This is a genomic window from Bradyrhizobium sp. WSM1253 (assembly GCF_000244935.1).
GTDB lineage: Bacteria > Pseudomonadota > Alphaproteobacteria > Rhizobiales > Xanthobacteraceae > Bradyrhizobium > Bradyrhizobium canariense.
The window spans coordinates 5244150-5467052 of sequence record NZ_JH600073.1 but is presented as its reverse complement, the minus strand read 5'-3'; the positions used below and the strand labels follow the sequence as shown (position 1 = coordinate 5467052).

Here is a 222903-nt window from a genome sequence, read left to right as displayed (position 1 = left end):
GGCTTGTCAGCTACCCCCTCACCGCGGTCGCGGCGCTGGTCGTCGGCATCGTCGAGGCGTTCTCGTCCTTCTATGCCTCCAACTACAAGGAGGTGATCGTTTTCATGCTCTTGATTCCCGTGCTGCTGCTGCGCTCGCTCGCAGCGCCTGCGGTCGAGGAAGAGAAGGACTGACGCCAAAATGCAGAGCCGGCTCCCCATCCTCATCTTCGCGCTGATTATGGCGGCGATCCCCTTTGTTCCGGGCATGCCCCCGTTCTGGATCGTGCTGCTCGACAATGTCGGCCTCACCGCCCTGGTCGCGATGGGCCTCGTGCTGCTGACCGGCGTCGGCGGCCTGACCTCGTTCGGACAAGCGGCCTTCGTTGGCTTCGGCGCCTACACCACCGCGGTGCTGTCAACGACCTACGGCATGTCGCCCTGGCTAACGCTCCCATTGTCGCTGCTGGTCAGCGGATTGCTGGCGGTGCTGCTCGGCCTCGTCACAGTCCGTCTCTCTGGCCATTATCTGCCGCTCGGCACGCTCGCCTGGGGGCTCGGCTTGTTCTATCTCTTCAGCAAGCTCGAATTCCTGGGAAGAAACGACGGCATCTCGGCGATCCCGCCGCTGTCGATCGGCTCGTTCAAAATGCTCTCGCCCGGCTCGATCTACTACGCGATCTGGGTTGCCGTGATCCTCTCGGCGCTGCTCACGATGAACCTGCTGGACTCCCGCACCGGCCGCGCCATCCGCGCGCTCCGGCGCGGCCATGTCGCGGCCGAGGCGTTCGGCGTGCACACGCCGCGGGCGAAAATGCTGGTGTTCATCCATGCCGCCGTGCTCGCCGGCCTCTCCGGCTGGCTTTACGCCCATCTTCAGCGCGCGGTGAACCCGACGCCGTTCGGCGCGCAGGCCGGCATCGAGTATCTCTTCATCGCCGTGGTCGGCGGCGCCGGCTATGTCTGGGGTGGCGTCCTGGGCGCGGCGCTCGTCGTGGTCCTCAAGGAAGTGCTGCAGAGCTATCTGCCGCTGATCCTGCCCGGCTCCGGCCAGGTCGAGACCATCGTGTTCGGCATCATGCTGGTGGCGCTGCTTCAGCTCGCACCCGGCGGCGTCTGGCCCTGGCTGATGTCGTTCCTGCCCCAGCGCACCGGTGGCAAAAAGCCGGACACCTCGCTCAAGCTGGAGCAGCGCACCCGCTCCCCCGGCCAATCCAGCGTCCTGCTTCAGGTCGAGAAGGCCCGGAAGCAATTTGGCGGCGTGGTCGCGGTGAACAACGTCTCCTTCGACGTCCTGGCTCGCGAGATCGTCGCGCTGATCGGCCCCAACGGCGCCGGCAAGAGCACCACCTTCAACCTGATCACCGGCGTGCTGTCGGCCACCTCAGGCTCGATCTCCGTGCTCGGCAACAAGGTCGACAGGGCACCGCCGCAGGAGATCGTCAAGCTCGGCATCTCCCGCACCTTCCAGCACGTCAAGCTGGTGCCTGACATGACCGTGCTGGAGAACGTCGCGATCGGCGCCCATCTGCGCGGCCATTCGGGGCCGATCTCCTCGATGCTGCGGCTCGACCGCACTGATGAGGCAAAGCTGCTCGCCGAAGCCGCCCGCCAGATCGAGCGGGTCGGACTTGGCGAGCAGATGCATCAGCTCGCAGGCTCGCTTTCGCTGGGACAGCAACGGATCGTCGAGATCGCCCGTGCGTTGTGCGTCGATCCGATGCTGCTGCTGCTCGACGAGCCGGCCGCCGGCCTGCGCCACATGGAGAAGCAGCGGCTCGCGAGCCTCCTGCGGGAGCTGCGCGACGGCGGCATGAGCGTGCTGCTTGTCGAGCACGACATGGGCTTCGTCATGAACCTCGCCGACCGCATCGTGGTGCTCGATTTCGGCACCAAGATCGCAGAAGGAACGCCGGCCACGATCAAGACCAATCCCGAAGTGATCAAGGCCTATCTCGGAGTGGCGGCATGACCGCGCTGTTGTCCGTCGCCGACGCCCATGTCGCCTATGGCAAGGTCGAGGCCGTGCGCTCGGTCTCGCTCGAAGTCGGCCAGAACCAGATCGTCACCATCGTCGGCGCCAATGGCGCCGGCAAGACCACGCTGCTCTCCGCCATCATGGGCATCTTTCCGCTGAAGGGGCGCGTGGCATTCGCAGGTCAGGATCTGTCGCGACTCGACATCGAGGACCGCGTCGCCATGGGACTTGGCCTCGTTCCCGAGCACCGCGAATTGTTCGTGACCATGAATGTCGAGGACAATCTCGAGTTGGGGGCCTTCCGCATCGAGAGAAGCAAGGCGAAAGCCTCGATGGAGCGGGTCTACGCGCTGTTTCCGCGGCTCAAGGAACGGCGCAAGCAGCTCGCCGGCACGCTCTCCGGCGGCGAGCAGCAGATGCTCGCAATGGGCCGCGCCCTGATGGGCGAGCCCAAGCTCCTGATGCTGGACGAGCCGAGCCTCGGCCTCGCCCCGATCATCGTCGCCGACATTTTCCGCATCGTCACCGAACTGCGCGCCGCCGGCGTCTCCGTACTGCTGGTCGAGCAGAACGCGCAGGCCGCATTGAAGATCGCGGATCAGGCCTATGTCATGGAGCTCGGCGAGTTCGTGCTCAGCGGTAAGGCCAGCGACATTGCGGCGAACGAGCGCGTCGCCGCCAGCTATCTCGGCTTCCAGCACGAAGGCGCGAGCGGGCTGTAAGTTCGAGAAATTGCTGACGCCGCACGCGCTGTCTTCTTCCCTTCTCCCCTTGCGGGAGAAGGTGGCGCGAAGCGCCGGATGAGGGGTATCTATCTAAACGGAAAGTGCTTCATTCGTGGAGAGAGACCCCTCACCCGTCTCGTCGCTCGGCGACGAGCCACCCTCTCCCGCAAGGGGACAGGGTGCACGCCGCAAGTCGCTCTAGCTTTCATTGGCAGGTAAGCTCAACTCGCGGCCTTCTCCCCCTTCAGCGCCGCGACCTCCGCCTCCAGCTCCGTGATTTTCGCATCTCTTGCCGCCAGCGCCGCTGCCACATCCGTCGCGTCGAACTTCTGCGGGATGTGCTGCGGGCAGTTCGTGTCCCACGCTTCGATCTTGAACAGGATCACCTGCTCCGGCCGGGCGCGGTAGCCTTTCGGCATCAGCGATGTCGTCAGCGCCTCGTCGTCTTCGACCACCCGCGCCTCGCCCCAGATCTTCACCCGGCGGCGATGGGCGTAGTCCATCACGAAGATGTAGGCCTTGGGATTTTCGGACAGATTTCCCTGCGTGATGTATTGCCGATTGCCGGCATAGTCCGTGAAAGCCAGCGTCTGCTTGTCCAGCACTTTCAAGAAGCCCTTCGGGCCGCCGCGATGCTGGATGTAGGGCTGTCCGTCGGCCGAGGCCGTGGCAAGATAAAAGCTGTTGGCGTCGGCCAGGAACGCCGCGAGGTTTTCATCGACCTCGGTGCGCCAGCCGCGCTGCTCGGCATGCGCATAGCCTTCGCGGGATCCCTTTCGGGTCTGGATCGACTTCACCGCCGGCGTGAATGCGACGTCGCTGGCATAGGTGTGAGTTGCCGTCATCGGACCATCTCCTGAAATCCCGGCGCATCCCTGCGTCTTCGCCACCTAAAATGGACTTTTCGCCGGCTAAAACAATCGGCCCGCTTGACACTTCATCATTGCGGTATATGCAACAATACCATGGATCGCCTCGAGGCCATGCATGTTTTCGTCACCGTCGCTGACCTGCACGGCTTCGCGCCGGCGGCACGAAAACTGCGGTTGTCCCCCTCCGCGGTGACGCGGCTGATCGCGGCGCTGGAGGAGCATCTCGGCGCGCGCCTGTTGCAGCGGACCACCCGTCAAGTGACCCTGACCGACGTCGGCACGCGCTATCTGGAGCGTGTGCGTCGTATCCTGGCCGATGTCGAGGAGGCCGACGGCTCGGCACGGGAGGAGCGCAACCGGCCGAGCGGGCGGCTGGTGGTGTCGGCGCCGGTCGGCTTCGGCCGGCTCCATGTCGGGTCTGTCATGACCGCCTACCTCAAGCGCTATCCCGAGGTCGCCTGCGAATTGCGGCTGTCGGACAATTTGGTCAATCTCGTGGAAGATGCCGTCGACGTCGCGGTGCGGATCGGCCATCTCGCCGACTCCTCGCTCGTGGCGCGCCAGGTCGGCGAGATGCGTCGGATCGTTGTGGCGACGCCAGGCTATCTGAAGCGCCATGGCGAACCGAAGACGCCGGAGGCACTGCTTACGCACCAGACCATCGCGTTCGGTCCATCCGCGAACTGGCGCTTCGTGCAGGACGGCCGCGACATCGAGGTGGCGCCGAATCCACGCTTCGCCAGCAACAGCGCCGACGCCGCCCTGCAATATGCCGAGGCCGGCGGCGGCGTGACCCGGGTGCTGGCCTATCAGGCCGCCGAGGGCTTGCGGCGCGGGCGCCTCAGAATCGTGTTGGCGAAATACGAGCAGCCGGCGCTGCCGATCCACATCGTCTACCCGACCTCGCGCCTGCTCTCCGCCAAGGTGCGCGCCTTCGTCGATCTCGTGGTGGAGACGGCGGGGTGGAAATTCGGGTGACGCCCTCACCCCTTTTTCGGCACGACGCGAAAGGTGCCGCTGGCGCGCGCGATCACGGCGCCGTCGGCCTTCGCGAGGCACTGCGCGAAACAGATTGTGCTGCCGGTCTTGATCGCCTCGCCCTCGACCGCGAGCCATTGGCCGATCTCGCCGGCGCCGACATAGTCGACCGACAGCGAGATCGTGACCAACGAGGTGGTCCAGCCGGTCGCCTGCGCGCAGCTGTAGCCCATGGCGGCATCGGCCAGCGCTGCGATCAATCCGCCATGGATCAGCCCGCGCGCGTTGGTGTGCGGTGTTGCGAGCCGCAATCCCACGGTGACGCCGTTGTCGGTCTTCCTGGAGTAAAGCGGCTCCCAGGGGTCGGTGAGCGGGGCTTTGCGGAAATGCGGCTCGAAGCCGGCGGGGATGTCGGTGCTGGTCATGTCCATCTCGCGTTGGTGGCTGCCGCCATTGAACGCGAGGGACGTGACGGTTGCACCACCTACAAAGTTTTAAACGGAATTTGCGCGGGTGTTTGAAAGAAGTGGCGCCGGCGCGAGCACTCGTAGGGTGGGCAAAGGTGCGCAGCGCCGTGCCCACCATCTCGCGCGAAGACAACGCTGGTGGGCACGCTTCGCTTTGCCCACCCTACAGCACCGTCCTAAAACGGCAGCCCCACATAGTTCTCCGACAGTGATGTCATCGCGGCTTGGGACTGCGTGACGTAGTCGAGCTCGGCGAGCTGGATGCGCGCCCCAATCGTACCGGTGTCCGGAAATTTGTGCAGCATCGAGGTCATCCACCAGGAGAACCGCACGGCTTTCCAGACCCGCGCCAGTGCCTTCGCGGAATAGGCGTCAATGCCGGCGCTGGATTTTTCGTCGTAGAACTCGCGAAATGCGCTCGACAGATAATGCGCATCGCTCGCGGCCAGATTCAGCCCCTTGGCGCCGGTCGGCGGCACGATATGGGCGGCATCACCGCACAGGAACAACTTGCCGAAACGCATCGGCTCGGCGACGAAGCTGCGCAGCGGCGCAATGCTCTTCTCGATCGAGGGGCCCGTGATCAGGCTGTCGGCGGCGTCCCGGTCGAGGCGGCGCTTGAGCTCGTCCCAGAATCGATCGTCCGGCCACTGGTCGACATGGTCGTCGAGCGCGCACTGCACATAGTAGCGGCTGCGCCTGGTCGAACGCATGGTGCACAGCGCAAAGCCGCGGACGTGGTTGGAATAGATCAGCTCGTGGCTGACCGGCGGCGTCTCGGAGAGGATGCCGAGCCAGCCGAACGGATAGATGCGCTCGAACTCCTCGATGGCCGAAGCCGGAACGCTGGCGCGGCTGACGCCGTGAAACCCGTCGCAGCCGGCGACGAAGTCGCAATCGATCGTGTGGGTGACGCCATCTTTCATGTAGGTTACGCGCGGGTGACCGCCGTCGAAATCGTGCGGTTGTACGTCCTTGGCCTCGTAGACCGAGGTGAGACCGGCGGCGTTGCGCGCATCCATCAGGTCGAGCGTGACCTCGGTCTGGCCGTAGATCATGACCGTCTTGCCGGTCGCAGCCTTCATGTCGATGCGGTGCCGGCGCCCCGAAAAGGCGAGCTCGATCCCTTCATGCACCAGCCCTTCGGCATGGGCCCGTGCGCCGGCGCCGATCTGGTCGAGCAGCGCGACTGTTCCCTCCTCCAGCAGTCCGGCCCGGATGCGGCCGAGCACATAGTCCGGGCTCTGCCGCTCCAGAATGACATTGTCGATGCCATAGCGGTTCAGCAGTTGCCCAAGCAACAATCCAGCCGGCCCTGCCCCGATGATTGCGACTTTTGTCCGCAATACTTGCTCCTCCCGATCCGGTAGGCTTTCGGCGTGGCTCGCTTGTCGCAGCTGTCCGCACACGATAATTATATCATATAACGGTTGGGCAAAAAGGGAGTGCGCGGCGGCACGCCGCGCCAGTTCCGGCTTGAACGCGCCGGCCAATTAGATAACATGTTAAATAACGAGACCGGGCCATCGAAGCCCGCCGTCAAAAGAGGGAGAGACGCGTGATGAGGAAAGCCTGTCTGGCGTTGCTGCTGGCAGCAAGCGTGAGCCCTGCGTTCGCGCAGGACAAGACCTTCGATTTGAAGATCTCGCACTGGGTGCCGGCCTCGCATCCGCTGCAGAAATCGCTCGAGGATTGGGCCGCCGCGGTCGAGAAGGATTCCGGCGGCACCATCAAGGGCAAGGTGTTTCCGGCCCAGCAGATGGGCAAGGCCTTCGATCATTACGACATGGCGCGCGACGGCATCGCCGACGTCACCTATGTCAATCCCGGCTACCAGCCCGGCCGCTTCCCGATCATCGGCGCCGGCGAATTGCCGTTCCTGATCTCGGATGCCAAGGGCGGCTCGATGGGGCTGGATGCGTGGTATCGCAAATACGCCGAGAAGGAGATGAAGGACGTCAAGTACTGCCTCGCCTTCGTCCACTCGCCGTCTTCCTTCCACTCCCGCACCAAGAAGATCGTGATGCCGGAGGACGTGAAGGGCCTGAAGATCCGCCCCGCCCACGCCACCATGGCGAATTTCGTCACCTCGCTCGGCGGCACCAATGTGCAATCCTCCGCGCCCGAAGTACGCGACATCATCGAGCGCGGCGTCGCCGACGGCGTCACCTTCCCCTGGGGTTCGCTGGTGCTGTTCGGCATCGACAAGGTGACCAAGTACGACATGGAGGCGCCGCTCTACACCACGACCTTCGTGTTCGTGATGAACAAGGACAAGTACAATGCGATGTCCGACAAGCAGAAGGCCGCGATCGACAAGAATTGCACGGTCGAGATGGCCGGTGTGGTCGGCGAGCACTGGGGCAAGTTCGAGGACGCCGGCATCGACAAGGTCAAGGCGGAAACCAGCCACGAGGTCTACAAGCTGACGCCCGAGCAGACCGCCGCCTGGAAGAAGGCTGCCGAGCCGCTGGTGAAGACCTGGGCCGACGGCGCAAAGAAGGCCGGCGCGGATCCGGATGCGGCGCTTAGCGAGCTGAAGGCCTCGCTGAAGAAGTACAACGCGCTGGCGGAGTGACGCTGAATCGGAGCCGCAGACTCGCTGCACCTCTCCCGCTTGCGGGGGGGGGCGGCGCGAAGCGCCGGGGGGGGGCTCTCTCCACTCGGGGTCCGTTCATTGCGGCGACACCCCCACCCCAGCCCTCCCCCGCAAGCGGGAGAGGGAGTGCAGCATCGCTGTTGATGCAACTCGCACTCATCTCGAGCAGGAAGCTCCCATGAAGCGCAGCTGGATGGATCGCGTTATCGATTCGATCGAGTGGATCGCAGCCGCCTTCGTCGGCATTGTCGCACTCGACATCTTCCTGTCGGTGCTGCTGCGCAACACGCTGAACTATGCGATCCCCGATAGTTTCGACATCGGCCGCATGCTGCTCGGCATCCTCATCTTCTGGGGCATCGCCGCGACCTCCTATCGCGGCACCCACATCACGGTCGATCTGGTCTGGGGCAATGTCGGGCCGCGCTACCAGCGCTGGATCGACGTGTTCGCGACACTGGTGCTGCTGTTCGTCGTGACGGTGCAGACCTGGACGCTGTTCGACAAGGTCCGCGGCACCTACAACGACAACGTCCAGACCTTCGACATGCACATGCCGACCTGGCCGTTCTTCGCGATCGCCTGGATCGGCGACGTCTCCGCCGTGCTGCTGATCGCGATCCGCACCTATCGGTTGATCTTCCATCCCGAAGAGATGCACGACCCCAAGCTGAAGGCGACGGAGTAATCATGAGCACCGATGCCGTCGCCGTTATCGGCTTCGTTTCCCTGTTCGCCCTGATGCTGCTGCGCGTGCCCGTCGGCATGGCCATGGGCCTCGTCGGCGTCTCCGGCTTCTCCTATCTCGTCGGCGCCACGCCGGCGCTGAAGCTGGTCGGCCAGACCTCCATGCGCACGGTGACCGACTACACCTTCGGCGTCATTCCGATGTTTCTGCTGATGGGCTCCTTCGTCAGCAATTCCGGCATGAGCCGCGAGCTATTCCGCGCCGCCAACGGCTTTGTCGGCCATTTGCGCGGCGGGCTCGGCATCGCCACCGTCGGTGCCTGCGGCGGCTTTGCCGCGATCTGCGGCTCCTCGGTCGCGACCGCAGCGACCTTCTCGGCGGTCGCTTACCCCGAGATGCGCCGTTTCGGCTACCCGCAGTCGTTTGCCACCGGCGTGATCGCGGCCGGCGGCACACTGGGCGCGATGCTGCCGCCCTCCACCGTGCTCGCCGTCTACGGCATCATCACCGAGCAGGACATCGGCAAGCTGTTCATCGCCGGCATCATCCCGGGCATTCTGGCGATGACCATGTACATGATCACGATCTTCCTGATCGGCTATTTCCGGCCGGACTTTCTGCCCAAGGGCAAGGTGCTGCCATGGCGCGAGCGCTTCGCCGGCCTGAAGGACATCTGGGCGCCGGTGCTGCTGTTCGTGTTCGTGATCGGCGGCCTTTACGGTCTGCCCTATTTGCCGCGCTTCACGCCGACCGAAGCCGGCGGCGTCGGCGCTGCCGGCGCCTTCATCATTGGCGTGGCGACCGGCCGCCTCGACCGCGAGAAAATTCTGGCCTCGCTGCTGCAGGCGACGCGCACGGCGGCCGCCGTGTTCACCGTGCTGATCGGCGCCTTGATCTTCGGCTATTTCCTCACGGTGACGCAGACCCCGCAGAAGGTGACGGAATTCCTCACCGGCCTTGGCCTCGGCCCCTACGGCGTGCTGGCGCTGATCATGGTGATGTATCTCGTGCTCGGCTGCCTGATGGACGCCATGGCGATGATCATCCTCACCGTGCCGATCATTTTCCCCGTGATCATGCATCTCGGCTTCGACCCGATCTGGTTCGGCGTCATCATCGTCATGACGGTCGAGCTCGGCCTGATTCACCCGCCGGTGGGCATGAACGTCTTCGTCATCAAGAGCGTGGTGAAGGACGTTTCCTTCTCCACCATCTTCAAGGGGGTGATTCCGTTCGTGGCGACAGACCTCGTGCGCCTCGTGATCCTGATCGCCTTCCCGCTGCTGGCGACATGGCTGCCGACGCGGATGATGGCGCATTGAGGAGGTGAAGCGATGACCACGCCGGCGCTCGAAACCAGATACGTCTTCACCGTCACTGCACGTATCGGCGACGTCGTCACCGCCGGCGAGACCGGCATCGGCGTTCGCCGCATCATCCCGATCATCGGCGGCGAGGTCTCGGGCGCGATCACCGGCAAGGTGCTGCCGTTCGGCGCCGACTTCCAGACCATCCGCCCCAACGAGCTGATTGATCTCGAAGCGAAGTACGCTTTCCAAACCAACGACGGCGCCATCGTCTATGTCGAGAACAAGGGCATGCGCTTCGGCCCGGTCGAGCTGTTACAAAAGCTCAAGCGCGGCGAGCCGGTGGATCCTAAACTGATCTATTTCCGCACCGTGCCGAAGTTCGAGACCGGGCATGAGAAGTACCGCTGGCTGATGCAGCACATTTTTGTCGGTTCAGCCGCGCGGCATGCGGACCGCGTCGTGATCGACGTGCATCAGGTGATGTGAACGCGTGGCGCCGCACCAAGGGCCGGCTGGTCCATTGACATTGCCACTTATGTAGCGTATACGCTACAGATGCCGACGATCAAGAGAACCGACGAATTCTCTGACTGGCTTAGAAACCTGCGAGACCGGAGAGCGAAGGCAAAAATCCTGGCCCGGATCGATCGGCTGGCGCTCGGCAATCCCGGAGACGTTGCTCCGGTCGGAGGCGGCATCAGCGAAATGAGAGTTCACGAGGGCGCTGGATACCGGATCTACTACGTTGCCCGAGGCGAGGAGATCATCATTCTTCTTTGCAGTGGCGATAAAGGCTCTCAGCCAGGGGACATAGCGTTGGCAAAGAAGATCGCGAGCGAATTGGAGGTCTGAGCAATGGCAAAAGTGAAATCCTTTGATACTGCGGAGTACCTCGACAGTCCGGAGATGGTTGCGGCCTATCTCACCGAAGCCTTTGAATCCGACGATCCGTCCGCAATAACGATGGCAATCGGCGCCGTAGCGCGCTCTCAGGGCATGGGCGCCATTGCCGAAAAAGCCGGTCTATCCCGTGAGAACTTGTATCGCTCGCTTGGCGGCGAGGCCAAACCCGAATTCGGCACTGTGATAAAGGTTCTCCACGCCATGGGTATCAATCTTGTGGCGCAACCCCAAAGCGGAACCAAGGCGGCGTAGCGGCCGGATAGCATCGGCGTCGGTGATATTCATCCCAATCTTGCGCATCGGGCATTCGGGTACGGGCTCTGTACCCGGACTGTCGTCCCATTTCCGGACGATGCATCGGCTTCCCCGCTGCCAGCCGTATTGACTCCCCCTGAATTCGTTATACAACATAACTATTCTGACAAGGACGCAAATGACACAGGGAAACGCCGAGACCGCCGACGCGGGCGCCTCCGGGCTTTTGAAGATCGAGCGGGCGGACCGGGTTTTGACCGTCGGCCTCAATCGGCCGGCCAAGCGCAATGCGCTCAACGACGGCATCATCCTGGAAATCGGCGAGTGTTTTACGTCCCTTCCCGAGGATATCGGCGCGGTCGTCATCCACGGCATCGGCGACCATTTTTCCAGCGGTCTCGACCTCTCCGAACTGACCGACCATGATGCCACCGGCGGCCTTCTCCATTCCCAGATGTGGCACCGGGTGTTCGACCGCATCCAGTACAGCCGCGTGCCCGTGATCGCGGCGCTCAGGGGCGCCGTGATCGGCGGCGGGCTGGAGCTCGCCTGCGCGGCGCATATCCGTGTCGCCGAACCGTCGACCTATTTCGCGCTGCCGGAGGGACAGCGCGGCATCTTCGTCGGTGGCGGCGGTTCGGTGCGCCTGCCGCGCCTGATCGGCGTCGCCAGGATGATGGACATGATGCTGACCGGCCGCGTCTATTCCGCGACCGAAGGCACCTCCTACGGCTTTGCGCAATATGTCACGGAAGCCGGCAACGGCCTCGGCAAGGCGATGGAGCTTGCGACCAAGGTCGCCTCCAACGCGCCGCTGACCAACTTCGCCGTGCTCCAGGCGCTGCCGATGATCGCGGAGGCCAATCCGCAGACCGGCCTGTTGATGGAATCGCTGATGGCGACGGTGGCGCAGAGCGACAAGGAAGCCAAGCGCAGGATCCGCGAATTCCTCGAGCACAAGACCGCAAAGGTGAAGCCGAAATCATGAGCGCGCAGCCGTCCTCTTCCAGCATGGAGCGCGGCGCGAGCACTTCCCCGCTGCGGCCCATTTCATTCGGCGATCCCGTCGTGAATATCGAGCGGCGCGACGACGGCACGATTTACCTGCGGCCCAAACAGCCGCTCGGAGACTATCCGGCCCGCATCACCGACCGCCTGCATCACTGGGCGAATACGACGCCGGATCGCATCTTCATGGCCGAGCGCGAAGGCGGTCGCGGCTGGCGCAAGATCAGTTACGCCGAGCTGCTCGCCGCGAGCCGGCACATCGCCTCAGGACTCATTGCGCGCGGGCTGTCGGCGGAGCGGCCGGTCGTCATCCTCTCCGGCAATTCGATCGACCATGCATTGCTCGCGTTTGGCGCGTTCTATGCCGGCATTCCGTTCTGCCCGGTGTCGCCGGCCTATTCGTTGGTTTCGAAGGATTACGGCAAGCTCTCCTACCTGATGAAGCTCCTGACGCCCGGCCTCGTCTTCGCCGAGGACGCCGACAAGTTCGCCGACGCGCTCGCGGCCAACGTCTCGCTCGGCACCGAAATCGCCGCGTCCTACGGCCACGTGCCGGGCCGCGACGTCACCTCGCTCGCCGACCTCATGGCAACCCCGATCCGCGGCGATCTGGACGAAGTCCACGGCAAGATCGGTCCCGACACCATCGCGAAATTCCTGCTGACCTCGGGCTCGACCGGCAACCCCAAGGCGGTCATCAACACCCAGCGCATGATCTGCGCCAACCAGGTGATGCTGCGCGAGACGCTCGCCTTCCTCAAGGACGAGCCGCCCGTCATCATCGACTGGCTGCCCTGGAATCACACTTTTGGCGGCAACCACAATATCGGGCTGACGCTCTACAATGGCGGCTCGATGTATCTCGATGCCGGCAAGCCGGTGCCTGGAGGCATCGACGAAACCGTGCGCAATCTCCAGGAGATTTCGCCGACAGTCTATTTCAACGTCCCCAAGGGATACGAGTCGCTGCTTCCTTATCTGCGCGACGACCAGGGCCTGCGCGCGAAATTCTTCGACCGGCTGCACGCGATGTTCTTCTCGGGCGCGGCGCTGTCGCCGTTCGTCTGGAACAGCCTCGACGAGCTCGCGGTCAAGGAAAAAGGCTACCGCGTGCCGATGCTGACCGGCCTCGGTGCAACCGAGACCGCGCCGTTCTTCATGTCGGTCAACCCGCGCACCAGCCGCTCCGGTCATGTCGGGCTTCCCGTATCCGGCAACGACGCCAAGCTGGTGCCGAACAACGGCAAGATGGAAGTTCGTTGCAAGGGACCGAACGTGATGCCCGGCTACTGGCGCCAGCCCGACATCACCGCGAATTCGTTCGACGAAGAAGGCTTCTACAAGCTCGGCGATGCGCTCAAGCCTGTCGATCCCGACGATCTCAACGCCGGCTTCGATTTCGACGGCCGCATCGGTGAGGATTTCAAGCTCGGCAGCGGCACCTGGGTCAGCGTCGGCCCGTTGCGCGCGCGCTTCGTTGCGGCCTGCGCACCGCTGGTGCGCGACGTCGTCATCGCCGGCATCAACCGTGACGAGGTTTCCGCGCTCGTCGTACTCGATCTCGACGGCTGCCGGCTGATCAACCCGACGCTGCCGACCGACGATCTCGTCCTCGCGACCCGCGACCGGCTGGTGCGCGAGGCATTTCGCGAACGGCTGACCCGCTTTCTCGGCGCGGCCACGGGATCCTCGACGCGGATCACGCGCGCGATCCTCATGGACACGCCGCTCTCGATCGACAAGGGCGAAGTCACCGACAAGGGGTCCATCAACCAGCGCGCGGTGCTCGAGCATCGCAGCCTGCTGATCGAGGAGCTCTACGCTGCCAATCCATCGGACCGTGTGATATCGGTCGGCTAAGAAAACATCGCTACAGGGAGAACGCCATGTTGTTGAAGGATCAGGCAGTCATCGTCACCGGCGGCGCATCGGGACTGGGCGCGGCGACCGCGCGTAAGCTGGCGGCGCAGGGCGCCCGGGTGGCGGTGTGCGACCTCCATGCCAAGCTCGCGGAAACCGTGGCCGCCGAGATCAAGGGCGTCGCGGTGACCTGCGATGTTTCCGATGCGGCCTCCGCGGAAGCTGCGATCGCCCAGGCGACCAAGGCCCATGGACCCGCGCGCGTGCTGGTCAATTGCGCCGGCATCGGCGTTGCCAAGCGCGTCGTCGGCCGCGACGGCCCGATGGCGCTCGCGGATTTCGACAAGGTGATCAAGGTCAACCTGATCGGCACCTTCAACATGCTTCGCCTTGCCGCGAACGAGATGTCCAAGCTCGAGCCGCAGGCAACCGGCGAGCGCGGCGTCATCATCAACACGGCGTCGGTTGCCGCTTATGACGGCCAGATCGGGCAATCGGCCTATTCGGCATCGAAGGGCGGCATCGTCGGCATGACGCTGCCGATCGCGCGCGAGCTGGCGCAGTTCGGCGTCCGCGTGCTGACGATCGCGCCCGGCCTGTTCCTCACGCCGCTGCTCGCCAACCTGCCGCAGGAAGCCCAGGACTCACTCGCCGCCGCAATCCCGTTCCCGCGCCGGCTCGGCCACGCCGACGAGTTCGCGGCGCTCGCCCTGCACATGGTCGAGAATTCGTACCTGAACGGCGAAGTCGTACGCCTCGACGGCTCGCTGCGCATGGCACCGAAATAGGGCGCGACATATGTTCGTGAACCGGCGCGACGTCCAGATCCAGTGGGGTGATTGCGACCCCGCCAACATCGTCTATTACCCGCGCTATTTCGCGATGTTCGACGATTCGACCTCGACCCTGTTCGAAGTCGCCGGGTTCTCCAAGCAGGACCTGGTCCGCAAATACGGCCTGGTGGGCATTCCCATGGTCGACACCCGCGCCAAGTTCTACATCCCCTCGACTTATGGTGACTGGATCACCATCGAAACCAAGGTCGAGAGCATCAAGCGCTCGAGCTTCGAGGTGAAGCACAGCGTCTTCAAGGGCGAAGCTCTGGCGATCGAAGGTTTCGAGACGCGCGTGCTGGTCGGCCGCGACCCCGTTAACCCCGACAAACTGAAATCGGCACCGTTTCCCGCGGAAATGGTAGCCAAATTCACGGGGAGCGAGGCCCGGAGCTAAATCGCCACATCACCAAAAGAGGGGGCTGAATTACCCCCCGATTTCTGCTTTCAAAGAAACACATAAAGGGAGGAATAGATGAAACGCTTTTACCTGACCGCCGCCGTCACCGCGGCCGCGCTTGCGCTGCCGGCCGTGCCCGCGCTGGCCCAGACCGCCGAGGTCACCATCGGCATCACCACCACCACGACCGGCCCGGGCGCAGCGCTGGGCATTCCCGAGCGCAATGCGCTGGAGTTCGTGCCGAAGGAGATCGGCGGCGTGCCGCTGAAGGTGATCGTACTCGACGACGGCGGCGATCCCACCACCGCGACCACCAACGCCCGCCGCTTCGTGACCGAATCCAAGGCCGATATCATCATGGGCTCGGCGCTGACGCCGCCGACCATCGCGGTGTCGAACGTCGCCAACGAAGCCGGCATTCCGCATTTCGGCCTGGCGCCGTTCCCGATCACGCCGGAGCGCATGAAGTGGTCGGTCGCGATGCCGCAGCCGATCCCGATCGTGGGCAAGGTGTTGTACGATCACATGAAGGCCAAGGGCGTGAAGACCATCGGCTATATCGGCTATTCCGACTCCTATGGTGACCTCTGGTTCAACGATTTGAAGGCGCAGGCCGTGCCAATGGGCATAACCATCGCCGACGAGGAGCGCTTCGCTCGCCCCGACACCTCGGTGACCGGACAGGTGCTGAAGCTCGTGGCTGCGAATCCCGACGCCATTCTGGTCGGCGCTTCCGGCACCGCAGCCGCGCTGCCGCAGACCGAGCTGCGCGAGCGTGGCTATCAGGGCCTGATCTACCAGACCCACGGCGCCGCCAGCATGGACTTCATCCGCATCGCCGGCAAAGCGGCGGAAGGCGTGCTGATGGCCTCCGGTCCCGTCATGGATCCCGAGGACCAGCCGGACGAAGCCGCCACCAAGAAGCCGGGCCTCGCACTCAACTCGGCCTATGAAGCCAAGTACGGCCCGAACAGCCGCAGCCAGTTCGCCGGCCATTCCTACGACGCCTTCGAGATTCTCAAGCGCATCATCCCGACGGCACTCAAGACGGCGAAACCCGGCACGCCGGAATTCCGCGAAGCAATTCGCCAGGCCTTGCTGTCGGAGAAGGAGCTGGCCGCAAGTCAGGGCGTCTACAACTTCACCGAAAAGGACCGCTACGGCCTCGACGACCGTTCGCGGATTTTGCTCACGGTGAAGAATGGCAAGTACATGCTGGTGAAATAGGCGCGACCGCAGGATTGAGACGACGAGAGCCGGCCCGATGGGCCGGCTCTTTTGTTTGCAGTCCCAGACCCTCGGGGCGTCATGCCCGGGCTTGTCCCGGGCATCCACGTTCTTCGTTCCGCGCGGCAACGCGTGGATGGCCGGGACGAGCCCGGCCATGACGACGTGGAGGCTTCAGCGCCCCAAGCCAACGTCGCACAGCACTAAGCCGCCTGTCGCAACGGGGTCCAGGCGAACTCCGGATAGTAAGTGTCCATCATCCGGTCGACATAAGCGGTGAGGTTCGGAAATCCTTCGGCGCGACGGCGCAGCGCGGATTCGAAGAACGGCGTCAGGATCCCGGCGAGTGCACCGAAGGCGGTGGCATCGACGCCGCAGGGCTTGTTGCCCATCAGACAGGCCTTGTCGCCGAGCTGCACCGAGAGCGCAAACAGCGAGCGCACGGCGAGATCGACGTCGTCATCGGGCGCGTGACGGCCTAATCCGGAGAGCAAATAGTTCTCGGCGACACGGAATTGCGCGTCCTCGCGCAACTTCTCGCGATTGTGCTCCGGCGCGCCGTCGAAGAAATGCGCAGGCCCCTTGGCGAAATTGACTGGGTCGACCCAGCGCGCCCCGACCAGCGCAAAATAAACGTGATGCTCGATCATGCGCTCGAATGCCCAAGCCTGTGCGCGCTCGGCAAGCGACAGCCCGGCGTCGAAATCGAAGCCATAGCGGCGCTCGATATGGGCGCGGATGAAGGTGGAATCGGCCACCGCCTCGCCGCCATCGTCGATGAAAGGCAGCTGCCCCTTGGGAGAGGCGGGCGGCATCGCCCGCTCCTTCCGGTAGGGCAGTCCCGCCATCTTGAGCTGCACCTCCGTCTTGGTGACGAAGGGGCTGATTTCCGGCAGGCCGAAACCGGCGCCAAAGCCGTAAAGCGTGATCATGAAGGCTCTCCTGAAACGACCGAAAGAGTTGAGGGAACTTAGCCGCGGGCTGCTGCCACCATGGTGGCAGCAGCCGTGATATCTTCTGCGAAACGGGCCCCCCGCCAGGCGCGGGCCATGACATGATGAACCAGCCCGTCCGCGGCCTGGACCAGGAAGCGAGCCACCACGGTCGCGAGCGCAAGGCGGAGGTCGAGCACCATGAGATCAAGCGATACGAGGCGTCCGAACGCCCATGCGTACCAAGCTCGGACTTGCAAACGCAGGACTTGCAAAGGCGGGACTCGTAAAGGCTGGGTCCGCCACAGCGCAGCGGCCGGGCCGAAATGAGTTGGAATGATCATGGACAAATCCTCTTCAGTCGACGTGTTGTCCCGGTATAGAACTCCCCTGCTGCCAACATCCTGTCAGCAGCCGCGCGCCACCTTCTGAAAAACCACCGACAAGAGACCCGTCATGAGACGCGCCGACCGGCTGTTTCAAATCATCCAGGTGCTGAGGCGCACGCGTAAGCCGTTGACGGCGGACGCCATCGCGGCCGAGCTCGAGACCTCGAAGCGCACGATCTATCGCGACATCGCCACGCTGATCGGCCAACGCGTGCCGATCCGCGGTGAAGCCGGCATGGGCTACATCCTGGAAAAGGGTTTTGACCTGCCGCCTTTGATGCTGACACCCGACGAGATCGAGGCGGCGGTGCTGGGCGCGCAATGGGTCGCCGGCCATGCCGATCCCGCGCTGGCGCGCGCGGCTGAAGATTTGATGGCCAAGATCGCCGACACTGTCCCCGAGCGCCTGCGCCCCTTCGTGCTGGAGCCGGCAAGCCGGGCCCGGCCGAGCTGGAACAGGGAGCCGGACCGCCTCGACATGGCACGCACGCGCACCCAGATCCACGAAGGCAAGAAGATCATGCTGCGCTATCGCGACGAGCAGGGCCGCGCCAGCGAGCGCATGATCTGGCCGATTTCGATCGGCTATCTCGAAGCCGTGCGCCTGCTCGCGGCCTGGTGCGAGCTGCGCGGCGACTTCCGCAGCTTCCGCACTGACCGCGTGGTGGATGCGAGCTATCCCGACGAGAGATATCCTGAAAGGCGCGACGTGCTGCGCGCGAAATGGCGGCAAAGCCTGGTCTGGGGCCCGCCCAAGGATACGTGAAGGACACGTGACGATGGACGAGAACGCCCCCGTCGACCTGTCGAGCTGTTGCCAGAGTTGCGGCGCCTGCTGCGGCTATTCGGCGAACTGGCCTCGCTTCTCGATCGAGAGCGACGAGGAGCTCGCCGCGATTCCCGAAGCGCTCGTCAACGCGCGTCAATCCGGCATGCGCTGCGAAGGCGATCGCTGTTCGGCGTTGCAGGGAGAAATTGGAAAAGCGACCGCGTGCGGCATCTACGCAGTGCGGCCGGAGGTGTGCCGCACATGCATGCCGGGTGATGCCGAATGCGCGATGGCGCGACGGAAATTCGGGCTGCCAATTATCGCGAGCGTTTAGGCCGGGACGGCTTCACTGATCTCGTCGTCGATCTCGTCGTCCAGCGGCGCGAGCACCGAGAGCGGCTTGGTCGACAGCGTGATCGGCTTGCGGCCACCGGACAGCGACGGCGAGGATTTCGCCGCGCCTTCGCGCGCGAGCGCGTAGAGCGTCGAACCGACACGGCCGCCGTTCTCGATCAGGTCGCGCTCGTTACAGCTGCCGGCGATCGCGACCGCCAGCGAGTGCAAATGGCTGCGGCGATAGCAGAACAGCGCCAGCCTGGCGCGCGCGTCTGGGGAAACACTTTCAACCAACCTCGGCAGGCCACTCTCGCTGGCGCGGTACATCTCGCCAAGGAGCTCGTCGCGGACCGGGCACGAATCGCCTTCAAAGGTATCGCGGCTTGAAAACATTGCAGTTCTCCCTCGTGGGCGAAGATGCAGTGCAATTCTCTAATGAAAGGTTAACCACGCTGCCCGGTAGTCGCCCGGGGTGCTTGCGCGTGGGCAGCGAATCAATGGGCTGGAAAGGGTTTCTCTGTGGCCATCCTTCGAGACGCCCGCCTTCGGCGTGCCCTCAGGGTGAGGTCTGTTTTCTGCTGAAAGATTCTCACCCTCATGGTGAGGAGGCGCGAAGCGCCGTCTCGAACCATGCAGGCCCGACAGCCACTTCAGAGGGCCATCGTCCGTCAGTTCGCCGCCATGAAGATGGAGAGGCCGAAGCCGGTCAGATGGTGCAGGGCCTGGTCGACACCGATCAGGGTCCAGAACCAGGGATGCGCAAGGTCGACGCCGAAATTGGCCGAGACGAGGCCCTTGGCGCGGTCGATCGTGATGTGGATCACGAAGTCGATCAACGCCACGAACCAGAATTTCGGCGCCACGATCAGGATCAGCGGCAGCGCAACCGCGAGGTGAACCAGGCAGTGTACCAGGAGCGGCAGGGCCCAGCCGTGCTTCTGGTCCTTGCCGTGCGCCATCCAGGCGGTCTGGAGGACGAAATCGGCGATGATGTGCTTGAACGTCAGCAGCAACATCCAGCCAATGAGGGCTTCGACCGGAACCGCCGATGACAGGGGTGGAAACGACAAGGCGCCCTCGTTGACGTGACAAGAAGAATTGGAGCGTTCAGCGCAATCTCTTCCTGGACCGGTCAAATCGCCGGGACTTGCGATTTATGACACCTCCCGCGGCGGAATGCAGCCGGGGGGAACCGGAAAATCGCCAACTGTGGCTAACTGGTGATAGGATGGCCAATCGCCGCGGCCGACTTGAGTAAGGTTACCTTCGGCTCGGAATTTGCATTCCGCGGGCTGCGCGCTATCATCGCCGGTAGAGAATATCGTTCTTTTTTCAGACGTTTACGAATTGCAGGGCGACCGCAGCGATCACATCCGCGAGCCGCCCGCCACCGGAAGCATAAGGCCAGAGTGCTGCCATGAGTACTGAGGGCCCGACCTCATCGCCGATCGAGCCACCGCCCCGGCGACCCAAGGTGATCAAGACCAACCAGCAGCAGGTCTTCCTCTACGTCGTGCTGACCCTGCTGTTGTCGCTTGCCACCGTCTGGGGCGGCCGCATGCTGGTGCACAATTCGGAAACGCTGACCTTTGCCGTCGGCGCGCCCAACAGCGATGAGGCGCTGTTCGCAGCCAAGCTCGCCGCCGTCCTGAAGAACAACGCCTCGCGCTTCCGGATCAAGATCGTCAACAACGCCGACAACGCCAAGGCGATCGCCCAGTTCGACCGCAAGCAGGCCGACCTCGCGGTGCTCCGCACCGACGCCAAGGTGCCGCTGCGGGCACGCACGCTCGCGATCCTCGAGCACGATCTCGTGCTGCTGCTCGGGCCCGGCAACAAAAAGATCAAGTCGCTCGCCGAGCTGAAGAAGAAGAAGGTCGCCGTCCTCGCTGACAGCGAATCCTCGCTCGCCTTCGTCCGCGGCATCCTCGACATTCCCGACGGTCCGGACGCGGCGAAGATCCAGATGGCGCCGCAGGGCGCAACGCTCGACAAGCTGTTCGCGCCGGCGAGCGGCTTTGGCGCGGTCGTCGCCATCGTTCACGCCTCGCGGGCGGTGCGGGACAAGGCGTATGAGCAGGTCGCCAGGCGTGGCGGCTTCACACTGAACGCGATCGACGAGGCGAAAGCGCTGGCGCGCAGGATCCCCGGCATTTCCAGCGAGACGCTGACGGCGGGGACGCTGTCTGCATCGCCGGAAATTCCCGACGACGATCTCGACACGATCGGTCTCGAATGGTTGCTGGTCGCCCAATCCAGGATGTCGCCGACGGCGGCCGGGGAACTCGCGCGCACCGTCTACGAGAACAAGTCCGCGCTCGGGCTCGACAGCGGCTTTGCCAGCAGAATCGAGCCCGCCTCCGTCGAGAAGGACGCCTTCGTGATGGCGCATCAAGGGGCGGCCGACTACATCAACGACGACACCAAGTCGTTCATGGATAAGTACAGCGACCTGATGTATCTGGGCGCTGCCGCGCTCAGCGTCATCGGCTCGATCTTCGCCGCGATCTACGCCAAGATCACCCGGATCGCGCCCGAGAAGGCGAGCGAGCTCTCCACCGCCATTCTCGACATCGGTGAGCGGATCGAACACGCTCATTCGCTGGACCAGCTCGAATGTCTCCAGGACGAGCTGGAAGGCATTTTACGCGGCGCCGTCATCGGCCTCAGAGACGGCACGATCAGTACCGACGGGCTCGACACGTTCAAGCTCGGCTACGAATTCGTCCGCGACGAGATCGGCATGCGCCGCGACTACCTCAAGCGCCATGCCGGCGAGAGCGAGAAGGCAGCTCAGGATGTGGCCCCTCCCCACCACGACGAGAGCAATGTCGTGGTGGTGAAGACAGCTCAGAGTGCCTGACCTATCGAAGCTCGACTGCGGCCATCCTTCGAGACACCCGCCTGCGGCGGGCCGAGCGACCGGGGGGCCCTAGTCCGGGAACCGTCCCCGGTCCACAACCGTTTGTTCTCGGATCAACCGGAGACTGCGCCATGCGTGCACTCCTCATCATCTTCCTGCTGGGAATGTTGGCGGCGGTTGGCTATTTCGCTTATTCCGCGATGACGGTCGAGGGCGAGCCGATCCCGACGGAAGGCTATGTGGCGCTGGCGCTGGGGGCCGGGTTTTCCGTTGTTGTCGGCATCGGCTTGATGGTGCTGCTGTTCTTCAGCAGCCGTCGCGGCTACGACGAACCGCCGCATTTCAAGTAGCGGCGCGTGGCCGGCGGACGCGCCCGTCGTTGACGACCTCGGCCCGGGCAGGCACTTTGGCACCGAGGTTCCAGCCGGGGACCGCAAAGACAAAACCGAGCCGCCGTCCCGCATGTCCAAGCCGCTGATCTCCGCTATGGCCCAGTTCGCGGCCGCCACAGCCGGCCGCAACATGACCAGGGCGGCCTACGTGGCCGTCGCCGTCGGCGTGCTCGCCATGGTGCTGCTGACGGTCAACCCGGCCTATGAGACAGCGCATCGCTGGGTCGATGCCCTGCTTTGGACCTGCCTCGTCTACTTCGTGTTCGAATGGGTGGTCCGGCTACGCCATATGGCGCGACAGGGGCGCCTTGCACTCTACATGTCCTCCTCCGCCGGGCTGGTCGACACAGTCGGAGCGTTGGCTGTGCCGGCCGCGTTGATTCTCGGGATCGAGCCCAGGACGGCGTGGCTGCTCAGCGTGCTCTGGGTGCTGAAGGTGGTGCCCGGCATTCCCGGCCTGCGGCAGCTCCGCCGCGTGCTGGTGCTGGAATCGGGACCGCTGGTCAGCGTGCTCGTGATCTTCCTGATGGTGGTCTTCCTGGCCTCGGTCGCGGAATATTTCCTGGAGCGGGACGTGCAGCCCCAGACTTTCGGCAGCGTCCCCGCCGCACTGTGGTGGGCCGTCGCAACCCTGACGACGACGGGCTATGGCGACGTCGTGCCGGTGACGCCGCTGGGCCGCATGGTGGCCGCGCTGGTGATGATCTCCGGCCTCGGTGTGTTCGGCCTCTGGACCGGCATCCTGGCGACCGGCTTTGCCGCCGAGACCCGGCGTGACAACTTCCTCAAGACCTGGGAATCCGTCAGCAAGGTGCCGTTCTTCGCGGCGCTTGGGCCGGCCGCCATCGCCGACGTCACCCACATGCTGCGCACCATGGAGCTGCCGGCGCGCACCATGATCATCCGCAAGGGTACGCAGGGCGACTGCATGTATTTCATCGCCGCCGGCGAGGTCGAGGTCGACCTGCCCGGCAAGAAGGTGCAGCTCGGCGACGGCGCCTTCTTCGGCGAGATGGCCTTGCTCGGCAACAATTTGCGCGGCGCCAATGTCTCGACCACCAAGGTGTCGCGGCTTCTTGTGCTCGACCTCGTCGACTTCCGCGTGCTGATGGCGCGGCATCCCGATCTCGCCGAGACCATCGATGCCGAGGCGAAGCGGCGCACGCTCGAAAACAAATAAATGGAGACAAGAATGTCGGATATCACCGACGCGGCCTCTGGCCCCGTGCTCGAAATCACCGGCGCACGCGCCACCATTCGCCTCAACAGGCCTCAACATCTCAACCGGCTCCAGGCCGAGGATCTCGGCGAGCTAGTCAAGCTGTTCGACCGGGTCGAGGCCGATCCCGCCATTCGCGTGCTGGTGCTGACCGGCACCGGGCGCGCCTTCTCCGCGGGCTACGATCTCAATTCCGTTGCCGAGCGCGCGGTCAGTGCGAGCGAGCAGCAGAGCGCGGGCTCGGCGTTCGAGGTCGTCGTCAATCGGCTGGAGGATCTGGGCGTACCCACGATCTGCCGGCTCAATGGCGGCGTCTATGGCGGCTCGACCGATCTCGCGCTCGCCTGTGATTTCCGCATCGGCGTCGACACTGCGGAGATGTTCATGCCCGCGGCCCGGCTCGGGCTGCACTATTACAGCAGCGGCATCAAACGCTATGTGACGCGGCTCGGCGTCGACAATGCGAAGAAGCTGTTCCTGACCGCGCAAAAGATCAGCGCGCCGGAGATGCTGCGGATCGGCTACCTCACCGATATGGTGGCGGTCGAGTTTCTGGACGAGGAGGTCGACAAGCTCGCCAACATCCTCGCCGGCAACGCTCCGCAGGCGATGCGCGGCATGAAGCGCGCGATCAACGAATTTGCCCGCGGCGAACTCGACCAGCAAGCCGCCGACCACCGTCACCGCGACAGCATGCGCGGCGACGAGATCAAGGAAGGCATCAAGGCCTTCGCGGAAAAACGACTGCCTCGGTTTTGAGTGAGATGGACATTATTTCGCAACAGCGCGCCACACCCTCAGTGTCGTCCCGGCTAAGTGCGCAATTGCGCACGGGGGCCGGGACCCATACTCCCAGGAAGGAGTTGTAGGGCGAACTGGTAACTCCGGGTCTTCGCAAAACGTAATCCTGTGCTTATGGGTCCCGGCCTTCGCCGGGACGACACCGGATTTGAGATGCGCGCCGTCGTTCACCGATGCATGCCGCTCACGCTCCAGCAGCCGCAGCATGCTGCGTAGCCATCTCGGCATCGGCCGCAGTGATACGCTGGAACGCCGGCCGCGCCGTCATCCGTTCGGCATAGCGGACGAACACATCCTTCTTCGGCACGATGCCGAACATCATGGTCCAGCTGAACGCGACGCCCCACAGCACATCCGCGGCCGTCATGCGCTCGCCGAGCAGATACGGTCCCTTCGACAGCTGCGCCTCGAGCGCGCCGAGCATGATGTCATAGTCGGCATACGGCGATTGCGTGATCGGTGCCGGCTCGCGCTGCATGAACTTGTCGATCAGGGCCGGCTCGAAGGATGAGCCGTAATAGGCGATCCAGCGCAGATAGGGGCCGCGCAGCGGATCGTTCAGCGCAGGCGTCAGCCCCGCCTCCGGAAAAAGATCGGCGAGGTAGATGGTGATCGCGACCTGCTCGGTCACAAGCTGCCCGTGGTGGCGGATCGCTGGCACCTTGCCGAGCGGGTTGATGGCGAGATAGGCCGGCTGGCGCTGCTCGCCGGCCTTCATGTTGAGGACATGGAGATCATAAGGCGCCCCCAGCTCCTCCAGCAGCACCCGCGTGCCGGTGGCCCGGGTTTGCGGCGAATAATATAACGTGATGCGGTTCGGATCGGTCATAGCGGTCTCCATCTGGCCGGCTGGCGATGGCGTTGTAGCGGACCATACCTGACATCCTGTGTCAGGTATGGTTTAAGAGATCATGCGCGCGAGCCGGATGCTGTCGATCCTCACCACCCTCCAGGCCAAGGGGCAGGTCACCGCGCCCGAGCTCGCGGAGGCCTGCGAAGTCTCGGTGCGCACGATTTACCGCGACATCGACGCGCTCGCGGCGTCCGGCGTCCCTGTCTATGCCGACCGCGGTGCGGAGGGCGGCTATCGCCTGCTCGACGGTTATCGCGTGCGGCTGAATGGTTTGTCGCAAAGCGAGGCGGAAGCGCTGTTTCTGGCGGGATTGCCGGGCCCGGCGGCGGCGTTCGGGCTCGATGCGGCGATGATCGCCGCACAGAACAAGCTGATGGCCGCCCTGCCCGCCAATTTGCGCGAAGACGCGGGACGGATGCAGGAGCGTTTTCATCTCGACGCGCCGGGCTGGTTAGGCGAGGCGGAAGAACCAAAGCATCTGCGCACCATCGCTGCCGCGACCCTGCGCGGGACACTGATCAAAATCCGTTACCAGAGCTGGCGCGCCGAGAAGCACCGCCGCGTCGCGCCGCTCGGTCTCGTGCTGAAAGGCGGCAGCTGGTATCTCGCAGGTCTGGTCGACGGCAGCGTGCGGACCTATCGCGTCGCGCGCGTGCTCGATTGCACGGCGCTCGACGATCGCTGTGAGCGGCCCGCCGGTTTCGATCTCGCCGCCTATTGGCGGGACGCAACGCTGCGTCTCGAGGCCGAGATGCATCCCAATGTCGCGATCGTCCGGCTGTCGCCCTTCGGCGTGAAACTGCTCGACGCACTGAGCCAACCTTACGTCAGGGCGCGTACGCAGCTCGAAGACACCGCAGATGCAGATGGCTGGCGCATTGCCAGAGTGCCGACCGGCAAGACGTCATGGCATGCCGCCGCCGAATTGTTGCGGCTCGGGCCCGAGGCCGAAGTGCTGGAACCGGCCGATCTGCGCGAGAAGATGGCGGAGCTGACAGAGGCGATGGCTGTGCGCTATCGCGCGGCGCGGAAAACAGGACGGCGGCGCAACGCGCCGCGACCGACAAAACACTCCTGAAACACGATTCTCCCCTGCCTGCATGAACGCATCCGCGTTTCGGCTCGACCGAGATGCAGGGACACAACAACGGCCCTTGCGCCACACTGGAGAATGAAGATGTTTCGTAAGCTTGCACTTGGTCTGATCGCCGCCGGCTCGCTCGGCGTTGCCGCTCTCGCCCCCACCGCCGCGTCGGCCCACGGCTTTCACCATCACTGGGGTCCCAGCTGGGGCTTTGGCGGCGTCTACGTCAACAGCGGCGTCAACAATTGCTATCAGGAGCGCGTCGTCCAGACCCGCCACGGCCTGCGCGTCCGCGTCGTCAACGTGTGCGCGTACGGGATCTACTGATATCAGCCGCATTCACGACAAAGCCCCGATCGCACCGCGATCGGGGCCTTTGCGCGTCAACTTTCTTCGGCTAGCCGGCCTGTCTATGTCGCCGAAACCAGGCCCACGTCTCGCGCGTCGTCCTGATGTAGCCGCGGCCACGATGGACGATCTCGCCGTCGACGATTCCGTTCAGCTTTGGCAGCGCGTGGAACGGGATCGAGGGATAGGCGTGGTGCTCGACATGATAGGGCATGTTCCACGCGATCCATTTGACGATTGCGCCGGTGTAGGTCGTGCGAGTGTTCTGGAATGCGCTGCGGGTACGCTCGCAGCCGGTGTGTTCGGCGTAGAGATAGGGCCGCAGGAAGAACTGCCCAATGATCAGCGGCACGATCCAGACCCAGAGCAGCAGCGCCGACGAGAACCACAAGGACAGAACGAGCAGCAACGCATAGAGCGCGGCATAAGCGCGCGCCTCGGTGACGATGATGGCGCGCCTGTTCTCGGGAATCCAGGGCACGACGACCTTGCCGGTGACGGCATGGCCGAGCATCAGCCGCAGGCGTCCGGCGACCTGAAGCACGCCGCTATAGGCGAGCGCGAGCTGCGTGTCGGATTTCGGTTTCACGCCGACGACCAGTTCAGGGTCCTTGTCCGGATCCTGGGTGTAGCGGTGATGGTCCCAGTGAAACAGGCAATAATATTCGTAAGGCAATCCGATGATGAAACCCGAGAGGTAGCCGACCACGAGGTTGAGACCGCGGCTCTTGAACGCCGTCTTGTGCGCGGTCTCGTGCACGGCCATGAACAGGAAGGCGACGAGATAGCCCTGCACCGCTATCAGCGGCAGCGCCCAAAAGACACCCCAGGTCGAAGAGACCCTCCAGATCAGCGCGCCGACTAGTACGACCAGGCCGTAATGGCTGAGGCTTTGCGCGGCACCTCTGAGATTGGAGCGCACCGACAATTCCCGCAGCATCGTCGGCGCCAGCGGCTTCAAGCGATGGCCGGACTCTGAAATCGTTGCGTCGCTCATGATCGGATGCCTGTCCTACTTGCTGAGGAGCTCCGCGATCTCGGCCTTGATGAAGGCCTGATCGCGCGGATTGTTGACGGGGTTGCCGGCGCGATGGCCGTGCAGCGACGGGATCGGATGCAGCACCGCAGAGCGCGCATTGACCAGCCGGCCGAGTTCGTCCTCGTTGTCGCGCACGTCGAAATAGCGGTCGGTCGCACCGGGCATCAGCAGCATGTGGGCCGTGATCGCACCGAGCGCGCGATCGAGATCGCCGTCGAATGTGGCGCAGCGACTGATATCGCCGTTCTGCCAGATCCCAATCTGCGCCAGGAGATCGTTGGCATCGCGCCGGGCAAACGCCGCGTCCCAGCTGCGGGCGAGATAGTCGTCCAGCGAGGTGAAGCCCGCTTCGCGCCAGATCTCGTCGCGATAGAAACCGTGCGACATCGCCCAACCCGCGTAGACGCGCCCCATGGCGCGATAGCCTGCGACGGGCTTCTCGGCGAAGCGGCCGTCGCGGAAGGCGGGGTCGGCGGTCAGCGCGGCCTTCACGCTTTCCAGGAAGACGTAATTATAGGCCGCGCAGCGGGCACTGCCGCAGACGACGGCCGCCCGCTCGACCATATCGGGATGCAGCGCCGCCCAGTGATAGGCTTGCATGCCGCCCATCGACCAGCCATAGACCAGGGCAAGCTTCGAGATGCCGAACCGCTCGGTGAGCAGCCGGTGCTGGACCGCGATGGCATCGTGATAGGTCAGGATCGGGAACGGCGCGGCGGTATTCGACGGCGAGGACGACAGCCCGTTACCGAACAGATTCGGGATGATGATGAAGTACCGCGTAGGGTCGAGCATCCCGTCGGGGCCAATCAGCCACTCGGTGTCGGCGTGCTGCGCGCTGAACGAGGTCGGATAGAGAATCACGTTGTCCTTGTCCGGACTGAGCGTGCCGTAGGTCTTGTAGGCGAGCTTGAGCGAAGGGACGACGACCCCGGACCGGAGCGCGACGTCGCCGGCCTCGAAGATCTCGTAGTCGCGCCCTGCCGTCATGGACCGAACTCCCGCTCACGCGGCAAGCGCGCCGCGGAAACAGCGATGCATCGATCATGCCGGTCCCGCAGACGCATCGTCGCGTCACGCTTAATAACTGTACTTATAGTCCATTTATTGTGGACCAGCAAGATAAATGCGGTCTCGCGCCGGCTCATGCGATGGCGGCCAGATAGCGCGCGACAGAGGCCGCGAATGCGGCCTTGGCGCCTGCGGCGATATTGCGATCCCACCAGGCGCCGTAGACACGGTCGAAGGCCAGCGGCTCGATGGCAGCCGCAATCCGTCGCACCGCGGCGGCGTTGAGCGGCATGTAGTTCGGATAGGAGTACATGAAGCTGACGAAGCGGCGATCCATCGTCACCTGCGCGATATCGCCGGTGAGCAGCGCACCCCTGCCGTCCGCACCACTCGCGTGGTGCAGCATGGTGGCGCCGGCGAAATGACCGCCGGTGCGCAGCAGCAGCACATCGTCGGAGATGCGATGGCTTTCGCCGGTCCAGTGCACGATCGAGGAATGCGGACGCGTCACCCATTGGCGATCATCGGCGTGCAAATAGACCGGCACGCCCCCGAACGCCTCGCTCCAGTCGGCGAGCGCGCCATAATAATGCGGATGCGAGATCGCAATCGCCTTCAACCCGCCGAGCGACCGCACATGCGCGATCGCCTCCGGCGTCGCCAGCGGGATGCAGTCCCACATCAGCCAGCCGTCCGCGAGCGGCACCAGCAGCGCGCGCTGACCGATGGCAAAGCTTGGCTCGAGCGCGATGCCGGTCAGGCCGAGGTCGTCGCGCCAGACCATGCGGTGACGTTCCGAGAGCGCCTCGCGCGTGAGGAAAGTCTGTCCGTTCCAGCCGACGTATTGCCGTTCGTCCTCGCAAATTTCACAGGACGTTGGCGGATTTTCGCCCGGAAATTGCGCGCCGCAGGTTTCGCAGGTCCAGAGGGGCATGCCGTACTCCCGACAAAGACGATCCAACGTCAATAGGGAATTGCTGGCCGTGATCGCAAGCCCCGCCGACCGGGCGAAACCTGGAACCAACCCGATCAGCGCCCGTTAAACTCTCGTCCGCGCCAGAACGATTGGCTGAAAGGATCATGTCCCACCCGCCGTATCCCGGCTGAGACCACGTTTTGGTATCGATGACATCGCGGTCCCCCTCCTCGTCTCGTATCTGGCCCCTGTTCGCTCTCAACTTCTTCATGGCCGACATGCAGTCGGGCATCGGCCCTTTCGTCGGCGTCTTCCTCCAGGAGCGCGGCTGGGCGAGCGGCTTGATCGGCACCGCGATGACGATCGGCAATGTCGCGGGCATGCTGATCACCACGCCGATCGGCGGCTTCATCGACGCGAGCCGCAACAAGCGGATGTGGGTCGTGATTCCCGGCATCTGCGTGGTGCTCGCGTCCGCGATCATCCTGATCTCGCAGAATTTCTGGGCAGTGACGTTCTCGCAAGTCGCACAATCCCTTGCGAGCGCCGCGATCGTGCCGGCTGTCACAGGCATCACGCTCGGCATTGCCAAGCAGAAGGGCTTCAACGCGCTCAACGGCCGCAACCAGGCCTTCAACCACGCCGGCAACATGGTCGGCGCCGCGCTGTCGGGCTATCTGGGTTACAAGTTCGGCTACGTCTCGGTGTTCGTGTTGGCGGCTGTGTTCGGCGCCATCGCGATCGCCTGCGTGATGATGATCCCGGCCAAGGCGATCGACGATCGCGCTGCGCGCGGCAGCAAGGAGGACGATCCCGACAGCGCGCCGGACGCGTTCACGATGCTGCTCAAGCACCGCGCGCTGCTGGTGCTGGCATTGGCGCTCGCGCTGTTTCATCTCGGCAATGCCGCCATCGTTCCGCTCTATGGCCTGGCGGCGGTCGCGGAAGGCCAAGCCAATGGCCCGAGCTTCGTCGCGACCACCGTGGTGATCGCGCAAGGCGTCATGATCATCACGTCGCTGATCGCCATGAAAGCGGCGAGCAAGCGCAACTACTGGCCTGTCATCCTCGTCTCCTTCATGTTCCTGCCCATCCGCGGCGTGCTCGCCTTCTTCGTCACGGGCTGGTGGGGCGTCGTACCGATGCAGGTGCTCGACGGCATCGGCACGGGACTCCAGACGGTTGCCGTCCCCGGCATGGTCGCGCGCGCGCTCAACGGCACCGGCCGCATCAATCTCGGCCAGGGTGCCGTGATCACCGTGCAGGGCATCGGCGCGAGCCTCAGTCCCGCGCTTGGCGGCTGGATCGCGCAATGGATCGGCTACGGCCCGACGTTCCTGCTGCTCGGCGGTTTTGGCCTCGCGTCGATGGCGCTGTGGTTCGCGTTCGGTGCCCACGTGAAGAAGTATTGAGGCGTCCTTTTTCGCTCTCCCTGTTCTTGCGGGAGAGCGAGAAGAGGAATGCGTCAAGTCCCAAAATTCTTCTGGATCGCCTTGTCGAGCGTTCACCGCCGACGAAGCGCTGGCGCAGCTCGCGCTTGCCCGCGATCCAGATCGTCGGCGGCGCGAAGAACGACGTGACCTTGTGCGCCTGGATCAATGAGAGGATGTTGTCGGCCGCAGGCTTGCCCGTGATCACGCCGGAGGCGCCGAGATAGATTTGCGGCCCCAAGAACACGTCGAGCCGCGCGGGCGCTGGCCGCGTCAATCAGCCAGCGAGCGCGGCAAGCTCAGAGCTTGTGCCCCTTCTGGCGCAGCGCCTCGATGAGACGCTGCTTCAATTCGTCGGCCGTCTTCTGGCCGACGTCCTGGCCGATCTGCGCGCTTGCCTGCGCCAGCGCATCCGACTTCTCCAGAAGCTTCTTCCCGGTCGGCTGGACATAGAAGGCCTCGATCTGGCGCAGCTCGTCGATGCTGAAGCTCTGGGCGTAGAGAGCGGCGACCTGGTCGATCATCGAGGTGAGGGCCGGAGTGTAGATCTCGGAGCCGGGTGCCGTCACTGCGTCATAGTCGCGTTCGATCTCCGGCCTGTCCTGCGCGACCACGGGCCTCAGCTTGAGCAGGAGCTGCGGCAACAGCGCGCGATACTGATCCGCGATCTTCAGGGTGACCACGAGCTTGCGCGCCGCGCTCATCGCCTCCGGCGAGGGTGCTTGCGCCGATGCACCCGAGATCAGAAGCAGGAGGGTGCCGGCGATCGTCAACACAAGTCTGGACATAAACGTCTCCGTTGGATCTCTCCACGAAAATGCAGGCCGGCGATCCTCAATGACCCGCGGGCGCCACGGCAGACCTGTCCGCGGGCGCGCTTTCCAGGACGGTGTCGGCCTCCTCGATCTCCGTCACCTTCACGAACAGGTTCGGCACCCGTTCGGCCCGGTCGAGCAGCCAGGCGGCGGCGATCATGATGACGATGCCGACGACGGAGACCGCGAGCTGTTCCCATACGCCCTTGGTGTATTGCGTCAGGATCCAGTGCGCCGAGAACGACAGGAAGACGCCGAGGCAGAAGATCGGCAGCGAATGCTGACCGCAGAGGATCACGGGGCGCAGCCAGGCCCCGTGCAGGGTCCGCCATTTGCGCGAGATGAGGTGCGTCACCCAGATTGCCAGCGCCAGGAAATGCGTGAAGCGCAGCATGTCGAGGTCGGTCTTGTCGATCGGGTAGATCGCCTTGATCATCCATTTCGGGATCAGGGCATCGAGCGAGGGGACGTGCCAGGTCATCACGATCAGCAGCGCGAACGCCAGCCAGGCCGCGGCCAACGTCATTGCCGCCTTGGACCACACCCATCTCGCGATCTTGTCGATCTGGCCGATGCCGCACCAGGCCGCGAACACGAACATCAGCTGCCAGCAGAACGGATTGAAGTACCAGTGCGTGCCGGGCGGATAGGAGGCGACGTTCCAGTCGAACCAGCGCGCCAGCACGTAGAGCACCACGGACGCGGCGAGCGTCAGGTTCGGCCGCCGCACCAGGCACCACACGATGAAAGGCGAGGCGAACACCAGCGTGATGTAGAGCGGCAGCACGTCGAGATTGACCGGCTTGTACTTCAGGAGGATCGCCTGCCCGATCAGCTCGTCCGGATGCGACAGGAAATTGAAGACATTGAACTCGTGCTCGTACATCGGATTGTCGAAGCGGCGCGCGGTGCGGGCGATCTGTGCCGTGAACAGCAGGAACAGCATGATGTGGGCGACATACATCTCGACCGCGCGCCGCCACAGCCGCTTCAGCGCGGCGGCAAACCAGCCGCCCGCGACGATCGGGCCGTAGATCCAGCCGACCAGATAACCGGAGATGAAGACGAAGAATTCGGCGGCGTCGCTGAAGCCGTAATTGCGCAAGGTCAGCCAGGCCACGACGTCGTGCGGGATGTGGTCGAGGAAGATCATCCACAGACCGATGCCGCGGAAGAGATCGAGCCGCAGGTCGCGCTCGACCGGCGCGAGCAGCGCTGACTGGTCCCGTGTGATCATGGCCCCGCCTCGTTCGGTGGGCGTCGCGCCGTCGCGGCGCCGGAAAATCGGATGCTAAAAAATTGAAATCAAAAGTCGCCTGGCCGTGTGGCCAGGGCCGACGGTAGCCGACCTTGCTGCGCGTGCAAGGGCCTAGTCATCGGAGCGGACCGCACCAGCGGGCCCTCCTCCGCGCTGCACCATGGTGGCCCTTCAAGATAAAAGGGCGAAAACAACCCCATGCACAGTAGCTAACCCGTTGCGGCGCCTGCTGAATTTATTTGACACGTCGGGCAGATTTCGGCCGTGACGGCGGCCCCGGCCGCCGCTGCCGTCAGCTGAGCTCGTCATCGGTCGCCTGCATCTCGTTGAGCATCGCCTCAGCCTTGTGCCGCAGCGGCAGCGCGCCGCTCTCGGCGGCGATCGCGATGGTCGCGCGCAGGGCGCTAAGGATCGCCGCCTTGGCCTCCGCATCCGACGGCGGCGTCACCACGGCCTCGCCGAACAGGGCCTCCGCCTCCAGCCCGGAGAACCCCTGTTGCCGCGCGGTGTTGCGCGCCTCGCGCAGCATGTTCTGCGCCGCCTGGACGTCGCCGAGACGGTGGGTGGCGAGCGCCAGGTAAATCGAGCTGCGCAGCACCGCCGAGGTATAGCCGACCGCCTTCGCCTCCTCACGCGCTTCCGTCAGCATCCCGCGCGCCCGGTCGAACAGCCCCTGCTCCAGATAGGCCATGCCGAGATGGCAGGCGAGCACCGGCACGAACAGCCGGATGCCGTGCTTCTGCGCCAGGACAAAACCGTCTTCGAGAATGGCCGCAGCCGCCGCCGGCTCGCCGCGCCCGAGCATCAGCCAGCCGCCGCTATAGGCAGCCGCGACGCGGTCGTAGGGGCGGCCGGTCTCCTCCGCGATCGCGGCGGCCTGCTGCTGGAGCTGCTCGGCGGCGTCGAACTCACCCATGACGGTGTGGGTGAAGCTTTTCATCATGCAGCAGAGCAGGAGCACATATTTAGGCATGGTGCTCTTGGGGGCGTCGGCATTTGGCCCCTCCAGTCGATAGCAGGCTCTTGCGACCGTCTGCTCTGCTTCCCGGTAGCGTCCGGCGAGGAAATAGGCCTGACCCAAGCCATACAGCGCAACGTTGAGCCATCCGAGATCTCCCCCGTGCTCCGCAAGGCTGACGATCTGTTCACCGGTTGCAACCGCCTCGATCGGCGTACCGTAAAAGTTCTGGGCGGCCGCTCTGACGGTCATGGCGGCGATCTTTCTTGCGGTATCATCTATAACATTAGCCCGCCGTTCCGCTTCTCTTCCAAGCTCAAACCATTCGGCCACCAGTCCAGACGCCATGAAAGCCGAGCGTGCCTCGATACGAATATCTATCGCGCGAGCTTCACGCGAAGGGCTCGTCGGCATCATATCCAACGACTTCATCGCGGTTTCGAAGTAGGTGGCAGCATCTGAAAACGCAGAACGAGCCAGGCACTTTTGCGCTGCCGCCCGGCCGTGGAGAAAGGACCTGTCCCAATCCTTTGCACGAGTCGCATGATAACAAAGCTCGTCAGAATCGCTGGATTTTCGTTCGTCAGACTCTAGCGCCGCTAGAATGCGCGAATGAATGCTTTCACGCACTTTTTCGACCATCGATTCGTAGGTCACTTGCCGGACCATGTCGTGCCGAAACTCAAGAACGCTCTCCAATTCGCTATCGATCCTGACCAGCAGTTCGACTCGATCAAGAGCCGCCACGGCGGTCTGGAAAACGTCTTCGGGGAGCGCCGCGACGCTCCGCAATATGGCTTCGCTGGATCGTCGCCCCAGAGTAGCCGCGATCTGCAAGATTTGGCGTTCCGGCCTCGACACGCGATCAAGCCGCGCAGCAATGACCCCTTGGATACTCGTGGGAATTCCAAGCTCGTCGATCGGACGGACCAAAGCGAGGTCGCCCCACTGGCCCCGAAGCGTGCCGTTGTCCTTGAGGCCACGACAAACCTCTTCGATAAAGAGTGGGACGTTGGCCGTATGAGAAATGATCCGGTCTTTCAGATCGGCATTGTCCGATGACCCGAGCATGTCGCCCAGCATGTCCCGACTGGAATCATCGTCCAATGGGCGCATCGCAACGACTTCGGCCTGGCAGCGCGCGACCCAGAATGGCATGCCGTCCGGCCTGCTTGTAAGGAGCACAAGAAGACCGGCGGCCTGTAGTGACGACAGAGCAGCCACCACAGTATCGCTGGCTCGATCGATCCAATGCAGGTCCTCGATCAGGAGTACTGTGCGTTGGTGACGCGCTACACTCCCGACAATGGCGCAGCTCGCGTCGGAAATTGCACGTCCTCGCGCGTGAGGCTCCAGTTCATCCCACTGCGGATGCGAGATCGGAAGGTCCAGCACAGCTTCGACAGCGCATTGTTCGATCACCGGCAAATCGGACCGAGAGTCGCGTGCGTTGCCAATTTCCTTTGCCGTCGTCTCAAAAATCGAAAGCAGCACGCGTTTGAGCGTGCTGAATGGTGCTCCCTGCAAATTCGGGCTGCACTCCGCATCGATCAGGCGCCAACCCGCGGCCTTCAGGTCCTGGGCAAATTCGTGCGCGAGTCGTGACTTTCCTATGCCAGCGTCCCCCAGCAGAAGAACGGTCTGTCGGCTCGCCCCAGCATTCTCCGCCGTGCGTCTCAACAAGGCGCGCTCGACAGTTCGATCGACGAATCGGGAAATACTGCGTGCCCGCCGCACTCTCCAGCTCGAAAGATCGCTCGCGCCCATGACCCGGTAGACCGGCAGGGGCTCCGCGAAGCCACGCAATGCCTTGCGGCCCAGAAAATCGAAGCGGACGTGCCCGTCCGCGAGTTGCTGGCAAGCTTCCGACACGTAGATCTGGTTGGCTTCTGCCGCCGCTTCCAGCCGCGCGGCCAGATGTTGGGCGGCGCCGCCGATCTCGTAGACTTTGGAGAATTCGCTGGCGACCATATAGGCGACGACGTGTCCGGAATGCAGGCCGATCCTGACCTGAAGCCCGGCATCCCCCAGGCCTGCAACCCGCCGGACGAGCTCGATGGCCGCATGGCACGCCAGCGGGGCATGGTTGTCATCGGCGATCGGGGCACCAAACACCGCTGCCACTCCGTCGCCAAGCTCCTTGCTGACGATGCCTCCGAACTGACGCACCGCGCCCCTCATGGCAGCCAGTGCGGGCTCCAAGCGAGAGACCGCTTCCTCCGGCTCCAATTCGGCAACAAGACCGGTGGAATCGATGACATCCGCACGAAGGATCGTCACAAACCGCCGCTCGCTATCCGGTTCGACGCGGTGACGCACGGCCGCCCCGCATTTGGCGCACCAGCTGTCGCCTGGGGTGATTGTAGACTGGCATGTGAAGCAGTGCATTCCAGCGCCTTCGAGCGGTTGCGGCCTGGCTCGTGCAAGAGGCCGCGAGCAACGAATGTAAGACTACTCGATGACGGCTGCCAAGCAATCAGCACACCGGCACACAATCGACAGACCGCACTTGACGAAGGGTCCTTGGATGGACGGGGTACGCTGCTGGGTGGTAACTTCATTCCGCGCAAGGCGGGCTATTGGGTGGGTCGGTGTTGCCGGACAGCCAAATATTGCGCCCGGCGACGCCAGATTTGGAGGAAAGACAATGGGCGCGAGAGTATATAGCGAAGAGCCATTCAAAGATTTGATGAACGACAATTATTTTCCGCTGGAAAACATGCAGCGGAGCGTGGACATCCTCAAGGCGTCCCCGGACATCCACTTGCCGACCCTGGAATACGGGCAGTATCACCTGATCCTGACGCCGGCGGACAAATGGCCCGCCGGGAGCGGGGCGTACTGGCACAAGGAAAAGGGCCGGGCTCGCGTCGACCTCAGCACCCAGCCCAACACGATCCCGTTGTCCAAAGACGAGCCGGGCGTCATCCCCTTGACGCGATGCGATCTGCTCGATGCTTGCGTCCGGAAGTGCTTCAACTCCGAGCCGCCGATCCCGATGAAGACGAAGATCGTCACGCACAAGGCGAGCGACGCCTATGCGCACCGGCATGAGATTCGGCTGGAGTGGGAGTATCGCGATGGCGACGACAAGGCGCCGACGCTGCTCTATCTGACGATGGTGTGTCCGCACAGACCCTGATCTTCGGATAGCACGCAAAACGCATTACGCCCGCGCGACTGGCGCGGGCGTAATGTTTGCTTCTGATCGCCGCCCGCCCCAAGAACGGCCCTCGCGCTCGCCAAGACCGCGCTGTCGAAGGAAGCAGCACGGCCAAGCCGCTGATCCTATCCACCGCCGCCGAAAAACCGGTTCAGCTCGTACGCAGTCTGCTGCGGAAGCTCCTCCGGGAAGAAGTGCCCGCCATCAAGCGGCTTTCCGTCGACGTCATCTGCCCACGCCCGCCAGAGCCCCAAGGGGCCGCCCTCGCTCGCATACCACGCGTTCAGGGGGCCGCGACCGCTCCAGAGCACGCGCACAGGGCAGTCAATTCGGCGGCCGGAACGACGGTCCGCCAGATCGTGCGCGTGATCGAGTGTCGCGGCCGCACGATATTCCTCGCAGATCGCATGAACATGCGCCTCATCGCTCAACGCTTCGATATAGGCTGCCCTGACCGCCGGACTGAAACTGCCGGCTGAAGACCCCCAGCCATGCAGCGCATTGTCGACGACGGCGTCGGGGGCTGCCGACAATAGCCGCTCGGGAAGAGGTTCAGGTTGCGCAAGCAATGACCACGGCCAATAGCCGACCGTCAGGTCCTTGTCGGCGCGCTCCCAGGCGTCGGCGATCGGAACGACGTCCAGGACGGCAAGCCGCTGCACACGTTCACGGTGATCAAGCGCGAGCCGATAGGCGACACGGCCGCCGCGATCATGGCCCGCGACCGAGAAACGGTCGAAACCGAGCTTCGTCATGACGGACACCATGTCATTTGCCATCGCTCGTTTTGCATATGGCGCATGGTCCGGACTGGAAGGAGGACAATCGCTGCGGCCATATCCGCGAAGATCGGCGCAGACCACGGTGAAGTTCTGCGCGAGCAACGGCGCAACGTCGCGCCACATCAGATGCGTCTGCGGAAATCCGTGCAACAGGAGAACGGCCGGCCCCGAACCGGCTCGACGAATGAAGATCCGGGCCTCGTCCGCCTGAACATCGGCGGCGTCGAAATCCTCGAACTGCATTGGCCCTCTCCTTCCGAACGACGGCAAGCCAACAAGCGAGCACCGGACCGGTGACTCGTGTTGACGCCGGGCGCCATCCCGGGTTCCTTCCCGGACGGCATGCTCTGGACGGATCGCTCTTACGCTTGACACCTCCACCGACGGCGACGGGACGCGCTTCGGCACGGTCCGAACGAACCCAAGCTCAGCTAAGCAGGACATGCACGATCGAGGACGCCCCAAAACAAAAATGGCCCGCGTGATGCGGGCCATTTTCGGATCGGGACCGGTAAGGTCCGAACTTGGTTGCGGGGATAGGATTTGAACCTATGACCTTCAGGTTATGAGCCTGACGAGCTACCGGGCTGCTCCACCCCGCGTTAACCGTTGCTTTGCCTTCGTGAAAGTGCCGGGGACGGTGAATGAAGGGCCGGCGCTGTTCGCGTGGCTTGCTTCGTCCGTCCCAAAGGCTTCCTTGGAAGGCAACCGCGGGCAAAGCCCGTTGGGTGCGGGCGGTATGTACCAACCCGGGGTGGCTTTGGAAAGGGCTGCGGGGACGTTTTTTTCGACTTTATGACAGCGCGGTGGACGAATTTGCGGCCTGTTTGGCCCGCCCTTGCCAGAAGTTCCACAAGGGGCCAGCTTGCGGCAACAAAACCAGGCGGAAACGCCACTTCGAGGGGGAGAACGCCATGGACCACGCCTTGGACCAGCCCCCGGTGACCGCCCCGCTTGGGGCCCTCGAAGACGCCTTCCATGCCATGGTCGCGCGGTCGCGGGCCGAGCCGGCGGCTGGCCTTGCCGAGCGGCTCGACCGGCTGGCACGGCTGCGCACTGTCGTCGCCGACAACGAGGAGCGCTTCCGGCAGGCGATCTCGGCGGATTTCGGCCACCGCTGCGCGGTCGAGACCAATATCGCCGAGACTATGATGGTGTTCTCCGAGATCCGTCATGCCAGCAAGCACCTCAAGAGCTGGATGGCGCCGCAGCGCGTTTCAACGGCGCTGCAATTCCTGCCCGCGCGCAACCGGCTGATGCCGCAGCCGCTCGGCGTCGTCGGCATCATCGCGCCGTGGAATTATCCGCTGCAGCTGACGCTCGCGCCCGCCATCGGCGCGCTTGCCGCCGGCAACCGCGTCATCATCAAGCCGAGCGAACACGTCGCCCATTTCTCAGCGCTGCTGAAGGAGACGGTCGCCGCGCGGTTCGACGCTGCGGAAGTGCTCGTCACCGGGGTCGAGGACGAGATCGCAAAAGCCTTTGCATCGCTGCCGTTCGATCATCTGGTGTTCACCGGCTCGACCCGGGTGGGACGACTGGTCGCTGAAGCCGCGGGGCGCAATCTGACGCCGGTCACGCTTGAGCTCGGCGGCAAGTCGCCTGTTATCATCGACGTCTCGGCCGACCTCGAAGAGGCCGCCGAACGCATCGCCTACGGCAAGCTGCTCAATGCCGGGCAGACCTGCATCGCGCCCGATTATGTGCTGGTGCCCGAGCGCGCGCAGCAGGCCTTCGCCGAAAAAGTCCGCGCGCAGATGCGGCGCATGTTCGGCACCGATCCCGCCAACAAGGACTACACTTCCATGATCTCCGACCGGCATTATGCGCGGCTGGAAAATCTCGTCGCGGATGCGACACGTCGCGGCGCAAAGATCCTGCAGCCGGCGAAGGCGGACGATCCCAACTGGAAGGCACACCGCAAATTCCCGCCGACGCTGATCGTGGGCGCAACCGCAGACATGGCGGTCATGCAGGAGGAGATTTTCGGCCCGGTGCTCCCCGTGCTCGGCTATCGCGAACCGGCCGATGCCATCGCCTTCGTCAACGCCCGCGACCGGCCGCTGGCGCTGTACTGGTTCGGCAAGGATCGCATTGCGCGCGACGAGGTGCTGGCGCGCACCGTCTCCGGCGGCGTCACCATCAACGACTGCCTGTTCCACTTCGCGCAAATCAACCAGCCGATGGGCGGCGTCGGCGCGTCCGGCACCGGCGCCTATCACGGTGAATGGGGCTTTCGCACGTTCAGCAAGCTGAAGCCGGTGTTCTATCGCTCGAAATTCAACCGGCTCGCCGACCTCTATCCGCCCTACGGCGGCAAGATCGCGCGGCTGGAGAAGATGATGCGGTTCATGTCGTAATTGCTCGTCATTGCGAGCGCAGCGAAGCAATCCAGACTGTCTCCGCGGTGGGATTCTGGATTGCTTCGCTTTGCTCGCAATGACGAGAAAAAAAATGCAAGAGGGGGAAACATCAGTGACCAACACATTCGATTTCGTCGTCGTGGGCGCGGGCTCTGGCGGATGCGCGGTTGCGGGGCGGCTGTCGGAGGATGCGGGGACATCCGTGGCGCTGCTCGATGCGGGCGGACGGAACGACAATTGGCGGATCACCACGCCGTTCGGACTCGCTTTGCCATACAAGGTCGCGAACTGGGGCTTCGACACCGTGCCGCAGAACGGATTGAACGGTCGTATCGGCTATCAACCGCGCGGCAAGGGGCTCGGCGGCTCCTCGGCGATCAATGCCATGGTCTATATCCGCGGCAACAAATGGGACTACGACCACTGGGCCTCGCTCGGCAATGCCGGCTGGTCGTACGCGGACGTGCTGCCCTATTTCAAGCGCTCGGAGAACAACGTCGATTTCGACGGCGAATATCACGGCAAGGGCGGCCCGCTGCATGTCAACAGACTGCGCGCCGACAATCCGATCCACGACGTCTTCCATCAGGCCGCCCGCGAGGCGCAGTTCCGCATCCGCGAGGACTTCAACGGAGAGGACCACGAAGGGCTCGGCAGCTACCAGGTGACCCAGCACAATGGCGAGCGCTGGAGCGCGGCGCGCGCCTATGTGAATCCGCACTTGGACAAGCGCGCGAATTTGCGTCTCGAGACGCAGGCGCATGCCACGCGCATCCTGTTCGAAGGTGGGCGCGCGGTCGGCATCGAATATGTCCAGGGCAAGCAGACAAAGCAGCTGCGCGCGCGGCGCGAGGTGATCCTCGCCGCCGGTGCGTTCCAGTCACCGCAATTGCTGATGCTGTCGGGTGTAGGCGATAGCAAGGCGCTTGCCGCGCACGGCATCGGCGTCGCGCATCATTTGCCGGGCGTCGGACGCAATCTGCAGGATCATCCGGATTTCGTGTTCGTCTACGCCTCCGACTATCCGCACTTCGTCCACTCTTCGATCGGTCGGCTGCCATCCCTGCTCCGCGCCATTCAGCGCTACCGCCGGGAGCGGCGCGGCCTGATGACCACCAATTTCGCCGAGTGTGGCGGCTTCCTGAAGACCCGAGCCGACCTCGATGTGCCCGACATCCAGCTGCACTTCATCATCGCGATGCTCGACGATCACGGCCGCAAGAAGCACAAGGAGGCGGGCTTCTCGTGCCACGTCTGCCTGTTGCGGCCGAAGAGCCGTGGCAGCGTCTGGCTGAAAAGCGCCGATCCCATGGCAGCGCCGATGATCGATCCGAATTTTCTTGGCGAGGCGGAGGATCTCGAGACGATGGTCGCGGGCTTCAAGACCACGCGACGGCTGATGGAGACGCCCGCGATGCGCGCGTTGCAGAAGAAGGACATGTTCACGTCCGATGTGAGAACGGACGACGACATCCGCGCCATCCTGCGCGCGCGTGTCGACACCGTCTATCACCCCGTCGGCACCTGCAAGATGGGCAAGGACGCGATGGCCGTGGTCGATCCGGCGCTGAAGGTGCATGGCGTCGGGGGTCTGCGCGTCGTCGACGCCTCGATCATGCCGACACTGATCGGCGGCAACACCAATGCGGCGACCATCATGATCGGGGAGAAGGCGGCCGATATGATCAGGGGCGAGATGCGGTAGTGTCTCCTGAGCTGTCGGAGCCAGGAAAAGTACAGACGATTTTAACGATCTGAAACCGGAATGATTGGTTCTGCGTTCACTCGTTCCATGGCAGGCTCCCGCGCATGAACAGTTTCGATCTCGCCGTCTATGCGGCGTTCGTCATCGCGATCGGCTTCGGTTTCAGGACCGGCCTGCTCGGCAGCGCCATGACGATCCTGGCCTATCTCCTCGCCGCCCCCATCGCCGTCGCGTTGATGCCGCTGATCGTCCCGCAGGTCGCGGGCAATCCGAATGCGCCGCTGTTGCAGAACTGGCTCTGGTTCTTCGTTATCTTCGTGGTGGTCGGCATGCTGTTTGGACATCTCGGCCGGCTGGCGCTGAGCGACACGATACGGCAGGCCGGCATCGGCGACCGGCTTGGCGGCGCAGCCCTCGGCGCCATCAGGGTCGGCCTCGTCGCCACCACCCTGGTGTTGGTGTTCGACCAGATCGTGCCGGCTAACCGCGAGCCGCCGTTTCTCGCCGGTTCGCACCTGCGGCCGCTGTTCTCGACGGTGGGCCGGATGGGCTTCAAGTCGCTGCCGCCGGAGGCGGCCTCCGCGATCGACCGTCTCAAGCAGGAGCGGCACATCTGATGATGCCCGCACATTTGCATCGCCGCGCAAGTGCGCATGCATTTTGATGCGAGCCAATCCCTTATCAGCGGCGCCAAGGTTGGCTAGAATAGCGGCTCTAAAAACCTAGCTGACATTACGGGAGTGAAACAGTGGATCTTGGGATCAAAGGTCGCCGCGCCATCGTCTGCGCATCCAGCAAAGGCCTCGGACGCGCCTGCGCCATCTCGCTGGCCGAGGCCGGCGTTCACGTCACGCTGACCGCGCGCGGCGCCGAGGCCCTGAAGAAGACGGCGGACGACATCCGCAAGGCCTATCCTGATGTGACCGTCACCGAGATCGTCGGCGACATCACGACGCCGGCGGGCCGCGAGGCGGTGCTGAAGGCCTGCCCCGAGCCGGATATCCTGATCAACAATGCCGGCGGACCGCCGCCCGGCGATTTCCGCAACTGGACCCGCGACGACTGGATCAAGGCGATCGACGCCAACATGCTGACCCCGATCGAGCTGATCAAATCGACCGTGGACGGCATGATGACGCGCAAATTCGGCCGCATCGTCAACATCACCTCGGCCGCGGTGAAGGCGCCGATCGACATTCTCGGTCTCTCCAACGGAGCGCGCGCCGGCCTCACCGGCTTCATTGCCGGCCTGTCGCGCAAGACCGTGATCAACAACGTCACCATCAACGGCCTGCTGCCGGGCCCGTTCGAGACCGACCGCCTGCGCAGCACCGCGAAAGGCGAATCCGAGAAGCGCGGCATCACGCCGGACCAGGTTCTGGCCGAGCGCGCCAAGCTCAATCCCGCGGGCCGCTTCGGCGACCCCGACGAGTTCGGCTACGCCTGCGCCTTCCTGTGCGGCGCCAAGGCGGGCTTCATCACCGGGCAGAACCTTCTGCTCGATGGCGGTGCATTCCCGGGAACGCTGTGAGAGCAGTCTGGTACGAGGAGACAGGACCGGCGGCGGACGTCCTCACCTATGGTGAGATGGCGACGCCGGTCGCAGGTCCAGGCGAAGTTCGTGTTCGCCTGGAAGCCTCCGGCGTCAATCCGGCCGATGTCGGCCGGCGCGGGGGCAGCTATCGCACGAAGGAATTTTCGCGTGTCATTCCGAACAGCGATGGCGCGGGCTTTATCGACCAGATCGGCGATGGCGCGACGGGGTTCAAGATCGGCGACAGGGTCTGGCTGTTCAACGGCCAGCGCAACGGCCGCGCCTTTGGCACCGCGGCCGAACATATCGCGCTTGCCGAGCACCTGGTGACGCCGCTGCCGGACAATCTCTCTTTTGCGGAAGGCGCGACGCTGGGCATTCCCGCAATGACGGCGTGGTGCTCCCTGTTTGCGGACGGGCCGATCGTCGGCAAGACCGTGCTGGTCACCGGCGGCGCGGGTGCCGTCGGGCATTACGCCGTGCAACTCGCGAAATGGGGCGGCGCGCAGGTGATCGCGACCGTCAGCTCGGCGATGAAGGGCGAGCAGGCGCGACAAGCCGGTGCCGATCTCGTGGTCAATTACAGGGACGAAGATGTCGTTGCCAAGGCGATGGCCTTCACCGGCGGACGCGGGGTCGACCACTTGGTCGATGTCGATTTCGGCGGCAACATTGCGACGACGCTGAAGTTGATGGCCATGAATTCGACCATCGCGGTCTACGCCACGAATGGCAACCGCACGCCGACCGTGCCGATACGCGAGTTGATGGAAAAGTGCATCACGCTCCGCTCGCTCGTCTTGTTCGCGCTGCCGCCGGCGCTGCTTGCGGCGGCGCAGGCCGACATCTCGAAATGGCTGGCGGCGGGACCGCGAATCCACAATGTCGCGGCGCAGTTTGCGCTGTCGGAGACGGCGCAGGCCCATATCGCCGTCGAGAAAGGCGACAAGCTCGGCACCGTGGTCGTCGACTGCGCGCGCTGATATCGGCCGGAATCACCGCTGTTGCTTGGTGGGCTCGTCTTCGTCCCGCTGGCTCGGACTGGATGAATCGGCGACTGGGTTTCCGTCGGTCCAGTCGACGCCGAATTCGTCGAGCCCGTCGGCGAGCAGATCGCCCAGCATCGGCTCACCCAGCAGATAATGCGCCGTTTCGCGCCGGGGACTGCGATACTCGGCGCGCGCCTCCACCGCGCGTGCGCGCAAATCGTCCCAATCGTCGATCGTGCCGTCGCCGCGGCCGAGCCAGGTCAGTGTGACGAGATCGATCTGCTCGTCCTCGTTCAAGGCCACGATGAAACTTCCGAGTTCGTTGACGACGGGATCGGAGCCGTCATCCTCGAGGACGTCGACCGCATCGTCATCAGTCGCATTCGAGCCGGAATCCGGATCGGAATCCGCCTGCTTGACGTCGAATTCACGCGCCTTTTCGATGATGAAGGCGACCTTCTCCGCGGAAATCGCAAGCTCTGGCATGGCTGGCCCTTTGTCTTTCCCTGGGTTCCCGCGATAACGCCGCACCGCGTCAGATGATCCATTGCGCCTGACAGCGAAACTGCGCATGTTCCCCGCCAAAGCAAGAACATGAGGATGCGCCGGATGCAGTGGAAGGTCGGCAGGGTCAAAATCACTGAGGTCGTGGAATTGGAGACGGTCGGCTCGACCCGCTTCATTCTGCCCTTGGCGAGCAATGCAGAAATCCAGAAGCTGCCCTGGCTGATCCCGCATTTCGCCACCGAAGAGGGCCGGCTGAAAATGTCAATCCATTCGCTGGTGGTGGAGACGCCGACGCGCCGCATCGTTGTCGATACCGGGCTTGGCAACGACAAGCAGGGCCGCAACGTCCCGACCTGGAACAATCGCACCACGCCGTTCCTGGAGACGATGATTGCGGCGGGCTTTCCCCCTGACAGCATCGATACCGTGCTGTGCACGCATCTTCATGTCGATCATGTCGGCTGGAACACGAAATGGGTCGACGGCAAATGGGTGCCGACCTTCCCCAACGCGCGCTATGTCTTCGGCAAGACCGAGTACGAGCATTGGCGCGACCATTCCACCGAGCCGGACAAGCAGGCCGTGTTTGGCGATTCCGTGAAGCCGATCGTCGATGCCGGCCGGGCCGAGTTGGTCGCGAGCGACCACCGGCTCAGCGAGGAGATCAGCATGATCCCGACCCCCGGCCACAGCCCCGGGCATATGAGCATTCTGATCCAGTCGGACGGCGAGCAGGGACTGCTGACGGGCGACGTTGCCCATCATCCCTGTCAGATGGCGCATCTCGGCTGGTCCTCGACCGCGGATTCCGACCAAAGCCAATCTGCCGCGACGCGGCGCGAATTGTTCGGCCGGTTTGCCGACACCCCGACGCTGGTGATCGGCGGGCATTTTTCGGCCGGGCACATCAAGCGGGACGGGGACGCATTCAGGTTCGAGGCGCTGGCCTAGTCTCGTGCCCCGGACGAACCTCCCGAATTGAGAGGGCTGCAATGCGCCCCTCTTTGAGCGGTTGAATTTCCCGCCGCCCTGTTCCATGAAGCTGTTCAACCGATCGGTCCAGTCCAGGGAGAAACGAGAATGAAGCTTGTTCGTTATGGCGAGAAGGGTGCGGAAAAGCCCGGCCTGATCGACAAATCCGGCCAGTTGCGCGACCTTTCGGCGCATGTGAAGGACCTGACCGGCGAGGCCTATTCGCCCGAGAGCCTGAAGAAGCTGGCGGCGCTCGATCCGGCCTCGCTGCCCGCCGTCTCCGGCAAGCCGCGGTTCGGCGCCCCCGTCACCGGCATGTCGAAATTCGTCGCGATCGGCCTCAACTACAGCGACCACGCCAAGGAGACCGGCGCGGAGATCCCGAGCGAGCCGATCATTTTCATGAAGGCCAACACCTCGCTGTCCGGCCCGAACGACGCCGTCGAGAAGCCGCGCGGCTCGACCAAGCTCGACTGGGAGGTCGAGATCGCCGCGATCATCGGCACGCGCGCAAAATACGTCTCTGAAGCCGACGCGCTCAACCACGTCGCCGGTTACTGCGTCTGCAACGACGTCTCCGAGCGCGCCTTCCAGATCGAGCGCCTGGGTCAGTGGACCAAGGGCAAGTCGCACGACACGTTCGGCCCGCTCGGCCCCTGGCTCGCCACCAAGGACGAGATCAAGGACGTGCAGAACCTGCCGATGTGGCTCGACGTCAACGGCCAGCGCCGCCAGACCGGCTCGACCAAGACCATGATCTTCTCGATGGCCAAGTGCATCTCCTATGTCTCGCAGTTCATGACGCTGCTGCCGGGCGACATCATCACGACGGGCACCCCGCCCGGCGTCGGCCTCGGCATGAAGCCGCCGACCTTCCTCAATGTCGGCGACGTCATCACGCTCGGCATCGAGGGCCTCGGCGAGCAGCGCCAGGAGATCGTCGCGGCGTAAGCCGCGATCATCACTGTCGCCACGCCGTCATTGCGAGCGAAGCGAAGCAATCCAGAGATCGTCCGGCGGAGACAGCCTGGATTGCTTCGTCGCTTCGCTCCTCGCAATGACGAACTAAAACTTTCATTTTTTGGATACTCGCCATGAAGCTCACCTTCTCCCCCGCCTCGCCCTTCGCCCGCAAGGTGCGCATCGCCGCGATCGAGCTCGGGCTGATCGACAAGATCGAGTTCACGCCGGCAGCCGTCGCGCCCGGCACGGCCAACGAGGACTATTCGAAGATCACGCCGCTGAAGAAGCTACCGGTCCTGATCACCAATGACGGCGACGTTATTTTGGACTCGTACGTCATCGTCGAATATCTCAACGAGATGGCCGGCGGCAGCCTGATCCCGGACTACGGTCCGCGCCGCTGGAAGGCCAAGACCAATCATGCCCTGATCAACGGCATGCTCGATTCCATGCTGCTGTGCCGCTACGAGAAGATGGTGCGGCCGCAGGGCCTGCAATGGCAGGCGTGGTCGGACGACCATTGGAACCGGGCCTGGACCGGAATGGCGCGCTTCGAGAACATGCCCGAGGTGCTGAACGGCCCCTTCGACATCTCGCAGATCGGCCTCGTCTGCGTGCTCGGCTATGCCGACTTCCGCTTTGCCGATTGCGGCTGGCGCAAGGCCTATCCGAAGCTCGACGCGTTCCACCAGAAGATGCTGGAGCGGCCCTCCGTGAAGATCTCGGTGCCGCCGGCGGCGTAGTATCGCGACTGCGGGAGAAGGATGATGCGCGATCGCTTCCCCCGCCTCAGCATTCTCGGCGCGAGCCTCATGCTCGCGTTGACCGTCTCAACCACTTCCGTGCAAGCCGACGGCATGGTGCCTGGACAGCGAAACCTCGCCTGCGAGCCGCCATCGTCAACCGACGACGGCTGGACGACTGCGTCGCCCGACAGCGTCGGCATGGACGGCGCAAAACTTTGCGGGATCGCCGCACGACTCGAACAACGCGCGACTTCGGTTCATTCGGTTGTCGTCGCGCGCCACGGCAAGCTCGTCTTCGAGCAATACTTCGCCGGCTACGATCAACCCTGGGGACAGCCGGAAGGCCAGCACGAATTCACCGCGACGACGAAGCACGACATGCGTTCGGCATCGAAGAGTGTCGTTTCGCTGCTCATCGGTATCGCGATCGATCGCAAGCTGATCGAAGGCGTCGACGAACCTGTGCTCAAATTCTTCCCCGACCATCAGGCGGTGAAGCAGGCGGGCTGGGAGGCCATCACGCTGCGCCATCTGCTGACGATGTCCTCGGGAATGAAATGGGACGAGGCGCGGGCATGGACCGATCCGAACAACGACGAGCCGCATCTCACCTTTGAAGCCGATCCGATTGATTATGTGCTCGGAAGGCCGGTCGCCGCGCCGCCGGATGTGCTCTGGACCTATAATGGCGGCGGGACTGAACTGCTCGGCAATATCCTTGAACGCGTCTCGGGCAAGCCGCTGGAGACGTTTGCGCGCGAGGCGCTGTTCCAGCGGCTCGGGATCGCCGATTTCGCGTGGAAGGCCTACCCGAAGAACGGCAAGATCGCGGCGGCCGCCGGCCTGCGCTTGCGTCCGCGAGATGCCGCCAAGCTCGGCCAGCTCGTGCTCGATCGCGGCCAGTGGAACGGCCAACAAATCGTCTCGGCCGATTGGATTGCACAATCGATCGCACCGCGCTTCCAGGCGATCGGCTATTTCGGCGGCACGCTGTTCTACGGCTATCAATGGTGGATGGGCCGCTCGCTGGCCGGCGGGAGGGAAATCAAATGGGTTGGCGCCTTCGGCTGGGGCGGACAACGCATTTTCATCGTGCCCGAGCTTGATCTCGTCATGATGACCACCGCTGCCCAATACGGCCAGCCGAAGGAAGGGCTGGCCGCGATCGACGTCCTCTCCAACATCGTCATTCCATCCGTGCGTGACGCACGCTGAGTGCAAGGAAGCGAGCATGAGCCTGAAATACGCGGTTGGCGACCTCACCATCCATCGCGTCGTCGAGCAGGAAACCTCGTTCGTGCCGGCGCTGGAGATGTTGCCGGGGCTGACACCGGAGCTGCTGGCTGAGAACCGGGCGTGGATGAGGCAGGCGAAAGCCCTGGATGACAGCGACACGTTGATGCTGTGCTTCCAGTCCTATGTGATCAAGACGCCGCACCACACCATTCTGGTCGACAGCTGCATCGGCAACGACAAGCCGCGGCCGCAGCGTCCGAAATGGAACATGAAGACCGACGACACCTATCTGCGCGGACTCAACGCTGCCGGATTCTCGCCTGACGACATCGACTTCGTGATGTGCACGCATCTGCATGTCGATCACGTCGGCTGGAACACGCGGCTGGAGAACGGCCGCTGGGTGCCGACCTTCCCGAAAGCGCGCTACGTCTTCGCCAAGCAGGAATTCGATCATTGGACCGAGCAGAATGCGAAGGCGGAGGTGCCGCCGTTCGTGGACAGCGTGCTGCCGGTGGTCGAGGCCAAACGCCACGAGCTTGTCGGCAACGATCACCAGATCGGCGATCACGTTCGTATTCTGCCGACGCCGGGCCACACGCCGGGCCATATCGCCATCACGATGGGACACGGCAAGGACGACGCCGTGTTCTCCGGCGACCTCATGCACTCGCCGATCCAGACGCTCTATCCGGAGATGTCGGTGAAATTCGACCTCGATCAGGCCAAGGCGGCAACGACGCGCCGCAGCTTCCTGGAACGCTATTGCGACACCGACACGCTGTGCTGCACCGCGCATTTCCCCTCGCCGTCGGTAGGAAAGATCCGGCGCAAGGGCAGCGGCTTCGTCTGCGCGGCGGTGTGATCTAGCCGAGATCCCGTAGGGTGGGCAAGGCGAAGCGTGCCCACCATGCCAAACGCGTTATAGAATGATGGTGGGCACGGCGCGCGAAGCGCGCCTTTGCCCACCCTACGATTCCACCCGTGTGGAGAAAGCAATGACCAACCTCCCCGAGATCCCTCTCCCCGCCGGCATCCGCTCACGCTATGTCGACGATATCAACGGCTTGCGCCTGCATGTGCTGGAGGCAGGCTTCGAGACCAAGGGGCGGCCCTGCATCCTGCTGCTGCACGGCTTTCCCGAGCTCGCCTTCTCCTGGCGCAAGGTGATGCCGGCGCTCAGCGCGGCCGGCTATCACGTGATCGCCCCGGACCAGCGCGGCTATGGCCGGACGACGGGATGGAGTGCGGAGTATGACGGCGACCTCGCGCCGTTTTCGCTCTTCAACCTGGTGCGGGATGCGCTCGGGCTGGTGTCGGCGTTCGGGTACAGGCAAGTCGATGTGGTCGGACATGATTTCGGCAGCCCAGTCGCGGCCTGGTGCGCGCTGATGCGGCCCGACGTGTTCCGTTCGGTGACGATGATGAGCGCGCCGTTCGGCGGAGCGCCGCCGCTGCCGTTCAACACGATCGACGCGCCGGCAAAGCCACCGTCCGAAGACCCCGTGCATCGCGAGCTCGCCGCCTTGCCGCGTCCACGCAAGCATTATCAGTGGTACTATGCGACACGCCCGGCCAATGCCGACATGCACCGCGCGGCGCAGGGCGTGCATGATTTCCTGCGGGCCTACTATCACCATAAGAGCGCGGACTGGACCGACAACAAGCCATATCCGCTGAAGTCCTGGTCGGCGAATGAGCTTGCGAAGCTGCCGACCTATTATGTGATGGACCTGAACGAGACCATGGCCGAGACGGTCGCAAAGGAGATGCCATCGCCGTCCGCGATCGCCGCCAATCAATGGCTGCCCGACCGCGAGCTCGGCTACTACAGCGCCGAATATGGCCGCACTGGATTCCAGGGCGGCCTGCAATGGTATCGCTGCGGCACATCGGGTGCGTTCAACAACCAGCTCCAGTTGCTAGCCGGCCGCACCATCGACGTCCCCTCCTGCTTCATCTCGGGCAAGCAGGATTGGGGCACCTACCAGCGTCCCGGCGTGTTCGAGGCCATGCAGGCGCGGGCCTGCACGAAGCTGCTCGGCTGCCACCTCGTCGACGGCGCCGGTCACTGGGTGCAGCAGGAGCAGCCGGCCGAGGTAAGCCGACTGCTACTCGATTTCCTAGCAAAGAGCCGCGGCGTGGTTTGACCCGGGAACCCAAGCGCCCTATATAGTTTAGAATTGTTCTAAACTAATCAGACAGGGCCGCCGTGAAGAATTTTGCCGATCTGACCGAACGCGAGGTGCTTGCGGTCGCGATCTCCTCCGAGGAGGAGGACAGCCGCATCTACATGAGCTTCGCCGAAGACCTGAAGGAGCGCTATCCGGACTCCGCCAAGATCTTCGAGCAGATGGCCGAGGAAGAGCGCGGCCATCGCCACATGCTGCTGGAAATGTACGAGCAGCGCTTCGGTCCGCATTTGCCCCCGATCCGCCGCGAGGATGTCAAAGGCTTCCTGCGCCGCCGTCCGGTCTGGCTCACCAAAAACCTGCCGCTCGACACCATCCGCAGGGAAGTCGAGACAATGGAATTGCAGGCCGAGCGCTTTTACGTGAAGGCCGCTGAACAGGCGCAAGATGTCGGCGCGCGCCGCCTGCTCGGCGATCTGGCCGAAGCCGAGAAAGGCCACGAAGAGGTGGCGGCGAAGCTAACGGACCAGATCCTGAGTTCAGACGTGCGCGCCGAGGAAGACCGCACCAACCGGCGCATGTTCGTGCTGCAATATGTGCAGCCAGGTCTCGCCGGCCTGATGGACGGCTCGGTTTCGACGCTGGCGCCGCTGTTTGCGGCTGCCTTCGCCACGCATCAGAATTGGCAAACATTTCTGGTCGGCCTCGCCGCCTCGATCGGTGCCGGCATCAGCATGGGTTTTGCGGAAGCGCTGTCCGACGACGGCTCGCTAACCGGACGTGGTTCGCCCTGGCTGCGCGGTCTCACCTGCGGCTTGATGACGACGCTCGGCGGCCTTGGGCACACCCTGCCCTATCTCGTGCCCGATAGCTGGGCCAACGCATTCTGGATCGCGACCGGAATTGCCGGAATTGTCGTGTTCTTCGAATTGTGGGCGATCGCCTTCATCCGCGCGCGCTACATGGACACGCCGTTCCTCCAGGCCGTGTTCCAGATCGTGCTCGGCGGCGCGATCGTGCTGGCGGTGGGGATCTTGATCGGCGCCGCGTAGGACGTTGTCATGCCCCGGCTTGACCGGGGCATCCAGTACGCCGCGACCTCTCCGCGTCCGATCGGCGCCGGTGGAATACTGGATCGCCCGGTCAAGCCGGGCGATGACTGCGAGTGGGTGCTTGGCTCACCGCGTTCCGTCTTGCTCACATGTCAATCGCGATCAAACGGCGGTTGCGGTGCTGGGCCAAACTGCGCATCATCGTTCGACAAGAAGAACAGGAGATGCGCCATGGCCAAATCCGAATGGAGCTTCAAGAGCGCGGTCGAACTGTCGGCCGCGTTGACCGCCAAGAAGGTTTCCGCGGTCGAGCTCACCCGCGATGCGATCGATCGCATCGAACGGCACGACGGCAAGGTCAATGCGATCTGCGTGCGGGATTTTGATCGCGCGCTGGACGCCGCACGCGAGGCGGACGCCGCATTGGCGCGCGGCGAGCGCAAGCCGCTGCTCGGCCTGCCGATGACGATCAAGGAATCCTTCAACATCGCCGGCCTGCCCACGAGCTGGGGCTGGACGCCGCAGAAAGATTTCAAGCCGGCGGACGACGCGCTGTCGATCGCCCGGGTGAAGGAGGCCGGTGGCGTTATCCTCGGCAAAACCAACGTGCCCGTGGGGTTAGCTGATTGGCAGAGCTACAACGAGATCTACGGCACGACGAACAATCCATTCGATCTCGGCCGCACGCCGGGTGGCTCGTCGGGCGGCTCGTCTGCGGCGCTGGCGGCAGGCTACGGACCACTCTCGCTCGGGTCCGACATCGGCGGCTCGCTGCGCGTGCCCGCCTTCCACTGCGGGGTCTATGCGCACAAGCCGACCTACAATCTCTGTCCAACGCGCGGCCACACGCCGCCGCCCTTTCCGGCCATCCCGATGGAGCGCGACATGGCGGTGATCGGTCCGATGGCGCGGAGCGCAGTCGACCTGCCCCTGCTCCTGGACGTGATGGCAGGCCCCGATCCGTTGGACCTGGGCATCGGATACAAGCTCGCGCTGCCGGAGGCGCGACACCGCGCGCTGAAGGATTTCCGCGTGCTGGTGATCGACAGCCATCCGCTGCTGCCTGCGAATGCCGATATTCGCAGCACGATCGAGAAGCTGGCGAAACAATTGGCGGGCGCAGGTGCAAGCATCACGCGGGAAAGCCCTCTGTTTCCCGACTTCACCGATGCCTCTCGCCTCTACATGCGCATGCTGATGAGCTTCCTCGGCGCCTTCCTTCCGCCGGACGATCTCGCGGGCGCGCGTGCCGGTGCAGCGCAGCTCTCGCCCGACGACAAGAGCCTCGCTGCCGAACGGCTGCGTGGTATCACCAGCACGCATCAGGCCTGGGTATTCGACGAAGGCGCCCGCGCCGGCCTACGCGCGCAATGGCGACACCTGTTCAGGACATTCGATGCGGTGATCTGTCCGATCATGCCCACGCCGGCCTATCCGCATGATCATTCGCCGGAGCAGGAAAAGCGCCGGATCAATATCGACGGCAAGGACCACGCCTATCCGGACCAGCTTGCGTGGCCCGGCATTGCCACGCTGACGGGCCTGCCGGCAACGGCTGTTCCACTCGGCCTGTCGAAGGACGGGCTGCCGGTCGGCGTGCAGATCATCGGGCCCTTCCTCGAGGACCGGACGCCGCTCAAGCTCGCCGAGCTGATCGAACTCGAGTTCGGCGGGTTCGTGCCGCCGAAGATGTTCGACGATTGATGCGTTCGTCGTTGCGACGGCGCGCCAGGTCACTGCTCCAGATTCTTCAGCAGCAATTTCAGCGCTGTCGCCGCAAACATCTGCATATTGGCCAAGCGGTCGTTGCTGCCCGTCTCCAGCGTCATCACCTCGATCGCGGGCCCGGCGACCGCCATGCAGCTGTGGCCCGCCGCATCGCCGTAGCGATTGCCGGTGGGACCGGACGCGCCGGTCTCGGACAGGCCCCAGTCGCAGTTTAAGCGGCTGCGCATCCGCTCGGCCAGCAGCTGCGCGTAGGGCTCCGACGAGGAACGAAAGCCCTTCATTCCTTCGTCCGAAATATCCATCAGCACGCGCCTGGCATCGCGGGTGTAGACCACGGCGCCGCCGAGGAAATAGGCGGACGCGCCGGGCACCGCGAGCAGGCTGGCCGAGATCAGGCCGCCGGTCGAGGATTCCGCCACGGCAATTGTCTGTTTGCGCGCTATCAGTTTCGCTGCGACCTGTTCCGCAACGCCGACGAGCTCTTTCATTCCTTGACCCCTTATGCCTTCGCAACCGAGCTCGGCCTTTCTAGCATATGACAGCGGCCTTGGCCGAGTTGCAGCCAACGGGCAGGCCTGCTTGAATGGCAGTCAAGAGGCGGAGCGGCCAAGCGCCGCCCGCGAGAAGACGCGACGAGGAAACGTGAAGGACACGTCATGGCGTCCCTGATCGCCGGCGGGGTGGATTGCGATGTGCATCCGGCCGTGCCGCATCTGACCAGCCTGCTGCCGTACCTGAACGACTATTGGCGCGATCAGGTGACGACGCGCGGCATGGTCGATCTCATCTCGCAATCCTACCCGCAGAACTCGCCGATCACGGCGCGGCCCGACTGGCGCCCCGAAAGCGGCAAGCCGGGCGAGAGCCTTGCGGACATGCAGCGCCATGTGCTCGATCCCTTTCAGCTCTCGCATGCCATCTGCAATCCGCTCTATGGCGTGCAGATGGTGTTTTCCGAGGATCTGCAGGCCGCCTTCTGCCGCGCACTGAACGACTGGCTCGTGAAGGAATGGCTCGATCGCGACCCGCGGCTGCGCGGCTCGATCGTGATCCCCACCCAAAGCGTCGAGAAGGCCGTCGCCGAGATCGAGCGCTGTGCGGCGGATCGCCGCTTCGTGCAGGTGCTGATGCTGGTGATGGGCGATACGCCGCTCGGAAAGCGCGCGCTCTGGCCGATCTATGAGGCGGCAGAACGGCTGGAATTACCGATCGGCATTCATGCCGGTTCCGCCTATCACAATCCGCCGACCGCCGTGGGCTGGGGTTCCTACCACATCGAGGATTATGCCGGTCAGGCCCAGGCGTTCCAGACCCAGCTCACCAGCCTGATCGTCGAGGGCGTGTTCGCCAAATATCCGCGACTGAAGATGGTGATGCTGGAATCTGGCGTGTCCTGGATCTCCCCATTTCTGTGGCGCCTGCACAAGTTCTGGCGTGGGGTGCGGATGGAGACGCCATGGGTCGATCGCGCGCCGCTGGACATTGTGCGCAGCAACATCCGCTTCTCGTTACAGCCATTCGATGCGCCGCCGGACGAGACGACATTAATTCGCCTGTTTGATCATATGCAGTCGGACGAATTGGTCGTATTCTCCACCGACTATCCGCACTGGCAGTTCGACGGCCAGGAGGCGCTGCCCGCAGGTCTCACCCCCGATCTCGTGCGCAAGATCATGATCGATAATCCGCATGCGACCTATCCCCGCCTGACTTAGCCGCTGCCAAAGGAGGCAAGGCGATGAATATTCAGTTCCGCGAAAGCTCCGAAGCCGCTTCCCCACTGACCGTCAAAACCGCAATCGCGGACTGCGACATCCATCCGGCACGCGCGACCCGCGCCGAACTCTATCCTTACCTCGCCAAACGCTGGCAGCATCATCTCGAAGTCTACGGCGTCCATGCCTATCAGGGCATGATGGAAGGTCCGCCCTATCCGAAGGCCCAACCCAACGCCTCGCGCCGCGACGCCTATCCGCCGGAAGGCGGGCCGCAGGGCTCCTCGCTGTCCTTCATGCAGAAGCAGCTGCTCGATCCCCACAACGTGCAGCTCGGCGTGCTCAATCCGCTCAACACCGGGCAGGGCATCCGCAACCACGAGCTCTCGGCCGCCTTGTGCTCGGCGATCAACGACTGGCAGATCGACAAATGGACCAGCAAGGACAAGCGGCTGAAGGCGTCCATCGTCGTCGGCAATGAGGACGGCCTGTCGGCCGCCGCGGAAATCCGCGAGCGCGCCGGCGACAACAATTTCGTCCAGGTGCTGCTGCTCAGCCGCAATGTCGAGCCGCTCGGCCAGCGCCGCTACTGGCCGATCTATCAGGCCGCGGAAGAGGCCGGCCTTCCCGTCGGCGTCCACGCCTTCGGCTTCGGCGGCAACCCGATCACGCCGTCGGGCTGGCCTTCCTATTACATCGAGGAGATGGTCGGCCACTCGCAGTGCCAGCAATCGGCGCTTGCGAGCCTGGTACTGGAGGGCGTGTTCGAGCGCTTCCCGAAATTGAAGATGGTGATGATCGAGGCCGGCTTCGGCTGGGCGCCGTCGCTGGCGTGGCGGCTCGACAAAGTCTGGCAGCGGCTGCGGAGCGAGGTGCCGCATGTCAAACGGCCGCCGTCGGAATATATCCGCGAGCAGGTGTGGTGGACGACGCAGCCGATGGAGGATCCGGAGCGGCGCGAGGACCTGTTCGACGTCATCAAGTGGATCGGCTGGGACCGGCTCCTGTTCGCCACCGACTATCCGCACTGGGATTACGACGAGCCGTCGCGCGTGTTGCCCGCGGGCGTCAGTGACGACAACCGCGAGGCGTTCTATCTCGGCAATGCGAAGAAGCTGTACGGGATCGCTTGATGGCGCGGCATGTGATTGCCGCGGTCGATGAGCTTCCGCCCGGCACGCGAAAATTTCTGGAGATCGACGGACGGCCGATCGCAATCTTCAACATCAAGGGTGAATATTTCGGCCTGATGAACCGCTGCCCGCATCAGGGCGCGGCGCTGTGCGAGGGACCCTTGATCGGGCTCGCGCAATCGAAGGATCCGGGCGAGATCGAATATACCAAGCTCGGCGAGATCATTCGCTGCCCCTGGCATGGCTGGGAGTTCGACATCCGTACCGGCCAGTCCTACTGCGACCCCCGCCGCTTCCGCGTGAAGGCCTACCCGGCTCATGTCGAGCCGGGTGCGAGCGTGGTGAAGGGGCCGTATGTCGCCGAGACGATTCCGGTCAGCGTGGAGAGCGACTACGTGGTGGTGGAGTTGTAAGCTCCCGCGGTCATTCCGGGGCGCCCGAAGGGCGAGCCCGGAGTCCATCGTGCCACGGGAGTACCAGGAGAAATGACACCGTCCTAGTGTCCCGCCACCGGCTCGACCACCGCATCATATGTCGGCACCGCCTTGCCGCCGCCCCGATACACGACCGAGGCCGCGATGACGCCAAGCAGCGCCGCAAACATCAGCCAGAAGCCGGGCGAGGCCTTGTCGCCGGTGTGCTCGATCAGCAGGGTCGAGGCGAACGGCGTGAAGGTGCCGAACAGGGCGGCCGCGAGCGCGAAGGCGAGCGAGAAGCAGGTGGTGCGGACATGCGCCGGCACGATCTCGACCAGCGCGCCGAGCATGGTGCCGCTGTAGACGCCGAAATAGAACGAGAACATCATCTCGACGGCGAGCAGCTTGCCGAAACTCGGCGCTGCCACCAGCCAGTGCAGCGCCGGATAGGCCGTGACCAGCGACAGGCAGGCGATGGTGATCAGCACCGGCTTGCGGCCGATGCGGTCCGACAAGGCGCCGCCGACCGGATTCCAGAAGAAGTTGGTCACGGCGACCAGCAGCGTCACCAACAGCGCATCCTGGCTCGACAGCTTGAGCACGGTCTTGCCGAAGGTCGGCGTGTACACCGTGACGAAGTAGAACGTCGTCGTGGTCAGGACCGCGATCATCATGCCGAGAAGGACGATGCGCCAATTGGCGAGTGCGGAGGCGAACACTTCGTTCGCCGTCGGATGCTTCTTCATGGCGAGGAAGGCCGGCGTCTCCTCGAGCGTCCGCCGCAGGAAGAAGATCAGGGGAATGATCAGGCAGCCGACGAAGAACGGAATGCGCCAGCCCCATGCGGCCACCGTGTCGGCCGGCATTACCTCGGATAGAAGGTAGCCCAGGATCGAGGCGACGAAGATCGCGACCTGCTGGCTCGACGACTGGAACGAGGTGTAGAAGCCGCGATTGCCGGGCGTCGAAATCTCCGACAGATAAACCGACACGCCACCGAGCTCGACGCCGGCGGAGAAGCCCTGCAGCAGACGGCCGATCAGCACGATGACAGGCGCGGCGATGCCGATGGTCGCGTAGCTCGGGCAGAACGCGATGACGACGGTGCCGACGGCCATGATGCCGAGCGTGACGATCAGGCCCTTGCGGCGGCCGATGCGGTCGATATAGGCGCCGAGCACAATCGCGCCGACGGGACGCATCAATGCGCCGAGCCAGAACACGCCGAAGGTGTTGAGCAGCGAGGCGGTCTCGTTGCTGGACGGGAAGAATGCCTTGCCGATGGCGGCGGCGTAGAAGCCGAACAGGAAGAAGTCGAACTGCTCGAGGAAATTGCCGCTCGTTGCGCGCAGGATCGCGCCGATGCGCGACTTGATCTCGGGCGGATTGGTCGATGCTGCTGGTCCAGCCATGGCGTTACTCCCCTGAAGACGCGGCCGGACCGGAACTCACTTCACGGCAGGCGACGGATTATTGCTGCGACAATCTGTCTTACCCCTTCCCGCGCGGGGGGGTGCGAGTCAATCGATTTTGCCGCGGAAGCTGATGATTTTTCAGGCTTTATTCCGCGTTGCGGCGATCATCCACTCACGGAATGCGGCGAGCTTCGGCGCTTCGCGGCGGCCCTCCGGCGCGACCAGGTAAAAGCCGGCATCGGCCGGCAGCGCGATCTTGAAGGGAACGACGAGCCGGCCCTTGGCAATGTCGTCCTGAACGTAGGAGGTCCGCCCCATCGCCACGCCGATGCCGTCGATGGCGGCCTGGATCGTCATGAAGATCATGTCGAAGGTGATGCCGGGCTGCCTGGCGATGTCGGCCGGCAGACCCGCCGCCGTCAACCACAGCCGCCAGTCGTCGCTGTTGGCGTTGGAGGTGTGCAGCAGCATGTGGCTCTTGAGGTCCTCGGGACAGCGCAACGGCTTGTCACCGCGCAAGAGAGACGGGCTGCACACCGGAAACAGCTCGTCCGCCATCAGCCAGTCGGCGCGCAGACCCGGCCACTGGCCGCGGCCGTAGCGGATCGCGGCATCGACATTGTCGCGCTGGAAGTCGACGAGGCTGGTCGAGGTGGTGATACGGACGTCGATGCCGGGATGGTGCTCCTGGAAATCGGTCAGCCGCGGCAACAGCCATTTTGCGGCCAGCGATGCCAGCGTCGAGACCGTCAGCACCTTGTCGTCGTCCTTGCGCAGCAGCCGGTCGGTGGCCAGCCGAAGGTCGTTGAAGGCGGCACGGACGCCCGGCAAATAGTCGCGCGCCTCCGGCGTCAGCGCCAGTGCGCGGTTCTGCCGGACGAACAGGCGGATGCCGAGCTCCTCCTCGAGCCTGCGGATCTGATGGCTGATCGCGGTCTGGGTCACGTTCAGCTCGGACGCAGCCAGTGTGAAGCTGAGATGGCGCGCGGCGGCCTCAAAGGCCCGCAATCCGTTGAGGGAGGGCAATCTGGCAGTCATCTGGCAGCAGGATACATGACGTTATTTCATGCGAAGGAGTACAAATTGTCGTTTGTCGCAGTGCACCAGCAAGCAGATATTAGCGGTCAACTTAGCTCTAGGAGCTGACAATGTCTACTTTGACCCAGAATTCGATGACAAATCATCATGCGCCCGGGCTGATCCACCAGATCGGCGAGACCCTTCACGTCTGGCACGAGCGCTACCGGACAAGGCGTGAGCTCACCAACTGGTCCGCGCGTGACCTTCAGGACGTCGGGCTGTCCTGGAGCGATGTGGCCTATGAGGCCGACAAACCCTTCTGGCGGGCCTGATTGGCCGCCAGGCCGGCGCCGCCTGACTGTGGGGCGCCGGCGGTCCCTTTTGCCTTTGGTCCCCTTGAGTGCGCGTGTCATGAGCATCCTTCGCCTGGAAGATCTGAAGCAATATTCTGACACGCTGCGCACGCGATACGGCGAGGCGCTGCGCGTTCGCTTCGTCGAACCGCGCGACACCGAGGAGCTCCAGCACTATTTTCGCTCGCTCTCGACGCGGTCCCGTTACAACCGCTTCTTCGGCGCGATCAGCGAACTGCCGCAGGGCCTGCTGCACGAATTCCTCCAGGTCGGCGAGCGCGAGCGTTTTACCGTGGTGGCGACCATGATGGTCGACGGCTTCGAGACCATCGTCGCCGAAGCGCGCTACGCACTGCATGCCGAAACCGCGACGCTTGAATTCGGTCTGTCGGTTGCCGACCGCTGGCAGGGCCACGGCATCGCCACCGCGCTGATGAAGAATCTCGAATGCCGCGCGGCCGCGCTTGGCGCCGACCACATGTTCGGCGACACGCTGCGCTCCAACGCGGCCATGATCTCGCTCGCGCGCAAATCGGACTTCGCCTTCGTCAATCATCCTGACGACTGGAAGCTGGTGCGCTTCGACAAGGAGATTTCCGTCGCACCGAAGGACATTCCCTGCGCGAGTTGGCGTCTCGTTGCCCTTTCCCGTCAGGCCGATAGCCCCTCAGCCTCGGTCTGACACCACTCGAACCCGGCTCTGGTCAAACAGCGCCGGGCTTTTTTTTATTCTTCGTAGCCCGGATGGAGCGAAGCGCAATCCGGGTTTCGGGCTTCAGCTGAAGCGTCCCGGATTTCGCTTCGCTCCATCCGGGCTACGGCTCCCTACTTCCCCGTGAACACCGCCTTGCGCTTCTCGATGAAGGCCTGCACCGCCTCCTTGTGATCGGCGGTCGCGGTCAGGCGGACCAGACGTTCGGCTTCGTGGTCGCGCGCGGTCTCGAAGTCGAACAGCAGGGCCTCGTCGAGATTGTCCTTCATGTAGCGCAGCGCGAGGCGCGGACCTTCAGCGAGGGATTTTGCCAGCGCAAAGGCCTCTGCCTGCAATTTGTCGTCGGGCACCACGCGGTTGACGAGGCCGATGGCCTCGCATCTGGCAGCATCGACCCGATCGCCGGTGAACAGCAGCTCGCGTGCCCGCGCGGTGCCGACGAGGCGCGTCAACAGCCACGCGATGCCATAATCGCCGCTGAGCGCAATGCGCGCATAGCCGGTAGCCACGAAGGCCGATTGCGCGGCAATGCGGATGTCGCAGGCCATGGCGATGGCGAGCCCCGCGCCGACCGCCGGCCCCGGCAGCGCGGCGATGGTCGGCTTGCGCACCGACACCAGCGCGCCGGTGAGCAGGCGCTGCCGCTCCTGGAGATCGGCGACCTTGTCGTCAAAGGACATTTCCAGCTTCTTCGGGTCGCGATGCGCGCCCATGCCCTTGACGTTGCCGCCCGCGCAGAACGCTTCGCCCGCGCCGGTGATCAGCAGCGCGCCGACATCGGGGTTCTCGCCGCAGGAGCGGATCATGGTGCGTAGCGCCGGGGTCAGCGCGTCCGACAGCGAGTTGCGCGCCTCCGGCCGGTTCAGCGTGATCAATGCGACGCGATCGCGGATCGCGCAGAGGAGTTCGTTGGTGCCGGTATCGATGGTGATTTCCGTGCTCATGATTCCCGCCCTTGTAGGGTGGGCAAAGCGAAGCGTGCCCACCATTTGCTGTTTCGTGGTTGATGGTGGGCACGGCGCTATGCGCCTTTGCCCACCCTACGGCAGCTTGCCTCAAAACTTCTCGACCCAGGGCCGCAGCTCCAGCTCCCAGCTCCAGGCGCTGCGCGGCTGCTGCAACACGTTCCAGTAGCTCTCCGCGATGGCATCGGGATCAAGCATCGAATCCGGCTTCTCCGGCGCTTCCGTGCGCGCTGCGCTTCTGATGCCGCCATCGATCACGAAATGTGCGACATGGATGCCTTGCGGCGACAATTCGCGCGCCATGCTCTGCGCCAGCCCGCGCAGTGCGAACTTGCCCATCGCGAATGGCGCGGACTGCGCATAGCCCTTGACGCTTGCCGAAGCGCCGGTGAACAGGATCGCGCCGTGCTGGTTCGGCAGCATGCGCCTGGCCGCCTGCTGCGCCACCAGGAAGCCGCCATAGGCGCTGACCGCAATGGCGTGCGCCACGTCGGCCGGAACGAGATCGACGAACGGCCCGCGCGCCCGGCCGCTCGCGTTGTAGACGACCAAATCGGGCGTACCGATCTCGCGTTCGACCAGGCCGAACAGGCGTTCGACCTCATCAGGGTCGGTGGCGTTGCAGGCATAGGCCTTGGCGCCGGTCTCGCTGCAGAGTGCGCCGAGCTTCTCGATTTTTCGCGCGGCCAGTGCGACGCGGATGCCCTGGGCGGACAACAGCCGCGCCAGCGAGGCGCTCAGGCCTTCGCCGGCGCCGACGATGAGGGCGATCTTGTATTTCGGGTGTTCCATGACGTGATCTCTCGAAGACGGGAAGCCGCTGATCTATGCACGGTCCGCGCGGACAACCACCCGGGGAGGATCACAATTCCGCAGAGCGAATTGCTCCGACGCGGCGATCATGCCTCCCTGACAATTTGCGGCTTTATCCGCTTTCGCGACTGGAGCATGATCGACATCATCTCAAGCGGCAAGCGCCAAATCAGCGCAAAATGACCGCAAGGCGGAAACGAAGAGGACGATCATGCACAAGCCGGCCCCTGCGCAGGCAAAACAGGTCGCGGCCGCACCATCCGGACTGCTGGCTCCCGACACTACCGGCATGAATTTCTACCGCGCCGACCAAGCCCTCACCGATCTCCTGCGCATCCATCTGCCGGAGACGCTATTCCGCCACGTCGAGCCGCATCTCGATCGCCTTGGTGAACTCGCCGGCGGACATCTCGACGATTGCGCGCGGCTCGCCGACCGGCACACGCCGGTGCTGCACCAGCGCGACAAGTTCGGCCGCGATTTGCAGTGGATCGAATACCACCCGGCCTATCGCGAGCTGGAGAAGGCAGCGTTCGGCGAGTTCGGCATCCACGCGCTCTCGATCCGCAAGGGCATCATGGGCTGGCCGGACAAGTATCCCGTCGTCGCCAAGCACGCCTTCACCTTCCTGTTCAACCAGACCGAATTCGGCATGGGCTGCCCGATCAACGTCACCGACGGCTGCGCCAAGCTGTTGGCGAATTTCGGCACCGAGGCGCTGAAGGCGAAATATCTCGATGGCCTGACCCAGACCGATATGAGCAAGCTGACGCAAGGCGGCCAGTTCATGACCGAAAAGGAAGGCGGCTCCGACGTCGGCACGCTGACCACGACGGCCGTGCAGGAAGGCGACCATTGGCGCCTTACCGGGGAAAAATGGTTCTGCTCGAACGCCGACGCAAAAATCGTGATGCTGCTGGCGCGCCCCGAAGGCGCCGGCCTCGGCACGCGCGGTGTCGGCCTGTTCCTGATGCCGCGCTTCCTCGACGACGGTTCGCAGAACCACTACCGGATCGTGCGTCTGAAGGACAAGCTCGGCACGCGCTCGATGGCCTCGGGTGAGATCAAGCTCGAAGGCGCGATCGCCTACGCGGTCGGCAAGCTCGACCGCGGCTTCGTGCAGATGGCCGAGATGGTGAACTCGTCGCGGCTGTCAAATGGCGTCAAATCCACCGCGCTGATGCGGCGGGCCTACCATGACGCGATGACGGTGGCAAAAAACCGTGTGGTGTTCGGCAACCGCATCATCGACCTGCCGCTGGGCCGGCGCCAGATACTGAAGATCATGCTGCCGGTCGAGCAAGCGTTGTCGATGAGCTTTCTCACCGCGGACGCGCTCGACCGTGCCGAGGCCGGCAGCCAGGATGCAGCCGCACTGCTGCGCATCCTGACGCCGACCTTGAAATTCCGCGCCACCCGGGACGCGCGAAAGGTTTGTGGCGATGCGCTCGAGATGCGCGGCGGCATCGGCTATATCGAGGAATTCGCGACCGCTCGGCTGCTGCGGGACGCGCATCTCGGTTCGGTTTGGGAAGGCACCGGCAACATCGTCGCGATCGATGCGCTGAGGCGCGCGGTCGGCCGCCACGGCGCCGAATCCGCGCTCGCAGCCGATCTGCACGCCCGCCTCGATGACAGCCCCTCGGTGCCGCAGGCCTGGCGCGACCGGCTGCACACTCTCACCGATCGCGCGGTCGGCTTCGCGCGCGAGGTCGCCAGCGCGGCCGACAACGAGGCCGATGCGCGCCGCGCCACAAGCCTGCTCTATCATGTCGCCAGTGCCGTCGCGCTCGCCTGGGAGGCACATCGTATTCACGACATGCGTGGCGATGCGCGAAGGCTGTTGTTGTCGCGGCTGGTGATCGATCACCGGGTGTCGCCGAGCGATCCGTTCCGGTTGACGGAAAATCCCGTGCAGCAGAAGATCGCGGCGCTTCTCCTCGGCGATCGCGCCGGTAGCATGAGCGAGGTTGGCGAACTGGTCCTGGCAGCGTAGGCTGCCACCCGCGTTCAAAGCAAAAAAGCGATAGGGAGTGCTCGATGAAGGCCGCCGTCCTCCATGAAGTCAACAAACCCCTGGTCATCGAGGATGTCAGCCTGCCGAAGCCCGGCCCGCGCGAGGTCCTGATCCGGACGTCGGTCGCTGGTCTCTGCCACTCCGATTTGCACTTCATGGAAGGCCTGTATCCGCATCCGCTGCCTGCGGTGCTCGGGCACGAGTCGGCCGGTGTCGTCGAGCAGGTCGGCTCCGACGTGACTTATGTGAAGCCCGGTGATCATGTCGTCACCTGTCTTTCGGTGTTCTGCGGCACCTGTGACAATTGCACCACGGGCCGCACGGTGCTCTGCACCGACACTACGGTGAAATTGCTGCCGGGGGCATCCAATCGAATGCAATGGGCACGCTCGGAGAAGCTGCATCAGTTTCTCAACCTGTCGTCCTTCGCCGAGCAGATGCTGGTGCACGAGAACGCGATCGTCAAAATCCGCAAGGAGATGCCGCTCGATCTTGCGGCGCTGATCGGCTGCGGCGTCATTACCGGCTACGGCGCGGTCGTGAACACGGCGAAGGTGACGGCCGGCGAGACCGTAGCCGTAATCGGGTGCGGCGGTGTCGGCATGGCTGCGATCAACGGCGCGCAGATCGCCGGTGCCGGCCGCATCATTGCCATCGACACCAATCCGGCCAAGCTCGAGCTCGCGACCAAGCTGGGCGCCACCGACATCATCAATCCGGCAGACGGCGACGTCGTGAAGCAGGTGCGCGATCTCACCAATGGCGGCGTGCATCATTCGTTCGAGGTGCTCGGCCGCAAGGAGACCGCGGAGCAGGCCTTCGGCATGCTTGCCTCCGGCGGCACGGCCACCATCGTCGGCATGATTCCGTTCGGCCAGAAGATCGAGCTGCATGGCTTCGACTTCCTGCGCGAGCGCAGGATCCAGGGCTCATCGATGGGCTCGAACCATTTTCGCGTCGACATGCCGCGGCTGGTGGATTTCTACCTGCGCGGCCGGCTGCACCTGGAGGACTGGATCTCGGCCAAGCTGAAGCTCTCCGAGATCAACGAAGGCTTTGCCAACATGAAGGCCGGCAAGACGCTGCGCAGCGTGATCATGTTTGACAGCTGATGCAAGAGACGCGGTCCTCAGCCCGCCGGGCACGTTGCGGGAAGGTAAGCCCGGCAAGACCAGATCTTGACCAACCGATGAACTGCCCCGGAGCATGACGGCAGAGCCCGGAGCGGCACTACCGCTGCAAATGTCGCGTAAAGATCCGCACCACATGACCCCTGACCCGCGGCGCCTCGTCGTAGAGGTCTGAGGCGAGGCGCTCGATGGTCTCGCGCAGCGACAGGAACTGGGCCTGCCGCGCGCTGCTTTCGGTGCCCTGCATGCCCGCAAGCTCGTCCATCGCGGCGTCGCTGATCTGGCAGTGTACGACCTCGCCGTCGTTCAGCATGGTGAAGCGAAAGGCGAGCCGTTCGAGATCATGGCCAATGATCCTGTCGCGCATGAGTGGCATCAAGTCGTCCCGGTCGACCCCGCGCCGAAAATGCCGAAAATCCCGCTGCTTGTCAGCAGCAAAGGCAATCCATGGCCTACTGAAATGCGACTTCAGCGAAACTGCGGAGCTTTCGCGAATGCAACCGCTCGGATTCCTGCTGTTTAAGCCGTTCCAGCGCCTTCAAGCCGATCTCGAGATGCTGGCCGACGCGGCGGCGGTAGAATTCGCTGGCCATGCCTGCGAGCTTGATCTCGCCGTGCAGAGGCTTGTCGGAGACGCACAGCAGCGTGCCGTAGGGGACGCGAAAGCGGTAGCCGTTGGCGGCAATCGCGGCCGATTCCATGTCGAGCGCAACCGCGCGCGATTGCGACAAGCGGCGAATGACATCGGGACCGCTGATCTCCCAATTGCGGTTGTCAACGCTCGCGACGGTGCCGGTACGCATCAGGCGCTTGAGCTCGAACCCCTCGAGCCCGGTGACGTCCTCGACCGCCTCCTCGAGCGCGACCTGCATCTCCGCGAGCGCCGGGATCGGCACCCACAGCGGCAACTCACGATCAAGCACATGGTCCTCGCGCACATAGCCGTGGGCGAGCACATAGTCGCCGAGCCGCTGCGTGTTGCGCAGGCCCGCGCAATGGCCGAGCATCAGCCAGGCATGGGGCCGCAGCACGGCAACATGGTCGGTGACATTACGCGCGTTGGACGGACCGGTGCCGATGTTGATCAGCGTGATGCCGCGATAACCGGGGGTGACCAAATGGAAGGCCGGCATCTGCGGCGCGCGCGCGGGCGCAACGCCCGTCGACGCGCCGCCGCTGCGCGTGATCACGTTGCCGGGAGCGACGAAGGCATCGAGGCCGGCCTCGCCAGCCTGAAGCCGCTGCTGGCAGAGCTGCGCGAAGGCGTCGACGTAGAACTGGTAGTTGGTGAAGATCACGAAGTTCTGGAAATGCTCTGGATCTGTGCCCGTGTAGTGGTAGAGCCGGCGCAGCGAGTAGTCGACGCGGGCCGCCCGAAACAAGGACAGCGGCTCGGGCGCGCCGGGCTGGAGCTCGAAAGTGCCGTCGGCGATGGCATCGTCCATGGTGGCCAGATCAGGTACGTCGAAGGCATCGCGCAGCGATCGCGTCACGGGCGAGTTCTCGCTGGTGGTGATGGCGGCTTCGATGTTGATGTCGCGGCGATAGGCGAAGTGAACGGGGATCGGTTCGCTGGACTCGCCGATTTCGACCGGGACGCCGTGGTTCTGGATCAACAGCCCGATCTGCTCGGTCAGATAAGTCCGGAACAGATCCGGACGCGTGACGCTGGTCTCGTGCACACCGGGCCGGGCGACGAAGCCGTAGGCGAGACGCGAATCCAGCCGCGCATGCGTCGCGGTGGTGACACGGACGAAGGGATAGAAGGCCCGCACCCGCGTCGTGATTGCCTCGCCGTTGACGTAAGCTTCGAACCGATCACGCAGGAACTTCGTGTTGCGCTCGTAGATCTCTTCGAGGCGGGCGACGGCGAGGCCGGCGTCGGAAAAGGATTCGATGGCGACGGAGGGTGGGGATTGGACGGATTGCATTGTTCGATGCCGGGTTGCTGGGGCTGAATCGAACTATAGCAAGAAAACTAAAGCAAGAAAGAAGCCCCCCCGTCATTGCGAGCGTAGCGAAGCAATCCAGAAATCTCGCCGCGGAGGCAACCTGGATTGCTTCGCTACGCTACCGATGACGAAAGGAGGCGACGCTTCCCCGCGTCACTTCTCGCGGAACGCCCGCATGAACTGGTCGTGCAGCGGCTTCATCAGATAGGACAGCATGGTGCGGTCGCCGGTCTGGACGAAGGCTTCCGCCGGCATGCCGGGGATCAGCCTGGAGTCACCGAGCTTGGCGACCTCTTCTGCGGACAGCGAAACGCGGATGGTGTAGTAGCTCTGGCCGGTGCGCTGGTCGGTGGTGACGTCGGGCGAGACGCGGCTGACGACGCCGTTGAGCTCCGGCGTGGTGCGCTGGTTGAAGGCGGACAGGCGCAGCAGCGTCTTCTGGCCGATCTGGAGCTTATCGATATCGACCGGATTGACCTTGGCTTCGACCTGGAGATCGTCGGCCTGCGGCACGATCAGCATGAGGGCGTCGCCGGCGGTGATGACGCCACCAACGGTATGCACCGTCGATTGCAGCACCATGCCGTCCTGCGGCGCGCGGATGTCGACGCGGCGAAGCTGGTCCTCGGCGGCGACCTTGCGCTCGATCATTTCGCCGATCTTGTCGTTGGTCTCGCGCAGATCCTTGGAGACCTCGCTGACCATGTCCTTGTCGACCTGGATGATCTGCAGCTCGGTCTCAGTGATCTTGCCCTTGGCCTGCGCGCGCGAGGCGATGTATTGCGCACGCTCGCCGTTGAGACGGGCGCTATCGCGTTCGAGCGTGGTCAGGCGGGAGATCTGCACCAGATGCTTGTCATAGAGATCGCGGACACCCACGAGCTCCTGCTGCACCAGTGAGATTTCCCTGTCCTTGGCCCGCTCCTGCGCGGAGAGGCCCTCGATCTCCTCGTTGAGCTGCTGGATGCGCTCGCGCAGCTGCGCCTTCTGGCCGGCGCGTCCGTTGACGCGGACGTCGAACAGCTTGGTTTCGGCGGAGAGCAGCGCCTTGACGTCGGGATCGTTGCTGCGATCGAGCAGCGCTTGCGGGTAGTCGATCCTGTCGATCCCGCGCTGCTCGGCCTGGAGCCGCGCCGCACGCGCCTGCGCCGCATCGAGATTCTTGGTGACGATGGCGAGGTTGGCCTTGGTGACGGTGTCGTCGAGCCGCACCACGATGTCGCCGGCCTTGACCACGTCGCCATCGCGCGCGCGCAGCTCGCCGACGACGCCGCCGGTCGGATGCTGGACCTTCTTGACGTTGGATTCGACCACGATCTGACCCGGCGCGATCAGCGCGCCGGAAATCTGCACCGTCGAAGCCCAGCCGCCGAGGCCGACCAGGAGGACCAGCACGATCCCAAGCCCGAGCATCAGGTGGAACCGGATCGACTGCCGTACGGTCCTCTTCGCGGCGGGCTTCGCGCCGCCGAGCGCCATCGTGCTCATGCCTTGGCTCCGCCTTCGCTGACGATCTTGATCGGCGCCGGCGGTGTCACGCGCGGCTGGAGTACCTGGGCGAGCACCTGCTCCTTCGGCCCGAAGGCCTGCATGCGGCCGTCGCGCAGCACCAGGATCTGGTCGACCGCTTCCACGCCGATCGGACGGTGCGCCACCACGACGACGATGGCGCCGCGCTCGCGTGCCGCACGGATGGCGCGGGTCAGCGCTTCGTCGCCTTCGGTATCGAGATTGGAATTGGGCTCGTCGAGCACGATCAGGAACGGGTTGCCATAGAGAGCGCGCGCCAGCGCCACGCGCTGCGCCTGGCCCGCGGAGAGCGCCGTGCCCTGCTCGCCGACCTGGGTGTTGTAGCCCTCGCGCATCTTGATGATCATCTCGTGCACGCCGGCCTCCTTGGCGGCGGCGATGATGCCGTCGGAGGTGGCCTCGGGATCGAACCGGCTGATGTTCTGCGCGATGGTGCCGCCGAACAATTCGACGTCCTGCGGCAGGTAGCCGATATGGCGGCCGAGCATGTCGGACGCCCATTGGTCGAGCGCCGCGCCGTCGAGCCGCACCTTGCCGCGAACCGGTTGCCAGACGCCGACCAGCGCGCGGATCAGCGACGACTTGCCGGAGCCGCTCGGTCCGATCACGCCGAGGCCGTTGCCGGCTTCGAGCGCAAAGGTGACGTCCTGCACGATGAGGCGCTGGTCGCCCGGCGGCACCATGGCGATGCCTTCGACCGAGAGGCGGCTGGTGGGCGCCTGCAACTGGGTCGGCATCGTCTGCGCCGGCATCTGCTCCAGAAGGCGGGTCAAGCGGTGCCAGCTCTGGCGTGCCGCGACAAAGGATTTCCAGTGCGCGATGGCAAGATCGACCGGCGCGAGCGCACGGGCCGACAGGATCGAGCCGGCGATGATGATGCCGGCGGTCGCTTCCTGGTGGATGACGAGATAGGCGCCGACCGCGAGCACGGCCGATTGCAGCATCATGCGCAGCACTTTTGCGACCGCGCCGAGACCGCCGGCGACATCGCTCGCACGCTGGTTGCCGTCGAGATATTTTTCGTTGGCCTCGCTCCAGCGCGCGTTCATCCGGCCGGCCATGCCCATCGACACCATGACTTCGGCATTGCGGCGGCTGGCCTGGGCGAGATCGTTGCGCTGGGCGGCAAGCCCCATCGCGTCTTTCGCCGGCTGGCGGGACATGAACTCGGTGACCAGCGTCAACCCGACCAGGATGACGGCGCCGACCAGCGCGGTGACGCCGATCATGACGTGGAAGGCGAAGCAGATGGCGAGATAGAGCGGCAGCCAGGGCAGGTCGAAGAACGCGCTCGGGCCCATGCTGCCAAGAAAGGAGCGGACATTGTCGAGATCGCGCAGCGGCTGAAGCCCCTCGTTGCGGCTGCCGACCAGCAGCGGCAGGCGGACGATGGTGTCGAACACCCGCTTGTTCAAGGCTTCGTCCAGCGCGGTGCCGACCCGACCCAAAATCCGGTTGCGGATCATGTCCAGCACGCCCTGCGCCATGTAGAGGAAACTGGCGAGGACGATCAGGCCGACCAGGGTCGGAATGCTGCGGCTCGGCAGCACCCGGTCGTAGACCTCCAGCATGAAGATCGACCCGGTCAGATAGAGCAGGTTGATCATGCAGCTCATCAAGCCGACGCCGACAAACGCCGTGCGACAGGCGCGCAGCGCATCACCGAGCTCTGAGCGGCGGACGCCGGGAACGGCTGCCATCAGTCTGATCTCTTTCGGGTAGGGGCCAAAGCCCCTGATTTCAAAGGCAAATTCAGGAGTAATTGACCCGGATTAACATCGCGTTTGCGCTCATCGCCCAACGCAGTCGAACACCCGGGACCCCTATAGCCCACATCACCCTCGACCGACCTTGCACGCAAGTCCGGAATCTCACGATCTTGCGGCTTTTTCTTGCAGACATGTCACCTCTCCCCAGGCGGGGAGAGGTCAAAAGTTCGATCAATTGAACTCGGGCGCCATTAGAATCGGCCGCCGCCGCGGACCAGCCGCACCACTAGCAGCAGGATGACCGCGCCGATCGCGGAATAGACGATCTCCGATATCAGTCCGGTGCCGATGTGAATGCCGAGCTTCGGAAACAGGAAGCTTGCCACCAGCGCGCCGGCGATGCCGATCACGATGTCGCCGATGATGCCGAACCCGGTTCCGCGCACCACTTTGCCGGCCAACCAGCCAGCCACGAGGCCGACGAACAGGATGACAAGCAGGCCTTCATTGGAAATGTACATAAGTGAGGTCCCTCTCCGTGAACGGTTCCATGGAAGCGGAACCGGGATGAACGAGGTCTGAATGCTGTTCCCGCTCCCGCTTGGGGCGCAAAATATCAAGACAACGCGGTGACCGGCTCCGCCAGCACGCACCGTGCCGCCCGGCCCGGCCCGACCTCCACACTCCCAGGCAGCTGCTCCAGACAGCGCGGCTGGGCCACGGCGCAGCGGGGCGCAAAGGAGCAGTTGTGCGGCCTCTCGCCAAGCGACGGCGGGGTGCCGGGGATGGTCTCGAGCCGCTGTCCCCGCTTGGCCCCGTGGACGGTCGAGGCGAGCAGGCCCTTGGCGTAGGGATGCACCGGTGAGCGGACGATGTCGCGAAGCGTGCCCTGCTCCACGATCTGGCCGGCATACATCACAGCGACCCGGTCGCAGATCTCGATGGCGACGCCGATGTCGTGGGTGACGAAGATGACGGACATGCCGAACTCGCGCTGCAGCTCGCGCAGCAGCAGCAGGATCTGGATTTGCACGGTGGCATCGAGCGCCGTGGTCGGCTCGTCCGCGAGCAGGATCTTCGGCCGGCAGGCGAGCGCCAGCGCGATCATCGCACGCTGACGCATGCCGCCGGACATTTCATGCGGATAGGCATCCAGCCGCCGCTTGGCCGAGGGGATGCGCACGACGTCGAGCATCTCCAGAGCTCTCGCGCGGCCCTCCGCATAAGACTTGCCTTCATGGCGCACCACGCTTTCGGCGATCTGCGCGCCGATGGTGTAGACCGGATCGAGCGCGAGCGCCGGCTCCTGAAAGATCATCGACACGGTCTGGCCGCGGAACGACGACAGCTGCTCCTCGTTCATCGCAAGCACGTCGCGGCCCATGACGTTGACCTTGCCCGTGATCTGCGTGCGCTTCTTCGGCAACAGCCGCATCAGTGCACGCAAGGTCACGCTCTTGCCCGAGCCGGACTCTCCGAGCAGGCCCAGCACCTCGCCGTCGCCGAGCGAGAGGCTGAGATCGTTCACGGCATAGACCGTGCGCTCGCCGGTGAAGCGGATGTTCAGGCCTGAGATCTCGACGAGCTTTGTCATGACGGAAGTTTCGGCAGCCTGTCGTGATAATCGGTGGCGCGCTGGAATGCGGCGCCGATGGTGAGCAGCGTCGCTTCATCGAACGAGCGGCCGATCAGCTGCATGCCGATCGGAAGACCATTTTTGGTGAAGCCCGAGGGCACCGTGAGCGACGGCAGGCCAAGGTAATTCACCGGACGGGTGAACAGCGTCAGCCGCTGCAACAGCGCCGGCGCGTTCGGCCCGCCGCCGACGTCGCTCTCCTCGATCGTCGGCGCCGGCACCGGAGACGCCGGCGCGATGATCGCGTCGACACCTGATGTCGCAGCGTTGTGCGCGGCCAGTGCCGGCCCGCGCCAGCGCATCGCCTCGAGGTAGGTGATGGCGGGGACCGCAAGGCCGTTCTGGAGCCGCATCAACACCTGCGGGCCGTAATCCTGCGGCCGCTCGATCATCCAGCGCTTGTGGAAGGCGGCGGCTTCGGCCGCAAGCACGAGCTGGCTTGCCGCGGACAATTGCCGCTGATCGGGCAGCTCGACCGTGACGATGTCGGCGCCTTCGCGCTTGAGCACTGCAATGGTCTCGTCCAGCACGCGCGCCACCTCGCCGTCGAGATCATCGACATAGAAGGACGAGGGGACGCCGACCTTGAGGCCCTTCAGCGAGCCCCTGGTCGCGCCGACATAGTCAGACAGCGGCTCACGGCTCGCGGTCGAATCCTCGGGATCGGGACCGGCCATCAGGGCCAGCAGCAGCGCGCAATCCTCGGCCGTGCGGGCGAGCGGGCCGACCGTGTCGAGCGACTGCGACAGCGGCATCGCACCGGCGCGGCTGACCCGGCCAACGGTGGTCTTCAGTCCAGTGACCCCGCAGAAATGCGCGGGCATGCGGATCGAGCCGCCGGTGTCGGAGCCGAGCGCGGCATAGGTCAGTCGCGCCGCGACCGCCGAGCCCGAACCCGAAGACGAGCCGCCGGTGATGTGCGCCACGTTCCAGGGATTCCGAACAGGGCCGTAATGGGCGTTATGGCCGGTCGGGCCATAGGCAAATTCGGCGAGATGCAACGTGCCGAGCCGAACCTGGCCGGCGTCCTTCAGCCGCTGCAAGGCGGTGGAGGTCACTGTCGGAACGAAATCGCGGCGGATCAGCGAGCCGCAGGTCGCGACGTGGCCTGCGTCGTAATACATATCCTTGTGCGCGAGCGGCACGCCATGCAACGGCCCGCGGACTTCCCCCTTGGCCAGTTCGGCGTCGGTGGCATCGGCGGCCTTCAGCGCCGCCTCTGCCTCGATCGACATGAAGGCGTTGAGGTGCGGCTGCCATTGCGCGATGCGATGCAGCAGCGCCCGCGTCACCTCATGCGAGGACACCTGCTTCATCGCGATCGCGCGCGCGACCTCGGTGAGCGTCATCAATGCGGGCTCGATGCTCATTTCGAGACCTTGGCAGCCTGCGCGATCGGATAGAGCGCGGGCTCGAGATCGAACGGCAACGTGCCGGCAATGGCCGCAAAGCCCTCGAAGGCCGGTCCGATGGAGTTGGAGATGCGCGTCGCGATCTCGTCGTCAACGGGAACACCGGCGACCTGTGCCGTCGCCTTGATCTCTTTTGTCGTCGGTCTCGTCATACGGTTTCCTCCTTCGGCGCGCGGCTATGGCCTGAACCCGGGATCGCCATGTAGCACGCGGCCTCGTGGCCCATTCTATCGAGCGCGGTGAGTTTTGGTGTCGCATTTGCGCAGAGCGGCTCCGCAAACGGGCAACGGGTGTGGAAGCGGCAGCCCGAGGGCGGATCGATCGGATTGGGCGGATCGCCCGTGATCGGCGGCGTCTCGGTGCGACGGTCCGGATCCGAGGACGGCATCGCGGCAAGGAGTGCGCGCGTATAGGGATGCGCCGGCTGGTCCCAGACCTGGTCGACCGGGCCGAGTTCGACCACTTCGCCGAGATACATCACCAGCACGCGATCGCTGATGTAGCGCACGACGTTGAGGTCGTGACTGATGAAGAGATAGGTCAGGCCGAACTCGCTCTTGAGATCGGCAAGCAAATTGAGCACCTGCGCCTCGACGGATTTGTCGAGCGCGGAGACCGCTTCGTCGAGGATCACCAGCCGCGGCGAGAGCGCCAGCGCGCGTGCGATGTTGACGCGCTGGCGCTGGCCGCCGGAGACCTCGTGGGGGTAGCGGTTGGCGAAGTTGGCGGGAACCAGGCCCACCTTGCCGAGCAGCTCGCGCGCCAGCGCGCGCGCGGCGCCGTCGGCCATACCGTGCACCTTCGGGCCGAAGGCGATCGACTCTTCGATGGTCAGGCGCGGATTGAGCGAGGCGTAGGAATCCTGGAACACCATCTGCATGCCGCGGCGCAGCTCGCGCAAGGAGAGCGACTGGCCGACGCTCATGCCGTCATAAATGATGTCGCCGGTATCGCGCGGCATCAGGTGCATGAGCAGCCGCGCGGTGGTCGACTTTCCGCAACCGGATTCGCCGACGATCCCGACGGTCTCGCCCTTGGCGACGGAGAAGGAGACATTGTCGACGGCACGCACGGTGCGCTTTGCGGCGAACAATCCGCCGCGCACCGGGAAATGCTTGGTCAGGCCGTTCACCTGGAGCAGCGGCTGGGCGACGCCGCCGAGGTCTTCGATCGGCTCCAGCATTGCGACAGAGAGGTTGGTTTCGCTCATGGCTAGTTCCTGATGTCCATGGCGCTACGCAGGCCGTCCGAGAGCAGGTTGAAGCAGATCGAGACCGCGAAGATCATTGCACCGGGGAGCGCAGCGACCCAGGGGTTGACGTAGATCGCGGTCCGCAAGGTGTTCAGCATCAGGCCCCATTCCGGCTCCGGCGGCTTAGTGCCGAGTCCAAGGAAGGACAGGCCTGCCGCGAGGATCATCGAAACCGAGATCAGGCTGGTGGCATAGACGAAGATCGAACCGAGCACGTTGCCGAGAATGTGCACGCGCATGATGGTGAAGGGACCGGCACCGGAGGCGCGCGCGGCGTCGACGAAGTCCATGTTGCGCACGCCGGTGGTGACGCTTTCGGCGACACGGGTGATTTGCGGGACGAACACGACGGTCAACGACACGATGGAATTGAGGATGCCCGCGCCCAGCGCGCCGGAGATCGCGATCGCCAGCAGCACAGACGGAAACGCGTAAAACACGTCGACCGTGCGCATGATCGCGGTGTTGAGCTTGCCGCCGACATAGCCGGCGACGAGGCCGAGCGAGGTGCCGATACAGAAGGCGAGGATCACCGGCAAAATGCCGATGAGAAGCGACAGCCGCCCGCCATAGATCAGCCGCGCCAGCATGTCGCGACCGAGCTCGTCGGTGCCGAGCGGGTAGCCTGTTGTGCCGATGTGCCGAAGGCGCCGGATCATCGAGCCCTTGTACGGATCTTCCAGACCGAGCCATGGCGCAACGATCGCCGACAGGAAGATCAGCAGCAGCACCAGCGCGCAGACCATGCTGACCTTGTCGCGCCGGATCCGACGGCCGACGGTCGCCCAATAGCCGCGCGCCTTGGTCGCGGGCGCAGACTGAAGCGCGGCGTCGGAGGTGACGGAGAGCGGAAGCTCGGTCATCGCTAGCCCCGCTTGATGCGCGGGTCGATCGCGGCTTGCGCGATGTCGACCAGCAGATTGAGGAAGACGAAGAACAGCGCCAGGATCAGGATCGTGCCCTGGAGCAGCGGTAGGTCGCGCTGGAAGATCGCCGAGTTGAGCAGGAAGCCGGAGCCCGGCCAGGAAAACACGGTCTCGATCAGAATCGAGCCGCCGAGCATGTAACCGAGCTGAAGTCCCATCACGGCGAGCGCGGTGGGCGCGGCGTTCTTGATGACGTGGCGGAACACCCCGCGCTCATGCAGGCCTTTGGCACGCAGCGCCTCGACGAAGTCCTGGCTGAGGATGTCGCCGGTCAGCGCGCGCACCGTGCGGGTGACGATGCCCATCGGGATCACGGAGGTCGTGATCGCCGGCAGCACGAGATATTGCAAATGCGCCCAGTCCCAGGCCCAGGCGGCCGAGCCGCCGGGTCCGGCGCCGACGGCGGGCAGCCAGTTCAGCTGAACCGAGAAGATGATGACGAGCACCATGCCAAGCCAGTAATGCGGCACCGAAACGCCGGCGATGGCAAAGGATGTCGCCAGCTTGTCGATCCAGGTCTCGCGGAAATAGCCGGCGATCAGGCCGAGCAGGATGCCCATGGTGAAGCCGATGATCGCCGCCGCAATCGCCAGCGTGACCGTGTTGCTGACCGCGCGCATGACCTCGGCCAGCACCGGGCGGCCCGTGGCGATGGAATTGCCGAGATCGCCATGAAGTGCGCGGAGCAGCCAAAGCCCGAACTGCACCGGCAGCGGGCGGTCGAAACCATAGGCGGTGCGGAGCTGCGCGGCGAGCTCCTGCGAGGCGTCAGCCGGCAGCACGGCCACCAGCGGATCGCCCGGCGTGATGTGCACGAGCAGAAAACACACCAGCGCGACGCTGATGACGATCGGGACGACGTAGACGATGCGTCTGGCGATATAGGCGAGCACTGCAGTTCTTTCTTCCTTCTCCCCTTGCGGGAGAAGGTGGCGCGAAGCGCCGGATGAGGGGTTGTTTCCGCGAGTACAGCTATTCCTAATGAGAGATGGTCACTCGCGGAGAGAGACCCCTCACCCGGCTTCGCTTTGCGAAGCCACCCTCTCCCACAAGGGGAGAGGGTGCACTGAGCAAGCTGAGAGAATTACTGCATCGACACCAGCGAGAAGTCGATGAACCAGCTCTTTGGCTGCACGATGCCTGTCACCTTCGGGCTGATGGCACGGGGGCCAACGTCGTGGGCGACGTAGAGGAAGGCTGCGTCATCGACGGAGGCCGCGTGCAGTTCGGCGAGCGCCGCGTCACGCGCGGCGGGATCGAAGGTTTGCCGCGCCTTCTTCACCAGCTCGTCGAACTTGGGATTGTTGATGAAACCCCAATTGTTCGATACCGGCGGAGCCATGCCCGATTGCAGGAAGCGCACCAGCGCGAAGAACGGATCCATCGCCGCGTAGGTGACGTTGGTCGCGTTCGAGCCGTTGGCGCTGGGATCCTTGGCGCCGCGGCGCCAATTGGTGAACAGCGTATTCCACTCGATGACGTCGAGTTGCACGTCGAAATAGCATTCGGCCAGCGCCTGCTGGAGATATTCGTTCATCGGCAGCGGCTGCATCTGGCCCGAGCCGGAGGCAGAGGTCTGGGTCTTCACCGTCAGCTTCTTGTTCGGGCCGAAACCGGCCTCCTGCATCAGCTTCTGCGCAGCCGCCTTGTCATACTTGATCTCGAAGGTCGGCTTGCCGCGCCAGGGATGGCCGGGCTCAAAGGTGCCGGTCGCGGGCACCATCAGCCCCGCGAGCAGGCCGTCCTTGAGTCCTTCGCGATCGACGCAGAGGTTTGCTGCCTTACGCACGCGGATGTCGTTCCAGGGCGAGCCCTCGACGCGCGAGAACTGCCACGGCCAGACGTGCGGCTGCTCGTTGGCGTAGAGCTTGAAGCCGCGCTGCTTGAGCTCGGGCAAAGCGTCCGGCGCCGGTGCCTCGACCCAATCGACCTGCCCGGAGAGCAGCGCCGCGGTGCGCGCGTTCGCCTCCGGCATCGGCAACAGCACCATCTTGTCGACCTTGGGCACGCGGTCCTTGTTCCAGTAGCTCGCATTCTTGACCAGCTCCAGCCGCTCGCGCGGGGTGAACGCGGCCATCTTCCACGGGCCGGTGCCCGCGGCGTCCTTGGCAAACGCGGTCCAGGCGGCCTGCGACTTGGCCTTGGCGTCAGCGCCTTCCGCCTTCTCGTAGAAATGCTGCCACTTCGCCGGGCTCGCCATGAAGAGATTGGTGAGGTTGATCGGCAGGAAGCTGTCGGGCTCCTTGGTGGTGAGCTCGACCGTCATGTCGTCGATCTTCTTCGCGGACGCCAGCGTGGGCATACGCGAGGCCGTGACGCCGACCTGGCTGGCGTCGAATTGCGGCGCGTCCTGCTTCAGCACCTTCTCGACATTCCACACCACGGCGTCCGCGTTGAACGGCGAGCCGTCATGAAAGGTGACGCCGGGGCGTAGCTTGAAAGTCCATTTGGTCTTGTCGGCATCGTCGACCTTCCACTCGGTGGCAAGGCCGGGGATCACCACGCTCGCCTTGTCGGCCGAGGACAGATCCCAGCCGGTGAGCGCGTCGTACATGGTGAGGCCGGTGAAGCGGTTGCCTTCAAAGCCCTGATCGGGCTGGCCCAGCGTGCGCGGAATATCGGCAGCAGTCATGGCGATGCGCAGCACGGTTTCCGCACTTGCGACGCGCGGCCACGCAGCCGCGCTACTGAGCGCCAGCAACGCGATCAGCGCCGCGCGGGTCTTGTTCTTATTGATAAGCATTGCCTCAATCCTTTTCCGGCTTCGATGACTAATTTTGATGCAATCGTATGCAATGCCTATGCCAATGGGGAAACTTATTCTGCAAATTGCCTCTGCGACGACAAGTCCTTGTGATGACACGTCGGCGAAAGCACCTCGCTGCCTATTCTGGCATCAAGATTGCAGGTTTGGCTCCAATTCTCCCTTGAAGTCTTCCTTGGAGCTTTGGCCATGCGTATCCGACTATCGACCTGTTTCGCCGTGCTTGCACTGGCGTTGTCCGCGATTCCGGCGGGCGCCGAAACGGTGCTGCACTACGGCATTTCGATGGCGGACATCCCGCTGACCACCGGCCAGCCCGATCGCGGCGCCGGCGCCTATCAGTTCACGGCCTACACCATCTACGATCCGCTCGTGGCCTGGGAGATGGACGTCGCCGATCGACCCGGCAAACTGGTGCCGGGGCTCGCCACCGAATGGAAGGTCGACGATACCGACAAGACCAAATGGCGCTTCACCTTGCGTAAGGGCGTGAAGTTTCACGACGGCAGCGAGTTCACCGCCGACGCCGTGATCTGGAATCTGGACAAGGTGCTCAACGACAAGGCGCCACAATTCGACAAGCGCCAGAGCGCCCAGGTCAAGACCCGCCTGCCCTCGGTCGCGAGCTACGCCAAGATCGACGACTCCACGGTGGAGATCACCACCAAGACGGTCGATTCCTTCTTTCCCTATCAGATGCTGTGGTTCCTGGTGTCGAGCCCGACGCAATACGAGAAGCTCGGCAAGGACTGGGACAAGTTCGCGAGCCAGCCTTCGGGGACCGGCCCGTTCAAATTGACAAAACTGGTGCCGCGCGAGCTCGCCGAGCTCACGAAGAATCCGGATTACTGGAACAAGAAGCGCATTCCCAAGGTCGACAAGCTCGTGCTGGTGCCGATGCCGGAAGCGCTGACGCGCACCAATGCGCTGCTGGCCGGGCAAGTCGATCTGATCGAAACGCCGGCGCCGGATGCCGTGCCGCAGCTCAAGGCCGCCGGCATGAAGCTCGTCGACAACGTCACGCCGCACGTCTGGAATTATCATCTGAGCGTGCTGCCGGGTTCGCCCTGGACCGACATCCGCCTGCGCAAGGCGCTGAACCTCGCGATCGATCGTGAGGCCGTGGTGGGCCTGATGAATGGCCTTGCGAAACCCGCCAAGGGACAGGTCGATCCGTCGAGCCCGTGGTTCGGCAAGCCGAGCTTCGAGCTGAAATACGATGTCGCCGCGGCGAAGAAGCTGGTCGAGGAAGCCGGCTACTCCAAGGCGAAGCCGCTGAAGGCGACCTTCATCATCGCACAGGGCGGCACCGGCCAGATGCTGTCGCTGCCGATGAACGAATTTTTGCAGCAGAGCTTCAAGGAGATCGGGATCGACATCGATTTCAAGGTCGTCGAGCTCGAGACACTCTATACGCACTGGCGCAAGGGCGCGGCCGACGAGATGAACGCCGGCATCACCGCCAACAACATCGCCTACGTCACCTCCGACCCGCTCTACGCCATCGTCCGCTTCTTCCATTCGAGCCAGATCGCGCCGGTGGGCGTCAACTGGGGCGGCTACAAGAACCCGAAGGTCGACGCGCTGATCGACGAGGCCAAGCAGACTTTCGACAGCACCAAGCAGGACGAGCTGCTGGCGCAGGCGCACGCGCTGATCGTCGACGACGCCACCCTGGTATGGGTGGTGCACGACACCAACCCGCACGCGCTGTCGCCCAAGGTCAAGCAGTTCGTGCAGGCGCAGCACTGGTTCCAGGACCTCACGACGATCGGGACGGAGTGAGGCGACAGCTCAACCCTCTGCCGTCGTCCTGGCGAAAGCCAGGACCCATAACCACCGAATTTCGTTTGCCGAAGATTGGTGGTTGGCCGCTCGCCGTAACAACTTCTCCCTGGGGTAATGGGTTCTGGCGTTCGCCGGGACGACAGCGAGTGTGTGGTTAGCTTCAAAACCGCACATCTGCCCCCTACTTCGTCAGCAGTGCATAGGCCCCGGTCCACCCCTCCGCCGGCGGATTCACCTGGAATTCCTTGATACGCACTTCATAGAGCTTGAACAGCTTTTCCAGCGTGTCGGCATCCTCGCTCCTGCGCCCGCGTTCGATGGCGTCCAGCGCGCCCTGCCAGTCGCGGCCGCGATAGCAGGCCAGCATTTCGATGGTGACGTTGCGCAGGCGCTGGAAGGCGCCGGAATGCATCACGTCCTCGCGGCCGGCGATGGCGTAGATCACTTCGGGCTCGGTCTTGCCCTTGACCATGATGAAGTCGAGCTCGAGGATCGCGAACTTGTCCTTGGCGGCGAGCGCGGTCCTCGAGCCGACGATGATGGGAAAGCCGTACTCCTTCGACTGGCCTTCCAGGCGCGAGGCCAGGTTCACGCTGTCGCCGAGCACCGAATAGTTCTTCTTCAGGTCGGAGCCCATGTTGCCGACGACGCCGATGCCGGTGTTGAGGCCGATACCGACATTGAGCGGGATGTAGACGTGGCCGCCATCCGTGGCTTCCTGTTCGCGGTCCTTGTTCACCGCGTCGATCCGCTCCAGCATCTGGATCGCGGCCTCACAGGCGTTGACCTCGTGCTCGGCATCGTCGAGCGGCGCGTTCCAGAACGCCATGATGGCGTCGCCCATATATTTGTCGATATAGCCCTTCTGATCGATGATCACGTCGGTCAGAGGGGTCAGGAAGCGGTTCATCAGCGCGATCAGGCCCTGCGGGTCGTGCTTGTAGGTTTCCGATATGGTGGTGAAGCCGCGCACGTCGGAGAACATGATCGTCATTTCGCGCTCCTCGCCGCCGAGGACGAGCTTTTCCGGTGACTGCGCGAGTTGCTCGACCAGCACCGGCGACATGTATTGCGCGAACATGCCGCGGATCTGCACGCGCTGCCGCTGCTCGCGCACGAAGCTCGCGAAGATCAGCGTCAGATAGATCGCGGTGGTCGAGAGCAGCGGATAGGTGAAGTCGATGAGATAGCGGCGCTGGGCATAGTAGAACCAGGACACTCCGATCAGGATCGCGGCGAAGGTCGCGCCGGCAAGTACGAGGCGGACCGGTCCGAGGTTCGGCGTGAAGATGATGACGAGCAAGCCGATGACGAGCGCGGCGAGCAGCTCGACAACGAGCGCATAGCCGGGCTGGGAGATCACCGCGCCGCTCAGCACACTCTCCAGCACCTGGGCGTGGATCTCGACGCCGGGCATGGTCGAGGACACCGGCGTGGTCTTGAGGTCGTTCAACCCGCCCGCGGAGGTGCCGATCAGGACCAGCTTGCCGGCGATCTTGCCGGGCGACACGCTATTGTCGAGCACATCGGCCGCAGAGACGTAGATCGAGGGGTCCGGGCGGGCGTAATGCATCCACAGCTGGCCGTTCTTGTCGGTCGGGATCTCCAGGCCCTTGAGGCGGATCGTGCGGATACCGCTCTTGTCGGTCCTGATGAGCAGCGTCGGCGTGCCGGTGGCGACGCGCAGCATCTCCAGGCTCAGCGAGGGCATGATGTTGTCCTGCGCCCGCAGGATCATCGGCACGCGGCGGATCAGGCCATCGCGCTCGGGTCTGATCGAGAACAGGCCGCGTCCGGCCGCGACCTTCTCGATCACAGGCACGTTGCGCAACAAGCCCGGGAAGTCGAACATGAAGCGTTCAGACCCGTCCTCCCCGAGCGTCGCTACGCCGGTGAATGGAAGTGACTTGTCGAGTTCGGACAAGACTGCTGGAAGCCCCGTCTCGCCCAGCACCACGCGCGAGCGCTTGATCGCTTCGGCAAGGATCTGGTCGTTGCTCGGCAGCTCGCGCAACTTGGCGCGGGTGGCATCGTCGAGGTAGCGCATGTGGCTCGCGACCAGATCCGGATTGAGCCGGTCGGCCTCCGAGAACACGACGTCGAAGCCGATTGCGACCGCGCCGTTGCTGGTAAGGTTCTGGATCATGTCGGCGATCCGCGTCCGCGGCCACGGCCATTGGCCGAGCTTGGCGAGGCTCTTGTCGTCGATGTCGACGATCGTGACCGGCCGCGCCGCCTTGTGGCGCGGATCGATCAACTGAAACATGTCGAAGGTGCGCAGCCGCAGTTCCTGGATCGGCGGCGGATCCCAGAGGCGAGCGCCGGCAAACACGACCAGCAGCGCAAGGCACATCAGCCGCGCAAACCCCAACTTCCGCGCAAACCACCGCCGCAAGATTTTGAGACGTTTCATGGCGGTTGAATATCACGCTTTCACGGGCAATGGCAGCCGGCGGCTTGGCACCCAAGCGGTCATCAGGCGTGGACGATGAAGTCGCTCGCATGGAGATGGGCCGCGGTGACGCCCTTCAGGACGATCGTGTCTGCCGCGTCGATCGTGATCAGGGTGTCCGCCGAATTGGTAGGTGACCCGGCCACATGCTGGGCCATCCAGGCGGAAAGATTGGAGGTCGTCACAACTGCCGAGAGATCGATGTGGTCCTGACCCGGCGTGAAATTCACGATCATATCGCAGTTCGAGTCGGCCGCGAACACGAACTGATCCTGATAGCCGGTTCCGATGAACAGATCTTTGCCGGTCGTGCCGGTGATCCGCGCGTGGTCGTTCGCACTTTCAGGAAGGTTGAAAATCAAGTGAATGGTATCGCTCGCCCCGTGCCCGTCGGTCACGGTGAGCGTGATCTTGTCCGTGGGCGGCTCTGCGCTGCCTTCATTGTAGATAACGGTATTCAGGCTCCCATTGATGTTTGCAAATAGACCGGAGCGCGACGACGGGCTCGCATTGCTGCCGGCAGCCTCGGTCGTGGCAGCCAGCGTGAATATCTCATTCGGAGCAGCGTCCGGGTCGACCAACGAAAGGCCATGGACGATCACCTGCTCGTCGTCGTCTTGCCTAACACTCACGTGATCGAGATCGAACATCGGCGTGTCATTCGCGCCGGTCACGCCGACTGTCAGTGTCGCCGTGCCCGCGGCCCCATGAACGTCCGTCGTCTGTACCGTGAACGTATCCGAATAGGATCCCTGCGGCAGTGCGTTGATGGCGGTTGCATCCGGAACGTAGCTGTAGTTGCCGTTCGCGTTCACCGTTAGCGAGCCGTAGTGGCCTGCGACCGTTGCAGCCGCATGATGCGTCGCATCAAGCACGGCATAGGTCAGCGACCCCGTCTCGCCACTGTCAGCATCGGTCCCGACCAGCTTGCCGGTGAGATTGGCGAAACTGTCAGTCGCAGCCGTGTCCGTGAGCGAGCCGATGTTGAGATCGGACAGCTTCGGCGTGTCGTTGGCGCCCGTCAGGTCCACCGTGTATGTCGCGGTGGTGGCAGCGCCATGCGCGTCGGTGACCTGGACCGTGAAACTATCCGAATAGGAGCCTCCCGGCAGGGCGTTGATCGACGCAGCGTCGGGAACGTAGCTATAGCTGCCGTTGCTATTGAGCGTCAGCGCGCCATAATGACCCGTGACCGTCGCGACGGCCTGGTGACCTGCGTCAAGCAGGGCATAGCTCAGCGTGTCGCCGGTGTCGACGTCGGTCCCGACCACCTGTCCCGTGAGGTCGGAGAAACTATCCGCTGCGGCCGTGTCGGTGAGTTTCCCGATGCTGCCATAGGACAACACCGGCGTGTCGTTGGCGCCGGTGACGGCGACCGTGAATGACGCCGTGCCGACAGCACCCTGCGCGTCCTTGGTCTGAATCGTGAAGACGTCCGAGTAAGGGCCTGCCGACAGCGCGTTGATCGCCGCAGCATCCGGAACGTAGCTGTAGCTGCCGACGGCATCCACCGTCAGCGAACCGTAATGACCGGCGACCGTCGTGACCGCGTTCGCTCCATCCATCACCGCGTAGTGCAACGTTGCCGTCTCGCCATGGTCGGCGTCGGTCCCGACCAGCGTTCCCGTGATGTTCGGGAAGCTATCGGTGGCGGCGGTGTCAACAAGTGGACCCGTGGTGACCGCGGCCAATGTCGGAATGTCGTTCTTGCCAGTGATGGTGACGCTGACCTCGGCCGTATGGATCTTGCCGTAATCGTCCGTGAGCGTGATGGTGGAGTCGACCTTCGCGGTCTGGTCCTTGGCGAGGAAATCCAGCGCGCCGTCGGGGATCGAATAGCTCCAGGTGACGGTGCCGTTGTTCTTGCCAGTCTGCCCATAGATCAGCGCGACCTTCAACGCGGCGGTCTCGTCGTCGGTGAGCGACGCGGTGAGGTCGGTGCCGCCATCCAGCCAGGTCACAGCCTGGTCGGTGACTGCAACTGTCGCTATCGGACGGTCCGTCAGGTCGATGTCGGTGAAGTGAATCGAGCCGGTTGCGGCGGGCAGCGGGTCGGAATCGCCGGAGCCGGTGGTGCTTTCGCGCTCGGAGAAGTTCGCGGTCAGGGATGCATTGACCATGTCGAACGCCGGCGCGTCGTCGATCGCATGCATCGTGATCAGCGTGTGGCCGCCATCGTCGCTGCCCGCGAAGTGCGCGTTGCGATAGTCGCCGACGAGAGTCAGGTCGATGGTCTTGCCATCGTTGCCGGTGACCGTGAGCATGCCGCCGCTCGCAGGATCGGCAGCATTGGGCACGTAGACGGCGCTGGTGCCGGGGCCCCACTGGATCGTCGATAATTCGATCGTGTCGTTCACGGACAAGTCTGCGATCGAGCCGCCGAACGTGTCCGTATCGATCTCAAGCGCGGCGCCGTTGCCGTGAAGTGCGATCGTTTGCGCGACCGTGCCTTCGAGCTTCAGCAGCGCGCCGGCATCGACGGTGACCGAGCCCGTGCCGGTCAACGAGCCGAACAGCGACAACTCGCCATGGACCTCGATGGTGCCGGTATTGGCGATGGTGCCCGAGATCGACGCCGTGCCCCAGCTGTCGATGTGGTTGTGATTGACGAGGCCAGGCCCACTCAGGGAGATCGAGGCGCCGTTGAGGAGATCGATGACACCGTCATTGACGATCGTCGACGCATTGCCGAACACGCTCGTGCCGGCGACCGTCCAGGTGCCGCCCAGCTCGTTGTTGAAGGTCGCGGTAGCGACCGAGACATTGCCGTTGATGTGGCCGGTGTTGTTGATCGTGAGGCTGCCGTCGGTCTCGACGATCGCATCGGTCGCGGAGGTCACGCTCAAGGCGGCGGCCGGCCCGATGGTGCCGGAATTGTCGATCACCGAACCGGTCGTGTCCTGCTGGATGTGGATCGCCGCATTGCCACCGGTGCCCACGATCGAGCCGGAATTGACGATGTGGATCGAACCGGTCGCGCCCGAAAACTCCAGCGTCGCGCCGACATCGACGATCACCTTGCCTGAACCGGCGATGCCACCCGCAAGGTCGAGCGTGCCGCTCTGGACCTCGATGATGCCGGTATTGGTGACGCTGCCCGTGACCGTATCGACGCCGGCGCTGTAGAGATTGCCGGCATTGCTCAGGCTGCCGCCGTTGATCGAGACGTCGGTCAGATAGAGCTTCGAGTGACCATCGACCGTGATCGCTCCGGTGCCGCTGTTACTGACAGTCAGATTTGTCAGCTTCAGCGTGCCATAGTTGATCGCCTCGAGATCCGCGGTGTTGGAGATGTCTTCGCCGGAGACGCCGAGCACGCCACCATTCGCCTGAATCAGATTGTGATTGGTGATGGTGTGAAGCGTGGCGGGATCGATCGTCAGCGTGCCGCTGGTGACCGTGATCGTGCCGGTGTTGGTGATGTCGGCGTTGTCGATCGCGCTCGTGCCGGTCGATTCCAGCGTACCGGCAATCGTCACCGTGCCGCCGTCGATGGTCGCGCCCTGGAGATCGAGTGTCGAGCCGGACTCGACCGAGACGGCACCGCTGCCGGTATTGGTCGCCTTCATCCCGATCAGCTTCAGTGTCCCGTGATCGATCGCCGCCAACGTGCCGGTGTTAGTGACGGCTTCGCCGTTGATGTCGAGCTCGGCGCCATTGGCCCGGAGGATGCCGTCATTCGCGATCGAGCTTGCGGAGGTCGTCGCCAACAGCGTCAACGCGCCCAGGGTTGCCTCGATCAGATAGTTGTTCGAGATGTTGGCGTCGGTAATCGCAGTTGTGCCGGTCGAATTCAGCGTGCCCGAAACAATGAGCGCGCCGCCGGTCAGGCTTGCACCGTTCAATGTCAGCTTGCTGCTTGCATCGACCTTGACCGTGCCATGATTGGCGATTGCGGTACCCGCAACGGTCACGTCATCCAGCGTCAGTATGACGCCGCTCTCAACCGTCACGGCAGCGGTGCTCAGCGTCGCCGATTGATCGATCTTGCTGCTGCCGATGACATCGATCGTGCCGACGCCGTTGACAGCCCCGCCCGAAATCTCCGTGCTGGACAGTGTCAACGTCTGGCCGCCATCGACCGTCACCGTGCCGGTGTTGGTCACGACGTCATTGAGCAGCGTTGCAGCGCCGGCGATCTTCAGCGTGCCGATATTGGCGACCGCGCCACCCTGGATGCTGGCGCCGTCCTGAAGCTTGACGGTGTTGTCAAGCTCGATGCCTGCATTGTCCGTGATCGTCGAGCCCGAAACCGTGATGCCGTCCAGCGTCAGCTTGGCATCGGCGGTAACTGCAGCCGTGCTCAGTGTGGCGCCGCCGTCGATCTTGCTCGCGACGATGACATCGATGATGCCGGCGCCGTTGACGGCCCCGCCCGAAATCTCCGTGCTGGACAGTGTCAACGTCTGGCCGCCATCGACCGTCACCGTGCCGGTGTTGGTCACGACGTCATTGAGCAGCGTTGCAGCGCCGGCGATCTTCAGCGTGCCGATATTGGCGACCGCGCCACCCTGGATGCTGGCGCCGTCCTGAAGCTTGACGGTGTTGTCAAGCTCGATGCCTGCATTGTCCGTGATCGTCGAGCCCGAAACCGTGATGCCGTCCAGCGTCAGCTTGGCATCGGCGGTAACTGCAGCCGTGCTCAGTGTGGCGCCGCCGTCGATCTTGCTCGCGACGATGACATCGATGATGCCGGCGCCGTTGACGGCCCCGCCCGAAATCTCCGTGCCGGACAGTGTCAGCGTTTGACCGCCATCGACCGACACCGTGCCGGTGTTGGTCACGACATCGTTGAACAGCATCGCAGCGCCGGCGATCTTCAGCGTGCCGGTGTTGGCGACCGCGCCATCCTGGATGCTGGCGCCGTCCTGGAGCTTGACGGTGTTGTCGAGCTCAATGCCGGCATTGTCCGTGATCGTCGAGCCCGAAACCGTGATGCCGTCCAGCGTCAGCTTAGCATCGGCGATAACTATGGCCGTGCTCAGCGTCGCGCCGCCATCGATCGTGCTGGCGCCGGTAACGTCGATCGTGCCGAGACCGTTGATCGTGCCGCCGCTGATGGTGGCGCCGTTCACTGTCAGCTTGCCCGCGGCATCGATCGTGACGTTGCCGGTATTGGTAACGGTCGCGCCCTGGTCGATCGTCAGCCAGCCATTCGCCAGCACCTTGATCGTGCCGCCGGAGGTGTTGGAGACGGTCTCGTGGGCGAACTCCGCTGTGCCCTTGACGTTGACCGCCCCTGAATTGTTCAGCGTGCCGTTCTTGAGGACGCTGCTGCCATCGAGTTCCAACGTGCCGGCGATGGTGACCGTGCCGCCGCTGATGGTGGCAGTGTCGACGATCAGCGTCGTGCCGGCATCGGCCTTGAGCGTGCCGCCGGCATTGTTAATTGCGGCGAGCGTCTTCAGCGTGCCGCCGGACAGCTCAATCGTGCCGGAATTGGCGATCGTGGTACCGCCAGCGAAATCGCCACCGGCCGCAAGCGTCAGATAGCCGGCATTGGTGAGCACGCTACTGTCCAGGAACTCGGCCTTGCCACCAACCGAGATCGTGCTTGCCGCGAAATTGGTGAGCTTCGAATCGGCCTTGAGGCTGATCTCGCCCGCAATCGTCAGCGCACTCTTGTTGATGACTTCCGGTGCCTTGTGGCCGACCGCGGTGTCGTAGTCGTTCATCGTGATCGACTTGGCGTAGGCTGCCGTGTCGATTGTCACCGGATAGGACGGCGTTAGCCCATGCAGCTGGTCGGTGATGACGATGACGTCGTCATTGATGGTCGGGACCGTGCCGGTTGCCCAATTGGCCGCATCCTTCCAGAAGCCGCCGGAGGGAGCACCGGGCTTGTCGGTCGCGATCCACACCACGGCGGGAGCGTCGGTGCCGGTGATCGTGACGGTGATGGTCTGCTGCGAGGTGGCGCCTTGCGCGTCCTTGAGCGTCACGGTGTAGACCAGCGTCAGCACCTCACCCTTGGGGATGAAGTCGGCGAGATAGACCGGCAGGTCAGCCAGCGACCAGTTGATGGCGCCGGTGCCGTCTCCGGTGCTATCGGCGCCCGCCGCGATCGCGACCGACATCGCGCTCTGGAACGCCGCGAGTGGGCCGGGCGGAACGCTACCATCAGGCAGGGTCGCACTGGTCAGCTTGACCGCGACCGTGTGGGCGTCGGTGAGGTCGACATCCGTGAAGGTCAGCGTGCCCGAAGTCGGCACCTCGCTGGTGAGCGGGCCACCGGGTTTGCTGGTGCCGCCCTCGAAGATGATGACGGGAACGCTGGTGGTGATCACCGGCTTGTCGTTGGTGCCGGTGATCGTGATGGTGATGTCGATGGGCGACGTTTCGGGATTGACCGAGAAATTATTGTTGACGCGAACCTTGTAAGTCAGCGTCAACGTTTCACCGGCCGCTAGGAAGTCGAAGACGTGGTCGGGAATCGTGTAGGTCCAGACCGCCGAGCCGTTGTTGTTGTTACCGCCGGCTGCGGCGACGCTGATCTGGGTTTGCGTTGCCGCGATGTCCTGCTTCTGGAGTGCAGAGAGCGCGCTGGTGACATCCTGCTGGCCGGCATTCTTGTAGAGATAGTTCGGCGCGTCGCCGAGGTCTATGCTCACCGTCGGCCGGTCGCCCAGGTTCTGGTCGACGAAGGTGATCAGGCCGGAGATGGTGTCGGAATGCGTCGTGTCGCCGGTCGTATCCGCACGCTCAGTCAGCGCGAACGCCTTCTGCACATTCCCATTGAGATCAAGGCTGCGTGCATCGGGCGGGCCGGGAATGCGGGTGCTGCTCGACGGATCATGGCCGGAATCCTGCGCTCCCGGCTGAGTGAGATTCGTGAAGGTCGCGGTCGCGGTGGCACCGGTGTCCGTCTTGATCACGACAATGTTGCCGGTCTGCGTGATCGAGTCGGTGAAGTTCTGGGTCAGCTTGGTGTTGCTGTTGTTGTCCGTGAACTTCAGCGTGAACACGTCCGTGATCAGCTTCTGGATGTCCGGCGACATCAGCGCATTGGAGATCGAGACGTTGCCGCCGCTGATCTGGATCATCTGGCCGGCCTGGTTGACCGTCGCGATCGGCAGCAGCGTGACCTTGTCGAACAGGATGTAGGAGCCCGTCGTGCCGTTCGGCTCGACCAGCACCTGGAAGCTCGCCTGCGGCTGCGGATCGCCGCCGCCGGCGGGAACGACGAAGTTGATCTGGCTCAGCACCGCCGTGCCGCGGATACCCATGGTGGCGACTGGCGTGTCGACCTTCATGTCTCCGTGCTTGGCGGTCTCGCCGGCAACGAAGGTGATGGTGCCCGCGACCAGACTGAGGAGAGAGGAATTGTTCGACCCGTTGGGGTCGTAGACCATCTCGTTCAGCACCATCCGCGCATTGGAGGACAGGCCGAACACCGTGCCGTCGATGAACGTGATGCCGAGCGTCGAGTCGCCACCGGTCGAGACCACGTCGCCCTTCTCGACGTTGTCGCCGTTGTTCAGGATGACGGAGACGCCGTTACGAACCGCGGTCGCGCTGCCGGAGAGCTTGGTGACGTGGCCGATGACCTGGGCGGCGGCAATGCCGGAGGCGGCCTGCGCATATTGCACATGGCCGGTGAGTGCGTTGACGACGTCGCCGGTGAGGTGCGCGCCGTCGGGCGAGGCGATCGCCGCGCGCTTGTCGCCCCTGAAATAGTCGTGAACGACGAAGTCGTGGCCGTCATGGGACAGCACGAGGTCGAGACCGGCGCGCTTGAAATCGCCGTTGAAGATCAGGTTCGGGTCGGGAACGACGAATGCGCCGTCAGGCACATGACCATGTGCCTTTGCGGTAAAGGAATCGACGTGGCCATCGGCGGGCGATCGGGAACCCAAGCCGTCCAAGGAAATCGCGGCGTCAAATTTGCCAGCGTAATTCAATCCGGGCACCAAAAAAGGAGTTAAAATCTAAGTAAGTATCGCTCGCCTAAACTTGCATATCATTACCAAGTCCTTAGCGAAACCACCTATTGCTTGTGTGATTTCGCATCACCAAGCGGTCGATGCTCTCAGGCGGCTGGGCACCTGCAGAGAAGTCAAAGTAATCTTTCAAATACTCATACGTAAAGCAGCGCTTATTTTCGCTCATTCCAAGTAACCTCATGTATTCTATTGCAGAAATCCCACAATAGATACTTATGTCATCTTTTGTTCGTGGTGCCCCGCACCACCCTGCGGCAAATACGGGGCCAAATCTGTGATCCAACTAACAGAAGCCGTGAAATAGCGAGCCGTTAGCCATAAGGCGCAGAATCAGTTCCACCACAACTTGTGCCTGCAATTGGTCCTTCTTCGCGGCAGCTGCCGCTCTCCTAGCCGGCGAATCGTAAAATTTTACGCAATATGAGCAGGCCCGTTTCAGCCTGTTGCCCGGTTTTGGGACCCCAGCCGGGCGCGTTAAGCAGAACAAAACCGCCTGCCTCGCACTATCTCCGCGAAAGCAACAAAGCCCAGCACGTGCAGGTCGAGGGGGACCTGGCGAAGCCGGAAGGGGATGTCAGATGGAGACCGCTGCTCGTTCGCGCGCCTGGCGCGCAATCCTAGTGCTGTGCGGATTGATCCTGCTTGGATCGGCCGCCGAGCTTCGCGCTGGCACGCTGTTGTCGCCGGGAGCCGGCGTCCTCGTGCGCAAATCCGCCGAGCCGTTCGGCGTGTTCGCCTTCGCCATCTCCGCCGGCAGCCTGCAACAAAAATGGCTCGCGCTGAGGTCCAGGCTCGACGATGACATGGTGCAGCTCGCGCTGTGCGACGGCGACCGGGACAATTGCGCTTCGCCGGCTGCGCTGAAACTGCTCGCCATCGTCGACCAGGCCCGCAGCCGTGAGGGCCGCGCTCTGCTGGGCGAGACCAATCGCGCCATCAACCTCGCCATCCGTGCCGCCGCTGACGGTTCTGAGGACGTCTGGAGCTCACCTCTCGCGACCTTCGCGCGCGGCGCCGGGGATTGCGAGGATTACGCCATTGCCAAGCTCGCCGCTCTTAAGCTCGCGGGCGTTGCCGCCGAAGATCTCCGTATCGTCGTGGTGCGCGACGTCAGGGCCGGCGAAGAGCATGCGGTTGTCGCTGCACGGCTCGACGGCCACTGGCTGATGCTCGACAACCGCCGCATGGCGATGGTCGAGGACGACGCCGCACGGAGCTACCAGCCGTTGTTCGTGCTCTACCAGTCGGCCGTGATGAAGTATGTCGACGAACCCGTGCGGTTCTCGATGATCGCCGCCGAGGCGCGTTGACTTTCTTGTAGCCCGGATGGAGCCACCGGGTCGGCGCACAGCGCCGCCCGATGACGGGCTCCGCGAAATCCGGGGCCGCCGCCTGTCGCACGAATCCCGGATTGCGCTGCGCTCCATCCGGGCTACCAGGATCAAGTAGCTTACCCCACAAAGCCATTTCGCCGCGCGATTTGGGACGCTAGCATGGCCGCGGCTATGCGGGGGCGACCGGAATGCGGTTCATCGTGCTGACTATGCTTGCATTGCTGGCCTTGCCGGCGGCGCCAGGCTTCGCGCAATCCAGCCCGTCCGACCGCTCCGTCGCCGAAAGGCTGCCGTTGTTCGCCAGGAACAACTGCCAGCAGATCCGCGATCCCGGCAATCAATTGTTCTGCGGTGATGCCGAGCTTGCCGCCGCCGCCGAGAAGCTGAGCACGGGAATCGAGGCACGGCTTGCCCGCCTCCCCGATCGTCTGCCTGGGATCGAGGAGAACGCGATCTGGATTCGCCAGCGCAACCTCGGTTGCGGCATCGTCGGCCAGACCGCGATCCGCACCGACGATTTCGACCGGGTGAAGGCATGTCTTCTCAAGGTGACCGAGGAGCGCGCCGCGATCGTACGCGATCCGGATTTCGACTGTCTCGCCGCCAACACCGCCGCAGGCGCGCTGATCTGTGCGGACCCGTCGCTGGCGCTTGCCGAGACCGACTTGAACAGCCAGGTCCTCGGCCTGATCGGCAAGCTCGATCCGACCTCGGCACGCTTTGCCTTTGCCGAATATGGCCGGTGGACGCGGGAGCGCGATCGCAAATGCAATCTGGTCGGCAAGGAGAACGTGCCGCTCGGGGAGCTCGAGTCCGCGGAGGACTGTCTCGCCGGCTATCTGAAGCACAAGACCGACGAGATTGGCGCGGCGAAAGGCGATCCGAAGAAGGTGTTCGGCCGGCAGGTCGCAGCCCGCGCGCCCGACACCGATGCCGTCGACTTCTGTGCCGCGCGAATCCACGCGGCCAATTCCTGCGGCAACTTCCTCCGCATCAACCGCGTCTATGCGCTCGATAGCCAGGTGGGCGAGCAGGAGGCGCAGGTCACGGGCGAAATCGAGATGGCCGTGCTGGCGCCCTTCGCCACCTGCAGCAAGGTCGCCACGACGTGCACGGGCACCTGCTGGGACCCCAGGACGGGTCGTCCGCAGCCTGGCGTCAGCAACAAGGAGCGCTCCGCAGACGCCTTCAACGTCACGCGCCGCCTGCGAATCCAGCGCACATTTGCGTTTGTCAAAGCCGCCGATGGCTGGCGCTGCCGGGAAGACGAGCTGGCCCCGGTGAATTCAGGCACCGCGGGTGGGGGATCGTAGGGCTGTGTGCTCTCCCTCGCCCCGTTCTTACGGGGAGAGGGTTGGGGTGTGGGGCTGCTTCAGCGAATCCGGTGACAGTTCGACTCGCGGAGAGCCCCCTCACCCGGAATTTGCTGCGCAAATCCCGGCCTCTCCCCGCATGCGGGGAGAGGCGAAGAAATCAAAACATCAGATTGTCCTTCACCAGAACCCAGCGGCCGCCCTTGACCTGCTGCACCTGGGTGATGGTGTTGGCGAGGTGGTCGGTCTTGGAGAATTTGGTCGGCGGCGAGTTGAAGATGTCGAGGAACTTGTCGCCCGATTCCAGCGCGTCCAGCATCTTCTGGCCGGTCAGATCCTTGCCCGCCTTGTTGGCGTAGAACGCAAACGTCGTCACCGCGTTGTAGCCGATGATCGCCTGGGTATTGGCATCGGTGTTGAACATCTTCTTGTAGTTGATGAGCCAGTCGTGGACCTTGCCCTTGGCGGTGTCCTCGTAGGGGATCTCGAAGCCGCTCGCCGCATAGAGGCCCTCGACGGCGTCCTTGCCGAGCGCCGGCACTTCCAGCACGTTGGTCGGCGTCGCGCCGAGGAAGGTGACCTCCCAACCGAGCTTCTTCGCCTCCGTCATCGCACCGATGGTCTCGCGGATCACGGTGCCGAGCACGACGAGATCGCAGCCGTCGGACTTCATCTTGGCGATCTGCGCGCTGAAATCGGAGGCGCCGCGCTTGTAGCTCGTCACCGACGCCGCTTGCAGCTTCATGACCGTCAATTGCTGGGTGAAGCCGTCGAGCACGTTCTTTCCGTACTCGTCGTCCTGGTGCATGATGCAGGGCTTCTGGAAGTTCTTCCACTCCACCATGTATTTCAGCGCGGCGCGCGTGCTCTCAACATAGGGCAAGAGGTTGTTGAACTTCAGCCGCTCCTGCGGCTTGGCCGGGTCGAACTTGAAGGTGAACTCGGCGGCGGTCAGCGGGAAGAGCTGGAGCACGCCGGCATCGAACAGGATGTCCTGCGCGGCGAGCGTCGGCGCCGATCCCATCGAGCCGATCATTGCAAATATCTTGTCGCGCTCGACCATCTTCTGGGACGCCAGCACGCCCTTCTTCGGATCGTAGCCGTTGTCCTCGAGGATCATCCTGATCTTGCGGCCATTGATGCCACCGGCCGCATTGATTTCCTCGACCGCCATCTTCATGCCGTTGGAGACCGGCACGCCCCAGACCTTGATCGGCCCCGACAGATCCTGATGGGTGCCGATGACGATCTCGGACGCCGAGATGCCTTCATTGGTGACCTTGGTTTGCGCGACGGCGGGCAGACAGGTGAGCACCACCGCGCCTGCCGCAAGGCCGAACGTTCTCAACGATCTCGACATTGACGTCTCCTCTCCTTGGGGCCCTTATGGTGCGAAGGGTGGGGCCATCACTCCTTCGCTGTTATTTAAACAAGATTGTTCAAGCCACCGCCCGCGCCGGATACATCGCGTCGATTTCGGCGGCATAACGCTTGTTCACGAAACCGCGCTTCAGCTTCATGGTCGGCGTCAGCTCCTCGTCCTCCGGAGTGAGCTGGCGTTCGATCAGATAGAATCTCTTGATGGTCTCGACGCGGGCGAAATTGGCATTGACCGCTTCGATCTCGCGCCAGATCAGATCCTGGATCTCCGCCGCGCGGCACAGGCTGGCATAATTGGTAAAGGGGATGTCGTGGTCCTGCGCGAACTTCTCGACATTCTCCTGGTCGATCATCACGAGGCAGGTGAGGTATGGCCGCTTGTCGCCGATCACCACGGAATCCGAGATGTAGGGCGAGAATTTCAGCTGATTCTCGATCTCGGACGGCGTGATGTTCTTGCCGCCCGAGGTGATGATGATGTCCTTCATCCGGTCGGTGATGCGGACGAAGCCCTCATTGTCGATGGTGCCGACGTCGCCGGTATGCAGCCAGCCGCGATGGTCGATGGTCTCTGCTGTCCTCTCCGGCTGGTTCAGATAGCCCATGAACAGGAAGTCGCCCCTGATCAGGATCTCCCCGTCGGGCGACAGCGCCACTTCACCCCACGACACCGCCTTGCCGACCGAGCCAAGCTTGATGCGTTCCGCCGGCATCATGGTGGCGACCCCGCAATTCTCGGTCTGGCCGTAGACCTCGTGAATGTCGATGCCGAGCGCGAGATACCAGCGGATCAGCTCCGGCGCGATCGGCGCCGCGCCGGTGAAGGCGATGCGGCATCGGTCGAGCCCGATCATGCGTCGGATGTTGCGAAAAGCGAGCCGGTAAGCGATGCCGTTGGCGATGCGCAACGACAGCGGCGGCGGCTTCCCTTCGATCCTGCAATCGACCATGCGATAACCAATGTCGATGGCGCGGCGGTACACCCATTGCTGCAACGGCGTCGCATCCTTCAGCGCGATGGTGATCGCGGAATAGAACTTCTCCCAAATCCGCGGCACCGCGAGGAAGATGGTCGGCTGCACCTCGCGCAGATTGTCCGGCACAGTCTCGGGACTCTCGGCAAAATTCATCACCGAGCCGAGCGCGACCGAGATGTAATAGCCGCCGATCCGCTCGGCGACGTGGCAGAGCGGCAGGAAAATCAGCCGCTCCTCGTTCTCGCGCGCTGGAATGAAATCATCGGCGTGCCGCATCTGGTGCGTGACGCTGCGATTGGCGTGCATGGCGCCCTTGGGCGGGCCCGTGGTGCCGGATGTATAGACGAGGACCGCGAGATCGCTCGCGCTGCGACTGTCGACCATCTCCTGCCACAGCGCCTCGCGGCCGGCCATGTGGTTGCGCCCGAGCGCGCGGAACTCGTCGAGCGACATCACCATGTCGTCGAAGAAGCCGCTAAGGCCCTCCATGTCGAACACGATGATCTTTCGCAGAGACGGACAGCGTGCGCGGCAGGCCAGGATCTTGTCGAGCTGCTCCTCGTCCTCGGCGAAGATCACTTTCGTCCGGGAATCGTTGACGAGATATTCGACCTGGGATGAGGCATCGGTCGGATAGATCCCGGAAGAGACGCCGCCGGCGCACAGAATGCCCATGTCGACATGGACCCATTCCGGCACGGCGTTGGCGATGATGGAAGCAACGTCGCCGGGCCTGAAGCCGATGGCGTGCAGCGCGTAGGCGATCTCCTTCGAGATCTCCAGCCATTCGCGCCAGCTGGTCGGCTGCCAGATCCCGAATTTCTTCTCGCGTATAGCCGGCCTGTCGCCCCGCGTCTCCGCGGCGCGCAAAAAGCTTTTCGCGATCGTGTCAGCGACCGTCAGCACCGCCGGTCGGGCCATGCACGTCTCCTTCTTGTCGCGCTCCCCTCCACTGCCTGCCTTGCCGGCGGTCTATATTAGCGGATGGGCTTTGGTATTTAAGGCTTCCTCTAACGCCAAGTCTTCTTCTTTTTCCAGCGCCGCTCGCCTCGTGCGCCGGCTTCCTTGGCGCCCAGGTAGAATTCCTGGATGTCCTTCGAATGCATCAAGCGGTCGCAGCTGTCGTTCATCACGATCCGGCCGATTTCCAGCACATAGCCATAGTGCGCCGTCTCCAGCGCCACCTTGGCGTTCTGCTCGACCAGCAGGATCGACATGCCCTGCTCCTCGTTGACCCGACGGATGATGGCGAAGATCTCCTTCACCAGCAGCGGCGACAGCCCAAGCGAGGGCTCGTCGAGCAGCAACAGCGTCGGCCGGTTCATCAGCGCGCGGCCGATTGCGAGCATCTGCTGCTCGCCGCCGGAGAGCTGTCCGGCCGGCTGGTTGATGCGCTCCTTCAGCCGCGGGAAATAGCCGTAGACGCGCTCCAGATCGTCCGCGACGCCGTCGCGATCCTTGCGCGGATAGGCCCCCATCATCAGGTTCTCGCGCACGGAGAGGAACGGGAACACCTCGCGGCCCTCCGGCACATGGCTGAGGCCCAGCCGCACGATCCTGTCCGCCTCCATGCGCTGGATCGACTTGCCCATGAACTCGATGGCGCCCTTCTGCGGGTCGAGAATGCCCGAGATCGTCTTCAGCACCGTGGTCTTGCCGGCGCCGTTGGCGCCCAGCAGCGTGACGATGCGTCCGCGCGGCACTTCGAGCGAGATGCCGCGGATCGCCATGATCGGCCCGTAATAGCTCTCGATGTTGGAGAGTTTCAGGATGATATCTGGTGTCGCCACGGCATCCATCGCGTCAGGCTCCCAGATAGGCGGCGACGACATCGGGGTGCTCTTGCACTTCGGCCGGCGAGCCCATCGCCAGCACCCTGCCGTAGTTCAGCGCGATGACGCGGTCGGAGACGCGGTTGACCAGCGACATGTCGTGCTCGACCATCAGCACGGTGACGCCGAGCTCGCTCTTCAGGTCGCGGATCCAGAACGACATGTCGTCAGTCTCCTCCACGTTGAGGCCCGAGGACGGCTCGTCGAGCAGGATCAGCTTCGGCTCCGAGCATAGCGCGCGCGCCAGCTCGATCACCTTGCGCACGCCGTAAGGCAGACCCGAGATCAGCTTGTCGCGGTAGGGCTCGAGATCGAGGAATTCGATGACCTGCTCGACCCTGCGGCGATGCACCTTCTCGTCGGCGCGTACGCCTGGCAGGAACAACAGCTCCTGCCAAAGCTGCGTGGTCGAATGCCGGTGGCGGCCGACCAGCAGGTTCGACAACACCGTCGCATTCTCGAACAGCTCGATGTTCTGGAACGTGCGGGCGATGCCAAGCCTTGCGATGTCATGGGGCGGCTGCTCCGTGATGTCCTGATCCTCGAAAAAGATGCGACCCGAGGTCGGCCGGTAGATCCGCGAAATCAGGTTGAAAATCGAGCTCTTGCCGGCGCCGTTCGGCCCGATGATCGAGAGGATCTCGCCCTTTTCGACCGCGAACGACACCGCATCGACGGCCTTCAGCCCGCCGAAATGCAGCGACAAACTCTCGGCGCGAAAATAGCTCATCGGTTACGCTCCGACTTCACGTAGATCTTCTGCCGCTTGAAGGTGGCGCGCTTGTAAAGCGGGAACAGCTGGTAGAAGAGCTTTATCTTGAGCCAGCGGCCGTAAAGCCCGAGCGGTTCGAACAGCACGAACAATACGATGATGATGCCGTAGATGGCGCCTTTCAAGCCGTTGAGCGAGGCAAAGGCCGCGACCTTGGACTGGACATTGGCCGCGGCTTGCGTGCCCGCTCCGAACGTCGCTGCAATGCCGGCGATGATGCCGGGCATGTCGTCCTTGAGGTAGGTCAGGAACGGATCGATCATCACGATGAAGATCGCTCCCAGCACTGCGCCGTGCAGGCTGAAGGTGCCGCCGATCAGGATCACGATGATGAACTCGATCGAGAGCTGGAGCGTGAACATCTCCGGCGAGATGAAGGAGAGCTTGTGCGCGAACAACACGCCGGCGAAGCCGGTGATCGCCGCGGAGATCGCAAAGGACTTCACCTTGTACAGCGCGACATTGACCCCCATGCTGCGCGCCGCCGTCTCGCTGTCGCGGATCGCGACGAAGGCGCGCCCCGTGGGCGAGCGCAGCAAATTGAGCGTGCCGACGATGGTCAGCACCAGCACGGCGAGGCAAAGGAAATAGAAAGTGGGGCTGTCGCGCGAGACTGCGACCCCAAACAGCGACACCGCCTTGATCCGCATGCCCTCGTTGCCGTTGGTGACGCTCTCCCATCGCGCCAGAATCTCCTCGACGATGAAGGCGAAGGAGATGGTGGCGATGACGAGATAAATGCCTTGCAGCCGCAGCGCGGGGAATCCGACCAGCGCACCGATCAGCCCGGTCAGGAGCCCGGCGGCGAGAAAGTAGACCGGGAACGGCACACCATACTTCTGCAAATAGGCCGCCGTATACGCACCGATCGCGAGAAACGCCGCGTGCCCGAGCGAGGCCTGCCCGGTGAAACCCGTCAGAATCAGCAGCGCCACGCCGACGGTCGCATAGATGCAGACGAAGACGAGCTGACTCATCAGATAACTGGAGAGCACATAGGGCGCGATCAGCAGCACGGCCAGCAGGAGACCGTAGGAGACGTAATAGCCAGAATGCGGAAACAGCCTGATGTCGTCCTCGTAGTCGGTCTTGAACAGGAAGCGCATGCGTTCAGACTTTCTTGCGGACATGAAGGCCGAACAGGCCTTCGGGCTTGAGCAAGAGCACGGCGAGCAGCACGACGTAGGGCGCGACGTCCTTCCAGCCCTCGGCCAGATAGAAGCCGGCCATGCTCTCGATGACGCCGATCAGGACGCCGCCGACGACGGCGCCGGGGATCGAGCCGAAGCCGCCGAGCACGGCGGCCGGAAACGCTTTCAGGCCCAGCACTAGACCGACATTGGAATGGATGAAGGTGATCGGCGCCAGCAGCACGCCGGCACAGGTCGCAACCGCCGCGCTGATCGCCCAGACGATCGACACCACGCGCTTGACCGGGATGCCCATGTAATAGGCCGCCAGCATGTTCTCGGAACTGGCGCGCATCGCGGTGCCGAGCATGGTCTTGTTGAAGAACAGCCAGAGCAGCGCGCAGAGGATGACCGTCGCCGCGATCACCGAGAGCTTGTCATGGGCGAGCACCAGCGAACCGATCCGCAGCACGCCCTGACTGAACGGCGTGTCGATCTTGAAATCGTCGGTGCCCCAGATCATGCCGGAGACCGAGCGCAGGAAATAGCCGAGCCCGATGGTGGCCATGATGATGGAGAATTGCGGATAGCCGAGGATCGGCCGCACCACCACGCGCTCGGCGAGCATGCCGAACAGCGCCATTGCCGCCACCGCGCCGGCAAAGCCGACCCAGTAGTTCAGCCCCATCATGCCAATGAAGGTGAAGGCAAAGAATCCGCCCAGCATCATCAAATCGCCCTGCGCGAAATTGACGACCTCGGTGGCCTTGTAGACAAGCACGAAGCCGAGCGCGATCAGGCCGTAGACGCAGCCGAGCGCAACACCGCTGACCAGCTGCTGAACGAAATCCAGCATCGTCGCGCATCCTCCCGATACAACCGGCGGTTCTTCCTGACCGCCTTGCCGCATCTTGTGTTCAGTCGCTACGCAGTCGTTTCGCTGCGTTAGCGCCATTCGTCCCTTTGCCAATTCAGCCTGAACCGCCAAGCGCTGTCAACAAACGGTGACTTGCCATTAGTCCAATCCGGATGACGGAATTTGCGGCAGCGCGATTCACGGTGCCGAAACATCTTCGGGGCATGGTCGCGAGCGATGCAAAACCGCAAGGTGTGGCCGCCATGAAGACGGACGACTCGGCGCTCGAAGTCATGGGGTTAACGAAGTGTTTTGACCGTCTGGCGGTCGATAACCTCGATCTCACCATCCATGCCGGCGAATTCTATGCGCTGGTCGGCCCCAACGGCGCCGGCAAGACCACCACTTTGCGCATGGTTGCAGGCCTTTTGCGGCCCGATGCCGGCGCGGTCTCCATCTTCGGCATCGATGCGCTCCAAAACCCCGTCGCCGCCAAGCAGGTGATGGCGTGGGTCTCCGACGAGCCCATGATCTACGACAAGCTCACGCCGCTCGAATATCTCGAATTCGTGGCCGGTCTGTGGGGCATCGCACCATCGGCCTCGGAACCGATCGCCGCGGGTCTCCTGAACTCGCTCGGGCTCGAGCCGCACCGGCACGAACGCTGCGAGGGTTTTTCCAAGGGCATGCGCCAGAAGGTCGCCCTCGCCGGCGCCCTGGTGCACGATCCCCGCCTCATCATCCTCGACGAACCGCTGACGGGACTGGATGCCGTCTCCGCCCGCCATGTCAAGGGACTCCTGAGCGAGCGCGTCCGCGCCGGTTGCACCGTCATCATGACCACGCATATCCTCGAGGTCGCCGAACGCATGGCTGACCGTATCGGTGTGATCGCAGCCGGCCGCCTGGTTGCCGAGGGCACGCTAACCGAGCTCCGGCAGCAAAACGGGCACGCCGACACCAGCCTGGAAGATCTCTTCATCGCGCTGGTGACGCTTCCGGAAGCCGCATGAGCTCGGCCACCGCGCTGTCCTGGTTCGCCCGCCACGAGCTCCGGCTCGCCTGGCGCGAATGGCTCGCCATGATGACCGGCGGGCGGCGCAAACGAACACGTGCGGCGGTAATCGGCCTGCTGTTCTTCGCGGCGCTGCTGCACGTACCGGCCTGGGCGGTGATCGGCCGCTTCGCCGACCTGCAATTGCCACTCGACAAATCCTCGCTGATCGTGATCTCGGCGACGATTTTTCTCGCCTGGACGCTGATGCTGTCGCAGGCAATCGAATCGGTGACCCGGGTGTTTTACGCACGCGCCGATCTCGACCTCGTCATGTCCTCACCCGCGACGCTGGCCAATCTGTTCTCGGTGCGCATCGCCGCGATCGCGCTCGCCATCACGGTGATGGCGCTGCTGTTCTCGACGCCCTTCATCGACGTGCTGGTATTCGGGGGCGGCGCGCGCTGGCTTGCTGCGTTCGGCGTCGTTGTCGCCATGGGCCTGTCGGCCGCAGCGATCGCGATCGCCGTCACCATCCTGCTGTTTCGCCTGATCGGTCCGGCGCGGACACGGTTCGTCGCCCAGATCCTCGCCGCCATCATCGGCGCCGGCTTCGTGATCGCGCTTCAGGTGGCGGCGATCATGTCCTACGGCACGCTGTCGCGCTTCACCATCCTGACCTCGGGTAGCTTGGCCGCTTACGCGCCCGATGCCGACAGCATCTGGTGGTGGCCGGCGCGGGCGGCGATGGGAGACGCCGAAGCGCTGCTGCTGCTCCTAGCGCTCGGGCTCGTGCTGCTCGGAAGCGTCATGGCGATCTTCTCGGGCCGCTTCGCCGACACGGCGATCGATGCCGCCGCCTATGGCGCGTCCGGCCGTCGCAGCGCGAAGGAGCGCCCGTTCCGCGGCGGATCGCGTCAGCATGCCCTGCGGCGCAAGGAATTTTCGCTGCTCTGGCGCGATCCCTGGCTGATCTCGCAGACGCTGATGCAGCTGCTCTATCTGGTGCCGCCGGCGCTGCTGCTCTGGCGCAACTTTGCCGACAGCTCCGCGGCGCTGACGCTGATCACGCCCGTCATCGTCATGGCGGCCGGCCAACTCGCCGGCGGGCTTGCCTGGCTGACGATCTCGGGCGAGGACGCGCCCGACCTGGTTGCGACCGCGCCGCTGACGCCGTCCAGCGTCATCCGCGCCAAGATCGAGGTGGTGCTGATCGCGATCGCCATCGTCTTCTGCCCGCTGATCGCGGCGCTCGCTTTCGCCTCGGCGTTCCAGGCCGCGGTCAGCGCCGGTGCGGTCATCGTCAGCGCGGCCTCCGCCACCGCAATCCAGCTCTGGTTCCGGGTGCAGGCCCGGCGCAGCCAATTTCGCCGCCGCCAGACCTCGTCGCGACTTGCGACCTTTGCCGAGGCGTTCTCCTCGATCGGCTGGGCTGCCAGCGCCGCGCTGGTGCTCACGCTGCCCATCGTCGGTCTCGTCAGCGGCCTGATCACCGCGGGCCTCGTCGCCATCACCTGGAAGTTCAGCCCAAGGCGGGAGTGAAGGCTGCCTGCCTTGAAAGTAAGGATAAAATGCCTTACCTATCGAGGACTCAGTATTGAGGGATCCCCATGAGCACGCTCACGGTCACGGCAAAGGGGCAGGTTACGCTACGGAAAGACCTCCTGGAGCACCTCGGTGTACATCCGGGCGACAAGATTTCGATAGAAAAGCTTCCTGGCGGGCGAGTTGAGGTGAGAGCAGTTCGGCCCACCGGAGAGATTTCGGATGCCTTCGGCTTTTTGAAGGGAAAGACGAACGGTCGATCGCTCTCGATCGAGGAGATGAATGCGGTCATTGCTGACGGCTGGGCCAGCAAGCGATGAAGATAACACCCGACACCAACGTCCTGGTACGGGTGCTGGTCGAAGATGATGCCGAACAGAGCAAGGTGGCCGAAGCCCTTCTCGAGAACGCGGACCTCATAGCCATCTCGATCCCCGCATTATGTGAGTTGGCTTGGGTCCTCTCACGAGGCTACAAAACCTCTGCTGGAAATATCGCGGCTTCGATCCGGCACTTGATCAATGCATCCAATGTCGTCGTCAACCGGCCCATAGCTGAGGCTGGATTAGCGCTCCTCGAGGCCGGGGGTGACTTTACCGATGGCGTCATCGCCCACGAAGGCAACTGGCTTGGGGCCGATACTTTCGTGTCGTTCGACAAAGCGGCCGTGAAACTGATCAAAGCAAGCGGTGGAATGGCGCGGCTCGCCGGCACCACATGACGCGAGGATAATTCGTAGATACACTCACAGATCGTCGATAAGCGCCGGACGGTTCCTGATGTCTCGATTGTTGCTGACGGTCTGTGCGCTTCTCGGTTGGCTGGTAACATCTGCCTTCGCGCAGCAATCACCTCAGCGCAGCGAATGCCTGGCGATGGCAAATGCGGCACCCCGCGTGACGCCGGTCGCGTTCCGGCAGGCCGCAGCCTCCGCTGAAGTCCAGATTACCTATGCAGGCCATTCCACCTATTTCATCGACACGCCCGGCGGCTTGCGCATCGCGACCGACTATAGCGGGGCCTACCAAGTGGGCCGGCTGCCCGATGTCGTCACCATGAACCGGGCCCACAGCACGCACTATTCTTTATATCCCGACAAGCGCATTCCTCATGTGCTGCATGGCTGGGGCGAGGACGGCAAGCCGGCCATCGTGTCGGAGCGCATCGGCGACACCTTCATCCGCAACGTCACCACCGACATCCGTCGCTATTTCGGCGACGATTCCGGCGCCGACATGATCCGCGACGGCAATTCGATCTTCATCTTCGAGGTCGCGGGCCTCTGCATCGGCCATCTCGGCCATCTTCACCACAAGCTCGACGACAGCCATTTTGCCCAGATCGGGCGGCTCGACATCGTCATGGTGCCGATCGACGGCACCTACACCATGTCGCTCGACGGCGTCTCCGAGATCACCAAGCGGCTGCGCGCCTCGGTCGTGCTGCCGATGCACCGCTTCGCCACCCCGCTCGACGATTTCATGCAACGTATCGGCCAGCAGTTCGAGATCGACCGGCGCATGGAACGAAGTTTCCGGATGTCTCGGGATGCGTTGCCGTCGAAGCCGACGGTGATCATCCTCGACGGGGTGTGACGCGCCGAGCCGGAACGCATGAGCCTCCTCCGACTTGGTTGCTTCGAAATCAGTTACGATCGGAGCAGTCATGAGCAGAAGGTTGCTGGTCATAGGCTCATTTGCGGCCATTTACCTGCTGTGGGGTTCCACCTACTTCGCCATCACTTTGGGCCTGAAATCGATTCCGCCATTTCTGCTGATGGCGCTGCGTTCGCTCTGTGGCGGCATCTTGTTGCTGGCCATGAGTGCCGGTGAGGTCGCGAACCTATCCGCGCAGGCGTGGATAAGGGCGAGCCTGTGCGGGCTCCTGTTCTTTGTCGGTTGCCATGGCGTACTCGCCTTCGCGCAGCAATCGGTTCCTTCGGGCGTGGCGGCCATCGTGCTGGCCACGATCCCGTTCTGGATCCTGCTGATCGATGTCTTGTTCCCCGGCGATCAGCGACCGAAGCCCTTCGCCCTGCTCGCTCTCGTGCCGGGCTTCTTCGGCGTCGGACTCGTGGCGTGGCAAAACGTCGAGCAGGCCGGCATCAGTATCCTTCCCGTCGTCTGGCTGCTGGCTGCGGCCTTGTCATGGTCGGCCGGGACTATCTTGTCCCGGAGCATGTCGAGCCAGGCATCCGCTATCCTGCTTTCGGGCATCCAGCTTTCGATAGGCGGTACCGTGTTGTTCGCGATCAGTTGGCTGACAGGCGAGATCGGAAACTTCAGGCCGAGCGAGGTTTCGCTGACTTCGCTTGCAGCGGCGCTTTGGCTGATCATCGCTGGCAGCGTGATCGGATTCGTTGCCTACAACTGGCTTCTGGAAAACGTCTCGACCTCGTTGGTGTCGACCTACACTTTCGTCAACCCGGTGATCGCTGTACTGCTCGGCACCCTCGTGCTGAGCGAGCCATTTTCGCGCCTGATGTTGCTTGGTGCGGGTCTCGTGATTGTCTCCGTCATCGTCATTTGGCTCGCGGAACGCGCGACGAGCCGACGAACGAACGACAGGCCGAATCCTGGCATAGGGCATCTGTCGCCCAACAAGACTTGACGGCGGGCGCCGCGCAATTTTCTCCAAGTCGGCTGCCGTCCGGTCGTGCTGATCTCCTCGCAAACAGGAGATGGACATGACCGACTTTGCGAGATTATTGCACGCGGACGGACCGAACCCCGAGCACGCGGCGGCGCTCCAGCTTTATGGCCGCTTCGTCGGCGATTGGGACGCCGAGATCACCGCCCATGGACCCGATGGAACGAAACACACCGCGCCCGGCGAAATCCATTTCGGCTGGGTGCTGGAGGGCCGCGCCGTGCAAGACGTCTGGATCATTCCGCGCCCGGCTGGCAGCCCGGCCTTGCCGATCGCCGGCAATTGGTACGGCACGACGCTGCGGGTCTACGATCCGACCATCGATGCCTGGCGGATCTCCTGGTTCGATCCCGGCCGCGGCATATTCCGCCAGCAGATCGGCCGTCCACGCGATGCCGACATCGTTCAGGAAGGCACGACCGAAGCCGGCGACCTGACGCGCTGGAGTTTTACGGAAATCACCGAGGATTTCTTCCATTGGCTCGGCGAGGTCAAGCCGGCCACCGCAACCGATTGGCGGCTTTTGGTCGATGTGAGGGCGAAGCGGCGCAAGGATTGACGACGGCGCCGCTGTGCCCGCGATGACGGGTGCGGTTGCGAAACGCGCGCTGCTGCACGCGAGAACGAGGTGTTAGGCTCCCAGAACAAGAAGCATACATCAAGGGAGCGAACGCCGATGGCCGCAAGCGGTTTGCCCGCCAACACGAGCGGGCTATTCGTCGAGCCGCGCGAGGACTGGCTCGCGCTGCATCACGAGGAGATCATCGATCCCTTACGGCCGATCGTCGATCCCCATCACCATCTCTGGAATCGCGGGCACCGCTATTTGATCGAGGAGATGGCGGCGGATATCGCCTCCGGCCACAACATCACCGCCACCGTCTATGTCGATTGCCGCTCGATGTATCGTGCGCACGGGCCCGAAGCATTCCGGCCGGTCGGCGAGGTCGAGTTCGCCAATGGCGTCGCCGCGATGAGCGCCAGCGGCGGCTATGGCAAGGCGGCGATCTGCGCCGGCATCGTCAGCCACGTCAACCTGCTGCTCGGCGATGCCGCACAACCGGTGTTGGAGGCCGAGATCGCGGCGGGCAACGGTCGCTTCCGCGGCATCCGGCATTCCTCGGCCTGGGACGCAGATCCCGCAGTCGCCGGCATGTATGCGAGCCGGCCGCAGGGATTGTTGCAGGACCCGACCTTCCGGAAGGGCTTTGCCTGTCTCGCGCCGCTGAACCTGAGCTTCGACGCCTGGCTGTTCCATCCGCAAATCGGCGAGCTGACCGAGCTCGCCCGCGCATTTCCCGACACCAGGATCGTGCTCGACCATTGCGGCGGCCCGGCCGGAATCGGCCGCTTTGCCGGGCGACGCGAGGAGGTGTTTGCGCAATGGCGCGCCTCGATCCGGGAGATCGCGAAATGCGAGAACGTCGTGGTGAAGCTCGGCGGGCTCGCGATGTGCCTGCTCGGCTACGACTTCCATTTGCGCGAGAGGCCGCCGTTATCCGAGGAGCTTGCCGCGGCGTGGCGGCCTTACATTGAAACCTGCATCGAGGCGTTTGGACCCACGCGCGCGATGTTCGAGAGCAATTTCCCGCCGGACAAGGGCCAGTGCAGCTATCAGGTAATCTTCAACGCCTTCAAGCGTATCGCGGCGCCCTTGAGCGAGACCGAGAAGACGGCGTTGTTCTCGCAGACCGCGAGTGATTTCTACCGGTTCGATCTGCCTTAAAGTGATTGGCGCCATGACGAGAACAGGGGCCGGGATGTTGATCCCGGCCCCCTGTTCCGTCGTGACCGCTGGGAAGCGTCCTTGAAACTGATTGAACTCTAACCGGCGCCCATCAGCGAGGCAGGACGGCGCTCGCCGGTGGAGACGAAGATCTTCTTGAGCTTGTTGAGGACGCGGATCAGGAAGCCGATCATCACGGGATTGGTCTTGCGGCAGAAGGCGATCTTCTTGACGTGGCCCTCGACATGCCACTTGGCATGCGCGCCGTTGCGGAAGAAAATGACGTCGCCCGGGCCGTAGCGCTTCGGCGGCATGCCGTCGCTTTCGAGCACGATCGACCCTTCCATGATCATGATCGTCTCGTCGATGTCGTAATACCAGTTGAAGCGGCCTTCGGTGCAGGCCCAGATGATGGTCGAAGCGGTGCCGTCGGCGCTGGTGGACAGGATGTGCGAGCGCGACACCGGATTGCCTTCGATGATCCAGGACGGTTCGATCGGCCGCAGCTCGAGATCTACATTGCAACTACTGATTTCAATCAATGCGCGCGACATCTGTTCCCCCAGGGGATAAAATATGATCCGCCGGGTCTCGGCCCGGATTGTTCAAAGATGGCGGGAACGCTAGTAGCCGGTTTTTAATTCTTTCTTACGCAGGGTCCGACAATCAGCCGCAAGTTGCAGACGCGAAACGGTTAACGCCGCAATTTCCCTGCAATTTCGCGCACATGAACCCTTCTTTTCCGGGGTGCGACAAAGTGCGCGAAGCTATCTGAAAGGAGCCATGCCGATGCCCCTCACCCCGGAGGTTCTCGCAACTCAAGGCGAGGTCGTGGCCTGGCTCGGCAGCCTCGATGTCTCCTTCGCAACCGACGAGGAGCCTTGGTTCACCGTCGACGGCATCGAAAGCCCCCGGCAAATCGGCAGTGACGGCTCCGGCGGCGCGTTCGTTCTGCTGCCGTCTCAGAATGTGCTCTACGTCTCGTCGGAAGGCCGCGCGGGAATCATCGCCGAGAGTTTCGAGGCTTTCGTCAAGCTCGTCGTGGCGCACCCCTATTGGCTCGACATCCTCAAATTTTCCGCCGGCGGTGATCTCCATGAGATGCGGCGGGCGGCGGATGCGCTGGAGGCCACACTCGACGACGAGGACGACGTCAACGAGGCCCGCGAGCAAATCCGCGGGGGTCTCGACCTGCCCGAGGCGAATGATCCGGTCGGTGCGCTCTACGACGCGGTGGCGGCCTCCGACGCCGTCGTGCGGGCCACCGACGGCAGCCCGTTCACGACGCTGTTCAACCGCTTCAGCATCGACAACAGCCCGATGCTGCGCAACGCGGCGGCGTAGTTACTTCGCCCATTCGCCCTTGCGAAACACCGGCACTTTGCTGCCGTCGGCCAGAATGCCGTCGATGTCGGTCTCGGCCGAGCCGATCATCCAATCGATATGGATCAGGCTCTGGTTGCCGCCTTGCGCCGCGATCTGCTGCGGCGTGAGCTGGGCGCCGTTGACGAAACACTTCGAATAGCACTGGCCGAGCGCGATGTGCGAGGCCGCGTTCTCGTCGAACAGCGTATTATAGAACAACAACCCGCTCTGCGAGATCGGCGAGGAATGCGGCACCAGGGCCACTTCGCCGAGACGCCGCGCGCCCTCGTCGGTGTCGAGCACCTTGTTCAGTACCTCCTCGCCGCGCGAAGCCTTGGCGTTGACGATCCGGCCGTCCTCGAAGCGCACCGCGATGTTGTCGATCAGCGTGCCCTGGTAGGATAGCGGCTTCGAGCTCACGACATGGCCGTAGACGCGCCGGCAATGCGGCGTGGTGAAGACCTCTTCGGTCGGGATATTGGCGTTGCAGCTGATGCCGTTCTTGGAGAGCGAGGCGCCGCCCTCCCATTCATGGCCGTCGGCGAGCCCGATGGTGAGGTCGGTGCCCGGTCCCGAATACTGGAGCGCGCGGAAACGCTGGCCGTTGAGCCAGTTGGTGCGCTCCCGCAGCACCGCATTGTGGCTCGCCCAATTGGCCGGCGCATCGTCGCGATCGACGCGGGACGCTGCGAAGATCGCGTCCGCGAGCTTGCCGATCGCGACCTCTTCAGGATCGTTCGGAAAGACTTGCTTCGCCCAGGACGGGCTCGGGTAGGCAATGATGTTCCAGTTGGTGTCGAAATTGACGATCTTTTCCAGCGCCGGCTGATAGGCCATGGAATTGGCCTTGCTGGCGCGCGCGACCTTGGAAGCATCTTCGCCCGAGAGCAGCATCGGATTGTCGCCGACGATGGCGAGACGCGCGGTGTTGTTCGAGAACGCCTTGGCCATGCCCTCGTAGAGCCAGTTGGCGGCGCGATCGAAGCTGTCGTCGTGGCCGTGGCGATAGCGCGCCAGCGTCATCTCTTCGTCGGAGAGAATGGGCGTCACGATGCCGGCGCCGGCCTTGTAGGCATGCACCGCGATCCGCCGCACCAGCGGCAACGCGATCGCAGGTGCCGTCAAGAGCAGATCCTGGCCCGGCCGCAAGCCCAGGCCCACCTTCACCGCCACCTCGGCCAGCCGGTCGAGCTTCACGGGATCGATGGGAGTGGAGGTGATGCGTTGATCAGTCATGCCGGATCCTCTGCCGAACGTCTCTCGTCCAATCTAAGTCTAGCATCGCGAGACACAAGTGCGCGAGTGCCTTGCGACCCCCCAAAGATACGCAGTTTCGCGCATTTTGGTTTTCAACGCGTTGCCGATTTCAGCACCCGGTCGACCATGGCGGGAGCAAGGCCGAGGTAATTTTTCGGTGATGTCAGCGCCTCGATCGTGGCACGGTCGATTCTGACAGAGACGCGGGAATCGGACGAGAGCGCGTCCGCCAGCGTAAGACCTTTCTCATTGGCGAGCCGGCAGGCGTCATAGACCACGTCATGGGCCTCCTGCCGCCCGATCTGCGGCGCGAGCCCCATCATGACGGCTTCGGCCACGATCAGACCGCGGCTGACGGCGAGATTCTCGTTCATCTTGCTTTCATCCACGATGAGGCCGGCGAGCGCGAACTTCGCCTGGTGCAAGGCGCCGGCGGTCAGCACGAAGCTCTCGGGGATCGCCATCCATTCGGCGTGCCAGGGCCCGGTGGCGCGCTCGAAATCCTGCACCATGGCATCCAGCATGAGGCCGGCGTGCTGGCGCACCGCCTTCGACGCCGCGAGCATCAGTTCCGAGGAGATCGGGTTGCGCTTCTGAGGCATAGTCGAGGAAGCACCGCGTCCCTTGACGAAGGGCTCGTAGACCTCGGCGAATTCGGTCGAGGCCATGATCATGATGTCGAGCGCGATCTTGCCGAGCGAGCCGGTGACGAGCGCCAGGAAGTTGACGGCCTCGGCAAAACCGTCGCGTGCGACGTGCCAGGTCGAAGCGGGGACGCCAAGCCTCAGTTCGGCGCAGAGCGCTTCCTGCACCTCGAACCCCTTGTCGCCGAGCGAGGCCAGCGTGCCGGCGGCGCCGGCGAACTGGCCGACCAGGACGCGCGGCTTCAATTCGCTGAGGCGCTCGGCGTGGCGGTCGAACATCGCGAGCCAGATCGCGGTCTTGTAGCCGAAGGTGACCGGCAGCGCCTGCTGGAGATGGGTGCGGCCCGCCATCGGCGTGTCGCGGTGGCGCTTCGAGAGGTCGGCAAGGATTGTGCGCAGCGCGGCGATGTCCTGCTCGACGAGCTCGAGCCCGGCGCGCAATTGCAGCACCACGGCGGTGTCCATGATGTCCTGCGTGGTCGCGCCCCAATGCACATAGCGGCCGGCATCGCCGCATTGCTTCACCATCTGATGCACGAGCGGCAGGATCGGATAGCCGACGACATCGGTCTCCTGCCGCAACAGGTCGAAATCGAGCGCGGCCACATCGGTCCGCGCCGCGATCTGGTCGGCGGCATCGTGCGGAATCACCCCGCACTTCGCTTCCGCTTTCGCCAGTGCCACCTCGACCTCGGCATAGCGCGCGACCGTCGCGATATCGGAAAACACCTCCCGCATCTGCGGCGTGCCGAAGGCATCGCGGAACAGCACGGAATCGAGCACGGTGGTCGAGGCATGAAAAGCGGGCATGGGCGTTTCTTCGTGGTTGGTGTTTTGTGTGGGCGGCAGCTTACGCACGCGGAACTGTTCGGCAATGGACATTCACCGTTCGTCACACATTCGATGCCGTCGCGAAGGCCAGGACAACATGGGAAGCTGCCGCACGCCATTGCCTCAACACCGACATTGCGAGGAGCCCTTGCGACGAAGCACTCCACGCTGTCTGCGCGGCGACAGGCTGGATTGCTTCGCTACGCTCGCAATGACGTGAGGAAATCGCGACAATCCGGCCGAACCGGCCACGTTCTAACCAAGGCTGCATTCCTCCCCGTAAACTGCATGCCTGCCATCACGCGATCGTGGTGAACCGGGCAGGCCCCTCGGTGGACTCACAGACATCAGCCGAAATCCGTCTTGATTTCATCGTTGCCCGATGTCGTGAGGTCTGAGTTTTCGACGTGCAGTTTCTGTTCCGGGATCACCTGCTCGATACCGACTTGCGCGAGCTGAGCCGCGAGCAAGTTCCCGTTGCCGTGGAGCCGCAGGTCTTCGATCTCGTCGTCCACCTCATGGAGAACCGCGACCGGGTGGTCAGCAAGGACGAGCTGATCGACAAGATCTGGCATGGGCGCAGCGTGTCCGAATCCACCCTGACCAGCCGGATCAATGCGGCACGCAAAGCGGTCGGAGACACCGGCGCCAACCAGGCGCTGATTCGCACCATCTCACGCAAGGGTTTTCGTTTCGTCGGCGACGTCGAAACCAAGCGTGGGGCGACCGCGCCGGACTCCGATTTCGGAGCGAAGCTACTGCAGGCCCCGCTGGCGCTGCCGGACCGGCCGGCGATCGCGGTGCTGCCCTTTACCAATATGAGTGGCGACCTCGAGCAGGATTATTTCTCGGACGGGATCAGCGAGGACATCATCACCGCGCTGTCGAAGCTGCGCTGGTTCTTCGTCATCGCGCGCAACTCCTCCTTCGTCTACAAGGGCCGTGCCGTGCACATGCACGAGGTCGCGCGCGAGCTCGGCGTGCGCTACGTGCTCGAAGGCAGCGTGCGGCGGAGCGGCGATCGCGTGCGCATCTCCGCGCAGCTCAACGACGTCTCGACCGGCAGCCATCTCTGGGCCGAACGCTACGACCGCGAGCTTGCCGACATCTTCGCCGTGCAGGACGAGATCACCGAGGCGATCGTCGCCGCGATCGAGCCGCAGCTCTATACCGCCGAGAGTTTTCGCGCCCAGCAGAAGCCGCCGGGAAGCCTGGATGCCTGGGACCTCGTGATGCGCGCATTGTCGCATTACTGGCGCATCACCCGCGAGGACAATGCCGCCGCGCAAGGATTGCTCGAAAAGGCCGTCGCGCTCGATCCCGCCTATGGCAAGGCGCTCGGCCTGCTCGCGACCAGCCACATCTTCGGCGCGCATATGGGCTGGTCCGACATGGCCGCGACCGTGCCGGTCGCCGAGCACGCCGCGCTCGCGGCGGTGGAGGCCGATCGTGAGGATGCCTGGGCCCATCACGGCCTGGCATACGCTTATTTATTCCGCCGCCGCTTCGACGACGCACTGGCGGAATTCGAGCTGGCGCTGAACCTCAATCCGAACTTTGCGATGGCGCACGCCTTCTACGGCGTGACGCTGTGCTACGCCGGACGATGGCAGAACGGCGATGTCGCCGCGCGCCGCGCGCTGCGGCTGAGCCCGCGCGACCCGCTCGCGGCGATCTATTGCGGCGTCGCGGCCTATGCCCGGTTCATCGGCCGCGATTACGAAGGCGCCGCACAGATGGCGCGCGAGTCGATGCGGCAGCGCGCCGATTTCGTCGGCGCGCATCGCGTGCTGACGGCCGCCACCGGAATGTCGGGAGATCCCGCGCGCGCGGCTTCCGCCCTGGAAGGCTTGCGCCGCGCCCAACCGGGCATCTCGCTCGCCTGGATCACGCGCGAGCTACCGATGCTGCGGGACGAGGATCGCGAGCATTACCTCGAGGGATTGCGGCGCGCGGGGATGACATAGCGAATCTCTCCTCTCCCCGCTTGCGGGGAGAGGAGAGAAGAAAGCGCATCACTCCTGCATCATCTCGCCGCTGCCGCCGAATTCGGCCGGGAAATCCTTGAGCTTGGGCAGGCCGTCGCGCATTGGCAGCACCGTCTCGGCGTAATTGACGTGGACGCCGGGCGCGAAGGCGAGGGTGGGAATGGTGGCGGTGAAGACGTCGATCAGGCCGAGCGGCGGATGGTTGGTCATGAGATGGCCGCCGCACTTCTTGCAATATTTGCGCTGGCTGAGCGGCGTCTTCGCAAAGGTCTCGACATTCTCTGCACCTTCTGTGATGCGCACGGCTTCGGGCTTCCACAGGCTGAAGGCGTTCACCGGACCGCCCGACCACGAGCGGCACGAGCTGCAATGGCAATAGCCCATCGCCTCCGGCGCGCCTGTGACCTCGATCGTGACCGCGCCACAGAAGCAGTTTCCAACATGTTTCATTAGGTCGTCTCCGTTGATGATTGTTCAGATTCCTCTCCCCGCTGCTGTTTGCCGATAAGTCGGCAAAAAGGAATGCGGGGGTCGCGACGAGCTTCGCTCGCACTAATAGCGTCGGGGTGAGGGGGATTCACCCCGAGAAACGTGGAAGGCCGGGTCGGCAAGCTCCGTTACGCGCCTCGGCGCCGCCGCGCGTCCTCCTTTCGGCGGACGCGGCCGAACGACGCGCAAGCTATACTGACTTGCGCCAGGGAATAAGCATCGACACCCGTTGTTTGTAGTGCCGGTACTCGTCGCCGAAGAGATCGATGAGGTCGTGCTCCTCCAGCGCGATGCCGACGAAGATGTAGGCCGTCGTCACGGCGGCGAACAGCAGATGGCCCGCGGTCATGACCGGCGCCGCCCAGAACGCGATGATGAAGCCGAGATAGATCGGATGACGGACGAACTTGTAGAGCAGCGGCGTCTTGAAGCGCGGCGGCGACGCCTCCTTGCCGACGAGATGATTGGTCACCTGATGCAATCCGAACAACTCGAAGTGATTGATGATGAAGGTCGAGGTAAACACCAGGACCCAGCCCACCAGCGACAGCGTGACGATCGTCACAGCAAGATCCGGGTTCGCGACGTCCCATATGACCGTGGGCAGCGGACGCCACTGCCAGAACAGGAGAAGCAATGACAGGCTGGCAAACAGCACATAGGTGCTGCGCTCGACCGGCTTGGGGACGTACTGCGTCCACCAGGCCTTGAATTGCCGGCGCGCCATGACGCTGTGCTGGATCGCAAACAGGGCCATCACGAGCAGATTGATGATGACGGCCTCGGCCACGGGCGTATCGGTCCCGGTATCGATGGTCTTCGGCACCACGAGCCCCATGACGAAGCCGATGGCGTAGAGAATGGTGACGAAAAACACGAGATACGCCGCAATTCCGTACAGAAAGGCGATGAACTTGAAAATGCGTGAGCCCGCAACCGGGCCGATAGGATCAACCTGATGATCAATTTGGGTCATAAACAGCTCCGTTGTGCCAAAACGCCGGCACTTCATTGGTCGCTGCACCATGCCGCACCGGAGGTCCCAAGACTTTCGCGGACGGTTGATTTTCGCCTGAGACGACTTTGATTTTTGCTTGAGACGACAGAAACGTGCGATTTCGCTTTGAAAACAACGTGCTCGACGGCGACCTGCGGGAACTCACCTGCAGCGGCGCCGCCGTGCCGTTGCAGCCGCAGGTGTTCGATCTCCTGCTTTATCTGGTGGCGCAGCGCACCCGTGTGGTCAGCAAGGATGACCTGATCAGCCAGATTTGGAGCGATCGGATCATCTCTGATTCCGCCCTGAACAGCCGGATCAACGCCGCGCGCAAGGCGCTCGGCGACGACGGTGCGACCCAGCGGCTGATCAAGACCATTCCGCGCAAGGGCTTTCGTTTCGTCGGCGAAGTCCGGGAAGAAATGGCATCCGCGCCCGCCCCCACGCAACCCGTCGCTGCTTTGCCGCGCGCCCTGGCGGACCGCCCGGCGGTCGCGGTGCTCGCTTTCGAGAACATGAGCGGCGATCCCGCACAGGACTATTTCGGCGACGGCATCAGCGAGGACATCCTCACCGCGCTGTCGAAGCAGCGCTGGTTCATGGTGATCGCCCGCAACTCGTCCTTTACCTACAAGGGACGCGCGGTTCACATCCGGCAGATCGCCGAGGAACTCGGCGTCCGCTACATCGTCGAAGGCAGCGTGCGCAAGTCGGACAACCGGGTGCGCATCACCGCGCAGCTCAACGACGCCACGACGGGCAGCCATCTCTGGGCCGAGCGCTACGACCGCGAGTTGGTCGACGTGTTCGCCGTGCAGGACGAAATCACCAACGCGATCGCCGCGGCGATCGAGCCGCAGATTCATGCGGCGGAAAGTTTTCGCGCCCATCGCAAGCCCCCCGCGAGCCTGGATGCCTGGGATCTCCTGATGCGGGCGCTGTCGCATTACTGGCGGGTGACGCGGCGGGATCACGAGACCGCGCGGGCGCTGCTCGAGCGCGCGGTCGGGATCGACCCGAACTACGGCCAGGCGCTGTCGGTGCTCGCGGCGAATCACATGTTCGGCGTGCATCTCGGCTGGGCCGAGCTCGCCGTGGTGGCGCCGGTGGCGGAAGCCGCCGCGCTCGCCGCGGTGCGCTGCGACCACGAGGATGCCTGGGCGCACGCCGCGCTTGGCAGCGTCTACTTCTCGACGCGACGGCTTGCGGACGCGCTGTCCGAGTTCGAGCAGGCGCTCGCGCTCAATCCGAACTTCTCGCTGGCGCAGGGCTATTACGCACTGGCGCTGTCCTATGCCGGGCGGCCGAAGGATTCGTTCGAGGCAGCGCAGAGGGCCATGCGGCTCTCGCCGCGCGATCCATCCCTGGCGATCTATCACGGCATCGCCGGCTATGCCCGCTTCACCGAGCGGCGCTATGGCGAGGCCATCACGCTCGCGCGGGAGGCGATCCGCCACCGCGGCGACCTTACCGGCGCCTACCGCGTGCTGGCGGTTTCTGCTGGCATGACCGGCGACGGCGTGCTTGCGGAGATGGCGCTGGGCGAGCTCCGCCGCACCCAGCCCAACATCTCGCTGCGCTGGATCGCGACGCAATTGCCATGGGCGAACGACGCCGACCGCGAACACTATCTGGAAGGGTTCCGGCGGGCGGGCTTGCGCTAGACGATCGTCATGCCGGGTCTACGTCACGCTTCCGGCGCAGATGGACGACGACGTCGAGCCGCGCGATCTCGTGGCCCGGAAGCGCCTCGGGCATCCTGGTGAAGGTCAGGCCGTCGGTGACGTCGACCAGCACATCCTCGCCTTCGAGGTAGAAATGCGGATGCACGGACGTATCGGTGTCGAAGAACGACTTGATGCCGTCGGCGGCGATCCGCCGCAACAGGCCGGCTTCGGTGAACTGGTTCAGCGTGTTGTAGACGGTCGCAAGCGACAGCCGCAGATTGGCGGCGGTGGCTTCTTCATAAAGCCCCTCCGCTGTCACATGACGATGAGGGCAGAGGAACAGCATTTGGCCGAGCGCCAGGCGGTGGCGCGTCAGCCTGAGGCCAGCATCGCCGAGCAATTGCGCGCAACGTGCCGACGCCTCGTCTGCGAAAGAGATGGCGCTATCGTCTGAATCCGCTTCGGATGGGGTGGAATGGACGTTCATCGCCGATGGACTCGCAGTTGACCGGGCACGCGGGGCTTCACCCGTCCTGCCATCAGATCGCAGAAGCGGCAGCCCGGCTTTGATCCGAATCAAATCCGGAACGAGCCCGCCTCTGACCTATCGCAAGGCGGCCGAGTTTATTCCCGGCCAGAATGGCCTGACATCAATGAGGCTCACATGTCCAAGCCGGTTCCCGACAAGGCAGAGATCGCGCTCGAATATCCCGACAAGTTCTATGTCGGCACCTTCGGGCATTCATCGCGGTTCGAGGCACGTCTCGACGGAAGCGGCGTTGCGCTGGTGCTGCAGCATCCGGGCACGGCGGACGAGCGCAAATCGGTGCACCTGCACCTCAATTTCGGCCTGCTCGCCGGAATCCTGCGCGAACTCGCGGGCAGTGTCGCGGCCATCCCCAAGGACGACATCGCGCACCGGGAGCAACTCGCGGACGCGCTTGCCGAGTTGCAACGGGTGCTGCGGCCCTCCTGAAGCAGGGCGGCGCGGCGGCGTCGGCTTGGCCGTCAAATGCCATAACCGGACGCGCTGTACATTTTTTGGGCGAACACTGTCGAGACTTTCATCTTGCGGCGCCGAATGAGACTGTGTGAGCCTCGATCCCGGATGGGGACTGGGATGGGCCTGCCGTAGCTTTGCGCGCCATGACGTGCGAAGCGTTTGCGGCTGGTCTCGCTTGAGAAAGATTCGACATGTCAAAACGAGTGTTGCTTGGTGTCCTCCTGGCTTGCGGCCTCGCGGCCCCGGCGCTGGCGCAAGAGCCGAAAGCGGGTGGAGCGATCAATGCCGTGATTCAGCCCGAGCCGCCCGGCCTGATGCTGGCGATGGTCCAGAACGGCCCGGTGCAGATGGTGTCGGGCAACATTTTCGAAGGCCTGCTGCGCTACAGCCCCAAGCTCGAACCGCAGCCGGAGCTCGCCGAGAGCTGGAGCGTCAGCGAGGACGCCAAAACCTACATATTCAAGCTCAGGAAGGGCGTGACCTGGCACGACGGCAAGCCCTTCACCGCCGCCGACGTGCTGTTCTCAATCGAGATGCTGAAGCAGACCCACGCGCGTGCCCGCAACAATCTGGCGCAGGTCGACAAGGTCGAGGCGCCCGACGACTACACGGTGGTGTTCACGCTGAAGCAGCCGTTCGGTCCGTTCCTCGGCATCTTCGAGGTCGGCTCGATGCCGATGGTACCGAAGCATCTCTACGAAGGCACCGACTGGAAGACCAATCCCTACAACAACGCCCCTGTCGGCACCGGCCCCTTCATGTTCAAGGAATGGCAGAAGGGCTCTTTCATCCGCCTGGTCAAGAACCCGAACTATTACGAGAAGGGCAAGCCCTATCTCGACGAGATCTACTGGCAAATCATTCCCGATGCCGCGGCGCGCTCGGTGGCGTATGAGACCGGCAAGGTCGACGTGCTGCCCGGCGGCTCGGTCGAGAATTTCGACGTGCCGCGGCTGTCCAAGCTGAAGGACACCTGCGTCACCGGCGCCGGCTGGGAGTTCTTCTCGCCGCTGGCCTGGCTGTGGCTCAACAATCGCCAGGGTCCGCTCGCCGACAAGCGGGTGCGGCAGGCGGTCATGTTTGCGATCGACCGCGACTTCGCCAAGGACGTGATCTGGAACGGGCTCGGCAAGGTCGCGACCGGCCCGTCGGCCTCGACCATCAAATACTACACCGACGACGTGCCGAAATACCCTTACGATCCCGCCAAGGCCAAGGCGCTGCTGAAGGAAGCCGGCTACAAGGGCGAGAAGATCCGCCTTCTGCCGCTCGCCTATGGCGAGACCTGGCAGCGCTGGGGTGAAGCCGTGAAGCAGAACCTCCAGGACGTCGGCATGAACATCGAGACCATCGCCACCGACGTTGCCGGCGGCAACCAGAAGATCGGCGACTGGGACTACGACATCGCTTTCACCTATCTCTACCAGTACGGTGATCCCGCACTCGGCGTCGGCCGCAACTACGTCTCCAGCGCCATCGCCAAGGGCCAGGTGTTCAACAACGTCGAGGGTTACTCCAACCCGGAGATCGACAAGCTGTTCGCCGACGGCGCGGTTGCTACGCCGGACTCCAAGCGCAAGGAGATCTACGAGAAGGCGCAGAAGATCCTGGTCGAGGACGTGCCGGTGGCCTGGATGCTCGAGCTGCAATTCCCGACCATCATGCGTTGCAAGGTCAAGAACCTGATCACCACCGGGATCGGGGTCAATGACGGCTTCAAGGACGCATGGCTCGACAAGTGAGGGCGTGCCTTCCTTCACCTCTCCCCGCTTGCGGGGAGAGGTCGACGCGCTCGCAGAGCGCGGCGGGTGAGGGGGTACAGATCCATCGGCATTCTCGCCCGTGGAGAGAGGCCCCTCGCCCCAACCCTCTCCCCGCAAGAGCGGGGCGAGGGAGCACAATGCCCCCGTGGCTTCAGGTCACGCAACAAGACATGACCCTCTAGATGCTCTCCTTCGTTGCTCAGCGTGTCGTGAAGGGCGTGATCGTCCTGCTTGCGATCGTCGTCCTCAATTTCTTCCTGATCCGGCTTGCGCCCGGCGATCCCGCCGTCGTGATGGCGGGCGAGGCCGGCGCCAGCGACCAGATCTTCGTCCAGCAGCTCAGGGAGAAGTTCGGCCTGGACAAGCCGCTGCCCGAGCAGCTCTTCATCTACGTCAAGGGCATTGCTACCCTCGACCTCGGCTTCTCCTTCCGCCAGCAGGCACCAGTCGCGAAGCTGATCGGCGAGCGGCTGCCGGCGACATTGCTGCTGACGCTGACGGCGTTCGCGATCTCGCTCGTGCTCGGCGTTCTCTTCGGCACCTTCGCCGCGCGCTTTGCCGGAACCTTTCTCGACACCGCGATCACCGTCTTTGCGCTGATCTTTTACGCCATGCCGATCTTCTGGGTGGCGCTGATGGGCATCCTGCTGTTCTCGGTCACCATGGATTGGCTGCCGAGCTTCGGCTACGAGACTGTCGGCGCCAACCTCACTGGCTTCGCTCATGCCGTCGACGTCGCGAAGCACCTGATCATGCCGGCGATGACGCTGGGCCTGTTCTTCATGGCGACCTACACCCGCATGACGCGCGCCTCGATGCTGGAGGTGAAGCGTCTCGACTTCGTCAAGACCGCGCGCGCCAAAGGCCTGTCCGATGCCGTGATCCAGCGTCGCCACGTCCTGCGCAACGCGCTGCTGCCCGTCGTGACACTCGCCGGCGTCCACTCCGGCACCCTGATCGGCGGCGCCGTCATCACCGAGACCGTGTTCGCCTGGCCCGGCATCGGACGCTTGATGTACGACGCCCTGCTCCAGCGCGACTACAATCTGCTGCTCGGCGTCTTCGTGATCTGCTCCGCCATGGTCCTGATCTTCAACCTCATCACCGACCTGGTCTATCGCCTGGTCGACCCGCGCATCGAATTCACCACATGAAACAATTCTGGAAATCGATGCTGAGGAGCCCGAGCGGCGTCATCGGGCTCATCATCCTGCTGCTTGCGATCTCGGTCGCCTTGTTCGGTCCGATGCTGTTCCCGAACTCGCCCTGGCGCATGGTGCAGCGGCCGTTCCTGCCGCCGTTCACGCTCGCGACCGTGCCGCTCGGCACCGACGCGCTCGGCCGCGACGTGTTCGCCGGCATGATCTTTGGCGCACGCGTCTCGCTGCTCGTCGGCATGGTCTCCACCCTGGTGGCGCTCGTCGTGGGCGTTCCCATTGGCGCTATGGCCGGCTATTTCGGCGGCAGGGTCGACGACGCCCTGATGCGCTTCACCGAGTTCTTCCAGACCATTCCTAGCTTTGCGCTCGCGATCGTGCTGGTCGCGATCCTGCAGCCCTCGATCTATTCGATCGTCGCCTCGATCGCGCTGGTAAGCTGGCCGCCGGTCGCGCGCCTCGTCCGCGGCGAGGTGCTGTCGCTGCGCACGCGGGAATACGTCCAGGCCGCGGTGGTCACGGGCCAGAGCAACACCTGGATCATCCTGCGCGAAATCCTGCCGAATACGCTGTCGCCGGTGATCGTGCTGGCTTCGCTGATGGTGGCGACCGCGATCCTGCTGGAATCCTCGCTGGCGTTCCTCGGCCTCGGCGATCCCAACCTGATCTCCTGGGGCTACATGGTCGGCGCCGGCCGCACCGTGATCCGCCAGGCCTGGTGGATCACCGTGTTTCCCGGCGTCGCCATCCTGATCTCGGTGCTCGGCCTCAATTTGATCGGCGAAGGCCTCAACGACGCGCTCAATCCGCGGCTGTCGCGGGAGGGCCGCTGATCATGACCGCTCCGCCCGCCGTCTCCATCAAGAACTTGCGGATCGCGTTGCCCAAGGGCGCCGAGCGTCCGTTCGCGGTCGACGGCGTCTCGCTCGATCTGCGGCCCGGCAAGATCGTCTGCGTCGTCGGCGAATCCGGCTCCGGCAAATCGATGTGCGCGCATGCGCTGATGGGACTGTTGCCTGACACGGTCACCGTCACCTCCGGCGAGATCCAGTTCGAAGGCCGCGACCTGCTCAAACTCGACGACGACGGCTGGCGAGATCTGCGCGGCCGCCGGCTCGCGATGATCTTCCAGGAGCCGATGACCGCGCTCAATCCGTTGATGCGGATCGGCGATCAGATGGCGGAGATGTTCGAGGCGCACGGGCTGCTCACGCCGAGGGAGCGGCGCGCCAAGGCGCTGTCGCTGGCGCGCGAGGTCGGCCTCCCCGACCCCGAGCGCATCGTGCGCGCCTATCCGCACCAGCTCTCCGGCGGCCAGCGCCAACGCGCCATGATCGCGATGGCGCTCGCGCTCGAACCGGCGGTGCTGGTTGCGGACGAGCCGACCACCGCGCTCGACGTCACCACGCAAGCGCAGATCCTGAAACTGATCCGCAACCTCCAGCGCAATCGCAACATGGCGGTGATGTTCATCACCCATGATTTCGGCGTGGTCGCCGACATCGCCGACCAGGTCATCGTGTTGCGCCACGGCAAGGTGGTCGAGGAAGGCCCCGCCTCGGCCGTCTTCAACGCGCCGCAGCACGACTACACCAAGGCGCTGCTCGCCGCCGTGCCCTCGATGGACCCGCCCGCCCGCAGCCCTCTCGACGACCAGGCCAAAGCGGTCGAGGTGATCGGACTGGACAAGACCTACGTCACCTCGGGCGGCTGGTTTCGCGAGGACCGTCGCGTCGATGCCGCACGCGAAGTCAATTTCACGATTCTCAAGGGCGAGACGCTCGGCCTGGTCGGCGAATCCGGTTCCGGCAAATCGTCGGTGGCCCGTCTTGTGATGCGGCTGGTCGAAGCCGATCGCGGCACCGTGCGGATCGGCGAGACCGATCTCACAAAGCTCGCGGGCAAGGCGCTGCGCGCCGAGCGCCACCGCATCCAGATGATCTTCCAGGATCCGTTCGCTTCGCTCAATCCGCGCCGCAAGGTCGGTCATATCATCGCCGACGGCCCGATCGCGGCCGGTACCGATCCGAAGGTGGCATTCGAACGCGCCCGCGATCTCCTCAAGATGGTCGGGCTCGACGCCGGCGCACTCGAACGCTATCCGCACGAATTCTCCGGCGGCCAACGCCAGCGCATCGGCATCGCGCGCGCGCTCGCGCTCGAACCCGAAATCATCGTCGCCGACGAAGCCGTCTCCGCGCTCGACGTGTCGGTGCAGGCGCAAGTGCTGAGACTGCTTGAAGACCTCAAGGCGCGTCTTGGCCTGTCGATGCTGTTCATCACCCACGATCTGCGCGTCGCTGCTCAAATCTGCGATCGCATTGCGGTGATGCAGCGCGGCGCCATTGTCGAACTGAAGCCGACCGCGCAGCTGTTCGCCGCGCCCGAACATGCCTATACGCGCGAGCTGCTCGCGGCAGTGCCGGGGCGCAAGGATCGCCCGCCGGCGGCGTAAGTCAGCCGATCGCGATTTCTACTTCGGTCGGGGATTCGTATTGTTCCAGGTGGGGACCGAGTTTGTTACGCCGACGGAGGGCTGGTTGGACGTTCCGACCGATGGCGCTGTCACGGTCCCGACGGTCTGCCCGGAACTTCCAATAGTCCCTTGCTGTACTGGTGCTCCGGAGCGTCCGCTCGTGCTGCTTGGTGCCCCCGTCCCCGACGTTTGTGCGTTTACGGCGAGTGGCGCTGCAGCCAATCCGAGAGCGATAAGTGCAGCAATGGAGCGTTTCGTTCTTGTCATGGCTGATCCTTTCGGGCGCGGTCTCTCAATCGCGATGCCGTTCGTCGAGGCACCCGTGCACTGAGTGACCTTACAACTCCACGCGCGACAAAATGTGCCGCAGTGCCATCATCCCGCGGGGCTCAACTCTTCATCACGATGCTGCGAAGCGGTCCCCGCCGAACAGATGCGCCGTGAGATCGGCGCATCGCTGAAGGTACCCCGCTCCCCCTCAGGAGCGGAATCCTCACGGGCTTTTTATCCCTCGTGACCGCCCGCACGGCTGCAAAGCCGAAGGCGACACCCCACATCCGGATGAAATGATTTCCATCATGTGATGATGGATTGAGAATCTATTGGAGACGACATGGGCCAGGTTATTGAGTTTGTCTCGAAATCCGAGCGCGAGCGCATTCGCCTCATCCAGGAAGCGCGCGCGATCTACGACAGCATCTTCCCGCCGGCTGATCCGGTGAGCGAACCATCAAGCGGAGCCTCCGCGCGTCGCAGCGACGGAGGCAACCTCGCGTGATCAAGATCATCGCCGTGCTCTGCAACCTCGCCTCTCCAGCGAACTGTCATGAGCAGACCGTCACCACATCCGATTTCGCCGACGTCTCGATGCAATCGTGCCTGATGGGTGCGCCGCAGCTTGCCGAATGGATGAACCAGCATCCGGCCGAGCGCCTCGCGGGATGGCGCTGCGTGATCGGCCAACAGGCCGGCCGGGGCGCCTGAGGATGCATGCTCCCTGCTGGGGCGTTGCGATCTTCACCTTGCGACCGGCCGCGCTGATCGACATCGGCTCTCGCCCAGAGCGTTCGTGTGCTATCTGACCGGCGGGTTGGTATTGCTCCAGGTCGGAACCGAGTTGGTGACGCCGACGGAAGGCCAATTATACGTGCCGATCGACGGCGCCGTGACCGTCCCCACCGTCTGTCCTGAGCTGCCGTAAGCCCTCGACGGCACGGCCATCGACCCTCCAACGCTGCCATAACTCGGGGCCGCCATAACGGAGCTGTAGTGTCTGGCGGACCTGTGCTTCTTCGCCTCGACAACGGAGGGGGCCGTAGCTAGGCCAACCGTGATAAGTGCGGCAATCGCGAATTTGATGCCTGTCATCGCTGATCCTTTCGTCGCCGTAGACCCCGTACGCCAAGTGTTCATTGTTCGGAAGAATTCCATAGCACTTCCGTTCATAACTCCGTGCGCACACGAAGGTGCCGGAGCGCGGTCGCACGGCATGATCAGCGCCGCCGCGGACGACAGGCCTTGCGGTTGTGGCGCTCCTTGACGGTCGCGACCGAGTGCATCAGCTCCTTGAAGGCCGCGATTGCCTTGTCATCGCCGAATGCGCTGTCACCGAGCGCTTCCAGATGCTCAATGACCACGAGCAGCGCATCCGCGACCTGGCCGATCTGCTTGCCGTAACTGCCGACATCCGACAGTAGGTCCTTCTCGACATCGGGCGCCGAGGATTGGCCCACCGTGATGTTCACGAGACCGAACTGGCCGCCGGCCGGGCTGAAGAACGACGTGATCGGGTTGATGGACTGCACGACGTCCCCCGACAGAGGCAGCTTGAACACGGGCATGCGACTATTCTTTCCTTTGCTGAGCCCGGCGGGCGCGAGACTAGCACGCCCGCCCGCTACCGCGCCTCGCCTTCGGATGGACCCGAATCAGCGCTAAAGCGTTTTCGAGCGAAGTGGATGCCGGTTCGCGTGAAGAAAACGCGTCGAAACAAGGATCTAGAGCTTCGGTTCTGATTCAATCAGAACCGATAATGCTCTAGTGCATTCACCTCATCGACTTCGCGTATTGAGGCGATATGACCGGTCCCGAACTGAAGCAACTCCGCAACGATCTCTCGGACGTCCTCGAACGCAAGCTCACCGCGGCCGACATGGCCCGGCTTTGCGGATTGCCGGAGAAGGGCGGCGCCGACACCATCCGGCGCTGGGAAGTCAGCGGCCCGACACCGTCCGCGACCAAGGTGCTGCGCGTGCTCGCGATGGCGAGCGAGCGCTACCCGATCCTGGAGAAGTTCGACGTCTTCGATCGTCATGACGTGCGCGAGGAAGACCGGCCCGCAAAGCGCGCTGCATTCCGCGAACAGATGCGCGATGAGGCGCGGCGCCGTCTTGGTTAAGTTACACTGACAGCGCCGAGTTAAGCCTTCCTTCACCACTTCTTAAGCCGACATTAAGCACGAAAATCGTTTACGGCCCAATACGTTAGGTTGGCTGCCGCTGTGCCACGGATGTGACAGCATTTTCGTCAAAAGCGAGCTATCTGCAAAATCAACGACGGCGCGGAAAGCGCGCCTGCCGGGGACCTAAGTGTTGGAGTTTGGACGATGAAGAAGATTCTGTTTGCGACCGTTGCGCTGCTCGTGCTGGGCGCTGCTGCGCCGGCAGTCGGTGCCGATCTCGGTAACCGCAATTACTATAAGGCGCCCGCGCCCGCTTATGCCGCGCCGATCTACAACTGGACCGGCTTCTACATCGGTGGCCATGTCGGCGGCGCGTTCTCCAGCGACAACAATTTCAGCGGCCTCTCCACCGGCAATAACGGCAACGGCCGTTTCCTCGGCGGCGTGCAGGCTGGTGCGGACTGGCAGTTCAACCCGAACTTCGTCGTCGGCGTCGAAGGCCAGTATTCCTGGCTCTCCGGCAGCGTCGGCGCGGTGTTCCCGGGCGGCGTCGCCTACACCAACGACCAGCGCGGTCTCGGCTCGATCACCGGCCGCGTCGGCTACACCTGGGGTCCGGGCCTGCTCTATGTGAAGGGCGGCTACGCCTACTCCGACAACAACGAGAAGGTCACTGTCGGCGGCGTGCCGGCGGCCTTCGTCATCACGGGCGATCACCGCAACGGCTACACCGTCGGCGCCGGCCTCGAATACATGTTCGCCCCGAACTGGTCGGCCAAGGCCGAGTACCAGTACTACAATTTCGGCGACGCGCACTTCACCGGTGGTCCGCTGGCGGGCACCGGCAACTTCACCACCGACGACCACACCATCAAGGCGGGCGTCAACTACCGCTTCAACTGGGCCAACTCGGCGGTCGCGCGCTACTGAACGGTTATCAAAACCTTATCATGATGAAGGGCCGGCATCGTTGCCGGCCCTTCTTTTTTCGCTGTGCGGAACGTGCGCAACCAATTGAGCGACTTGCGATTTTTTAACCTGGCCCGAGGATACTCCGCGGCGAAAACATAAAGATCACGCGTGGGGGAATTTCGATGGCGATCCGTCTGGGCCTTGGCCGTTTGCTTGGTCGTATCCGGCCCCGTTTCAAAATGCCGACATGGGGTGTGCGCGGCAGCCTGTTCACGGCCTTCGCGGTGATCGCGGGCATGGGCCTCGTGATTGCAGCCGGCGCCGGCTTCGTCTTCAACCATCTCGGCAGCACCATGATGGACCTGAGCGGCCGCGACATCCCGCGCCTTTCCGCCAGCCTTCAACTCGCATCGCAAAGCGCAACGCTCGCGGCGCAGGGGCCGGGCCTCCTGGCGTCGCCGTCCGACGAGGCGCTGAACGAACGCACCAAGAAGGTGCAGGAGATCCAGCAGCTTGCCATGGCCAAGCTTGGCGAGATCATCGAACTCGGCGCCGACAAGCAGATCGCAACCGCATTGCGCGACACCGCCAAGAGCATCGACGAGGCGACCCAGAGCCTGGTGTCGGCCGCGCGCGAGCGGCTCGATGCCGGCGCGCTGCATGACAAGCAATATGAAGCGCTCCGCAAGGCGCAGCTCACCTTCGTCGGTGCGGCCGGTCCTGCCATGCTGGATGCGCAAACGCGCCTGAACGCGATCCTCGGCGCGGCGGAAGTTTCCGCCGACGATGCCACCGAAGCCGCCCGCACCGTCTCCCAGGTCGCGACCATCTCCGCCAACGGCAATCTGATGGCCGCCGACATGATGGCGGCGCTGTCGGCCAACAACAGCGATACGCTGGAGGCGATCGAGAAAGAGTTCAAGGCGACGCGCGACCGCGTCAAATCGAACCTCGAGGACCTGCCGAACATGGGCTCGATGCAAGCGGTGCGCGACACCGTGCAAAAGCTGTTCGCCTTCGGCGAAGGCAAGTCCGGCGTGTTCAAGATCCGCCAGAAGGAGCTCGACGCGATCGACTACGGCCAGACCATCCTGGACGAGACCCGCAAGCTCAATGTCGGCCTCGGCATCAGCGTGCAGCAGCTGGTCGAGGGTGTGCAGAAGGAGACCAACGCGTCGACCTTCCAGGCGCGGCAGGAGATCTCGCTCGCGACGACCGCGATGCTGGCACTCGGCGCACTGACGCTGGTCGGCTCGGCGCTGTTCGTCTGGCTCTATGTCGGCCGCAACATCCTGCGCCGCATTCGCGAGCTTCAACGCGCCATGCAGTTGCTCTCGGCCGGCGACCTCGACACCGAGATCGTCCGCTCCCGGCAGAACGACGAGATCGGCGCGATGAAGGAAACGCTGACGGTGTTCCGCGACAGCATGATCGAAGCCCGGGCGCTTGCGAGCGAGCAGGACAGGGATCGCGTCGCCAAGGCCGAGCGTGCGGCGCAGATGGAGGCGAAGATTGCAGAATTCGAGGGCACGGTCCGCTCCGCACTCGACAATCTCGCGCAGTCGGCCAATTCGATGCAATCGACCGCGCAGAGCATGTCCAACACGGCAGACCAGTCCAATGCGCTGGTGAACGCGGTTGCCTCCGCAGCCGAAGAGACCTCGGTCAATGTGCAGACCGTATCGTCAGGCACCGAGCAGCTCTCGTCCTCGATCGAGGAGATCAGCAAGCAGGTCGTCACCTCGGCCGCGATCGCCAGGAAGGCGGTCGACGAAGCCGGCGCGACCGACGCCACGGTGCAGAGCCTCGCCGACAGCGCGAGCCGCATCAGCGTCGTGGTCGACCTGATCCAGACCATCGCCTCGCAGACCAATCTGCTGGCGCTCAACGCCACCATCGAGGCGGCGCGCGCGGGCGAAGCCGGTCGTGGCTTCGCGGTGGTCGCCTCCGAGGTGAAGAGCCTCGCGAGCCAGACCGCGAAAGCGACGGAGGAGATCCGTAGCCAGATCGCCAGCATGCAGTCGGTGACGACTTCGGCGGTCGGCGCCATCCAGGGCATCGGCCGGATCATCGGCGAGATCAACGACGTCACCACGACGATCGCCGCCGCGGTCGAGGAACAGGGCGCGGCGACACGCGAGATCGCCCGCAACATCCAGCATGCGGCCGGTGGCACCAGCGAGGTCTCCAGCAACATCGTCGGCGTCTCCACGGCTTCGGCGGAAGCCGGCGCAGCGGCGAACGAAGTGCTCGGTGCCTCCGACGCGCTCCGCCGCGAGGCCGACATGCTGCGCGGAGAGATCGACGCGTTTCTCAACAACATGCGGGCGGCGTAGGCGCCGTTCCGTAACCCGGAATGACCGCTATGCGGGCCCCGCCAGCGCCCTTTTTCGGCTGGCGCGCCGCAGCGAGCGGGTTTAAGCCGGTAGCATGAACGCAAAGACCGACACCGTGCAGTCCTCCGCCGACGCCCTGCGCTATCCCTGGGAACAGCATCCCGGCCCCGAACAGGTCGTCGAGGTGAAGCCCGGCGTGTTGTGGGCGCGGCTGAAGCTGCCGTTCCGCCTCAACCATGTGAACATCTACCTGCTCGCCGACGGCGACGGCTATGCCATGATCGATGCCGGCTTCGGCAACGAGGAGACGATCGAAGCCTGGACGAAGCTGTTCGACGGACCGCTGAAGGGCGTCAACATCACGCGCCTTATCGTGACCCATTCCCATCCCGATCATGTCGGTCTGGCCGGATGGATCGTCGAGCGGTTCAACTGCCCGCTGGTGATGTCGCAGGTCGAATATCTGCAATCGGTCTATCACCAGAACCGCGGCACCGAGGAGCGGCAGGAGGCGCAACGGCTGTTCTTCCGCCGCCACGGCATGGACGAGTCGCTCACCGAAAAACTGCTCGGCCGCGGCCAGGACTATCTCAAGCGCGTCTCGGTGCTGCCGCCGTCCTACCGCCGCATCTCGCATGGCGAGGACGTCGTGATCGGCACGCGCCGCTTCAAGGTGATCACCGGCGGCGGTCACGCGCTCGACCAGGTGATGCTGTATTGCGCCGACGACAAGCTGTTCCTCTCGGCCGACCAGGTCCTGAGCAAGATCTCGCCGAACGTCAGCGTGTGGGCGGTCGAACCCGACCAGAACTCGCTCGGCGAATATCTGGCCTCGCTCGCCAGCCTCACCACGACTCTCCCCTATGACGTGCTGGTGCTGCCCGGCCACGGCGTGCCGTTCTACGGGCTGAAGACCCGCATCAAGCAGCTCGCCGATCACCACGAGGAGCGCTGCCGCCTGATCGCGGAAGCCTGCCGCGAGGTGCCGCAGACCTCGCGCGCATTGGTGCCCGTGGTGTTCAACAAGCACGTGCTGGACGAACACCAGATGGGTTTCGCCGCCGGCGAGCTGGTCGCTCATGTCAACTACATGATCGTGGAAGGCCGGCTGACGGCTGAGATGAAGGACGGCGTGCTGCAGTTCAGGACGAGTTGAGCGCCGACTTCACTTCAGCGGATGTTGCAGGGCAACATCGCATCTCGCGCGAACTTGATCCGGATCAAGTTTCAAATCGCACGATAGGGCATTTTGCCCAAATGCCCCGCACGTCCAAATGTGGGATAGCGCATAGACATTGGAGCTGGAAAAGCTCTAAGGATATGCGGGTCTTTGGTCGGTTCCGCTGCAGGTTTGACGATGGATTACGCCCAGTTCTTCAATTCCGCCCTTGATCGTCTCCACAGCGAGCGGCGCTACCGCGTGTTCGCCGATCTCGAGCGCATTGCCGGCCGGTTCCCGCATGCGCTCTGGCACTCGCCCAAGGGCAAGCGCGACGTCGTGATCTGGTGCTCCAACGATTATCTCGGCATGGGCCAGCACCCGAAGGTGGTGGGCGCGATGGTCGAGACCGCGACCCGCGTCGGCACCGGCGCCGGCGGTACCCGCAACATCGCCGGCACGCATCATCCGCTGGTGCAGCTCGAGGCCGAGCTCGCCGATCTCCACGGCAAGGAAGCCTCGCTGCTCTTCACGTCGGGCTACGTCTCGAACCAGACCGGCATCGCGACCATCGCAAAGCTCATTCCGAACTGCCTGATCCTGTCGGACGAGCTCAACCACAATTCGATGATCGAGGGCATCCGCCAGTCCGGCTGCGAGCGGGTCGTGTTCCGCCACAACGACCTCGCCGATCTCGAAGCGCTGTTGAAGGCCGCCGGCCCGAGCCGGCCCAAGCTGATCGCCTGCGAGAGCCTTTATTCGATGGACGGCGACATCGCCCCGCTCGCCAAGATCTGCGACCTCGCCGAGAAGTACGGCGCGATGACCTATGTCGACGAGGTCCACGCCGTCGGCATGTACGGCCCGCGCGGCGGCGGCATCGCCGAGCGCGACGGCGTGATGCATCGCATCGACATTCTCGAAGGCACGCTCGCCAAGGCGTTCGGCTGCCTCGGCGGCTACATCGCCGCCAACGGCCAGATCATCGACGCCGTGCGCTCCTATGCGCCGGGCTTCATCTTCACCACCGCTCTGCCGCCGGCGATCTGCTCGGCCGCGACCGCGGCGATCAAGCACCTGAAGACGTCGAGCTGGGAGCGCGAGCGTCACCAGGATCGCGCCGCCCGGGTCAAGGCGATCCTCAACGCCGCCGGCCTGCCGGTGATGTCGAGCGACACCCACATCGTCCCGCTGTTCATCGGCGATGCCGAGAAGTGCAAGCAGGCTTCCGACCTCTTGCTCGAACAGCACGGCATCTACATCCAGCCGATCAACTATCCGACGGTCGCCAAGGGCTCCGAACGCCTGCGCATCACGCCCTCGCCCTATCACGACGACGGCCTGATCGATCAGCTCGCCGAAGCCCTGCTGCAAGTGTGGGACCGCCTGGGTCTGCCGCTTCGCGAGAAGTCGCTGGCGGCGGAGTAGGCTTCTTCGCCTTCTCTTCTCTTCGATCTAAGTTTCACCGTCCCCGGAGCTACCCCCCTCCCCACCCTCCCCCACAAGGGGGGAGGGAGCGAGAGAGTTGCGGCTCCTTACATCGGGTAGCCGCACAGCGTGACGGTCGGTCTCGAATTCTTGCGACGCGGACGCTCTCTCCGTTCCCTCCCCCCTTGTGGGCGAGGGTCAGGGAGGGGGGTACCGCGCGGGGACTCTCTCGGTGAGCCCGAGGCAGCGCAGCTTTGGGGCAGCGCACCGCTTAACGACAACCCCGGTTCCCGCGCCCGCGCGGCATTTCGCTGTCGCCTCCACCCGCCCAACGCGCTAGATTTACAGGGAAAATGAGATCGGGCGCGGCCAGCGCGCCCCCGGGAGAAGCACGCTCGCCATGCTGCACGATTGGGGCGTGATCGCCGCCGCCTTCGGCTATATCGGCTTTCTGTTCCTGGTGGCGAGCCATGGCGACCGCCGCTCGCGGGCCGGGCGCGGCCGCGCCTCGGGGCTGATCTATCCGCTGTCGCTGGCGATCTACTGCACCTCCTGGACCTTCTTCGGCTCGGTCGGCTTCGCCACCCGCACCTCCACCGACTTCCTCGCGATCTATGTCGGCCCGGTCCTGATGATCGGGCTCGGCGCCGGCGTCCTCCGCCGCGTGATCCAACTCGCGAAAGCCCACAACATCACCTCGATCGCCGATTTCATCGGCGCGCGCTATGGCAAGAGCCAGGCGGTGGCGGCAACTGTCGCACTGATCGCGATCATCGGCTCGGTGCCCTACATCGCGCTGCAGCTCAAGGCGGTGGCCTCCTCGCTCGAAACCATCCTGAGCGAAGACCAGGCCTTCTCCCACATCCCGATCGTCGGCGACGTGGCGCTGATGGTGACGTTGGCGATGGCGGCCTTCGCGGTGCTGTTCGGCACGCGGCAGACGGACGCCACCGAGCACCAGCACGGCCTGATGCTGGCGGTCGCAACCGAATCCATCATCAAGCTGGTCGCCTTCCTCGCCGCGGGCATCTTCGTCACGTTCTGGATGTTCTCGCCGCACGAACTGATCGAGCGCGCGATGAAGACACCGGAGGCGGTGCGCGTCATCAACTATTCGCCGTCGATCGGCAACTTCCTGACCATGACGCTGCTGTCGCTCTGCGCGATCATGCTACTGCCGCGCCAGTTCCACGTCAGCGTCGTCGAGAATTCCTCGGATGCCGAGGTCGGCCGCGCGCGTTGGCTGTTTCCGCTCTATCTTATCGCCATCAATCTGTTCGTGATCCCGATCGCGTTCGCCGGCCTCGTCAGCTTCCCGTTCGGCGCCGCCGATCCTGATATGTACGTGCTGGCACTGCCGATGGAGGGCGGTGCGGATCTGCTCAGCGTCGCCGTCTTCGTCGGCGGGCTGTCGGCGGCGACCGCGATGGTGATCGTCGAATGCGTCGCGCTCTCCATCATGGTTTCGAACGACCTCGTGGTGCCCCTGGTGCTGCAACGACGGCCCGAGGGGCGCACCGGCGGCGCCGATTTCAGCGACTTCCTGTTGCGCTCGCGCCGGCTCGCGATCTTCGCCATCATGGTGATGGCCTATTTCTACTACCGCGCGCTCGGCAACACCCAGCTCGCGGCGATCGGCCTACTGTCTTTTGCCGCCATCGCCCAGCTTGCACCAAGCTTCTTCGGCGGGCTGCTGTGGCGGCGCGCGACCGCGCGCGGCGCGATCGGCGGCATGCTGGTCGGGTTCGCGGTGTGGCTCTACACGCTGTTCATCCCGAGCTTCATGGATACTTCGACGGCGGGGATCCTGCTGCTCCAGCACGGCCCGTTCGGGATCGAGGCGCTGCGGCCGCAGGCGCTGTTCGGCGCCGATTTGCCGCCGCTGATGCACGGCGTCGTCTGGTCGCTGTCGCTCAACATCCTCACCTATGTGCTGCTGTCGCTGGCGCGCCGGCCGTCTTCGATCGAGCTGGTCCAGGCCGATCTGTTCGTCCCCAACACGCTCGCGCCGATTTCCCCGAATTTCCGGCGCTGGCGGACCACCGTCACGGTGCAGGACATCCAGACCACGGTGGCGCAATATCTCGGGCCTGACCGCGCGCGGCATTCGTTCGAGGCATTCTCCGCGCGGCGCAATGTGCGGCTGGAGTCCGGGGCACCCGCCGATTTCGAGCTGCTGCAGCACGCCGAGCACCTGATCGCCTCCTCGATCGGCGCGGCCTCCTCGCGTCTGGTGATGTCGCTGCTGTTGCGCAAGCGGACGGTCTCCGCCAAGGCTGCGCTGAAACTGCTCGACGATTCCCATGCGGCGCTGCATTTCAACCGCGAGATCCTCCAGACCGCGCTCAACCATGTGCGCCAGGGCATCGCGGTGTTCGATGCCGATCTGCAACTGATCTGCTCCAACCGGCAGTTCGGCGATCTCCTCAACGTTCCTCCGCATTTCATCCAGTTCGGCACGCCCTTGCGTGAAATCCTGGAATTCATGGGCGTGAGCGAGCCGGCCGACCCGATCGAGCGCGAGGCCATGCTGGAGCGCCGGCTGGTGGCCTACACCACAGACGGCGAGCCTTATCTCGAGCGCCTGCCCGACCGCCACATGGTGATCGAGATCTTGACCAACCGCATGCCCGGCGGCGGCTTCGTCATTACCTTCACCGACGTCACGCCCACGTTCGAGGCGGCCGAAGCGCTGGAGCGCGCCAATGCGACGCTGGAAAAGCGGGTGCGCGACCGCACCGAGGAGCTGACCCGGCTGAATTCCGAGCTGGCGCTGGCCAAGAGCGCGGCCGAAGACGCCAGCATCTCCAAGACGCGCTTTCTCGCCGCCGCCAGCCACGACATTCTCCAGCCGCTGAACGCGGCGCGGCTCTATGTCACGAGTCTGGTCGAGCGTCAGCACAGCGGCGAGGAGACGCGACTGGTCGAGAACATCGACGAATCGCTCCAGGCGATCGAGGAGATCCTCGGCGCGCTGCTCGACATCTCCAGGCTCGACGCCGGCGCGATGACGACCTCGATCTCGAGCTTCAAGATGGCCGACCTGATGCGCTCGCTGGAGATCGAGTTCGCGCCGATCGCGCGCGCCAAGAATCTGGCGCTCGTCTTCGTGCCGTGCTCGCTGCCGGTGGAGTCGGATCGTCTCCTGCTGCGGCGGCTGCTGCAGAACCTGATCTCCAACGCCATCAAATATACCCCGCGCGGGCGCGTGCTGGTCGGCTGCCGCCGCCGCGGCGCCACGCTGAAGATCTGCGTCTACGACACCGGCGTCGGCATCCCGGCGGTCAAGCGCGGCGAGATCTTCAAGGAATTCCACCGCCTCGAGCAGGGCGCGCGAATTGCCCGCGGCCTCGGCCTGGGCCTGTCGATCGTCGAGCGGTTGGCACGCGTGCTCAAGCACGACATCGCCATCGATTCCAATGTCGGCGGCGGCTCGGTATTTTCCGTGACGGTGCCGACGGCAAAGGCGATCACCCACACCGCGGCCGTGACCAGTGCGACGCCGCTCGCACGCACCTCGATCTCGGGGACCCTGATCGTCTGCATCGAGAACGACGCCGCGATCCTCGACGGCATGCGCACGCTGCTGAAGGCCTGGGACGCCGAAGTGATCGCGGTCGCCGATCCCGAGGGCGCGATCGCCGCGATCGAAACTGCCGGCCGCCGCGTGACCGGCCTGCTGGTCGATTACCACCTCGACCGCGGCAACGGCATCGCGGCGATCCGCGACATCCGCCGCCGCTTCGGTGACGGCATCCCCGCGATCCTGATCACCGCCGACCGCAGCCCCGCCGTGCAAATGGCTGCGCGCGACGAAAAGGTCGCGGTGCTCAACAAGCCGGTCAAGCCGGCTTCGCTGCGCGCCCTGCTCGGCCAGTGGCGCACGCAGCAGATGGTGGCGGCGGAGTGAACTTCCGCACTCAAGGTGCAAGCCTCGTAAACACGTAGTCGCGGCTCTTCACACGAGCTTCGTGGCAGGCGAAGCAGGTGCGATGCTGGGCCTCGTCGACCGGCTTGCCGTTGACGAAGCGACCAAATCCCCAGCCGCCGGTCGAGGCATATTTTCTGGAATCCTTCACCATCACCTGGACGGTGGTGGCCTCACCGGGAATCGTCGCGGACGCAAATTCGGGCGATTGCTTCCGCTTCCAGGCGCGCTTGACCAGAATTGTCCCGTCCGGGAACGGAAGCTTGCCGCCTTGATAGGCATCGATCGCGGTCCTGTTGCCGACCACGGCACGCAGCTCGTCCAGGGGAGCCGCCTCCTCCGCCGGCGCGATCAGCTCCCACTGCTTGTAGCCCTCCGGGACGGTGACGCCGAAGATCGGCGAGGCATCGCCCTCGCCCTGCGCGAAAGCGATTGTGACCAGATACGGCACGCAGGTCAGGACAACGACGAGGAGGAGCACGGCCAGCACGATCATCGCCGTAGAGGATTGAAATTTTGACTTTTCAGATTTCATTGTCGTCATGACGCTTTGTTGAACTGCGATCGCAAGTCAGGCCTCGGTCCAGCATTGCCGGACCGAGGTGCTGTCAAACTCCTCAGGCACCGCCGTCGGCGTCGATGACGGCTTTGGCAAAGGCTTCCGGAGCCTCCTGGGGCAGATTGTGGCCGATGCCACCGGTGATCAGGCGATAGTCGTACCGGCCGGAGAACTTCTTGGCATAGGCGCTTGGATCTGGATGCGGCGCGCCGTTGGCGTCGCCTTCCATCGTGATCGTCGGCACGCTGATCACCGGAGCTGCCGCCAGCTTCTTTTCGAGCTCCTCGTACTTCGCTTCGCCTTGGGCGAGCCCGAGCCGCCAGCGGTAATTATGGATCGTGATCGCGACGTGATCCTTGTTGTCCAGCGCCGCCGCGCTGCGGTCGAAGGTGGCGTCGTCGAACTTCCACCGCGGCGAGGCCAGCTTCCAGATCAGTTTTGCGAAATCATGCGTGTACTTCTCGTATCCCGCGCGGCCGCGCTCGGTCGCGAAATAGAACTGGTACCACCATTGCAGCTCGGCCGACGGCGGCAAGGGCGCGCTGCCCGCCGCCTGGCTGCCGATCAGATAGCCGCTGACCGAGACCAGCGCGCGGCAGCGCTCCGGCCACAGCGCAGCAAGGATGTCGGCGGTGCGTGCGCCCCAGTCGAATCCGGCGACCACCGCCTTCTTGATCTCGAGCTTGTCCATCAGCGCGATGATGTCGGCGGCCATTGCGGCCGGCTCGCCGTTGCGCGGCGTCTCGGCGGAGAGGAAGTGGGTCGAGCCGTAGCCGCGCAGATAAGGGATGATGACGCGATAGCCGGCCTTTGCCAGGATCGGCGCGACGTCGACGAAGGCGTGAATGTCGTAGGGCCAGCCGTGCAGCAGGATCGCAACCGGACCGTCCGCAGGACCGGCCTCCGCGTAGCCGACGTTGAGGACGCCGGCATCGATCTGCTTGATCGCGCCGAACGACGCGTTCGATGCGGAGGCGCGCGGCGCTTCGGTTTCGGCGCGGGCGAGGCCGATCACGCCAAGGCCGGCGGCGACGGTTCCCGCGGCGATTCCAAAGAACTGGCGGCGGTGCTGATCGATGATCTGTTTCATGATGGTGCTACCTTTCTGATGGTTGGTGGTGTTGCGTCAGATCAGCGCGACCGAGACGTCGATGTTGCCGCGGACAGCTTTGGAATAGGGGCAAGTCTGGTGCGCTTCGTCGACGAGGCCGCGCGCGATCTCGCGATCGAGGCCGGGCAGGCTGATGTCGAGGCGTGCCCTGAGCGAATAAGCGCCCTCGTGGAGCACGAGGTCGATCTCCGCATCGATCGCGCATTTCCTGGGGAGCTCGATCTTCCGCTTGCGGGCGGCGATCTCCATCGCGCCCTCGAAGCAGGCCGACCAGCCGGCCGCGAACAATTGTTCGGGATTGGTGCCGATGCCGGTGCCGCCCGGCGGCGATAGCTTGACATCCAGGCGGCCGTCGGAACTGCGCGATATGCCGTCATGTCGCCCGCCGCTGGTACGGGTCCGGGCCGTGTAGAGCAGTTTCGCCGCTTGGGTCATGAAGGTCTCCTTGCCGTCGCACAACTGACTAGCAGCGGCTGCCGCGACACACCCGTTGGGAGTTGTGAGAACTTGTGAGGTCTCGGCGCGCGCGCCTCACAAGGCCTGCATTCGCAGTCTGATCGCGACGCGCGGGACGGTCTTGCCGGATTGCGATCATGTGGCTATCCGATCCGCTCGAAGGGATCAGGATTCCGCCATGACCGAGCCGGCCGGCACCGCAACGGGAACCCTCTCGTTTGGGCCATTCACCGTGACGCCAAATGAAAGACTTGTGACGCGCGACGGCGTCGCGCTGCCGCTCGGCGCAAAGGCCTTCGACACGCTGCTCGCACTGATGTCGCGGCCGAACCAGGTCGTCAGCAAGTATGATCTGATGGCGCTGGTGTGGCCCGGCATGACGGTCGAGGACGCCAATCTGCGCTTTCACGTCGCGGCGCTTCGCAAGGCCCTTGGCGACGGCAAGAACGGAGCCCGCTACATCACCACACTCTCCGGCCGCGGCTATTGCTTCGTGGCGCCGATCTCGCAGGTGAATATCCCGGCGGAAGGGCGCACCGTAGCGCGAACGGAATTGCCGCCCGTCAAACTGCCGAACCGGCTGCAACGGATGGTCGGGCGCGACGATGCGGTCGCCGCCGTCTCGGACAGGCTCATCGCCTCGCGCTTCGTCACGATTGCCGGCCCGGGCGGTGTCGGCAAGACCGCCGTTGCCGTGGCCATCGCTCACGACCTGCTCGCGACATTTTCCGACGCCGCACATTTCGTCGATCTTGCCGCGCTGAGCGATCCCGATCTCGTGATCACCTCGATCCTGCTGATGCTGGGCTTGCCGGCGCAAACCGAGGATCCTCTGCCTGCGCTGCTCGCGCATCTCAGGGACAAGCGGATGCTGCTGATCCTCGACAATTGCGAGCACGTCATCGCCACGGCGGCGCCGCTGGCCGCCGACATCTTCCACGCCGCACCGCATGTCCATATCCTGGCGACGAGCCGCGAAGCCCTGCGGGTCGAGGGCGAGCAGGTCTATCGCTTGGCGCCGCTCGCCGTTCCGCCCGACAATCCTGGGCTGACGGCGGCCGCGGCGCAGACTTATCCCGCGCTTCAACTCTTCCTCGAACGTGCCACGGCCGGCGGCGCGCAGATCGCGCTCGACGATGTCAATGCCGCGATCGTCGCCGGGATCTGCCGCAAGCTCGACGGCATGGCGCTGGCGATCGAACTCGCCGCCGGCCGCGTCGAAGCCTACGGCCTGGAGCAGACCGCAGCACTGCTCGACGAGCGCCTCAATCTGCTCTGGCAGGGCCAGCGCACGGCGCCGCCGCGACAGAAGACGTTGCAGGCGACGCTGGCATGGAGCTACGGGCTCTTGTCCGACATCGAACGCCTCGTGCTGCGCAGGCTCGCGGTTTTCGCCGGTCACTTCACCATCGACGCCGCACTCGAGATCGTGCCGGACGAACGTGTCGACCGCTCCCGCCTGTTCGACGCCATCGACGGCCTGGTGGCCAAGTCGATGGTCGCGGCGCGGCCGGTCGGCGCCATGATGCGTTACCGTCTGCTCGACACGACGCGCGCCTATCTGCTCGAGATCGAGCCTGATGACGCGGCGCTCGCCGCCCGGCACGCGACCTATTACCGGCAATGGCTGGAGCAGGCCGGCACGACGTGGGCCACGGTGCCGAGCGCCGACGAGCGCGCGATCCACTTTTCCGCGCTTCACAACGTGCGCGCGGCGCTGGACTGGTGTTTTGGCACGGACGGCGATGCCAGCATCGGCATTGCACTGGCCGCAGCTGCAGCGCCAATTTTTCTCGCGATGTCGTTGCTGGTCGAGTGCCGGCGCTGGTCTGAACGGGCGCTGCTTGCGATCGATCCCTTCTCGCGCGGCGGCGCCGAGGAAATGCACATCCAGGCCGCGCTCGGACTGACCTTGATGTTCACGCGCGGCGGCAGCGAAGCGGCGCGTGCCGCCTTGAGCCGAAGCCTTGCGATCGCCGAGGCGCGCGGCGACGCGCCGAACCAGCTCCAGCTGCTCGGGCGCATGCATATCTTCCACGAGCGGATGGGACAGTTCGACGCCGCGCTCGGCTATGCGCAGCAAAGCCTTACGGTCGCCGGGACACTCGGCGATGCCGCCTCCCTCGCCCTCGCCCATTCGCTCCTCGGTGTCTCCTTGCATCTTGCCGGCGAGCACCGCGACGCGCTGACGATGCTGGAGGCCGCCTGGCATGGGCCGGGCACGGAACGGATCAGCACCGTCTATGGCTTCGATCACCGCAACCGGGCCGGCATCTCGCTCGCGCGCGAGTTCTGGTTGCAGGGCCGCCCCGCGGATGCGCTGCAACTGGCCCGACAGACGGTCGTCGAGGCCGCGCAGATGGACCATCCGATCACGCTCTGCATTGCGTTGATCTGGGCGGTCTCGATCGATCTCTGGAGCGGAGACCTCGATGCCGCGGAAGAGAACATCGACCGCTTCATCGCCCATGCCGAATCGCGGTCCATGGGCCCCTATCTTGCGGTCGGCCGCGGCGTCAAAGGCGAACTGGCGATCCGGCGCGGCCATGCCGCCGAAGGCGTCGAGACGATCGGGACGTGTCTGCGTGAGCTCCACGATGCCGGCTACGAGCTGCTCACCACGACGTTCAACATCGCGCTTGTTCAGGGCTTGATGGCGCTTGGGCAGATCGAGCGGAGTGCGGGCCTGATCGACGATGCGATCCGCCTCGTCGAGCAAAGCGGCGATCATCTGTACATGCCCGAGCTGCTGCGCATGAAGGGAAGGGTTCTCTTGGCGAGGCCCCAGCCCGACGCTGATCAGGCAGAAGCCCACTTCGTCCAATCACTGGAATTGAGTCGTCGCAAAGGCGCCAAAGCCTGGGAGCTGCGGGCCGCGATCGATCTCGCGGGGCTCCTTGCCGAACGCGGCCGGCGCGAGGAAGCGAAGCGATGGCTTCAATTGGCGTATGAAGGCTTCGCCCAGGGCTCAGAGACAGCCGATATCCGGGCCGCCGACAAGTTGTTGCAAACATTGTGACGCGGACTCGGTGCAGCTCGTGTCCTGGGCGCGCTGCAACGCTCTTGCGTTGCTGCGCAGAGCCGGGACCCAGCAGTGACATGATACAGTGCGGCGAGATGGGCCCCGGCTCTGCAGCGCATCGTCGAAGGGACGCTGCGCTGCGTCCGGGGCACGAGAGCGGAGTATGTCGCACGTTCTCTCCACATCGTCATTGCGAGCGCAGCGAAGCAGTCCAGAATCCCTCTGCGGAAAGACACTGGATTGCTTCGCTGCGCTCGCAATGACGGAGCAAGGGGCAGCATCGTCATCCTCCAATGCAGATTCAACTTGCAGACACACCTTCGCGTCCTCGCGACGTGTTTCGCCCGAGCTTTGCTTCGTCACTCCACCCTCTAAGCCAAGAGGGCGCAGGGAAGGCCGGGTGCTGACCTCGCACCCGCGATCCGCTGCGCGAAAATGGTGCGCAAGGAAACCGCACAGCAGCATACAGGTGGTGCCAATCACTCGGCCTTCCCTGCGCGATGGTTGGACGGCTTATGCCGTGCTCTCCCGGGAGCCGAGTTCCTGCTGGCCTCCCTCGTCCCAACGAAATTCACCGGCACCGCGCCGGTTGACGCGGATGCCGCATTCGCCAGGGCTTGACCGTAGCAACGACGGCCAGGACCACACGGTTTTGCCGTACGCACGGTTCGCCATTTCGCCGCAGTTTTTCCAGCCCTGTCGACAGAGCCGGAAACTTACAGACGAGACGAAGCCTAGCAGCGCCGCTCGTCCGAACGAAGCCTTGGGCTCACGGAGAGCAATCCGCCCTGCCCTTGGCCACTCGCACCCGAACGCTGCCGCGTCCACCGCAAGCCCGGCTCGCGAACGTGACGACCACAAGATCGCCCCTCAAGGATGAGCCGGGATGAGCGACACATACGCTAAAACCGAATTTCGGTAAAGTGGAATATTTTTGCGGCCAACGATTGACAGAGGAGCGACACAGGCGCGGTCCCGTAGCCCGGATGAGCGAAGCGATATCCGGGGTTTTCGCTAGCTAGCCGCACTAGCGGTCCCGGATGTCGCTTCGCTCATCCGGGCTACAGGCTGCGAGAGGCCCTCTTCCAGGCTCACCCCGTCGGGGTACCCTGCTTCCACTGACCGCCGGCAATTTTCGCGGCAGCGATCACGGCTTGGGTCCGGCTTTCGACGCCGAGCTTCTGCAGGATCGCGGAGACATGCGCCTTGATGGTGGCCTCGGAGACGCCGAGCTCATAAGCGATCTGCTTGTTGAGCAATCCCTCCGACAGCATCATCAGAACCCGGACCTGCTGCGGCGTCAGCGTCACCAGCCGGTCGCGCAGGCGCGTCATGTCGGGATCGGCGACCGCCGACAGATCGGTGTCGGCGGGAACCCAGACGTCGCCCTCCATCACCTTGAGGATGGCGTCGCGCAAGGTCTCGACGCCGAATCGCTTCGGAATGAAACCGGAGGCGCCGAAATCGAGCGAGCGGCGGATGGTGGCGCTGTCGTCGGACGCCGAGACGATCACCACCGGAATGGCCGGATATTGTGCGCGCAGATAGATCAGGCCGGAAAAGCCGGAGATCCCGGGCATCGAGAGGTCGAGCAGGATCAGGTCGACGTCGGAGGTCTGTTCCAAAAGTTTGGTCAGATCCTCGAACGATCCAGCCTCGTCGATCCTGGCAGAGCTCAGGACGCCCGCCACCGCCTGCCGCAGCGCGGCGCGGAACAATGGATGGTCATCGGCAATGACGAGATGGGTGGAGGGAGCGTTCATCGTTCTCTTGCTGGCAATCGCACCGGGCCAGTAGGCCGGCGCAGGGCCTTGGTCAATTCTTTCCCGACCAGCCGTGGCATGCAAGTGGACATTATCCCTTTGCGGCAACGGGGTTAATCCACAGGCCGGCACTATGTTGCCGGATGGAACGCCCGCGGCGTCAGGTGAGCGTCAGTGCGAAAGGCCGAAAGTCGTATTGGGGCGGGTTTCACGCCAATGTTACCTTGGGGGCAAGGCTTGGGTTGATCCGGCATGACCGGACATCCAGGGCGCGAGGAAACGATTTTTCGGGGAGCGACTCAACATGTCGACATTGGCTGTGTCTCAAGCAGGCGCGGGAGGGATGACGAAGGACGAACGGTTCGTCATTCTCGCCTCCTCGCTCGGTACCGTCTTCGAGTGGTACGATTTCTATCTCTACGGTTCGCTGGCTAGCATCATCGGCGCGCAGTTCTTCTCGGCCTATCCGCCGGCAACCCGCGACATCTTCGCGCTGCTGGCCTTCGCGGCGGGCTTCCTGGTGCGCCCGTTCGGCGCAATCGTGTTCGGCCGTGTCGGCGACATCGTCGGCCGCAAATACACCTTCCTCGTCACCATCCTGATCATGGGTCTGTCGACCTTCATCGTCGGCCTGCTGCCCAATGCGGCGACCATCGGCATCGCGGCCCCGATCATCCTGATCGCGCTGCGTCTCGCCCAGGGCCTGGCGCTCGGCGGTGAGTATGGCGGTGCGGCGACCTACGTCGCGGAGCATGCTCCGAACGGCAAGCGCGGCTACTACACCTCCTTCATCCAGACCACGGCGACGCTCGGCCTGTTCCTGTCGCTGCTGGTGATCCTGTTCACGCGCTCCGCGCTCGGCGAACCCGACTTCGCGGCATGGGGCTGGCGCATTCCGTTCCTCGTCTCCGTGCTGCTGCTCGGCGTCTCGGTCTGGATCCGGCTCCGCCTCAACGAATCCCCGATCTTCCAGAAGATGAAGGACGAGGGGAAGAGTTCGAAGGCCCCGCTGACGGAAGCCTTCGGCAACTGGCAGAACGGCAAGCTCGTGCTGCTGGCGCTGCTTGGCGGCGTGATGGGCCAGGGCGTGGTCTGGTACACCGGCCAGTTCTACGCGCTGTTCTTCCTGCAATCGATCCTCAAGGTCGACGGCTACACCGCCAACCTGCTGATCGCCTGGTCGCTCCTGCTCGGGACCGGCTTCTTCATCGTGTTCGGCATGCTCTCCGACAGGATCGGCCGCAAGCCGATCATCCTCGGCGGCTGTCTGATCGCGGCGCTGACCTTCTTCCCGATCTTCAAGATGATCACCACCAACGCCAACCCGGCGCTGGAAAAGGCGATCGAGTCGGTCAAGGTCGACGTCGTGGCGGATCCCGCAGGTTGCGGCGACCTGTTCAACCCGGTCGGCACCCGCGTCTTCACCTCGCCTTGCGACACCGCGCGTGCCTACCTGTCGCAATCGTCGGTCAAGTACTCGACCACGCCAGGTCCGGCCGGCTCCGGCGTGAAGGTGATGGTCAACGGCAAGGAAGTTGCCTACGCCAACGCCAAGGACGGCAATCCGGCAGTCCTCGCCGCCGTGCAGGCAGCCGGATATCCGAAGGCCGGCGATGCGGGCATCGTGAAGATGGCGCATCCGTTCGACATCTTCCGTCCGCAGGTGGCGGCGGTTGTCGGACTGCTGTTCGTCCTGGTGATCTTCGTCACCATGGTGTACGGCCCGATCGCCGCGATGCTGGTCGAACTGTTCCCGACCCGCATCCGCTACACCTCGATGTCGCTGCCCTACCATATCGGCAACGGCTGGTTCGGCGGCCTGCTGCCGGCGACCGCCTTCGCCATCGTGGCCTCGACGGGCGATATCTATGCGGGCCTCTGGTATCCGGTCATCTTCGCGTCGATTACCGTCGTGATCGGCTTGTTCTTCCTGCCGGAGACCAAGGACGTCGACATCAAGTCGACCTGATCGACGCAGATCGAGATCAACACCAACCGGCCGCGGTCTCCGCGGCCGGTTTTGTTTTGAACTCCAGACTCTTTGTTTTGACGCGTTTCTTGACGCGAACCGGCAGCCACTTCGCTCGAAAACGCGCTACTGATTGCTGCCGAGAAATTGCAGCACCACCTCGCGCCGATGCGGGCGGGCGCGATGCTCGATCAGATAGATCGCCTGCCAGGTGCCAAGCGCCAGCCTGCCGTTCAGCACCGGCACCTGGAGCGATGTCCCCGTCAGCATGGTTTTGATATGCGCCGGCATGTCGTCCGGCCCTTCGGTGTCGTGAGTCCAGCCCGCATCTTCATCGTCGGGCGCGAGCCGCGCCAGCACCGTAGTGAGGTCGACCAGCACCGACGGGTCGGCATTCTCCTGGATTGTCAGAGACGCCGAGGTGTGACGGATGAACAGCGTGAGCACGCCGTCCCGCGCATGAACGTCGGCGATGAACCGCGCCGCCTCGGCGGTGAGGTCGCTGAAGCCGCACCCCGGCGTCTGCACGGTCAGCAGCGAAGATGCGATGGTGGTGGCCGGTCCTGACGACGGCGCCGAGCGCGAGATGGATTTGGCTGATGTCATCATCATCACTCTCAATTCGGAAAGCTGCCGTAGGGTGGGCAAAGCGAAGCGTGCCCACCGACTCACTCAACGGAGACGCAAATGGTGGGCACGGCGCTTCGCGCCTTTGCCCACCCTACGGCATCTCACCACGCGCTAAATCTTCCCCGAGACGTCCTTCTGCACGCGGTTGGCCATGTCGATCAGGCGACGCCAGGCTTTTTCCAGGAACGACATCACGCGATCGACGTCCTGGTCGCTCGGCAGCGGGATCTCGATCCTGCGCTCGCCCTCGGCGGCCCTTGGTTCTCGTGCTTGCGGCTCCGCCTTCTTGAGCGGATCGGTTTTCGGCAGCGCCTCGTCGATCTTGCCTGACACGGTCGGCCCCGCCGCAAGCCGTTCCTTCAGCATCTCGACTTCGGCCTGGAGCCTGCCGATCTCGGCGTCGAGCGCGGTACGTTCATCGGGTACGGCGTAGCAGGCCCAGCCGGCGCCGCTCCGGGTGCAGGTCGACACGGTGCCGGTGCGGCTGTCGAGCCGCAGCACGCCCTCGGGGATGGGGGTCATGCTGTAGCGGCCGTTTTCGCTGTCGGGCGCGGATTGCGCGGCAAGGCAGCCGACGCTGATGGCCATCGCCGCGGCGAACGCCGCCGCCGCAAGCCATGATGCTGGGGATGAATTCGCTGGTCTCATCGCGTTCTCCGCCACGACGCGCCGGTCGCACGTCCAAAGATGGCGCTCATAAAGGTGGCACGTCTCGCAAATGCTACACCCCGGCGAGGCGATCCGCCGCCCAAAACGCGCCTTTGACATCAACGATCGCGAGGCCCCCTTTGATCCCGGCAGCCGGGCGAAATGGCGACTGCGTTCGCCGATCCAGCGGAGACCTGCTGCGGTGCGGCGTCACGCTGTGTGCAGCGCTGCCGGCCGCGCCGATATTTCCAAAGAAATCATATACATAACGGGAATGGACACAATCGTGACTTGGCTTGACTTGATTATGGGCCATCAGTATGGTCCGCGCGGCTTTTGAGGGTGGCGGGCGCAATTTCCATTCAGCCGCGGCGTTTCGGGTCTTCGTTGCATGACACAGGGCACGGGACACGGCGAGAATGGAGATCGCGATAGATCGCCCGAGGAAGCTGCGCTTTCCGATCGGCTCGGAAATCTTGATCAGCGGTTGTCCGAATTTCGCGGCCGCCACGTCAAGACCGAGCAACCCGCAGGTGACGGTGAAGACAGAGCGGCCAGAGCCTCGGCGATGGCGCTTGGTTTCCGGTTATCCTCCGAGTTGGTCGCCGGGGTCGTTGTCGGAGCGGGGATTGGCTGGGGTTTCGACCGCTTGCTGTCGACGTCGCCTTTCGGATTCATCGTGTTCCTGCTGCTGGGCTTCGTCGCCGGCGTGGTGAATGTGGTGAGAACGGCAGGCGCGGGTCAAAACAGGCGCGGTGGTTCTTAAGCGATCCACTCCAGGAGAGGAATGATCGTGCCGGCTTGAGCCGGTACGGGCCGGGCCCGACCGGCAGACCGAGACCCGCCGGCATCGCCCGGCAGACCAAGAGATGCCGCGCTGATGAAAATCGATCCGATCCACCAGTTCAACATCGAGCCTCTCTTCACCCTGGGCCATATCGGCAACCACACGATCGCCTTCACCAATTCGTCGCTCTACATGCTGGTGGCGGTCGCGATCATCTCGATCCTGATGCTCGCCAGCGGCACGCAGCTGGTTCCCGGGCGCCTGCAGTCGGTCGCCGAGATCTCCTACGAGTTCGTGGCCTCGACCATCCGCTCGACGGCCGGCTCGGAAGGCATGAAGTTCTTCCCGCTGATCTTCTCGCTGTTCATGTTCATCTGCGTTTCGAACCTGGTCGGCATCATTCCCTACACCTTCACGATCTCGAGCCATCTGATCGTCACCGCGGCCCTCGCGCTGCTGGTCTTCTTCACGGTGCTGATCTACGGCATTGCCAAAAACGGCCTGAAATTCTTCTCGATCTTCGTGCCCCACGGCGTCCCCGGCTACATCCTGCCGCTGGTGATGTTCATCGAGATCCTGTCGTTCTTCCTGCGGCCGGTCTCCCACAGCGTCCGTCTGTTTGCCAACATGCTGGCCGGCCACATCGCGCTGAAGGTGTTCGCGGGCTTCGTCGCCATGCTCGGCTTCTCGCTCGGCGCCCTCGGCTGGGTCGGCGGCGTGCTGCCGCTGGCGCTCACGGTCGCGCTTTACGCTCTCGAGATTCTGGTCGCATTCCTGCAAGCCTATGTGTTTGCGATCCTGACCTGCATCTACCTCAACGACGCCATTCATCCGGGACACTGAGCGGTCCGGGGAATTTCCACCCAAAACCCAATCTTTCTTCCAAGGAGTCTAAAATGGATCCGGCAGCAGCAAAACTTATCGGCGCGGGCATCGCATGCATCGGCATGGGCGGCGCGGGCGTCGGCGTCGGCGTGATCTTCGGCAACTACCTCGCCGCAGCCGTTCGCAACCCCTCGGCCGCTCAGGGCCAGTTCGGCAATCTGATCTTCGGCTTCGCCGTGACCGAAGCGCTCGGCATTTTCTCGCTGCTGATCGCGCTGCTGCTGCTGTTCGTTCCGCTCTGAGGACGATTTTCGCGCCGCTTCAGCCGAAGCGACGCGCATGACAGCAACAGGAGTACTCCATGGCTGAAAGTCATGGCGGCGCAAAAGGTCCGGCGGCGGGCGCTCACACCGAGGCTGACGGTGGTCACCACGGTGGCGGTTTTCCGCCGTTCGAGAGCAGCACCTATGCTTCGCAGCTGGTGTCGCTCGCGATCTTCTTCGTCGCGCTTTACGTGATCGTGTCCAAGCTCGCTCTGCCGCGCGTCGGCGGTGCGATCGAGGCGCGTCAGAACAAGATCGAGGGCGACCTCGCCGAAGCGCAGAAGCTGAAGGACCAGTCCGAAGCGGCGCTGAAGGCCTATGATAGCGAGCTTGCTTCGGCACGCTCGCGCGCGCAGGCCATCGGCAACGAATCCCGCGACAAGGCGAATGCGCAGGCGGACGCCGAGCGCAAGGCTTTGGAAGAGCAATTGGCGGCCAAGCTCGCCGAGGCGGAGAAGACCATCGCCTCGACCCGTGCGACCGCCATGAGCAACGTCCGCGGCATCGCGGCCGATGCGGCAGGCACCATCGTGCAGCAGCTCACCGGCGTGGTTCCGGACGCGGCATTGGTCAATGCCGCCGTTGATGCGTCCTTGAAGGGTTAATCGATATGTTCTTCGATCCTGAAACCTGGGTCGCCATCGCCTTCGTGATCCTGATGGTCGGGTTCGGCTATCTCGGTGTCTTCAAGAAGGCCATGACTGCGCTCGACCATCGCGCCGATCGCATCAAGGCCGAGCTCGACGACGCGACGCGCCTCAAGCAGGAAGCCGCCAAGGTACTCGCCGACTACAAGGCGCGCACCGCCTCGGCCGAACGCGAGGCCGCCGACATCATCACGAACGCGAAGAGCGAAGCCGAGCGCATCGCAACCGAGGCCAAGGCCAAGGTGGAAGATTTCGTCGCTCGCCGCACCAAGACCGCGGAGGGCAAGATCGCGCTCGCCGAGGCCCAGGCGGTGGCCGATGTCCGCGCCGCAGCCGCCGAAGCCGCCGTCCAGGCCGCCTCCACCATCCTGTCGCAGTCGGTCAGGGGCCAGGTCGCCGACGATCTGCTCGCCAAGGGCATCACCGAAGTCAGGCAGAAGCTGAACTGAGGGGCTTCGCCTTCACCCATCAAAAAGCCGGTGCGATGAGCGCCGGCTTTTTTGTTGGTATGGCTTCTTCCCGTGTCCCGGACGCGGCGCAGCGTGTAACGCTGCTCCGCAGAGCCGGGACCCATGCCTCACACGATAACGCTGACCGCAACATGGGCCCCGGCTCTGCGTCGCACCGCTGCGCGCTGCGCCGCGTCCGGGGCACGAGACCGCCCTACTTCTTCTTCGCTCGCGCCTTCGGCTCGGGCGAGAGCGCCTGCGGATCGAAGCCGACATAGAAGATGTAGCTATCGGCGTCCTTGGCCGAAGGCATCGGATAGACCAGATCCTCGGCCACGAAGGTGAACGGCACGCTGCCGCCCTCCGACATTCCGACCGTGGTCCGGTAGGCCTTGGAAGCGATCACCTTCTCGCCGACGCCGCCCTGCACCACGGCGACGCGCAGCGGCACCTCGACGGTCGCAGGCGCGCCGGCGGGACCGGCAATGACGCGGCCCTGGATGCCGATCCGGGCCGTGATATCGCCGCCATTGCGGGCGCATTCGCGCGCCATCTTGGTGATGGTGGCCTGAAAGCGGATCTCGTTGCCGACGGCCGGCTTGCCGGTGGCACCGACCGCATAGGTGGAGGCTCCGGCACGCACCGTGACCTGCGGGCAGTCAAGATCGTCATCGGCCGCCGGCTGGCCTGGCGCAGGTGCCGGCTTGGGTTGAGCCGGCTCGTCCGACTTGCCGCCGAACAGGCCCTTGAATCGATCGGTCAGCGACTGCGCCGCAACCGGCGAGACGGAGACGAGTGCAACCGACAACGCCAGCGCGACCGCCGCCCCCCGCCGCAACGCATTCCGCGATGACCGAAGCTCCTGCACCATCAACACCCACACTCCATGACAACATCACGGCCGATCACCGGCCGGGTTGCGCCGTTATATCGTCAAAACCGGCGAACCCAAGGCAGGCACACAGGAGACTTTGGTCACATCAACGAACGGCTCAGCCGCGGAAATCCTCGTGCAGCAGGCCGAACAACAAATGGTCCTGCCAGACCCCGTTGATACAGAGATAGCGGCGCGCCAGCCCCTCGCGCGAGAAACCGCACTTCTCCAGCACCCGGATCGAGGGCGCATTGGTCGGGATGCAGGCCGCCTCGACCCGGTGCAGATTGAGCTCGCCGAACAGCGTCGGCAGCAGCACACGCAGCGCGGCCGTCATGTAGCCGCGCTGAGCGTGGGGCTTCCCGACCCAATAGCCGATGGTGCCGGCCTGGACGATGCCGCGGCGGACATTGGCGAGCGTGATGCCGCCGACCATGGCGCCGTCGAGCTCCCGGAAGATCAGAAAGGGATAGGACCGGTCCGCGGCGATGTCCTCGGAATAGCGGCGCAGGCGACGGCGGAAACCGGAGCGCGTGAGATCGTCCGACGGCCAGATCGGCTCCCAGGGCGTCAGGTAATCGCGGCTGGACTCGCGCAGATGGGCCCACTGCAGGAAGTCCGACATCTGCGGCGCGCGTAGCAACAGGCCGTTGCCGCGCGGCGCGAGAGCGGCGGGTCCACTGGATGGCAGGCGAAAGAGGGCCATGGTGATGCTTCCCGGGGGCGGATCAACCCGTGCGCGGCTCCTAATGCAGCCGCGCCTTGGCGCGTGCCCGGGTCAATCCTTCCGCAAAAGACACCGCCGTGTCCAGACCCCTGCCACTGCCTAATGCGACAACCGCAGGGCGGCTGCGCGAAAGCAGTGCACGCGCCGCGTCCCGGGTCGATTCGACGCTGACGGCGTCGATCCGGGCCACCAGCTCCTCGGCGGTCTGGGGCCGGCCATAGGCCAGCACATGCCGGGCGAGCTGCTCGGCGCGGGACGAGCAGCTCTCCAGCGCCATCAGCAGCCCCGCCTTCATTTGCGCCTTGGCCCGCGCGATCTCGACCTCGGTCAGGGTCTCGACCGAATCGTTCATGATGTCGACCACGACCTCCATCATCTCGGGCGCGTCGGCCGGATCGGTGCCGGTGTAGAGGCCGAAAAAGCCGGTGTCGGTATAGGGGGCGTGGAACGAGTAGATCGAGTAACAGAGGCCGCGCTTCTCGCGCACCTCCTGGAACAGCCGCGACGACATCCCGCCGCCGAGGATGTTGGTGAAGACCTGGAGCGAGAACAGCGACAGATCGGTCTGCGGCACGCCCTCCAGCGCCAGCGTCAGATGCGCCTGTTCGAGCTCGCGATGCACCACCTTGGTGCCGCCCTTGCCGAACTGCGCGGGTTGCGGCTTGGGACCCGCTGTCCCCTCAAAACTGGCAAAGCGCTGCTCGACCTCGGCGACCACCTGCTTGTGATCGACCGCCCCGGCGGCCGCCACCACCATGTCCGGCCCGCGGTAATGCGTCGACAGATAGTCGCGCAGCGAGTCGCGGCTGAAGGCACGCAAGGTCTTCGCGGTGCCGAGCAGCGAACGGCCCATCGGCTGGTCGGGATAGCAGAGCTCGTTGAGGTGCTCGAACACGACGTCGTCAGGCGTGTCCTGCGCCGCGCCGATCTCCTGCACGATGACGTTCTTCTCGCGCTCGAGCTCGTCAGGCTCGAAGGCCGGATTGGCCAGGATGTCGGCGAGCACGTCGAGCGCGAGCGGCACGTCGGCCTTCAGCACCCGCGCATAATAGGACGTGGTCTCGGTCGAGGTGCCGGCGTTGAGGTCGCCGCCGACCGCCTCGATCTCCTCGACAATCTCGCGCGACGAACGCTTCGTCGTGCCTTTGAAAGCCATATGTTCCAGGAGATGCGAGATGCCGTGCTCGTTGGGCTTCTCGTCGCGCCCGCCGACGCCGGCCCAGACGCCAAGCGCCGCGGTCTCGAGATGGGGCATCTTGTCGGTGACGACGGTCAGGCCGGACGCAAGCTTGGAAATCTCGACGCTCATCCGGCAACTCCCTGTTTCGCGGCGCGGCTGACCGACAGCACGAACCGCTCGACCTCGGCCTGGTCGTTCTTCATCACCTTCATGTGTTCGGATTTGGTCATCAGACCATCGAGCCAGGCCGGCAGTTGCGGCCGCTGGCCGCAGGCCGCTTCGACCGCATCGGGGAATTTGGCCGGATGCGCGGTGGACAGCACGATGCTGGGAACCGTCCTGTCCGTGGTGTCGCGGTCGGCGACCGCAAGCGCGACCGCAGTGTGGGGGTCGACCAGTTCGCCCGCCTCGCGCCAGGCGGCGCGGATCGCGGCCGCGGTCTCGGTCTCGTCGGCCCGGCCTGCGTCGAACCCCTCGCGGATCGCGGCCAGCGTCGCATCGGGCAGCACGAAGCGGCCGGATTGCTTCAGCGAATCCATCAGACGGCGCACGCCGGCGGCATCGCGCCCGCCAGCTTCGAACAGCAGCCGCTCGAAATTCGAGGAGATCTGGATGTCCATCGACGGCGACGCCGTCGCGTGGACCTCGCGCACCTCGTAGATCCCGGTCTTCAGCGTGCGCGCCAGGATGTCGTTGACGTTGGCGGCGATGCCCAGGGTCCGCACCGGAAGACCCATGCGCTTGGCGACATAGCCGGCAAAGATGTCGCCGAAATTGCCGGTTGGCACGACGAAGTCCACCGCGCGCGCGGGTGCGCCGACGGCAACGGCGGAGGTGAAATAGTAGACCACCTGGGCGACGATGCGCGCCCAATTGATGGAATTGACACCGGACAGCGAGGTCGCATCGCGGAAGCGATGGTTGTTGAACATCGCCTTCACGATGGCCTGGCAATCGTCGAAATTGCCCTCGACGGCGAGCGCATGGACGTTGGCCGCGCCCGTCGTCGTCATCATCCGCCGCTGCACCTCGGAGATGCGGCCACGCGGGAACAGCACGATGAGATCGACATTTTCGAGCCCTGCGAACGCGTCGACCGCAGCACCGCCGGTGTCGCCCGAGGTCGCGACCACGATGGTGGTGCGCTGGCCGCGCTTGGCGAGCACGTGGTCCATCAGCCGCGAGATCAGCTGCATCGCCACGTCCTTGAAGGCGAGCGTCGGACCGTGGAACAGCTCAAGCACAAACTGGTGCGGCGCCATCTGGCGCAGCGGCACCACCGCCGGATGGCGGAAGGTGGCGTAGGCCTCGTTCGCCATGCGGCCGAGCTCGGCGTCCGAGATCTCGCCGGCGACGAAGGGGCGGATCACCTCGACCGCGACCTCCCAATAGGGACGACCGAAGAAGCCGGCGATGGCGTCAGGCGAGAGTTGCGGCCAGATGGCCGGCACATACAGGCCGCCGTCGCGGGCGAGCCCGGTCAGCATCACGTCGCAGAAGCCGAGTTCGGGGGCCTCGCCCCGGGTCGAGATATAACGAGTCAAACTGCCCTCCAAAGGCCGGCCGAGCCTAGGCTCGATCCGCAAGCCTTTGATTTTACGAAATTACTTGTTAACAGCCAGAGGCTTTGGGCCACCATAAAGTGTTTTGCGGCATCAGGAAACCGCTTCGCGCCTGGGGCCATCCAAGGAAAAAGGCTGCCAACGAAAAGGGCTGCGGCAATGCCGCAGCCCTCTCTTGGAAGGTCTGTCGTTGTGTGCAGACCGGTTTGGCCTCTTGGGGTCACCGACCCTCAAAAACTGTTCGCGCAAGCTTTCGTCGGCTGTCACGGCATCGTCAAGGGACAAAACGGGATGTGCGAGAAAATGTTCCTATTTTTCCCGACGCGTTTCAGCACGGGCAAACGTTCGCCCAGCAATTTGGCGCCACGCATTGCCATTATATCCCGAACGATCGGACAGTTCGGGAACGAACGATGGCTGCGCTCATTGTGTCGGCGGATGGTGTCGGCGCTATCCACGCATTGCCCGGCTGAGCGCCGAGACCGGTCCGCCCGCCGAACCGGCAGCATCCTGGAGCAGCCGGTTCGGCGCCCGGGCGTCAGTTCATCCCGATTTCCACCGCGATCCGGATCAGGTCGGAATGGTTCTTGGCACCGAGCTTCTGCTTGAGCAGGGAGGTGGTGTTGGCGACGGTCTTGTAGGAGATACCGAGCGCCTCGGCGACCTCCACGATCTTGTCGCCTCGACCCAGCAGGCGAAGAATCTCGAGCTCCCGCGGCGTCATCTGCGAGGCAGGATTGGCCTTGATCGCCGCGCCGGAAAACGTCACGGCTTCCGCGAGCTGCGGTGAGATGAAATTGTCGCCCGCAACCACCTTGCGCACCGCCTTGAGCAGGATCCGGGGATCGTCGCCCTTTGAGACGTAGCCCTGCGCCCCAAGCTCGACCGCCCGCACCACGAAGGCCGGATCGTCGTTCATGCTGAACATGATGATCTTGGCGTCAGGATCGTCCTTACGAATGCGCCGCATCAGTTCAAAGCCGGAGACGTCGGGCAGGCTGATGTCGATCACAGTGACGTCGGGCCGCTTGCTGACATAGGCGCGATGCCCGGATTTGGCGTCGGTCGCCTCGTCGATCCGGATCGAATGGTCGGTGGCGAACAGGGTGCGGCAACCGGACAGCACCACGGGATGGTCGTCGACAATCAGGACGCGGGTCGCCGGCTTGGCAGTATCTTGCATTGTAATTCTCTAGTTTTTCGACTCATAAACCGACGGGAACAAATGGAAAGAGCAAAATCCCCTGACGCGCGTTAGAATTGACCTAATGTGGCAACGCTTCTCGTTCAGGACCCAACTGTTTCTGCCGCTCGGCTTGAGCTTCCTCGCCGCGCTGATCATGGGGGGCGTGCTGCTCCAAACCTTCGCGACCGGCCAATTGGCGGACGAGAACGAGCCGGGGCGGCGTTCGATTCAGACCATTGCCGCCGCGCTCAACAATACCCTGCGCACCTCGAACAACCCGCGGCAGACGCTCGACGCCTTTGTCCATTCTCTGGACACCTCCTCCGATATCCAATTCCGTGCCGTGGAGACGGGTCCAGCGTCCTCAGCGAGGGGCGGCCTGCGCAAGCCGCATGGCGTACCGCAATGGTTTGTCGACCTGCTCACCATTCCAGACATGGACGCGGCAGCTGCGGTGACGATCGACGGCCAGCGTGTCGGCGATCTCGTCTTCCTGCCGGACCTGTCGGCTGACCTGTTCGAGAAGTGGATCGGCTTTCTCGCGCTGACCATCCTCGTTGCCGTGCTGATGGTGCTCACCGGCACCATTGCCTATGTTTTCGCGGGATCGGCCCTGCGCCCGCTGCAAGATCTCGGCGAAGGACTCACGCGGATGCGGCGCGGCGACTACGCAACGCCGATCCCGGTCAGAGGACCGCCGGAAATCCGGCAAAGCTGCGAGGAGGCCAATGCGCTGGCCGAAACGCTGGCGCAATTGAGCCAGGATAATCGCGACCTGCTGCACCGCCTGGTGTCGCTCCAGGACGACGAGCGGCGCGATCTCGCGCGCGAACTGCACGACGAACTCGGCCCGCTGCTGTTCAGCATCCGCGCCGGCACGATCGCATTGGCCGACGCCTCGCCCCCGGCGGGAAATCCCGGCAGTTCGGCGCAGGATGTGTTGCAATCGGTCGAGGCGCTCCAGCAGACCAACCGCCGCATCCTCGACCGGTTGCGACCGCTCTACATCGAGGAATTGGGTCTGGAGACCACCGTGCAGACGCTGCTCCGGAATTTTCGCAAGCAGGCGCCGTCTATCGACCTGACGGACACGATCGATCCGGATCTCAACGCGATCGGCGGGCCGCTGGCTCAGACCGTCTATCGCGTGATTCAGGAGGCGCTGACCAACGTGCTGCGTCATGCCGGCGCCAGCAATGCCCATGTGCAGGCGACCTTCGCCGGGGAGACGGTCGTCATCGAGATTTCCGACGATGGCGGCGGCTTTCCCGAAGGTAATGTGTTCGGCCGCGGCCTGACCGGCATGCATGAGCGCGTGCGCGCACTCAGCGGATCGCTGTCACTGCTGCGCGTGGACGACAGGACTTATGTGCGCTGCCGCCTTCCCGCCGAGCCGGCACGCGAGGCGCCGGTCACCGGCTAGAGCCTTTTCGAGCGAAGTGGATACCAGTTCGCGTGAAGAAAACGCGTCAAAACAGAATCTGGTGTTCGGTTCTGACTTAATCAGGACGGAAACTCTAGCACGCCCAGCCAAGCTGCGCGTTCTGTCGCGCCGGCTCGCACAGCGTGGTGCGGATCTTGCCGTCCGGACTAAAACAAAACGAGGCGCGGAAGCGTAGCGCGCCGGCGACGGAATATTCGAGATCGACGCCGTGTGGCGCAGGATGGATTTCCTCCAGCCCGAAACCGACCGACGAGAAAGCGCTGAGCCGCGGCTGCCAATAGGCTTCGAGCTCGCTCCGGCCGCGATAGCGCTGCGTGCCGTTGCACGTGCATTCGACGTGGGCGTCGTCCGCATAGAGGTCGAGGAGCGCCGCGAGGTCGCCCTTCCTGCAGGCATCCACCCAGTCGACGACAATTCCCATCTGGTCGAAATCGCTCACGCTGCAATCCTGTCGGCCGCGGAAAAACGATGGCGGCTTAGGACCACACTCGTGAATGTGCGCTGAATGGTAAACCCCGGGCGATACCGGGTTCCCTGGCAGGGCTGTCGCATATGAAGAAATATATTCGACTGCGGCCATCCTTCGAGACGCCCGCCTGCGGCGGGCCCTCAGGATGAGGGATGAGTATGCGGCAGCATTTCAACGCGGATGGATGCAGCTGAGCCTCATCCTGAGGAGGCCGCGAAGCGGTCGTCTCGAAGGATGAGGCGTTCGCTCTGGCGCCGCCGAGACGTCATATGCGATAGCCCTGGGTTTCCTGAGTGGATCTACGGAGCTCAGCCCCGTCGCCGCCCTCTTGCCCAAACGGCGAAGGCGATGAGCACGGCGCCTGCAAGCGTGAACCAGGTGATGGCGTATTGCAGGTGATCGTCCTTGAGATGCACGTCGAGCGGCCCCGGCCGCGGAATGCCGTTCTCGGGCGCGGGCTGCTCGAGGTCGACATAGAACGGCGCAACCGCGCCCCAGCCCAGCGCGCTCGCGATCACCACGTGATCGCGCACGAACCACAGCCGCTTGTCGCGGTTCTCCGCCGGGGTCAGCCAGCCAGGTGCCTCGGGGAAGCGCAGATAGCCGGTGAAGGAGACCGCCTGCCCCGTGACGAGCTTCTTGACCGCGCGATCCTCGACGCTGCGATCCTGCATGGTATTTTCGACGAAGCCCGCATCGATCACCACCGTCTCGCCGCTCGGCAGCCGCGCCGGCAGGAACGCCCAGGTGCCGGGGCCTGACGCATCCTTGCGTACGGCGGATCCGGGGGAATAGACCATCGCATCGGGCAACGGCGCATAGGTCGCGGTAAAGCTGACACGGCGGAATTCATCGCGCGCGGGGCTTAGCGCGGCCCATCGCGCCGGCGGCGGCAGAGCGACCGGTGCCTCCGCGAGACGCTCGGTGAGTGCGGCGATCAGCTCGTGCTTGGCGATGCGGCGCTGCAATTGCCAGATACCGAGCACGATGCAGACCGCAGTCAGGAATAGCGTGAACAGCGCGAAGCCGGCCACGCGGGGCTTGCGCGCGGTCTCGTTCATTTCGCGCGGTCGACCAGCCGGCCCGGTGCCGCCTTATGGTGGAATTGCAGCGCGATCAGCAGCGACTTCATGGCGCGCAACGGCAGCAGGGTGGTCGCAAGGATCAGCGGCAGCCACAGCACCGCATGCAGCCAATACGGCGGCTGGTACTTGACCTCGACGACGAGCGCGCAGCCGACCACGATCGCACCGGCCAGCATGATGATGAAGATCGCCGGACCGTCACCGGAATCGATGAAGGCGTAGTCGAGGCCGCAATGCTCGCAGGACGGCGCAAGCGTCAGGAAGCCTGCATAGAGCTTGCCCTGGCCGCAGCGCGGGCATTTGCAGGCAAGCCCGCGCAGCGCGCTCTGCAGGACGGTGGCTTGCGACTCGGACGTGTCGTCGGCTTTGTTCATGATGACAGGGTCTATCACAGTTTCTGCCGAAACCCCTGCGCGCAGAAAAGCAAAAGGGCGGCCCCGGGGCCGCCCTTTCTCGATCCGAAGTCAGCCCGCTCAGTGCGCGCCGTGGGCCATGGTCTCGGCGCCGTGTCCCCAGACATAGATGCAGAGGAACAGGAACAGCCAGACCACGTCGACGAAGTGCCAGTACCAGGCGGCGAACTCGAAGCCGAGATGCTGGGTCGGCGTGAAGTGGCCGGCATAGGCGCGGAACAGGCACACCAGCAGGAAGATGGTGCCGACCAGCACATGAAAACCGTGGAAGCCGGTCGCCATGAAGAAGGTCGCGCCGTAGACGTTGCCGCCGAAGGAGAATGCCGCGTGGCTGTACTCATAGGCCTGCACGCAGGTGAAGAGCGCGCCGAGCACGACGGTGAGGATCAGGCCATACTTCAGGCCCTGGCGATCGTTCTCGAGCAGCGCATGGTGGGCCCAGGTCACCGTGGTGCCGGAGGTGAGCAGGATCAGCGTGTTGAGGAGCGGCAGATGCCAGGGATCGAAGGTCTCGATGCCGTGCGGCGGCCAGGTGCCCGGCACGGCGCAGGCGCCGGCCGCAGTCCCGAGACCACAGCCGAACACCGCATCGCGGGTGGCGTGGACGGCGTCGGCCGGGAATAGCGCCGCGTTGAAATAGGCCCAGAACCAGGCGACGAAGAACATCACCTCCGAAGCGATGAACAGGATCATGCCGTAGCGGTGATGCAGCTGCACGACGCGGGTGTGGTCACCCTTGTACTGGGCTTCCCGGATCACGTCGCCCCACCAGCTCGCCATGGTGTAGAGCACACCGACGGTGCCGACACCGAAGATGATCGGCGCAGCCGAGAACATGTGGTGCATCCAGGTGATCGCGCCGACCGCCATGATGAAGGCGGAGATGGAGCCGACGACGGGCCATGGCGAGGGATCGACCAGGTGGTAGTCGTGATGCTTGGTGTGCGCCGTTGCCATTTGCGGTCTCGCTCCTCAATCCCGTGCCTGTCAGGCACTTATCCCCTTATGTCCAACCCCGGCGCGTGAGCCCGGAGATCAGAGATTTCCCTTGCGTTTGTCGTCTTCGCTGGCCGCGAGCGGCTTCACCACCGGATCCTTCACCGGATAGAACGTGTAGGACAGCGTGATCGTGTTGAGACCGTCGTTCTCGTGGTCGTCGGCAATCGACGGATCGACGTAGAACACGACCGGCATCTCTCGCTTCTCGCCCGGCGCCATGGTCTGCTCGGTGAAGCAGAAGCAGTTGATCTTCTGGAAATAGGATCCGACCGTCAGCGGCGCGACATTGTAGGCGGCCTGGCCTGCGGTGGTCCGCGCGGCCCGGTTGGTCACCGTGTAGAAGACGGTCACGACCTGGCCGATATTGACCTCGATCTCGCTCTGCTCGGGCTCGAACTTCCAGGGCAGGCCGGGCGCGACGTTGGAATCGAAGCGCACCGCGATCTTTCGTGCGATCGGACCGCTGGCCGGCGCCGAGGTCGCGACCTGGGTCGTGCCGTTGAAGCCGGTGGCGCGGCAGAACCAGTTGTAGAACGGCACCGCCGCGTAGGAGGCGCCGACCATCAGCGCGACCACGCCGCCGCAGATCGAGGCGACCACCACGTCGCGGCCAAGCCCTTTGGAAGGCCTGCGGCCTTTGGCGGCCGTCCGGCTCTGATCCTGCGATATGGTCGGCTTCTGATCCATGTTTCCTACATCGGCCGGACGAGCACGGCCGGCCCCTTGACCATGGTGACGGCGAAGAACAGCACCACGAGCACGCCGAGCGCGAGTGCGATCGCGATCGAGCGCTGGCGACGGCTCTTCTTCTGCGCCTCGGTGAGGACGATTCCGTCTATCTCGGGTTTGTCGGCCATTCCTGCGATCATGCGCCCCCTACCATCGGCGCGAGCGCCCGGAACACGACCTCGGCCAGCAAGGTCGCAAACAGCGCGAACAGATAAAGGATGGAGAACGCGAACAGCTTGCGGGTCGCCCGCAGCGATTGGCTACGCTCGCGACGCACGTAGACGTTGACGGCGAACGCCAGCATGCCGGCGCCGAGGATCAGCGAGACGATGCCATAGATGGCATCGAAATAACCAAGCGCCCAGGGCGCAGCAGCGACCGCGATCAGCACGATGGTATAGAGCAGGATCTGAAGCCGGGTTGCGTCGGGGCCGGCGACGTTGGGCAGCATCGGAATGCCGGCGCGCGCGTAATCGTCGGAGCGGAACAGCGCCAGCGCCCAGAAGTGCGGCGGCGTCCAGAAGAAGATGATGGCGAACAGCAGCAGCGGCTCGACGTCGACCGTGCCGGTGACCGCGGCCCAGGCCACCACTGGCGGCAGCGCGCCGGCGGCACCCCCGATCACGATGTTCTGCGCGGTCCAGCGCTTCAGACCGATCGTGTAGATCACGACGTAGAAGAAGATGGTGAAGGCGAGCAGCGCGCCCGCGATCCAGTTGACCAGGATGCCGAGCGTCATCACCGAGAAGAAGGCGAGCGTCATGCCGAAGGTCATCGCCTCGGGGCGGGTGATGCGGCCGCGCGGAATCGGCCGGTTCGCCGTGCGCGACATCTTGGCGTCGATGTCGCCTTCGAGCGCCATGTTGAGCGCGCCGGACGCGCCGGCGCCGACGGCGATGCAGAGCAGCGAGGTGATGGCCAGCACCGGGTGAAAATGCCCGGGTGCCATCGCCATTCCGACCAGCGCGGTGAAGATCACCAGCGACATCACCCGCGGCTTCAGGAGCGCGATGTAATCGCCAACCTCCGCTTCGGAGATGCGGGGATTGATGTGGACGGCGTTGTGGTCGAGGACGGACACTAGACTGACTCGCTTGGTTGTCGAGCCGCGGCGCCCGTCACGGGCGCCGCGAGCATTTGCTTACTGCACGCGGGGCAGCACTTCGAACTGGTGGAAGGGCGGCGGCGAGGGCAGCGTCCATTCCAGCGTGGTCGCACCTGCACCCCACGGATTGTCGCCAGCCGGCACCTTCTTCGCGAAGGCGTCGATCACGCAATAGAGGAAGATCAGCACGCCGAAGCCGGAGATGTAGGAGCCGACCGACGAGACCAGATTCCAGCCCGCGAACGCGTCGGGATAGTCGACATAGCGGCGCGGCATGCCCGACAGGCCGAGGAAGTGCTGCGGGAAGAACACCAGGTTCACGCCGATGAAGGTGACCCAGAAGTGCGCCTTGGCGAGCCCTTCATTGTACATGTAGCCCGACATCTTCGGGAACCAGTAGTACCAGCCGGCGAAGATACCGAACACCGCACCGAGCGACAGCACGTAGTGGAAGTGCGCGACGACGTAGTAGGTCTCCTGGAGCACGCGGTCGACGCCGGCATTCGCCAGCACCACGCCGGTGACGCCGCCGACGGTGAACAGGAAGATGAATCCCACCGCCCAGATCATCGGCGCGCGGAACTCGATCGAGCCGCCCCACATCGTGGCGATCCACGAGAAGATCTTCACGCCGGTCGGGACCGCGATGACCATCGTGGCGGCGACGAAATAGGCCTGCGTCGCCGAGGACATGCCGACCGTGTACATATGGTGCGCCCACACCACGAAGCCGATGCCGCCGATCGCGACCATGGCGTAGGCCATGCCGAGATAGCCGAACACGGGCTTGCGCGAGAAGGTCGAGACGATCTGGCTGACCATGCCGAAGGCGGGCAGGATCAGGATGTACACTTCGGGGTGACCGAAGAACCAGAACAGATGCTGGAACAGCACGGGATCGCCGCCGCCTTCGGGGTTGAAGAACGTCGCGCCGAAATTGCGGTCGGTGAGCAGCATCGTAATCGCACCGGCGAGCACCGGCAGCGACAACAGCAGCAGGAACACCGTCACCAGGATCGACCACACGAACAGCGGCATCTTGTGCAGGGTCATGCCCGGCGCGCGCATGTTGAAGATGGTGGTGATGAAATTGATGGCGCCGAGGATCGAGGAGGCGCCTGCCAGATGCAGCGACAGGATCGCGAAGTCGACGGCCGGGCCCGGATGGCCCGAGCTCGACAGCGGCGCGTACATGGTCCAGCCGGCGCCGACGCCGTTGGCGCCCGGCTCGCCCTCGACGAAGGTCGACATCAGCAGCAGCGCGAACGAGGCCGGCAGCAGCCAGAACGAGATGTTGTTCATGCGCGGGAACGCCATGTCGGGCGCGCCGATCATCAGCGGCACGAACCAGTTGCCGAAGCCGCCGATCATCGCAGGCATGACCATGAAGAAGATCATGATCAGACCGTGGGAGGTCACGAACACATTGTAGGTGTGCGTCTCGTGGAAGATCTGCACGCCCGGATACATCAGCTCGGCACGGATCGCGATCGACATCGCGGCGCCGATGACGCCGGCGATGACCGCGAAGATCAGGTACATCGTGCCGATGTCCTTGTGGTTGGTCGAATAGACGTAGCGCCGCCATCCGGTCGGATGGGCGTGCTCGTCATGTCCGTGGTCTTGCGCGTGATCGCCGTGTGCCGCTGCGCTCGTTGCCATTTTCTAATCCTGCCTTGCGTCCCGATCGGACCTCTGGAGGTCCCGCCCTTATGTCGCTTTCAGTTTCCTCGAACCCTTCGCCCGGCGCTCACTGCGTCGGGCCGGCCGTGGAGGCGTAGGTGCTGGTGCCGCCGCTCGCGTACTTCTTCTTCGCCGTCTCGACCCAGGAGGCGAACTCCTGGTCGCTCACCACGCGGATGGCGATCGGCATGAAGGCGTGGTCCTTGCCGCACAATTCCGAGCACTGGCCGTAGAACATGCCGGTCTTGGTGGCCTTGAACCAGGTCTCGTTGAGCCGGCCCGGAATGGCGTCGATCTTGACGCCGAAGGACGGCAGCGCAAAGGCATGAATCACGTCGGCCCCGGTCACCTGAACCCGGACCACCTTGTTGACGGGCACCACCATCTCATTGTCGACGCCGAGCAGGCGGGGCTGCTTGTCCTGGGCCATCAGCGAGTCGAACTCGAACTTGCCGTTATCAGGATAGGCGTAGGACCAGTACCACTGCTTGCCGGTCGCCTTGATGGTCAGATCCGCCTTCGGCACGTCGAGCTCTAGGAACAGGAGCCGGAACGACGGCACCGAGATACCGACCAGAATCAGCACCGGAACGAGCGTCCACGCTACCTCGATCAGCGTGTTGTGCGTGGTCCGCGACGGCACCGGATTGGCTCGCGCGTTGAACTTCACGACCACGATCACGAGCAGCGCCAGAACGAACAGCGTGATCAGCGTGATCAGCACGAACAGGAAATTGTGAAACCAGACGATGTTGTCCATCACCGGGGACCCGGACTGCTGCAGCGTCCACTCCCACGCAGCCGGTTGCCCGAGCTCGGCAAATGCCGCACCGCCCGTCGCCAGCGTCAGACCCGCTACGGCCAATCCCAGCAAGTGCCGGCCCACCGGGCCCATCGACATCTTCATGCCGTTCGCGCTCCCCTAACGAAATCACCCCAAGTGCATTCCCCTATTTTCGGGAAACGCTTTATTCGATCCCCCGTCTGACAAACCGCCGCGCAAGAATACCTCTAAGAGGAATTGGGGCCAGATCGCTAGAACGCCGAAATCAAGCCTCTCAAACCATAATTCTTGATCTATCGCAATGCAGTCTTGAGCCTCGTCTGTCAGCCATCACCCGCAAGATATTTCCTAGTAACATCAGACAAAAATACCATTTCCCGGGATGCTGCCGCTTGACAGCGGAATTGCCCGCGGTAGGCACTGGCGGACAGCCGCACAGGAACCTGATTCGTGCGGGCGACGACGGCCGGGGCGGCGTGGAATTTGCTTGCGAATCGCCTTCAAGACGCCGTCATTCCCGTATCAGTCCGCCGGGTGCGAGCGACCCAGGCGAGCAGAGGGACCGACCCGATGGGGTTTTCGAGATCCATGGCAAGGCGGGCTAAAAGCCAGGCTGGCGGCCTCACGATGCTGGCTGCCCTGCTGGCGGCGGTCGTCGTCCTGGCGCTTCCGGGCCTCGCCCATGCGCAGGGCGCGGTGCGCTCCGTCCATGGCGACTGGCAGATCCGCTGCGACACCCCGCCGGGCGCCCAGTCCGAGCAATGTGCTCTGATCCAGAGCGTGGTGGCCGAAGACCGCTCCAACGCCGGCCTGACCGTGATCGTTCTCAAGACCGCCGACCAGAAGAGCCGCCTGATGCGGGTCGTCGCCCCCCTCGGCGTTCTCCTGCCCTCCGGCCTCGGCCTCAAACTCGACAACCAGGATGTCGGCCGTGCCGGCTTTGTCCGCTGCCTGCCCAATGGCTGCGTCGCCGAAGTCGTCATGGACGACAAGCTGCTCGGCCAGCTCCGCACCGCCAAGACCGCGACCTTCATCATCTTCGAGACCCCGGAAGAAGGCATCGGCTTCCCGCTCAGCCTGAACGGGCTCGGCGAGGGATATGACAAGCTGCCATAGGCTCTAACGGCCTAATAAATCTCAAGGCAGGCAGTGCTGTCATCGCTCTCGAAAGACTCAATCGTCCGCGCGTGCCGGCGAAGCAGAGCCGCAATCGTCGCGGTCGTTTGATTGCCCGCCCGAAGCCAAATCACTTTGGGTGGAGAGCCCAACAGGCCCGCCAGCTCGGCAAAATCGACGTCCTGGGTCACAATCGCGAAACCATTTGCCTTCGCAAACTCCCAAAGCGCACCGTCGGCGACTTCGGACAGACCATAAGACCGGACGTGACTCGAATCCGGAAAAAGGTCGTCGATCATCTGGCAAAGTTTGAAGCTGAGGTTCTGATCGAACAGCGCCTCATATCGGTGCGGTCACCAATCGCCTCTCGCGGTCGGCGGCATAGGCCAGGCAAGCGCGGATATCGTCCTCGGTCAGTTCGGGGAAGTCGTCGAGGATTTGAGCGTGGGTCTGGCCAGCAGCCAGCCAGCCGAGCACATCTGCCACAGCGATCCGCATGTGGCGGATGCAGGGTCGCCCACCGCGTTTGCCAGGTTCAATCGAGATGATATCTCGGTAATTCATGAAACTAGCATAGCACCGATCGGCATCCGCGTCAGGGCCCCTTACTCCCGTGCCAATCCTATCGTTTCCGTAATGTGACGGCCAAGCCCCTCGCGGAACTGCCGGGAAACCATTATCTTGCCTCACATCCCCCGATAATGGACGGACGCATGACCAACCCTGCCACAACCTCCCTGCTCGACCGCGCCAATCTCGACCGCGATCAGGTTCGCAACGAGCTCGCGCGCGGGCTTGCCGGTGCCGACGACGGCGAATTGTTCCTGGAATACAGCCAGACCGAAGCGCTGATGTTCGACAATGGGCGGCTGAAGCAGGCGACCTACGACACCTCGCAAGGTTTTGGCCTGCGCGCCGTCAAGGACGACGCGGTCGGCTACGCGCATTCCTCGGACGTGTCGCTGCCGGCGCTGATTCGCGCTGCGGACGCGGTCGCGGCCGTGCGCGGTGGTTATTCCGGCAACTTCGCCGCGCCTCCAGCACATACCAACGTGCGGCTTTACAGTGACGACAATCCGCTCGATGCCCCCGGCTTCGAGACCAAGGTCAAGCTGCTCGCCGAAATCGACGCCTATCTGCGCGACAAGGATCCGCGGGTGCGGCAGGTCAGCGTCAGCCTGGGCGCGACCTGGCAGGTGGTCGAGATCCTGCGGCCCGACGGCGAGAGCTATCGAGACATCCGCCCGCTCGTGCGCGTCAACGTCTCCGTCGTCGCCGGTCAGGGCGACCGCCAGGAGAGCGGCAGCAAGGGTTATGGCGGTCGCGCCGGCTACGCCGAATTCATCGAAGCTAAGTCCTGGCGCGACGCCGCCGACGGGGCGCTGCGCGAGGCCCTCGTCAATCTGGAATCGATTCCCGCCCCCGCCGGCGAGATGGACGTCGTGCTCGGGGCCGGCTGGCCCGGCGTGATGCTGCATGAGGCGGTCGGTCATGGCCTCGAAGGTGACTTCAACCGCAAGAAGACGTCGGCGTTTGCCGGCCTGATGGGCCAGCAGGTCGCGGCCAAGGGCGTGACCGTGGTCGACGACGGCACCATTGCCTCGCGCCGCGGCTCGCTGTCGATCGACGACGAGGGCACGCCGACCAACCGCACCGTGCTGATCGAGGACGGCGTCCTGGTCGGCTATATGCAGGACCGCCAGAACGCGCGCCTGATGAATATGAAGCCGACCGGCAACGGGCGCCGCCAGGGCTATGCCCATGTGCCGATGCCGCGCATGACCAATACCTACATGCTCGCGGGCGACCGCGATCCGGCCGAGATCCTCGCGTCGGTGAAGAACGGCGTCTTCGCCGCGAATTTCGGCGGCGGTCAGGTCGACATCACCTCGGGCAAATACGTGTTTCAGTGCACCGAGGCCTACAAGATCGAGAACGGCAAGATCGGTGCGCCCTTGAAGGGCGCCATGCTGATCGGCAACGGGCCGACCGATTTGCGTCGCATCCGCATGATCGGCAACGACCTCGCGCTGGATACCGGCATCGGCACCTGCGGCAAGAACGGTCAGGGCGTGCCGGTCGGCGTCGGCCAGCCGTCGCTGTTGATGGAACGCATTACGGTGGGTGGAACAGGCGGATGAGCGTCGAGAAGATAACTGTCACCACCAAGCGGAAGGGCAGCGGCTGGGCAGGCCAGCTCGTGCAGCTCGCGGGCATCGTCGCGGCGGTGTTCATCGCCAAGGGTGCGCTGGCCGAGCCGTTCTACGTGCCGTCGGGCTCGATGGAGCCGACGCTGTTGATCGGCGACGCCTTGATCGCCTCGAAATTCCCCTACGGCTACGGCACCTCGTCGCTGCCGATCCAGATCAACCTGCCCGAGAGCGGTCGCGTCTTCGCGGAGACGCCGAAGCAGGGCGACGTCGTGGTCTTCCGCTGGCCCGGCGATCGCTCGCAGGCCTGGGTCAAGCGCGTCGTGGGCCTGCCCGGCGACCGCATCCAGCTGCGCCAGGGCCAGCTCTTCGTCAACGACCGCCCCGCCGAACTGAAGCCGGACGGCGTCGGCGCCGCCGAGGACGACAATGGCGGCAGCGAACCCGCCTATCGCTATGTCGAGACGCTGCCGAACGGCGTCTCGCACCTGATCTTCAAGATGCGCGACAACGGTCCGCTCGACAACACTCAGGAAGTGACGGTGCCGGCGGGCCATCTCTTCGTGCTCGGCGACAACCGCGACAACTCCGCCGACAGCCGCGTGCCCCTGCGCTCCGGCGGCGTCGGCATGTTGCCGATCGACAATCTGGTCGGCCGCGCGGATGCCGTGCTCGGATCCTGGGATCTCGGCATCCGGGGCCAGCCGGTGTGGACCTGGCTGTCCGGATTTCGCATGGCGCGGTTTTTCACCGCCGTGCATTGAAGGCAGGAACGTCCTCACCTCTCTCCTGCATGCGGGAGAGGGAGTGCAATAGTGATGGTCCGCGACGAATTTCTGGCTCTCGCCCTGCGAAATCCGTTGAACGCAGCGATCCTCGATGAAATCCATCGCCTCGCGCTGCCGGATGCGTGGCTCGTCGCGGGCTGCCTGGTGCAGACGGTGTGGAACGTGCTCACGGGCCGCCCGATCGATCACGGCATCGCCGATTACGACGTGTTCTATTTCGATTCCGACACCTCATGGGAGGCGGAAGATGCGGTGATCCGCAAGCTGCACGCGCAGCTCGCGCATCTCGGCCCCAAGGTCGAAATCCGCAACCAGGCACGCGTGCACCTTTGGTATCCCGGCAAGCACGGTCTGCCCTATCCACCCTTGATGCGCGCGACCGACGGTATCGACCGCTTCCTCACGGAGAATACGCAGGCGGGCATCCGCTCTGCCGGTGGGGATTTCGAGGTCTACGCGCCGCACGGATTCGACGACATCGCGAAGCTGATCGTGCGACCCAATCGGACGCCGAATTTTTCCGCCGCCAGTTACGCGGCGAAGGCGGCACGCTGGAAGACGCTGTGGCCCGAGATCACGGTGATCGCGGCCGAATGAGATGTCCGCTTTACCCTCCTCGCCATTGCGAGGAGCGAAGCGACGAAGCAGTCCAGAGTGCCGCCGCGGAAGCAATTCTGGATTGCTTCGCGGAGCCTGTCATCGGGCCGCGCTTCGCGCGGACCCGGTGGCTCGCAAGGACGGTGGTGAGAGCTGCATGCTATCTCACCACGCCCGACGTGAACCCCGCCTTCCGCCGCGGCGGTTTGATTTCCTTTTTCAGGAAGCAGCGCGCTTCGCGTCCGGTGTAGCCGGGGCGGGCATAGGTGAAGGCGCGGCATTTGTTGTCGGCGGTGCAGGCGGCCTTGCAGGCCTCTTCGCCTTCGCCGTCCTTCATCTCGAAATTGCGCAAATCGCCGCCGGGGCGGTCGATCGAGGTCTCCACGCCTTCGACGCGCGGCTCGATCACGCCGGCGCCCCGCACACCGGAGATGCAGCAGCTTCCCGGCACGCGCGCAGGCACCGTGTTCTTCAGCCAGCACACGGCCGAGCCGCCTTCGACGTCCGGATAGCTGAAGCTCCACGAGCGGCACCGGCGGTCGCGCTCGCACAGCAGCGCGCAATCCTCCGGATCGCCCGACGTGACCGGGGTGCTGAAATAGTCTCCGCCGGGCCGGTCGAACGCCGTCTGGGCGCGCGCAGGCCAGCTCGCAAACACGAGCGAAAGCAGCGCGGCGCAGGCCGCGACGCTTGCCAGGACGGCCAGGCGGCCCTTCCCCATCGGAACAGCTTTCGAGTTATTGACGACGCTCGGGTTTTTCAGCCGGCCATTTGATCGCCGCAAACCTGTACGGGCGATGAACGGCTCAGCTCCCGACCGCTCGTCTTGTGTCCTAGAACGCGTATTCCGCGTAGGCTGGTTCCACCGAGCCGTTCCAGGGACCCTTGAACTTGTCGAGCATCTCCTCAGCCGGCGTGCGGCCGGAATCGATGATGCGATCGAGCGGCTCCAGATGCCTGGTCTCGTCGCGGCCGAGCTGGTCGATCCGGCCGCGCCGGCGCAAGCCGGCATGTGCCAGAACGAGGCATTCCTTGGCGATCTCGAACAGATAGCGGTCCTTGATCCGCGATTTGAAGCCGAAGCGCGGCACGTCGTCGCGCAGGGCCTGGCGCTCATGCGCGCTCCAATGCTTCACCAAGTCCCAGGCGGCATCCAGCGAGACATCGTCGTAGAGGAGCCCGGCCCAGAACGCCGATAGCGCCGGCAGACGGCCCCACGGGCCACCATCGGAGCCGCGCATCTCGAGATAGCGCTTGAGCCGCACCTCCGGGAAAATCGTCGAAAGATGGTTGGCCCAGTCCGACAACGTCGGACGTTCCCCAGGCAAATTGTTGTTGCGACCATCGAAGAAGGCGCGGAACGAGGAGCCCGAGACGTCGATGTAGTCCTCGTCGCGCTTGACGAAATACATGGGCACGTCGAGCGCGTAATCGACATAGCGCTCGAAGCCCATGCCGTCCTCGAATGCCCACGGCATCATGCCGGCACGCGCGTTGTCGGTATCGCGCCAGATCTCGGACCGGAAGGAGAGAAAGCCGTTCGGCTTGCCCTCGGTAAACGGCGAATTGGCGAACAAGGCGGTCGCGACCGGCTGAAGCGCGAGCGAAACACGCAGCTTCTTGACCATGTCGGCTTCGGAGGAGAAGTCGAGATTGGTCTGTACCGTGCAGGTCCGGTACATCATGTCGAGGCCGTACTGGCCGACCTTCGGCATGTAATTGGTCATGATCTTGTAGCGGCCCTTGGGCATCACCGGGATGTCGGCGCGCGACCAGGACGGCGTCATGCCGAGCCCGAGGAAGCCGATGCCGAGCGGCGTTGCGATCTCGCGCACCTGCGCCAGATGCGCCATCAGCTCACTCTGGGTCTGGTGCACGTTTTCGACCGGAGCGCCCGAAAGCTCGAACTGCCCACCGGGCTCCAGCGAAATCGCGCCGCCGCCGGTGACGTCGTAGAGGCCGATGATGTTGCCCTTCTCCATGATCGGCTCCCAGCCGAGCAGGAGCTTCATGCCTTCGAGCAGCGCGCCGATACCGCGCGGGCCCTCATAGGGCACCGGGCAGTGGCCTTCGAGCGTGAACGGCGTCTTCTCATGCTCGGTGCCCATGCGGAATTCGGACGGGTCCTTGCAGCCTTCCTCGAACCACTTGACGAGTTCGTCACGCGATTGCAACGGCGTCATATCGATCTGGTCTCGCGCCATATCAGACTCTAATCAAAAGCGCTTCGATCGAACGCGCGTGGGTGACAGGGATGGTCCGCGCAGCCACCGGCTGCACGGACGAGCTGGTTTGCCGCGCGATCATCGCAACGGCGTGGTTTCGTTGACGTGGGCAGGCGGCAGTTTCATCTCGCCGCACGAGCAGCCCAGACGGTCGAGCAGACCGCTGAGCTTCACGGCATCCGCATCGGACAGCTTCGAACCGACATATTTCTCGATCGCGGCAGAATAGGCGCCCCACATCCGCTTCTGCAATTCGCGCCCGGCTTCCGTGATCTCCACGAACTGGCCGCGCTTGTCGATCTTGCATTCGCGCCGCGAGGCGAGGCCTTCGTCGACCAGGCGGTCGATCAGCCGCGATGTCGAATATTGCGGGATCAGCATCTGCCGTTCGAGTTCGACCGGCCGGAGCTCGCCCGAGGGCGCCCGTGACAGTTCGAGCAGCGCGTCATACCATGCCAGCGGTGGGAAGCCGGCCTTCTTCAGGTCCTGCTCGACGCAATTGAGCACACGGCTCTGCACCCGCATCAAGCGGATCCAGGCGGAAGTCGCCTCGGTCGATGGTTTGCGTTTCATGGTCCCGCTCAAGCTCGTCGCCCGTCTCTTACCCTATTCGATGCAGCTGCATCAATCTTGACTATTTCAAGCAGATGCATGTAGTCGTTCTTTCGCCTGAACCAAGCAACAAGAGGAGGAAATTCCATGAAATTGTACTATTCGCCCGGTGCCTGCTCGCTATCCCCCCATATCGCGCTCCTGGAAGCCGGCCTGCCGTATGAACTGGTCAAGGTCGATATCCGGGCCAAGAAGCTCGAAAACGGTGAGGATTATCTGAAGCTGAACCCCAAGGGCCAGGTCCCTGCGCTGGGCCTCGATAGCGGAGAGATCGTGACCGAAGGCCCGGTGATTGTCCAGATGATCGCCGATCAGGCCTCGGCCAAGGCGCTGGCGCCGGCCCACGGCAGCTCCGAGCGCTACAAGCTGCTCGAATGGCTGAACTTCCTCACCTCGGAGGTCCACAAGAGCTTCGGCCCGATGTTCGCGCCGGCGCTGAACGACGAGGCCAAGGCCTTCTTCAAGGACCGCGTCATGGGCAAGCTGAAATACATCGACAGCCAGCTCGCCGGCCGCGACTACCTCATGGGCAAGCAGTTCACGGTGGCCGACGGTTATCTCTTCACGATGCTGACCTGGGCCGACCGGATGAAGTTCGACCTGTCGGCGATGCCGAACCTTGCCGCGTACAAGACCCGCGTCGCGGCGCGGCCGCAGGTGCAGGAAGCGATGAAGAAGGAAGGACTGATTCAGGCTGCCTGAGGCGCCCATGCGAAAGGCCGGATCGAGATCCGGCCTTTCGTAATTTTCGTCCCGGCTACGGTTCAGAGAATCACGCCGCCGCCTTGTTCGGAGCGAAGCGGCCGTAGAAGGTTTCTCCCTTTGCGGCCATCTCCTCGAGGAGTTTCGGCGGGGTGAAGCGCGAGCCGTATTTCGCTTCCAGCTTGTGGCAAAGTTCGACGAACTTCTTCGTGCCCATGAAGTCGATGTAGGACAGCGTCCCGCCGGTGAACGGCGCGAAGCCGAAGCCGAGGATCGAGCCGACATCCGCCTCGCGCGGATCGGTGATGACGTGATCCTCCACCGTGCGCGCGGCTTCCACCGCCTGCACCACCAGGAAGCGCTGCTTCAACTCCTCGACGTCGAGCGTATCAGGGTCGAGCCGCTTGGGCTGCAGCGCGGAGAGGCCCGGCCACAGGCTCTTCTGTCCCTTGCCCTTCTCGGGGTAGTCGTAGAAGCCTTTGCTGTTCTTGCGGCCCAGGCGGCCCTGCTTCTCGACCATTTCCACCATCAGCTTCTTCTGATCGGGATTGATGGCGTTGGGGCCGAGGTCGGCTTCCGTCGCCTTCATGATCTTGAGCCCGAGGTCGAGCGCGACCTCGTCCGACAGCGAGAGCGGGCCAACCGGCATGCCGGCCATCTTGGCGCAGTTCTCGATCATCGCGGGCGGCACGCCCTCGAGGAACATCTCGTTGCCTTCGGCGACGTAGCGGCCGACGCAGCGATTGGCGAAGAAGCCGCGGCTGTCGTTGACGACGATTGGCGTCTTGCCGATCTGGCGGACGTAGTCGAGCGCGGTCGCGATCGCGAGATCGCCGGTGTTCTTGCCCTGGATGATCTCGACCAGCATCATCTTCTCGACCGGCGAGAAGAAGTGGATGCCGACGAACCTGCCCTGGTCCTTGAAGGATTCCGCCAGCGAGGTGATCGGAAGCGTCGAGGTGTTGGACGCGAAGATCACGTCCGGCTTCATATGCTCCTGCGCCTTGGCAAAGGTATCAGCCTTGACCTTGCGGTCTTCGAACACGGCTTCGATGACGAGATCGACGTCCTTCAGCGCGGAATAGTCCGCCGTCGGCGTGATGCGCGCGAGCAGGGCTACTGCGTCGCCGGGCTTGGCGCGGCCCTTCTTGATCTGCTCTTCGATCACCTTCTGCGCATGCGCCTTGCCCTTGTCGGCGCTCTCCTGGTCGCGATCGATCAGGACGACGTCGAGACCGGCACGGGCCGAGACATAGCCGACGCTCGCCCCCATGAAGCCAGCGCCGATCACGGCGATCTTCTTCACCTTGGTCGGCGGCACATCCTTCGGACGGCGCGCGCCCTTGTTGAGCTCCTGCATCGACAGGAACAGGCTGCGGATCATCGCCGCCGCTTCCTTCGAGCGCAGCACCGAGGTGAAGTAGCGCGACTCGACACGGAGCGCGGCGTCGATCGGCAGCTGCAGGCCCTCATAGACGCAGCTCATGATCGCGCGTGCGGCCGGATAATTGTCGTAGGTCTCGCGGCGATAGATCGCGTTGCCGGCCGGGAACATCATCATGCCGGCCTTGGAGAACACCGGGCCGCCCGGCAGCTTGAAGCCCTTCTCGTCCCAGGGCGCGACGGCCTTGCCGCCGCCCTTGATCCAGTCCTTTGCCGTCTTGATGAGGTCGGCGGCGGGAACGACGGCGTGAATCAGATTCAGCGCCTTGGCTTTCTCGACCGTGACCGGATCGCCCTTGAGCAGGATCGTCATCGCGTCCTGCGGCGGCACCAGGCGCGGCACGCGCTGCGTTCCGCCAGCGCCCGGGAACAGGCCGACCTTGACCTCGGGCAGGCCGAGGCGGGTCTTGGGATTGTCGGCCGCCACACGATAGTGACAGCACAGCGTGATCTCGAAACCGCCGCCGAGCGCGAGGCCGTTGATCGCCGCCGCCCACGGCTTGCCGGAGGTTTCGATCGAGCGCAGCACCTGCGAGAAGCGCCGGCTCTGCTCGAACAGCATCTGGTTCGCCGCGGTCTCGCCCTGCTCCTTGAACAGTTTCGCGTAGGCCTGATTCATGCTCTCCAGCATGGAAAGATCGGCACCCGCGCAGAACGCTTCCTTGGCGGAGGTGATGACGGCGCCCTTCACCGTAGCATCGGCCGTGGTCGCCTTGACGATCGCGTCGAGCTCGCTGGTCGAGGTCTCGTCGAGCACGTTCATCGAACGGCCCGGGATGTCCCAGGTGACAAGCGCGATGCCGTCGGAATCGGTCTCAACCTTGAAGTTCTTGTAAGCCATGCTGGTTGCTCCCCTACCCTTAGACGCGTTCGATGATGGTGGCGGTGCCCATGCCGCCGCCGATGCACAGCGTCACCAGCGCGGTCGCCTTGTTGGTGCGCTCGAGCTCGTCGAGCACGGTGCCGAGGATCATCGCACCGGTCGCGCCAAGAGGATGGCCGAGCGCGATCGCACCGCCATTGACGTTGATCTTGGCGTTGTCGATGTCGAAGGCCTGGATGTAGCGTAGCACGACGGAGGCGAAGGCTTCGTTGAGCTCGAACAGGTCGATGTCCGACTTCTTCATGCCGGAGCGCGCAAACAGCTTTTCGGTGACATCGACCGGGCCGGTCAGCATCATCGCGGGCTCCGAGCCGATATTGGCGAATGCGCGGATTCTTGCACGCGGCTTCAGGCCGTATTTGCTAGCCGCTTCCTTGCTGCCGAGCAGAACCGCGCCGGCACCATCGACGATGCCCGACGAATTGCCGGCGTGATGCACGTAATTGACGCGCTCGATTTCCGGATGCGACTGCACCGCGACGCCGTCGAAGCCGCCCATCTGCGCCATCATCGTGAACGCCGGCTGCAGCTGCGCCAGCGACTGCATCGTCGTCGACGGACGCATATGCTCGTCCTTGGCGAGGATGGTGAGGCCGTTGATGTCCTTCACCGGGACGACCGACTTGTCAAAGCGGCCTTCTTCCCAGGACTTCGCCGCTCGCTGCTGGCTCTGCACCGCATAGGCGTCGACATCGTCGCGCGAGAAGCCGTATTTGGTCGCGATCAGATCGGCCGAGATGCCCTGCGGCATGAAATAAGCCGGCACGGCCATCGACGGGTCCATCGGCCAGGCGCCGCCGGACGCACCGATGCCGACGCGGCTCATCGATTCGGCGCCGCCGCCGATCACGAGCTCGTGCTGGCCGCTCATCACCTGGGCTGCGGCAAAATTCACGGCATCGAGGCCGGAGGCGCAGAAGCGGCTGATCTGCACGCCGGGGACCGCCTCGCCGAGGCCCGCCTTCAGCGCGGCAAAGCGCGCGATGTCGGAGCCGGCTTCGCCGACGGGATCGACCACGCCGAGAATGACGTCATCGACGGAATCTTCCGGCAGGTTGTTGCGGTCCTTGAGCGCCTTGAGCGGCACGGTCGCAAGCGCGAGCGCGGTGACTTCGTGCAGCGCGCCGTCCGCCTTGCCGCGGCCGCGCGGGGTGCGGACGTGGTCGTAGATGAATGCCTCAGGCATGACGCCCTCCTGATGTGATGATCTTCTGGTCTTGATCTGGTTTTGGACGGGTCGCAGCGAAAGCAGCTTCAGAACGCTTCCGCCGGCAATTCCATGATGGTGGCGCAGCCGGCCTGGATGCGCGCGAGATTGGCGGCGGTCTCCGGCAGCATCCGCTCCATGAAGAAGCGGCCGGTGACGAGCTTGGTCGAGAGATAGGGCGTCGTCCCGCTCTCGGCAATCTTGGCCTGCGTCACCTTCGCCATCTTCGCCCACATGTAGCCGAGCGCGACGAAACCGAAGAGATTCAGGTAATCGGTCGCGGCGGCTCCGGCATTGTCGGGCTTCGCCATCGCGTTCTGCATCAGCCACGTCGTGGCCTGCTGGAGATGGCCGAGCGAAGCCGAGAGCGGGGTGATGAAGGGCTTCATCGCCTCGTCGCCGCCGTTCTCCTTGGCGAAGGCCATGACCTCGCCGAAGAACGCCATGATGGCGCGGCCGCCATCGCGCGGCAGCTTGCGGCCGACGAGGTCGAGCGCCTGGATGCCGTTGGCGCCTTCGTAGATCATGGCGATGCGGGCATCGCGCACGAACTGCTCCATGCCCTGCTCGGCGATGTAGCCGTGGCCGCCATACATCTGCTGCGCCTGCACCGCGTTGGCGAAGCCGTAATCGGTGAGAAAGCCTTTCAGGACGGGCGTCATCAGGCCCATGTGATCGTCGGCGGCCTGGCGGTCCTTGGGATCCTCGGAGCGATGGGCGACGTCGCTCTTCAGCGCGGTCCACATCACTAAGGCGCGCGCGGCCTCGTTGAAGGAGCGGATCGACAGCAGCGTGCGACGCACGTCGGGATGGACGATGATCGGATCGGCCGGCTTGTCCGGCGCCTTGGCACCGGTGAGCGAACGGCCCTGGATGCGATCCCGGGCATAGGCGACCGCGTTCTGATAGGCCACTTCCGACTGCGCGAGACCCTGCACGGCGACGCCGAGGCGGGCCTCGTTCATCATCACGAACATGCCCTGCATGCCCTTGTTCTCTTCGCCGATCAGCCAGCCCACGGCGTTGTCGTAATTCATCACGCAGGTGGAATTGCCGTGAATGCCCATCTTGTGCTCGATCGAGCCGCAGACGACGCCGTTGCGCTGCCCCACCGAACCGTCGGCATTGACCATGAATTTCGGCACCACGAACAGCGACACGCCCTTGATGCCGGCGGGCGCGCCCTCGATACGGGCGAGCACGAGGTGGATGATGTTGGGCGCGAGGTCATGCTCGCCGGCCGAAATGAAGATCTTGGTGCCCGTGATCTTGAAGCTGCCGTCGGCCTGCCGCACCGCCTTGGTGCGGAGCATGCCGAGGTCGGTGCCGCAATGCGGCTCGGTCAGGTTCATGGTGCCGGTCCACTCGCCCGCCACCATCTTCGGCACGTAGGTCTGCTTCTGCTCCGGCGTGCCGTGGACGATCAGCGCCGCGGTCGCGCCCATGGTGAGGCCGCCATACATCGAGAACGCCATGTTGGCGGAGATCTGGAATTCGTTGACCGCCTGGCTCAGCGTCACCGGCAGGCCCTGGCCGCCGAACTCGGTCGGCGCCGACAGGCCGAGCCAGCCGCCCTCGGCGACCTGCTTGAACGCCTCCTTGAAGCCCTTAGGCGTGGTGACGCTGCCGTCATCGGCGCGCTTGCAGCCTTCGAGATCGCCCACGCGGTTGAGCGGCTGCAGCACCTCCTCGGCAAGCTTGGCGGCTTCGCCGAGAATGGCTTCACGCACGTCGCTCGACGCATCGGAGAAGCCGGCCAGATTGTCGTAGCGGTCGATCTGGAAGACGTCGTTGAGCAGGAAGTTCACGTCTTCGACGGGGGCTTTGTAGATCGGCATGGTGGTCTCCCGGCAGGCCTAGAAGTGATGATGCTGGCTTAGGATTGAGCGGCGGCGAGCTGCTCCGCCATCAGGCGGTGCAGCATGTTGATCGCCTTGAGCGGCCGCACCATCACCTTGAAATGCGTGATGCGTCCCTCGCCGTCGAAACTGATGATGTCGACGCCGTTGATCTCGATGCCGTCGATGATGGTCTTGAATTCGAGCACGGCGCCGCTCTCACTCTTCCATTCGCCGACATAAATGAAGCCGGGACCGCCAAGCACCTTCTCGGCGCTGGCCAGATATTTGAAGGTGATGTCGCGGCCGCGCTGCGGCGCGTGCACGACGGGGCTTTCGAAGATCGCGTCGGGATGGAGCAGGTCCCAGAGCGCTGCCCGGTCATGCGACTTCATGTAGCCGTACCAGGATTCGAGGCCGGTCATTCAGCTGCCTCCCTAAAGGCTTCGGCAAAAAACGCGAAAACAACCCCATGCACAGTAGCGCGAAGGTTGATTCCATTGGGGTTTTCGGGGCGGTGTTTGCCCTCGTTCTTGGATCACCTCATATGCACATTGACGCATATGCGCCGATGCGCATAAAGTCAAGCCAATTGGTTAAGGTCAAGAACAGGAGGACCGGGTCATGGCTTTGGGCGACGCAATCCTCGCATGCCTGACGGAACGTCCGATGACGGGCTACGAGCTCGCCAAGACATTCGATTCCTCGATCGGCTTCTTCTGGAAGGCCGACCACCAGCAAATCTACCGCGAGCTCTCCAAGCTGCGCGACCGCGGCTACATCCAGGGCCGCGAGGTCGTGCAGACCGGCAAGCCCAATAAGCTGATCTATACGCTGACTCCGGAGGGCCGAACAGCGCTGCGGCACTGGGCCGCGCGGCCAAGCACGCCCCCCTCGATCAAGGACGACCTCCTGGTGCGGCTGCATGCGCTCGACAGCATCGGCCTCGAGCCCATGCGCACCGACCTGATGGCCCGGCTCGAGCACCACCGCGATCGCCACGAGAACTACGAGCGGATCCTGAAGAAGCGCTTTCCGGAAGGGGCGGCCTCCGGCGTGCTCGACCTCGGTAACCTGCTGCTGCTTCAGCTCGGCGCCCGGCACGAGCAGATGGTCGCCGATTTCTGCGAAGAGGCGCTCGAGGCCCTGTCGGCGATGAGCGCTGGCGGCACCGTGGTGCCGCTGGAGGACGGCAAGCGCGAGGGCAAGGGCTGAGCGAGTCGACCATTCCAGCCCAGTTTGATGTGTCAGCTAATGTCTCCGAACACCTGTCAGTGATCTGTCCGGTCTAAACAGAAGGCGGGCGATCCAGCATTCCAGAGGCTGCGCGGCTGGAATCGAGGGGCTGCAGCGTGCTGGATGCCCCGCTTTCGCGGAGCATGACAACGGTGGGTGTCGCACACCGCTGGCCAACTTTAAGACACCGTCAACGGGTTCCTTAACCCGTTATTTACCGTAACAGACAAAAGTCGGTTTTCGAGGCAGACGACCCGCGCCAAATTCGATTGTCTTTGCAACGGGCACGCGTGGGGAGGCTGGAGGCGCCGGGTGGGGCGCCGGAGTCGGGACCGGACAGAGTCATGAATTCGCGCGTATCGTGGAGTGTTGACGGCATCGATCCCTCCGTCCGGGAGCGGGCCGAAGCTGCTGCGCGTCGCGCTGGCATGTCACTCAACGATTGGCTGAACTCCACGCTCGGCGAGACCGCCCCGCCGAACTTTCGCGGACTTTACGATCAGCGTCCGCAAGCCCAGCACGTCCCGAGTCAACTGCCGAGCCAAGTCCCGAGTCACGTGCCGAGCCAGGAAAGTCGCGAAGTCGCCGACATCCACCAGCGGCTCGACGCCATCACCCAGCAGATCGAACGGATTTCTAAGCCCGCGCCGCGGCAAGATCCTTCGCGACAAGATACTCCGCGACCAGACGTCTCGCGCGAGCAAGGCGTTGCGCGCCAGCTCAACGACGCGATCTCGCGTCTCGATGCCCGGCTATCGCAAATTTCGAAACCGCAGCAGGCTCCGGCACCGCGGCAGGCACCCGTTGAAACGCGCCAGCGCCAGGCCGATGCGGTCGAGCGTGCGGCAGCGCAGGTCTATCGCAGCTCACCGCCCCTGAGCCCCGCTTCGTTCGACGTCGCGGTCGCCGAGATCACGGCACGGCAGAGCGAGCTCGACGGCTTTACGCCCAGGCAGATGCCGCCGCGCGCAGCACCCTCGATCGCGCCTGCGGCAGCTCCTTACGCGCCCCCCGCGCCGCCTGCCTACGCTCCGCCGCCACCGCAGCCGGGGCCGGGGCCGGATTTCTCTGCGCTCGAGCGTCATCTGCTCAAGATCACGAGCCAGATCGAATCGCTCCAGCGCCCCGACAATACCGAGCAGGCGATCAACAGTTTCCGCAGCGAGCTTGCGGAGATCCGCAACGCCATCACCGAGGCGATGCCGCGCCGCGCGATCGAATCGATCGAGAACGAGATCCGCTCGCTGCATCGGCGCATCGACGAGACCCGCTCCAACGGCACCGACGGTCAGGTCCTGTCCGGCATCGAGCACGCGCTGTCCGAGATCAAGCAGGTGCTCCGCACGCTGACGCCGGCCGAGCAGCTCACCGGCTATGACGAGGCGATCCGCAATCTCGGCGCCAAGCTCGATCTGATCCTGCGCGCCAATGACGATCCCTCGACGGTCCGCCAGCTCGAAGGCGCGATCTCGGCGCTGCGCGGCATCGTCTCCAACGTCGCTTCCAACGAAGCGCTGGCCCGGCTCTCGGATGACGTGCAGCTGCTGTCGTCCAAGGTCGACCAGGTCACCCGCGCCTCGGGCAACGGCGACAGTTTTGCGGTGCTGGAGCAACGCATCGCGGCGCTCACCGCGGCTCTGGAAACGCGCGAGCGCCCTCAGCCACCCGAGAGCAGCGAGCATCTCGAAAGCGCGATCCGCGCCCTGTCCGACCGTTTCGACCGCATGCAGGTCGGCAACGACTCGGCTTCGACCTTTGCTCATCTTGAACAGCGGGTCTCGTATCTTCTGGAGCGGCTCGAGGCCGCCTCCGATCCGCGCAACGGGAATTTCAGCCGCGTCGAGGACGGGCTGCACGACATCCTGCGCCACCTGGAGCGGCAGCAGGCGACCTATTCGGCGCTGGCCGAGAGCCGCAACTCCGCGCCCCCTGCCGAGTCCGGCATGGTCGATCTCGTCAAGCGCGAGCTCTCCGACATCCGCTTCAGTCAGGCCGAGACGAACCGGACCACCCAGGACTCGCTGGAGGCCGTCCACAACGCCCTTGGCCACGTGGTCGATCGTCTCTCGATGATCGAGGGCGATCTGCGCAATGTGCGCACCGCGCCGCCCGCCCCAGCGCCGCAGCCGATGCCGATGGCCGCTCCCATGGCGCCCGCGCCGATGGCGCACGAGCCGCGGCCGCAGCAACAGCAGCACCCGAAATACGATCCGAAGCCCGAGCTGCCCAATCCGGCCGCCGCGCAGGCGGCGCAAGCCGCCTTCGCCGCCGCGCCGCGCGAATTCCATGCCGCCGCGCCGGCAGCGCCGCCGCCGATGCCGATGGCACCGCCGGTTCCGCCACGCGCGATCAGCGAAATCCTGGAGCCGCATACGGCGCCCACGCGCGCCGCGCTCGCGCCCGAACTGCCGCCGGATCATCCGCTCGAGCCCGGCACCCGGCCGGGTGCACGCATCGCCACGTCGTCGGAGCGCATTGCTGCGTCCGAAAGCGCAATCAGCGAAATCCCGGCCGCGCCCAAGGAGCCGGTGTCGTCGTCGAGCTTCATCGCCGCCGCACGCCGCGCAGCCCAAGCCGCCGCCGCGCAGCCGCCCGAAAAGCCGGCACGTGGCGCCAAGGCCGCAATCGCCCGCGCCAAGGACAAGGGCCAGGAAGGTGGCGCGACCATCACCTCAAAGATCCGCTCGCTGCTGGTTGGCGCGAGCGTGGTCGTGATCGTGCTCGGCACCTTCAAGATGGCGATGAACCTGCTCGATGGCAGCAGCCCGTCGCCGTCGCCGCAGGCGATGGAGAATTCGTCGCCCGCGCCCGCGCCGCAGGCCCCTCCGCCGGTCGAGAACAAGCCCGCCACGCCCGAGCAGGTCACGCCGTCGATGACCTCGCCGACCCCGATCGGAAAACAGTCGCAGAACAATGCCGCGCCGGGGTCCGTGACGAGCCCGAGCGGCACCGCTTCGGTCGAAATCCCGCAAACCGCGGCGCCAACCCCGCCTGCGGCCTCCAGCGACGTCACCGGCGCGCTGTCGGGCACGAGCCGTGCGAAACTCGCGATGATCCAGGTGCCGCCGAGCGAAAAGCTGCCTGACGGCATCGGTGGCCCCGGCTTGCGCACCGCCGCGATGAAGGGCGATGCGACCGCAGCCTACGAGATCGGCGTGCGCTTTGCCGAGGGCAAGGGCGTGGCCGCGAATTACGACGAAGCCGCCAAATGGTACGACCGCGCGGCACAGGCCGGCGTGGTGCCCGCAACCTTCCGCCTCGGGACACTCTACGAAAAGGGTCTCGGCGTGAAGAAGGACGCCGACATCGCCCGCCGCTACTACACGCAAGCCGCCGAGCGCGGCAACGCCAAGGCGATGCACAATCTCGCGGTGCTCGATGCCGATGGCGGCGGACGCGGCGCCAACTACAAGAGCGCGGCATTGTGGTTCCGGAAGGCCGCCGACCGCGGCGTTGCCGACAGCCAGTTCAACCTCGGTATCCTCTACGCCCGCGGCATCGGGGTGGAGCAGAACCTCGCCGAGTCCTACAAATGGTTCACACTCGCCGCCGCCCAGGGTGACGCAGACGCAGCAACCAAGCGCGACGACGTCGCCAAGCGGCTCGACCCGCAATCGCTCGCCGCCGCCAAGCTCGCGATCCAGACCTTCAGCGCCGAGCCGCAGCCCGACGACGCCGTCAACGTTGCGGCCCCGAACGGCGGCTGGGACAGCGCGCCGCAGGCCAACGCGAAGCCCGCGCCGAAGCCGGTTGCGAGCAAGAAGTCGGCGTCGGCGGTGCATTAATCGGTTTAGTACGCTTTCTCCTCTTGTCGTCGCCCGGCTTGACCGGGCGACCCAGTATTCCAGAGGCCGGCGTTAAAGAGCTCGCTCTCACGACAACGGGGCGGCGTACCAGTATTGGAGAGACACCGGTTTGATGCGGAAAGGCCGCGGCGTACTGGATGCCCCGGTCAAGCCGGGGCATGACCGTGGAGAACGTGGCGAAGTCCTCGGCGCACGAAAAGTGGCCATCTGATTCCTCACCCTCATTCACCACGCCCGAAATTCCTGGTCCCGCCCGCCGTCGAATTCCGCTATTGAGGGGCGCGGCAATCGTTCTGCTCTCCTGCGAGCATTCCGCGCAATCGATCCGTCTCGTCGGCGCGTGGTTTCTCGATGCAGCTCTATCTCCCGATCGCCGATCTTCCGGTCAACGTCTTCCTCGTGCTAGCGATGGGCGCGGCGGTCGGCTTCGTCTCCGGCATGTTCGGGATCGGCGGCGGCTTCCTGATGACGCCGCTTCTGATCTTCATCGGCATCACACCGGCAGTCGCGGTCGCTTCCGTCGCAAGCCACATCGCCGCCTCGTCCTTTTCCGGCGCCCTCGCTTATTGGCGGCGACGCGCGATCGACCCGGCGCTGGCGAGCGTGCTGTTATGCGGCGGCGTAACCGGGACGGCTCTCGGGGTGTGGACCTTCACGCAGCTGCGCGCGCTCGGCCAGCTCGATCTGATGATCGCACTGTCCTACGTCGTGCTGCTCACCACCGTCGGCAGCCTGATGTTCTCCGAAGGCCTGCGTGCCCTGATGCGGACCCGGCGCGGCGCGGTGCCGCCGCGACGCACGCATAACTGGATCCATGGCCTGCCGCTGAAGATGCGGTTCAAGCGCTCCAAGATCTACCTCTCGGTCATTCCGATCGTGATCGTCGGCATCCTGATCGGCTTCATTGGCGCCATCATGGGCATCGGCGGCGGCTTCATCCTGGTGCCGATCATGATCTATTTGCTGCGGGTGCCGACCTCGACGGTGATCGGGACGTCGATGGTCCTGACGCTGGTCACGATGCTGTTTGCGACCTTGCTGCATGCCGTGACCAATCATTTGGTCGACGCGGTGCTGGCGCTGATCCTGATGGTCGGCGGCGTCACCGGCGCCCAATTCGGCGCCCGCGCCGGCCAGAAGATCCGCGGCGAGCAGTTGCGGCTGCTGCTTGGCCTCTTGATCCTCTCGGTCGGCGTCCGCTTCGCCATCGAGCTGGTGATCCGGCCAGAGGATCTCTTCACCATCCGCGAGCTGGGAGTGAACGGATGATGCGCGCAGCTCTCGCGGTCCTGCTTGTCCTGCTGCTCGGCTCCGTCGCACGCGCCGAGCGGCTGATCGTGTCGGTCTCCAACCATCGCGTCACGGTGACGCCGAACTATTCCGGCGAGGAGCTGGTGCTGTTCGGCTCGGTCGAGAAGGACGCCTCTACGCCCGCTGACCGCAAGACCTACGATCTCGTCGTCACCGTGATGGGCCCCCGCGCCGACATGGTGACGCGGCGCAAGGAGCGCACCTTCGGGATCTGGATCAACACCGACTACCGCCAGTTCCTGGCGGTGCCGAGCTATCTCGCATTGTTCGCCAACCGCTCCTTCGAGGCGATCACCTCGCCCGAGATCGCGCGACGCCAGCAGATCGGGCTCAACAACGTGCTGCTGACCCAACGCGTCAGCGGCGACTATGCCGATGTGGTGCCGAACGACGCGTTCCGCTCCGCCTTCATCCGCCTGCGCACCCAGCGCGGTCTCTACCGCGAGGATCCGAGCGCGGTGACGTTCCTGACACCGACCCTGTTCCGCACCGGCATTCCACTGCCGGCGGAGGTGCCGATCGGCACCTATGAGGTCGAGATCAAGCTGTTCGCCGACGGCGCGTTCATCGGCAAGACCGAGACCGCGTTCGAGATCGTCAAGGTCGGCTTCGAGCAGTTCGTCGCGACGACGGCGCGCCAGAACGGGCTGATCTACGGCCTCGTCACCGCCGCGATGGCGCTGATGACGGGCTGGATGGCGTCGATTGTTTTCAGGAAGGATTGAGGGAACTACGCTCTCTCCTCTCGTCGTCGCCCGGCTTGACCGGGCGACCCAGTATTCCAGAGGCTGGCGTTAGGCAGTTCGCTCTCACAACTACCGCCGCGGCGTACTGGATGCCCCGGTCAAGCCGGGGCATGACAGTTGGGGCTACGGCGCCTGCACCACGGTCGGCACCCCCGGCTCCAGCAATCGCAGCCTTGTGCCAAAACCCAGCACATCAAACGTCTTGCGCAGATCCTCGCCGTTCTGGCGGAAATGCGCCCAACCCTCCGTATGAACCGGCACGATCATCGCATCGGGGAAGGCGCGTGCGGTCTCGATGGTGTCGTTGGTGTCCATGGTGAGATGGAACGGCCCGCGCGTTTGCGCGGCGCCGGCGAAAGGCATCACCACGCCGCATTTGAAGCGGCGCGCGACCTCGGCGACGCCGTCGAACCAGGTGGTGTCGCCGCTGATATAAACCGAAGTGGTGTCGGTCCGGCTCGACGACACCACGAAACCGATGACGTCGCCCGACAGCGGCTCGATGCCGGCCGGGCCGTGGCGCGCGGGCGTGGCGGTGATCGTCAGCGTATTGCCGTCACCGTCTTTCAGATGCGAGGTCGCCCATGGCGCGAGGCCTTCGACATGGCCGCCCAGGCGCTTGGCGCCGGCCTCGGTCGTCAGCGCGCGCGGCGCTTTAAGCAGATAGTCGCGGCCGGAATTGTCGAGATTGTCGGAATGCTGGTCGTGGCTGAGCAGGACCGCGTCGACCGGGCCGATTGCGTCGGCCTTCAGCGCGGGTCCAATCGTCTTCTCCAGCTTCACATGCGGCAGTTGATAGGCGCCGGGCGCATCGAAGGTCGGGTCAGTGAGCAGGCGGAAGCCATCGATCTCGATCAGCGCAGTGGGACCGCCGATCAGGGTGATGGAAATGGGCATGATGGACTCCTGTTACGAGACGGATTTTGCGGGCCGCGTCACCAGATAGATGCCAAGTGCGACCGGGATGATTCCGAGCAGATCGCGGGCCTCGACATGCTCGCCGAGCACGAGATACGCGAACAGCATGCCGAGCGGCGGCATCAGGAAATGATAGGCACTGGCGGCCGTCGCGCCACACACTTTCAGGAGATGAAACCAGAGCCAGTACGCCATGATCGAGCCGCCGAGCACGAGGAAGGCGAAGGCGCCGATCAAACCCAGCGTGAGGTCGATGGCATGAATATCGGCGAAGGTCAGCGCCACCGGCGTCAGCACGATGCCGGCGGCGAGATTCTGCACGCCATTGCCGATCCACAACGAGCCCTTTGGCGCGAGCAGCTTGAACAAAATGGTGCCAGCGACGAGGGAGGCAAGCGAGGCCAGCGTGAACACGATGCCGTGCAGCGAGTCGGTGCCGACCGACAGGCGGTGCCAGACGATCAAGGTCACGCCCATGATGCCGAGCAGGAGGCCGCTCGCCTTGCGCCAGGTCATGCCTTCGCCGAGCAGCAGCGCGGCGAGGCCCGCCGTGAACACCGGATTGGCCGACACGATCAGGCCGCCGAGCCCGGCGGAGACCGATTGCAGCCCGGTGTAGCCGAGGCCGAGATAGAGCGCGTTGTTGGCGACGCCGAGCACGGCGAAGATCGCGGCATCGCGCCAGGACAGCGACCAGTCGTCGCCGCGGACCAGCGTGGCACCGATGATCAGGATGCCGGCGAGCGAAAAGCGCGCGGCGAGCAGGATCAGCGGCGGGCAATGGGTCACGCCGATCTTGCCGGCGACGAAGGCGTAGCTCCAGAGCAGGCAGAACGCGCCGATGGCGAGCGGCAGCGTATTGAAGCGGCTGCGGGGAACCGAAATCGAGGGGGCGAGCGACATGCGAATCTCCTGAGCCCTCGATCTAGGGGGCCGGCTTGTCATTTGGAAATTAAATGATTAACTTCTAGTCAGTGGATTTTCGAATGGAGGCGCCCATGCTCGATCTGGAGCTCCTGCGCAGCTTCGTGTCGGTGGTCGATGCCGGCGGCTTCACCCGCGCCGGCGAGCGCGTCCATCGCACGCAATCGACCGTCAGCCAGCAGATCAAGCGGCTGGAGGAGGATGTCGGACAGGTGCTGCTGCATCGTGACGGCAAGGATTTGCGCCCGACCGAAGCCGGCGAACGGCTGCTGTCCTATGCGCGGCGGCTGTTGTCGCTTGCGGAAGAGGCCCGCGACGTGCTGCGCCAGCCCGACGGCGAAGGCGCGATCCGGCTCGGCATCCCCGAAGACTTTGCGGCGTACCGGCTGGCGAAACTGCTCGGCGCCTTCTCGCGTTCGCATCCGGGCCTGCGGCTCGATGTGCGCGCCGACCAGAGCAAGAACCTGTCGCGCGACCTCGATCGCGGCGAGCTCGATCTCGCATTGTTCAAGCGCGCAGCCGGTGAGAAGGGCGCGATCGCGGTGTGGCCGGAGCAGGTGCACTGGGTCACCAGCAAGAGCCATCCGATCCACGCCGATGTCGCCTCGGTGCCGCTGATCGGCTTTCCGCTCGGCTGCCTCTACCGCGCCGGCGCCATCCACGCGCTGGAAAGCGCGGGCCGCATTTGGCACATGTCCTACACGTCATCGAGCCTCGCCGGCATCCAAGCCGCGGTCGCTGCCGGCATGGGGCTGAGCATCCTGTCGGAGATGGCGATCCAGTCCGACCACCGCGTGCTGACCGCGAAGGATGGATTTGCGCCAATCAACCGGACCGAAGTCGCGTTGATGGCCGCGCCGGGTGCAAGCCCCGCGACGCTGCGGCTCGCCGATCGGCTGGCAGAGTTCTGCGATGACGTGCAGGCGAAGGCGGCGTGAACCGTTGCGATAGTCGCGATCTGCGGCTGCGAGACCGGTACGTTCCCTCCCCCCTTGTGGGGGAGGGTTAGGGAGAGGGGTACCACACGGGGACTATCTCGATTCGCACACGCGTTTGCGCGACGCCAACGCGCAACTTTTCCTGGGCTACCCCCCTCCCCTGCCCTCCCCCACAAGGGGGGAGGGAGCGCAGTGTGCGCGTGGTGAGAGGGTTCAGCCCGATCGAAGCGATAGCTAGTCAATAACACCGCGACGCGGCAATCGCGTGCACGCGGCGGTCGCCGAGCAGGTGCGCGACAAAACCGTTCTTTGGAAAGATCTTTGCAAACGCCACGTCACGGATGCTGAGGCCGCCGGCATAGGCGCCGAAGGCGGGCATCACGGCGCGCATCCCGTCGCAGGCGAAGCAGCGGCGCTCCATCGAGCGGCCGCGCGCGGAGACGCGGGCCTTGGGATGGAGATGGCCGGCGATCTCGCCGCCCGCGCCGGTCGGCTCGTGGCGGAAGGTGATCGGGCCGATCGCGACTTCGTCGGCGACGGTGCCGCCGAGATCACGCGGCAGCGCCGGATCGTGATTGCCCGAAATCCAGATCCAGTCGCGGCCGGCCTGCAAGGCGGCGACCGCGTCGCGATCCTCCGCCGACAGGCGTCCATGCGCGGTGCGATCGTGAAAGCTGTCGCCGAGCGCGATGACGATTCGGGGATCATGGCGGGAGATGACAGCAGCGAGACGACCGAGCGTCGCGATGGTGTCGTAAGGCGGCAGCAGCACGCCGCGCATGGCGAAGCTGGAACCTTTTTCCAGATGCAGGTCGGAGACGACGAGCAGGCGCTGCTCTTCCCAGAACAGTGCCCCGGAAAGATCGGCCACGAACGTCACGCTGCTGATGCTGACATTCGAAACGCGCATGTCCTCGTTATCTCCTGAAACCAGCGCGCCTGCCGTCACGTCAAAACCTGCTGTTATCCCATCGCCTCTTTGACCAGCTCGTCAGCGGCTTCGGCCAGGAGCTCGTCTCCTGCTTCGCCATAGACTGACTCGCGGCCGATTTCCAGCATCACGGGGACCGCGAGCGGCGAGACACGGTCGAGTTCCCGGTGCGTGATGCGGCCCTGGATGCGGGTGAGCATGTCGCTGAGACGGCGCAGATCGAGCAGGCCGGTGGCGGCATCGGCACGGGCGGCGCGCAGCAGCACGTGATCGGCCTGGTGTTTTCGCAAAACGTCGTAGACGAGATCGGTCGAGAACAGCACCTGGCGGCGGCTCTTCTCCTCGCCGGTGTGACGGCGCGCGATCAGGCCGGAGATGATCGCGCAATTGCGAAACGTGCGCTTCATCAGTGCGGATTCGGCAAGCCAAGCTTCGAGATCGTCGCCGAGCATATCAGGGTCGAACAGCGCATCGAGGTCGATCCTGCCGTCCCGGATCATGGAGGACAGGTCGCCGAGCGCCCAGACCGCGATCGCATATTCGTTGGCGACGAAGCCGAGCGGTCGGGCGCGGGCACGCTCCAGCCGGCGCGTCAACAGCATGCCCAGCGTCTGATGCGCGAGACGGCCTTCGAAGGGATAGCAGACGATGTAGTGCTTGTTGGCGCGGGGAAAACTCTCGACCAGCAGCTCGCGCACTTCAGGCACACGCGAGACGTCCTTTTGCTGCGACAGCCAGTCGCGCACCTGCTCCGGCAAGGCGCCCCACGCGCGCCCGTCATCGAGCAGGCGGCGGACCCGTTCGGCGAGATAGGTCGAGAGTGGGAACTTGCCGCCCATATAGGACGGCACCTTCGGGTCCTTGTCGTTGGCGCGCGAGACATAGACCTGGTCCTCGACCAGGGTCTCGTAGCGCACCACCTCGCCCGAGAACACGAAGGTGTCGCCGGGGCTGAGGCCCTCGATGAAGGCTTCCTCGATCTCGCCGAGCAACCTGCCGCCGCGCGCGATCACGCCCGTCGACCCGCCTGCTTTTCCTTGACCACCGCCGCGCGATCGCACCAGCCGCACCTTCAGCATGTCGTCCTCGACGATGGTGCCGACATTCATCCGGTAGCTCTGCCGCACCTTGGGATTGGCGACGCGCCAGCGCCCCTCCTTGTCCTGCTTGATGCGGGCGAAGCGCTCATAGGTCTTCAGCGCGTAGCCGCCGGAGGCGACGAAATCGACCACGTCGTCGAAATCCTGCCGCGTGAGATCGGCGTAAGGTGCGGCGGTGCGCACTTCGTCGTAGAGCTCGTCGGAGAAAAATGGCTCGCCGCAGGCGCAGCCGAGAACGTGTTGGGCCAGCACGTCGAGGGCACCGATCCGCAGCGGCGGCGTGTCCTGCGCATTCTCCGCGATGGCGTCGATCGCGACGCGGCACTCCAGCACCTCGAAGCGGTTCGCGGGCACCAGCACCGCGCGCGAGGCTTCGTCGAGCCGGTGGTTGGCGCGGCCGATGCGCTGCATCAGGCGCGAGGAGCCCTTGGGCGCGCCGATATTGACGACGAGATCGACGTCGCCCCAGTCGACGCCGAGATCGAGCGAGGAGGTGCAGACCACGCCGCGCAGTTTGCCCGCCGACATCGCATCCTCGACCTTGCGGCGCTGGGCGACGTCGAGTGAGCCGTGATGCAGCGCGATGGCAAGGTTGTCGTCATTCATGCTCCAGAGATTCTGGAACAGCATCTCGGCCTGGCTGCGGGTGTTGACGAAAACCAGCGTGGTCTTGTTCGCCTTGATCAGCTCGTAGATCTCGGGAAGCGCATGGCGGGCACTGTGGCCGGCCCAGGGCAGGCGTTCGCGCGTGTCCATCATTTCGACCAGCGGCGGCGCCGCGCCGCCGGCAAGGACGATGTCGGCCGCCGCTTCCGTGCCGCCGGGCTGCGGCACCAGGAAGCGCGCCAGCGATTCCGGCTCGGCCACGGTCGCCGACAGGCCGATCGCGCGCATCTGCGGCGCCAATCGCCACAGCCGCGCCAGCCCGAGGGAGAGAAGATCGCCGCGCTTGGACGTCACCAGCGCGTGCAGCTCGTCGAGCACGATACGCTTCAGCGAGGAGAACAGGAACGGCGCGTCGTCGGAGGACAGCAGCAGCGCGAGTTGTTCGGGCGTCGTCAGCAAAATGTCAGGCGGATAGCGTCGCTGCCGCTGCCGCCGCGACGTCGGCGTGTCGCCGGTGCGGGTCTCGATCTTGATCGGCAGCGCCATCTCGGCGACGGGACGCTCGAGGTTGCGCGCGATATCGACCGCGAGCGCCTTGAGCGGCGAGATGTAGAGCGTGTGCAGGCCGCCGGTGCGTTGCAGACTGCGGCCGGTGGAGATCACCGATTTCGCCGAAGCTTTGGGCGTAGAACTCAACTCCACCAGCGTCGGCAGAAATCCCGCCAGCGTCTTGCCGGCGCCGGTGGGCGCGATCAGCAGTGCGGACCGGTCCTCGCGCGCCTTCTCCAGCAGCGCCAATTGATGCGCGCGGGGCGACCAGCCGCGGGCTGTGAACCACGCCTGGAAGTGGTCGGGCAGCAGCGCGGCAGGCTCGGCCGGAGATTTGCGGATGCGGGGCGGCACGGCATCACAGGTAAGCCGTGGGGGTGGGTTCGTCGAGGGGGTGGTCCCGTAGGGTGGGCAAAGCGAAGCGTGCCCACCATGTGCACCCGAATGCATGGAGAGATGGTGGGCACGGCGCAAGTGCGCCTTTGCCCACCCTACAGCATCCCGCCCGCCCCTACTCCGACATCGGCTTGTCGGAGATGTCCCAGTCTTTGCCGGTGAAGGTGGAGATGAAGAGCGTCTTCATCGGCGTGTAGTCGTCAGGCGTGTAGTCGTAGGTGACGCCGTCGAGGAAATAAGGCGAGTGGAAGCCTTTGAGGTTGGAGGCCTGCTTCAGCACGTTGGCGCGCGTGAGCTCGTCGCCGCAGCGGCGCAGGATCTCGCCCATGGTGACGGCCTGGCCGTAGCCGGCGAAGGCGATGGTGTTGTCTTGATCGATCGCCGGCGTGTACTTCTTGCGCAGCTCCTCGAACGCCATCACGTCGGGGTCCTTCTCCCATTTGGGCAGGCCGACCTCCTTGTTGTAGCGGATGGCGACGATGCCGGCGGCGTTCTCGAGGCCCGCTGCATTGAGGATCGAGCGGCCGGTCGAGCCGGCCGAGAGCAGCTGCAGTGGCTTCCAGCCGAGCTCGGCCACTTTCCGGATCGACTGCGACGACGCCTTGCCGGTGGAGATGTTGTAGAAGACGTCCGCACCCGACTTCGAGAGGTTGATGAGCTGGGAATCGACGGTCGGATCGGTCAGATCATAGGTCTGTTCCATGAAGACCTGCGCGGTGCCGCCGGCATCGGCCAGCACTTTCTTGAAGGGACCCAGGAAGTCGCGGCCGAAATCGTCGTTCTGGTAGAGGATGCCGACCTTCGCGTTCGGCTTCACGCTGACGACGTGCCGCGCCAGGATGCGCGCCTCGGTCGGATAGAGCGGCAGGCCCGCCATGGTCCATTTGAACTCTTTCGGATTATTCCACTTCGACGCGCCGGTGTTGAGCAGCAGCTGCGGCACGCCCTTCGAGTTCAGGTATTTGTGCACGGCGGTCTGCGGTGCGGTGCCGAGCGAGCCGTAGAGCGCGAGCACCTCCTCCTGCTCGACCAGGCGCCGCGTCGCCTCGACGCATTTCGGCGCGCTGTAGGCATCGTCCATGGTGAGGAATTTGACCTTGCGTCCGTTGATGCCGCCCTTCTCGTTCAGCATCTGGAAATAGGCTTCGCCGACGCGCCCGAGCACGCCGTAGAGCGAGCCGGGGCCGGAATGCGGCACGGTCTGCCCGATCTTGATCTCGGTGTCGCTGGCGCCGGCATCGTATTTCTTTTCCGCGGCCCAGACGGAGGGCGCGGGCAAGGTGGATGCCGCGATGGTCGCGAGCGCGGCGGCGCTGAAATCACGCCGCGATGGATTCTTGGTCATTGTTTGTTTCTCCCTAGCGAGGACATAGTGCTGGCATCGCGGCACGTGTCGCAAGTGGGAAGTCACGGCTTTGCGACGCAATGACGCTCAAAGCGTCGCGTATAGCGCCTAGACTCAAGTTTTCTCGGCGACCACGACGAGGCCGCGCACCGGCTCGTTGTTCTCGGTGCGTGGCGAGGCCCGCTCCAATGTGAGGACCTTGAGGCCGGCCTGCGCCATCGCATCGCGCACATATTCCGCCGAATGGGCATAGCGCAGGCCTTCGCCGAGAACGATCCCGCTGCCGTCATGGGTCTCCAGCGTGAACGCAAGCACGCCGCCGGGCGCGAGCACGCGCCTGGCCTCACTGAGCACTGGCGCGAGATCGGGGAGATAGACGAACGCATCGGCAGCGACGACGAGGTTTGCGCTCGCATCGCTCCTGCTGCGCAGGCCTTCGATCATGTCGGCGACTTCGAGCTCGGCATAGAGGCCGGTTGCGCGCGCCTCCTTGACCATGCCGGGCGACAGGTCGATGCCGATGAACTGGTCGACCTGTTTTGCGAAGGCGGCGGCCGCAAGCCCCGTACCGCAGCCGAGATCGATGGCGCGCTTGAACAGGGCGGGCTTCTTCGCGGCGACGCGGGCAGCCACCACTGCCTTGAAGATTAGCGACGGCGCGCGATAGCCGAGATCGTTGATCAGCACGTGCTCGAAGCGCGGCGCGTATTGATCGAACAAGGCCTGCACATAGGCCTTCGGCATCTCCGACAATTGCGCATCGCCGAGTCGTATCAGATGCAGATGAGCGCCGTGCTGATCGCCCGGGTCGGACTCGCGCGATTTGCGAAAGGCCGCAATGGCCTTGTCGCGCTCGCCGAGTTGCGCGCGGATTTCGCCGAGCGTGAACCAGGCCGAGGTGAAATTCGGCGCAAGCTCGATGGTCTGCTCCAGCAGGTCGGCGGCAGCCGCCAGATCGCCCTTGAGCTGGAGGTCGCGCGCGAACTCGAAGCGGCGGTCGGCCATGAGATCGCCGGAGGTCAGGAACAGGCGCAGGGGCATTGGGGAACCAGGGAACGAAGCGGTGATGACTCGAAGATGCGGGGTCGCAACCTATATAACAGGCATGCGTCCGCAAGACATCCTGCTGCCAGTTGCCGCCGGCCTATGCTGCAAGCCGGGCGGCTTCCATATCGACCCCGTCCGGCCGGTCGAGCGGGCCGTGATCACCCACGGCCATTCCGACCATGCCCGCGCCGGCCACGGCGCGGTGCTGGCGACGCAGGAAACGCTGGACATGATGCGGCTGCGCTATGGCGAGAATTTTGCCGGCTCGACGCAGGCGATCCGCTATGGCGAGGAGATCCGGCTCGGCGATGTCAGCGTGAAGTTTCACCCGGCCGGCCATGTGCTCGGTTCGGCGCAGGTCGCGGTGACCTGCAAGGACACCTGCATCGTCGCCTCCGGCGACTACAAGGATGCACCCGACCCGACCTGCACGCCGTTCGAGCTCGTGCCCTGCGACGTCTTCATCACCGAGGCGACGTTCGGCCTGCCGGTGTTTCGCCATGGCGATGCCGCCGACGAGGTCAAGAAGCTGCTGGCATCGGTGGCGCTGTTTCCGGAGCGCGCGCATCTCGTTGGCGCCTATTCGCTCGGCAAGGCGCAACGCGTGATCGCACTGCTGCGCCAAGCGGGTTACGACGTGCCGATCTATCTGCATGGCGCGATGGAGAAGATCACGCATTACTATCAGAGCCGCGGAATCGAGCTCGGCGATCTCAGGCCGGTGAAGGGCGTCAAGAAGGCGGCACTTGCCGGCACCATCACGCTGGCGCCGCCCTCTGCGACGTCCGATCTCTGGACCCGGCGGTTTCCCGATCCAGTCACGGCATTCGCCTCCGGCTGGATGCGGGTGCGCGCCCGCGCGCGGCAACGCGGCATCGAGCTGCCGCTGGTGATCTCGGATCACGCCGATTGGGACGGCCTCACCGCCACGATCGCCGCGACCGGCGCCGGCGAGATCTGGGTCACCCACGGCCAGGAAGACGCGCTGGTGCATTGGTGCCAAAGCAAGGGTTTGCAGGCACGGCCGCTCGATCTGGTCGGCTATGGCGACGAGGAGGAGACCGAGACGCCGCTCGCTGACGAGGCCGAAGCATGAACCGCTTCGCCGAACTTCTCGACCGCCTCGCCTACGAGCCCGGCCGCAACAACAAGCTGCGGCTGATCACAAGTTATTTTCGCGAGGTCGCCGATCCTGATCGCGGCTATGCCCTGGCCGCGCTGACCGGCGCGCTGAGCTTCAAGCACGCCAAGCCCGCGCTGATCCGAGATCTGATCGCGTCGCGCACCGATCCGGTGCTGTTCGGATTGTCTTACGATTATGTCGGCGACCTCTCGGAAACGGTGGCGCTGATGTGGCCGAAGCGGAATGCACACAAGGACGAATCTTTTCCGGGCTACCCCTCTCCCCCGCCCTCCCCCACAAGGGGGGAGGGAGCGCAGTTGCGCGCGGCGCTATCAGTGAGCGCGAGAGCTAACAGCGATTCCCAAAGTGATGGATGCACGAACCTCACCGTTCCCTCCCCCCTTGTGGGGGAGGGTCAGGGAGGGGGGTACCGCGGGCGAGATGCCAGCGATGCGCTTCATCCGAGCAACCACAACAATCCACCGCCGCCGACGCTGACCGAGGTCGTCACCACGCTGCGCACACTCGGCAAGACCGAGCTACCAAAACAGCTCGAGCGCTGGCTCGACGAGCTGGATGAGACCGGCCGCTGGGCGCTGTTGAAGCTCGTCACCGGCGCGTTGCGCATCGGCATCTCCGCGCGGCTGGCCAAGACCGCGGCCGCGGCACTCGGTGACAAGGACCCGCATGAGGTCGAGCTGATCTGGCCCGGTCTCGCGCCGCCCTATCTCGACCTGTTCGCCTGGCTGGAAGGCCGCGGCGACAAGCCGATCAATCGCGATCCCGCCCCGTTCCGCCCGGTGATGTTGGCGCACGCGATCGAGGACACCGATTTCGCCGCGCTCGATCCCGCCGATTACATCGCCGAATGGAAATGGGACGGCATCCGCGTGCAGGCGGTGGCCGGCCGAGACGAGCACGGCCACATCACGGCGCGGCTCTATTCGCGCACCGGCGAGGACATCACCGGCAGCTTTCCGGACCTCGTGCCGTCATTGCGCATGCCCGGCGCCATCGACGGCGAGCTTCTGATTCTGCGCGAAGGGCGCGTGCAGAGTTTCAATGTTCTGCAGCAACGGCTCAACCGCAAGGTCGTGTCTCCGAAGCTGATCAAGGAGTTTCCGATTCATCTGCGCGCCTACGATCTGCTCGGCGACGACGAGAACGATTTGCGCGAGCTACCCTTTGCGGAGCGGCGCGAACGGCTGGAGACCTTCATCGGCAAGCTTGACGATCCCCGCATCGATCTGTCGCCCACCGTCGCCTTCGCAAGCTGGGAGGCGCTAACCGCCGCACGCGCCGATCCCGCGAGCGCCGGTGCGGGCGAGGACGCGGACGCCGTCGAAGGCGTGATGCTGAAGCGGCGCGATGCACCCTATCTGCCGGGACGGCCGAAGGGACAGTGGTGGAAGTGGAAGCGCGATCCGCACATCATCGACGCCGTGCTGATGTATGCGCAGCGCGGCCACGGCAAGCGCTCGTCCTACTATTCCGACTACACCTTCGGCGTCTGGACCGCAGGTGCGGGCAGTGACGAGCTGGTGCCGGTCGGAAAAGCCTATTTCGGCTTCACCGACGAGGAGTTGCTCCAGATCGACCGCTTCGTGCGTCGCAATACCACCGAAAAATTCGGTCCCGTCCGCCACGTCGTGCACGAGCCGGACAAGGGCTTGGTGCTGGAGGTCGCCTTCGAGGGGCTGCAGCGCTCGCCACGGCACAAATCCGGCGTCGCGATGCGCTTTCCCCGCATCAGCCGCTTGCGCTGGGACAAGCCGCCGCGGGAAGCCGACCGGCTGGAAACGCTGGAAACAATGCTGAAAGCGGAGGCGGCGGAGATTGAGGCGTGAGGCGTACTAGGTGCGCTCCCTCTCCCGCTTGCGGGAGAGGGTCGGGGAGAGGGTGTTTCCCCAGTGGGAATCCCCAATAGGAGAGAGCCCTCACCCGCGCCTTCGGCGCGACCTCTCCCGCAAGCGGGAGAGGTTGCAGCGAGCCTGCGGCACGATCATCTCGCAACGAAGGCGTACCCGCCCTGCCCGAATTAAAATCCCGTAAGCCGATTGACGCCCCGTTGCGGGTTCCCCATGTCCCCCGCCTTGCCCTATGATAGGGTCGAATCCCCTGAGGAGTTTGAGATGGCCCACGACGTCAGAGATTTGCCGGCCGGCCGCGGTGACAGCCTGAACCGCTTTCTCGGCGGCTCGCCGCTGGCGGTCGCGTTTCGCCTGGTGCTGCTCTCGATCCTTGTCGGCGTCGTGCTGGCGGCGATCGGCTTCGATCCCTGGAATATCATCTTAAGCATTCGTCTTCTGTTCCAGCGTTTGTGGGATCTCGGCTTCGACACCGTGAACTGGCTGTGGCGCTACTTCCTGCTCGGCGCTGTCATCGTGATTCCGATCTGGCTGCTGATGCGCGTTTTCGGTGCGCCGCGCAGGTAAGTCGTTAGTTTTGAGCATGATCTTGTCGGAAAACCGCTTCACACTTTTCCGGATCATGCTCTAGGGAGCTCGCGGCCGATGCAATTGCGCTTTGTCGGCTGCGGCGACGCCTTCGGATCGGGCGGCAGGCTCAACACCTGCTTCCACGTCTCGGGGCGCGAGGCCAACTTCCTGATCGATTGCGGCGCGTCGGCTCTGCCGGCGCTGAAGCGACTCGAGATCGACTGCAATGAGATCGATCTCATCCTGATCACGCATTTCCACGGCGACCATTTTGCCGGGCTGCCGTTTGTCCTGCTCGACGCGCAATTCTCGCGGCGGACGCGGCCGCTCACCATCGCCGGCCCCAAAGGCATCGAGACGCGGCTGCGTGCGGTGATGGAGGCTCTGTTCGAGCATTCCTCCAAGACGGACCGGCGCTTCGAGCTGTCGGTCGTCGAGCTCGCGCCCGAGCAGAGCCAAAGCTTCGGCGCGGTGACGGTGACGCCCTATCCGGTCGTTCACGGCGAATCCGGCGGACCGTTCCTCGCCTATCGCATCGAAGCCGAGGGCCGCACCCTCGCCTACAGCGCCGATACCGAATGGACGGAGACGCTCATTCCGCTGGCGCATGGCGCCGACCTTTTCATCGCCGAAGCCTATATGTACGAGAAGGTGGTCAAGAATCACCTCAGCCTGAAGACCTTGGAACAGCACCTCCCCGAAATCGGCGCAAAACGCCTCGTGCTCACCCATATGAGCGAAGACGTGCTGTCGCGCCTCGACGACATCGCCCATCTCGCCGCCGAAGACGGCATGGTGCTCGTGTTCTGACATGCACGCACCCGTTCACGTGAAGATCGGTTCCCGTCAGGTCTTCGCCATCGCAGGCCCCGCGATGGTCGCGAACCTCACCACGCCGTTGATCGGCGTGGTCTCGACCACCGCGATCGGACGGCTGGACGACGCGGCGCTGCTCGGCGGCGTCGCCATCGCGTCCGTCATCTTCGATTGCCTGTTCTGGCTGTTCGGCTTCCTTCGCATGAGCACGCTTGCCTTCACGGCGCAGGCGCTCGGCGCCGGCGAGACGCGCGAGCTGACCGCGATCCTGGTGCGCGGCTTCATCGTCGCCGGCTTGATCGGCATAGCCCTGATCGTGCTGCAACTGCCGCTGGCCGCCGGGCTGTTCGACCTGATGGGCGGCAGCGAAGGCGTTACGCGCGCGGCGAAAACCTACTTCGTGATCCGGATCTGGTCGGCGCCGCTGGCGCTCGCCAATTACGTCATCCTCGGCTGGCTGGTCGGCCAGGCCCGCGCCAATCCGGCGCTCGCGCTCCAAATTGTCATCAATCTCGTCAACGCGGCGGCGACGATCCTGCTGGTGCTGGTCTACGACACCGGCATCGCAGGTGCTGCAATCGCCGCGCTGTTGTCTGAAGCGGCCGGATTCGGGCTCGGCATGATGGTCTGCCGCCGCTATGCGGACGGCGGGTTCGCGGTGCCATACGCAGAGCTGTTCGACCGGGCCAAGCTGATGCGGCTGCTGGCGGTGAACTCCGACATCCTGATCCGCACCGCGGCGCTGATCGCGGTGTTTCTGTTTTTCACCGCCAAGGGCGCGCGGGCTGGCGACGTCACGCTGGCCGCCAATTCCGTTCTCAACAATTTTCTGCTGGTCAGCGCCTTCTTCCTCGACGGTCTTGCGAACGCAGCCCAGCAGCTTTGCGGCCGTACGCTCGGCGCACGCGACGCCAAGGGATTTGCGGATTCGACCCGGCTGGTGCTGCTATGGGGGCTCGGCTTCGCGCTGGTCGTGTCCGCGCTGTTTGCGCTGTTCGGACCGAACTTGATCGATTTCATGACGGCGAGCGAAAGCGTCCGTCGCGGCGCGCGGGAATTCCTGCCGTTCGTCGTGCTTGCGCCGATTCCCGGCGTGTTCGCCTTCGGCTTCGACGGCATCTATATCGGCGCGACCTGGGCGCGCGAGATGCGCAATCTGATGCTGGCCTCGCTCGCGATCTTCCTCGCCACATGGTGGGCGCTGCAATCGTTCGGCAATGCCGGGCTGTGGAGCGCGCTGATCGCCTCCTACGTCTCGCGCGGCGGCTTGCAGGCCGCGCGCTATCCGGCGCTGTACAGGAAGACGTTTTCGAAGCAGTCGCTGTAACGCGTAGCCCGGATGGAGCGAAAGCGTAATCCGGGACCTTCGCGTCCGCGGATAGATCCCGGATTGGGCTTCGCTCCATCCGGGCTACGCGGCGAAGAGCTACATCCCCGGCCAGGCTTCCGCCGTCAACGTGGCGGCGTCGGAGCCGACGATCTCGGAGAGAGAATCCCGCCCGGTGCGCAATAGGGTCGAGGCGAGATCGCGCTTGATCTCGTCGACGAGGCCGAGGCCCTTGTAGACCAGCGACGAATAGAGCTGGATCAGGCTCGCGCCGGCGCGGATTTTCGTCAGCGCGGCGCCGCCCGAGTCCACACCGCCGACGCCGATCAGGGGGAATGCGCCCTCGACCCGCACATAGGTTTCCGCGACCATCCGCGTCGACAGCCGGAACAGCGGCCGGCCGGACAGGCCGCCCTGCTCCTTGGCGCGCATTTCCTCGCGCAGCGTGCTCGGCCGCGCGATCGTGGTGTTCGACACGATCATGCCGTCGACCCGGCGCGAGCGTGCGACCTGCACGACGTCGTCGAGCTGGGCGAGGCTCAAATCCGGCGCGATCTTGAGCAGCACCGGCGTGTCGCCGGCCTTTTGCCGCACCCGCTCGCGCGCGTCGATCACCCTGGCGAGGAGATCGTCGAGCAGCGCGCCTTCCTGCAGATTGCGCAGGCCCGGCGTGTTCGGCGAGGAAACGTTGACGGTGAAATAGCTCGCGACCGGCGCAAATGTCTCGATCAGCTTGACGTAGTCATTGACGCGGTCGGGTGAATCCTTGTTGGCGCCGACATTGACGCCGACGATGCCGCCGTGCTGCGCGCGCGCCGCGAGCCTGCGCAGCGCTGTCTCCGCGCCGTCATTGTTGAAGCCCATGCGGTTGATCACGGCCTCGTCGCGCTCCAGACGAAACAGCCGCGGCCGCGGATTGCCGCTTTGCGGCTTCGGCGTCACCGAGCCGATCTCGACGAAGCCGAAGCCGAGCCGCAGCAGCGCATCTGGCACTTCGGCGCTCTTGTCGAAGCCCGCGGCCATGCCGATCGGATTGGGGAAGTTGAGCCCGAACGCACGCACCGCAAGCTTGGGATCGTCAGCGTGCGGCTTGCCCGGCGGCAGGAAGCGCAGGCCCTGGATCGCGAGGCGATGCGCATCCTCCGGATCGAGCCAACGCAACACCGGCAGCGAGAGAGCGTCGAAAGCGCGGATCACGGGGCAAGCTCCGGAACATCGTGGCCACCGTCGGAGCGCGTGTTGAGGTTCATCACGGCAATCACCGCACCGAGATCGAGTTCGCCATAGAGATGCGGAAACAGCTCCTCATTGCGCGAACGCTCCCAGCGCAATGCGCTACCGAGCGCATCGCCGTCGACCTCGACCAGGAACAGCGCGCGCTGCCCGACATAATGCTTGTGCAGGGTCTCGGGAACCTGGGCGGCGGTCGAGAAATGGATGAATCCGTCGCGCGAATCGTCCGCGCTGCCGCGGTAGACGCCCTGCCGTTCCGCCTCACGCCAGGCCGAGGCCGGACAGATTTTGTAGATCTTGACCACCGCTTACGCAGCCCTGTTTGCTCGTTGAGTCTTTTGGGGTTTTTGGGTCGTGCGGGTCCCTGAAACCCGGGCGCGACCGTAATGGCCGCCCCCTCCGAACTCAAGACTTAGAGCCATTTCCGTTCCGATGAAATCGAAGCGGAGCGCCAAATTCCTGCTTTGACGCGTTTCCTGGTGCGAACCGGTAACCGGTTCGCTTGAAAACACGCTCAGCGCGCCCCTTGCGCAAAAAGCGGAAAACCGGTTGATTCGAGGATAGTTTTCCTGAGTTGCGACGGGCTGGACCTTTCATGGTCAGGCAGGCCAAAGCGCAGAGGATCCTCACTCACGACCAGATCTGGGGCGCGCTGGATCGGCTGGCGGCGCGCGCCGGCTTGTCGCCGTCGGGCCTCGCCAAGCGCGCCGGGCTCGATCCCACCACCTTCAACAAGTCCAAGCGCGTCACCTCCGACGGCCGCGAGCGCTGGCCCTCGACCGAATCGATCGCGAAAGCGCTGGCGGCGGCAGATTCCTCGATCGACATTTTTGCCAGGCTGGTCGGCGACGAGGCAGGCGGCGGCCGCTCGGTGCCGCTGCTCGGCTTGGCACTGGCGGGCGCGAGCGGCGCCTTCGACGAGTCCGGCCTTCCCATCGGCAAGAGCTGGACCGAATTTGCCCTTCCCGCCGCCGAGGACAACCACAGCTTCGCGCTGCAGATTTCCGGCGAAGCGCTTGCGCCCGCCTATCGCGACGGCGACATCATCCTGGTCGCACCCGGCGCGCCGATCCGCAAAGGGGATCGCGTGGTGGTGAAGACCAGGGCAGGCGAGGTGACGGTGGCGACGCTGAAGCGCCGCACGGCAAAGGCTGTGGATTTGCAGCCGCTCGATGCCTCCCAGGCCGAACGCAGGATGGCAGCGAGCGAGGTCGGCTGGATCGCGCGGATCGTGTGGGCGAGCCAGTGATCACGTCTCGCCTGCGTCGTGACCGGGCGATGATTTCAGCCGCGCCGCATTCGCCGCGGGCATCCTTGCGACTCAGCATCTCTCTCGCATAGGTTGCGGCCACTCATTGCCGAGCAAATTCATGTCAGGGGGAATATGATGGATCGCCGTCACGCATTGAAGGCCCTCGCAGGTCTTGCGCTTTGTCCGCTCTGCAAGCCGGCCTTCGCCGCCGAAGGTGCGCATTGGAGTTATGAAGGCGCCGGCGCCAAATGGGGCGATCTCGACGCGGCCAACAAGGCCTGCGCGGTCGGCCTGCAACAATCGCCGATCGACATCGAGGCGACGGTCAAATCGCAACTGCCCGCGCTGAAGCTGAACTGGGGCAAGAGCGCCGACACCATCGTCAACAACGGGCACACGATCCAGCTCAACTTCACCGAGGGCAGCACGCTCACGCTCGGCGACGTCAAATACAAGCTGCTCCAGGTGCATTTCCACCGGCCGAGCGAGCACATGATCGGCGGCAAGAATTTTCCGATGGAGGCGCATTTCGTCCACCGCAACGATGCCGGCGGGCTCGCCGTGGTCGGCGTGCTGATGGCCGAGGGCAGGCCGAACCCTGCCTTCGGCAAGATCGTCAAGACCATGCCGGCCGCGGAAGGCCCCGCCGTGAAGGCGGATTCGACCATCGATCCCCACGCCATGCTGCCCACGAGGCTCAGCTACTTCCGCTATCCCGGCTCGCTGACGACGCCGCCTTGCTCAGAAGTGGTCGAGTGGCTGTTGTTGACGACCCCCATCCAGGCGTCGGCCACCGACGTCGCCGCATTCGCAAAGCTCTACCCGATGAACGCGCGCCCGGTGCAGAAGGATAACCGGCGCTACGTGCTGCGGTCGACCTGAGCGGGGGGCTGAAGGTCCGTAGCCCGAATGAGCGAAGCGACATCCGGGACCGCTGGTGCGGCTAACTAGCGAAAACCCCGGATGTCGCTTCGCTCATCCGGGCTACGCGTTCGCTACAACCGCCTCACGCACTCCGCGCCAGTGCGCCGTCGATCATGTTCACCGCGTTCTGCACGCCATACACCGCGACAAAGGAGCCGAAGCGCGGGCCCTTTTCCTGGCCGAGCAGCACCTGGTAGAGCATGTTGAACCAGTCGAGTGTCACGCCGGGACGGCCGTCCTTGCCCTTCTTGACCGGATCGAGGAACGGCTCGCGGCGGCCGATCTCGTAGACGACGTTCTGGATGTCCTCGGCCGTGGCATCCTGCGGCAGCTGCGATAATGCATCGCGCAAATCCTGCAGCGCCGCGCGCTCGGTCTCGGTCGGTTCGCGGAACGTCTTCGTCGGCGCGACGAAGTCGCGATAATAGTTGATGGCATAGCCGACCATCGCGTCGAGCTTGGGATGCGTCTGCGGGCTCACGCCAGGCCGATAGCGGCCAATGAAACCCCACAGCGTCTCGGCATTCTCCGCATTCGACGACGACACCAGCGTCAGCAAGAGCTGGAACGTGACGGGCATATCGAACTTCGGCGGATGGCCGCTGTGAACGTGCCAGACCGGATTGCCGAGCTGCTGTTTGGCGTCCTGCTTGGCAAAGCCGTCGATGAACTGCTGGTAGTCGTCGACGTTGCGCGGGATGACGTCGAAATACAGCCGCTTGGCCGCCTTCGGCTCGCGATACATGAACAGCGACAGCGATTCCGGCGAGGCGTAGCGCAGCCATTCGTCGATGGTCAGCCCGTTGCCCTTCGACTTCGAAATCTTCTGGCCCTTGTCGTCGAGGAAGAGCTCGTAGTTGAAGCCCTCCGGCGGCGTGGCGCCGAGTGCCCTCGCGATCGCGCCGGAGAGTTTGACCGAGTCGATCAAATCCTTGCCGGCCATCTCGTAATCGACGCCGAGCGCAACCCAGCGCATCGCCCAGTCGGCCTTCCATTGGCACTTGACGTTGCCGCCGGTGACCAGCGTCTCGACTTCCTGGTTGGTATCGGGATCGAGATAGGTCACGGTGCCGGCCGCAACGTCGCGGCGGATCATCGGCACCTGCAGCACCACACCCGTGGTCTTGCTGATGGGGAGGAACGGCGAATAGGTCGCGCGGCGATCGGGGCCGAGCGTCGGCAGGATGATCGCCATCACCTTGTCGTAGGCCGCGAGCATTTTAAGCAGCGTCGCGTCGAAACGGCCGGACGTGTAATAGTCGGTCGAGCTCGCGAATTCGTAGTCGAAGCCGAAATGATCGAGGAAGGCGCGCAGCCGCGCATTGTTGTGGTGCCCGAACGACGGGTACTCGTTGGAGAACGGGTCCGGCACGCGCGTCAGCGGCTTGCCGAGATGCGCGGCCAGCATCTCCTTGTTGGGGACGTTGTCGGGCACTTTCCGAAACCCGTCCATGTCGTCGGAGAACGCGAGCAGGCGGGTCCTGATCTTGTTCTCGGTCAGCACATGAAAGGCGTGCCGCACCATCGAGGTGCGCGCGACCTCGCCGAAGGTGCCGATATGCGGCAGGCCTGATGGCCCGTAGCCGGTCTCGAACAGCACCTCGTCCTTCGGGCTTTTCTTCAGCCGCGCGACAATGGCCTTCGCCTGCTCGAACGGCCAGGCGTTGGATTGTTCGGCGAGCGCACGCAGATCGCTCGGGTTCGCGGCAAGATCGATAACGGACATCTAAGGGGCCTCCGGGGCGCGGAAAATAGCGATTTCCGGGCAGAATGCAATTTTGCGAGACGGTGCAACCGCACCCACCGTCATTGCGAGCGAAGCGAAGCAATCCAGAATCTTCGCGCAGAAGCACTCTGGATTGCTTCGTCGCTGCGCTCCTCGCAATGACAACGAGGAGGCAGCGAACTAAAACGGGCTCACCGAGAAGTACCGCAGCCACAGATCCGTGTAGCGGCCCTTTTCCCAGACGCGGAACATCGCCCAGTTCAGGGCCTGGCGCAGCACGTCGTTGCCCTTGCGCACGGCGATGCCGATGCCTTCGCCGAAGAAGCGGCTTTCGACGAAGGGACCGCCGGAGAAGGCGCAACAATCGCCGGAATCGGTGCCGTTGATCCAGAACGCAAGCGCGATGGCGTCGCCGAAGATGAAGTCGACCTCGCCCTTGCGCAAGGCGGCGCGCACGGCATCGTCGTTGGGATAGGGGTGCAGCTCGGCGTCGGTGAACATCGCCTTGAGATAGGCTTCATGCGCGGAGCCGGCGATGACGCCGACCTTCTTGCCTTCGAGATATTCGGGCCGGATCTCCGGCATCACCGCGTCCTTGCGCGAGACGAAGCGCGCCGGCACGCGGTAATAGGGATCGGTGAAGTCGACCCGGGCGCGGAGCTGCGGGCTCACCGCCATCGAGGCGATGATGGCGTCGCCCCGGTTGGAGGCGAGTGCATCGACCAGCGTCTCGAAGCGGCGCATCTGCACCGTGCAGGTGACCTTGATCTCCTCGCACAGCGCGCGGGCGAAGTCGACGTTGAAGCCGGCCGGATTGCCGTCGGCGCCGGTATAGTTGAACGGCGGATAGTCGGTCTCGGTCAGGAAACGGATCACTGTCAGGCGCGACAGGTCCGGCCGCTCCGGCCGCCGCCGTGGGTCCCAGAAGCCCGGCACGGCCTGGGGTGCGGCTTGCGGCGCGACCTGAGGTGAGGCTTGCGGCGCCGTTGGGGGCTGCTTGGCCGGAGCCTGCGCCTGCGCGCACGGCGCGGCAGCGAGCAGGCAGACGCCGACGACCAGCCCGGTCAGCAAGCCACGGGCGGATTTGGACGATTTCGCCTGTTGCGATGGAGCCATCGGCTGAAAATGAACGATTTTCGTTGGGATCGGAGGGCCTTATAGCCCATCCGGCCGGGAACGCGAGCGCGGATTGCGGCGAATAGGGAGCCTACAGATACCGCTTCAAGTCCACTGCGGCTTCTTCCGGCGTGCGCTTCAGGTTGAACGGCGAGACGAAGCGACCGTCGCGGTCCATCAGATAGATCAGCGCGGTGTGGTCCATGGTGTAGTCGCCGTCCTTGGTCGGGACCTTCTTGGCGTAGACCCGGTAGGAGGTGATCACCTTGGCGGTCTCGGCAGGATCGCCGCTGAGGCCTTCGAGGTGCGGGTCGAAGCTCGACAGATAATCCTTCATCGTCCCCGGCGTATCGCGCTCGGGATCGACCGAGATGAAGACGGCGTTGACCTTGTCGGCGTCCTTGCCCATCGCGCGCAGCACTTCCGAGATCTCGAACAGCGAGGTTGGGCAGACATCGGGGCAATGGGTGTAGCCGAAGAAGATCAAGGTCGGCTTGCCCTTCAGGTTCTTGTCGGTGACGGGCTTGCCGTTCTGGTCGGTGAGCTGGAACGGGCCGCCGATCGCGGCCGGCTGCGCCACCTTGCTGACCCCGCCCATGGCCCAGAATACGATCAGGAGCCCGAGGACGAGGCTTGCGGCGAAGGCGGTCGCGATCACCAGCGGACGGGCGGTGGAACTCATGGGCGGAAAACTTCCTGTCGCGGGTCAGAAGCAGGCGGCAAAACCGGTCCTGATCATTTCGAAGAACACCTGGCTGCCATAGTGGAACCAGAGCGCGAGCGCACCGAGCACGACCAGGCTGCCGACGCCGGCACCCGCCAACAGCAGCACGAACGGCATCCGGCCGGCAGTGGGCGAATTGTCCGATACAGGATGGGCGGGGTGCAGTGGTTGAGCCATGACAACGATCGGGGTGAAAACGTGAGTTTCCCGAGCGTTCAGATAAGCTTTGCCCCGCCTGCGGGCAAGGCAGCACCGGCTGGCAAAGAATCCCGTCAGGCCGAGGACGTCAGTGCAAGAGCTGGCCCCGGGCGGATTCGAGCCGATCCGCTTGCGGGAGTGGCGCGCGCGACGGCTTGTTGGCCGAGGCCTGCGCGTCGAGGTAGCAGGGCTTGTACATGGCCTGGAGCTGCCGGCCCTTCAGGAACAGCATATGCGGGGTGAGCCCGCCGCGCTGATTGATCCAGCGCTTCACCTGCGAGGGATACATCGCATAGAGCATCTGGGTCGCTTCGGTATTGGTGACGGCACGGCCGTTGCTGCCGAAATCCCACGCTGCGTGGAAGCCCAATGTCGCGTGCGACGTCACGCAGATGCGGTCGGGCGGGATGGCGCCGAGGACGATGGTGCAGGCAGAGGCGCAGAGACCGTCGATGATGACGGTGTCGCCCGACTGTCGCAGGTCCTGGTATTTGTCGACGTAGGTTCCGATCCGGCCGCCGCGGTCATCCGCGATCCGAACCACCGCGTGAGAAGCGCCCATGCTCGCGATCAGGAGAACCGCCGCAAGCAACCCCGTCAGAAACTTCATTGGCCCCCGCCCCAGTCGAATTCGAATCTGTGTGTCAGGTGGTGATGCCCTGCTAGGGTCCGTCGTAACCGCGGTTTTGTCTAGGCATGCCGGCTCGCTCAAAACAAATTCAAATCCAGTGTTGCGCCGGCGCTGCACTCAGCCGGTCTTTTTCCCGAAGTGGAACAAGTTAACGATGTCTTACGCGCCGTACTCTTGATCTCAGTTGCAACCGCCGGCTTCAATCCGGGCAACTACAGGGAGGAACCTGTGGAGGGGGAACACATGGAGGGGGCAACATATGGCCGAACAGATGGCTGAAGAGACTGACGTCATCGTTGTCGGCGCAGGACTGTCGGGCCTCGTGGCCGCAACCGAGATCGCGGACGCCGGCAAGCGCGTGATCGTGGTCGACCAGGAGGGCGAGCAGTCGCTCGGCGGCCAGGCGTTCTGGTCGTTCGGCGGATTGTTCCTGGTCGATTCGCCGGAGCAGCGCCGGCTCGGCATCAGGGACTCCTTCGACCTTGCGATGCAGGACTGGCTTGGCACCGCCGGCTTCGACCGCGACGAGGATTTCTGGCCTCGGCAATGGGCCGAGGCCTATGTGGCGTTCGCGGCCGGCGAGAAGCGTGCGTGGCTGCGCGCGATGGGCCATCGCATCTTTCCCGTGGTCGGATGGGCCGAGCGCGGCGGCTATGATGCGATGGGCCACGGCAATTCGGTGCCGCGCTTTCATGTCACCTGGGGCACCGGGCCCGGCATCGTCGAGCCGTTCGAGCGCCGCGCGCGCGAGGCCCTCAGGAGCGGCCGGCTGAGCTTCAGGTTCCGCCATCGCGTCGATGCGCTCTCGATCACCAACGGCACGGTGGATGGCGTCAGCGGTGCCATTCTCGCCCCGGATAATGTCGAGCGGGGAAAAAGCTCCTCGCGCAACGTCATCGGCGAGTTTGCGTTGAAGGCGCAAGCCGTGATCGTCGCCTCGGGCGGCATCGGCGGCAATCACGAGCTGGTGCGGCAGAACTGGCCGAAGCGGCTCGGCGCGCCGCCCAAATTCATGATCTCCGGCGTGCCGGAGCATGTCGACGGCCGCATGATCGGCATCACCGAAAAATCAGGCGCGCGGCTGATCAACCGCGACCGCATGTGGCATTATGTCGAAGGCATCCAGAACTGGTCACCGATCTGGCCGCGCCACGGTATCCGCATTCTGCCCGGCCCTTCCTCGATGTGGTTCGACGCCACCGGCACGCGCTTGCCGGCGCCGTTGTTTCCCGGCTCCGACACGCTCGGCCAGCTCCAATACATCATGTCCACCGGCTACGATTATTCCTGGTTCATCCTGACCCAGAGCATCATCAAGAAGGAGTTTGCGCTGTCGGGCTCGGAGCAGAATCCCGACCTCACCGGCAAGAGCTGGCGCATGACAATCAAGCGCGCCACCAACAAGGGCGCACCGGCGCCGGTGGAAGCGTTCAAAAGCCATGGTGTCGACTTCATCGTGCGCGACAAGATCGAGGATCTCGTTGCGGCCATGAACAAGCTGGCCGGCAGCGACCTCCTCAAGCTCGAGCACATCAAGATGCAGATTGAGGCGCGCGACCGTGAGATCGCCAACCCTTACGTCAAGGATGCGCAGGTGATGAACATTCACAATGCGCGGCGTTATATCGGCGACAGGCTGATCCGCACCGCCTCCCCGCACCGCATCCTCGATCCCGCGCAAGGGCCGCTGATCGCGGTCAAGCTCAACATCCTCACCCGCAAGACGCTGGGCGGTTTCGAGACCGACCTCTCTTCGCGCGTGTTCGGCGAGGAGGGCAGCGTCATTCCCGGCCTCTATGCAGCGGGCGAAGCTGCCGGCTTCGGCGGCGGCGGCGTGCACGGCTATCGTTCGCTGGAAGGCACGTTCCTCGGCGGCTGCCTGTTCTCGGGCCGCAATGCAGGCCGGGCCGCGGCGAAAGCCGTGGGCTAGATGATGCGGCGGCGGCTGCGCATCGCGGCGCTTGTTGCGGCATTGGCCGCCGCCCCGGCTGCGTCCGCCGATACGATCGATATCGACGGCGTGAAGCGGTCCTACGCTGTGCAAGTGCCGGCGAAGCGGCTGGTGCCGCTCGTCGTCGTGCTGCACGGCAAGACCCAGCGCGGCGCCGACATGATGACGCGGACGGCGTGGCCGCAGGTCGCAAAGCGCGAAGGGTTTGCGGTGGTCTTTCCTGATGGCCTCAACCACGCATGGGTCGATGCGCGGACCAAGGCGGGACCGGCGCTCCGTGGTCCGCGCGCGGGCACCGACGACGTCGCCTTCATCGCAAAGCTGGTCGAGAAGCTGGTGGCGAACGGCACCGCCGACCCTCGCCGCGTCTATGTCACCGGCATTTCCAATGGCGGCGCCATGGCAATGACGCTCGTCTGCGCCCGCGCCGATCTGTTTGCTGCCGGCGCGAGCGTGAGCATGAATCTCACCGATGAGGCCGCTGTCACGTGCCATCCGTCGCGGCCGCTGCCGATGCTGCTGATGAACGGCACGGCCGATCCGCTGGTCCCCTACGAGGGCGGCCGCGGATCGAGCTATTATGCCGCAGACGGTTTCTGGTCCACCGACGAGACGCTTGCGTTCTGGCGCAAGCTCAACGGCTGCGAGATCGATGATTCCGACATGACCGATCTGCCCGACAGGGCGCCCGCAGACCAGTCGACGGTGACACGAATCTCCTCGCGCTGTCCTGAGGGGCACGAGGTCGTGCTTTATCGGATCAATCAAGGCGGCCATCGCATGCCCGGATTTTCTCCGGATGCCCGCTTCCCGAAGGTCGCAACCAGCTTGCTCGGGACGCAGAACGGCGACATCGACGCAGCCGAGACGATCTGGACGTTCTTCGGCCAGTTTCCTTGAAGTGCAACGCATGCATAGCCGGCGACGCATGCGTGCCTTGCAATGCATGCGTGCCTGGGGTGGCACAGGGCAAGCCGCTGCGCTAGACAGGGCCGCCATTCAAAGGAGACTCCCAATGAGCATTCAGCGTCTTGAAACCGGCCCGCGCATGAGCCAGGTCGTCGTGCACGGCAACACCGTCTATCTCGCCGGTGTCGTCGCCAACAACGCCGCCGGCGAAAGCGTGACGAAGCAGACCCAGGACATCCTGGCGACCATCGACAGCCATCTCGCCAAGGCCGGCACCGACAAGTCGAAACTGCTCTCGGCCACGATCTACATCACCGACATGAAGACGTTTGGCGAGATGAATGCGGTGTGGGACGCCTGGGTCTCGCCCGGCAACACGCCGGCGCGCGCCACCGTCGAAGCCAAGCTCGCGGCAGCACAATACACCGTCGAAATCATGGTCACTGCGGCCAAGTAAGTTCGCGACAAACATTTGCGCGCGCTTGTCGGCGCATGATCCGATCGGGAAACCGCTTCACACTTTCCCGGATCATGCGCATGACCTCCGAGGTAATCGATCAGCGCGCGTGAACCTTCGATAGTCAGGTCAGCCGAACGACACGGCGCCATCGAAGGAGACGACAATGACCGACCCGATCACCATCGCCCGCCGCTATATCGACCTCTGGAACGAACGTGCAGCCGATCGCCGGCGCGAACTGCTGAGCCAGAACTGGACGGCGGATGCGAGCTATGTCGATCCCCTGATGAAGGGCGACGGCCATGACGGCGTCGATGCGCTGATCGCAGGCGTGCAGCAGCGCTTTCCCGATTTCAAGTTCAAGCTGATCGGCGAGCCCAACGGCTACGGCGACCATGTCCGCTTCAGTTGGGGCCTTGGTCCTGATGGCATCGACAGCCCGATCAAGGGGACGGATTTCGCCGTGCTGAAGGACGGCCGCATCAGGAGCATCACGGGATTTCTGGACCAGGTGCCCGCCGGCGCGTGAGCGCGCGCTGATCGTTGCTGCGCCCTCTCCGCTGGTAAGGCAGGGCAATCGCATATGGATTTCACGAGGACCGCGGGCTTGCTCCGCCTCTCCCGCTTGCGGGAGAGGCCGACGCCTCTCCCGCTTGCGGGAGAGGCCGACGCGCCCCGGGCGATGCGCAGCATCGTCCCGCGCGCGGCGGGTGAGGGCTCTCACCACACAGGGACATCCTGCGCAATTCTCAGCAATCCCGACGCGGAGACACCCCCACCCCAGCCCTCCCCCGCAAGCGGGAGAGGGAGCCCACTGCCGATGGGGCCGCATCGTGCACGCGATATGCAATTGCCCTGCCTTGTAAGGAGAGAGGGCGCAGCGGCGCTCATCGCACAAGCGCTAGTTATTCGCGCTCGCGGAATCGTCCATCGCCTTGAAGGCTTCCTCCAACTGCAGCGAGATCGGCACGTTCAGCCGCTCGCCGGTCGGAAGCCGTGCGGTGAACCATTTGTTGTAGAGCGGAACGAGGTCGTGGTTGGAGCCGAGCTTGCGGAAGGTACGGTCGACCACCGCCGCCAGTTGCGGTTCGCCCTTGCGGAACATGATGCCGTAGGGGTCGTAGGACAGGTAATCGCCGGTGACGCGGAACTTGTCCTGCGCCTTGTGGCGCACGATCAGGCTGGACAGCAGGATATCGTCGGTCGCGAACGCATCGGCCTTGCCGTCGACGAGCATCTGGTATGACTGTTCGTGATCGGCACCGACAACGATGGTCAGTCCCAACGAGGACTTCTTGTCGGCCGCCTGGATCGCCTGCTCGTTGGTGGTGCCCTTCGTCACCACGATGGTCTTGCCCTTCAGATCAGTCAGTGACTGGACGCTGGAGGCCTTCGGCACCATCAACTTGGTGCCGGCGACGAACATCAGCGGCGAGAAGGCGACGCGCTTGGCGCGTTCGGCATTGGCCGTGGTCGAGCCGCATTCCAGGTCGATCTTGTTCTGGAGCACGGCGTCGATGCGGTCATCCGAGGTGACCTTGACGTAGGCGATCTTGAGATTGGGATCGTCGACCTCGACGCCGATCTCCTCGACGATCGCCTCGCAGAGCTCGAGGCTGTAGCCGATCGGCCGGTTGGCCTGGTCGAGGAAGGAGAACGGCGGCGAGCTCTCGCGATAGCCGAGCCGCACGGTGTGCGCGGTCTTGATCGCTGACAGCGTCGGGCTAAGCCCTTCGCTGCCACCGGTCTGGGCGGAGGCACCCGTGGCCAGCTGGCACGCTGCCAGCAAGAGGCCGCCCGATATCGCCATTGAAAGGCGCATGATGCACTCCGATCAATGGCTGGCCATCGCGGGCACTTCGCCAGGGATCATGTCCCCCGGCACGGCATCGCCCGCTCCAAGCTCGTGCTCGGGCCCGAGCTCGCCTTCCCACTTGGCCACGACCGAGGTCGCGAGTGTGTTGCCGATCACGTTGGTGGCGCTGCGGCCCATGTCGAGGAATGTATCGATACCCATGATCATCAACAGCCCCGCCTCGGGGATGCCGAATTGCGACAGCGTCGAGGCGATCACCACGAGGGAGGCGCGCGGCACGCCGGCGACGCCCTTCGAGGTGATCATCAGGGTCGCCAGCATCGCGAGCTGCGTGCCGAGCGGCATGTCGATGTGATAGCTCTGCGCGATGAAGATGCTCGCGAAGGTGCAGTACATCATCGTGCCGTCGAGATTGAAGGAATAGCCGAGCGGCAGCACGAAGCTCGAGATCCGCGACGAGGCGCCGAACTTGTTCAGCCCCTCCAGGGTTTTCGGATAGGCCGCTTCAGAGCTCGCAGTGGAGAACGCGATCATCAGCGGCTCGCGGATCAGCTTCAGCAGATGGGCGTAGCGCGGCCCGATCACGATGAAGCCCACGACCACCAGGATGCCCCACAGCAGCGCGAGCGAGAGATAGAAGCCACCCATGAAGACGATGAGCTTCCAGAGCACCAGCAGGCCGTTCTTGGCAACCGTCGCGGTGATGGCGGCCCAGACAGCGAACGGCGCGAACAGCATCACATAGCCCGTCACCTTGAGCATGATATGGCCGATGTCGTCGATCAGCGCCAGGATCGGCTTGGAGCGCTCGGGCATTGAGCCCATCGCCACCGAGAAGAACACGGCGAAGATCACGATCTGCAGGATCTCGTTCTGCGCCATCGCATCCGCGATCGAGGTCGGGATCAGATGGGTCAGGAATTTTTCGATCGAGAAGGCGGAAACCGGCAGGCCCGTCGACTGCGCCTTGTCAGGCAACGTACCGGGGAAGTTCGCGCCGGGCTGGAGCAGATTGACCATCACGAGGCCGAGCATCAGCGAGACGAAAGAGGCGCTGACGAACCAGCCCATGGTCTTGGCGAAGATGCGGCCGAGCTTGGAGCCCGAACCCATATGAGCAATGCCGCCGACCAGGGTCGCAAACACCAGCGGCGCGATGATCATCTTGATCAGGCGCAGGAAGATCACGGCGATCAGGTTGATGGACGAGGCCCAGTCGCCCCGCGTGTCGGGCAGGAAATTGTAGATCGCCGCGCCCATGATGATGCCCAGCACCATCGCCACCAGAATGAATTGCGTAAACCTGTTCGACATTGAACACCCCCGCTACACCGATCGCTTCATGATGTCGCAGATATGACGGCTGCGCAACACGCTTGGCGTGCGACCGTCGGGGCGGATGTTCCCGTTGCGAAACTGGCGCCCGCGATCTAGCCTGCATGCAGCGCACAACGAAAGCGGCTTGCACGTTTTTCTTGCGGCAGCTGCATCAATAATCGTCAACGACCGAGGGGAAACATCATGAGCGGCAGCGTCAATCGTCAGATTCTTCTGGTGGAAAAGCCCAGCGGCAAGCTCGGTCCCGAGCACTTCAAGATGGTCGAGGGTGTGGTGCCTGAGCCGAAGGACGGCGAGGCCTTGCTGCGCGTGCGATACATCTCGCTCGACGCCGCCAACCGCGCCTGGATGCACGGCGCGACCTATCGCTCAGCGGTCGAAGCCAACAGCGTGATGGCCGGCGGCGCCATCGCCGAGGTCATCAGCTCGAAGGCGCCGGGGCTTGCGCCCGGCGACATCGTGTTCGGCGACACCGGCTGGCAGGAGTTGGCGGCAGTGCCCGCCAAACATCTCACCAAGATGCCGAAGCTCGAGCCGATGACGCATCTGCTCAGCGTGTTCGGCATCGCCGGCCTCACAGCCTATTTCGGCCTGCTGGAGATCGGCAAGCCCAAAGAGGGCGAGACGGTCGTAGTCTCCGCGGCCGCGGGCTCGGTCGGCTCGATTGTCGGGCAGATCGCGAAGATCAAGGGATGCCGCGTGGTCGGCATCGCCGGCGGCGCCGACAAGTGCAACTGGCTGACCTCCGAGCTCGGCTTCGATGCCGCCGTCGACTACAAGGACGGCGCGGTGTTCAAGGCGCTGCGCGCGGCGGCTCCGAAGGGCATCGACGTCTATTTCGACAATGTCGGCGGCGACATTCTCGAAGCCTGCCTGCCGCAGATGAACAATTACGGCCGCATCGCGTGCTGCGGCGCGATCTCGCAATATGACGGCGCGCCCTCGGCACACGGCCCGCGCGGCGTGCCCGGCCTGATCGTGGTGAAGCGGCTCGTCATGCAGGGCTTCATCGTGATGGACTACATGAAGGAAAGCCAGCGTGCGCTCGCCGATCTCCAGGCCTGGGTCACGTCCGGCAAACTGAAGGTGCAGGAGGACATCATCGACGGCCTCGAGAACACGCCGAAGGCGCTGATCGGATTGCTGGCGGGCGAGAACCGCGGCAAGCGGATGGTCAAGCTCTGACGACCTAGTTACGTCGCAATTGCAACGCCAATATCTACTTGCGGTAGAGGTCGCGGCGGCCAATGATGTCGCGCGCGGCATCACCCGCGACGATTGTTTGCATCACTTTTGAAAAAATGTCGGCGTTACCGACAGGGCAGGATTCACTCGGATGTTCAACACGTTGAAACATGCATCAGCACGCGGGGCGTTGCTGGCGGCGGCTCTGTTCGCAACTGCAGCAGGCGCATTCGCACAGGCACCGACCGAGGCGCAGAAGAGCGCGATCCGCTCCGCATGCCGCTCGGACTTCATGGCGCACTGTTCGAGCGTCACGCCCGGCGGCGTGGAAGCCTATCAATGCCTGCAGAAGAACATGTCCAGCTTGTCATCGGGATGCCAAACCGCGGTTCGCGCGGTCGAGCCTGCTGCGGCGCCGAAGACCGAAGCCGCGCCGAAGACCGAGGCTGCACCCAAGGAGGCCGCACCCAAGGCGGAGGCCGCGCCTGCCGCGCCGAAGGCTGAAACCGCTCCCGCCGCAAAGCCGGCTGCGGCGGCCGCGCCCAAGGCTGCTGCAGCCGCCGCTGCAGCCAAACAGCCGAGCAGCGCGCAGGTCGCTGCCGTCAAGAGCGCGTGCCGCGCCGATTATCCCACGGTGTGCGCCAGCGTGCCACCGGGCGGCGCGCCTGCGCTCGAATGCCTGGAGAAGAACAAGGCAAAGGTTTCGCCGGCCTGCGAGAAGGCCGTGAGCGCCGCGGCCGGCGGTGGCGCGGCAGCAACGGCGGCACCTGCGGGCGCAGCTCCTGCGGCAGCTGCACCGGCAGCCGCGCCCGCCGTGATCGTGCTGCGCCCGCTGCGGCCACGCGAAGAGCTGTTCATCGTCCAGTCCGCATGTCGCGAGGATGTCCGCACGCTGTGCGGCAGCGTGGCGCCAGGTGGCGGTCGGATCATCCAATGCATTGCCAGCAACGCCGCGTCGCTGTCGCCCGCCTGCAAGGACGTGCTGGCGCCGTTCGCTGCGCGCTAGAGAAGCGTGCCATCCGGTGGTCCGCTTTACCAGGGGTGCTGGTGGACGGGGTCTACGTGAAGCGCTGCGTCTGACGGGGCGGATGGCCAAGCCGCCACGGTTTGGCTATGCTTCGCAAGGTCACTGCTCCGGACACGCGCCAAACGCGCGTCCGGACGTGAGCTTCGGCGTGCCGCGCGCCTTGCCGATAATTCCGCTGGCGCGGGCGACCCGAGCACATTAGTCTACCCCTAGATAGTAAGTATACTGTCAATCAGGGAGGACAGACGTTGCGGATCGCCGTGATCGGCGGGGGGCCCGGTGGGCTCTACTTCGCCTATCTCTGGAAGAAGCGTCACCCCGAGGATCAAGTCGACCTGTTCGAACAGAACCCGGCCGACGCGACCTGGGGCTTTGGCGTGGTGTTTTCTGACCAGGCGCTGGAATTCCTGCGCGCCGACGACCCCGAGACGGTCGACGCGATCGCGCCGCATATGGAGAGCTGGGAGAACATCACCCTGAACCTGAGCGGCGACAGCGTCGCCATCGACGGCGTCGGCTTCTCCTCGATCGGCCGGCTCGAGCTGTTGCGGTTCCTGCAGCAGCGCGCACTCGATGTCGGCGTCACCCCGCGCTTCGACACGCCAATTCATGCGATTGACCAGCTCAACGGCCACGATCTGATCGTCGCTGCCGACGGGCTGAACTCGCTGGTGCGCCGCGCCTTCGAGGGCGATTTCGGCACCTCGCTGTCCTACTCCTCCAACAAGTTCGTCTGGTACGGCACCTCGAAGCGCTTCGACACGCTGTCGCAGACCTTCGTGAAGACCGACCGCGGCGCCTTCAACGCCCACCACTACCGCTACTCACCGACCATGAGCACGTTCCTGGTCGAATGCGATCACGCGACCTGGCAGGCCTACGGTTTCGCCTACAAGGACGTGGAGCAGTCCAAGGGTGTCTGCGAGGAGGTGTTCGCCGACACGCTTGGCGGCCGCTCGCTGGTCTCCAACAAATCGGTCTGGCGCAACTTCCCCTGGGTCTGGAACGAGCACTGGTCGTTCAAGAACATGGTGTTGCTCGGCGACGCGCTGCATTCGGCGCATTTCTCGATCGGCTCGGGCACGCGGCTCGCGATCGAGGACGCCATTGCGCTGGTCAAGGCGCTGGAATCGGATGCGCACCTGTCCACTGCCCTGCATCGCTACCAGGCCGCGCGAAAGCCGGTGGTGCAGAAGCTCGTCAACGCCGCGCGGACCAGCGCTTTCTGGTACGAGCACTTTGCTCAGCACATGCAGCAGGGCCTGATGGACTTTGCCTACAGCTACATCACCCGTTCGGGCCGCATCGACGACTCCCGCCTGCGCGCGATGTCGCCGGCCTTCATGGCGCGCTACGAAGCCGCCAAGAACGGTGGGGACGAGGCATGAGCGGGCAGATTAACGATCAGGTGCCCGCCGACTGCGCGGGCGCGCGCGAGATCGGCTTTTCCGTTCCGCAGGTCTACAATGCCAGCCGCGTTCTATTCGACAATCTCGCAAGAGGATGCGGCGACAAGCTCGCACTCATTGGCCCCGCGGGGACGCGCAGCTACGCGGAGCTCTGCGCGGAAGCCTGCCGCTGGGGCAACGGCTTTGCCTCGCTCGGCCTCAAGCGCGGCGACCGCGTACTGCTGTTCCTCGACGATACCCCGGCTCATCCGGCCGCGTTCTTCGGCGCGGTACGTGCCGGCTTCGTGCCGCTGCTCATCAACACGCTGACGCCGCCGGATCTGCTGCAATTCTATCTCGCCGATTCCGGCGCTTCTGTTGCGGTGGCGGATGCCGAGTTCTGTGCACGATTCAACGCCGAGGCCTGCAAGGACACGGGCCTGCAGACGCTGATCGTCGTCAATGGCGCGGTGGGCGATCACGCCGCACCGAACGCCGTCTCTGCCGCCGGCTGGCTCCCGCAATTTCCGGCCGAACTCGCGGAAGCCGACACGCATCGCAACGAGATGGCGTTCTGGATGTACTCGTCCGGATCGACCGGCCGGCCCAAGGGCATCGTGCATCTCCAGCACGACATGGCCTATAGTGAGGCCGCCTTTGCGCAGAACGTCTTGAAGCTGACGCCGGATGACATCTGCTTCTCGGTGCCGAAAATCTTCTTCGCCTATGGCTTTGGCAACGCGATCACCTTCCCGTTCTCGGCGGGCGCGACGACGCTGCTGTTGCCGGGCCAGCCCAAGCCCGCGGCGATCTTTTCGGCGATCGAGCAGTACAAGCCGACGGTCTTCTTCGGCCTGCCGACGCTCTATACATCGCTGACCAAGGCCGAGGGGGCCGACAAGACCGACTTCTCGTCGCTGCGCATGGCGCTCTCGGCCGCCGAGGTGCTCTCGGCCGACGTCTTCAACGGCTGGAAGACGCTCACCGGTCTCGAGATCGTCGAAGGCCTCGGCTCGACCGAGGTGCTGCACATCTATCTCTCCAACCGTCCCGAGCGGAAGAAGCTTGGCGCCGCCGGCCTGCGCGTGCCCGGCTACGAGGTCGCGCTGCGCGACAAGGACGGCCGCGATGTCGCCGACGACGAGGAAGGCATCTTGTGGGTGCGCGGCGATTCCAACACGCCGCTATACTGGAACCGGCCGGACAAATCCGCCGAGACCATCCGCGAAGGCGGCTGGATCTACACCGGCGACCGCTTCGTCCGCGATGCCGACGGCTTTCACTTCTTCCGCGGCCGCGCCGACGATCTCATCAAGATCTCCGGCCAGTGGGTCTACCCGCTCGAGGTCGAGCTGTGCCTCGCCGACCACCCGGACATCCGCGAATGCGCGGTGTTCGCCGCCGAGCTGCCGGACCGGCGCATGACGCTGAAGGCGGTCGTGGTGATGAACAGCCGCGCGGCGGATCAAAGCGAAGCGACCCGCAGGCTGCAGGATTACGTGAAGGGCAAGCTGCTTCCGTACAAATATCCGCGCGAGGTGATCTTCATCGACGAGCTGCCGAAGACCGGCACGGGGAAGATCGACCGGCAAGCGCTGTTGCGGATGTGAGCCTCCGCTGTCATCGCCCGCGAAGGCGGGCGATCCAGTACTCCGAGACGGCGAGTTATGCAGAGAAGCTGCGGCGTACTGGATTCCCCGCCTTCGCGGGGAATGACAACCAGGATTAAGGCGCCTTCCCCAGATGCTCCAGCGCGTCCTCCGCCCGGAGCGGCACCCGCGACGCCTCGTTGTTGAGATCGACGAGCTGCGCCAGGAGCCCCATCAGTGCCTTGCGGTCCGCCGGCTTGAGCGGCTCCAGCATCCGCATCTGGGCGCGTTCGACGGCGGGAATGATGTCACGCAGGATCGCCGCGCCTGATTTGGTCAAATAGAGCAGCTTGATCCGCTTGTCTTCCGGCGCCGGCCTGCGCTCGACGAAATCCTTGGCCTGAAGCCGCTCGATCACGCTGCCGAGCGTGGAGCGGTCGAAGGCGATCACCGCGGACAGTCGCGTCGCGTCGATGCCGGGGTGGGTGTGGATCGCGATCAGCGCCGCGTATTGCACCGGCGTGAGGTCGAACGCCTTGCACTCCTCCATGAAGATCGAGACCGCGATCTGCTGCATGCGCCGGAACAGATAGCCCGGCGCGGCATAGACTGCGTCTATCGTGATCGGAGGCGGCTTACTCGGCATCGGGCTGGTTCTCCGGCGCGGCGTTGACGAACGCCGGCAGCGCCTTGGCCGCGGCTTCCGCCTTAAGCAGGCGCGGATAGGCCGAGACGTCGACGCCGAAGCGGCGCGCATTGGCGAGCTGCGGCACCAGGCAGAGATCGGCGAGCGTCGGCGCATCCCCGAAGCAGAACGGGCCCGGCTCGGCCCTGATCAGCGTCTCGCAGGCCGCGAGGCCCTCGCGGTTGACCCAGGCCGCCCAGTCCTGAACCTTCTCCTCGGCAAGGCCAAGCTCGCGCAGCCGCGCCAGCACCTTCAGATTCTGTACGGGGTGAGTGTCGCAGGCGATCGCCAGCGCAAACGCCCTCACCTTGGCGCGCTGCAACGCATCCCCCGGCAACAGCGGCGGGTTGGGATGGGTCTCGTCGAGCCATTCGATGATGGCGACCGACTGGGTCAGCACTGCGCCCGCATCGTTCTCGAGCGCGGGCACCAGGCCCTGCGGATTGATGGCGAGATAGGCCGGCGCGCATTGCTCGCCCTTACGAAGGTGATGCGGCAGGTGCTCAGCACCGAGACCCTTCAGGTTCAGTGCGATCCGTACCCGGTAGGCGGCGCTGGAGCGGAAATAGCCGTGCAGCTTCATCGGAACCCTCCCGTTTCGTTCTTGTTCGCACGTTGACGCTACCTAGATCGTAAGTATACTGTCAATCAAAACGACGGGAGCCGCACCATGGAAGCCGTGACCAAGACGCCGGAACGCGAGGCGTTCTACAAGAAGATCGACGGCGAGAACCTCACCGCGCTCTGGACGGTCATGAGCGATTTGATCACGCCGGAGCCGAAGAGCGCCTGCCGGCCGCATCTGTGGAAGTTCGACATCATCCGCGACTACATGACCGAGGCCGGCAAGCTGATCACGGCGAAAGAAGCCGAGCGGCGCGTGCTGGTGCTGGAAAATCCCGGCCTGCGCGGGCAGTCGAAAATCACCACGTCGCTCTATGCCGGCGTGCAGATGGTGGTGCCCGGCGACGTCGCGCCCGCGCACCGGCACAGCCAATCGGCGCTGCGCTTCGTGCTCGAAGGCAAGGGCGCCCACACCGCGGTCGACGGCGAGCGCACCGCGATGGAGCCCGGCGACTTCATCATCACGCCGTCGATGACCTGGCACGATCATTCCAACGAGACCGACCAGCCGATGTTCTGGCTCGACGGTCTCGACATTCCGCTGGTGCAGTTCTTCGACTGCTCTTTCGCGGAAGGCTCCAACGAGGACCAGCAGAAGATCACAAGGCCCGCCGGCGACAGTTTTGCGCGCTACGGCCACAATTTACTGCCGGTCGACGTGAAGCGGAGCTCGAAGACGTCGCCGATCTTCAGCTATCCCTATGCCTACACGCGCGAGGCACTGGAGAAAGCCCGCACGAGCCAGGAGTGGGACGCCTGTCACGGGCTGAAGCTGAAATTCAGCAACCCCGAGACCGGCGACTTCGCGATGCCGACCATCGGCACGTTCATCCAGTTGCTGCCGAAGGGCTTCAAGACCGCGCGCTATCGTTCGACGGACGCAACGGTGTTCTGTCCGATCGAAGGCCACGGCCGTACCCGCATCGGGGACTCGACCTTCGAATGGGGCCCGCGCGATTTGTTCGTGGTGCCGAGCTGGCAATGGGTCACGCACGAGGCCGACATGGATGCGGTGCTGTTCAGCTTCTCGGATCGCCCCGTGCAGCAGAAGCTGGATTTGTTCCGGGAGGATCGCGGGAACGCGTGAATGTCGTAGGGTGGATTAGCCGAAGGCGTAATCCACCATCGGTTTCTCCACGGCGACACAAGGTGGTGGGTTACGCTTCGCTAACCCACCCTACGGCTGCAGTGACTGCGGCTATCGCCAGTGCAAGAGCCGTATCTCCAGCCAGTTGATCACCCGCCCCACGATCAACCCAAACACCGATAAAATCACCACGCCCGCGAGCAGCTGATCCGTCTGCATCAAATTGCCGGCCTGAAGCACGAACGCGCCGATGCCGTACTGCGCGCCGATCATCTCGGCGCTGACGACGAGCAGCAGCGCCACCGACGACGTGATGCGGAAGCCGGCGAGGATCGCGGGCAGCGCGCCCGGCCAGACCACCTTGCGCACGATGGTGGCGAACGGCACGTTGAAGCTCTGCGCCATGCGGATCAGGTTGCGCGGCACCGCGTCGACGCCGCTATAGACCGAGATCGCGGTCGAGAAGAACACCCCGAGCGCGATGGTCGCGATCTTCGGCTCTTCACCGATGCCGAGCCAGAGGATCAACAGCGGCAGCAGCGCGATCTTCGGGATCGGGAACAGCGCCGAGATGAAGGTGATGCCGACGCTGCGCGCCAGCCGCGAGAGGCCGATGGCAAAGCCAACCGCGACACCGGCCGCCGTGCCGAGCAGCCAGCCGACACCGATGCGCAGGAGCGACGCGGAAAGGTGCTGCCACAGCGCACCCGAGATCGCGAGCTGGTAAATTGCACGCGCGATCGCCGATGGCGGCGGCAGGAACAGCGGATTGACGAGGCCGGTGCTGCCGGCCGCCTGCCAGATCGCAATGACCAGCGCGAGCGCGATCCAGCCGCCGAAACGGCTGCTCGCCGGCACGAAGCCGGCGCCGCGAAAGCGGACGCGTCGGACCGCTTCATCCTTCGCAGATGGTCCCGCCGGAGCGCGATCAAGCATGCTGAACCTCGCGCTCGGCATCGATCGCCTCGTTGCGGATCAGCGACCAGATCTGGTTCTGAAGCGCGAGCAGCTTTTCACGGGCTGCAATGTCACCGCGCTCGGTGCGCGTCATCGGCACGCTGACGACCTCCCGAATGCGGCCAGGACGCCGCGACAGCACCACGATGCGGTCGGCAAGCCGCGCCGCCTCTTCGAGATTGTGGGTGACATAGACCGCGCCCATGCCGCCATCGGCGAGCAGCCGGACGAAATCCTCCATCAGCAGTTCGCGGGTCTGCGAATCCAGCGCCGACAACGGCTCGTCCATCAGGAGAATGGCCGGCCTGACCGCAAGCGCGCGCGAAATGCCGACGCGCTGGCGCATGCCGCCGGACAGCTGCTTTGGATAGGTTTTACGAAAATCGGTCAAGCCCGTGCGGCGCAAGGCGTCGTCGACCAGCGCGCGGCGCTGCACGGGCGAGAGCTGGGTGTGCAGCAGCGGGAATTCGACGTTCTCCTCCACATTGGCCCAGGGCAGCAGCCCAAAGTCCTGGAACACGAAGGTGAGCGGATTGAGACTGTCCGCCGGCGGCGATCCACGCAGCTCGGGCGCGCCGGAGGTCGGCAGCAACAGCCCACCAAGGATCGACAGCAGCGTGCTCTTCCCGCAGCCCGACGGCCCCACGATCGCCACCACCTCGCCCGCGCTGACCGTGAACGAGACGTCGTCGAGCACGGCGAGCTCGCCGAAGCGATGGGTGATGTGGTTGGCGATCAGGTCCATGCGTTGCGTTCTACTCTCAATCCGCCTTCACAAAGTCCTTTGCGATGATCGCGTTCGCGTCGAAGCCCTTGTCGGCAAAACCCTGCTCCTGGAGCCATTTGATCTGGTTGTCGACGTTTTTCACATCCAGCTTGCCGTCGGGATCGATATAGGCGCAATTGCCGACCACCTGCTCCACCGGCAAATTGGTATATTTTGCGATGATCTCCAGCAGTGGCTTTGTCTTGTCGTTGATCGGGGCGACACCGTCCTTCATCGCGGCAAGGATGACGTCGTGATATTCGCGGTCGGCTTTTGCCAAAGCGCTGAGCAGCTTCGTCACCAGCACCTTGTTAGTCAGCGTCTTCGGCGAAGCGAACACCGCGCCCAGTTGCCAGGGTGTCTCGTCGCCGACCCAGCCGAGAAACTTCGCACCGCCGTCGTCCATCAGCTTTCGCGCCGTGGAGATCGGCAGCAGCGCTGCATCCACGGTCTCGCCCTTCAGCGCGGCCGCGGCATTCGACAGCGATTGCAGCGGCACGATCTTCACGTCGGCAAGCTTGAAGCCGTATTTGTCGGCAAGCAGGCCGAGCGAATAGTGAAAGGACGAGCCAACCTGCGTCATCGCCACGCGCTTGCCCGCGAGGTCCTTCGGCGTCTTCAGACCGCTCGCATAGGCGTTGTTGCTGGCGAAATAGCCGATCAGGGGATAGCCGGCCTTCTCGCGGCTCATGCCGCCGATCACCTTGAGCACGCCCTTGCCGGCGAGATTGTAAAGACCGGCGGTGAAGGCGGTGACGCCGAAATCGATATCGCCGGATGTGGTGGCCACCGCGATCGGCTGCGCCGCATCGAAGAATTTCAGCTCGACGTCGAGGCCGGCCTCGCGGAAATAGCCCTTGTCCTGCGCGATGAAGACGGGCGCGGAGGAGGACAGCCTGAGCACGCCGATCCTGGCCTTCAGCGCGTCCTCGGCTCGGGCCGTGCCCATCGCTGTGATCGCCATCAGGCTAGCTAGCGCGAGCCGCACAATCCCGGTCATTTCGTTTCCTCGCCGTCGTTATCTTGCAGTCGGTTACAGGCCCTCGGGCACGGGCTGGTCCCGTCCGATGAAGGCGCCCTGTTGTTTCAACGTTTCCTGCAGCTTTTCAACCGGGATGTCACGCGGGATCCGGTTTCCGGAGAGCGCCAGCGCGGCGGCGGAACCGGCGGCCTCCCCCATCACGAAACAGGCACCGGAGACCCGGGCCGCCGATTGGCCCTCATGGGTCATCGAGGCGCAGCGGCCGGCGACCAGCAGATTGTCGACGCCTTCGGGCACCAGCATCCGGTAAGGCAGCTCGTTATAGCCGCGCGATTCCGGGATCGGCGGGAAGGTGAAGACGACGTCGCCGGGGACATGGGCCTCGATCGGCCAGCCATTGACCCCGATGGAATCCTCGAACGAGGCGCAACCGAGCACGTCCTCGCCGCTGAGCTGATAGCCGCCATTGATGCGGCGGGTTTCGCGGATGCCGAGCTGCGGCGGCAGGTCGACGATGTAGGATTTTTCAAAGCCCGGCACGGTGCGCAGGAATTCGAACGCGGCGAGCGCCTGCTTGCGGCCCTCGATCTCGCCGCGGGTGAGATCGTCGGGCACGATGCCGTTGATGGCATGGCCGTCCTCGCGCGCCACTTGCGTAAAATTCACCCGCCATTCGATGCCGGACTTTTGCGGCCGCACGATCGCGCTCTTGCGCGGGAATGTGTGGGTGCCGGCGGCGGTGGCCTGCTCCATCAATTGCGGGATGGTGCGCCAGGCATCGCCCGCCTTCGCGGGATCGATGCCGTTGAGACGGAGCATCATCGAGGGATACATCGGATGACCGTGCTCGTCGCCGAATTCGAACGGCGCGCCGGCCCACACCGCAAGATCGCCGTCGCCGGAGCAATCGATGAAGATCTCCGACCGCACCGCCTGCCGGCCCGCCTTGGTCTCGACCATCAGCGCATCGATGCGGCTGTTATCGCCCATCACGACGCCGGCGCCGAGCGCGTGGAAGAGGATGTGCACCTTGTGACTGGCGAGCAGCTGGTCGGCCGCG

The 222903-nt window shown here is 64.3% G+C and carries 206 protein-coding genes and 1 tRNA gene (2 of these 207 running past the window's edge); 106 read left to right on the top strand and 101 right to left on the bottom strand.

Going from position 1 to position 222903, the window contains the following annotated elements:
* The 3 genes in view from BRA1253DRAFT_RS27215 to BRA1253DRAFT_RS27205 are tightly spaced (at most 7 nt apart) and all read left to right on the top strand, a layout consistent with a single transcriptional unit that may run on beyond the window.
* Nucleotides 1-173, top strand: the final stretch of a protein-coding gene (locus tag BRA1253DRAFT_RS27215) for a branched-chain amino acid ABC transporter permease (RefSeq protein WP_007599693.1). The gene continues 868 nt to the left of window position 1, outside the view; 173 of the gene's 1041 nt are visible here — the last part of the coding sequence; its start codon lies off the left edge, out of view; it ends in the stop codon at nucleotides 171-173.
* A gap of 7 nt (nucleotides 174-180) precedes the next feature.
* A complete protein-coding gene (locus BRA1253DRAFT_RS27210; RefSeq protein WP_007599692.1) occupies nucleotides 181-1950 on the top strand; it encodes an ATP-binding cassette domain-containing protein in 1770 nt (589 codons plus the stop codon).
* On the top strand, nucleotides 1947-2678 hold the full coding sequence (locus BRA1253DRAFT_RS27205) for an ABC transporter ATP-binding protein (protein WP_007599691.1): 732 nt from the start codon (nucleotides 1947-1949) through the stop codon (nucleotides 2676-2678). Before BRA1253DRAFT_RS27210 ends, BRA1253DRAFT_RS27205 begins: the two co-directional genes overlap by 4 nt.
* A 224-nt stretch (nucleotides 2679-2902) precedes the next feature.
* On the opposite strand, the gene BRA1253DRAFT_RS27200 is transcribed toward BRA1253DRAFT_RS27205, so the two are convergent.
* Nucleotides 2903-3526, bottom strand: coding sequence for a pyridoxamine 5'-phosphate oxidase family protein (locus tag BRA1253DRAFT_RS27200; RefSeq protein ID WP_007599689.1), 624 nt, complete (start codon nucleotides 3524-3526; stop codon nucleotides 2903-2905).
* A gap of 120 nt (nucleotides 3527-3646) precedes the next feature.
* Between BRA1253DRAFT_RS27200 and BRA1253DRAFT_RS27195 the strand changes: the two genes are divergently transcribed.
* Complete coding sequence (locus BRA1253DRAFT_RS27195; protein ID WP_007599687.1) at nucleotides 3647-4531, top strand: LysR family transcriptional regulator; 885 nt, start codon at nucleotides 3647-3649, stop codon at nucleotides 4529-4531.
* Between the two features lie 5 nt (nucleotides 4532-4536).
* Here BRA1253DRAFT_RS27195 and BRA1253DRAFT_RS27190 read toward each other — a convergent pair whose 3' ends face one another.
* Nucleotides 4537-4956 carry a PaaI family thioesterase gene (locus BRA1253DRAFT_RS27190; RefSeq protein ID WP_007599679.1) on the bottom strand — a complete coding sequence of 140 codons (420 nt, stop codon included), beginning with the start codon at nucleotides 4954-4956 and terminating at the stop codon, nucleotides 4537-4539.
* A 218-nt stretch (nucleotides 4957-5174) separates the two neighbouring features.
* Nucleotides 5175-6344 carry a 4-hydroxybenzoate 3-monooxygenase gene (gene pobA / locus BRA1253DRAFT_RS27185; RefSeq protein ID WP_007599677.1) on the bottom strand — a complete coding sequence of 390 codons (1170 nt, stop codon included), beginning with the start codon at nucleotides 6342-6344 and terminating at the stop codon, nucleotides 5175-5177.
* A gap of 215 nt (nucleotides 6345-6559) precedes the next feature.
* On the opposite strand from pobA, the gene BRA1253DRAFT_RS27180 reads away from it, so the two are divergent.
* The 11 genes from BRA1253DRAFT_RS27180 (at nucleotide 6560) to BRA1253DRAFT_RS27130 (ending at nucleotide 16081) form a co-directional block, all read left to right on the top strand.
* Complete coding sequence (locus tag BRA1253DRAFT_RS27180; RefSeq protein ID WP_007599675.1) at nucleotides 6560-7576, top strand: TRAP transporter substrate-binding protein; 1017 nt, start codon at nucleotides 6560-6562, stop codon at nucleotides 7574-7576.
* 199 nt (nucleotides 7577-7775) lie between these two features.
* Nucleotides 7776-8285, top strand: a complete 510-nt coding sequence (locus BRA1253DRAFT_RS27175) for a TRAP transporter small permease (RefSeq protein WP_007599673.1) — start codon at nucleotides 7776-7778, stop codon at nucleotides 8283-8285.
* A 2-nt stretch (nucleotides 8286-8287) separates the two neighbouring features.
* Nucleotides 8288-9607: a TRAP transporter large permease gene (locus tag BRA1253DRAFT_RS27170; protein WP_007599671.1), complete on the top strand. Its 1320-nt coding sequence runs from the start codon at nucleotides 8288-8290 to the stop codon at nucleotides 9605-9607.
* Between the two features lie 12 nt (nucleotides 9608-9619).
* Nucleotides 9620-10081, top strand: coding sequence for a DUF3237 domain-containing protein (locus tag BRA1253DRAFT_RS27165; RefSeq protein ID WP_007599665.1), 462 nt, complete (start codon nucleotides 9620-9622; stop codon nucleotides 10079-10081).
* Between the two features lie 69 nt (nucleotides 10082-10150).
* The gene (locus tag BRA1253DRAFT_RS27160) at nucleotides 10151-10447 is read left to right on the top strand and encodes a type II toxin-antitoxin system RelE/ParE family toxin (protein WP_007599663.1); all 297 of its coding nucleotides are present in this window, start codon (nucleotides 10151-10153) and stop codon (nucleotides 10445-10447) included.
* A 3-nt stretch (nucleotides 10448-10450) separates the two neighbouring features.
* Nucleotides 10451-10750, top strand: a complete 300-nt coding sequence (locus BRA1253DRAFT_RS27155; RefSeq protein ID WP_007599661.1) for an addiction module antidote protein — start codon at nucleotides 10451-10453, stop codon at nucleotides 10748-10750.
* 181 nt (nucleotides 10751-10931) lie between these two features.
* A complete protein-coding gene (locus BRA1253DRAFT_RS27150) occupies nucleotides 10932-11741 on the top strand; it encodes a crotonase/enoyl-CoA hydratase family protein (RefSeq protein ID WP_007599659.1) in 810 nt (269 codons plus the stop codon).
* The gene (locus BRA1253DRAFT_RS27145) at nucleotides 11738-13621 is read left to right on the top strand and encodes a feruloyl-CoA synthase (protein ID WP_007599657.1); all 1884 of its coding nucleotides are present in this window, start codon (nucleotides 11738-11740) and stop codon (nucleotides 13619-13621) included. Before BRA1253DRAFT_RS27150 ends, BRA1253DRAFT_RS27145 begins: the two co-directional genes overlap by 4 nt.
* 26 nt (nucleotides 13622-13647) lie before the next feature.
* Complete coding sequence (locus BRA1253DRAFT_RS27140) at nucleotides 13648-14409, top strand: SDR family NAD(P)-dependent oxidoreductase (protein ID WP_007599655.1); 762 nt, start codon at nucleotides 13648-13650, stop codon at nucleotides 14407-14409.
* 10 nt (nucleotides 14410-14419) lie between these two features.
* A complete protein-coding gene (locus BRA1253DRAFT_RS27135) occupies nucleotides 14420-14851 on the top strand; it encodes a thioesterase family protein (RefSeq protein ID WP_007599654.1) in 432 nt (143 codons plus the stop codon).
* Nucleotides 14852-14929: 78 nt separating this feature from the next.
* Nucleotides 14930-16081, top strand: coding sequence for an ABC transporter substrate-binding protein (locus BRA1253DRAFT_RS27130; protein WP_007599653.1), 1152 nt, complete (start codon nucleotides 14930-14932; stop codon nucleotides 16079-16081).
* A gap of 203 nt (nucleotides 16082-16284) precedes the next feature.
* On the opposite strand, the gene BRA1253DRAFT_RS27125 is transcribed toward BRA1253DRAFT_RS27130, so the two are convergent.
* Nucleotides 16285-17013, bottom strand: coding sequence for a glutathione S-transferase family protein (locus tag BRA1253DRAFT_RS27125; protein WP_007599652.1), 729 nt, complete (start codon nucleotides 17011-17013; stop codon nucleotides 16285-16287).
* Between the two features lie 38 nt (nucleotides 17014-17051).
* Entirely contained in the window at nucleotides 17052-17357 is a 306-nt protein-coding gene (locus BRA1253DRAFT_RS27120) for a hypothetical protein (RefSeq protein ID WP_007599651.1), read from the bottom strand.
* A 112-nt stretch (nucleotides 17358-17469) separates the two neighbouring features.
* Between BRA1253DRAFT_RS27120 and BRA1253DRAFT_RS27115 the strand changes: the two genes are divergently transcribed.
* Together BRA1253DRAFT_RS27115 and BRA1253DRAFT_RS27110 are read left to right on the top strand one after the other, a co-directional pair.
* Complete coding sequence (locus BRA1253DRAFT_RS27115; protein ID WP_007599649.1) at nucleotides 17470-18168, top strand: YafY family protein; 699 nt, start codon at nucleotides 17470-17472, stop codon at nucleotides 18166-18168.
* A 13-nt stretch (nucleotides 18169-18181) separates the two neighbouring features.
* Nucleotides 18182-18505: a YkgJ family cysteine cluster protein gene (locus BRA1253DRAFT_RS27110; protein WP_007599647.1), complete on the top strand. Its 324-nt coding sequence runs from the start codon at nucleotides 18182-18184 to the stop codon at nucleotides 18503-18505.
* Here BRA1253DRAFT_RS27110 and BRA1253DRAFT_RS27105 read toward each other — a convergent pair.
* Nucleotides 18502-18900: a hypothetical protein gene (locus BRA1253DRAFT_RS27105; protein ID WP_007599645.1), complete on the bottom strand. Its 399-nt coding sequence runs from the start codon at nucleotides 18898-18900 to the stop codon at nucleotides 18502-18504. The two genes, BRA1253DRAFT_RS27110 and BRA1253DRAFT_RS27105, sit on opposite strands and share 4 nt — an antisense overlap.
* Before the next feature lie 275 nt (nucleotides 18901-19175).
* Nucleotides 19176-19523, bottom strand: a complete 348-nt coding sequence (locus BRA1253DRAFT_RS27100; RefSeq protein WP_018458457.1) for a DUF3307 domain-containing protein — start codon at nucleotides 19521-19523, stop codon at nucleotides 19176-19178.
* Nucleotides 19524-19924: 401 nt separating this feature from the next.
* On the opposite strand from BRA1253DRAFT_RS27100, the gene BRA1253DRAFT_RS27095 reads away from it, so the two are divergent.
* From BRA1253DRAFT_RS27095 to BRA1253DRAFT_RS27080, 4 genes are all read left to right on the top strand, one after another.
* The gene (locus BRA1253DRAFT_RS27095) at nucleotides 19925-21370 is read left to right on the top strand and encodes a TAXI family TRAP transporter solute-binding subunit (RefSeq protein WP_007599640.1); all 1446 of its coding nucleotides are present in this window, start codon (nucleotides 19925-19927) and stop codon (nucleotides 21368-21370) included.
* A 131-nt stretch (nucleotides 21371-21501) separates the two neighbouring features.
* Nucleotides 21502-21720, top strand: a complete 219-nt coding sequence (locus tag BRA1253DRAFT_RS27090) for a hypothetical protein (RefSeq protein WP_007599638.1) — start codon at nucleotides 21502-21504, stop codon at nucleotides 21718-21720.
* Between the two features lie 112 nt (nucleotides 21721-21832).
* Nucleotides 21833-22942 carry a cyclic nucleotide-gated ion channel gene (locus tag BRA1253DRAFT_RS27085; RefSeq protein WP_007599633.1) on the top strand — a complete coding sequence of 370 codons (1110 nt, stop codon included), beginning with the start codon at nucleotides 21833-21835 and terminating at the stop codon, nucleotides 22940-22942.
* A 12-nt stretch (nucleotides 22943-22954) separates the two neighbouring features.
* A complete protein-coding gene (locus BRA1253DRAFT_RS27080; protein WP_007599632.1) occupies nucleotides 22955-23740 on the top strand; it encodes an enoyl-CoA hydratase/isomerase family protein in 786 nt (261 codons plus the stop codon).
* Nucleotides 23741-23966: 226 nt separating this feature from the next.
* Here BRA1253DRAFT_RS27080 and BRA1253DRAFT_RS27075 read toward each other — a convergent pair whose 3' ends face one another.
* A complete protein-coding gene (locus BRA1253DRAFT_RS27075; RefSeq protein ID WP_007599631.1) occupies nucleotides 23967-24611 on the bottom strand; it encodes a glutathione S-transferase family protein in 645 nt (214 codons plus the stop codon).
* Nucleotides 24612-24693: 82 nt separating this feature from the next.
* On the opposite strand from BRA1253DRAFT_RS27075, the gene BRA1253DRAFT_RS27070 reads away from it, so the two are divergent.
* Together BRA1253DRAFT_RS27070 and BRA1253DRAFT_RS27065 are read left to right on the top strand one after the other, a co-directional pair.
* A complete protein-coding gene (locus BRA1253DRAFT_RS27070) occupies nucleotides 24694-25713 on the top strand; it encodes a YafY family protein (RefSeq protein ID WP_035994003.1) in 1020 nt (339 codons plus the stop codon).
* A 99-nt stretch (nucleotides 25714-25812) separates the two neighbouring features.
* Nucleotides 25813-26046 carry a hypothetical protein gene (locus BRA1253DRAFT_RS27065; protein WP_007599629.1) on the top strand — a complete coding sequence of 78 codons (234 nt, stop codon included), beginning with the start codon at nucleotides 25813-25815 and terminating at the stop codon, nucleotides 26044-26046.
* Nucleotides 26047-26116: 70 nt separating this feature from the next.
* Here the strand turns inward: BRA1253DRAFT_RS27065 and BRA1253DRAFT_RS27060 are convergent, their stop codons facing one another.
* The 3 genes from BRA1253DRAFT_RS27060 to BRA1253DRAFT_RS27050 all read right to left on the bottom strand — a co-directional run bounded on the left by BRA1253DRAFT_RS27060 (nucleotide 26117) and on the right by BRA1253DRAFT_RS27050 (nucleotide 29051).
* On the bottom strand, nucleotides 26117-27064 hold the full coding sequence (locus tag BRA1253DRAFT_RS27060; RefSeq protein ID WP_007599627.1) for a fatty acid desaturase: 948 nt from the start codon (nucleotides 27062-27064) through the stop codon (nucleotides 26117-26119).
* Nucleotides 27065-27079: 15 nt separating this feature from the next.
* The gene (locus BRA1253DRAFT_RS27055; protein ID WP_007599625.1) at nucleotides 27080-28096 is read right to left on the bottom strand and encodes an alpha/beta fold hydrolase; all 1017 of its coding nucleotides are present in this window, start codon (nucleotides 28094-28096) and stop codon (nucleotides 27080-27082) included.
* A gap of 154 nt (nucleotides 28097-28250) precedes the next feature.
* On the bottom strand, nucleotides 28251-29051 hold the full coding sequence (locus BRA1253DRAFT_RS27050) for a hypothetical protein (protein WP_007599623.1): 801 nt from the start codon (nucleotides 29049-29051) through the stop codon (nucleotides 28251-28253).
* Nucleotides 29052-29242: 191 nt separating this feature from the next.
* Here BRA1253DRAFT_RS27050 and BRA1253DRAFT_RS27045 point away from each other — a divergent pair, with 191 nt between their 5' ends.
* Nucleotides 29243-30445: an MFS transporter gene (locus BRA1253DRAFT_RS27045; RefSeq protein WP_007599621.1), complete on the top strand. Its 1203-nt coding sequence runs from the start codon at nucleotides 29243-29245 to the stop codon at nucleotides 30443-30445.
* A gap of 317 nt (nucleotides 30446-30762) precedes the next feature.
* On the opposite strand, the gene BRA1253DRAFT_RS27035 is transcribed toward BRA1253DRAFT_RS27045, so the two are convergent.
* The 3 genes from BRA1253DRAFT_RS27035 to BRA1253DRAFT_RS27025 form a co-directional block, all read right to left on the bottom strand.
* Complete coding sequence (locus tag BRA1253DRAFT_RS27035; RefSeq protein ID WP_007599619.1) at nucleotides 30763-31251, bottom strand: DUF2059 domain-containing protein; 489 nt, start codon at nucleotides 31249-31251, stop codon at nucleotides 30763-30765.
* A gap of 46 nt (nucleotides 31252-31297) precedes the next feature.
* On the bottom strand, nucleotides 31298-32515 hold the full coding sequence (locus BRA1253DRAFT_RS27030; RefSeq protein ID WP_007599617.1) for an OpgC domain-containing protein: 1218 nt from the start codon (nucleotides 32513-32515) through the stop codon (nucleotides 31298-31300).
* Nucleotides 32516-32828: 313 nt separating this feature from the next.
* Nucleotides 32829-35882: an AAA family ATPase gene (locus BRA1253DRAFT_RS27025; RefSeq protein WP_007599616.1), complete on the bottom strand. Its 3054-nt coding sequence runs from the start codon at nucleotides 35880-35882 to the stop codon at nucleotides 32829-32831.
* A 259-nt stretch (nucleotides 35883-36141) separates the two neighbouring features.
* Here BRA1253DRAFT_RS27025 and BRA1253DRAFT_RS27020 point away from each other — a divergent pair, with 259 nt between their 5' ends.
* A complete protein-coding gene (locus BRA1253DRAFT_RS27020) occupies nucleotides 36142-36636 on the top strand; it encodes a hypothetical protein (protein ID WP_007599614.1) in 495 nt (164 codons plus the stop codon).
* Nucleotides 36637-36782: 146 nt separating this feature from the next.
* On the opposite strand, the gene BRA1253DRAFT_RS27015 is transcribed toward BRA1253DRAFT_RS27020, so the two are convergent.
* A complete protein-coding gene (locus tag BRA1253DRAFT_RS27015) occupies nucleotides 36783-37682 on the bottom strand; it encodes an alpha/beta fold hydrolase (RefSeq protein ID WP_007599612.1) in 900 nt (299 codons plus the stop codon).
* Between the two features lie 282 nt (nucleotides 37683-37964).
* A tRNA-Met gene (locus tag BRA1253DRAFT_RS27010) sits at nucleotides 37965-38041 on the bottom strand.
* 312 nt (nucleotides 38042-38353) lie between these two features.
* On the opposite strand from BRA1253DRAFT_RS27010, the gene BRA1253DRAFT_RS27005 reads away from it, so the two are divergent.
* The 5 genes from BRA1253DRAFT_RS27005 to BRA1253DRAFT_RS26985 all read left to right on the top strand — a co-directional run bounded on the left by BRA1253DRAFT_RS27005 (nucleotide 38354) and on the right by BRA1253DRAFT_RS26985 (nucleotide 44024).
* Nucleotides 38354-39799 (top strand): coniferyl aldehyde dehydrogenase, encoded by a 1446-nt coding sequence (locus BRA1253DRAFT_RS27005; protein ID WP_007599610.1) that lies wholly within the window; start codon nucleotides 38354-38356, stop codon nucleotides 39797-39799.
* 115 nt (nucleotides 39800-39914) lie between these two features.
* Complete coding sequence (locus BRA1253DRAFT_RS27000) at nucleotides 39915-41507, top strand: GMC family oxidoreductase (RefSeq protein ID WP_007599606.1); 1593 nt, start codon at nucleotides 39915-39917, stop codon at nucleotides 41505-41507.
* A gap of 104 nt (nucleotides 41508-41611) precedes the next feature.
* On the top strand, nucleotides 41612-42124 hold the full coding sequence (locus BRA1253DRAFT_RS26995; protein WP_007599604.1) for a CvpA family protein: 513 nt from the start codon (nucleotides 41612-41614) through the stop codon (nucleotides 42122-42124).
* A 131-nt stretch (nucleotides 42125-42255) separates the two neighbouring features.
* Nucleotides 42256-43038: an SDR family oxidoreductase gene (locus BRA1253DRAFT_RS26990; protein WP_007599602.1), complete on the top strand. Its 783-nt coding sequence runs from the start codon at nucleotides 42256-42258 to the stop codon at nucleotides 43036-43038.
* On the top strand, nucleotides 43035-44024 hold the full coding sequence (locus tag BRA1253DRAFT_RS26985; protein ID WP_007599601.1) for an NADPH:quinone reductase: 990 nt from the start codon (nucleotides 43035-43037) through the stop codon (nucleotides 44022-44024). The genes BRA1253DRAFT_RS26990 and BRA1253DRAFT_RS26985 overlap by 4 nt, the downstream gene beginning before the upstream one ends.
* Before the next feature lie 12 nt (nucleotides 44025-44036).
* Here BRA1253DRAFT_RS26985 and BRA1253DRAFT_RS26980 read toward each other — a convergent pair whose 3' ends face one another.
* The gene (locus tag BRA1253DRAFT_RS26980) at nucleotides 44037-44516 is read right to left on the bottom strand and encodes a DUF3775 domain-containing protein (RefSeq protein ID WP_007599599.1); all 480 of its coding nucleotides are present in this window, start codon (nucleotides 44514-44516) and stop codon (nucleotides 44037-44039) included.
* A gap of 123 nt (nucleotides 44517-44639) precedes the next feature.
* Between BRA1253DRAFT_RS26980 and BRA1253DRAFT_RS26975 the strand changes: the two genes are divergently transcribed.
* The 8 genes from BRA1253DRAFT_RS26975 to BRA1253DRAFT_RS26940 all read left to right on the top strand — a co-directional run bounded on the left by BRA1253DRAFT_RS26975 (nucleotide 44640) and on the right by BRA1253DRAFT_RS26940 (nucleotide 53342).
* Nucleotides 44640-45488: an MBL fold metallo-hydrolase gene (locus tag BRA1253DRAFT_RS26975; protein ID WP_007599596.1), complete on the top strand. Its 849-nt coding sequence runs from the start codon at nucleotides 44640-44642 to the stop codon at nucleotides 45486-45488.
* A 129-nt stretch (nucleotides 45489-45617) separates the two neighbouring features.
* Nucleotides 45618-46460 (top strand): fumarylacetoacetate hydrolase family protein, encoded by an 843-nt coding sequence (locus BRA1253DRAFT_RS26970; protein ID WP_007599594.1) that lies wholly within the window; start codon nucleotides 45618-45620, stop codon nucleotides 46458-46460.
* Between the two features lie 143 nt (nucleotides 46461-46603).
* The gene (locus BRA1253DRAFT_RS26965; RefSeq protein ID WP_007599593.1) at nucleotides 46604-47215 is read left to right on the top strand and encodes a glutathione S-transferase family protein; all 612 of its coding nucleotides are present in this window, start codon (nucleotides 46604-46606) and stop codon (nucleotides 47213-47215) included.
* A 24-nt stretch (nucleotides 47216-47239) separates the two neighbouring features.
* Entirely contained in the window at nucleotides 47240-48433 is a 1194-nt protein-coding gene (locus BRA1253DRAFT_RS26960) for a serine hydrolase (protein ID WP_007599590.1), read from the top strand.
* A gap of 16 nt (nucleotides 48434-48449) precedes the next feature.
* Entirely contained in the window at nucleotides 48450-49319 is an 870-nt protein-coding gene (locus tag BRA1253DRAFT_RS26955; protein WP_007599589.1) for an MBL fold metallo-hydrolase, read from the top strand.
* A 133-nt stretch (nucleotides 49320-49452) separates the two neighbouring features.
* A complete protein-coding gene (locus BRA1253DRAFT_RS26950) occupies nucleotides 49453-50604 on the top strand; it encodes an alpha/beta fold hydrolase (RefSeq protein ID WP_007599588.1) in 1152 nt (383 codons plus the stop codon).
* 62 nt (nucleotides 50605-50666) lie between these two features.
* Entirely contained in the window at nucleotides 50667-51638 is a 972-nt protein-coding gene (mbfA, locus tag BRA1253DRAFT_RS26945; RefSeq protein ID WP_007599587.1) for an iron exporter MbfA, read from the top strand.
* 231 nt (nucleotides 51639-51869) lie between these two features.
* Nucleotides 51870-53342, top strand: coding sequence for an amidase (locus BRA1253DRAFT_RS26940; protein WP_007599586.1), 1473 nt, complete (start codon nucleotides 51870-51872; stop codon nucleotides 53340-53342).
* A gap of 29 nt (nucleotides 53343-53371) precedes the next feature.
* Here BRA1253DRAFT_RS26940 and BRA1253DRAFT_RS26935 read toward each other — a convergent pair whose 3' ends face one another.
* On the bottom strand, nucleotides 53372-53854 hold the full coding sequence (locus BRA1253DRAFT_RS26935; protein WP_007599585.1) for a CinA family protein: 483 nt from the start codon (nucleotides 53852-53854) through the stop codon (nucleotides 53372-53374).
* Between the two features lie 168 nt (nucleotides 53855-54022).
* On the opposite strand from BRA1253DRAFT_RS26935, the gene BRA1253DRAFT_RS26930 reads away from it, so the two are divergent.
* Genes BRA1253DRAFT_RS26930 through BRA1253DRAFT_RS26920 form a run of 3 tightly spaced genes read left to right on the top strand, consistent with a single transcriptional unit; the run spans nucleotide 54023 to nucleotide 56627 of the window.
* Complete coding sequence (locus BRA1253DRAFT_RS26930; RefSeq protein WP_007599583.1) at nucleotides 54023-55081, top strand: amidohydrolase family protein; 1059 nt, start codon at nucleotides 54023-54025, stop codon at nucleotides 55079-55081.
* A gap of 23 nt (nucleotides 55082-55104) precedes the next feature.
* On the top strand, nucleotides 55105-56214 hold the full coding sequence (locus BRA1253DRAFT_RS26925; RefSeq protein ID WP_007599580.1) for an amidohydrolase family protein: 1110 nt from the start codon (nucleotides 55105-55107) through the stop codon (nucleotides 56212-56214).
* Nucleotides 56214-56627: a Rieske (2Fe-2S) protein gene (locus BRA1253DRAFT_RS26920; protein WP_007599578.1), complete on the top strand. Its 414-nt coding sequence runs from the start codon at nucleotides 56214-56216 to the stop codon at nucleotides 56625-56627. Before BRA1253DRAFT_RS26925 ends, BRA1253DRAFT_RS26920 begins: the two co-directional genes overlap by 1 nt.
* Nucleotides 56628-56710: 83 nt before the next feature.
* On the opposite strand, the gene BRA1253DRAFT_RS26915 is transcribed toward BRA1253DRAFT_RS26920, so the two are convergent.
* Both BRA1253DRAFT_RS26915 and BRA1253DRAFT_RS26910 read right to left on the bottom strand, forming a co-directional pair.
* The gene (locus tag BRA1253DRAFT_RS26915) at nucleotides 56711-58042 is read right to left on the bottom strand and encodes an MFS transporter (protein ID WP_007599577.1); all 1332 of its coding nucleotides are present in this window, start codon (nucleotides 58040-58042) and stop codon (nucleotides 56711-56713) included.
* A 141-nt stretch (nucleotides 58043-58183) separates the two neighbouring features.
* On the bottom strand, nucleotides 58184-59083 hold the full coding sequence (locus tag BRA1253DRAFT_RS26910; RefSeq protein WP_007599576.1) for a transcriptional regulator GcvA: 900 nt from the start codon (nucleotides 59081-59083) through the stop codon (nucleotides 58184-58186).
* A gap of 110 nt (nucleotides 59084-59193) precedes the next feature.
* Between BRA1253DRAFT_RS26910 and BRA1253DRAFT_RS26905 the strand changes: the two genes are divergently transcribed.
* Nucleotides 59194-59397 (top strand): DUF1127 domain-containing protein, encoded by a 204-nt coding sequence (locus tag BRA1253DRAFT_RS26905; protein ID WP_007599575.1) that lies wholly within the window; start codon nucleotides 59194-59196, stop codon nucleotides 59395-59397.
* A gap of 79 nt (nucleotides 59398-59476) precedes the next feature.
* A complete protein-coding gene (locus tag BRA1253DRAFT_RS26900; RefSeq protein ID WP_007599574.1) occupies nucleotides 59477-60100 on the top strand; it encodes a GNAT family N-acetyltransferase in 624 nt (207 codons plus the stop codon).
* A 143-nt stretch (nucleotides 60101-60243) separates the two neighbouring features.
* On the opposite strand, the gene BRA1253DRAFT_RS26895 is transcribed toward BRA1253DRAFT_RS26900, so the two are convergent.
* Both BRA1253DRAFT_RS26895 and BRA1253DRAFT_RS26890 read right to left on the bottom strand, forming a co-directional pair.
* On the bottom strand, nucleotides 60244-61074 hold the full coding sequence (locus BRA1253DRAFT_RS26895) for an enoyl-CoA hydratase (RefSeq protein WP_007599573.1): 831 nt from the start codon (nucleotides 61072-61074) through the stop codon (nucleotides 60244-60246).
* Nucleotides 61075-61185: 111 nt separating this feature from the next.
* Entirely contained in the window at nucleotides 61186-61887 is a 702-nt protein-coding gene (locus BRA1253DRAFT_RS26890; RefSeq protein WP_007599572.1) for an SDR family NAD(P)-dependent oxidoreductase, read from the bottom strand.
* Nucleotides 61888-62119: 232 nt separating this feature from the next.
* On the opposite strand from BRA1253DRAFT_RS26890, the gene BRA1253DRAFT_RS26885 reads away from it, so the two are divergent.
* Together BRA1253DRAFT_RS26885 and BRA1253DRAFT_RS26880 are read left to right on the top strand one after the other, a co-directional pair.
* Nucleotides 62120-63904, top strand: a complete 1785-nt coding sequence (locus BRA1253DRAFT_RS26885) for an acyl-CoA dehydrogenase family protein (protein WP_007599571.1) — start codon at nucleotides 62120-62122, stop codon at nucleotides 63902-63904.
* 44 nt (nucleotides 63905-63948) lie between these two features.
* On the top strand, nucleotides 63949-65037 hold the full coding sequence (locus BRA1253DRAFT_RS26880; RefSeq protein WP_007599569.1) for a Zn-dependent alcohol dehydrogenase: 1089 nt from the start codon (nucleotides 63949-63951) through the stop codon (nucleotides 65035-65037).
* A gap of 118 nt (nucleotides 65038-65155) precedes the next feature.
* On the opposite strand, the gene BRA1253DRAFT_RS26875 is transcribed toward BRA1253DRAFT_RS26880, so the two are convergent.
* The 12 genes from BRA1253DRAFT_RS26875 to BRA1253DRAFT_RS26820 form a co-directional block, all read right to left on the bottom strand.
* Nucleotides 65156-65431, bottom strand: a complete 276-nt coding sequence (locus BRA1253DRAFT_RS26875) for a DUF1488 family protein (protein WP_007599567.1) — start codon at nucleotides 65429-65431, stop codon at nucleotides 65156-65158.
* Nucleotides 65432-65507: 76 nt separating this feature from the next.
* A complete protein-coding gene (locus tag BRA1253DRAFT_RS26870; protein ID WP_007599565.1) occupies nucleotides 65508-66986 on the bottom strand; it encodes an AMP nucleosidase in 1479 nt (492 codons plus the stop codon).
* Nucleotides 66987-67160: 174 nt separating this feature from the next.
* Nucleotides 67161-68495: an HlyD family type I secretion periplasmic adaptor subunit gene (locus tag BRA1253DRAFT_RS26865; protein WP_007599563.1), complete on the bottom strand. Its 1335-nt coding sequence runs from the start codon at nucleotides 68493-68495 to the stop codon at nucleotides 67161-67163.
* Complete coding sequence (locus BRA1253DRAFT_RS26860; RefSeq protein ID WP_007599561.1) at nucleotides 68492-70237, bottom strand: type I secretion system permease/ATPase; 1746 nt, start codon at nucleotides 70235-70237, stop codon at nucleotides 68492-68494. The genes BRA1253DRAFT_RS26865 and BRA1253DRAFT_RS26860 overlap by 4 nt, the downstream gene beginning before the upstream one ends.
* 260 nt (nucleotides 70238-70497) lie before the next feature.
* Nucleotides 70498-70767 (bottom strand): GlsB/YeaQ/YmgE family stress response membrane protein, encoded by a 270-nt coding sequence (locus BRA1253DRAFT_RS26855; protein WP_007599560.1) that lies wholly within the window; start codon nucleotides 70765-70767, stop codon nucleotides 70498-70500.
* Between the two features lie 95 nt (nucleotides 70768-70862).
* Entirely contained in the window at nucleotides 70863-71840 is a 978-nt protein-coding gene (locus BRA1253DRAFT_RS26850) for an ABC transporter ATP-binding protein (protein WP_007599559.1), read from the bottom strand.
* Nucleotides 71837-73252 (bottom strand): Asp-tRNA(Asn)/Glu-tRNA(Gln) amidotransferase GatCAB subunit A, encoded by a 1416-nt coding sequence (locus tag BRA1253DRAFT_RS26845; protein ID WP_007599558.1) that lies wholly within the window; start codon nucleotides 73250-73252, stop codon nucleotides 71837-71839. The genes BRA1253DRAFT_RS26850 and BRA1253DRAFT_RS26845 overlap by 4 nt, the downstream gene beginning before the upstream one ends.
* Complete coding sequence (locus BRA1253DRAFT_RS26840; protein WP_007599557.1) at nucleotides 73249-73446, bottom strand: hypothetical protein; 198 nt, start codon at nucleotides 73444-73446, stop codon at nucleotides 73249-73251. Before BRA1253DRAFT_RS26840 ends, BRA1253DRAFT_RS26845 begins: the two co-directional genes overlap by 4 nt.
* Nucleotides 73443-74504 carry an ABC transporter ATP-binding protein gene (locus BRA1253DRAFT_RS26835; RefSeq protein WP_007599556.1) on the bottom strand — a complete coding sequence of 354 codons (1062 nt, stop codon included), beginning with the start codon at nucleotides 74502-74504 and terminating at the stop codon, nucleotides 73443-73445. The genes BRA1253DRAFT_RS26840 and BRA1253DRAFT_RS26835 overlap by 4 nt, the downstream gene beginning before the upstream one ends.
* Before the next feature lie 2 nt (nucleotides 74505-74506).
* The gene (locus tag BRA1253DRAFT_RS26830) at nucleotides 74507-75409 is read right to left on the bottom strand and encodes an ABC transporter permease (protein ID WP_007599554.1); all 903 of its coding nucleotides are present in this window, start codon (nucleotides 75407-75409) and stop codon (nucleotides 74507-74509) included.
* A gap of 2 nt (nucleotides 75410-75411) precedes the next feature.
* Nucleotides 75412-76365 (bottom strand): ABC transporter permease, encoded by a 954-nt coding sequence (locus BRA1253DRAFT_RS26825; RefSeq protein ID WP_007599552.1) that lies wholly within the window; start codon nucleotides 76363-76365, stop codon nucleotides 75412-75414.
* 191 nt (nucleotides 76366-76556) lie between these two features.
* The gene (locus BRA1253DRAFT_RS26820) at nucleotides 76557-78215 is read right to left on the bottom strand and encodes an ABC transporter substrate-binding protein (RefSeq protein WP_007599547.1); all 1659 of its coding nucleotides are present in this window, start codon (nucleotides 78213-78215) and stop codon (nucleotides 76557-76559) included.
* Nucleotides 78216-78425: 210 nt separating this feature from the next.
* On the opposite strand from BRA1253DRAFT_RS26820, the gene BRA1253DRAFT_RS26815 reads away from it, so the two are divergent.
* Nucleotides 78426-80021 carry an ABC transporter substrate-binding protein gene (locus tag BRA1253DRAFT_RS26815; RefSeq protein ID WP_007599546.1) on the top strand — a complete coding sequence of 532 codons (1596 nt, stop codon included), beginning with the start codon at nucleotides 78426-78428 and terminating at the stop codon, nucleotides 80019-80021.
* A 184-nt stretch (nucleotides 80022-80205) separates the two neighbouring features.
* On the opposite strand, the gene BRA1253DRAFT_RS26810 is transcribed toward BRA1253DRAFT_RS26815, so the two are convergent.
* Nucleotides 80206-82437 (bottom strand): CHASE2 domain-containing protein, encoded by a 2232-nt coding sequence (locus BRA1253DRAFT_RS26810; protein WP_007599545.1) that lies wholly within the window; start codon nucleotides 82435-82437, stop codon nucleotides 80206-80208.
* A gap of 62 nt (nucleotides 82438-82499) precedes the next feature.
* Complete coding sequence (locus tag BRA1253DRAFT_RS26805; protein WP_083869908.1) at nucleotides 82500-90377, bottom strand: VCBS domain-containing protein; 7878 nt, start codon at nucleotides 90375-90377, stop codon at nucleotides 82500-82502.
* Nucleotides 90378-90997: 620 nt separating this feature from the next.
* Here BRA1253DRAFT_RS26805 and BRA1253DRAFT_RS26800 point away from each other — a divergent pair.
* Nucleotides 90998-91729, top strand: a complete 732-nt coding sequence (locus BRA1253DRAFT_RS26800) for a transglutaminase-like cysteine peptidase (protein ID WP_007599541.1) — start codon at nucleotides 90998-91000, stop codon at nucleotides 91727-91729.
* 212 nt (nucleotides 91730-91941) lie between these two features.
* On the top strand, nucleotides 91942-93066 hold the full coding sequence (locus BRA1253DRAFT_RS26795; protein ID WP_007599540.1) for a DUF1311 domain-containing protein: 1125 nt from the start codon (nucleotides 91942-91944) through the stop codon (nucleotides 93064-93066).
* A 160-nt stretch (nucleotides 93067-93226) separates the two neighbouring features.
* On the opposite strand, the gene BRA1253DRAFT_RS26790 is transcribed toward BRA1253DRAFT_RS26795, so the two are convergent.
* The 6 genes from BRA1253DRAFT_RS26790 to BRA1253DRAFT_RS26765 form a co-directional block, all read right to left on the bottom strand.
* Entirely contained in the window at nucleotides 93227-94426 is a 1200-nt protein-coding gene (locus tag BRA1253DRAFT_RS26790) for an ABC transporter substrate-binding protein (protein ID WP_007599539.1), read from the bottom strand.
* 79 nt (nucleotides 94427-94505) lie between these two features.
* Nucleotides 94506-96344, bottom strand: a complete 1839-nt coding sequence (locus BRA1253DRAFT_RS26785) for a long-chain fatty acid--CoA ligase (RefSeq protein ID WP_007599538.1) — start codon at nucleotides 96342-96344, stop codon at nucleotides 94506-94508.
* 89 nt (nucleotides 96345-96433) lie between these two features.
* Nucleotides 96434-97222, bottom strand: a complete 789-nt coding sequence (locus tag BRA1253DRAFT_RS26780) for an ABC transporter ATP-binding protein (protein ID WP_007599536.1) — start codon at nucleotides 97220-97222, stop codon at nucleotides 96434-96436.
* A 4-nt stretch (nucleotides 97223-97226) separates the two neighbouring features.
* Nucleotides 97227-97985, bottom strand: a complete 759-nt coding sequence (locus tag BRA1253DRAFT_RS26775) for an ABC transporter ATP-binding protein (RefSeq protein WP_007599535.1) — start codon at nucleotides 97983-97985, stop codon at nucleotides 97227-97229.
* On the bottom strand, nucleotides 97982-99133 hold the full coding sequence (locus BRA1253DRAFT_RS26770; protein WP_007599533.1) for a branched-chain amino acid ABC transporter permease: 1152 nt from the start codon (nucleotides 99131-99133) through the stop codon (nucleotides 97982-97984). Before BRA1253DRAFT_RS26770 ends, BRA1253DRAFT_RS26775 begins: the two co-directional genes overlap by 4 nt.
* 4 nt (nucleotides 99134-99137) lie before the next feature.
* The gene (locus tag BRA1253DRAFT_RS26765) at nucleotides 99138-100013 is read right to left on the bottom strand and encodes a branched-chain amino acid ABC transporter permease (RefSeq protein WP_007599531.1); all 876 of its coding nucleotides are present in this window, start codon (nucleotides 100011-100013) and stop codon (nucleotides 99138-99140) included.
* Between the two features lie 263 nt (nucleotides 100014-100276).
* Here BRA1253DRAFT_RS26765 and BRA1253DRAFT_RS26760 point away from each other — a divergent pair, with 263 nt between their 5' ends.
* The 8 genes from BRA1253DRAFT_RS26760 to BRA1253DRAFT_RS26725 all read left to right on the top strand — a co-directional run bounded on the left by BRA1253DRAFT_RS26760 (nucleotide 100277) and on the right by BRA1253DRAFT_RS26725 (nucleotide 106927).
* Nucleotides 100277-101026 (top strand): ABC transporter ATP-binding protein, encoded by a 750-nt coding sequence (locus BRA1253DRAFT_RS26760; RefSeq protein WP_007599530.1) that lies wholly within the window; start codon nucleotides 100277-100279, stop codon nucleotides 101024-101026.
* Nucleotides 101023-102549: a hypothetical protein gene (locus BRA1253DRAFT_RS26755; protein ID WP_007599524.1), complete on the top strand. Its 1527-nt coding sequence runs from the start codon at nucleotides 101023-101025 to the stop codon at nucleotides 102547-102549. Before BRA1253DRAFT_RS26760 ends, BRA1253DRAFT_RS26755 begins: the two co-directional genes overlap by 4 nt.
* Nucleotides 102550-102617: 68 nt before the next feature.
* The gene (locus BRA1253DRAFT_RS26750; RefSeq protein WP_007599523.1) at nucleotides 102618-102872 is read left to right on the top strand and encodes an AbrB/MazE/SpoVT family DNA-binding domain-containing protein; all 255 of its coding nucleotides are present in this window, start codon (nucleotides 102618-102620) and stop codon (nucleotides 102870-102872) included.
* Complete coding sequence (locus tag BRA1253DRAFT_RS26745) at nucleotides 102869-103273, top strand: type II toxin-antitoxin system VapC family toxin (RefSeq protein ID WP_007599522.1); 405 nt, start codon at nucleotides 102869-102871, stop codon at nucleotides 103271-103273. Before BRA1253DRAFT_RS26750 ends, BRA1253DRAFT_RS26745 begins: the two co-directional genes overlap by 4 nt.
* Before the next feature lie 58 nt (nucleotides 103274-103331).
* The gene (locus BRA1253DRAFT_RS26740; RefSeq protein ID WP_007599521.1) at nucleotides 103332-104147 is read left to right on the top strand and encodes an MBL fold metallo-hydrolase; all 816 of its coding nucleotides are present in this window, start codon (nucleotides 103332-103334) and stop codon (nucleotides 104145-104147) included.
* 70 nt (nucleotides 104148-104217) lie between these two features.
* Nucleotides 104218-105162 carry an EamA family transporter gene (locus BRA1253DRAFT_RS26735; RefSeq protein WP_007599520.1) on the top strand — a complete coding sequence of 315 codons (945 nt, stop codon included), beginning with the start codon at nucleotides 104218-104220 and terminating at the stop codon, nucleotides 105160-105162.
* A gap of 76 nt (nucleotides 105163-105238) precedes the next feature.
* Nucleotides 105239-105760: a hypothetical protein gene (locus BRA1253DRAFT_RS26730; RefSeq protein WP_007599519.1), complete on the top strand. Its 522-nt coding sequence runs from the start codon at nucleotides 105239-105241 to the stop codon at nucleotides 105758-105760.
* A 117-nt stretch (nucleotides 105761-105877) separates the two neighbouring features.
* Nucleotides 105878-106927 carry an amidohydrolase gene (locus tag BRA1253DRAFT_RS26725; RefSeq protein WP_007599518.1) on the top strand — a complete coding sequence of 350 codons (1050 nt, stop codon included), beginning with the start codon at nucleotides 105878-105880 and terminating at the stop codon, nucleotides 106925-106927.
* Between the two features lie 98 nt (nucleotides 106928-107025).
* On the opposite strand, the gene BRA1253DRAFT_RS26720 is transcribed toward BRA1253DRAFT_RS26725, so the two are convergent.
* The gene (locus BRA1253DRAFT_RS26720) at nucleotides 107026-107481 is read right to left on the bottom strand and encodes a cupin domain-containing protein (RefSeq protein ID WP_007599517.1); all 456 of its coding nucleotides are present in this window, start codon (nucleotides 107479-107481) and stop codon (nucleotides 107026-107028) included.
* Nucleotides 107482-107716: 235 nt separating this feature from the next.
* Here BRA1253DRAFT_RS26720 and BRA1253DRAFT_RS26715 point away from each other — a divergent pair, with 235 nt between their 5' ends.
* Nucleotides 107717-108271: a hypothetical protein gene (locus BRA1253DRAFT_RS26715; protein ID WP_007599516.1), complete on the top strand. Its 555-nt coding sequence runs from the start codon at nucleotides 107717-107719 to the stop codon at nucleotides 108269-108271.
* Here the strand turns inward: BRA1253DRAFT_RS26715 and BRA1253DRAFT_RS26710 are convergent, their stop codons facing one another.
* Together BRA1253DRAFT_RS26710 and pcaB are read right to left on the bottom strand one after the other, a co-directional pair.
* Nucleotides 108272-109528, bottom strand: coding sequence for an aminopeptidase (locus BRA1253DRAFT_RS26710; protein ID WP_007599512.1), 1257 nt, complete (start codon nucleotides 109526-109528; stop codon nucleotides 108272-108274).
* Between the two features lie 113 nt (nucleotides 109529-109641).
* Complete coding sequence (gene pcaB, locus BRA1253DRAFT_RS26705) at nucleotides 109642-111003, bottom strand: 3-carboxy-cis,cis-muconate cycloisomerase (protein ID WP_007599510.1); 1362 nt, start codon at nucleotides 111001-111003, stop codon at nucleotides 109642-109644.
* Between the two features lie 428 nt (nucleotides 111004-111431).
* On the opposite strand from pcaB, the gene BRA1253DRAFT_RS26700 reads away from it, so the two are divergent.
* The gene (locus BRA1253DRAFT_RS26700) at nucleotides 111432-112991 is read left to right on the top strand and encodes a winged helix-turn-helix domain-containing protein (protein ID WP_007599508.1); all 1560 of its coding nucleotides are present in this window, start codon (nucleotides 111432-111434) and stop codon (nucleotides 112989-112991) included.
* 48 nt (nucleotides 112992-113039) lie between these two features.
* Here the strand turns inward: BRA1253DRAFT_RS26700 and BRA1253DRAFT_RS26695 are convergent, their stop codons facing one another.
* Complete coding sequence (locus BRA1253DRAFT_RS26695; protein ID WP_007599506.1) at nucleotides 113040-113462, bottom strand: GFA family protein; 423 nt, start codon at nucleotides 113460-113462, stop codon at nucleotides 113040-113042.
* Between the two features lie 229 nt (nucleotides 113463-113691).
* Entirely contained in the window at nucleotides 113692-114477 is a 786-nt protein-coding gene (gene mddA, locus BRA1253DRAFT_RS26690; protein ID WP_007599504.1) for a methanethiol S-methyltransferase, read from the bottom strand.
* 134 nt (nucleotides 114478-114611) lie between these two features.
* Between mddA and BRA1253DRAFT_RS26685 the strand changes: the two genes are divergently transcribed.
* The gene (locus BRA1253DRAFT_RS26685; RefSeq protein ID WP_007599503.1) at nucleotides 114612-116162 is read left to right on the top strand and encodes a winged helix-turn-helix domain-containing tetratricopeptide repeat protein; all 1551 of its coding nucleotides are present in this window, start codon (nucleotides 114612-114614) and stop codon (nucleotides 116160-116162) included.
* A 7-nt stretch (nucleotides 116163-116169) separates the two neighbouring features.
* Here the strand turns inward: BRA1253DRAFT_RS26685 and irr are convergent, their stop codons facing one another.
* On the bottom strand, nucleotides 116170-116652 hold the full coding sequence (gene irr, locus BRA1253DRAFT_RS26680; protein ID WP_007599502.1) for a Fur family transcriptional regulator Irr: 483 nt from the start codon (nucleotides 116650-116652) through the stop codon (nucleotides 116170-116172).
* A gap of 177 nt (nucleotides 116653-116829) precedes the next feature.
* Here irr and BRA1253DRAFT_RS26675 point away from each other — a divergent pair, with 177 nt between their 5' ends.
* The 5 genes from BRA1253DRAFT_RS26675 (at nucleotide 116830) to BRA1253DRAFT_RS26655 (ending at nucleotide 122543) form a co-directional block, all read left to right on the top strand.
* On the top strand, nucleotides 116830-117141 hold the full coding sequence (locus BRA1253DRAFT_RS26675) for a hypothetical protein (protein WP_007599501.1): 312 nt from the start codon (nucleotides 116830-116832) through the stop codon (nucleotides 117139-117141).
* A 218-nt stretch (nucleotides 117142-117359) separates the two neighbouring features.
* Nucleotides 117360-118910 (top strand): ABC transporter substrate-binding protein, encoded by a 1551-nt coding sequence (locus tag BRA1253DRAFT_RS26670; RefSeq protein ID WP_007599500.1) that lies wholly within the window; start codon nucleotides 117360-117362, stop codon nucleotides 118908-118910.
* 203 nt (nucleotides 118911-119113) lie between these two features.
* Nucleotides 119114-120085, top strand: a complete 972-nt coding sequence (locus BRA1253DRAFT_RS26665) for an ABC transporter permease (RefSeq protein WP_007599498.1) — start codon at nucleotides 119114-119116, stop codon at nucleotides 120083-120085.
* A complete protein-coding gene (locus BRA1253DRAFT_RS26660; protein WP_018458168.1) occupies nucleotides 120082-120921 on the top strand; it encodes an ABC transporter permease in 840 nt (279 codons plus the stop codon). The genes BRA1253DRAFT_RS26665 and BRA1253DRAFT_RS26660 overlap by 4 nt, the downstream gene beginning before the upstream one ends.
* Nucleotides 120922-120923: 2 nt before the next feature.
* Nucleotides 120924-122543, top strand: coding sequence for an ABC transporter ATP-binding protein (locus tag BRA1253DRAFT_RS26655; RefSeq protein WP_007599494.1), 1620 nt, complete (start codon nucleotides 120924-120926; stop codon nucleotides 122541-122543).
* Nucleotides 122544-122561: 18 nt separating this feature from the next.
* Here BRA1253DRAFT_RS26655 and BRA1253DRAFT_RS45350 read toward each other — a convergent pair whose 3' ends face one another.
* Nucleotides 122562-122831 carry a hypothetical protein gene (locus tag BRA1253DRAFT_RS45350; RefSeq protein ID WP_083869906.1) on the bottom strand — a complete coding sequence of 90 codons (270 nt, stop codon included), beginning with the start codon at nucleotides 122829-122831 and terminating at the stop codon, nucleotides 122562-122564.
* 346 nt (nucleotides 122832-123177) lie between these two features.
* On the opposite strand from BRA1253DRAFT_RS45350, the gene BRA1253DRAFT_RS44575 reads away from it, so the two are divergent.
* A complete protein-coding gene (locus BRA1253DRAFT_RS44575) occupies nucleotides 123178-123342 on the top strand; it encodes a hypothetical protein (protein ID WP_007599491.1) in 165 nt (54 codons plus the stop codon).
* Entirely contained in the window at nucleotides 123339-123548 is a 210-nt protein-coding gene (locus BRA1253DRAFT_RS26645) for a hypothetical protein (protein WP_007599488.1), read from the top strand. Before BRA1253DRAFT_RS44575 ends, BRA1253DRAFT_RS26645 begins: the two co-directional genes overlap by 4 nt.
* 90 nt (nucleotides 123549-123638) lie before the next feature.
* Here the strand turns inward: BRA1253DRAFT_RS26645 and BRA1253DRAFT_RS45345 are convergent, their stop codons facing one another.
* Both BRA1253DRAFT_RS45345 and BRA1253DRAFT_RS26640 read right to left on the bottom strand, forming a co-directional pair.
* A complete protein-coding gene (locus tag BRA1253DRAFT_RS45345; protein WP_007599485.1) occupies nucleotides 123639-123932 on the bottom strand; it encodes a hypothetical protein in 294 nt (97 codons plus the stop codon).
* 125 nt (nucleotides 123933-124057) lie between these two features.
* Nucleotides 124058-124405, bottom strand: a complete 348-nt coding sequence (locus tag BRA1253DRAFT_RS26640; protein WP_007599478.1) for a hypothetical protein — start codon at nucleotides 124403-124405, stop codon at nucleotides 124058-124060.
* Between the two features lie 236 nt (nucleotides 124406-124641).
* Here BRA1253DRAFT_RS26640 and BRA1253DRAFT_RS26635 point away from each other — a divergent pair, with 236 nt between their 5' ends.
* From BRA1253DRAFT_RS26635 to BRA1253DRAFT_RS26610, 6 genes are all read left to right on the top strand, one after another.
* Entirely contained in the window at nucleotides 124642-124962 is a 321-nt protein-coding gene (locus BRA1253DRAFT_RS26635) for a hypothetical protein (protein ID WP_007599476.1), read from the top strand.
* A 207-nt stretch (nucleotides 124963-125169) separates the two neighbouring features.
* The gene (locus tag BRA1253DRAFT_RS26630; protein WP_007599475.1) at nucleotides 125170-125895 is read left to right on the top strand and encodes an outer membrane protein; all 726 of its coding nucleotides are present in this window, start codon (nucleotides 125170-125172) and stop codon (nucleotides 125893-125895) included.
* A 164-nt stretch (nucleotides 125896-126059) separates the two neighbouring features.
* Entirely contained in the window at nucleotides 126060-128213 is a 2154-nt protein-coding gene (locus BRA1253DRAFT_RS26625; RefSeq protein WP_007599474.1) for a methyl-accepting chemotaxis protein, read from the top strand.
* A gap of 94 nt (nucleotides 128214-128307) precedes the next feature.
* Complete coding sequence (locus BRA1253DRAFT_RS26620; protein ID WP_007599473.1) at nucleotides 128308-129369, top strand: MBL fold metallo-hydrolase; 1062 nt, start codon at nucleotides 128308-128310, stop codon at nucleotides 129367-129369.
* Nucleotides 129370-129570: 201 nt separating this feature from the next.
* Nucleotides 129571-130800 carry a 5-aminolevulinate synthase gene (hemA, locus tag BRA1253DRAFT_RS26615; RefSeq protein WP_007599472.1) on the top strand — a complete coding sequence of 410 codons (1230 nt, stop codon included), beginning with the start codon at nucleotides 129571-129573 and terminating at the stop codon, nucleotides 130798-130800.
* Nucleotides 130801-131200: 400 nt separating this feature from the next.
* The gene (locus BRA1253DRAFT_RS26610; protein WP_007599471.1) at nucleotides 131201-134710 is read left to right on the top strand and encodes a PAS domain-containing hybrid sensor histidine kinase/response regulator; all 3510 of its coding nucleotides are present in this window, start codon (nucleotides 131201-131203) and stop codon (nucleotides 134708-134710) included.
* A gap of 10 nt (nucleotides 134711-134720) precedes the next feature.
* Here the strand turns inward: BRA1253DRAFT_RS26610 and BRA1253DRAFT_RS26605 are convergent, their stop codons facing one another.
* The 3 genes from BRA1253DRAFT_RS26605 to BRA1253DRAFT_RS26595 all read right to left on the bottom strand — a co-directional run bounded on the left by BRA1253DRAFT_RS26605 (nucleotide 134721) and on the right by BRA1253DRAFT_RS26595 (nucleotide 136833).
* A complete protein-coding gene (locus BRA1253DRAFT_RS26605) occupies nucleotides 134721-135224 on the bottom strand; it encodes a cytochrome P460 family protein (protein WP_007599470.1) in 504 nt (167 codons plus the stop codon).
* 121 nt (nucleotides 135225-135345) lie between these two features.
* Nucleotides 135346-136377 carry an alpha/beta fold hydrolase gene (locus tag BRA1253DRAFT_RS26600; protein WP_007599467.1) on the bottom strand — a complete coding sequence of 344 codons (1032 nt, stop codon included), beginning with the start codon at nucleotides 136375-136377 and terminating at the stop codon, nucleotides 135346-135348.
* Nucleotides 136378-136413: 36 nt separating this feature from the next.
* A complete protein-coding gene (locus BRA1253DRAFT_RS26595) occupies nucleotides 136414-136833 on the bottom strand; it encodes an organic hydroperoxide resistance protein (protein WP_007599465.1) in 420 nt (139 codons plus the stop codon).
* A 199-nt stretch (nucleotides 136834-137032) separates the two neighbouring features.
* On the opposite strand from BRA1253DRAFT_RS26595, the gene BRA1253DRAFT_RS26590 reads away from it, so the two are divergent.
* The gene (locus tag BRA1253DRAFT_RS26590; protein WP_007599464.1) at nucleotides 137033-139873 is read left to right on the top strand and encodes a winged helix-turn-helix domain-containing protein; all 2841 of its coding nucleotides are present in this window, start codon (nucleotides 137033-137035) and stop codon (nucleotides 139871-139873) included.
* 1094 nt (nucleotides 139874-140967) lie between these two features.
* Here BRA1253DRAFT_RS26590 and BRA1253DRAFT_RS26585 read toward each other — a convergent pair.
* Nucleotides 140968-141639 carry a response regulator transcription factor gene (locus tag BRA1253DRAFT_RS26585; RefSeq protein ID WP_007599462.1) on the bottom strand — a complete coding sequence of 224 codons (672 nt, stop codon included), beginning with the start codon at nucleotides 141637-141639 and terminating at the stop codon, nucleotides 140968-140970.
* Nucleotides 141640-141982: 343 nt separating this feature from the next.
* Between BRA1253DRAFT_RS26585 and BRA1253DRAFT_RS26580 the strand changes: the two genes are divergently transcribed.
* Nucleotides 141983-143608 (top strand): MFS transporter, encoded by a 1626-nt coding sequence (locus BRA1253DRAFT_RS26580; protein ID WP_198288262.1) that lies wholly within the window; start codon nucleotides 141983-141985, stop codon nucleotides 143606-143608.
* Nucleotides 143609-143734: 126 nt separating this feature from the next.
* On the opposite strand, the gene BRA1253DRAFT_RS26575 is transcribed toward BRA1253DRAFT_RS26580, so the two are convergent.
* The gene (locus BRA1253DRAFT_RS26575) at nucleotides 143735-144214 is read right to left on the bottom strand and encodes a secondary thiamine-phosphate synthase enzyme YjbQ (RefSeq protein WP_035995416.1); all 480 of its coding nucleotides are present in this window, start codon (nucleotides 144212-144214) and stop codon (nucleotides 143735-143737) included.
* Between the two features lie 135 nt (nucleotides 144215-144349).
* On the bottom strand, nucleotides 144350-144886 hold the full coding sequence (locus tag BRA1253DRAFT_RS26570) for a hypothetical protein (RefSeq protein ID WP_007599459.1): 537 nt from the start codon (nucleotides 144884-144886) through the stop codon (nucleotides 144350-144352).
* Nucleotides 144887-145277: 391 nt separating this feature from the next.
* On the opposite strand from BRA1253DRAFT_RS26570, the gene BRA1253DRAFT_RS43745 reads away from it, so the two are divergent.
* The 5 genes from BRA1253DRAFT_RS43745 to BRA1253DRAFT_RS26545 all read left to right on the top strand — a co-directional run bounded on the left by BRA1253DRAFT_RS43745 (nucleotide 145278) and on the right by BRA1253DRAFT_RS26545 (nucleotide 147917).
* Entirely contained in the window at nucleotides 145278-145652 is a 375-nt protein-coding gene (locus BRA1253DRAFT_RS43745; RefSeq protein WP_007599457.1) for an AtpZ/AtpI family protein, read from the top strand.
* A 114-nt stretch (nucleotides 145653-145766) separates the two neighbouring features.
* A complete protein-coding gene (locus BRA1253DRAFT_RS26560; protein ID WP_007599455.1) occupies nucleotides 145767-146516 on the top strand; it encodes a F0F1 ATP synthase subunit A in 750 nt (249 codons plus the stop codon).
* A gap of 53 nt (nucleotides 146517-146569) precedes the next feature.
* A complete protein-coding gene (locus BRA1253DRAFT_RS26555) occupies nucleotides 146570-146800 on the top strand; it encodes a F0F1 ATP synthase subunit C (RefSeq protein ID WP_007599451.1) in 231 nt (76 codons plus the stop codon).
* 59 nt (nucleotides 146801-146859) lie between these two features.
* Nucleotides 146860-147426, top strand: a complete 567-nt coding sequence (locus BRA1253DRAFT_RS26550; RefSeq protein WP_007599450.1) for a F0F1 ATP synthase subunit B' — start codon at nucleotides 146860-146862, stop codon at nucleotides 147424-147426.
* A 5-nt stretch (nucleotides 147427-147431) separates the two neighbouring features.
* A complete protein-coding gene (locus tag BRA1253DRAFT_RS26545; RefSeq protein WP_007599449.1) occupies nucleotides 147432-147917 on the top strand; it encodes a F0F1 ATP synthase subunit B in 486 nt (161 codons plus the stop codon).
* A 214-nt stretch (nucleotides 147918-148131) separates the two neighbouring features.
* On the opposite strand, the gene BRA1253DRAFT_RS26540 is transcribed toward BRA1253DRAFT_RS26545, so the two are convergent.
* The 5 genes from BRA1253DRAFT_RS26540 to BRA1253DRAFT_RS26520 all read right to left on the bottom strand — a co-directional run bounded on the left by BRA1253DRAFT_RS26540 (nucleotide 148132) and on the right by BRA1253DRAFT_RS26520 (nucleotide 153443).
* Entirely contained in the window at nucleotides 148132-148788 is a 657-nt protein-coding gene (locus tag BRA1253DRAFT_RS26540) for a hypothetical protein (protein WP_007599448.1), read from the bottom strand.
* 121 nt (nucleotides 148789-148909) lie between these two features.
* Nucleotides 148910-149497, bottom strand: coding sequence for a GNAT family N-acetyltransferase (locus BRA1253DRAFT_RS26535; protein ID WP_007599447.1), 588 nt, complete (start codon nucleotides 149495-149497; stop codon nucleotides 148910-148912).
* Nucleotides 149498-149537: 40 nt separating this feature from the next.
* Nucleotides 149538-150827, bottom strand: a complete 1290-nt coding sequence (locus BRA1253DRAFT_RS26530; RefSeq protein ID WP_007599446.1) for a pitrilysin family protein — start codon at nucleotides 150825-150827, stop codon at nucleotides 149538-149540.
* Entirely contained in the window at nucleotides 150824-152242 is a 1419-nt protein-coding gene (gene thrC, locus BRA1253DRAFT_RS26525) for a threonine synthase (RefSeq protein ID WP_007599445.1), read from the bottom strand. Before thrC ends, BRA1253DRAFT_RS26530 begins: the two co-directional genes overlap by 4 nt.
* A gap of 556 nt (nucleotides 152243-152798) precedes the next feature.
* The gene (locus BRA1253DRAFT_RS26520; RefSeq protein ID WP_007599443.1) at nucleotides 152799-153443 is read right to left on the bottom strand and encodes a response regulator transcription factor; all 645 of its coding nucleotides are present in this window, start codon (nucleotides 153441-153443) and stop codon (nucleotides 152799-152801) included.
* Nucleotides 153444-153528: 85 nt separating this feature from the next.
* Here BRA1253DRAFT_RS26520 and BRA1253DRAFT_RS26515 point away from each other — a divergent pair, with 85 nt between their 5' ends.
* Nucleotides 153529-154869 (top strand): histidine kinase, encoded by a 1341-nt coding sequence (locus BRA1253DRAFT_RS26515; RefSeq protein WP_007599442.1) that lies wholly within the window; start codon nucleotides 153529-153531, stop codon nucleotides 154867-154869.
* 94 nt (nucleotides 154870-154963) lie between these two features.
* Here BRA1253DRAFT_RS26515 and BRA1253DRAFT_RS26510 read toward each other — a convergent pair whose 3' ends face one another.
* The 9 genes from BRA1253DRAFT_RS26510 to coxB all read right to left on the bottom strand — a co-directional run bounded on the left by BRA1253DRAFT_RS26510 (nucleotide 154964) and on the right by coxB (nucleotide 162280).
* Nucleotides 154964-155329, bottom strand: a complete 366-nt coding sequence (locus tag BRA1253DRAFT_RS26510; protein ID WP_007599441.1) for a nuclear transport factor 2 family protein — start codon at nucleotides 155327-155329, stop codon at nucleotides 154964-154966.
* A 338-nt stretch (nucleotides 155330-155667) separates the two neighbouring features.
* Nucleotides 155668-156420 carry an SURF1 family protein gene (locus BRA1253DRAFT_RS26505; RefSeq protein WP_007599439.1) on the bottom strand — a complete coding sequence of 251 codons (753 nt, stop codon included), beginning with the start codon at nucleotides 156418-156420 and terminating at the stop codon, nucleotides 155668-155670.
* Nucleotides 156417-156818, bottom strand: coding sequence for a DUF983 domain-containing protein (locus BRA1253DRAFT_RS26500; RefSeq protein WP_007599438.1), 402 nt, complete (start codon nucleotides 156816-156818; stop codon nucleotides 156417-156419). Before BRA1253DRAFT_RS26500 ends, BRA1253DRAFT_RS26505 begins: the two co-directional genes overlap by 4 nt.
* A gap of 99 nt (nucleotides 156819-156917) precedes the next feature.
* Nucleotides 156918-157814 (bottom strand): cytochrome c oxidase subunit 3, encoded by an 897-nt coding sequence (locus BRA1253DRAFT_RS26495; RefSeq protein WP_007599437.1) that lies wholly within the window; start codon nucleotides 157812-157814, stop codon nucleotides 156918-156920.
* Nucleotides 157815-157892: 78 nt separating this feature from the next.
* A complete protein-coding gene (locus BRA1253DRAFT_RS26490) occupies nucleotides 157893-158543 on the bottom strand; it encodes a cytochrome c oxidase assembly protein (protein ID WP_007599436.1) in 651 nt (216 codons plus the stop codon).
* A gap of 5 nt (nucleotides 158544-158548) precedes the next feature.
* Nucleotides 158549-158725, bottom strand: coding sequence for a hypothetical protein (locus BRA1253DRAFT_RS26485; RefSeq protein WP_007599435.1), 177 nt, complete (start codon nucleotides 158723-158725; stop codon nucleotides 158549-158551).
* On the bottom strand, nucleotides 158722-159666 hold the full coding sequence (locus BRA1253DRAFT_RS26480) for a heme o synthase (protein ID WP_007599434.1): 945 nt from the start codon (nucleotides 159664-159666) through the stop codon (nucleotides 158722-158724). The genes BRA1253DRAFT_RS26485 and BRA1253DRAFT_RS26480 overlap by 4 nt, the downstream gene beginning before the upstream one ends.
* Nucleotides 159667-159726: 60 nt before the next feature.
* The gene (gene ctaD / locus BRA1253DRAFT_RS26475; RefSeq protein WP_007599433.1) at nucleotides 159727-161352 is read right to left on the bottom strand and encodes a cytochrome c oxidase subunit I; all 1626 of its coding nucleotides are present in this window, start codon (nucleotides 161350-161352) and stop codon (nucleotides 159727-159729) included.
* A gap of 88 nt (nucleotides 161353-161440) precedes the next feature.
* Nucleotides 161441-162280 carry a cytochrome c oxidase subunit II gene (coxB, locus tag BRA1253DRAFT_RS26470; protein WP_007599432.1) on the bottom strand — a complete coding sequence of 280 codons (840 nt, stop codon included), beginning with the start codon at nucleotides 162278-162280 and terminating at the stop codon, nucleotides 161441-161443.
* Between the two features lie 447 nt (nucleotides 162281-162727).
* On the opposite strand from coxB, the gene BRA1253DRAFT_RS26465 reads away from it, so the two are divergent.
* On the top strand, nucleotides 162728-163273 hold the full coding sequence (locus BRA1253DRAFT_RS26465) for an invasion associated locus B family protein (RefSeq protein ID WP_007599430.1): 546 nt from the start codon (nucleotides 162728-162730) through the stop codon (nucleotides 163271-163273).
* Between the two features lie 11 nt (nucleotides 163274-163284).
* On the opposite strand, the gene BRA1253DRAFT_RS26460 is transcribed toward BRA1253DRAFT_RS26465, so the two are convergent.
* Both BRA1253DRAFT_RS26460 and BRA1253DRAFT_RS26455 read right to left on the bottom strand, forming a co-directional pair.
* Nucleotides 163285-163608: a DUF5615 family PIN-like protein gene (locus BRA1253DRAFT_RS26460; protein ID WP_035993984.1), complete on the bottom strand. Its 324-nt coding sequence runs from the start codon at nucleotides 163606-163608 to the stop codon at nucleotides 163285-163287.
* 4 nt (nucleotides 163609-163612) lie between these two features.
* Entirely contained in the window at nucleotides 163613-163837 is a 225-nt protein-coding gene (locus tag BRA1253DRAFT_RS26455; RefSeq protein ID WP_007599426.1) for a DUF433 domain-containing protein, read from the bottom strand.
* A gap of 149 nt (nucleotides 163838-163986) precedes the next feature.
* Between BRA1253DRAFT_RS26455 and tldD the strand changes: the two genes are divergently transcribed.
* The 3 genes from tldD to BRA1253DRAFT_RS26440 are packed head-to-tail and all read left to right on the top strand — an operon-like array spanning nucleotide 163987 to nucleotide 166808.
* Entirely contained in the window at nucleotides 163987-165414 is a 1428-nt protein-coding gene (gene tldD / locus BRA1253DRAFT_RS26450; protein WP_007599424.1) for a metalloprotease TldD, read from the top strand.
* A complete protein-coding gene (lepB, locus tag BRA1253DRAFT_RS26445) occupies nucleotides 165411-166187 on the top strand; it encodes a signal peptidase I (RefSeq protein WP_007599422.1) in 777 nt (258 codons plus the stop codon). The genes tldD and lepB overlap by 4 nt, the downstream gene beginning before the upstream one ends.
* A gap of 54 nt (nucleotides 166188-166241) precedes the next feature.
* The gene (locus tag BRA1253DRAFT_RS26440; RefSeq protein ID WP_007599420.1) at nucleotides 166242-166808 is read left to right on the top strand and encodes a nucleotidyltransferase family protein; all 567 of its coding nucleotides are present in this window, start codon (nucleotides 166242-166244) and stop codon (nucleotides 166806-166808) included.
* Between the two features lie 160 nt (nucleotides 166809-166968).
* Here BRA1253DRAFT_RS26440 and BRA1253DRAFT_RS26435 read toward each other — a convergent pair whose 3' ends face one another.
* The 3 genes from BRA1253DRAFT_RS26435 to BRA1253DRAFT_RS26425 form a co-directional block, all read right to left on the bottom strand.
* Complete coding sequence (locus tag BRA1253DRAFT_RS26435) at nucleotides 166969-167529, bottom strand: PAN domain-containing protein (RefSeq protein WP_007599419.1); 561 nt, start codon at nucleotides 167527-167529, stop codon at nucleotides 166969-166971.
* 112 nt (nucleotides 167530-167641) lie between these two features.
* Nucleotides 167642-169012 carry a glutamate--cysteine ligase gene (locus tag BRA1253DRAFT_RS26430; protein WP_007599418.1) on the bottom strand — a complete coding sequence of 457 codons (1371 nt, stop codon included), beginning with the start codon at nucleotides 169010-169012 and terminating at the stop codon, nucleotides 167642-167644.
* A 99-nt stretch (nucleotides 169013-169111) separates the two neighbouring features.
* A complete protein-coding gene (locus BRA1253DRAFT_RS26425; protein WP_007599417.1) occupies nucleotides 169112-169606 on the bottom strand; it encodes a MarR family winged helix-turn-helix transcriptional regulator in 495 nt (164 codons plus the stop codon).
* A gap of 126 nt (nucleotides 169607-169732) precedes the next feature.
* Here BRA1253DRAFT_RS26425 and gstA point away from each other — a divergent pair, with 126 nt between their 5' ends.
* A complete protein-coding gene (gstA, locus tag BRA1253DRAFT_RS26420; protein WP_007599415.1) occupies nucleotides 169733-170347 on the top strand; it encodes a glutathione transferase GstA in 615 nt (204 codons plus the stop codon).
* A 70-nt stretch (nucleotides 170348-170417) separates the two neighbouring features.
* On the opposite strand, the gene BRA1253DRAFT_RS26415 is transcribed toward gstA, so the two are convergent.
* From BRA1253DRAFT_RS26415 to BRA1253DRAFT_RS26400, 4 genes are all read right to left on the bottom strand, one after another.
* The gene (locus BRA1253DRAFT_RS26415) at nucleotides 170418-172631 is read right to left on the bottom strand and encodes an FAD-dependent oxidoreductase (protein ID WP_007599413.1); all 2214 of its coding nucleotides are present in this window, start codon (nucleotides 172629-172631) and stop codon (nucleotides 170418-170420) included.
* 19 nt (nucleotides 172632-172650) lie between these two features.
* Nucleotides 172651-173859, bottom strand: a complete 1209-nt coding sequence (locus tag BRA1253DRAFT_RS26410; protein ID WP_007599410.1) for an acetyl-CoA C-acetyltransferase — start codon at nucleotides 173857-173859, stop codon at nucleotides 172651-172653.
* Between the two features lie 68 nt (nucleotides 173860-173927).
* Nucleotides 173928-175718 (bottom strand): acyl-CoA dehydrogenase C-terminal domain-containing protein, encoded by a 1791-nt coding sequence (locus BRA1253DRAFT_RS26405; protein ID WP_007599407.1) that lies wholly within the window; start codon nucleotides 175716-175718, stop codon nucleotides 173928-173930.
* A 38-nt stretch (nucleotides 175719-175756) separates the two neighbouring features.
* Nucleotides 175757-176143 (bottom strand): hypothetical protein, encoded by a 387-nt coding sequence (locus BRA1253DRAFT_RS26400; protein ID WP_007599406.1) that lies wholly within the window; start codon nucleotides 176141-176143, stop codon nucleotides 175757-175759.
* Nucleotides 176144-176342: 199 nt separating this feature from the next.
* On the opposite strand from BRA1253DRAFT_RS26400, the gene BRA1253DRAFT_RS26395 reads away from it, so the two are divergent.
* The 4 genes from BRA1253DRAFT_RS26395 to BRA1253DRAFT_RS26380 all read left to right on the top strand — a co-directional run bounded on the left by BRA1253DRAFT_RS26395 (nucleotide 176343) and on the right by BRA1253DRAFT_RS26380 (nucleotide 182796).
* A complete protein-coding gene (locus BRA1253DRAFT_RS26395) occupies nucleotides 176343-176933 on the top strand; it encodes a PadR family transcriptional regulator (protein ID WP_007599404.1) in 591 nt (196 codons plus the stop codon).
* Nucleotides 176934-177298: 365 nt separating this feature from the next.
* Nucleotides 177299-180739 (top strand): tetratricopeptide repeat protein, encoded by a 3441-nt coding sequence (locus BRA1253DRAFT_RS26390; protein ID WP_007599401.1) that lies wholly within the window; start codon nucleotides 177299-177301, stop codon nucleotides 180737-180739.
* 372 nt (nucleotides 180740-181111) lie between these two features.
* The gene (locus BRA1253DRAFT_RS26385) at nucleotides 181112-182029 is read left to right on the top strand and encodes a sulfite exporter TauE/SafE family protein (RefSeq protein WP_007599400.1); all 918 of its coding nucleotides are present in this window, start codon (nucleotides 181112-181114) and stop codon (nucleotides 182027-182029) included.
* Entirely contained in the window at nucleotides 182026-182796 is a 771-nt protein-coding gene (locus BRA1253DRAFT_RS26380; protein ID WP_035993981.1) for a TIGR02186 family protein, read from the top strand. The genes BRA1253DRAFT_RS26385 and BRA1253DRAFT_RS26380 overlap by 4 nt, the downstream gene beginning before the upstream one ends.
* A gap of 144 nt (nucleotides 182797-182940) precedes the next feature.
* Here BRA1253DRAFT_RS26380 and BRA1253DRAFT_RS26375 read toward each other — a convergent pair whose 3' ends face one another.
* Complete coding sequence (locus BRA1253DRAFT_RS26375; RefSeq protein ID WP_007599397.1) at nucleotides 182941-183714, bottom strand: MBL fold metallo-hydrolase; 774 nt, start codon at nucleotides 183712-183714, stop codon at nucleotides 182941-182943.
* 12 nt (nucleotides 183715-183726) lie between these two features.
* A complete protein-coding gene (locus tag BRA1253DRAFT_RS26370) occupies nucleotides 183727-184638 on the bottom strand; it encodes a DMT family transporter (RefSeq protein ID WP_007599395.1) in 912 nt (303 codons plus the stop codon).
* 95 nt (nucleotides 184639-184733) lie between these two features.
* On the opposite strand from BRA1253DRAFT_RS26370, the gene BRA1253DRAFT_RS26365 reads away from it, so the two are divergent.
* Nucleotides 184734-185597 carry a LysR family transcriptional regulator gene (locus tag BRA1253DRAFT_RS26365; protein ID WP_007599393.1) on the top strand — a complete coding sequence of 288 codons (864 nt, stop codon included), beginning with the start codon at nucleotides 184734-184736 and terminating at the stop codon, nucleotides 185595-185597.
* Between the two features lie 238 nt (nucleotides 185598-185835).
* On the opposite strand, the gene pdeM is transcribed toward BRA1253DRAFT_RS26365, so the two are convergent.
* From pdeM to BRA1253DRAFT_RS26345, 4 genes are all read right to left on the bottom strand, one after another.
* The gene (gene pdeM, locus BRA1253DRAFT_RS26360) at nucleotides 185836-186507 is read right to left on the bottom strand and encodes a ligase-associated DNA damage response endonuclease PdeM (RefSeq protein WP_051058445.1); all 672 of its coding nucleotides are present in this window, start codon (nucleotides 186505-186507) and stop codon (nucleotides 185836-185838) included.
* A 53-nt stretch (nucleotides 186508-186560) separates the two neighbouring features.
* Nucleotides 186561-189137: a ligase-associated DNA damage response DEXH box helicase gene (locus BRA1253DRAFT_RS26355; protein WP_035993979.1), complete on the bottom strand. Its 2577-nt coding sequence runs from the start codon at nucleotides 189135-189137 to the stop codon at nucleotides 186561-186563.
* A 157-nt stretch (nucleotides 189138-189294) separates the two neighbouring features.
* Entirely contained in the window at nucleotides 189295-190524 is a 1230-nt protein-coding gene (locus tag BRA1253DRAFT_RS26350) for an ABC transporter substrate-binding protein (RefSeq protein ID WP_007599388.1), read from the bottom strand.
* Between the two features lie 114 nt (nucleotides 190525-190638).
* On the bottom strand, nucleotides 190639-191565 hold the full coding sequence (locus tag BRA1253DRAFT_RS26345) for a methyltransferase domain-containing protein (RefSeq protein WP_007599385.1): 927 nt from the start codon (nucleotides 191563-191565) through the stop codon (nucleotides 190639-190641).
* 64 nt (nucleotides 191566-191629) lie between these two features.
* Here BRA1253DRAFT_RS26345 and BRA1253DRAFT_RS26340 point away from each other — a divergent pair, with 64 nt between their 5' ends.
* The 5 genes from BRA1253DRAFT_RS26340 (at nucleotide 191630) to BRA1253DRAFT_RS26320 (ending at nucleotide 197275) form a co-directional block, all read left to right on the top strand.
* A complete protein-coding gene (locus BRA1253DRAFT_RS26340) occupies nucleotides 191630-192667 on the top strand; it encodes a ligase-associated DNA damage response exonuclease (RefSeq protein ID WP_035993976.1) in 1038 nt (345 codons plus the stop codon).
* Nucleotides 192664-194541 carry an ATP-dependent DNA ligase gene (locus BRA1253DRAFT_RS26335; RefSeq protein WP_007599381.1) on the top strand — a complete coding sequence of 626 codons (1878 nt, stop codon included), beginning with the start codon at nucleotides 192664-192666 and terminating at the stop codon, nucleotides 194539-194541. The genes BRA1253DRAFT_RS26340 and BRA1253DRAFT_RS26335 overlap by 4 nt, the downstream gene beginning before the upstream one ends.
* A gap of 285 nt (nucleotides 194542-194826) precedes the next feature.
* Complete coding sequence (locus BRA1253DRAFT_RS26330; RefSeq protein WP_007599380.1) at nucleotides 194827-195129, top strand: DUF6460 domain-containing protein; 303 nt, start codon at nucleotides 194827-194829, stop codon at nucleotides 195127-195129.
* Nucleotides 195130-195207: 78 nt separating this feature from the next.
* Nucleotides 195208-195942: an MBL fold metallo-hydrolase gene (locus BRA1253DRAFT_RS26325; RefSeq protein WP_007599379.1), complete on the top strand. Its 735-nt coding sequence runs from the start codon at nucleotides 195208-195210 to the stop codon at nucleotides 195940-195942.
* A gap of 1 nt (nucleotide 195943) precedes the next feature.
* Nucleotides 195944-197275 (top strand): MATE family efflux transporter, encoded by a 1332-nt coding sequence (locus BRA1253DRAFT_RS26320; RefSeq protein ID WP_007599378.1) that lies wholly within the window; start codon nucleotides 195944-195946, stop codon nucleotides 197273-197275.
* A 99-nt stretch (nucleotides 197276-197374) separates the two neighbouring features.
* Here BRA1253DRAFT_RS26320 and BRA1253DRAFT_RS26315 read toward each other — a convergent pair whose 3' ends face one another.
* Both BRA1253DRAFT_RS26315 and BRA1253DRAFT_RS26310 read right to left on the bottom strand, forming a co-directional pair.
* The gene (locus tag BRA1253DRAFT_RS26315) at nucleotides 197375-198472 is read right to left on the bottom strand and encodes a quinone-dependent dihydroorotate dehydrogenase (RefSeq protein WP_007599377.1); all 1098 of its coding nucleotides are present in this window, start codon (nucleotides 198470-198472) and stop codon (nucleotides 197375-197377) included.
* Complete coding sequence (locus BRA1253DRAFT_RS26310; RefSeq protein ID WP_007599376.1) at nucleotides 198469-198813, bottom strand: DUF952 domain-containing protein; 345 nt, start codon at nucleotides 198811-198813, stop codon at nucleotides 198469-198471. The genes BRA1253DRAFT_RS26315 and BRA1253DRAFT_RS26310 overlap by 4 nt, the downstream gene beginning before the upstream one ends.
* 290 nt (nucleotides 198814-199103) lie before the next feature.
* Between BRA1253DRAFT_RS26310 and BRA1253DRAFT_RS26305 the strand changes: the two genes are divergently transcribed.
* Both BRA1253DRAFT_RS26305 and BRA1253DRAFT_RS26300 read left to right on the top strand, forming a co-directional pair.
* Nucleotides 199104-199757 carry a helix-turn-helix transcriptional regulator gene (locus BRA1253DRAFT_RS26305; protein WP_007599368.1) on the top strand — a complete coding sequence of 218 codons (654 nt, stop codon included), beginning with the start codon at nucleotides 199104-199106 and terminating at the stop codon, nucleotides 199755-199757.
* A 138-nt stretch (nucleotides 199758-199895) separates the two neighbouring features.
* On the top strand, nucleotides 199896-200642 hold the full coding sequence (locus BRA1253DRAFT_RS26300) for a carbonic anhydrase (RefSeq protein ID WP_007599367.1): 747 nt from the start codon (nucleotides 199896-199898) through the stop codon (nucleotides 200640-200642).
* Between the two features lie 124 nt (nucleotides 200643-200766).
* Here BRA1253DRAFT_RS26300 and BRA1253DRAFT_RS26295 read toward each other — a convergent pair whose 3' ends face one another.
* From BRA1253DRAFT_RS26295 to BRA1253DRAFT_RS26275, 5 genes are all read right to left on the bottom strand, one after another.
* Entirely contained in the window at nucleotides 200767-202410 is a 1644-nt protein-coding gene (locus tag BRA1253DRAFT_RS26295; protein WP_007599366.1) for a lysine--tRNA ligase, read from the bottom strand.
* A gap of 180 nt (nucleotides 202411-202590) precedes the next feature.
* Entirely contained in the window at nucleotides 202591-203526 is a 936-nt protein-coding gene (locus tag BRA1253DRAFT_RS26290) for a transporter substrate-binding domain-containing protein (protein WP_007599365.1), read from the bottom strand.
* Nucleotides 203527-203617: 91 nt separating this feature from the next.
* On the bottom strand, nucleotides 203618-204208 hold the full coding sequence (locus BRA1253DRAFT_RS26285) for an SCO family protein (RefSeq protein WP_007599364.1): 591 nt from the start codon (nucleotides 204206-204208) through the stop codon (nucleotides 203618-203620).
* A gap of 24 nt (nucleotides 204209-204232) precedes the next feature.
* On the bottom strand, nucleotides 204233-204427 hold the full coding sequence (locus tag BRA1253DRAFT_RS26280) for a hypothetical protein (RefSeq protein WP_007599363.1): 195 nt from the start codon (nucleotides 204425-204427) through the stop codon (nucleotides 204233-204235).
* A 109-nt stretch (nucleotides 204428-204536) separates the two neighbouring features.
* Nucleotides 204537-205058 (bottom strand): hypothetical protein, encoded by a 522-nt coding sequence (locus BRA1253DRAFT_RS26275; protein ID WP_007599362.1) that lies wholly within the window; start codon nucleotides 205056-205058, stop codon nucleotides 204537-204539.
* Between the two features lie 292 nt (nucleotides 205059-205350).
* On the opposite strand from BRA1253DRAFT_RS26275, the gene BRA1253DRAFT_RS26270 reads away from it, so the two are divergent.
* From BRA1253DRAFT_RS26270 to BRA1253DRAFT_RS26255, 4 genes are all read left to right on the top strand, one after another.
* The gene (locus BRA1253DRAFT_RS26270) at nucleotides 205351-207009 is read left to right on the top strand and encodes an FAD-binding dehydrogenase (protein WP_035995413.1); all 1659 of its coding nucleotides are present in this window, start codon (nucleotides 205351-205353) and stop codon (nucleotides 207007-207009) included.
* Nucleotides 207010-207930, top strand: a complete 921-nt coding sequence (locus BRA1253DRAFT_RS26265; RefSeq protein WP_035993968.1) for a PHB depolymerase family esterase — start codon at nucleotides 207010-207012, stop codon at nucleotides 207928-207930.
* Between the two features lie 115 nt (nucleotides 207931-208045).
* A complete protein-coding gene (locus tag BRA1253DRAFT_RS26260; RefSeq protein WP_007599359.1) occupies nucleotides 208046-208396 on the top strand; it encodes a RidA family protein in 351 nt (116 codons plus the stop codon).
* A 166-nt stretch (nucleotides 208397-208562) separates the two neighbouring features.
* Nucleotides 208563-208928, top strand: a complete 366-nt coding sequence (locus tag BRA1253DRAFT_RS26255; RefSeq protein ID WP_007599358.1) for a nuclear transport factor 2 family protein — start codon at nucleotides 208563-208565, stop codon at nucleotides 208926-208928.
* A gap of 372 nt (nucleotides 208929-209300) precedes the next feature.
* Here BRA1253DRAFT_RS26255 and BRA1253DRAFT_RS26250 read toward each other — a convergent pair whose 3' ends face one another.
* Together BRA1253DRAFT_RS26250 and BRA1253DRAFT_RS26245 are read right to left on the bottom strand one after the other, a co-directional pair.
* Nucleotides 209301-210221, bottom strand: a complete 921-nt coding sequence (locus BRA1253DRAFT_RS26250; RefSeq protein ID WP_007599357.1) for an amino acid ABC transporter substrate-binding protein — start codon at nucleotides 210219-210221, stop codon at nucleotides 209301-209303.
* Nucleotides 210222-210233: 12 nt separating this feature from the next.
* Nucleotides 210234-211529 carry a dicarboxylate/amino acid:cation symporter gene (locus tag BRA1253DRAFT_RS26245; protein ID WP_007599356.1) on the bottom strand — a complete coding sequence of 432 codons (1296 nt, stop codon included), beginning with the start codon at nucleotides 211527-211529 and terminating at the stop codon, nucleotides 210234-210236.
* Between the two features lie 207 nt (nucleotides 211530-211736).
* Between BRA1253DRAFT_RS26245 and BRA1253DRAFT_RS26240 the strand changes: the two genes are divergently transcribed.
* From BRA1253DRAFT_RS26240 to BRA1253DRAFT_RS26225, 4 genes are all read left to right on the top strand, one after another.
* The gene (locus tag BRA1253DRAFT_RS26240; RefSeq protein ID WP_007599355.1) at nucleotides 211737-212738 is read left to right on the top strand and encodes an NADP-dependent oxidoreductase; all 1002 of its coding nucleotides are present in this window, start codon (nucleotides 211737-211739) and stop codon (nucleotides 212736-212738) included.
* A gap of 151 nt (nucleotides 212739-212889) precedes the next feature.
* Nucleotides 212890-213744, top strand: coding sequence for a cysteine rich repeat-containing protein (locus BRA1253DRAFT_RS26235; protein WP_007599354.1), 855 nt, complete (start codon nucleotides 212890-212892; stop codon nucleotides 213742-213744).
* 269 nt (nucleotides 213745-214013) lie between these two features.
* A complete protein-coding gene (locus BRA1253DRAFT_RS26230) occupies nucleotides 214014-215153 on the top strand; it encodes an FAD-dependent monooxygenase (protein ID WP_007599353.1) in 1140 nt (379 codons plus the stop codon).
* Entirely contained in the window at nucleotides 215150-216763 is a 1614-nt protein-coding gene (locus tag BRA1253DRAFT_RS26225; RefSeq protein ID WP_007599352.1) for a benzoate-CoA ligase family protein, read from the top strand. Before BRA1253DRAFT_RS26230 ends, BRA1253DRAFT_RS26225 begins: the two co-directional genes overlap by 4 nt.
* A 115-nt stretch (nucleotides 216764-216878) precedes the next feature.
* Here the strand turns inward: BRA1253DRAFT_RS26225 and BRA1253DRAFT_RS26220 are convergent, their stop codons facing one another.
* Nucleotides 216879-217388, bottom strand: coding sequence for a MarR family winged helix-turn-helix transcriptional regulator (locus BRA1253DRAFT_RS26220; protein ID WP_007599351.1), 510 nt, complete (start codon nucleotides 217386-217388; stop codon nucleotides 216879-216881).
* Nucleotides 217378-218010: a maleylacetoacetate isomerase gene (gene maiA, locus BRA1253DRAFT_RS26215; RefSeq protein WP_007599350.1), complete on the bottom strand. Its 633-nt coding sequence runs from the start codon at nucleotides 218008-218010 to the stop codon at nucleotides 217378-217380. The genes BRA1253DRAFT_RS26220 and maiA overlap by 11 nt, the downstream gene beginning before the upstream one ends.
* Nucleotides 218011-218097: 87 nt before the next feature.
* Between maiA and gtdA the strand changes: the two genes are divergently transcribed.
* On the top strand, nucleotides 218098-219138 hold the full coding sequence (gtdA, locus tag BRA1253DRAFT_RS26210; RefSeq protein WP_007599349.1) for a gentisate 1,2-dioxygenase: 1041 nt from the start codon (nucleotides 218098-218100) through the stop codon (nucleotides 219136-219138).
* A gap of 111 nt (nucleotides 219139-219249) precedes the next feature.
* On the opposite strand, the gene BRA1253DRAFT_RS26205 is transcribed toward gtdA, so the two are convergent.
* The 4 genes in view from BRA1253DRAFT_RS26205 to BRA1253DRAFT_RS26190 are tightly spaced (at most 33 nt apart) and all read right to left on the bottom strand, a layout consistent with a single transcriptional unit that may run on beyond the window.
* On the bottom strand, nucleotides 219250-220074 hold the full coding sequence (locus tag BRA1253DRAFT_RS26205; protein ID WP_007599348.1) for an ABC transporter permease: 825 nt from the start codon (nucleotides 220072-220074) through the stop codon (nucleotides 219250-219252).
* The gene (locus tag BRA1253DRAFT_RS26200; RefSeq protein WP_007599347.1) at nucleotides 220067-220840 is read right to left on the bottom strand and encodes an ABC transporter ATP-binding protein; all 774 of its coding nucleotides are present in this window, start codon (nucleotides 220838-220840) and stop codon (nucleotides 220067-220069) included. The genes BRA1253DRAFT_RS26205 and BRA1253DRAFT_RS26200 overlap by 8 nt, the downstream gene beginning before the upstream one ends.
* Before the next feature lie 16 nt (nucleotides 220841-220856).
* A complete protein-coding gene (locus BRA1253DRAFT_RS26195) occupies nucleotides 220857-221861 on the bottom strand; it encodes an ABC transporter substrate-binding protein (RefSeq protein WP_007599346.1) in 1005 nt (334 codons plus the stop codon).
* A 33-nt stretch (nucleotides 221862-221894) separates the two neighbouring features.
* Nucleotides 221895-222903: the 3' portion of an FAD-dependent oxidoreductase gene (locus BRA1253DRAFT_RS26190; RefSeq protein ID WP_007599345.1), read on the bottom strand. It continues 356 nt past the right edge of the window; only the last 1009 of its 1365 coding nucleotides appear in the window; the start codon falls outside the window, past its right edge — the gene reads right to left on this strand; it ends in the stop codon at nucleotides 221895-221897.

Excerpts from the sequence above, each read along its gene's own strand:
- BRA1253DRAFT_RS26400 (WP_007599406.1), bottom strand. The coding sequence starts at position 176,143 with ATGACCGGCCTCGAATCCTGGTACGGCTACATGAAGTCGCATGACCGG.
- BRA1253DRAFT_RS26880 (WP_007599569.1), top strand. The coding sequence starts at position 63,949 with ATGAAGGCCGCCGTCCTCCATGAAGTCAACAAACCCCTGGTCATCGAG.
- BRA1253DRAFT_RS26540 (WP_007599448.1), bottom strand. The coding sequence starts at position 148,788 with ATGGTGCAGGAGCTTCGGTCATCGCGGAATGCGTTGCGGCGGGGGGCG.
- BRA1253DRAFT_RS26900 (WP_007599574.1), top strand. The coding sequence starts at position 59,477 with ATGAGCATCCTTCGCCTGGAAGATCTGAAGCAATATTCTGACACGCTG.
- ctaD (WP_007599433.1), bottom strand. The coding sequence starts at position 161,352 with ATGGCAACGAGCGCAGCGGCACACGGCGATCACGCGCAAGACCACGGA.
- BRA1253DRAFT_RS26330 (WP_007599380.1), top strand. The coding sequence starts at position 194,827 with ATGGCCCACGACGTCAGAGATTTGCCGGCCGGCCGCGGTGACAGCCTG.
- BRA1253DRAFT_RS26265 (WP_035993968.1), top strand. The coding sequence starts at position 207,010 with ATGATGCGGCGGCGGCTGCGCATCGCGGCGCTTGTTGCGGCATTGGCC.
- maiA (WP_007599350.1), bottom strand. The coding sequence starts at position 218,010 with ATGAAGCTGCACGGCTATTTCCGCTCCAGCGCCGCCTACCGGGTACGG.
- BRA1253DRAFT_RS26415 (WP_007599413.1), bottom strand. The coding sequence starts at position 172,631 with ATGGCTTACAAGAACTTCAAGGTTGAGACCGATTCCGACGGCATCGCG.
- BRA1253DRAFT_RS27170 (WP_007599671.1), top strand. The coding sequence starts at position 8,288 with ATGAGCACCGATGCCGTCGCCGTTATCGGCTTCGTTTCCCTGTTCGCC.
- BRA1253DRAFT_RS27035 (WP_007599619.1), bottom strand. The coding sequence starts at position 31,251 with ATGTCCAGACTTGTGTTGACGATCGCCGGCACCCTCCTGCTTCTGATC.
- BRA1253DRAFT_RS26200 (WP_007599347.1), bottom strand. The coding sequence starts at position 220,840 with ATGGACCTGATCGCCAACCACATCACCCATCGCTTCGGCGAGCTCGCC.
- BRA1253DRAFT_RS26885 (WP_007599571.1), top strand. The coding sequence starts at position 62,120 with ATGCACAAGCCGGCCCCTGCGCAGGCAAAACAGGTCGCGGCCGCACCA.
- lepB (WP_007599422.1), top strand. The coding sequence starts at position 165,411 with ATGAGCGTCGAGAAGATAACTGTCACCACCAAGCGGAAGGGCAGCGGC.
- BRA1253DRAFT_RS27190 (WP_007599679.1), bottom strand. The coding sequence starts at position 4,956 with ATGACCAGCACCGACATCCCCGCCGGCTTCGAGCCGCATTTCCGCAAA.
- BRA1253DRAFT_RS27060 (WP_007599627.1), bottom strand. The coding sequence starts at position 27,064 with ATGAGCGACGCAACGATTTCAGAGTCCGGCCATCGCTTGAAGCCGCTG.
- BRA1253DRAFT_RS26545 (WP_007599449.1), top strand. The coding sequence starts at position 147,432 with ATGTTCTTCGATCCTGAAACCTGGGTCGCCATCGCCTTCGTGATCCTG.
- BRA1253DRAFT_RS26975 (WP_007599596.1), top strand. The coding sequence starts at position 44,640 with ATGCAGTGGAAGGTCGGCAGGGTCAAAATCACTGAGGTCGTGGAATTG.
- BRA1253DRAFT_RS26560 (WP_007599455.1), top strand. The coding sequence starts at position 145,767 with ATGAAAATCGATCCGATCCACCAGTTCAACATCGAGCCTCTCTTCACC.
- BRA1253DRAFT_RS26965 (WP_007599593.1), top strand. The coding sequence starts at position 46,604 with ATGAAGCTCACCTTCTCCCCCGCCTCGCCCTTCGCCCGCAAGGTGCGC.
- BRA1253DRAFT_RS26465 (WP_007599430.1), top strand. The coding sequence starts at position 162,728 with ATGGGGTTTTCGAGATCCATGGCAAGGCGGGCTAAAAGCCAGGCTGGC.
- BRA1253DRAFT_RS45350 (WP_083869906.1), bottom strand. The coding sequence starts at position 122,831 with ATGACAAGAACGAAACGCTCCATTGCTGCACTTATCGCTCTCGGATTG.
- BRA1253DRAFT_RS27080 (WP_007599632.1), top strand. The coding sequence starts at position 22,955 with ATGTCGGATATCACCGACGCGGCCTCTGGCCCCGTGCTCGAAATCACC.
- BRA1253DRAFT_RS43745 (WP_007599457.1), top strand. The coding sequence starts at position 145,278 with ATGACACAGGGCACGGGACACGGCGAGAATGGAGATCGCGATAGATCG.
- BRA1253DRAFT_RS26290 (WP_007599365.1), bottom strand. The coding sequence starts at position 203,526 with ATGGCTCCATCGCAACAGGCGAAATCGTCCAAATCCGCCCGTGGCTTG.
- BRA1253DRAFT_RS27125 (WP_007599652.1), bottom strand. The coding sequence starts at position 17,013 with ATGATCACGCTTTACGGCTTTGGCGCCGGTTTCGGCCTGCCGGAAATC.
- BRA1253DRAFT_RS26995 (WP_007599604.1), top strand. The coding sequence starts at position 41,612 with ATGAACAGTTTCGATCTCGCCGTCTATGCGGCGTTCGTCATCGCGATC.
- gstA (WP_007599415.1), top strand. The coding sequence starts at position 169,733 with ATGAAATTGTACTATTCGCCCGGTGCCTGCTCGCTATCCCCCCATATC.
- BRA1253DRAFT_RS26255 (WP_007599358.1), top strand. The coding sequence starts at position 208,563 with ATGACCGACCCGATCACCATCGCCCGCCGCTATATCGACCTCTGGAAC.
- BRA1253DRAFT_RS27150 (WP_007599659.1), top strand. The coding sequence starts at position 10,932 with ATGACACAGGGAAACGCCGAGACCGCCGACGCGGGCGCCTCCGGGCTT.
- BRA1253DRAFT_RS26595 (WP_007599465.1), bottom strand. The coding sequence starts at position 136,833 with ATGACCCAAGCGGCGAAACTGCTCTACACGGCCCGGACCCGTACCAGC.
- BRA1253DRAFT_RS27070 (WP_035994003.1), top strand. The coding sequence starts at position 24,694 with ATGCGCGCGAGCCGGATGCTGTCGATCCTCACCACCCTCCAGGCCAAG.
- BRA1253DRAFT_RS26890 (WP_007599572.1), bottom strand. The coding sequence starts at position 61,887 with ATGGAACACCCGAAATACAAGATCGCCCTCATCGTCGGCGCCGGCGAA.
- BRA1253DRAFT_RS26385 (WP_007599400.1), top strand. The coding sequence starts at position 181,112 with ATGCAGCTCTATCTCCCGATCGCCGATCTTCCGGTCAACGTCTTCCTC.
- BRA1253DRAFT_RS26920 (WP_007599578.1), top strand. The coding sequence starts at position 56,214 with ATGGCGCGGCATGTGATTGCCGCGGTCGATGAGCTTCCGCCCGGCACG.
- BRA1253DRAFT_RS26710 (WP_007599512.1), bottom strand. The coding sequence starts at position 109,528 with ATGACTGATCAACGCATCACCTCCACTCCCATCGATCCCGTGAAGCTC.
- BRA1253DRAFT_RS26325 (WP_007599379.1), top strand. The coding sequence starts at position 195,208 with ATGCAATTGCGCTTTGTCGGCTGCGGCGACGCCTTCGGATCGGGCGGC.
- BRA1253DRAFT_RS26430 (WP_007599418.1), bottom strand. The coding sequence starts at position 169,012 with ATGGCGCGAGACCAGATCGATATGACGCCGTTGCAATCGCGTGACGAA.
- BRA1253DRAFT_RS27025 (WP_007599616.1), bottom strand. The coding sequence starts at position 35,882 with ATGCACTGCTTCACATGCCAGTCTACAATCACCCCAGGCGACAGCTGG.
- BRA1253DRAFT_RS26580 (WP_198288262.1), top strand. The coding sequence starts at position 141,983 with ATGACGAAGGACGAACGGTTCGTCATTCTCGCCTCCTCGCTCGGTACC.
- BRA1253DRAFT_RS27085 (WP_007599633.1), top strand. The coding sequence starts at position 21,833 with ATGTCCAAGCCGCTGATCTCCGCTATGGCCCAGTTCGCGGCCGCCACA.
- BRA1253DRAFT_RS27095 (WP_007599640.1), top strand. The coding sequence starts at position 19,925 with ATGAGTACTGAGGGCCCGACCTCATCGCCGATCGAGCCACCGCCCCGG.
- BRA1253DRAFT_RS26605 (WP_007599470.1), bottom strand. The coding sequence starts at position 135,224 with ATGATCGTGCTGGCCGTGCTCCTCCTCGTCGTTGTCCTGACCTGCGTG.
- BRA1253DRAFT_RS26570 (WP_007599459.1), bottom strand. The coding sequence starts at position 144,886 with ATGAGACCAGCGAATTCATCCCCAGCATCATGGCTTGCGGCGGCGGCG.
- BRA1253DRAFT_RS27160 (WP_007599663.1), top strand. The coding sequence starts at position 10,151 with ATGCCGACGATCAAGAGAACCGACGAATTCTCTGACTGGCTTAGAAAC.
- BRA1253DRAFT_RS26820 (WP_007599547.1), bottom strand. The coding sequence starts at position 78,215 with ATGCTTATCAATAAGAACAAGACCCGCGCGGCGCTGATCGCGTTGCTG.
- BRA1253DRAFT_RS26600 (WP_007599467.1), bottom strand. The coding sequence starts at position 136,377 with ATGAAACAGATCATCGATCAGCACCGCCGCCAGTTCTTTGGAATCGCC.
- BRA1253DRAFT_RS26935 (WP_007599585.1), bottom strand. The coding sequence starts at position 53,854 with ATGAAAGAGCTCGTCGGCGTTGCGGAACAGGTCGCAGCGAAACTGATA.
- BRA1253DRAFT_RS27115 (WP_007599649.1), top strand. The coding sequence starts at position 17,470 with ATGAGACGCGCCGACCGGCTGTTTCAAATCATCCAGGTGCTGAGGCGC.
- BRA1253DRAFT_RS26575 (WP_035995416.1), bottom strand. The coding sequence starts at position 144,214 with ATGACATCAGCCAAATCCATCTCGCGCTCGGCGCCGTCGTCAGGACCG.
- BRA1253DRAFT_RS26675 (WP_007599501.1), top strand. The coding sequence starts at position 116,830 with ATGTCCAAGCCGGTTCCCGACAAGGCAGAGATCGCGCTCGAATATCCC.
- BRA1253DRAFT_RS26490 (WP_007599436.1), bottom strand. The coding sequence starts at position 158,543 with ATGGATCAGAAGCCGACCATATCGCAGGATCAGAGCCGGACGGCCGCC.
- BRA1253DRAFT_RS26660 (WP_018458168.1), top strand. The coding sequence starts at position 120,082 with ATGAAACAATTCTGGAAATCGATGCTGAGGAGCCCGAGCGGCGTCATC.
- BRA1253DRAFT_RS26925 (WP_007599580.1), top strand. The coding sequence starts at position 55,105 with ATGAATATTCAGTTCCGCGAAAGCTCCGAAGCCGCTTCCCCACTGACC.
- BRA1253DRAFT_RS26770 (WP_007599533.1), bottom strand. The coding sequence starts at position 99,133 with ATGCGCTTCCTGTTCAAGACCGACTACGAGGACGACATCAGGCTGTTT.
- BRA1253DRAFT_RS27205 (WP_007599691.1), top strand. The coding sequence starts at position 1,947 with ATGACCGCGCTGTTGTCCGTCGCCGACGCCCATGTCGCCTATGGCAAG.
- BRA1253DRAFT_RS26655 (WP_007599494.1), top strand. The coding sequence starts at position 120,924 with ATGACCGCTCCGCCCGCCGTCTCCATCAAGAACTTGCGGATCGCGTTG.
- tldD (WP_007599424.1), top strand. The coding sequence starts at position 163,987 with ATGACCAACCCTGCCACAACCTCCCTGCTCGACCGCGCCAATCTCGAC.
- BRA1253DRAFT_RS26590 (WP_007599464.1), top strand. The coding sequence starts at position 137,033 with ATGACCGAGCCGGCCGGCACCGCAACGGGAACCCTCTCGTTTGGGCCA.
- BRA1253DRAFT_RS26280 (WP_007599363.1), bottom strand. The coding sequence starts at position 204,427 with ATGGCTCAACCACTGCACCCCGCCCATCCTGTATCGGACAATTCGCCC.
- BRA1253DRAFT_RS26495 (WP_007599437.1), bottom strand. The coding sequence starts at position 157,814 with ATGGCAACGGCGCACACCAAGCATCACGACTACCACCTGGTCGATCCC.
- pdeM (WP_051058445.1), bottom strand. The coding sequence starts at position 186,507 with ATGCGCGTTTCGAATGTCAGCATCAGCAGCGTGACGTTCGTGGCCGAT.
- BRA1253DRAFT_RS26245 (WP_007599356.1), bottom strand. The coding sequence starts at position 211,529 with ATGTCGAACAGGTTTACGCAATTCATTCTGGTGGCGATGGTGCTGGGC.
- BRA1253DRAFT_RS26390 (WP_007599401.1), top strand. The coding sequence starts at position 177,299 with ATGAATTCGCGCGTATCGTGGAGTGTTGACGGCATCGATCCCTCCGTC.
- BRA1253DRAFT_RS26225 (WP_007599352.1), top strand. The coding sequence starts at position 215,150 with ATGAGCGGGCAGATTAACGATCAGGTGCCCGCCGACTGCGCGGGCGCG.
- BRA1253DRAFT_RS26405 (WP_007599407.1), bottom strand. The coding sequence starts at position 175,718 with ATGCCGATCTACAAAGCCCCCGTCGAAGACGTGAACTTCCTGCTCAAC.
- BRA1253DRAFT_RS26275 (WP_007599362.1), bottom strand. The coding sequence starts at position 205,058 with ATGAAGTTTCTGACGGGGTTGCTTGCGGCGGTTCTCCTGATCGCGAGC.
- BRA1253DRAFT_RS26960 (WP_007599590.1), top strand. The coding sequence starts at position 47,240 with ATGCGCGATCGCTTCCCCCGCCTCAGCATTCTCGGCGCGAGCCTCATG.
- BRA1253DRAFT_RS26235 (WP_007599354.1), top strand. The coding sequence starts at position 212,890 with ATGTTCAACACGTTGAAACATGCATCAGCACGCGGGGCGTTGCTGGCG.
- BRA1253DRAFT_RS26630 (WP_007599475.1), top strand. The coding sequence starts at position 125,170 with ATGAAGAAGATTCTGTTTGCGACCGTTGCGCTGCTCGTGCTGGGCGCT.
- BRA1253DRAFT_RS27055 (WP_007599625.1), bottom strand. The coding sequence starts at position 28,096 with ATGACGGCAGGGCGCGACTACGAGATCTTCGAGGCCGGCGACGTCGCG.
- BRA1253DRAFT_RS27175 (WP_007599673.1), top strand. The coding sequence starts at position 7,776 with ATGAAGCGCAGCTGGATGGATCGCGTTATCGATTCGATCGAGTGGATC.
- BRA1253DRAFT_RS26730 (WP_007599519.1), top strand. The coding sequence starts at position 105,239 with ATGACCGACTTTGCGAGATTATTGCACGCGGACGGACCGAACCCCGAG.
- BRA1253DRAFT_RS26910 (WP_007599576.1), bottom strand. The coding sequence starts at position 59,083 with ATGACTGCCAGATTGCCCTCCCTCAACGGATTGCGGGCCTTTGAGGCC.
- BRA1253DRAFT_RS26240 (WP_007599355.1), top strand. The coding sequence starts at position 211,737 with ATGAGCGGCAGCGTCAATCGTCAGATTCTTCTGGTGGAAAAGCCCAGC.
- BRA1253DRAFT_RS27140 (WP_007599655.1), top strand. The coding sequence starts at position 13,648 with ATGTTGTTGAAGGATCAGGCAGTCATCGTCACCGGCGGCGCATCGGGA.
- BRA1253DRAFT_RS26780 (WP_007599536.1), bottom strand. The coding sequence starts at position 97,222 with ATGGATGCCGTGGCGACACCAGATATCATCCTGAAACTCTCCAACATC.
- BRA1253DRAFT_RS26665 (WP_007599498.1), top strand. The coding sequence starts at position 119,114 with ATGCTCTCCTTCGTTGCTCAGCGTGTCGTGAAGGGCGTGATCGTCCTG.
- BRA1253DRAFT_RS26970 (WP_007599594.1), top strand. The coding sequence starts at position 45,618 with ATGAAGCTTGTTCGTTATGGCGAGAAGGGTGCGGAAAAGCCCGGCCTG.
- BRA1253DRAFT_RS26380 (WP_035993981.1), top strand. The coding sequence starts at position 182,026 with ATGATGCGCGCAGCTCTCGCGGTCCTGCTTGTCCTGCTGCTCGGCTCC.
- BRA1253DRAFT_RS26725 (WP_007599518.1), top strand. The coding sequence starts at position 105,878 with ATGGCCGCAAGCGGTTTGCCCGCCAACACGAGCGGGCTATTCGTCGAG.
- BRA1253DRAFT_RS27005 (WP_007599610.1), top strand. The coding sequence starts at position 38,354 with ATGGACCACGCCTTGGACCAGCCCCCGGTGACCGCCCCGCTTGGGGCC.
- BRA1253DRAFT_RS44575 (WP_007599491.1), top strand. The coding sequence starts at position 123,178 with ATGGGCCAGGTTATTGAGTTTGTCTCGAAATCCGAGCGCGAGCGCATT.
- BRA1253DRAFT_RS26250 (WP_007599357.1), bottom strand. The coding sequence starts at position 210,221 with ATGCGCCTTTCAATGGCGATATCGGGCGGCCTCTTGCTGGCAGCGTGC.
- BRA1253DRAFT_RS26840 (WP_007599557.1), bottom strand. The coding sequence starts at position 73,446 with ATGACGAGACCGACGACAAAAGAGATCAAGGCGACGGCACAGGTCGCC.
- BRA1253DRAFT_RS26535 (WP_007599447.1), bottom strand. The coding sequence starts at position 149,497 with ATGGCCCTCTTTCGCCTGCCATCCAGTGGACCCGCCGCTCTCGCGCCG.
- BRA1253DRAFT_RS26715 (WP_007599516.1), top strand. The coding sequence starts at position 107,717 with ATGCCCCTCACCCCGGAGGTTCTCGCAACTCAAGGCGAGGTCGTGGCC.
- BRA1253DRAFT_RS26410 (WP_007599410.1), bottom strand. The coding sequence starts at position 173,859 with ATGCCTGAGGCATTCATCTACGACCACGTCCGCACCCCGCGCGGCCGC.
- BRA1253DRAFT_RS27045 (WP_007599621.1), top strand. The coding sequence starts at position 29,243 with ATGACATCGCGGTCCCCCTCCTCGTCTCGTATCTGGCCCCTGTTCGCT.
- BRA1253DRAFT_RS26980 (WP_007599599.1), bottom strand. The coding sequence starts at position 44,516 with ATGCCAGAGCTTGCGATTTCCGCGGAGAAGGTCGCCTTCATCATCGAA.
- BRA1253DRAFT_RS26375 (WP_007599397.1), bottom strand. The coding sequence starts at position 183,714 with ATGCCCATTTCCATCACCCTGATCGGCGGTCCCACTGCGCTGATCGAG.
- BRA1253DRAFT_RS26745 (WP_007599522.1), top strand. The coding sequence starts at position 102,869 with ATGAAGATAACACCCGACACCAACGTCCTGGTACGGGTGCTGGTCGAA.
- BRA1253DRAFT_RS26955 (WP_007599589.1), top strand. The coding sequence starts at position 48,450 with ATGAGCCTGAAATACGCGGTTGGCGACCTCACCATCCATCGCGTCGTC.
- BRA1253DRAFT_RS27195 (WP_007599687.1), top strand. The coding sequence starts at position 3,647 with ATGGATCGCCTCGAGGCCATGCATGTTTTCGTCACCGTCGCTGACCTG.
- BRA1253DRAFT_RS26320 (WP_007599378.1), top strand. The coding sequence starts at position 195,944 with ATGCACGCACCCGTTCACGTGAAGATCGGTTCCCGTCAGGTCTTCGCC.
- BRA1253DRAFT_RS26625 (WP_007599474.1), top strand. The coding sequence starts at position 126,060 with ATGGCGATCCGTCTGGGCCTTGGCCGTTTGCTTGGTCGTATCCGGCCC.
- BRA1253DRAFT_RS27015 (WP_007599612.1), bottom strand. The coding sequence starts at position 37,682 with ATGCAGTTCGAGGATTTCGACGCCGCCGATGTTCAGGCGGACGAGGCC.
- BRA1253DRAFT_RS26435 (WP_007599419.1), bottom strand. The coding sequence starts at position 167,529 with ATGGGGAAGGGCCGCCTGGCCGTCCTGGCAAGCGTCGCGGCCTGCGCC.
- BRA1253DRAFT_RS26530 (WP_007599446.1), bottom strand. The coding sequence starts at position 150,827 with ATGAGCGTCGAGATTTCCAAGCTTGCGTCCGGCCTGACCGTCGTCACC.
- BRA1253DRAFT_RS26205 (WP_007599348.1), bottom strand. The coding sequence starts at position 220,074 with ATGCTTGATCGCGCTCCGGCGGGACCATCTGCGAAGGATGAAGCGGTC.
- BRA1253DRAFT_RS26220 (WP_007599351.1), bottom strand. The coding sequence starts at position 217,388 with ATGCCGAGTAAGCCGCCTCCGATCACGATAGACGCAGTCTATGCCGCG.
- BRA1253DRAFT_RS26195 (WP_007599346.1), bottom strand. The coding sequence starts at position 221,861 with ATGACCGGGATTGTGCGGCTCGCGCTAGCTAGCCTGATGGCGATCACA.
- BRA1253DRAFT_RS26930 (WP_007599583.1), top strand. The coding sequence starts at position 54,023 with ATGGCGTCCCTGATCGCCGGCGGGGTGGATTGCGATGTGCATCCGGCC.
- BRA1253DRAFT_RS26335 (WP_007599381.1), top strand. The coding sequence starts at position 192,664 with ATGAACCGCTTCGCCGAACTTCTCGACCGCCTCGCCTACGAGCCCGGC.
- pcaB (WP_007599510.1), bottom strand. The coding sequence starts at position 111,003 with ATGCCCGCTTTTCATGCCTCGACCACCGTGCTCGATTCCGTGCTGTTC.
- BRA1253DRAFT_RS26735 (WP_007599520.1), top strand. The coding sequence starts at position 104,218 with ATGAGCAGAAGGTTGCTGGTCATAGGCTCATTTGCGGCCATTTACCTG.
- BRA1253DRAFT_RS26340 (WP_035993976.1), top strand. The coding sequence starts at position 191,630 with ATGCGTCCGCAAGACATCCTGCTGCCAGTTGCCGCCGGCCTATGCTGC.
- BRA1253DRAFT_RS26505 (WP_007599439.1), bottom strand. The coding sequence starts at position 156,420 with ATGAACGAGACCGCGCGCAAGCCCCGCGTGGCCGGCTTCGCGCTGTTC.
- BRA1253DRAFT_RS26915 (WP_007599577.1), bottom strand. The coding sequence starts at position 58,042 with ATGGCTGGACCAGCAGCATCGACCAATCCGCCCGAGATCAAGTCGCGC.
- BRA1253DRAFT_RS27105 (WP_007599645.1), bottom strand. The coding sequence starts at position 18,900 with ATGTTTTCAAGCCGCGATACCTTTGAAGGCGATTCGTGCCCGGTCCGC.
- BRA1253DRAFT_RS26500 (WP_007599438.1), bottom strand. The coding sequence starts at position 156,818 with ATGAACAAAGCCGACGACACGTCCGAGTCGCAAGCCACCGTCCTGCAG.
- BRA1253DRAFT_RS27075 (WP_007599631.1), bottom strand. The coding sequence starts at position 24,611 with ATGACCGATCCGAACCGCATCACGTTATATTATTCGCCGCAAACCCGG.
- BRA1253DRAFT_RS26740 (WP_007599521.1), top strand. The coding sequence starts at position 103,332 with ATGTCTCGATTGTTGCTGACGGTCTGTGCGCTTCTCGGTTGGCTGGTA.
- BRA1253DRAFT_RS26520 (WP_007599443.1), bottom strand. The coding sequence starts at position 153,443 with ATGCAAGATACTGCCAAGCCGGCGACCCGCGTCCTGATTGTCGACGAC.
- BRA1253DRAFT_RS26855 (WP_007599560.1), bottom strand. The coding sequence starts at position 70,767 with ATGTACATTTCCAATGAAGGCCTGCTTGTCATCCTGTTCGTCGGCCTC.
- BRA1253DRAFT_RS26775 (WP_007599535.1), bottom strand. The coding sequence starts at position 97,985 with ATGAGCTATTTTCGCGCCGAGAGTTTGTCGCTGCATTTCGGCGGGCTG.
- BRA1253DRAFT_RS26810 (WP_007599545.1), bottom strand. The coding sequence starts at position 82,437 with ATGAAACGTCTCAAAATCTTGCGGCGGTGGTTTGCGCGGAAGTTGGGG.
- BRA1253DRAFT_RS26765 (WP_007599531.1), bottom strand. The coding sequence starts at position 100,013 with ATGCTGGATTTCGTTCAGCAGCTGGTCAGCGGTGTTGCGCTCGGCTGC.
- BRA1253DRAFT_RS27030 (WP_007599617.1), bottom strand. The coding sequence starts at position 32,515 with ATGATCACACGGGACCAGTCAGCGCTGCTCGCGCCGGTCGAGCGCGAC.
- BRA1253DRAFT_RS27200 (WP_007599689.1), bottom strand. The coding sequence starts at position 3,526 with ATGACGGCAACTCACACCTATGCCAGCGACGTCGCATTCACGCCGGCG.
- BRA1253DRAFT_RS27165 (WP_007599665.1), top strand. The coding sequence starts at position 9,620 with ATGACCACGCCGGCGCTCGAAACCAGATACGTCTTCACCGTCACTGCA.
- BRA1253DRAFT_RS27110 (WP_007599647.1), top strand. The coding sequence starts at position 18,182 with ATGGACGAGAACGCCCCCGTCGACCTGTCGAGCTGTTGCCAGAGTTGC.
- BRA1253DRAFT_RS26790 (WP_007599539.1), bottom strand. The coding sequence starts at position 94,426 with ATGTCGAGATCGTTGAGAACGTTCGGCCTTGCGGCAGGCGCGGTGGTG.
- BRA1253DRAFT_RS27020 (WP_007599614.1), top strand. The coding sequence starts at position 36,142 with ATGGGCGCGAGAGTATATAGCGAAGAGCCATTCAAAGATTTGATGAAC.
- BRA1253DRAFT_RS45345 (WP_007599485.1), bottom strand. The coding sequence starts at position 123,932 with ATGACAGGCATCAAATTCGCGATTGCCGCACTTATCACGGTTGGCCTA.
- BRA1253DRAFT_RS27145 (WP_007599657.1), top strand. The coding sequence starts at position 11,738 with ATGAGCGCGCAGCCGTCCTCTTCCAGCATGGAGCGCGGCGCGAGCACT.
- BRA1253DRAFT_RS26950 (WP_007599588.1), top strand. The coding sequence starts at position 49,453 with ATGACCAACCTCCCCGAGATCCCTCTCCCCGCCGGCATCCGCTCACGC.
- BRA1253DRAFT_RS26350 (WP_007599388.1), bottom strand. The coding sequence starts at position 190,524 with ATGACCAAGAATCCATCGCGGCGTGATTTCAGCGCCGCCGCGCTCGCG.
- BRA1253DRAFT_RS26795 (WP_007599540.1), top strand. The coding sequence starts at position 91,942 with ATGCGGTTCATCGTGCTGACTATGCTTGCATTGCTGGCCTTGCCGGCG.
- gtdA (WP_007599349.1), top strand. The coding sequence starts at position 218,098 with ATGGAAGCCGTGACCAAGACGCCGGAACGCGAGGCGTTCTACAAGAAG.
- BRA1253DRAFT_RS26455 (WP_007599426.1), bottom strand. The coding sequence starts at position 163,837 with ATGAATTACCGAGATATCATCTCGATTGAACCTGGCAAACGCGGTGGG.
- BRA1253DRAFT_RS26515 (WP_007599442.1), top strand. The coding sequence starts at position 153,529 with ATGTGGCAACGCTTCTCGTTCAGGACCCAACTGTTTCTGCCGCTCGGC.
- BRA1253DRAFT_RS27100 (WP_018458457.1), bottom strand. The coding sequence starts at position 19,523 with ATGTTGCTGCTGACGTTCAAGCACATCATCGCCGATTTCGTCCTCCAG.
- hemA (WP_007599472.1), top strand. The coding sequence starts at position 129,571 with ATGGATTACGCCCAGTTCTTCAATTCCGCCCTTGATCGTCTCCACAGC.
- BRA1253DRAFT_RS26440 (WP_007599420.1), top strand. The coding sequence starts at position 166,242 with ATGGTCCGCGACGAATTTCTGGCTCTCGCCCTGCGAAATCCGTTGAAC.
- mddA (WP_007599504.1), bottom strand. The coding sequence starts at position 114,477 with ATGACCCAAATTGATCATCAGGTTGATCCTATCGGCCCGGTTGCGGGC.
- BRA1253DRAFT_RS26830 (WP_007599554.1), bottom strand. The coding sequence starts at position 75,409 with ATGACCGAGCTTCCGCTCTCCGTCACCTCCGACGCCGCGCTTCAGTCT.
- BRA1253DRAFT_RS26755 (WP_007599524.1), top strand. The coding sequence starts at position 101,023 with ATGAGCTCGGCCACCGCGCTGTCCTGGTTCGCCCGCCACGAGCTCCGG.
- BRA1253DRAFT_RS27180 (WP_007599675.1), top strand. The coding sequence starts at position 6,560 with ATGAGGAAAGCCTGTCTGGCGTTGCTGCTGGCAGCAAGCGTGAGCCCT.
- BRA1253DRAFT_RS27065 (WP_007599629.1), top strand. The coding sequence starts at position 25,813 with ATGTTTCGTAAGCTTGCACTTGGTCTGATCGCCGCCGGCTCGCTCGGC.
- BRA1253DRAFT_RS26870 (WP_007599565.1), bottom strand. The coding sequence starts at position 66,986 with ATGCAATCCGTCCAATCCCCACCCTCCGTCGCCATCGAATCCTTTTCC.
- BRA1253DRAFT_RS26260 (WP_007599359.1), top strand. The coding sequence starts at position 208,046 with ATGAGCATTCAGCGTCTTGAAACCGGCCCGCGCATGAGCCAGGTCGTC.
- BRA1253DRAFT_RS27130 (WP_007599653.1), top strand. The coding sequence starts at position 14,930 with ATGAAACGCTTTTACCTGACCGCCGCCGTCACCGCGGCCGCGCTTGCG.
- BRA1253DRAFT_RS27155 (WP_007599661.1), top strand. The coding sequence starts at position 10,451 with ATGGCAAAAGTGAAATCCTTTGATACTGCGGAGTACCTCGACAGTCCG.
- BRA1253DRAFT_RS26850 (WP_007599559.1), bottom strand. The coding sequence starts at position 71,840 with ATGACAAAGCTCGTCGAGATCTCAGGCCTGAACATCCGCTTCACCGGC.
- BRA1253DRAFT_RS26670 (WP_007599500.1), top strand. The coding sequence starts at position 117,360 with ATGTCAAAACGAGTGTTGCTTGGTGTCCTCCTGGCTTGCGGCCTCGCG.
- BRA1253DRAFT_RS27120 (WP_007599651.1), bottom strand. The coding sequence starts at position 17,357 with ATGATCATTCCAACTCATTTCGGCCCGGCCGCTGCGCTGTGGCGGACC.
- coxB (WP_007599432.1), bottom strand. The coding sequence starts at position 162,280 with ATGAAGATGTCGATGGGCCCGGTGGGCCGGCACTTGCTGGGATTGGCC.
- BRA1253DRAFT_RS26555 (WP_007599451.1), top strand. The coding sequence starts at position 146,570 with ATGGATCCGGCAGCAGCAAAACTTATCGGCGCGGGCATCGCATGCATC.
- BRA1253DRAFT_RS27090 (WP_007599638.1), top strand. The coding sequence starts at position 21,502 with ATGCGTGCACTCCTCATCATCTTCCTGCTGGGAATGTTGGCGGCGGTT.
- BRA1253DRAFT_RS26760 (WP_007599530.1), top strand. The coding sequence starts at position 100,277 with ATGAAGACGGACGACTCGGCGCTCGAAGTCATGGGGTTAACGAAGTGT.
- BRA1253DRAFT_RS26300 (WP_007599367.1), top strand. The coding sequence starts at position 199,896 with ATGGATCGCCGTCACGCATTGAAGGCCCTCGCAGGTCTTGCGCTTTGT.
- BRA1253DRAFT_RS26720 (WP_007599517.1), bottom strand. The coding sequence starts at position 107,481 with ATGTCGCGCGCATTGATTGAAATCAGTAGTTGCAATGTAGATCTCGAG.
- BRA1253DRAFT_RS26635 (WP_007599476.1), top strand. The coding sequence starts at position 124,642 with ATGACCGGTCCCGAACTGAAGCAACTCCGCAACGATCTCTCGGACGTC.
- BRA1253DRAFT_RS26295 (WP_007599366.1), bottom strand. The coding sequence starts at position 202,410 with ATGTCCGTTATCGATCTTGCCGCGAACCCGAGCGATCTGCGTGCGCTC.
- BRA1253DRAFT_RS27050 (WP_007599623.1), bottom strand. The coding sequence starts at position 29,051 with ATGCCCCTCTGGACCTGCGAAACCTGCGGCGCGCAATTTCCGGGCGAA.
- BRA1253DRAFT_RS26835 (WP_007599556.1), bottom strand. The coding sequence starts at position 74,504 with ATGAGCGAAACCAACCTCTCTGTCGCAATGCTGGAGCCGATCGAAGAC.
- BRA1253DRAFT_RS26785 (WP_007599538.1), bottom strand. The coding sequence starts at position 96,344 with ATGGCCCGACCGGCGGTGCTGACGGTCGCTGACACGATCGCGAAAAGC.
- BRA1253DRAFT_RS26365 (WP_007599393.1), top strand. The coding sequence starts at position 184,734 with ATGCTCGATCTGGAGCTCCTGCGCAGCTTCGTGTCGGTGGTCGATGCC.
- BRA1253DRAFT_RS26485 (WP_007599435.1), bottom strand. The coding sequence starts at position 158,725 with ATGATCGCAGGAATGGCCGACAAACCCGAGATAGACGGAATCGTCCTC.
- BRA1253DRAFT_RS26895 (WP_007599573.1), bottom strand. The coding sequence starts at position 61,074 with ATGAGCACGGAAATCACCATCGATACCGGCACCAACGAACTCCTCTGC.
- BRA1253DRAFT_RS26425 (WP_007599417.1), bottom strand. The coding sequence starts at position 169,606 with ATGAAACGCAAACCATCGACCGAGGCGACTTCCGCCTGGATCCGCTTG.
- BRA1253DRAFT_RS26345 (WP_007599385.1), bottom strand. The coding sequence starts at position 191,565 with ATGCCCCTGCGCCTGTTCCTGACCTCCGGCGATCTCATGGCCGACCGC.
- BRA1253DRAFT_RS26865 (WP_007599563.1), bottom strand. The coding sequence starts at position 68,495 with ATGAGCACGATGGCGCTCGGCGGCGCGAAGCCCGCCGCGAAGAGGACC.
- BRA1253DRAFT_RS26815 (WP_007599546.1), top strand. The coding sequence starts at position 78,426 with ATGCGTATCCGACTATCGACCTGTTTCGCCGTGCTTGCACTGGCGTTG.
- BRA1253DRAFT_RS26750 (WP_007599523.1), top strand. The coding sequence starts at position 102,618 with ATGAGCACGCTCACGGTCACGGCAAAGGGGCAGGTTACGCTACGGAAA.
- BRA1253DRAFT_RS26370 (WP_007599395.1), bottom strand. The coding sequence starts at position 184,638 with ATGTCGCTCGCCCCCTCGATTTCGGTTCCCCGCAGCCGCTTCAATACG.
- BRA1253DRAFT_RS26610 (WP_007599471.1), top strand. The coding sequence starts at position 131,201 with ATGCTGCACGATTGGGGCGTGATCGCCGCCGCCTTCGGCTATATCGGC.
- BRA1253DRAFT_RS26695 (WP_007599506.1), bottom strand. The coding sequence starts at position 113,462 with ATGAAACATGTTGGAAACTGCTTCTGTGGCGCGGTCACGATCGAGGTC.
- BRA1253DRAFT_RS27135 (WP_007599654.1), top strand. The coding sequence starts at position 14,420 with ATGTTCGTGAACCGGCGCGACGTCCAGATCCAGTGGGGTGATTGCGAC.
- BRA1253DRAFT_RS26270 (WP_035995413.1), top strand. The coding sequence starts at position 205,351 with ATGGCTGAAGAGACTGACGTCATCGTTGTCGGCGCAGGACTGTCGGGC.
- BRA1253DRAFT_RS26585 (WP_007599462.1), bottom strand. The coding sequence starts at position 141,639 with ATGAACGCTCCCTCCACCCATCTCGTCATTGCCGATGACCATCCATTG.
- BRA1253DRAFT_RS26905 (WP_007599575.1), top strand. The coding sequence starts at position 59,194 with ATGTCTACTTTGACCCAGAATTCGATGACAAATCATCATGCGCCCGGG.
- BRA1253DRAFT_RS26800 (WP_007599541.1), top strand. The coding sequence starts at position 90,998 with ATGGAGACCGCTGCTCGTTCGCGCGCCTGGCGCGCAATCCTAGTGCTG.
- BRA1253DRAFT_RS26305 (WP_007599368.1), top strand. The coding sequence starts at position 199,104 with ATGGTCAGGCAGGCCAAAGCGCAGAGGATCCTCACTCACGACCAGATC.
- BRA1253DRAFT_RS26860 (WP_007599561.1), bottom strand. The coding sequence starts at position 70,237 with ATGGCAGCCGTTCCCGGCGTCCGCCGCTCAGAGCTCGGTGATGCGCTG.
- BRA1253DRAFT_RS26285 (WP_007599364.1), bottom strand. The coding sequence starts at position 204,208 with ATGAGTTCCACCGCCCGTCCGCTGGTGATCGCGACCGCCTTCGCCGCA.
- BRA1253DRAFT_RS26395 (WP_007599404.1), top strand. The coding sequence starts at position 176,343 with ATGGCTTTGGGCGACGCAATCCTCGCATGCCTGACGGAACGTCCGATG.
- BRA1253DRAFT_RS26620 (WP_007599473.1), top strand. The coding sequence starts at position 128,308 with ATGAACGCAAAGACCGACACCGTGCAGTCCTCCGCCGACGCCCTGCGC.
- BRA1253DRAFT_RS26875 (WP_007599567.1), bottom strand. The coding sequence starts at position 65,431 with ATGCCACTCATGCGCGACAGGATCATTGGCCATGATCTCGAACGGCTC.
- irr (WP_007599502.1), bottom strand. The coding sequence starts at position 116,652 with ATGAACGTCCATTCCACCCCATCCGAAGCGGATTCAGACGATAGCGCC.
- BRA1253DRAFT_RS26845 (WP_007599558.1), bottom strand. The coding sequence starts at position 73,252 with ATGAGCATCGAGCCCGCATTGATGACGCTCACCGAGGTCGCGCGCGCG.
- BRA1253DRAFT_RS27210 (WP_007599692.1), top strand. The coding sequence starts at position 181 with ATGCAGAGCCGGCTCCCCATCCTCATCTTCGCGCTGATTATGGCGGCG.
- BRA1253DRAFT_RS26940 (WP_007599586.1), top strand. The coding sequence starts at position 51,870 with ATGGCCAAATCCGAATGGAGCTTCAAGAGCGCGGTCGAACTGTCGGCC.
- BRA1253DRAFT_RS26550 (WP_007599450.1), top strand. The coding sequence starts at position 146,860 with ATGGCTGAAAGTCATGGCGGCGCAAAAGGTCCGGCGGCGGGCGCTCAC.
- BRA1253DRAFT_RS26640 (WP_007599478.1), bottom strand. The coding sequence starts at position 124,405 with ATGCCCGTGTTCAAGCTGCCTCTGTCGGGGGACGTCGTGCAGTCCATC.